This window comes from Mesorhizobium sp. 113-3-9, assembly GCF_016756515.1.
In the GTDB taxonomy this organism is placed as follows: Bacteria; Pseudomonadota; Alphaproteobacteria; order Rhizobiales; family Rhizobiaceae; genus Mesorhizobium.
Genome location: NZ_AP023246.1, coordinates 3532687 through 3757530 on the forward strand (window position 1 = coordinate 3532687; position 224844 = coordinate 3757530).

207 protein-coding genes, 1 tRNA gene, 1 other RNA gene, 2 pseudogenes and 2 riboswitches (2 of these 213 cut by a window edge) are annotated in these 224844 nt (G+C 63.9%); of the genes and pseudogenes, 137 read left to right on the forward strand and 74 right to left on the reverse strand.

Annotated features, from left to right (window positions below):
• Positions 1–969 carry the 3' portion of a sensor histidine kinase gene (locus tag MesoLj_RS17170; RefSeq protein WP_446720317.1) on the forward strand. It extends 135 nt beyond the left edge of the window, so only the last 969 of its 1104 coding nucleotides appear in the window; its start codon lies beyond the left edge, outside the window; its stop codon occupies positions 967–969.
• A gap of 171 nt (positions 970–1140) precedes the next feature.
• On the opposite strand, the gene MesoLj_RS17180 is transcribed toward MesoLj_RS17170, so the two are convergent.
• The 5 genes from MesoLj_RS17180 to MesoLj_RS17200 form a co-directional block, all read right to left on the reverse strand.
• Entirely contained in the window at positions 1141–1374 is a 234-nt protein-coding gene (locus MesoLj_RS17180; protein ID WP_140771303.1) for a DUF378 domain-containing protein, read from the reverse strand.
• A gap of 131 nt (positions 1375–1505) precedes the next feature.
• On the reverse strand, positions 1506–1751 hold the full coding sequence (locus MesoLj_RS17185) for a DUF982 domain-containing protein (protein WP_202326839.1): 246 nt from the start codon (positions 1749–1751) through the stop codon (positions 1506–1508).
• Positions 1752–1889: 138 nt separating this feature from the next.
• Positions 1890–2096, reverse strand: coding sequence for a hypothetical protein (locus MesoLj_RS17190; protein ID WP_056571572.1), 207 nt, complete (start codon positions 2094–2096; stop codon positions 1890–1892).
• Positions 2097–2251: 155 nt separating this feature from the next.
• Positions 2252–2325: transfer RNA gene (locus MesoLj_RS17195), tRNA-Gln, on the reverse strand.
• A gap of 37 nt (positions 2326–2362) precedes the next feature.
• On the reverse strand, positions 2363–2662 hold the full coding sequence (locus MesoLj_RS17200) for a hypothetical protein (RefSeq protein ID WP_244735471.1): 300 nt from the start codon (positions 2660–2662) through the stop codon (positions 2363–2365).
• Positions 2663–3119: 457 nt separating this feature from the next.
• On the opposite strand from MesoLj_RS17200, the gene MesoLj_RS17205 reads away from it, so the two are divergent.
• Positions 3120–3413 carry a hypothetical protein gene (locus MesoLj_RS17205; RefSeq protein ID WP_202326840.1) on the forward strand — a complete coding sequence of 98 codons (294 nt, stop codon included), beginning with the start codon at positions 3120–3122 and terminating at the stop codon, positions 3411–3413.
• A 91-nt stretch (positions 3414–3504) separates the two neighbouring features.
• Positions 3505–3639 (forward strand): hypothetical protein, encoded by a 135-nt coding sequence (locus tag MesoLj_RS36625; protein WP_274609158.1) that lies wholly within the window; start codon positions 3505–3507, stop codon positions 3637–3639.
• A gap of 85 nt (positions 3640–3724) precedes the next feature.
• Here the strand turns inward: MesoLj_RS36625 and MesoLj_RS17210 are convergent, their stop codons facing one another.
• From MesoLj_RS17210 to MesoLj_RS17225, 4 genes are all read right to left on the reverse strand, one after another.
• Positions 3725–3970 carry a DUF982 domain-containing protein gene (locus MesoLj_RS17210; protein WP_202326841.1) on the reverse strand — a complete coding sequence of 82 codons (246 nt, stop codon included), beginning with the start codon at positions 3968–3970 and terminating at the stop codon, positions 3725–3727.
• A gap of 27 nt (positions 3971–3997) precedes the next feature.
• On the reverse strand, positions 3998–4234 hold the full coding sequence (locus tag MesoLj_RS17215; RefSeq protein WP_140771315.1) for a DUF982 domain-containing protein: 237 nt from the start codon (positions 4232–4234) through the stop codon (positions 3998–4000).
• Between the two features lie 116 nt (positions 4235–4350).
• Positions 4351–4794, reverse strand: a complete 444-nt coding sequence (locus MesoLj_RS17220) for a GFA family protein (RefSeq protein WP_202326842.1) — start codon at positions 4792–4794, stop codon at positions 4351–4353.
• 41 nt (positions 4795–4835) lie between these two features.
• On the reverse strand, positions 4836–5015 hold the full coding sequence (locus MesoLj_RS17225; RefSeq protein ID WP_015317039.1) for a DUF3606 domain-containing protein: 180 nt from the start codon (positions 5013–5015) through the stop codon (positions 4836–4838).
• A 643-nt stretch (positions 5016–5658) separates the two neighbouring features.
• Between MesoLj_RS17225 and MesoLj_RS17230 the strand changes: the two genes are divergently transcribed.
• On the forward strand, positions 5659–6087 hold the full coding sequence (locus MesoLj_RS17230) for a DoxX family protein (RefSeq protein ID WP_202326843.1): 429 nt from the start codon (positions 5659–5661) through the stop codon (positions 6085–6087).
• A 12-nt stretch (positions 6088–6099) separates the two neighbouring features.
• On the opposite strand, the gene MesoLj_RS17235 is transcribed toward MesoLj_RS17230, so the two are convergent.
• Positions 6100–6405 carry a hypothetical protein gene (locus MesoLj_RS17235; RefSeq protein WP_056571591.1) on the reverse strand — a complete coding sequence of 102 codons (306 nt, stop codon included), beginning with the start codon at positions 6403–6405 and terminating at the stop codon, positions 6100–6102.
• A gap of 201 nt (positions 6406–6606) precedes the next feature.
• A complete protein-coding gene (locus MesoLj_RS17240; protein ID WP_056571594.1) occupies positions 6607–6876 on the reverse strand; it encodes a hypothetical protein in 270 nt (89 codons plus the stop codon).
• 298 nt (positions 6877–7174) lie between these two features.
• Positions 7175–7237: riboswitch (Fluoride riboswitch) on the forward strand.
• Positions 7238–7307: 70 nt separating this feature from the next.
• Here MesoLj_RS17240 and crcB point away from each other — a divergent pair.
• The 5 genes from crcB to MesoLj_RS17265 all read left to right on the forward strand — a co-directional run bounded on the left by crcB (position 7308) and on the right by MesoLj_RS17265 (position 10676).
• Positions 7308–7739, forward strand: a complete 432-nt coding sequence (gene crcB / locus MesoLj_RS17245) for a fluoride efflux transporter CrcB (RefSeq protein WP_202326844.1) — start codon at positions 7308–7310, stop codon at positions 7737–7739.
• A 363-nt stretch (positions 7740–8102) separates the two neighbouring features.
• Positions 8103–8504, forward strand: coding sequence for a hypothetical protein (locus MesoLj_RS17250; RefSeq protein ID WP_202326845.1), 402 nt, complete (start codon positions 8103–8105; stop codon positions 8502–8504).
• Positions 8497–8889, forward strand: coding sequence for a hypothetical protein (locus MesoLj_RS17255; protein ID WP_202326846.1), 393 nt, complete (start codon positions 8497–8499; stop codon positions 8887–8889). The genes MesoLj_RS17250 and MesoLj_RS17255 overlap by 8 nt, the downstream gene beginning before the upstream one ends.
• Positions 8852–9544, forward strand: coding sequence for a terminase large subunit domain-containing protein (locus MesoLj_RS17260; RefSeq protein WP_244735473.1), 693 nt, complete (start codon positions 8852–8854; stop codon positions 9542–9544). Before MesoLj_RS17255 ends, MesoLj_RS17260 begins: the two co-directional genes overlap by 38 nt.
• 397 nt (positions 9545–9941) lie before the next feature.
• Positions 9942–10676: a phage terminase large subunit family protein gene (locus MesoLj_RS17265; RefSeq protein WP_202326848.1), complete on the forward strand. Its 735-nt coding sequence runs from the start codon at positions 9942–9944 to the stop codon at positions 10674–10676.
• 205 nt (positions 10677–10881) lie between these two features.
• Here MesoLj_RS17265 and MesoLj_RS17270 read toward each other — a convergent pair whose 3' ends face one another.
• The gene (locus tag MesoLj_RS17270) at positions 10882–11589 is read right to left on the reverse strand and encodes a hypothetical protein (protein WP_202326849.1); all 708 of its coding nucleotides are present in this window, start codon (positions 11587–11589) and stop codon (positions 10882–10884) included.
• A 177-nt stretch (positions 11590–11766) separates the two neighbouring features.
• Here MesoLj_RS17270 and MesoLj_RS17275 point away from each other — a divergent pair, with 177 nt between their 5' ends.
• From MesoLj_RS17275 to MesoLj_RS17285, 3 genes are all read left to right on the forward strand, one after another.
• Positions 11767–13335 carry a glycosyltransferase family 39 protein gene (locus MesoLj_RS17275; RefSeq protein ID WP_202326850.1) on the forward strand — a complete coding sequence of 523 codons (1569 nt, stop codon included), beginning with the start codon at positions 11767–11769 and terminating at the stop codon, positions 13333–13335.
• 160 nt (positions 13336–13495) lie between these two features.
• Positions 13496–14014 carry a peptide-methionine (S)-S-oxide reductase MsrA gene (gene msrA, locus MesoLj_RS17280; protein WP_056571625.1) on the forward strand — a complete coding sequence of 173 codons (519 nt, stop codon included), beginning with the start codon at positions 13496–13498 and terminating at the stop codon, positions 14012–14014.
• Positions 14015–14540: 526 nt separating this feature from the next.
• A complete protein-coding gene (locus tag MesoLj_RS17285; protein WP_202326851.1) occupies positions 14541–15329 on the forward strand; it encodes a formyltransferase family protein in 789 nt (262 codons plus the stop codon).
• 124 nt (positions 15330–15453) lie between these two features.
• Here the strand turns inward: MesoLj_RS17285 and MesoLj_RS17290 are convergent, their stop codons facing one another.
• Positions 15454–15762 carry a hypothetical protein gene (locus MesoLj_RS17290; protein ID WP_202326852.1) on the reverse strand — a complete coding sequence of 103 codons (309 nt, stop codon included), beginning with the start codon at positions 15760–15762 and terminating at the stop codon, positions 15454–15456.
• A 195-nt stretch (positions 15763–15957) separates the two neighbouring features.
• Positions 15958–16071, forward strand: a riboswitch (TPP riboswitch).
• Between MesoLj_RS17290 and MesoLj_RS17295 the strand changes: the two genes are divergently transcribed.
• The 16 genes from MesoLj_RS17295 to MesoLj_RS17370 all read left to right on the forward strand — a co-directional run bounded on the left by MesoLj_RS17295 (position 16062) and on the right by MesoLj_RS17370 (position 30634).
• A complete protein-coding gene (locus MesoLj_RS17295) occupies positions 16062–16670 on the forward strand; it encodes a Ykof family thiamine-binding protein (protein ID WP_202326853.1) in 609 nt (202 codons plus the stop codon). It overlaps the preceding riboswitch by 10 nt.
• A gap of 35 nt (positions 16671–16705) precedes the next feature.
• Complete coding sequence (locus tag MesoLj_RS17300; RefSeq protein WP_202326854.1) at positions 16706–17524, forward strand: ABC transporter permease; 819 nt, start codon at positions 16706–16708, stop codon at positions 17522–17524.
• Entirely contained in the window at positions 17521–18288 is a 768-nt protein-coding gene (locus tag MesoLj_RS17305; RefSeq protein ID WP_202326855.1) for an ABC transporter ATP-binding protein, read from the forward strand. Before MesoLj_RS17300 ends, MesoLj_RS17305 begins: the two co-directional genes overlap by 4 nt.
• Entirely contained in the window at positions 18281–19297 is a 1017-nt protein-coding gene (locus tag MesoLj_RS17310) for an ABC transporter substrate-binding protein (RefSeq protein WP_202326856.1), read from the forward strand. The genes MesoLj_RS17305 and MesoLj_RS17310 overlap by 8 nt, the downstream gene beginning before the upstream one ends.
• Positions 19298–19531: 234 nt before the next feature.
• Positions 19532–20158, forward strand: a complete 627-nt coding sequence (locus MesoLj_RS17315) for a methyltransferase family protein (protein ID WP_244735475.1) — start codon at positions 19532–19534, stop codon at positions 20156–20158.
• A 406-nt stretch (positions 20159–20564) separates the two neighbouring features.
• Positions 20565–21149, forward strand: coding sequence for a hypothetical protein (locus tag MesoLj_RS17320; protein ID WP_202326857.1), 585 nt, complete (start codon positions 20565–20567; stop codon positions 21147–21149).
• Positions 21150–21445: 296 nt separating this feature from the next.
• Positions 21446–21610: a DUF3309 family protein gene (locus tag MesoLj_RS17325; protein WP_064988046.1), complete on the forward strand. Its 165-nt coding sequence runs from the start codon at positions 21446–21448 to the stop codon at positions 21608–21610.
• 427 nt (positions 21611–22037) lie between these two features.
• Positions 22038–22763, forward strand: coding sequence for a GntR family transcriptional regulator (locus MesoLj_RS17330; protein ID WP_140775660.1), 726 nt, complete (start codon positions 22038–22040; stop codon positions 22761–22763).
• Between the two features lie 3 nt (positions 22764–22766).
• Positions 22767–23801 (forward strand): ADP-ribosylglycohydrolase family protein, encoded by a 1035-nt coding sequence (locus tag MesoLj_RS17335; RefSeq protein WP_202326858.1) that lies wholly within the window; start codon positions 22767–22769, stop codon positions 23799–23801.
• Positions 23798–24775 carry a PfkB family carbohydrate kinase gene (locus tag MesoLj_RS17340; protein ID WP_202326859.1) on the forward strand — a complete coding sequence of 326 codons (978 nt, stop codon included), beginning with the start codon at positions 23798–23800 and terminating at the stop codon, positions 24773–24775. The genes MesoLj_RS17335 and MesoLj_RS17340 overlap by 4 nt, the downstream gene beginning before the upstream one ends.
• A 39-nt stretch (positions 24776–24814) precedes the next feature.
• On the forward strand, positions 24815–25876 hold the full coding sequence (locus MesoLj_RS17345) for an ABC transporter substrate-binding protein (protein ID WP_140775663.1): 1062 nt from the start codon (positions 24815–24817) through the stop codon (positions 25874–25876).
• A 66-nt stretch (positions 25877–25942) separates the two neighbouring features.
• Positions 25943–26812: an ABC transporter permease gene (locus MesoLj_RS17350; protein ID WP_202326860.1), complete on the forward strand. Its 870-nt coding sequence runs from the start codon at positions 25943–25945 to the stop codon at positions 26810–26812.
• Positions 26812–27600, forward strand: coding sequence for an ABC transporter permease (locus MesoLj_RS17355; protein ID WP_202326861.1), 789 nt, complete (start codon positions 26812–26814; stop codon positions 27598–27600). The genes MesoLj_RS17350 and MesoLj_RS17355 overlap by 1 nt, the downstream gene beginning before the upstream one ends.
• Positions 27600–28667, forward strand: a complete 1068-nt coding sequence (locus MesoLj_RS17360) for an ABC transporter ATP-binding protein (protein WP_202326862.1) — start codon at positions 27600–27602, stop codon at positions 28665–28667. The genes MesoLj_RS17355 and MesoLj_RS17360 overlap by 1 nt, the downstream gene beginning before the upstream one ends.
• A gap of 294 nt (positions 28668–28961) precedes the next feature.
• A complete protein-coding gene (locus tag MesoLj_RS17365; protein WP_202326863.1) occupies positions 28962–30212 on the forward strand; it encodes an aconitase X in 1251 nt (416 codons plus the stop codon).
• The gene (locus MesoLj_RS17370) at positions 30209–30634 is read left to right on the forward strand and encodes an aconitase X swivel domain-containing protein (protein ID WP_202326865.1); all 426 of its coding nucleotides are present in this window, start codon (positions 30209–30211) and stop codon (positions 30632–30634) included. The genes MesoLj_RS17365 and MesoLj_RS17370 overlap by 4 nt, the downstream gene beginning before the upstream one ends.
• A gap of 105 nt (positions 30635–30739) precedes the next feature.
• On the opposite strand, the gene MesoLj_RS17375 is transcribed toward MesoLj_RS17370, so the two are convergent.
• Positions 30740–31825 (reverse strand): siderophore-interacting protein, encoded by a 1086-nt coding sequence (locus tag MesoLj_RS17375; RefSeq protein WP_202326867.1) that lies wholly within the window; start codon positions 31823–31825, stop codon positions 30740–30742.
• A 2-nt stretch (positions 31826–31827) separates the two neighbouring features.
• On the reverse strand, positions 31828–33954 hold the full coding sequence (locus tag MesoLj_RS17380) for a TonB-dependent hemoglobin/transferrin/lactoferrin family receptor (RefSeq protein ID WP_202326869.1): 2127 nt from the start codon (positions 33952–33954) through the stop codon (positions 31828–31830).
• 181 nt (positions 33955–34135) lie between these two features.
• Here MesoLj_RS17380 and MesoLj_RS17385 point away from each other — a divergent pair, with 181 nt between their 5' ends.
• The 6 genes from MesoLj_RS17385 (at position 34136) to MesoLj_RS17410 (ending at position 39810) form a co-directional block, all read left to right on the forward strand.
• Complete coding sequence (locus tag MesoLj_RS17385) at positions 34136–35077, forward strand: heme/hemin ABC transporter substrate-binding protein (RefSeq protein WP_202326871.1); 942 nt, start codon at positions 34136–34138, stop codon at positions 35075–35077.
• Positions 35078–35388: 311 nt separating this feature from the next.
• Positions 35389–36477 (forward strand): Gfo/Idh/MocA family protein, encoded by a 1089-nt coding sequence (locus MesoLj_RS17390; RefSeq protein ID WP_202326874.1) that lies wholly within the window; start codon positions 35389–35391, stop codon positions 36475–36477.
• A gap of 59 nt (positions 36478–36536) precedes the next feature.
• Complete coding sequence (locus MesoLj_RS17395; RefSeq protein WP_202326876.1) at positions 36537–37451, forward strand: sugar phosphate isomerase/epimerase family protein; 915 nt, start codon at positions 36537–36539, stop codon at positions 37449–37451.
• A gap of 73 nt (positions 37452–37524) precedes the next feature.
• Positions 37525–38616 carry a fatty acid desaturase family protein gene (locus MesoLj_RS17400; protein WP_140775680.1) on the forward strand — a complete coding sequence of 364 codons (1092 nt, stop codon included), beginning with the start codon at positions 37525–37527 and terminating at the stop codon, positions 38614–38616.
• 29 nt (positions 38617–38645) lie between these two features.
• Positions 38646–38957 carry a MocE family 2Fe-2S type ferredoxin gene (locus MesoLj_RS17405; RefSeq protein ID WP_140775681.1) on the forward strand — a complete coding sequence of 104 codons (312 nt, stop codon included), beginning with the start codon at positions 38646–38648 and terminating at the stop codon, positions 38955–38957.
• A 49-nt stretch (positions 38958–39006) separates the two neighbouring features.
• Complete coding sequence (locus MesoLj_RS17410) at positions 39007–39810, forward strand: 3-methyl-2-oxobutanoate hydroxymethyltransferase (protein WP_202326879.1); 804 nt, start codon at positions 39007–39009, stop codon at positions 39808–39810.
• Here the strand turns inward: MesoLj_RS17410 and MesoLj_RS17415 are convergent, their stop codons facing one another.
• Together MesoLj_RS17415 and MesoLj_RS17420 are read right to left on the reverse strand one after the other, a co-directional pair.
• Positions 39811–41319, reverse strand: coding sequence for an HAL/PAL/TAL family ammonia-lyase (locus tag MesoLj_RS17415; protein ID WP_202326880.1), 1509 nt, complete (start codon positions 41317–41319; stop codon positions 39811–39813).
• Positions 41316–42317 (reverse strand): ornithine cyclodeaminase family protein, encoded by a 1002-nt coding sequence (locus tag MesoLj_RS17420; RefSeq protein WP_202326881.1) that lies wholly within the window; start codon positions 42315–42317, stop codon positions 41316–41318. The genes MesoLj_RS17415 and MesoLj_RS17420 overlap by 4 nt, the downstream gene beginning before the upstream one ends.
• Before the next feature lie 122 nt (positions 42318–42439).
• Between MesoLj_RS17420 and MesoLj_RS17425 the strand changes: the two genes are divergently transcribed.
• From MesoLj_RS17425 to MesoLj_RS17480, 12 genes are all read left to right on the forward strand, one after another.
• A complete protein-coding gene (locus tag MesoLj_RS17425; protein WP_202326882.1) occupies positions 42440–43873 on the forward strand; it encodes a DHA2 family efflux MFS transporter permease subunit in 1434 nt (477 codons plus the stop codon).
• A gap of 269 nt (positions 43874–44142) precedes the next feature.
• On the forward strand, positions 44143–45129 hold the full coding sequence (locus MesoLj_RS17430; RefSeq protein ID WP_140775686.1) for an ABC transporter permease: 987 nt from the start codon (positions 44143–44145) through the stop codon (positions 45127–45129).
• A 60-nt stretch (positions 45130–45189) separates the two neighbouring features.
• Complete coding sequence (locus MesoLj_RS17435) at positions 45190–46215, forward strand: sugar ABC transporter substrate-binding protein (RefSeq protein WP_140775687.1); 1026 nt, start codon at positions 45190–45192, stop codon at positions 46213–46215.
• Between the two features lie 75 nt (positions 46216–46290).
• Positions 46291–48414, forward strand: a complete 2124-nt coding sequence (locus tag MesoLj_RS17440; RefSeq protein ID WP_202326883.1) for an ABC transporter permease — start codon at positions 46291–46293, stop codon at positions 48412–48414.
• A complete protein-coding gene (locus tag MesoLj_RS17445; RefSeq protein WP_202326884.1) occupies positions 48411–49460 on the forward strand; it encodes a hypothetical protein in 1050 nt (349 codons plus the stop codon). The genes MesoLj_RS17440 and MesoLj_RS17445 overlap by 4 nt, the downstream gene beginning before the upstream one ends.
• A complete protein-coding gene (locus MesoLj_RS17450; protein WP_140775690.1) occupies positions 49460–50956 on the forward strand; it encodes a sugar ABC transporter ATP-binding protein in 1497 nt (498 codons plus the stop codon). Before MesoLj_RS17445 ends, MesoLj_RS17450 begins: the two co-directional genes overlap by 1 nt.
• A 393-nt stretch (positions 50957–51349) precedes the next feature.
• Positions 51350–51757, forward strand: coding sequence for a carboxymuconolactone decarboxylase family protein (locus MesoLj_RS17455; protein WP_140775691.1), 408 nt, complete (start codon positions 51350–51352; stop codon positions 51755–51757).
• Between the two features lie 247 nt (positions 51758–52004).
• Positions 52005–52841 carry a metallophosphoesterase family protein gene (locus MesoLj_RS17460; protein WP_202326885.1) on the forward strand — a complete coding sequence of 279 codons (837 nt, stop codon included), beginning with the start codon at positions 52005–52007 and terminating at the stop codon, positions 52839–52841.
• A complete protein-coding gene (locus tag MesoLj_RS17465) occupies positions 52838–53995 on the forward strand; it encodes an ABC transporter ATP-binding protein (RefSeq protein ID WP_202326887.1) in 1158 nt (385 codons plus the stop codon). Before MesoLj_RS17460 ends, MesoLj_RS17465 begins: the two co-directional genes overlap by 4 nt.
• On the forward strand, positions 53988–54911 hold the full coding sequence (locus MesoLj_RS17470; RefSeq protein WP_202326889.1) for a carbohydrate ABC transporter permease: 924 nt from the start codon (positions 53988–53990) through the stop codon (positions 54909–54911). Before MesoLj_RS17465 ends, MesoLj_RS17470 begins: the two co-directional genes overlap by 8 nt.
• Complete coding sequence (locus MesoLj_RS17475; RefSeq protein WP_140775695.1) at positions 54908–55738, forward strand: carbohydrate ABC transporter permease; 831 nt, start codon at positions 54908–54910, stop codon at positions 55736–55738. Before MesoLj_RS17470 ends, MesoLj_RS17475 begins: the two co-directional genes overlap by 4 nt.
• A gap of 40 nt (positions 55739–55778) precedes the next feature.
• On the forward strand, positions 55779–57023 hold the full coding sequence (locus MesoLj_RS17480) for an ABC transporter substrate-binding protein (RefSeq protein ID WP_202326890.1): 1245 nt from the start codon (positions 55779–55781) through the stop codon (positions 57021–57023).
• Positions 57024–57204: 181 nt separating this feature from the next.
• On the opposite strand, the gene MesoLj_RS17485 is transcribed toward MesoLj_RS17480, so the two are convergent.
• The 11 genes from MesoLj_RS17485 to MesoLj_RS17535 form a co-directional block, all read right to left on the reverse strand.
• Positions 57205–58092 (reverse strand): amidohydrolase family protein, encoded by an 888-nt coding sequence (locus MesoLj_RS17485; protein ID WP_202326891.1) that lies wholly within the window; start codon positions 58090–58092, stop codon positions 57205–57207.
• The gene (locus MesoLj_RS17490) at positions 58092–59210 is read right to left on the reverse strand and encodes a vWA domain-containing protein (RefSeq protein ID WP_244735549.1); all 1119 of its coding nucleotides are present in this window, start codon (positions 59208–59210) and stop codon (positions 58092–58094) included. Before MesoLj_RS17490 ends, MesoLj_RS17485 begins: the two co-directional genes overlap by 1 nt.
• A gap of 5 nt (positions 59211–59215) precedes the next feature.
• Positions 59216–60097 (reverse strand): AAA family ATPase, encoded by an 882-nt coding sequence (locus MesoLj_RS17495; protein ID WP_202326892.1) that lies wholly within the window; start codon positions 60095–60097, stop codon positions 59216–59218.
• A gap of 1 nt (position 60098) precedes the next feature.
• On the reverse strand, positions 60099–61103 hold the full coding sequence (locus tag MesoLj_RS36630) for a xanthine dehydrogenase family protein molybdopterin-binding subunit (RefSeq protein ID WP_140775700.1): 1005 nt from the start codon (positions 61101–61103) through the stop codon (positions 60099–60101).
• Between the two features lies 1 nt (position 61104).
• A complete protein-coding gene (locus tag MesoLj_RS36635; RefSeq protein ID WP_202326893.1) occupies positions 61105–62472 on the reverse strand; it encodes a xanthine dehydrogenase family protein molybdopterin-binding subunit in 1368 nt (455 codons plus the stop codon).
• A gap of 12 nt (positions 62473–62484) precedes the next feature.
• Positions 62485–62967: a (2Fe-2S)-binding protein gene (locus MesoLj_RS17510; RefSeq protein ID WP_065005353.1), complete on the reverse strand. Its 483-nt coding sequence runs from the start codon at positions 62965–62967 to the stop codon at positions 62485–62487.
• Between the two features lie 61 nt (positions 62968–63028).
• On the reverse strand, positions 63029–63823 hold the full coding sequence (locus MesoLj_RS17515) for an FAD binding domain-containing protein (protein ID WP_202326894.1): 795 nt from the start codon (positions 63821–63823) through the stop codon (positions 63029–63031).
• Between the two features lie 26 nt (positions 63824–63849).
• Positions 63850–64293 carry an SRPBCC family protein gene (locus MesoLj_RS17520; protein WP_202326895.1) on the reverse strand — a complete coding sequence of 148 codons (444 nt, stop codon included), beginning with the start codon at positions 64291–64293 and terminating at the stop codon, positions 63850–63852.
• Positions 64294–64408: 115 nt separating this feature from the next.
• Entirely contained in the window at positions 64409–65236 is an 828-nt protein-coding gene (locus MesoLj_RS17525) for an AraC family transcriptional regulator (RefSeq protein ID WP_202326897.1), read from the reverse strand.
• A gap of 308 nt (positions 65237–65544) precedes the next feature.
• Positions 65545–66543, reverse strand: a complete 999-nt coding sequence (locus MesoLj_RS17530; RefSeq protein ID WP_140775705.1) for an ABC transporter permease — start codon at positions 66541–66543, stop codon at positions 65545–65547.
• A gap of 61 nt (positions 66544–66604) precedes the next feature.
• Positions 66605–67348 (reverse strand): ATP-binding cassette domain-containing protein, encoded by a 744-nt coding sequence (locus MesoLj_RS17535; protein WP_056571811.1) that lies wholly within the window; start codon positions 67346–67348, stop codon positions 66605–66607.
• 450 nt (positions 67349–67798) lie between these two features.
• On the opposite strand from MesoLj_RS17535, the gene MesoLj_RS17540 reads away from it, so the two are divergent.
• Positions 67799–68788: a sugar-binding protein gene (locus MesoLj_RS17540; RefSeq protein WP_140775706.1), complete on the forward strand. Its 990-nt coding sequence runs from the start codon at positions 67799–67801 to the stop codon at positions 68786–68788.
• Between the two features lie 184 nt (positions 68789–68972).
• Complete coding sequence (locus MesoLj_RS17545) at positions 68973–69755, forward strand: FadR/GntR family transcriptional regulator (protein WP_140775707.1); 783 nt, start codon at positions 68973–68975, stop codon at positions 69753–69755.
• Positions 69756–69775: 20 nt separating this feature from the next.
• Here the strand turns inward: MesoLj_RS17545 and MesoLj_RS17550 are convergent, their stop codons facing one another.
• Positions 69776–70714, reverse strand: a complete 939-nt coding sequence (locus MesoLj_RS17550) for an NAD(P)-dependent oxidoreductase (RefSeq protein WP_202326900.1) — start codon at positions 70712–70714, stop codon at positions 69776–69778.
• 119 nt (positions 70715–70833) lie between these two features.
• On the opposite strand from MesoLj_RS17550, the gene MesoLj_RS17555 reads away from it, so the two are divergent.
• Positions 70834–71730, forward strand: coding sequence for an NAD-dependent epimerase/dehydratase family protein (locus MesoLj_RS17555; protein WP_202326902.1), 897 nt, complete (start codon positions 70834–70836; stop codon positions 71728–71730).
• A gap of 102 nt (positions 71731–71832) precedes the next feature.
• Entirely contained in the window at positions 71833–72609 is a 777-nt protein-coding gene (locus MesoLj_RS17560) for a FadR/GntR family transcriptional regulator (protein WP_140775710.1), read from the forward strand.
• Positions 72610–72671: 62 nt separating this feature from the next.
• Here the strand turns inward: MesoLj_RS17560 and MesoLj_RS17565 are convergent, their stop codons facing one another.
• Positions 72672–72962, reverse strand: coding sequence for a DUF3175 domain-containing protein (locus MesoLj_RS17565; protein ID WP_202326905.1), 291 nt, complete (start codon positions 72960–72962; stop codon positions 72672–72674).
• 178 nt (positions 72963–73140) lie between these two features.
• Between MesoLj_RS17565 and MesoLj_RS17570 the strand changes: the two genes are divergently transcribed.
• From MesoLj_RS17570 to MesoLj_RS17600, 7 genes are all read left to right on the forward strand, one after another.
• Positions 73141–74370, forward strand: a complete 1230-nt coding sequence (locus tag MesoLj_RS17570; protein WP_202326906.1) for an MFS transporter — start codon at positions 73141–73143, stop codon at positions 74368–74370.
• 137 nt (positions 74371–74507) lie between these two features.
• Entirely contained in the window at positions 74508–75536 is a 1029-nt protein-coding gene (locus MesoLj_RS17575) for a LacI family DNA-binding transcriptional regulator (RefSeq protein ID WP_172349732.1), read from the forward strand.
• Between the two features lie 308 nt (positions 75537–75844).
• Entirely contained in the window at positions 75845–76972 is a 1128-nt protein-coding gene (locus MesoLj_RS17580; RefSeq protein ID WP_140775714.1) for a sugar ABC transporter substrate-binding protein, read from the forward strand.
• Between the two features lie 74 nt (positions 76973–77046).
• A complete protein-coding gene (locus MesoLj_RS17585) occupies positions 77047–78594 on the forward strand; it encodes a sugar ABC transporter ATP-binding protein (RefSeq protein WP_202326907.1) in 1548 nt (515 codons plus the stop codon).
• Positions 78591–79571, forward strand: a complete 981-nt coding sequence (locus MesoLj_RS17590; RefSeq protein ID WP_202326908.1) for an ABC transporter permease — start codon at positions 78591–78593, stop codon at positions 79569–79571. The genes MesoLj_RS17585 and MesoLj_RS17590 overlap by 4 nt, the downstream gene beginning before the upstream one ends.
• A 14-nt stretch (positions 79572–79585) precedes the next feature.
• Positions 79586–80572, forward strand: a complete 987-nt coding sequence (locus MesoLj_RS17595) for an ABC transporter permease (RefSeq protein ID WP_155772460.1) — start codon at positions 79586–79588, stop codon at positions 80570–80572.
• A 116-nt stretch (positions 80573–80688) separates the two neighbouring features.
• Positions 80689–81237, forward strand: coding sequence for a gluconokinase (locus MesoLj_RS17600; protein WP_140775717.1), 549 nt, complete (start codon positions 80689–80691; stop codon positions 81235–81237).
• On the opposite strand, the gene MesoLj_RS17605 is transcribed toward MesoLj_RS17600, so the two are convergent.
• From MesoLj_RS17605 to MesoLj_RS17615, 3 genes are all read right to left on the reverse strand, one after another.
• Entirely contained in the window at positions 81232–82368 is a 1137-nt protein-coding gene (locus MesoLj_RS17605; RefSeq protein WP_202326909.1) for a hypothetical protein, read from the reverse strand. The two genes, MesoLj_RS17600 and MesoLj_RS17605, sit on opposite strands and share 6 nt — an antisense overlap.
• 201 nt (positions 82369–82569) lie before the next feature.
• Positions 82570–83019, reverse strand: a complete 450-nt coding sequence (locus MesoLj_RS17610) for an RrF2 family transcriptional regulator (protein WP_027029809.1) — start codon at positions 83017–83019, stop codon at positions 82570–82572.
• Between the two features lie 238 nt (positions 83020–83257).
• Positions 83258–84244, reverse strand: coding sequence for a sulfate ABC transporter substrate-binding protein (locus tag MesoLj_RS17615; protein WP_202326911.1), 987 nt, complete (start codon positions 84242–84244; stop codon positions 83258–83260).
• Positions 84245–84468: 224 nt separating this feature from the next.
• Between MesoLj_RS17615 and MesoLj_RS17620 the strand changes: the two genes are divergently transcribed.
• Complete coding sequence (locus MesoLj_RS17620; protein ID WP_140775945.1) at positions 84469–84744, forward strand: antitoxin; 276 nt, start codon at positions 84469–84471, stop codon at positions 84742–84744.
• The gene (locus MesoLj_RS17625; RefSeq protein WP_140775720.1) at positions 84744–85142 is read left to right on the forward strand and encodes a type II toxin-antitoxin system VapC family toxin; all 399 of its coding nucleotides are present in this window, start codon (positions 84744–84746) and stop codon (positions 85140–85142) included. Before MesoLj_RS17620 ends, MesoLj_RS17625 begins: the two co-directional genes overlap by 1 nt.
• Before the next feature lie 16 nt (positions 85143–85158).
• Here MesoLj_RS17625 and MesoLj_RS17630 read toward each other — a convergent pair whose 3' ends face one another.
• The 7 genes from MesoLj_RS17630 to MesoLj_RS17660 form a co-directional block, all read right to left on the reverse strand.
• The gene (locus MesoLj_RS17630) at positions 85159–86199 is read right to left on the reverse strand and encodes a sulfate/molybdate ABC transporter ATP-binding protein (protein ID WP_056571856.1); all 1041 of its coding nucleotides are present in this window, start codon (positions 86197–86199) and stop codon (positions 85159–85161) included.
• A 13-nt stretch (positions 86200–86212) separates the two neighbouring features.
• Entirely contained in the window at positions 86213–87097 is an 885-nt protein-coding gene (gene cysW, locus MesoLj_RS17635) for a sulfate ABC transporter permease subunit CysW (RefSeq protein ID WP_056571857.1), read from the reverse strand.
• Complete coding sequence (gene cysT, locus MesoLj_RS17640; RefSeq protein WP_202326913.1) at positions 87090–87941, reverse strand: sulfate ABC transporter permease subunit CysT; 852 nt, start codon at positions 87939–87941, stop codon at positions 87090–87092. Before cysT ends, cysW begins: the two co-directional genes overlap by 8 nt.
• Before the next feature lie 82 nt (positions 87942–88023).
• Complete coding sequence (locus MesoLj_RS17645) at positions 88024–89052, reverse strand: sulfate ABC transporter substrate-binding protein (protein ID WP_202326915.1); 1029 nt, start codon at positions 89050–89052, stop codon at positions 88024–88026.
• A gap of 211 nt (positions 89053–89263) precedes the next feature.
• Positions 89264–89986, reverse strand: coding sequence for a M15 family metallopeptidase (locus MesoLj_RS17650; RefSeq protein ID WP_202326917.1), 723 nt, complete (start codon positions 89984–89986; stop codon positions 89264–89266).
• 18 nt (positions 89987–90004) lie between these two features.
• Entirely contained in the window at positions 90005–92095 is a 2091-nt protein-coding gene (gene pbpC / locus MesoLj_RS17655; protein ID WP_244735480.1) for a penicillin-binding protein 1C, read from the reverse strand.
• Between the two features lie 170 nt (positions 92096–92265).
• Positions 92266–97764, reverse strand: coding sequence for an alpha-2-macroglobulin family protein (locus MesoLj_RS17660; protein WP_202326921.1), 5499 nt, complete (start codon positions 97762–97764; stop codon positions 92266–92268).
• A gap of 280 nt (positions 97765–98044) precedes the next feature.
• On the opposite strand from MesoLj_RS17660, the gene MesoLj_RS17665 reads away from it, so the two are divergent.
• From MesoLj_RS17665 to MesoLj_RS17690, 6 genes are all read left to right on the forward strand, one after another.
• A complete protein-coding gene (locus MesoLj_RS17665; RefSeq protein ID WP_202326922.1) occupies positions 98045–99973 on the forward strand; it encodes an autotransporter assembly complex protein TamA in 1929 nt (642 codons plus the stop codon).
• Position 99974: 1 nt separating this feature from the next.
• The gene (locus MesoLj_RS17670) at positions 99975–106031 is read left to right on the forward strand and encodes a translocation/assembly module TamB domain-containing protein (protein WP_202326923.1); all 6057 of its coding nucleotides are present in this window, start codon (positions 99975–99977) and stop codon (positions 106029–106031) included.
• 252 nt (positions 106032–106283) lie between these two features.
• Positions 106284–107942: an ABC transporter substrate-binding protein gene (locus tag MesoLj_RS17675; protein ID WP_140775728.1), complete on the forward strand. Its 1659-nt coding sequence runs from the start codon at positions 106284–106286 to the stop codon at positions 107940–107942.
• A gap of 149 nt (positions 107943–108091) precedes the next feature.
• Complete coding sequence (locus tag MesoLj_RS17680) at positions 108092–109126, forward strand: ABC transporter permease (RefSeq protein ID WP_056571884.1); 1035 nt, start codon at positions 108092–108094, stop codon at positions 109124–109126.
• 11 nt (positions 109127–109137) lie between these two features.
• Positions 109138–110295: an ABC transporter permease gene (locus tag MesoLj_RS17685; RefSeq protein WP_202326924.1), complete on the forward strand. Its 1158-nt coding sequence runs from the start codon at positions 109138–109140 to the stop codon at positions 110293–110295.
• 48 nt (positions 110296–110343) lie between these two features.
• The gene (locus MesoLj_RS17690; RefSeq protein WP_202326925.1) at positions 110344–112698 is read left to right on the forward strand and encodes a dipeptide ABC transporter ATP-binding protein; all 2355 of its coding nucleotides are present in this window, start codon (positions 110344–110346) and stop codon (positions 112696–112698) included.
• Between the two features lie 12 nt (positions 112699–112710).
• Here the strand turns inward: MesoLj_RS17690 and MesoLj_RS17695 are convergent, their stop codons facing one another.
• Positions 112711–113301 (reverse strand): transglycosylase SLT domain-containing protein, encoded by a 591-nt coding sequence (locus MesoLj_RS17695; RefSeq protein WP_140775731.1) that lies wholly within the window; start codon positions 113299–113301, stop codon positions 112711–112713.
• A 217-nt stretch (positions 113302–113518) separates the two neighbouring features.
• On the opposite strand from MesoLj_RS17695, the gene MesoLj_RS17700 reads away from it, so the two are divergent.
• Positions 113519–115057 carry a trimethylamine methyltransferase family protein gene (locus MesoLj_RS17700; RefSeq protein WP_202326926.1) on the forward strand — a complete coding sequence of 513 codons (1539 nt, stop codon included), beginning with the start codon at positions 113519–113521 and terminating at the stop codon, positions 115055–115057.
• Between the two features lie 57 nt (positions 115058–115114).
• A complete protein-coding gene (locus MesoLj_RS17705; protein WP_202326927.1) occupies positions 115115–117541 on the forward strand; it encodes a GcvT family protein in 2427 nt (808 codons plus the stop codon).
• 22 nt (positions 117542–117563) lie between these two features.
• Here the strand turns inward: MesoLj_RS17705 and MesoLj_RS17710 are convergent, their stop codons facing one another.
• Positions 117564–117956: a DoxX family protein gene (locus tag MesoLj_RS17710; protein ID WP_140775734.1), complete on the reverse strand. Its 393-nt coding sequence runs from the start codon at positions 117954–117956 to the stop codon at positions 117564–117566.
• A gap of 201 nt (positions 117957–118157) precedes the next feature.
• On the opposite strand from MesoLj_RS17710, the gene MesoLj_RS17715 reads away from it, so the two are divergent.
• The gene (locus MesoLj_RS17715) at positions 118158–118646 is read left to right on the forward strand and encodes a hypothetical protein (RefSeq protein ID WP_140775735.1); all 489 of its coding nucleotides are present in this window, start codon (positions 118158–118160) and stop codon (positions 118644–118646) included.
• An 80-nt stretch (positions 118647–118726) separates the two neighbouring features.
• Here MesoLj_RS17715 and MesoLj_RS17720 read toward each other — a convergent pair.
• Positions 118727–119503: pseudogene (locus MesoLj_RS17720) on the reverse strand (VOC family protein).
• Positions 119504–119677: 174 nt separating this feature from the next.
• Here MesoLj_RS17720 and MesoLj_RS17725 point away from each other — a divergent pair.
• The 6 genes from MesoLj_RS17725 to MesoLj_RS17750 all read left to right on the forward strand — a co-directional run bounded on the left by MesoLj_RS17725 (position 119678) and on the right by MesoLj_RS17750 (position 125145).
• A complete protein-coding gene (locus MesoLj_RS17725) occupies positions 119678–120412 on the forward strand; it encodes a gamma-glutamylcyclotransferase (protein WP_202326928.1) in 735 nt (244 codons plus the stop codon).
• 120 nt (positions 120413–120532) lie between these two features.
• A complete protein-coding gene (locus MesoLj_RS17730) occupies positions 120533–121897 on the forward strand; it encodes an NAD(P)-dependent oxidoreductase (protein ID WP_202326929.1) in 1365 nt (454 codons plus the stop codon).
• Positions 121898–121899: 2 nt separating this feature from the next.
• A complete protein-coding gene (gene preA, locus MesoLj_RS17735) occupies positions 121900–123213 on the forward strand; it encodes an NAD-dependent dihydropyrimidine dehydrogenase subunit PreA (RefSeq protein ID WP_140775739.1) in 1314 nt (437 codons plus the stop codon).
• A 488-nt stretch (positions 123214–123701) separates the two neighbouring features.
• Positions 123702–124232 (forward strand): RrF2 family transcriptional regulator, encoded by a 531-nt coding sequence (locus MesoLj_RS17740; protein ID WP_202326933.1) that lies wholly within the window; start codon positions 123702–123704, stop codon positions 124230–124232.
• Between the two features lie 12 nt (positions 124233–124244).
• Positions 124245–124703: a carboxymuconolactone decarboxylase family protein gene (locus MesoLj_RS17745; protein WP_202326937.1), complete on the forward strand. Its 459-nt coding sequence runs from the start codon at positions 124245–124247 to the stop codon at positions 124701–124703.
• A gap of 64 nt (positions 124704–124767) precedes the next feature.
• Positions 124768–125145 carry a DoxX family protein gene (locus MesoLj_RS17750; protein ID WP_202326938.1) on the forward strand — a complete coding sequence of 126 codons (378 nt, stop codon included), beginning with the start codon at positions 124768–124770 and terminating at the stop codon, positions 125143–125145.
• A gap of 8 nt (positions 125146–125153) precedes the next feature.
• On the opposite strand, the gene MesoLj_RS17755 is transcribed toward MesoLj_RS17750, so the two are convergent.
• Positions 125154–125876, reverse strand: coding sequence for an SDR family oxidoreductase (locus MesoLj_RS17755; protein ID WP_202326939.1), 723 nt, complete (start codon positions 125874–125876; stop codon positions 125154–125156).
• On the reverse strand, positions 125873–126706 hold the full coding sequence (locus tag MesoLj_RS17760) for an SDR family oxidoreductase (protein WP_202326940.1): 834 nt from the start codon (positions 126704–126706) through the stop codon (positions 125873–125875). The genes MesoLj_RS17755 and MesoLj_RS17760 overlap by 4 nt, the downstream gene beginning before the upstream one ends.
• Positions 126707–126810: 104 nt before the next feature.
• On the opposite strand from MesoLj_RS17760, the gene MesoLj_RS17765 reads away from it, so the two are divergent.
• Positions 126811–127683 carry a helix-turn-helix transcriptional regulator gene (locus tag MesoLj_RS17765; protein WP_140775745.1) on the forward strand — a complete coding sequence of 291 codons (873 nt, stop codon included), beginning with the start codon at positions 126811–126813 and terminating at the stop codon, positions 127681–127683.
• Positions 127684–127692: 9 nt separating this feature from the next.
• Here MesoLj_RS17765 and MesoLj_RS17770 read toward each other — a convergent pair whose 3' ends face one another.
• Positions 127693–128346, reverse strand: coding sequence for a TetR family transcriptional regulator C-terminal domain-containing protein (locus MesoLj_RS17770; RefSeq protein WP_244735481.1), 654 nt, complete (start codon positions 128344–128346; stop codon positions 127693–127695).
• 224 nt (positions 128347–128570) lie between these two features.
• Here MesoLj_RS17770 and MesoLj_RS17775 point away from each other — a divergent pair, with 224 nt between their 5' ends.
• From MesoLj_RS17775 to MesoLj_RS17795, 5 genes are all read left to right on the forward strand, one after another.
• Positions 128571–129899 (forward strand): aspartate aminotransferase family protein, encoded by a 1329-nt coding sequence (locus MesoLj_RS17775; protein ID WP_140775746.1) that lies wholly within the window; start codon positions 128571–128573, stop codon positions 129897–129899.
• Positions 129900–129970: 71 nt separating this feature from the next.
• Entirely contained in the window at positions 129971–131221 is a 1251-nt protein-coding gene (locus tag MesoLj_RS17780) for a Zn-dependent hydrolase (protein ID WP_202326941.1), read from the forward strand.
• A 66-nt stretch (positions 131222–131287) separates the two neighbouring features.
• Positions 131288–132739, forward strand: coding sequence for a dihydropyrimidinase (hydA, locus tag MesoLj_RS17785; RefSeq protein WP_202326942.1), 1452 nt, complete (start codon positions 131288–131290; stop codon positions 132737–132739).
• Between the two features lie 2 nt (positions 132740–132741).
• The gene (locus MesoLj_RS17790) at positions 132742–133113 is read left to right on the forward strand and encodes a hypothetical protein (protein WP_202326943.1); all 372 of its coding nucleotides are present in this window, start codon (positions 132742–132744) and stop codon (positions 133111–133113) included.
• Positions 133114–133145: 32 nt separating this feature from the next.
• The gene (locus tag MesoLj_RS17795; protein ID WP_202326945.1) at positions 133146–133523 is read left to right on the forward strand and encodes a hypothetical protein; all 378 of its coding nucleotides are present in this window, start codon (positions 133146–133148) and stop codon (positions 133521–133523) included.
• A gap of 17 nt (positions 133524–133540) precedes the next feature.
• Here the strand turns inward: MesoLj_RS17795 and MesoLj_RS17800 are convergent, their stop codons facing one another.
• On the reverse strand, positions 133541–133945 hold the full coding sequence (locus MesoLj_RS17800) for a cupin domain-containing protein (RefSeq protein ID WP_202326947.1): 405 nt from the start codon (positions 133943–133945) through the stop codon (positions 133541–133543).
• Between the two features lie 130 nt (positions 133946–134075).
• Between MesoLj_RS17800 and MesoLj_RS17805 the strand changes: the two genes are divergently transcribed.
• From MesoLj_RS17805 to MesoLj_RS17820, 4 genes are all read left to right on the forward strand, one after another.
• Positions 134076–134867, forward strand: coding sequence for an ABC transporter ATP-binding protein (locus MesoLj_RS17805; protein WP_202326948.1), 792 nt, complete (start codon positions 134076–134078; stop codon positions 134865–134867).
• Positions 134868–135237: 370 nt separating this feature from the next.
• Complete coding sequence (locus MesoLj_RS17810; RefSeq protein ID WP_202326949.1) at positions 135238–136116, forward strand: ABC transporter permease; 879 nt, start codon at positions 135238–135240, stop codon at positions 136114–136116.
• A complete protein-coding gene (locus MesoLj_RS17815; protein WP_202326950.1) occupies positions 136113–137267 on the forward strand; it encodes an ABC transporter permease in 1155 nt (384 codons plus the stop codon). The genes MesoLj_RS17810 and MesoLj_RS17815 overlap by 4 nt, the downstream gene beginning before the upstream one ends.
• Positions 137268–137309: 42 nt before the next feature.
• Positions 137310–138281 carry an ABC transporter substrate-binding protein gene (locus MesoLj_RS17820; protein WP_140775754.1) on the forward strand — a complete coding sequence of 324 codons (972 nt, stop codon included), beginning with the start codon at positions 137310–137312 and terminating at the stop codon, positions 138279–138281.
• A gap of 59 nt (positions 138282–138340) precedes the next feature.
• Here the strand turns inward: MesoLj_RS17820 and MesoLj_RS17825 are convergent, their stop codons facing one another.
• Positions 138341–138799, reverse strand: a complete 459-nt coding sequence (locus MesoLj_RS17825; RefSeq protein WP_202326951.1) for an Lrp/AsnC family transcriptional regulator — start codon at positions 138797–138799, stop codon at positions 138341–138343.
• Between the two features lie 122 nt (positions 138800–138921).
• On the opposite strand from MesoLj_RS17825, the gene MesoLj_RS17830 reads away from it, so the two are divergent.
• Both MesoLj_RS17830 and MesoLj_RS17835 read left to right on the forward strand, forming a co-directional pair.
• Positions 138922–140205: a cystathionine gamma-synthase family protein gene (locus MesoLj_RS17830; protein ID WP_202326952.1), complete on the forward strand. Its 1284-nt coding sequence runs from the start codon at positions 138922–138924 to the stop codon at positions 140203–140205.
• A gap of 156 nt (positions 140206–140361) precedes the next feature.
• Positions 140362–140805 carry a CHRD domain-containing protein gene (locus tag MesoLj_RS17835; protein ID WP_140775757.1) on the forward strand — a complete coding sequence of 148 codons (444 nt, stop codon included), beginning with the start codon at positions 140362–140364 and terminating at the stop codon, positions 140803–140805.
• A 39-nt stretch (positions 140806–140844) separates the two neighbouring features.
• Here MesoLj_RS17835 and MesoLj_RS17840 read toward each other — a convergent pair whose 3' ends face one another.
• From MesoLj_RS17840 to MesoLj_RS17850, 3 genes are all read right to left on the reverse strand, one after another.
• Positions 140845–142494 carry a thiamine pyrophosphate-binding protein gene (locus MesoLj_RS17840; RefSeq protein WP_202326953.1) on the reverse strand — a complete coding sequence of 550 codons (1650 nt, stop codon included), beginning with the start codon at positions 142492–142494 and terminating at the stop codon, positions 140845–140847.
• Positions 142491–143666 carry a CaiB/BaiF CoA transferase family protein gene (locus MesoLj_RS17845; protein WP_202326955.1) on the reverse strand — a complete coding sequence of 392 codons (1176 nt, stop codon included), beginning with the start codon at positions 143664–143666 and terminating at the stop codon, positions 142491–142493. The genes MesoLj_RS17840 and MesoLj_RS17845 overlap by 4 nt, the downstream gene beginning before the upstream one ends.
• 100 nt (positions 143667–143766) lie before the next feature.
• Entirely contained in the window at positions 143767–144699 is a 933-nt protein-coding gene (locus MesoLj_RS17850) for an alpha/beta fold hydrolase (RefSeq protein WP_202326957.1), read from the reverse strand.
• Between the two features lie 183 nt (positions 144700–144882).
• On the opposite strand from MesoLj_RS17850, the gene MesoLj_RS17855 reads away from it, so the two are divergent.
• A complete protein-coding gene (locus tag MesoLj_RS17855; RefSeq protein WP_140775761.1) occupies positions 144883–145890 on the forward strand; it encodes a ribonuclease T2 family protein in 1008 nt (335 codons plus the stop codon).
• A gap of 136 nt (positions 145891–146026) precedes the next feature.
• Here the strand turns inward: MesoLj_RS17855 and MesoLj_RS17860 are convergent, their stop codons facing one another.
• The gene (locus tag MesoLj_RS17860) at positions 146027–147313 is read right to left on the reverse strand and encodes a GGDEF domain-containing protein (RefSeq protein WP_202326959.1); all 1287 of its coding nucleotides are present in this window, start codon (positions 147311–147313) and stop codon (positions 146027–146029) included.
• Between the two features lie 253 nt (positions 147314–147566).
• Here MesoLj_RS17860 and ettA point away from each other — a divergent pair, with 253 nt between their 5' ends.
• The 4 genes from ettA to MesoLj_RS17880 all read left to right on the forward strand — a co-directional run bounded on the left by ettA (position 147567) and on the right by MesoLj_RS17880 (position 151730).
• The gene (gene ettA / locus MesoLj_RS17865; RefSeq protein ID WP_140775762.1) at positions 147567–149216 is read left to right on the forward strand and encodes an energy-dependent translational throttle protein EttA; all 1650 of its coding nucleotides are present in this window, start codon (positions 147567–147569) and stop codon (positions 149214–149216) included.
• Positions 149217–149261: 45 nt separating this feature from the next.
• Positions 149262–150032, forward strand: coding sequence for a trans-aconitate 2-methyltransferase (tam, locus tag MesoLj_RS17870; protein ID WP_202326961.1), 771 nt, complete (start codon positions 149262–149264; stop codon positions 150030–150032).
• 111 nt (positions 150033–150143) lie between these two features.
• A complete protein-coding gene (locus MesoLj_RS17875; protein WP_140775764.1) occupies positions 150144–150479 on the forward strand; it encodes a hypothetical protein in 336 nt (111 codons plus the stop codon).
• Between the two features lie 129 nt (positions 150480–150608).
• A complete protein-coding gene (locus tag MesoLj_RS17880; RefSeq protein ID WP_202326963.1) occupies positions 150609–151730 on the forward strand; it encodes a beta-ketoacyl-ACP synthase III in 1122 nt (373 codons plus the stop codon).
• A gap of 56 nt (positions 151731–151786) precedes the next feature.
• Here the strand turns inward: MesoLj_RS17880 and MesoLj_RS17885 are convergent, their stop codons facing one another.
• The 3 genes from MesoLj_RS17885 to MesoLj_RS17895 form a co-directional block, all read right to left on the reverse strand.
• Positions 151787–152353, reverse strand: coding sequence for a methyltransferase family protein (locus tag MesoLj_RS17885; RefSeq protein ID WP_202326965.1), 567 nt, complete (start codon positions 152351–152353; stop codon positions 151787–151789).
• 152 nt (positions 152354–152505) lie between these two features.
• A complete protein-coding gene (locus tag MesoLj_RS17890) occupies positions 152506–152904 on the reverse strand; it encodes a VOC family protein (protein ID WP_140775767.1) in 399 nt (132 codons plus the stop codon).
• 19 nt (positions 152905–152923) lie between these two features.
• Positions 152924–153346, reverse strand: coding sequence for a hypothetical protein (locus MesoLj_RS17895; protein WP_202326967.1), 423 nt, complete (start codon positions 153344–153346; stop codon positions 152924–152926).
• 197 nt (positions 153347–153543) lie between these two features.
• Between MesoLj_RS17895 and MesoLj_RS17900 the strand changes: the two genes are divergently transcribed.
• From MesoLj_RS17900 to MesoLj_RS17910, 3 genes are all read left to right on the forward strand, one after another.
• The gene (locus MesoLj_RS17900; RefSeq protein WP_244735483.1) at positions 153544–154113 is read left to right on the forward strand and encodes a TetR/AcrR family transcriptional regulator; all 570 of its coding nucleotides are present in this window, start codon (positions 153544–153546) and stop codon (positions 154111–154113) included.
• 4 nt (positions 154114–154117) lie between these two features.
• A complete protein-coding gene (locus tag MesoLj_RS17905) occupies positions 154118–154735 on the forward strand; it encodes an MOSC domain-containing protein (protein WP_202326971.1) in 618 nt (205 codons plus the stop codon).
• A gap of 169 nt (positions 154736–154904) precedes the next feature.
• Entirely contained in the window at positions 154905–155975 is a 1071-nt protein-coding gene (locus tag MesoLj_RS17910) for a serine hydrolase domain-containing protein (protein ID WP_244735485.1), read from the forward strand.
• Between the two features lie 121 nt (positions 155976–156096).
• On the opposite strand, the gene MesoLj_RS17915 is transcribed toward MesoLj_RS17910, so the two are convergent.
• Positions 156097–156936, reverse strand: coding sequence for an SDR family oxidoreductase (locus tag MesoLj_RS17915; protein ID WP_140775771.1), 840 nt, complete (start codon positions 156934–156936; stop codon positions 156097–156099).
• 132 nt (positions 156937–157068) lie between these two features.
• Positions 157069–158031 carry a D-amino acid aminotransferase gene (locus MesoLj_RS17920; RefSeq protein ID WP_202326973.1) on the reverse strand — a complete coding sequence of 321 codons (963 nt, stop codon included), beginning with the start codon at positions 158029–158031 and terminating at the stop codon, positions 157069–157071.
• A 156-nt stretch (positions 158032–158187) separates the two neighbouring features.
• Here MesoLj_RS17920 and MesoLj_RS17925 point away from each other — a divergent pair, with 156 nt between their 5' ends.
• Positions 158188–158697 (forward strand): hypothetical protein, encoded by a 510-nt coding sequence (locus MesoLj_RS17925; RefSeq protein ID WP_202326975.1) that lies wholly within the window; start codon positions 158188–158190, stop codon positions 158695–158697.
• 14 nt (positions 158698–158711) lie between these two features.
• Here the strand turns inward: MesoLj_RS17925 and MesoLj_RS17930 are convergent, their stop codons facing one another.
• Both MesoLj_RS17930 and tsaA read right to left on the reverse strand, forming a co-directional pair.
• Positions 158712–159026, reverse strand: coding sequence for a DUF2293 domain-containing protein (locus MesoLj_RS17930; RefSeq protein ID WP_202326977.1), 315 nt, complete (start codon positions 159024–159026; stop codon positions 158712–158714).
• Positions 159023–159547 (reverse strand): tRNA (N6-threonylcarbamoyladenosine(37)-N6)-methyltransferase TrmO, encoded by a 525-nt coding sequence (gene tsaA / locus MesoLj_RS17935; protein WP_244735487.1) that lies wholly within the window; start codon positions 159545–159547, stop codon positions 159023–159025. The genes MesoLj_RS17930 and tsaA overlap by 4 nt, the downstream gene beginning before the upstream one ends.
• 193 nt (positions 159548–159740) lie before the next feature.
• Here tsaA and MesoLj_RS17940 point away from each other — a divergent pair, with 193 nt between their 5' ends.
• Together MesoLj_RS17940 and metF are read left to right on the forward strand one after the other, a co-directional pair.
• A complete protein-coding gene (locus MesoLj_RS17940; protein WP_140775776.1) occupies positions 159741–160763 on the forward strand; it encodes an ArsR/SmtB family transcription factor in 1023 nt (340 codons plus the stop codon).
• Positions 160763–161680 (forward strand): methylenetetrahydrofolate reductase [NAD(P)H], encoded by a 918-nt coding sequence (gene metF, locus MesoLj_RS17945; RefSeq protein WP_202326980.1) that lies wholly within the window; start codon positions 160763–160765, stop codon positions 161678–161680. The genes MesoLj_RS17940 and metF overlap by 1 nt, the downstream gene beginning before the upstream one ends.
• A gap of 431 nt (positions 161681–162111) precedes the next feature.
• On the opposite strand, the gene MesoLj_RS17950 is transcribed toward metF, so the two are convergent.
• Positions 162112–163029, reverse strand: coding sequence for a DMT family transporter (locus MesoLj_RS17950; RefSeq protein ID WP_202326982.1), 918 nt, complete (start codon positions 163027–163029; stop codon positions 162112–162114).
• Positions 163030–163239: 210 nt separating this feature from the next.
• Between MesoLj_RS17950 and MesoLj_RS17955 the strand changes: the two genes are divergently transcribed.
• On the forward strand, positions 163240–164460 hold the full coding sequence (locus MesoLj_RS17955) for an alanine racemase (protein ID WP_140775779.1): 1221 nt from the start codon (positions 163240–163242) through the stop codon (positions 164458–164460).
• Between the two features lie 115 nt (positions 164461–164575).
• Here the strand turns inward: MesoLj_RS17955 and MesoLj_RS17960 are convergent, their stop codons facing one another.
• Positions 164576–165754 carry a lytic murein transglycosylase gene (locus tag MesoLj_RS17960; protein ID WP_140775780.1) on the reverse strand — a complete coding sequence of 393 codons (1179 nt, stop codon included), beginning with the start codon at positions 165752–165754 and terminating at the stop codon, positions 164576–164578.
• Between the two features lie 121 nt (positions 165755–165875).
• Positions 165876–166676, reverse strand: a complete 801-nt coding sequence (locus tag MesoLj_RS17965) for a glycoside hydrolase family 25 protein (protein ID WP_202326984.1) — start codon at positions 166674–166676, stop codon at positions 165876–165878.
• Positions 166677–166965: 289 nt separating this feature from the next.
• On the opposite strand from MesoLj_RS17965, the gene MesoLj_RS17970 reads away from it, so the two are divergent.
• A complete protein-coding gene (locus MesoLj_RS17970) occupies positions 166966–168345 on the forward strand; it encodes a serine hydrolase domain-containing protein (RefSeq protein WP_202326986.1) in 1380 nt (459 codons plus the stop codon).
• 57 nt (positions 168346–168402) lie between these two features.
• Here the strand turns inward: MesoLj_RS17970 and MesoLj_RS17975 are convergent, their stop codons facing one another.
• From MesoLj_RS17975 to MesoLj_RS17985, 3 genes are all read right to left on the reverse strand, one after another.
• Positions 168403–169125 carry a class I SAM-dependent methyltransferase gene (locus MesoLj_RS17975; RefSeq protein WP_202326987.1) on the reverse strand — a complete coding sequence of 241 codons (723 nt, stop codon included), beginning with the start codon at positions 169123–169125 and terminating at the stop codon, positions 168403–168405.
• Entirely contained in the window at positions 169122–170420 is a 1299-nt protein-coding gene (locus tag MesoLj_RS17980; protein WP_202326988.1) for a DUF3419 family protein, read from the reverse strand. The genes MesoLj_RS17975 and MesoLj_RS17980 overlap by 4 nt, the downstream gene beginning before the upstream one ends.
• A 159-nt stretch (positions 170421–170579) precedes the next feature.
• The gene (locus tag MesoLj_RS17985) at positions 170580–174230 is read right to left on the reverse strand and encodes a hydantoinase B/oxoprolinase family protein (RefSeq protein ID WP_202326989.1); all 3651 of its coding nucleotides are present in this window, start codon (positions 174228–174230) and stop codon (positions 170580–170582) included.
• Between the two features lie 180 nt (positions 174231–174410).
• Between MesoLj_RS17985 and MesoLj_RS17990 the strand changes: the two genes are divergently transcribed.
• The 7 genes from MesoLj_RS17990 (at position 174411) to MesoLj_RS18020 (ending at position 178381) form a co-directional block, all read left to right on the forward strand.
• A complete protein-coding gene (locus tag MesoLj_RS17990) occupies positions 174411–174617 on the forward strand; it encodes a hypothetical protein (protein ID WP_027044745.1) in 207 nt (68 codons plus the stop codon).
• Between the two features lie 162 nt (positions 174618–174779).
• On the forward strand, positions 174780–175499 hold the full coding sequence (locus MesoLj_RS17995) for a J domain-containing protein (RefSeq protein ID WP_140775787.1): 720 nt from the start codon (positions 174780–174782) through the stop codon (positions 175497–175499).
• Positions 175496–176251 (forward strand): N-acetylmuramoyl-L-alanine amidase, encoded by a 756-nt coding sequence (locus MesoLj_RS18000; protein WP_202326990.1) that lies wholly within the window; start codon positions 175496–175498, stop codon positions 176249–176251. Before MesoLj_RS17995 ends, MesoLj_RS18000 begins: the two co-directional genes overlap by 4 nt.
• A gap of 211 nt (positions 176252–176462) precedes the next feature.
• On the forward strand, positions 176463–177170 hold the full coding sequence (locus MesoLj_RS18005; protein ID WP_202326991.1) for a lytic transglycosylase domain-containing protein: 708 nt from the start codon (positions 176463–176465) through the stop codon (positions 177168–177170).
• Positions 177171–177247: 77 nt separating this feature from the next.
• An RNA gene (rnpB, locus tag MesoLj_RS18010) (RNase P RNA component class A) lies at positions 177248–177647 on the forward strand.
• Positions 177648–177808: 161 nt separating this feature from the next.
• Positions 177809–178093, forward strand: coding sequence for a type II toxin-antitoxin system ParD family antitoxin (locus tag MesoLj_RS18015; RefSeq protein WP_202326992.1), 285 nt, complete (start codon positions 177809–177811; stop codon positions 178091–178093).
• A 45-nt stretch (positions 178094–178138) separates the two neighbouring features.
• Positions 178139–178381: a type II toxin-antitoxin system RelE/ParE family toxin gene (locus tag MesoLj_RS18020; protein ID WP_244735489.1), complete on the forward strand. Its 243-nt coding sequence runs from the start codon at positions 178139–178141 to the stop codon at positions 178379–178381.
• Positions 178382–178389: 8 nt separating this feature from the next.
• Here MesoLj_RS18020 and MesoLj_RS18025 read toward each other — a convergent pair whose 3' ends face one another.
• Positions 178390–179505 carry a cystathionine gamma-lyase gene (locus MesoLj_RS18025; RefSeq protein WP_202326994.1) on the reverse strand — a complete coding sequence of 372 codons (1116 nt, stop codon included), beginning with the start codon at positions 179503–179505 and terminating at the stop codon, positions 178390–178392.
• Positions 179506–179912: 407 nt separating this feature from the next.
• Between MesoLj_RS18025 and mraZ the strand changes: the two genes are divergently transcribed.
• Genes mraZ through murB form a run of 12 tightly spaced genes read left to right on the forward strand, consistent with a single transcriptional unit; the run spans position 179913 to position 193626 of the window.
• A complete protein-coding gene (gene mraZ, locus MesoLj_RS18030; protein ID WP_056573299.1) occupies positions 179913–180371 on the forward strand; it encodes a division/cell wall cluster transcriptional repressor MraZ in 459 nt (152 codons plus the stop codon).
• Entirely contained in the window at positions 180368–181402 is a 1035-nt protein-coding gene (gene rsmH, locus MesoLj_RS18035; RefSeq protein WP_202326996.1) for a 16S rRNA (cytosine(1402)-N(4))-methyltransferase RsmH, read from the forward strand. The genes mraZ and rsmH overlap by 4 nt, the downstream gene beginning before the upstream one ends.
• Before the next feature lie 4 nt (positions 181403–181406).
• Positions 181407–181802, forward strand: coding sequence for a cell division protein FtsL (gene ftsL / locus MesoLj_RS18040; protein WP_140775793.1), 396 nt, complete (start codon positions 181407–181409; stop codon positions 181800–181802).
• Positions 181799–183508 carry a peptidoglycan D,D-transpeptidase FtsI family protein gene (locus tag MesoLj_RS18045; RefSeq protein WP_056573290.1) on the forward strand — a complete coding sequence of 570 codons (1710 nt, stop codon included), beginning with the start codon at positions 181799–181801 and terminating at the stop codon, positions 183506–183508. Before ftsL ends, MesoLj_RS18045 begins: the two co-directional genes overlap by 4 nt.
• 54 nt (positions 183509–183562) lie before the next feature.
• Positions 183563–185017 (forward strand): UDP-N-acetylmuramoyl-L-alanyl-D-glutamate--2,6-diaminopimelate ligase, encoded by a 1455-nt coding sequence (locus MesoLj_RS18050; RefSeq protein WP_140775794.1) that lies wholly within the window; start codon positions 183563–183565, stop codon positions 185015–185017.
• Positions 185014–186471: a UDP-N-acetylmuramoylalanyl-D-glutamyl-2,6-diaminopimelate--D-alanyl-D-alanine ligase gene (locus MesoLj_RS18055; protein ID WP_202326998.1), complete on the forward strand. Its 1458-nt coding sequence runs from the start codon at positions 185014–185016 to the stop codon at positions 186469–186471. Before MesoLj_RS18050 ends, MesoLj_RS18055 begins: the two co-directional genes overlap by 4 nt.
• Before the next feature lie 23 nt (positions 186472–186494).
• Positions 186495–187577 carry a phospho-N-acetylmuramoyl-pentapeptide-transferase gene (gene mraY, locus MesoLj_RS18060; RefSeq protein WP_126069560.1) on the forward strand — a complete coding sequence of 361 codons (1083 nt, stop codon included), beginning with the start codon at positions 186495–186497 and terminating at the stop codon, positions 187575–187577.
• A 9-nt stretch (positions 187578–187586) separates the two neighbouring features.
• The gene (gene murD / locus MesoLj_RS18065) at positions 187587–188987 is read left to right on the forward strand and encodes a UDP-N-acetylmuramoyl-L-alanine--D-glutamate ligase (RefSeq protein ID WP_202327000.1); all 1401 of its coding nucleotides are present in this window, start codon (positions 187587–187589) and stop codon (positions 188985–188987) included.
• Positions 188987–190138, forward strand: coding sequence for a putative lipid II flippase FtsW (gene ftsW / locus MesoLj_RS18070; RefSeq protein ID WP_056573273.1), 1152 nt, complete (start codon positions 188987–188989; stop codon positions 190136–190138). Before murD ends, ftsW begins: the two co-directional genes overlap by 1 nt.
• A 1-nt stretch (position 190139) precedes the next feature.
• Positions 190140–191267: an undecaprenyldiphospho-muramoylpentapeptide beta-N-acetylglucosaminyltransferase gene (gene murG, locus MesoLj_RS18075; protein ID WP_140775797.1), complete on the forward strand. Its 1128-nt coding sequence runs from the start codon at positions 190140–190142 to the stop codon at positions 191265–191267.
• On the forward strand, positions 191264–192664 hold the full coding sequence (gene murC, locus MesoLj_RS18080; RefSeq protein ID WP_202327002.1) for a UDP-N-acetylmuramate--L-alanine ligase: 1401 nt from the start codon (positions 191264–191266) through the stop codon (positions 192662–192664). The genes murG and murC overlap by 4 nt, the downstream gene beginning before the upstream one ends.
• Positions 192661–193626, forward strand: a complete 966-nt coding sequence (gene murB / locus MesoLj_RS18085) for a UDP-N-acetylmuramate dehydrogenase (RefSeq protein ID WP_202327004.1) — start codon at positions 192661–192663, stop codon at positions 193624–193626. Before murC ends, murB begins: the two co-directional genes overlap by 4 nt.
• Positions 193627–194006: 380 nt before the next feature.
• Here murB and MesoLj_RS36640 read toward each other — a convergent pair whose 3' ends face one another.
• Positions 194007–194135: a hypothetical protein gene (locus MesoLj_RS36640; RefSeq protein ID WP_274609160.1), complete on the reverse strand. Its 129-nt coding sequence runs from the start codon at positions 194133–194135 to the stop codon at positions 194007–194009.
• A gap of 204 nt (positions 194136–194339) precedes the next feature.
• Here MesoLj_RS36640 and MesoLj_RS18090 point away from each other — a divergent pair, with 204 nt between their 5' ends.
• From MesoLj_RS18090 to MesoLj_RS18140, 11 genes are all read left to right on the forward strand, one after another.
• Complete coding sequence (locus tag MesoLj_RS18090) at positions 194340–195266, forward strand: D-alanine--D-alanine ligase (protein WP_202327006.1); 927 nt, start codon at positions 194340–194342, stop codon at positions 195264–195266.
• Complete coding sequence (locus tag MesoLj_RS18095; RefSeq protein ID WP_202327008.1) at positions 195254–196195, forward strand: cell division protein FtsQ/DivIB; 942 nt, start codon at positions 195254–195256, stop codon at positions 196193–196195. The genes MesoLj_RS18090 and MesoLj_RS18095 overlap by 13 nt, the downstream gene beginning before the upstream one ends.
• Positions 196192–197499, forward strand: coding sequence for a cell division protein FtsA (gene ftsA / locus MesoLj_RS18100; protein ID WP_010910249.1), 1308 nt, complete (start codon positions 196192–196194; stop codon positions 197497–197499). Before MesoLj_RS18095 ends, ftsA begins: the two co-directional genes overlap by 4 nt.
• Before the next feature lie 66 nt (positions 197500–197565).
• Entirely contained in the window at positions 197566–199254 is a 1689-nt protein-coding gene (ftsZ, locus tag MesoLj_RS18105; RefSeq protein ID WP_140775802.1) for a cell division protein FtsZ, read from the forward strand.
• Positions 199255–199534: 280 nt separating this feature from the next.
• Positions 199535–200485, forward strand: coding sequence for a UDP-3-O-acyl-N-acetylglucosamine deacetylase (gene lpxC / locus MesoLj_RS18110; protein ID WP_140775803.1), 951 nt, complete (start codon positions 199535–199537; stop codon positions 200483–200485).
• Positions 200486–200749: 264 nt separating this feature from the next.
• A complete protein-coding gene (locus MesoLj_RS18115) occupies positions 200750–201619 on the forward strand; it encodes an outer membrane protein assembly factor BamD (RefSeq protein WP_202327010.1) in 870 nt (289 codons plus the stop codon).
• A 122-nt stretch (positions 201620–201741) separates the two neighbouring features.
• On the forward strand, positions 201742–203415 hold the full coding sequence (recN, locus tag MesoLj_RS18120; protein WP_140775805.1) for a DNA repair protein RecN: 1674 nt from the start codon (positions 201742–201744) through the stop codon (positions 203413–203415).
• A 112-nt stretch (positions 203416–203527) separates the two neighbouring features.
• A complete protein-coding gene (gene ligA, locus MesoLj_RS18125) occupies positions 203528–205732 on the forward strand; it encodes an NAD-dependent DNA ligase LigA (RefSeq protein ID WP_202327012.1) in 2205 nt (734 codons plus the stop codon).
• Positions 205732–206424, forward strand: a complete 693-nt coding sequence (locus tag MesoLj_RS18130) for a DUF2461 domain-containing protein (RefSeq protein WP_202327015.1) — start codon at positions 205732–205734, stop codon at positions 206422–206424. The genes ligA and MesoLj_RS18130 overlap by 1 nt, the downstream gene beginning before the upstream one ends.
• Before the next feature lie 158 nt (positions 206425–206582).
• Positions 206583–207311, forward strand: a complete 729-nt coding sequence (locus MesoLj_RS18135) for an AzlC family ABC transporter permease (protein WP_202327018.1) — start codon at positions 206583–206585, stop codon at positions 207309–207311.
• On the forward strand, positions 207308–207604 hold the full coding sequence (locus tag MesoLj_RS18140; RefSeq protein ID WP_202327020.1) for an AzlD family protein: 297 nt from the start codon (positions 207308–207310) through the stop codon (positions 207602–207604). Before MesoLj_RS18135 ends, MesoLj_RS18140 begins: the two co-directional genes overlap by 4 nt.
• A 36-nt stretch (positions 207605–207640) precedes the next feature.
• On the opposite strand, the gene MesoLj_RS18145 is transcribed toward MesoLj_RS18140, so the two are convergent.
• Complete coding sequence (locus tag MesoLj_RS18145) at positions 207641–209485, reverse strand: aminopeptidase P family protein (RefSeq protein ID WP_202327021.1); 1845 nt, start codon at positions 209483–209485, stop codon at positions 207641–207643.
• 505 nt (positions 209486–209990) lie between these two features.
• Here MesoLj_RS18145 and MesoLj_RS18150 point away from each other — a divergent pair.
• On the forward strand, positions 209991–213521 hold the full coding sequence (locus MesoLj_RS18150) for an autotransporter domain-containing protein (RefSeq protein WP_202327022.1): 3531 nt from the start codon (positions 209991–209993) through the stop codon (positions 213519–213521).
• Between the two features lie 203 nt (positions 213522–213724).
• Here the strand turns inward: MesoLj_RS18150 and MesoLj_RS18155 are convergent, their stop codons facing one another.
• Both MesoLj_RS18155 and MesoLj_RS18160 read right to left on the reverse strand, forming a co-directional pair.
• Positions 213725–214597 (reverse strand): 50S ribosomal protein L11 methyltransferase, encoded by an 873-nt coding sequence (locus tag MesoLj_RS18155; protein WP_202327023.1) that lies wholly within the window; start codon positions 214595–214597, stop codon positions 213725–213727.
• Between the two features lie 65 nt (positions 214598–214662).
• Positions 214663–215241, reverse strand: a complete 579-nt coding sequence (locus MesoLj_RS18160; RefSeq protein WP_202327024.1) for an SCO family protein — start codon at positions 215239–215241, stop codon at positions 214663–214665.
• Positions 215242–215430: 189 nt separating this feature from the next.
• On the opposite strand from MesoLj_RS18160, the gene MesoLj_RS18165 reads away from it, so the two are divergent.
• From MesoLj_RS18165 to MesoLj_RS18175, 3 genes are all read left to right on the forward strand, one after another.
• Positions 215431–215934 (forward strand): CreA family protein, encoded by a 504-nt coding sequence (locus MesoLj_RS18165; RefSeq protein ID WP_202327025.1) that lies wholly within the window; start codon positions 215431–215433, stop codon positions 215932–215934.
• A gap of 87 nt (positions 215935–216021) precedes the next feature.
• Complete coding sequence (locus tag MesoLj_RS18170) at positions 216022–216663, forward strand: DapH/DapD/GlmU-related protein (RefSeq protein ID WP_140775813.1); 642 nt, start codon at positions 216022–216024, stop codon at positions 216661–216663.
• 313 nt (positions 216664–216976) lie between these two features.
• Positions 216977–217402 carry a low affinity iron permease family protein gene (locus tag MesoLj_RS18175; protein ID WP_140775814.1) on the forward strand — a complete coding sequence of 142 codons (426 nt, stop codon included), beginning with the start codon at positions 216977–216979 and terminating at the stop codon, positions 217400–217402.
• A gap of 11 nt (positions 217403–217413) precedes the next feature.
• Here MesoLj_RS18175 and MesoLj_RS18180 read toward each other — a convergent pair.
• Positions 217414–218281 (reverse strand): annotated as a pseudogene (locus tag MesoLj_RS18180) (SDR family NAD(P)-dependent oxidoreductase).
• Positions 218282–218415: 134 nt separating this feature from the next.
• On the opposite strand from MesoLj_RS18180, the gene MesoLj_RS18185 reads away from it, so the two are divergent.
• The gene (locus MesoLj_RS18185; RefSeq protein WP_140775816.1) at positions 218416–218697 is read left to right on the forward strand and encodes a hypothetical protein; all 282 of its coding nucleotides are present in this window, start codon (positions 218416–218418) and stop codon (positions 218695–218697) included.
• Positions 218698–218712: 15 nt separating this feature from the next.
• Here MesoLj_RS18185 and MesoLj_RS18190 read toward each other — a convergent pair whose 3' ends face one another.
• Positions 218713–219288 (reverse strand): TMEM175 family protein, encoded by a 576-nt coding sequence (locus MesoLj_RS18190; protein ID WP_202327028.1) that lies wholly within the window; start codon positions 219286–219288, stop codon positions 218713–218715.
• Positions 219289–219525: 237 nt separating this feature from the next.
• On the opposite strand from MesoLj_RS18190, the gene MesoLj_RS18195 reads away from it, so the two are divergent.
• Positions 219526–219936, forward strand: a complete 411-nt coding sequence (locus MesoLj_RS18195; RefSeq protein WP_202327029.1) for an SH3 domain-containing protein — start codon at positions 219526–219528, stop codon at positions 219934–219936.
• Between the two features lie 65 nt (positions 219937–220001).
• Here the strand turns inward: MesoLj_RS18195 and MesoLj_RS18200 are convergent, their stop codons facing one another.
• The gene (locus MesoLj_RS18200) at positions 220002–221474 is read right to left on the reverse strand and encodes an MATE family efflux transporter (RefSeq protein WP_202327030.1); all 1473 of its coding nucleotides are present in this window, start codon (positions 221472–221474) and stop codon (positions 220002–220004) included.
• 243 nt (positions 221475–221717) lie between these two features.
• Between MesoLj_RS18200 and MesoLj_RS18205 the strand changes: the two genes are divergently transcribed.
• A complete protein-coding gene (locus MesoLj_RS18205) occupies positions 221718–222512 on the forward strand; it encodes a L,D-transpeptidase (RefSeq protein WP_202327031.1) in 795 nt (264 codons plus the stop codon).
• Between the two features lie 69 nt (positions 222513–222581).
• On the opposite strand, the gene MesoLj_RS18210 is transcribed toward MesoLj_RS18205, so the two are convergent.
• On the reverse strand, positions 222582–224048 hold the full coding sequence (locus MesoLj_RS18210) for an esterase-like activity of phytase family protein (RefSeq protein ID WP_446720330.1): 1467 nt from the start codon (positions 224046–224048) through the stop codon (positions 222582–222584).
• 307 nt (positions 224049–224355) lie between these two features.
• Between MesoLj_RS18210 and MesoLj_RS18215 the strand changes: the two genes are divergently transcribed.
• Positions 224356–224844, forward strand: the start of a protein-coding gene (locus tag MesoLj_RS18215; protein WP_202327035.1) for a GcvT family protein. 1923 nt of this gene lie beyond the right edge of the window; the window shows 489 of its 2412 coding nt (coding positions 1–489); it begins with the start codon at positions 224356–224358; the stop codon falls past the right edge of the window.

Below are 224844 nucleotides of genomic sequence, written 5' to 3' on the forward strand. Positions count from 1 at the left end.
GTCACCAGTTGGAACCTGGCGGCCGAACGCATGTTCGGCTACAGCGCCGAGGAAGCGATTGGCCGGTCGATCGTCATGCTCATTCCCGATCACCTCAAGAGCGAGGAAATCGAGATTATCAGCCGGGTTCGCGCCGGCGAGCGGGTGGCGAGCTACGAGACGACGCGAAAGCGCAAGGATGGAGTGCTTATCTCCGTCTCGCTGACGGTTTCGCCGATCAAGAACGCCAATGGCGAGATTGTCGGCGCCTCGAAGATCGCCCGGGACATTTCCGCCGCCAAGGAGAGCGAGCGCAAGATCAGGCTGCTGATGCGAGAGGTCAACCATCGCGTCAAGAACCAGTTCGCGGTCATCCTGTCGATGGTCCGGGAGACGAGCAAGCGCTCGAATGACCCGCACGAGTTCGAGGAACTGATCCGTGCCCGCATCATGGCGCTGTCGCGCTCGCATGATCTGCTTGTCACCTCGGAATGGGCCGGCGCCAGCCTGTTCGACCTGATCCAGGAGCATTTGAAGCCTTTCGGCCGCGAAGAGCAGATACTGCTCTCCGGCCCGGTGCTGACGCTGCAGTCGAATGCGGTGCAGAATCTCGGCATGGCTTTCCACGAGCTCGGCACGAATTCGTCCAAATATGGCGCGCTGGGCAGCGAGGACGGCCGGGTCGAAGTCACCTGGACCATCGGCTCCGGCACCCACGATGCCGGTGCTTCGGGCGGGCGTGAGTTCCAGCTGCTTTGGAACGAGACATCCACGCCCCGTCCCGACGACAGGCGCGACGAGACCATACGCAAGGGGTTTGGCACCGTCGTCCTGCAGCGGGTGGCGCCGCAATCGCTTGGCGGTTCCGCCGTCCTCGAGCGGTCCGCGGGGCATCTCAGATGGCAGTTGGCCGCGCCACTGGCATCGATCATCGTGCCGCAACCCGGCGCCGAACCCGATGACGACGCCGCGCTCGGCTTCGGCATCTGACGCCCCGTCAAAAGAACTTGGTGTCGCGCTTATCCGGCGGCGGGCAGCTGCCTGACGGTGATCTCCACTTCGATGGCGGAGCATGTGCAGTGCGCGTGGACAGCAACCGCTGCCTGAGCGGCGTTGCGCCGAGGTGGGGCGGCAGGTTTCTCCGCCGCCCCGGCCTGCCGGTCACCGATGATGCGGGAGATGCCTTTCGGCATCGACTTCTCCAACGGTGAAGCTCTGGAAGCCCGGCATGAGCTGCCATACTGCTGCAAGGCCTATGACCAGATAGGCCAGGCGGGCCAGCATGGCGCCCCCAAGGACCGTGCCGATTACGTCATGGCCGGTCACACCCATGGACAGCCAGTTGAGACCGCCAAGGATTATGAGGGCGAGCGTGACGAGATTCATGATGCGCATAAACGCCTCCTGATGTTGCCTGACAAAAAGACGCCTGCAAAAAAACGCCTGCCGTTTCAGGCGGTTCCATCGATCACGAGATTGTGAATAGCGGCTGCGGTCCGTGAACGGCCGGCCTTCTCGACCAGTCCCTACTCGACCAGTATGTGCGCTTCGCGCGCGGCCTCGACGAAGGCCTCCCTGGCGGTATCGGGGGATACGTCGCCGCTCGTCGCCCGGCGGCAGGCGCGCAGCGCGGACTGATGTTTCAGGCTGCCGGTATCGCGCCAATGGGTCGTGAGCAAGTCTATGGCCTGCTGCGTGTTGGACAGGTTGCGGGTGGCTCCGGTGACACCGACGGAAACCACCACGGGTTTGGAAAACCAAGCAGTCTGCATTGGAGCCTCGACGGCGTTGCGGACATCAAACGTCCGCGCCGGCGCAAGGTTGCATCGCCGCCAATCACTGTCGCGTGAGGCTCGGCGGTCCCTGCCGGCGGCGCAACCTTCCCCTGGTCGGCGCCGGGAGCGCAGGGCCTAGAGGATGTTGGTCGTCACCTCGACGATGATCGCGGCGCCATCCAATGTGCCGTCGGGGACATGCACGACGCGCGAGACCCGCAGGTCCTGCGGGCTTCCGTCGACCGACAGCGAAACGCTTTCTCCGATCCTGGGCACCGCCTGGAAAATGGCGTCGGTGGCGTCGGGCCGGTTGTCGATGGATATGCGGCAGTTGACGGTCATGAAATGTCTCCTGTGTCTGGCCATGCCTCGGTCGTCAACGCAGGGTCGATGAAATGGTTTCAGGAGAACCGGTTCCAAAACCGGAGTTCCTTGACGCAATTCCCTGGAATAACCGCCTCACGGTGTCCCGGAATTGCTCCAGCCGGTCGAAGGGCTGGTTCCCGCTCATGGGCTCGAACCACGATTCACGCCTTCAAAGGGCGCTGTCCTACCATTAGACGAAGCGGGAGAAGCTGGAACGGTTATGGCGCCAGTACGGCAAAGCGTCAATTCGGTAAGTTGTTGACCGGCTCTTCGCAGCGGTAAACCGGGCAGTGTCCGTCGCGCGCCGGGATATAGGCCGACATCGGCACTTCGGGCCAGTCGCATTCATTGCCGAACTGCCTGACATAGCGGTCATAGGTGTTCGGGCCGGTGGTCAGCACCACCGCGTGACGGCTCTGGATCATGGCTTGGATCTCGGTGCAGCTCATGGCGCGGCTGTCGGGCCGGGCCTCGGCCAGACCGGTCGCCGCAAGCACGGCGCCCAAGGTCATCAACAGGATTCGAACGCGAGCTGACGTCATTGTTTCTCTTCTAACGCGGTTTTGGACGAAAGCCGCTTCACTTTTGCCGGAGGTACCCCGAGCGGGCATCCTTTGTCCCATAAAACTCATACTTCGTCCCGCCGGTTCCGCGACAGGCTACGCATGGGGCGTGGCGCGGCACGGCCGGCCTCCGGCGCAACCAAATCGCGTGTGGCGCATTGCTGGGAATGGACAGCAGGAAACCTTACGAAACACCGCAGTGGTGGCCCGGAGACGAGGGCCGCGAGGCCATGTGCTGTTCTTTCTGCGGCGGCCGCGACCACCGTTATGAGGAGTGCCCGCAAAGGGCCGACCCGCCCGCTGCCCCGTCCGAGGACGATGCCTGGACATCTCGCTGATCCCGTCGCGGCCTTGAGTGCCACCTTTTGCGCCGACAGGCGTTGTCCCTGCGAATGGAAGGTCGCCACCGGCGGCCGCGCAGGAAAAGGAGGCCAAGATGAAACCTCTCGCCATCGCGTCCCTGATGCTGGTGTTGGCCGTGCTGCCGGCGGCGGCGCAGACGGCTCCACAGCGGAACCCGGCCCAGCAGGCCGACAAATGCCGGGTCCAGCCAGAGCAAGGCAAGCAGCCGTCCGGCGACGGCAATCTGACCGAAAAGCTCAATGATTGCGGCGGGGTGCTGAAGCCGCCGGCCACCGGCGACCAGGGCATGGCCGCGCCGGCGCCCGATGAAGGCAATACGCCGGTGATCAAGCCCGGCCAAGTGCCCGCGCAGCCGCCGTCCAAGTAGAAGCGAGACCGGCGGCTTTATTGCCGGGCAGCGGAACCTCGCCGACCGGGAAACGTTTCTTTAACGAATTGGATTTGAAAGGACGGGAGCCTTGAAGGATATTGCCAACACCGTCACATTTATTGCCACGATCGCAATCGTGATCGTCCTGATGCTGATGGCGCCGAAGAGTTTCGGGTTCGAAACCTCTCATCCTATCGTGGATGGCGACCTGCCTGCCCAATAAAAGACCCGCTCCGCAAAAAAGCAGGCGAGGGCATCGCCTGCTTTTTTGTTGGGCGAAACCGTCTCACACGTTTCCTGGACTGGTTCTAGCGAACCAGAACGCCGGCGTGATCGCACAGTGCGGTGAAGGCTTCCTGCGCCTGTGCCGCGCTGTCCTTGTTTTCCAGCGCCGCCTCCACCTTCTCGCGCGCGGCCTGGTAGAAGGGACCACGGCTGGCATGCGGCCAGTCGATCAGGATCTCACTGGCGTCCTGAAGGCTCGCCACCTCACGGATCGTGTCCGAGCCATGCGGCTTGATGCGCATTGGTGTCGACAGCATCACATCGGCCATTGTTTTTCCCGCCACCATTGTTCTCAGCTATTGGAGGATGTGTGCTTCGCGCGCGGCATCGATCATGGCGCGCATCGCCTTTTCCGGTGGTGTCCAGCCATCCAGCGCATCGCGGCAGCTGCGCAATGCCGCCCGGTATCGCCGGCCCTGGCCGGCCGGCCAGTCGCCGAGGCATTCCAGGCCCTCCCAGGCGCTGCGCACCACGCGCTCGTGCTCGGGGGCAAACTTCAGGCGGATCGGTCGGGGAAACATCTTGTCGTTCAACTGAAGTCTCCGTGACGGGTGCATGTGGCCATGCGGTTTGAAGGACCGCGGCATGCATGAGGGGCGCCGGATAACGTCGCTGGCAGGGGAGGGTTCCAGACCCGAAGGATCAATTTTCAATCGCCGGCAACGGCGTCCGACAAAGGTCTTGGCGCCGGCGGATCGGCGTCTTCGGCCTGCGGCCGGTCATGCTCGAATTGCTCGGCGCCGGGCAAGGCGTGCAGCCAGCTCTCGCGGCGGCTGATCCACAATTCATATTCGGGGGCAAGGTCGGTCGGCGCGACGTCGAGGCTGCCAAGCATGACCTCGGCCTCGGTGTCGCCGACCCAGGCCACGCGGCCGCCGCAGGTCGGGCAAAAGCTGCGCGTTCCATAAGTGGCGACTTCGCCCGATGTCTCGAAGGCATCGCGCGGCCAGATGGCAAAGGCCGAATAGACCGAGCCGCCCGCCTTGCGGCAGTCCTTGCAATGACAGAGGCCGACCCGCGTCGGCTGGCCGGTGACGACGAAATGCACGCCGCCGCACAGGCAGCTGCCGGTCCTGCGTATGGTGTCGGACATGGGCGCGGCCCTCCGTTCTTGCGGCTCGCGGCAGCCGCCCTCTATCCGCGCGCCGCCATATGGTTGTCGAGCTTCTTGCGTGAAGGCCCGTAGCGCTTGATGATGGTCTGGGCTTCGCTCTGCGGGATGCCGTATTTGCGGGCAAACGCGGCAACCTCGTAGGTTTCCTCGCTCGAAACCAGCTTGCGGTCCTGTTTGGTCTTCGATTTGTCGTCGGGCATGGCGGGCCTCGCTTTCTGTCAGCCGCATGGTCGCGCGGACATAATACCACGCGATGCCGCGATCAGACATAACAGCGATCGGCGCTGCTGGTTCCATGACGGCGCATCGCCCCGGCAGGAACGGCCTGCAAGCAGTTGTTCAGGCCGGCGAATGGACCGGGCCGGCGTCGCGGTGACCGGTGTCACCGCATTCGACGCAAGGCGCGCTGGCGCCGGGGCAGCCACGATGATGGGTGCCGGCGGGACAGCAAAGGCCATTGGAGCTTGTCCAGCGCGGGCATTGGAAAACCTGCCCGCTGCCGCCGCAGCCATTGCACTCTGCCACCGATAACCCGACCAGAAAGGATCTCGTCCCTAGCCTGACTCGCGCGCCCAATTCTTAACCCACCCAAAACACCGCATCAGACATAGCTGTGCATTAGCCCAAGCTAACGATACCACGATCACGGTTACGAACAAGTTTCGCGATTTTTATGGCGGGGGCCTCGTCCGGGAGGAGCGTTTGAAGCGGGGGATCGCCTGCCGCCACCGTGGCGGCGGGCGGATGGCTTGTGGGTTTTCGGGTAAAATTCGCGAGGGGTGTCGGAACCGCTCCCGGCCGCACGTCCTTTGGAGCGAAACGGTTTCAACCCTGGAGAAAGTCATGCCGTCGCAAATCGCTCAATCGCCGTGGCAGACCACGGCCCTTCTCATTGCCCGCCTGATCTTTGCCGCCGTCTTCCTCATGGCGGTGACCTTCAAGTTCATGGGCATCGGCGCCACCGCGGGTTTCATCGCCGCCGCCGGCTTTCCCTTCCCGCTCTTCCTCGCCTGGTGCGCGGCGATCCTGGAGGTTGCGCTGGTGCTGTGTTTCCTGAGCGGCGCATTCTTCACGCAGGCGGCCCTGGTCGCCGCGGCCTATGTGCTGTTCCTGGCCTTCGCCTTCCACGGCCCCAGCCACTGGGCCGGCAACCAGGCCGAGTTCGGCTTCTTCGTCGACCATTTTTCCTTCGTCGCCGGACTGCTGTTCGCGGCGGTGCACGGACCGGGGCAGACGCTGGCGCTGAACCTGGGCTGGCCGGGCAGGGCGTGAGGGGAGCGAACCTCACATCTGGTCGTTGTATGGCTCCTTCATCTGGCCGACCATGCGGGCCAGTTTCGAGAATGAGGGCATATCCGCTTCCGGCTGGCATTGATTGGCGAGCTCCAGGAGCCGGATCGGGAAATTGACGGCGTCACGGCTCGACGCCGACATGCCGCCGGACCGCTCCTCGCTGGTCTCGCCGGCCTCGGCCTTGCGCAGGGCGATATCGATCTCCTCCGATGTCAGCACGCCTTTGCGCACCAGCACGTGGTTGATCGAGGCGACGGCCATCAGCAGGCCTTCGAGTTGCAGGTTGGCGACATTCATGGCGATTGCTCCCTCTATTCACCGTAGCTGAAACGCGCCAGCCGCGTTTCCGATCCGGAGGCAGGCGAAGCCGCCCCAGATCCTGTCGGCGAACAGCAGGACCAGCAGCATCGCGCCGCTATCCCGGCCAGCCGATGAAGGCGCCGGGTACGGTCATCTTCAACCCGGACGATGGGCAGATCGTCTGCCGCCGGAAACGATCTATTCCTGCGTCAGGCGCTCGCCATATTCGCGCCACAGCGCCTTGACCTCCAGGCTGCCGAGGCGCGGGATCGACGGATCGCCGCATGTGATGGCAACGGCGCCGATGTCGTAGTTGGGATAAGCACCCGCGACGAAGCGAATCGCTTCGCCAAGCGAGTTCACGCGGATCACCGGATCGGCCTGGCCCTGGCCGGTACTTCGCACCCCGGAAACCGAGGCTGGAGCATGTCGCATCCTGAAAACGGATGCCATGGCTGGTCTGTCCATCGTCCTCTCCCACAAAGGCCGTGACGGGAATCATTCCATGAGCTTCGACTGATGATTCCACAGCTGCGGGCCGAAGAAAAGCCGGCTAGCCAATGCCGGATTTCGGCGACCGGCCGGCCGCCATCCGATTGTCCGGTGAGGGCAGTTGTGCCATGATCTCATCAATGGTGCTGATTTGCGCCGACGACCCGCCGCCGAGGCGGGTTTTGTTTTTCAGCCTTCCGCTCCCGCCGCCGCCGGCTTGTCGAAGCGGCCGCGCTCTGGCATCTTGCCAGTAATGGGAGATGTCTGGCATCTTACCAGTGATGGGAATGGGGTTCTCCCGAAACCGCCAGTGATGGCTGATGACTCCTGCCGCGAAAACCGCGGTGGGAATCTGTCGATTCCGCCGCCATGGCGGGCCGATGTGCTCGTCTCAGAGAGGATCGAGCATGTCTTTTTCGAACTGTCTTCTGGTCATGGCCGGTGGCGCCCTCGGCACGCTGGCGCGCTACCTCGTTTCCACCTGGGCGCTGCCGGTGAGCAGTGAACTGCCCTGGGGAACCATCATCATCAACATCAGCGGCTCGCTGCTGATCGGCTTCTTCGGCACGCTGACGCTGGCCGGCGGGCGCTATCCGGCCTCCGAAAGCCTGCGCCTGTTCGTGATGATTGGCCTCTGCGGCGGCTACACGACCTTTTCGTCCTTCAGCCTGCAGACGCTCGACCTGCTGCGGGCCGGCGGCTTCGGCCGGGCGGCGCTCAACATCGGCCTGTCGGTGCTGCTGTGCGTGGGTGCCGTGGCGCTCGGACACATCATCGCCGCCCGCCTCAATGGCGGCGCCACGCAGGTCGCGCAGAGCGTGATCGAGGAGGAAGCTTGAGGCGGTTTTAATTGGTATGGGAATTTTTTCCTTGACCGGATGAGGGCAGCCAAGCTATCATCCTGTCCATGGTGCTGATTTGCGCCAACGACCCGCCCCCGAGGCGGGTTTTGTGTTTTTGGCGCCTTGTCATGTGACGGCGCTGAGGCTGCCGATTTTGAACGCCGGCGGGACAGCGCCCCCCTCTGTCCTGCCGGACATCTCCCCCACACGTGGGGAGATTGGCTGTTATGCTGGCTTTCGCCAATCGCCTACGCTGCAAGATTGGCGAGGCGCCGAAGCTGCCAATCTCCCCCCAAGTGGGGGAGATGTCCGGCAGGACAGAGGGGGGCGCCGTAGAGCGCGACCTCCGCGAGAAATCCAATGACCCAACGCTACGCCACGATCATTACCGACGATGACGGCCGCGACATCGTCAGCACCATCGGCGAGTTCGAGCACGCGCCGCCGCCGCCGCGTCTGGGCTGGATCGAACCGGCCGCGCCAGGCGTGCTGATCGGCATGGTGCGCGATGCGGCAGGCGGCTTTGGTTTTCCGCAGTCCGGTATTGGCGGGCAGGCCATCGGTCTCGTATTGGCGCGGCTCAAGGCGCAGGCCAGCGTGGCAAAACGCGCCGGTGCCGCAAAACCTGCCGCGACCGCAAAGCCGAAGCGCGCCAAGCGGGCGAGGAAAAAAACCGCCCGTTCGAAGAAGCCGGCCGGATCGGCGCAGAAGGCGGGCAGAGCGGCCGGCGATGCCGTTGCAAAGGCGACAGTCGATGGCTGACGACACCGCTGATCAGCCGGCGCGCCGCAAGACAAGGCCGGCAAGGCGCAAGCCGGTCCGCGAGGCGGCCGCGCCGACGCCTCGTCCGAAGCGGACGAAAAAGACGCTGGGCGACGACTTTCTCGCCGCCGTTCGGGCCGATTTCCGCGCGCATGGCGCCGGCGTCATCGCCGAGGTGCGGGCCGACAAGCCGGACCAGTATCTGAAGATCGTGCTGTCGGTGCTGCCCAAGGAATTCGATGTCGCCATCAACCATCTGGATGCCCTGAGCGATGAAGAGATCCGCAGCCGCATCCGCAGCCTCGAAGCCGTCGTCAAACCGTTCCTCGAAGAACCCGCCGATCGCCGTGAAGACGGAATATCTGGCGCTGCTGGCGGAACTTGACCGCCGCAGACGCAACAACCAGCTGGCGGCGTACAGACCGTATCAGCGCCAGGCCGAATTTCACGCGGCGGGAGCGGTCAACCGCGAAAGGCTGTTCATGGCCGGCAACCAGCTTGGCAAGACGAGGGCCGGCGGCGCGGAATGGGCGATGCACCTGACCGGCCGCTATCCCGCGTGGTGGCAAGGCAAGGTTTTCGACATGCCTGTCCGGCTATGGGCCGCCGGCGTGACCGGCGAGGGCACGCGCGACAACCCGCAGCGCGTGCTGGTCGGGCCGCCGCAACAGCAGGCGGCCTGGGGCACCGGCATGATCCCGGCCGATGCCATTGTCGACACCATCATGGGCCGTGGCGCGCCGGGCGCGCTCGACAGCGTCGTGGTGCGCCATGGCGGCGGCGGCGATGTGCAGGCCGGCGAGAGCGTGCTGTCGTTCAAGAGTTTCGAGAAGGGCCGCGAGAAATGGCAGGGCGAGACGCTGCACGGCGTCTGGTTCGACGAGGAGCCGCCGCTCGACATCTATTCCGAAGGCCTGACCCGCACCAACGCGACCGGCGGGATAACGATCGTGACGTTCACGCCGCTGCTTGGGATGTCGGATGTGGTGCTGTTGTTTTTGTCGGCGGGGGAGGTGGAGAGGATGGGGAAAATCAACTGACGAAGAGGAATCAAGGATATTGGCTGCCCGCAAGCTGCCTGGCGCGGGCCTTGGGATCGGTGGCTTTCCGGGTAAGCGGCATACACCTGACTTCGGATTGACCCAGGGCACGGTTCCAGTATTCCACGCATGCCTTGTTTGGCGTGTCTGGAATACAGACATTTCTGTTGATCGGCACGATTTTCCCGCCGGGGATTTGCAAAGATGAGGCTTGATTTGTGCAAGTTGTCTTCTTGCTGGAATAGGGCACGTTTGACTGGGTCGTGCAGGCGGCTGAGCTAACTGCAATAGCTATAACCAATGCTATGCGGATCATGTTTCCCCCCCAAAGTCGTTCGCCAACGTCGCACCGAACCCCATCGCTATCAACTATGCAGCTTGATCGGACTACACGAGAATGAGTCGTCACGTCACCTTCATGACCATCGACGATGCCGCGCATTATTCGCCGCAGGAGCGCGCGGCTATCGTTGCTGCCTATCCCGAGCATGAGCGCGAGGCCCGCGCGCGCGGCATTCCGGTGCTGGGCTCGGGCCGCATCTTTCCGGTGGCCGAGGCGCTGATCGCCTGCGAGCCGTTCCGGCTACCGCGCTATTGGCCGCGTATCGGCGCGCTCGATTTCGGCTGGGACCATCCGTCCGCCGCCGTCGAACTCGCCTGGGATACGGAGGCCGATGTCGTTTATGTCACCAAGGCAGCACGGGCCTCGCAGCAGACGCCGGCCATGCAGACGCTCACCCTGAGACCCTGGGGCGAATGGCTGCCCTTCGCCTGGCCGCGCGACGGCCGCCGCGAGACGCTGGAAGGGGCGGGGGTGGCGCTGGCCAAACAATATGCGGCACACGGGCTGAACATGCTTTCGCGCCATGCGCAGTTCGCCGACGGCTCGGTCTCGGTCGAGGCCGGGCTGATGGAGATGCTCGACCGCATGCAATCCGGCCGCTTCAAGGTGTTTTCGACGCTGAGCGATTGGTTCGAGGAGTTTCGCCTCTACCAGCGACAGGGATTTCGCATGTTCCGTATCGTGCAGGACGCGTTCGGGCCATCGACCGGTTACCCCGAAGGCTCGGCTGTGAACGGCATTCCGCTGCGCGACCAGGTGGTTTTCGAACGCGACCTCGGCGCGGATTGAGGGGTAGTGGGTGCTCCACCTCGCGCTCCGGCTTCACGACAGTAGCAGACAGTCCAACAGCCCGCTCCGGTTCGCCGGAGCGGGCTTTTTTGCGTTTCGGCCCGAAGCGCGTCGCGGCGAAGTGCATTCATGCCACCCGCTTCAGGGCTTTGTTTTTTTGGCATGGTGTCTTCCCAAAACCGAGGTCGCTTTTGCGCGACATGCATCAGGCCAGGATGTTGACGGCGCGGGCCGCAACCAGTGCGATCGTCAGCAGGGAGATCATCGCCTCGGCCATCATCAAAAGCTTCGCGCGCTGGGAGAGTGGCAAGGTGTCGGTCGGCGAAAACGCCGTCGCGTTGGTGAAGGCGAGGAAGACATAATCGATGAAGCCCGGCAACCAGTCGCGGATCTCGCGGTCGTTCAAGGTCATTTGCGGGAACAGGAAATCGGAATGGGCGCGGTTGACGAGGCCGCAGGTCGGCGGCCCGCCGCGATCGGTGCTCCAGAACCACAGGGCAAAAATGATGACATTGGTGACCCAGATGTTGAGCGCGTCGATCAGCAGCGTCTGGCCGCTGGAGCCGGCATGGCCCGCCAGCAGCGCGCGCACCAGGAACACCAGCGAACCGCAGTTCATGACGCTGACGACGCCGGTCATGACCAGGGCCGCCCTGCGGATCATGACGCGGAACCGGCCGACCAGATACCAGTGCTCCTCCTCGACCGCCTTCTGGGTGGCGACCTGTGTCCAGGCCGTGGCGACCGACAGCGGCACGAGCAGCGCCGCCTCAAGGGCCGGCGCCAGCCAGCGGGGGCCGAACGAAAGATCGTTGATCACCAGAAGCTGCAGGCAGATGATGACAAGGACAGCCGCGCGCGCCAGCCAGAAATCGAACGCGCGGTGGTGGATGACGGCATGCTGGTGACGCATCGAGTATCCGGGAGGTTCAGACAGGATCAGATATGCGGGTTGTTCTGTCGGGGGAGGGCAACGGAGCGCTGAAATTCCCGCTCAATCTTGGTCTTGCAATGGCCTGCAAGTATACTTTTTCGTAAGCTTTGACGTTGGGGCTGTTCGGCAAACCGGTCGGTGTGATTTAAGCGCCGCATGACGGGAATTGACGACTCCATAGATGGTTGGCTGCCGGCCGGGTTGCCTGTCGCGGGCATCGACCGTTCGTCGGTATGGTCCGGCCTGCTTCGTCATCCCTGGCATTTGCTGGCGCTCTTGTGCCTGGTGCAGATCGTGTGCTGGACGGTGGTGCCGGCGCTGATCGACCCCGCGCCGCCTGGCGATGTCGTGGAAGGTTTCATGTGGGGCCGCGAATGGGTGCTGTTGACCTACAAGCATCCGCAGCTTCCCGGCTGGCTGCTTGAAACCAGCCATCTTCTGACCGGATCGTTCCGCTGGCCGCAATATCTGCTCGCCCAGCTGACGATCTCGTCGACCTTCGTCCTGGTCTATCTGCTGGCCCGCGACATGCTTGGGCAAAGCCGCGCGCTGGCCGCCGTGCTTTTGATGCCGTCGGTCTATTTCTTCGGCTGGCCCACCCCGCAATTCAATCATGACTATGCGCAGATGCCGTTCTGGGCGGCCATATGCTGGCTGCTTTGGCGTGCCGGCCGCGGTGGTGGGCCGGGCTGGTGGCTGGCGCTCGGACTGGTGTCGGGCGTCGGACTCTATGCCAAGTTCTCCACCGGCCTGCTGCTCGCCTTCGGCGCTCTCTGGCTGTTGTCCGACGCACGCGCGCGCAGCCGGCTTGCGACGCCTTGGCCATGGCTCGGCCTTGCCGTTTTTCTCGCCGTCGCCGCGCCGCTGGCCGTCGAACTGTACCGCATCGACTTCCTGCCGCTGACCTATTTCGCCGACCGCGACGCCTGGGTGACCGAACACCGTGCGCGCCTGTATTACATCGGTGTCCAGGTGGCCGGGCTCTCCGGCTTTCTGCTGGTGCTGTCGATATCAGGGCTGCTGCGGCGTTCGCCTGACCCCGAAGCGCCCGTCGAACGCGGCATTCTGGTCTATCTCGTATGGATGGGCCTCGGCCCGGCGGTCCTGATCATGCTGGCCTCGTTGTTCACCGGCACCGGTGAATCCTGGGGTGCGCCGATGTACAATCTTGTCGGCGTCGTGGCGCTCGCCTTCCTCGGTCACCGGCTCGGCGCCTTCGAGATGCGAAGGTTGGCGATCTGCGCATTCACCTGCATCGTCACCATGTCGGCCGCCTATGCGGCGATCCGCTGGACGGACTGCAATGTGCGAGGACGCATGGATGCAGTCTGCTGGCCGGCGCAGCCGATCTCGGACGAGGCCGAGGCGGTGTGGCACGCGGCAGCACCCGGCCGGCTCGACATTGTCGGCGGCGATACCAATCTGGCCATGCTGGCTGGCCTCAATGCCTATGACAAGCCATCGATCTTCACCGACCTCAACATGCGGTTCGCGCCATGGATAACAGGGCGGCGCTTGCATGATCACGGCATGCTGATGGTCTGGTCGGGGCGTGGTGTGCCGCCGTCGCTGCGGGCATGGTTGGGCACCATCCCGGTCAAGACCGTTCTTTTCAACTGGTCGCGCGAGGCACCGCCCGTGCCAATCAATTTTGCCGCCATTCCGCCTGGCACGCGCTATCTGCCGCTTGCCGTGGACAGCCGAACCCGGCATCCGCGCAGCTGAAGCCCTGTCGCGCGGTCCGCAGGCGCCGCGTTCACTTCCAGTCGACTGGACGAAGCCGCCGACAATGCCCATTTATGGGAAATCCAATTTTGTTGTTGTGCAATTCAGGTCGGAAACGGCTACCGTTTCCCCCTTGAATTGCTTCTTGAGGAGACGTGACATGGCGACTTCGACCGAACGCGCAGTGCTTGCCGGTGGCTGTTTCTGGGGCATGCAGGATCTGATACGGCGCTATCCCGGCGTCATCTCCACTCGTGTCGGCTATAGCGGCGGCGACGTACCCAACGCCACTTACCGCAACCACGGCACCCATGCCGAAGCCATCGAGATCAATTTCGATCCGGCCGTGATCAGCTATCGCACACTGTTGGAGCGCTTTTTCCAGATCCACGATCCGACGACGCGAAACCGCCAGGGCAACGATGTCGGGATGAGCTACCGCTCCGCGATCTACTATACCAGCGACGAGCAAAAGCGCGTCGCCGAAGACACCATTGAAGACGTCGATGCGTCCGGCCTGTGGCCCGGCAAGGTCGTTACCGAAGTCGCACCTGCTGGTGCCTTCTGGGAGGCCGAGCCCGAGCATCAGGATTATCTGGAGAAATATCCCAACGGCTATACCTGCCATTTCGTGAGGCCAGGCTGGAAGCTGCCGGTTCGTGAGAAGGCCGTCTCATAGGTTTACGGATAGGCTTTCGCGCGGCATGGGGCTATAATTGCTTCGCCGATTGCCGCGCGACCAGCCATCGCGTGGCGATTGACGGGCGGTGGCATTTACCGAAGTTGCGCGGGCTGATCTGACGGGGGTGAGCATGAAGAAGATCTATCGGAAGCCAGTCCTGGTGAAAAAGGGCCGCCTTTCAGACGTCACCGCCTTGATACCGCCTTCGCAAATCAAGGCCACCTGATCGACAGCCTTCATTGGCAAGTGCGGTCGGCCCGCTCGAAAAGGCCTGGCTCGACCGCCGTTTAAATGGGGTGACCGGCTTGACGGGCGCTTTGAGAGGGTGCTGCTTTTGAGCCCGCAGACCGGGCAAGACCGGCTTTCGGCCGTGTTCATACTCGACGTCAACCACTATACCGGGCCGCTGCTGGCAGGGTGGCTTGAAGCAGGCCATCACATCGGTGCGATTGTTGTGCCGGGGTTGCGTCGGCGCCCAAAGCACTTCAGCACAGGCAATTTACGCCGAAGACTGAAACGCAGATTGCTGCTCAGACGCTATATCGGCGACACGCCGGCAAGACTGATCGAATTCGGGCGACCTTATGATTGGGACACGCTCGGCAAGCAATTGTCGCAGGTCGAGGCCGCTGTGTTGATCTGCTATGCTTTCCCCACATTGGTCCCGCCGCAATTGCTGAGCATCTTTCCCAAGGGCGGGCTCAATCTTCACCCGGCGCTGCTGCCCAACTATCGGGGCCCGCATCCTCTCCACCGCCTGGCGGTGGACGGCCAGCATGCCGTTCATGGCGGTGTGACGCTGCATAAGATGTCCGCCGCCTTCGACGACGGCGACATCCTTGGGCAGGTGTCGTTTTCGGAAACAGACTGGGCGTCGCGGCGGGCCTTGATCGACGGCTTGGCAAGCGCGATGTGCACGCTGGTGAGCGAGGTGGCGCCGGCCTACTGCAAGGGCAGCCTTTCGGGGACACGGCAGCCGGCCGGCGATTTCATCTGGGCGCGGCTTGAATCTGCCCACACGATGATCTCGCCGGCCATGTCGATCGAGCATGTCGATCGGTTGTGGCACGTGCTGGGCAATATTCCAGGGATCTATCTCGATGTCGCCGGCCACAAGGTCAGGCTGGGGTTCCAGATCGAACGGCTAGGGTCGCCGACCGGACAAGTGCCGGTGGCACGATGGGGCACCGTGGAGTTCGATCTTGCCGATGGCAGGGTCCGGTATCTGGCCTATGGCCACCTGCTCAAACGGCTCTTGAAATTGCGCGACGCTTTCGCGCGCTCTCAAGTCAGAAGTCGGGTCCTGAAATAGCGGTCAGCGAGAAACGACTCGAGCAAGGGACTTGCCGAAAGCAGACCACCCCGTTCATCAAGACCGGTAAACGCGGAAAAGTCGCGGCGCTTGCGCTCCGCGACTTTCCTGGCTGCGATCGAAATTACTTGCCGCAGTTGTTGTCGTTCACCGTCGGTGCGGTTGCGTTGCCGTTGGCGTCGCTCTGCGCGCCCTGGGGATTGGTCGGGCAGTTCTTATCCGCATTGGAATTCATGTCGCCCGGCGCGGTGGTGGTGCTGTTGGTCGCCGCCGGATCAACCGTATTGGGTGAGGCCGGCGTGCTGGGGTCCACTGTGATTGACTGGCCGCTGCCGCCCGACCCGTCCGTGCCGTTTGCGCTATTGCTTTGCGCCATCGCGGATGTGGCAAGAGCAACGGTGAACGCCGAAGCTGCGAGGATTTTCATGAACATGGTTCTGTCTCCATTTCTGTGAACTCGTCGCGTTGCGACTGGTGGGTCAACCTCGCGGCTTGGCGAAGGTTCCCGATAAAATTCGCGCGGGGAGGACCCTCCGGCGTCCATCCCGTGATCAGATCTGGTGCAATGTTTTTGGCCCATTGCGCCGAAAAAACAGCTTCCCCTTCAGTTCGAATGGTGCTTTAACGCGTCCATCCACAGGGGTGCTCCGTACGGTCGGGGCTGAGACGGGGGCGGCAAGCCCACAGACCCTAGAAGCTGATCTGGGTAATACCAGCGGAGCGAGGCGGGCGATGTTTTCAGGCGCACAGATTTCCCTATATCCCATGGCTGACGATTTCGTCGGTGTCATCCTTGGTGCGCTCGGCGCACTCGATCCCTACCGGGACAGGCTCAGGATCGAGACCGACGACATTTCGACCTTGCTGGTCGGACCACCCGAGGTGTTGTTCCCGGCGCTGCGCGATCTGTTCGTGGCGGCGGCGCGGACCGGCAAGCATTGCGTGCTGTCGGCGGCCATTTCGCGCGGCTGCCCGGGTGAGCCGGACGATCCGATCTGCCGCTCCGACGCGTTTGGCGGACCTGTCGGGCCGCTCGGCCCACGCAAGGAAGCCGCCATCGCCGCGGTGCGCGATGCTGCTGCCACCGGCCAGCCGGCGGCGGCGCAATTCTCGCTCTATGTGATGGGCACCGGCGACCACATGGACGAGATCTATGGCTGCATCGATTTCCTGAAGCAGTCCGGAGTCTACGATCGCTCCAAGAACTTCTGCACCAAATTGCGCGGCGACACGGGCGCGATCTTTTCAGCACTGAACGAGGCCTTCTGCCGCTTCGGGCCGGGTGCCGGCCACGTAACCCTCGACGTCACGGTTTCGGCCAACAGCCCGTCGGCTGTCTAAGCCGGCCGCGCTTTCGCGCGACCCCGTCAAAGGTTATGCCCGTGGTCTCATCATCAGTGCCGCGCCCGCTCGCGGAGTCCCTTGCCAAGGCAGTACCCGCCGTCATCTCGGTCGGGTTGCTGCTCGTGGCGTGGCAACTCTACGCTACCTATTCCGGTATCAAGCCGACGATCCTGCCTGCGCCGTCACGCGTCTTCGAACAGGCGATGCTCAATCGCGGGGCGCTGGTCGACAACGCTATTCCGACCATCCGCGCCACGCTGATCGGCTTTGCCTGTTCGCTCAGTGCCGCCTTTCTGCTGTCCATGCTGGTCGATTTCTTCCAGCCGCTGCGGCGCGCGCTGTTTCCTGTCTTCATCATCAGCCAGACCTTGCCGCTGGTGGCGATCGCGCCGCTGGTGGTGCTGTGGTTCGGCTTCGGGCTGGCCCCGAAGATCATGCTGGTCGCGCTGGTCACCTTCTTTCCCATGCTGGTGGCTCTGGTGCAGGGCTACGAGGCGACCGAGACCGAGATCGGCCAGATGCTGCGCGCCATGGGAGCAGGGCGCTGGCGCGTCTTCTTGCTGGCGCGGCTGCCTTCGGCGCTGCCCTATTTCTTCGCGGGCCTGCGGATCTCCATCACCTATGCGGTGGTCGGCGCCATCTTCGCCGAATATGCGGGTGCGGCGAAAGGGCTGGGCATCTACATGCTCAACGCCAAGAACAATTTCCGCCCCGACCTTGTGCTGGCCGCCGTCGGTGTCAGCGCCGCGCTGACGCTTGTCCTGTTCGGGCTGACGGCGCTCTTGCAGCGCTTTGCCATGCCCTGGGAACGGGCCGGTCGGCAGCCGGCGGGGAAGGGCGCGCGGAGATGAGCCGGCTCGAATTGCGGCATGTGCGCAAGGCATTCGGTGGGCTCGACGTGCTCGCCGATATTTCGCTCAGCGTTGGCGCCGGCGAATTCGTCTCCATCCTTGGGCCTTCGGGTGCCGGCAAGTCGACGCTGTTCCAGCTCCTGACGGGTGCCGAGCATGGCGAGGGCGACATGTTGTTCGACGGCGCGCCGCTCGACGATCATGGCAGGCATTTTGCCTTCATGCCGCAGCGCGACGCGCTGATGCCGTGGCGGCGCATCATCGACAACACGACGCTCGGGCTGGAAGTGCAAGGCACCAGGCGCAAGGTGGCGCGGGCTCGCGTCGCGCCGCTGTTTGCCGAGTTCGGGCTTGCCGGCTTCGAGCGGCATTTTCCGGCACAGCTTTCGGGCGGCATGCGCCAGCGCGCGGCGCTTTTGCGCACGGTGGTGCAGGAGCGCGACATGCTTCTGCTGGACGAGCCGTTCGGCGCGCTCGACGCGCTGACCCGCGCGGCCATGCAGCGCTGGCTCGAGCAGATGTGGCGGCACCATCGCTGGACGGCGTTGCTGATCACGCACGATGTGCGTGAGGCCGTGTTCCTGTCCGACCGCATCTATGTGCTGTCGGCGCGCCCGGCCCGTGTGCTGCGTGAAATCAGGGTGCCGCTGCCGCGCCCGCGCGATCCGGCCGGTGCTGCCGCGCGACAGGCCGGCGCACTCGAGGCCGAGATCCTCGACATCTTGCTCAACCCTCAACCATCCAAAGGACACGACCATGACTGAATTGACGCGCCGGCAGGCTTTGCTGCTCACCCTTGCCAGCGGTCTTCCGCTGGTCGCGGGATCGAGCCGCTCCTTCGCGGCAACGCAAAAAGTCTCTGTCGCGCTGGACTGGACCGTCAACACCAACCACGTCGGGCTGTTCGTCGCCCGCGACAAGGGATTTTACCGCGAGGCCGGCCTCGAGGTCGACATCCTGCCCTACAGCGACACCGGCGCCGGCACGCTGGTCGCCAACCGCGTTGCCGATTTCGGCATCAACGGCACCATCAGCCTCTTCACCCAGAGGACCGCCGGTGCCGACTTGAAGGCGGTCTATGCGGTGGTGCAGGCCGAAACCGGCCGGGTGGTCTTCAATGCGGTGCGCAGCGAGATCAAAAGCCCGAGGGACCTCGACGGCCTGACCTATGGCGGTTTCGGCAGCGCCTGGGAAAATGCGCTGATCTCGACCATCATCCGCCATGACGGCGGCAAGGGCAATTTCGAGACGGTGACGCTCGGCACCTCCGCCTATGAGGCGCTGGCCAATGGCTCGGTCGACTTCACGCTGGAGGTCGCGACCTGGGAAGGCGTCGAGGCCGAACTCAAAGGCGTCAAGCAGCGCAGCTTCGTCTATGCCGACTACGGCGTCCCCGACGAGCACACGACACTGATCTCGTCGAGCGAAGCGTATCTTAAAGCAAACCCGGCATTGGCATCGGCCTTCGTCGAGGCAACGCGGCGCGGTTATCAGTTCACCGTCGATCATCCGGAAGAAGCCGCCGTGCTGCTGATCGCCGCCAACAAGGATGCCCTGACCAATCCGTTCTTGATCAAGGCGTCGCTGAAAGTGCTGATCGACGGACACTATCTGCGCGCGGAAAACGGTGCCATCGGTACGATGGACCCGGCCAAGATGGACGCGATCGGCGGCTATCTCTTCACTGCGGGCATTTTGCACGACGCCGACGGCAAGGTTCTGACGCAACGTCCGGATTTCGCCAGGTATTTCGCAAATTCATATCTGGGTTGAGGCTGGATGCGCGTCACCGGTGGCGCTCGGTGAGCTACGTCGGTTTGGCGTCGGGGCGCATCTTTCTCCAGCCTTCCGGTCGATCCCGTCAATCCTGATCCGGTCTTGCCGGTTAACCGCCCGGCAATGGTTGCATGCAATGGTCCCGCCGAGGGGATCATCGGGGTGTTTGCCTTGTTCACGTCAAAAAGTGGAACGCTTCCAAGCGCTGGCCGGGACAGGATCTTATCCGACGTGCGCAAGCGCGAGATCCTTGCCGACCTGCGTGAAGGCTTCTTTCGCGCCTGTGCCCTGGCCTGCGCGGGGCTGTTCGTCTATCGCGGCCTTTATCAGGTTGTGGAGGATCCGACCCGGCTCAACGCCGCCTTGGTGGCGATTTCCGAGATACTCACCTTCACCTGGCTGCTTCTGTCGCGGCGTCCGGTGACGCGTGACTGGAATCCGCTTACGGTCATCGTCTCCGTGAGCGCCAGTTTCGGGGTTGCATTGATCAGCCTTGAACCTGGCACGGCGCTCGTTCCAGTCTATATCGCGGCGCCGTTGCAGGTCGCGGCGCTGCTATTCGTCATCTGGGGCAAGATATCGCTTGGCCGTTCCTTTGCCATCCTGCCCGGCAACCGTGGCGTGATGACGGGCGGCGCCTACCGTATCGTGCGGCACCCGATCTATGCCGGCTACCTTGCCGGCCACGTGCTCTACCTGCTGTCGGCCTTTTCCTTCCACAACCTCGCGGTCTATGCGGTCATCACCTATTTGCAGCTTTATCGCATCCTGCGCGAGGAGGCCCTGCTGGCGGCCGAGCCGGAATATCGTGCCTACATGGAACGGGTGCACTACAGGCTGTTCTACCGCATATTCTGAGAGCAGGACTGTCGACGAAGAGGCTGGGGGCGATCCTGTCGGGCTTGGGGATGGCTGCAGCGCTTGCCCGAAGCGGTTCCTCGTTTCTGTCCTGATCGCTGAGTGATGTCCGATCTTCCGGGTTGCGCCAAGCGGAGATCAGCAATGGCGGGAGTGACGCTTCCGTGGAAAATCGTTTTTATCTCCAGATAAGCCACTATATCGATAATACGCACTCTTTGATGTAAAATTTTTCTTACGCATCTATTATATTTTTATTAATCTTATAATTTCTGTATTTTTGCAATAAACACCATGGCTTCCGTAAGTATACGTTGATTTGAAACCTGATCTCTCCTGTCACGTAGTTGAATCTGCAATCGGCTGTACGCCGACTGCCTTAGCGCAACGACAACAGGAGAGTGTTATGGCTTTTACCATCAAGACAGTCGCCAGTGTGTTGGCCGGTAGTGCGATAGTCGTCGTTCTTTCCTTGCCAGCGAATGCGGCAGGGCTGGGTGTCGGCGCCTCGGTGGGTGGTGGCGGCGGCGTCAATGCCGGGGCCGGCGCCTCCGTCGGCGGCGGCGGTGGCGTCAACGCCGGTGCCGGAGCATCTGTTGGCGGGGGCGGTGGCGTCAATGCTGGCGCCGGTGCCAATGTCGGCGGATCTAACGGCGTCAACGCCGGATTGGGGGCCTCGGTCGGTGGAAGCAACGGCATCAATGGCGGGGCAAGTGCGAATGTCGGCGGCACGGGTGGCGTTACCGCCGGGCTCGGCGCCAATGTCGGCGCGACGAGCGGCCTCGGCGTCGGGGTCGGCATCGGCGGAACCGATCCGACAACTCCGTCCAACCCAAGCAATGCGTCGAAGGCGAGCCTCCCGGGTGTCGTGGCCCAGATGTCCGGCAGCCAGGTGGCGCGCATGAAGAAGCGGTGCGTCGACGTGCTTAGCAACGCAGGCACCTATGACCGCGATCTGCGTCAACTCTGCCTGCTGATCGCCCGTCGTTGAGGCAAGGGGCGCCAGGGACGGAAGTGCCAAACCAGTCGTGAGGCTTTGACAGCACTCTCCTGGCTACGGCCGGTCGGAAGCCCGCCATTCAGGCGGGCTTCCTGCGTGTCGAGCGCTTTCAATTTCACCGGCACTTTGTTGTCTGAGATTTCATTCGCCAGCGAAAATCATCTCCGTGCGGATGTCGTGCCACAATCGCGCGGAACGGTAGGGCTGCTCGAACGTTCTCGTCTTCGAAACATCGCATGCAGCGATGTTAAAACCGGCGTGGCAGCGCCTACAGGAGCGGGAAAGCCATGAGCTTAGGCACCATACTCATCATCATCCTTGTCATTGCGCTGCTTGGCGGCTTCAGCGGGCTCGGCGGCGGGCCGTTCTATGGAACTGGCTACTATGGTGGCGGCGGGCTTGGGCTTGTGCTGCTGATCATTATCGTCCTTGTCGTGCTAGGGCGGATCTAGAGGCCCACAGGCTTCGGATAATCGCGATCTCGTGACCGTGTCCAGGTCGGAGCGCACCGGATTGTGATGAAAGCGAGCCGGCTTGTGATCCCAAATTTTTCGCGATTCTCGTATTGTGAATTCGGTCCACACCCCCCGTGGAAACAAGAGGAGAGGGTCCCACCCCTTTATCCTCCTCCAAGGCCCGCCCCGGCATCCGGAGCGGGCTTTCTTTTTTTCCCAAGGCAAGTGTTTTGAAGGCAGACCGGCATTGGCCACCAATAACGAGGATTCCGGCCTAACCGCCGGCAACCTTCAGTCGGTGCCCTCAAGGGCTGTCCGCCTTGAGGTGAGGATCGTCCATTCGCTGTCATCTAGCGATCGTTGACAGCACTGCCACGGCCGTATATTGAACAGGACTATACAGGTTCACTGAACAGGTATGCATATGAAGCGGCGCGCGGTTCAATTGTCTCCCGGCACGGGCAAGCCCGAGCAGATCGCGACCGTTCTGGAACATGAAATCCGTTCCGGCCTGCTCGGTTTCGGCGACCGTCTGCAAAGCGAAAATGAACTCGTCCAGCGCTTCTCCGTCAGCCGCAACACGGTCCGCAAGGGTCTCGAGGAACTGTCCAGCCGCGGGCTGATCACCACCAAGGTCGGCATCGGCTCCTTCGTCACCTTCGACGGCAAGCCGGTCGACGACGCCATCGGCTGGTCGCGGGCGCTGGCCAATGCGGGCGCCAATGCCGAGACCAGGACACTGCGGCTGGAAGTGATCGAAGACGCCGATCTGGCAGCCTTGCTTGGCATCGAAAGCCCGTTCTTCATCGCCGTCGACCGGGTGCGTACCAATGCCAGCGACGGCCATGCGATTTCCATCGAGCGCAGCCGCCTGCCGCTGTCGCCGGAGCTGGAGGATGTGCCGCTGCGCGGCCTGCGCGAAGGATCGCTGCACCAGACGCTGCGCGGCGCCGGCCTGATCCCCGACCATGGCGAGGAATGGGTGGGCATCGAGATGCTCAATGCCGAGGATGCGGCCATTCTGGGCTGCCCGCAAGGCACGCCCTTCCTGCGCGGCCGCCGGCTGACGCGTGCGGCCGACGACCGGCCGATCGAATATGTCACCAGCCTGCTCAATCCCGCGCATTTCGCGCTGCATATGAGGTTCTGAGCGATGCCGGACAACATCACGCTTGATCGCGCAATGGGCGCGCTTGTCGGCGGCGCGCTGGGAGACGCGCTCGGCATGCCGACGCAGCTTCTGTCGCCGGCCCGGATTGCCGAACTCTACGGCCATGTCGAGGATTTCATCGCGCCCTTCGCCGATCATCCGGTGTCGAAGGGGCTCGCGGCCGGCACTATCACCGACGATACCGAACAGGCGCTGCTGCTCGGCCGCATTTTGGTCGAGTCCGGCGAGCGCTTCGACCATGCGCGCTGGGTCAACGCGCTGCTCGACTGGGAGCGCGAGGTCAAGGCGCGCGGCAGCTACGATCTGCTGGGACCATCGACCAAGCGCGCCATCGATGCCATCAACAATGGCGTGCCAGCGGAAGAGGCGGGGCGCGGCGGCGACACCAACGGCGCGGCGATGCGCATCGCGCCGGTCGGCATCATGATGCCGCTGGAGCCGCTCGATGCGTTGGTCGCCAAGGTGGCCGAGACCTGCCGGGCGACGCACAACACCTCGATCGCCATAGCGTCGGCCGCCGCCGTCGCGGCCGCCGTCAGCCTCGGCGTGTCCGGCGGCGATTGGCGCGCCGCATCCGGCAGTGGCGTCGCTGCGGCGAGGCGAGGGGCGACGCTTGGCCATTGGGTGACCGGCGGCGACATCGCGGCGCGTATCGTCTGGGCGCAGGATCTGGTGCGCGGCAAGGTGATGAGCGATGCAATCCGGCTGATCACCGATCTGGTCGGCACCGGCGTCGCCAGCCAGGAATCCGTTCCGGCGGCCTTCGCGGTGCTCGAGCTTGCCGGCGGTGACCCCTGGCAAGCGGCTGAAATCAGCGCCAACCTCGGCGGCGACACCGATACGATCGGCGCCATCGCGGCCGGCATGGCCGGCGCCTGCACCGGCTTTTCGCGATTGCCCGGGGATCGCGTCGCCGGCCTCAGGGGGATCGACATGGCGGAGGTTCGTGCGCTCGCCGCCGACCTTGTTGCGGCGCGAACGTCCAAAACCGGTTCCGGCAAGGACGCCGCGGCATGAGCGGGCGTCTCGTCCATATCGGCAGCGCGGTGGTCGACTATGTCTACCGCATCGACGCCTTGCCGGCGCCGGGTACGGAGAAGACGGCATCCAGCTACGCGCAGGTCGCCGGCGGCGGCTTCAACATGATGGTCGCTGCCACCCGCACCGGCATGACGGTGGTGTTTGGTGGCCAGCTCGGCAGCGGGCCGAATGGCGATTTCCTGCGTGCCGCGTTCGCCGCCGAGGAAATCGGGACGCTGACGGCCCCATCGCCTCATATGGACAGCGGCAATTGCGTCGCCATGATCTCGAGCGACGCCGAACGCACTTTCGTGTCATGGCCCGGTGCGGAGAGCGTTCTCAACCTCGACATGATGGCCCCGGTATCAGTGGCGCCGGGTGATTGGGTGTTCACCTCGGGGTATACGCTGAGCTACCCGGGCAGCCGCGACGCGCTCGCCGACTGGATCGAGGCGCTGCCGGAGAACATTCCCTTTGTCTTCGACCCGACGCCCGTCGTTTCAGACATTCCACGCCCGATCCTGTCGCGTGTGCTGGCCCGCTCGGCATGGCTGAGCTGCAACATGGCCGAAGCCGCCGAGATCGCCGGCCAGGGCGATGTCGAGACCCTCGCGGCGCGGCTGCTTGCCGATCATTGTCCAAGGGCGGCCGGCGTCGTGATCCGCTCCGCCGCCAAGGGCTGCCATGTCAGGCTGGCCGACGGTTCGGCGCAAACCGTTGCCGGTTTCAAGGTCGATGCCGTCGACACCAATGGCGCCGGCGACACCCATATCGGCGCTTTCGTCAGCGCGCTGGCGCGGGGTGCACATCCTTTCGAGGCGGCGCGCTACGCCAATGCGGCGGCCGCCATTTCGGTGACCCGTCATGGCGGCTCGTCGGCGCCGACCGACACCGAGATCCAGACTTTCCTGAGCCAGGCCGCCGCGACCGGCACGCCGGGCCAGAACCAGAAGGCCCATCAGACAGCCTGACAAGCCCCGCCAAGCGGGCAAACAAAGAGAGGAACCAACATGCGCATGCCAAGACTGACTGCTCTCTTGACGGCGACCGCCGTCTTCACCACCGCGCTCACGCTGGCCGCCAGTGCCGCCGAAGTGCATGTGCTCAACTGGAAAGGCTACGGCGCCGACGAACCATGGGCCGTCGAGGCCTTCGAGAAGGCGACCGGCAACAAGGTGGTCAACGACTTCTTCAATTCCGAACAGGAAATGCTGACCAAGATCCGGACCAATCCCGGCCTCTACGACGTGGTCATGATCAACGCCGCCTTCAACGACCAGGCGATGGCGGAAAAGCTGATCCAGCCGATCGATACCTCGAAACTGCCGAACTATGCCGACATCAGCAAGGACAAGGCCGGTTCGCCGATGCTCGACCATGACGGCAAGGTCTATGGCGTGCCGTGGGTGTGGGGGCTGACCGCGCTCGCCATCAACGAAAAGTCCTTCGACAAGCCGCCGACGTCGATCGCCGAAATGTGGGATCCCGCGCATAAGGGCCGCGTCGTCATTCGCGACGACGCCGTCGAGGCGGTGCAGTTCGGCGCCATCGCCACCGGCCAGAACATCAACGACATCAAGGATATGGATGCGGTCAAGACGAAGCTCACCTCGCTGATGCCGCAGATCAAGACCTTCTGGAGCTCGGAGAACGACTGGAACCAGATGGTCGCTTCCAACCAGATCGACATCGGCACCTACTGGAGCGGCTCGGCCGACCGGGCCAAGACGCACTTCAAGCTGCCGGTATCGCTGGTCATTCCGCAGGAGGGCGCTGTCGCCTGGCTCGACGCGTTCTCGATCCCGGCAGGTTCGAAGAATGTCGAAGGCGCGCAGGCCTTCATCAACTGGATGATCGACCCGAAATTCTATGTCGAATGGGTCACCAAGGTCGGCGCCCCCGTCTCTGCCAACACCAAGGCGGTGGAAGCGCTGCCCGAGGATGCCTTCAACCGCAAGGTCATGGGTGATCCCGAGGTCGCCAAGCGCATCCAGTTCCAGGCGCCGATCACCGACGCGCAGCGCGAGGCCTATCTGGCGCTCTGGCAGCAGCTCAAGGTCGACGTTAAGTAAAACGCACGTCCTGGCCAGCCGGCGGTTCGCGCCGGCTGGCCCTTCAATCCTGGGGAGGAGGATGGCATGGCAGTACAGGGAGCGGCCGCGTCGCGCAGCGGATTGAGATCGGCTCTGCCGCTGCTGGCGCCAGCCTATCTCTGGCTGACGGTGGCGATCTTCCTGCCGCTCTCGGCCATGGTCTTCTTCTCCTTCATGACCGACCTGCCGCTGACTGGGAAGCCCTGGGCTTTCACGCTTGGCAATTACGCCGCCTTCTTCTCGCAGAGCCTCTATCTGACGCTGCTGCTCGCTTCGCTCAGGCTCGGCCTGGAAGTGACGCTGTGGTGCATCGTCATCGGCTATCCCGCCGCCTATGTGCTGGCCAAGGTGCTGAAGGGCCGCAGCCGCGAGGCGATCTTCCTGCTGGTCATCCTGCCGTTCTGGTCGAACGGGCTGGTGCGGATCTTCTCCTGGGCGATGGTTTTGCGCGAGGGCGGCATCCTCGATACGGCGCTCAATGCGGTGCTGCCGTTCAAGATCAACATCGACCTGATGTATTCCTATCCCGCCGTCATCATCGGCCTGGTGCACTCCTACGTGCCCTACATGGTGCTGACCTGTTATCTCACCTTGCAGGCGATCGACGACTCGCTGATCGAGGCTGGTCGCTCGCTTGGCGCCTCGCGGCTACAAGTGCTCAAGCGTGTGATCATCCCGCTGTCGATGCCCGGTCTGGTGGCAGGTGCCGCGCTCATCTTCGTTCCCGTCGTCGGCTCGTTCATGGAGCCGCGCATCCTTGGCGGGCGCACCGGCACCTTCTACGGCACCGTCATCGAGGACCAGTTCGTCGCCGTGTTCAACTGGCCGCTGGGCGCGGCACTGTCCTTCATCCTGCTGGCCGTCGTGCTGGTCATCCTGGCAATTGCCTCGCCGGTGCTGCGGAGGGCCGCGTGATGGCAACGACGCGTATCCTGGAAGGACTTGGCCGGCTCTACATCTTCCTGCTGCTCGCCTTCCTCTATCTGCCCATCATCATCATGGCGCTGATGTCGTTCAACGTCTCGCCCTTCTACCAACTGCCGTTCGAGTGGACGACGGAGTGGTATCAATCGCTGTGGCAGAACGACCAGCTGATCGCGGCCACCTGGAACAGCCTGGAGATCGCAATCATCACCACGCTCATCAGCGTGGTGCTCGGCTCGGCGGCGTCGCTGGCGCTTTTTCGCTATGACTTCCGCGGCAAGAAGGTGCTGCAGGCGCTGCTCTTTCCGCCGATCGCCATTCCATGGCTGATCACCGGCACGGCGATGCTGATCTTCTTCTTTGGCGTCGGCATCGGGCGCGGCCTTTTCGCCATCCTGCTCGGCCATGTCGCGCTGGCGTTGCCCTATGTCATCGTCGTCGTTTCGGCCCGGCTGCAGACTTTCGCGCCGGAACTGGAAGAGGCGGCACGCTCACTCGGCGCCAACCAGTGGCAGGTGACCAATCGCGTCACGTTGCCCTGGATCATGCCGGGCGTCATCGCCGGTGGGCTGTTTGCATTTGCCGTGTCGTTCGATCAGTTCGTCGTTTCCTACTTCCTATCGACACCCGGCCAGACGACGCTGCCGGTCGAAATCTACGCCGCGATCCGCAAGGGTTTCACGCCCGAGATCAACGCGGTCTCGACCATCATCATTGTCGTGTCGATGGCGCTCATGCTGCTCACGGCGCGCTTCTTCAAATTCGGCGGAGAGAAATAATGGCCGGCGTGCAGGTAGCGAACGTCTCGCGCAGCTTCGGCGCGCACAAGGCGCTGGACGATGTCTCCATCGATTTCGCCGATGGCGGCTTCTACGCGCTGCTCGGGCCGTCGGGCAGCGGCAAGACCACGCTGCTCAGGCAGATCGCCGGTTTCGATTTTCCCGACTCCGGGCGTATTTCCATCGGCGGCGAGAGCGTCGAGCGCGTGCCCGTCGAAAAGCGCCGCATCGGCATGGTATTCCAGAACTACGCGCTGTTTCCCAATATGAGCGTCGCCGACAATGTCGCCTTCGGCCTGTCGGTGCGCGGCGAGGCCAAGGCGGTGATTGCAGCGGAAGTGCAGCGCGCGCTCGACCTCGTGCAACTCGGCAAGCTCGGCGGCCGCCGCCCACACCAGCTTTCCGGCGGCCAGCGCCAGCGCGTGGCGCTGGCGCGCGCCATCGTCACCAAGCCGCGTGTGCTTCTGCTGGACGAGCCGCTCGGCGCGCTCGACAAGGCGCTGCGCGTCGACATGCAGATCGAGTTGAAACGCATCCAGCGCGAGATCGGCATCACCACCATCTTCGTCACCCACGACCAGGAAGAAGCGCTGACCATGAGCGACCGCATCGGCATATTGCGCGACGGCAGGCTGGTGCAGGAAGGGCCGCCGGAGGAAATCTACGACCGGCCGAAAAGCGAATTCGCCGCCACCTTCCTCGGCGACGCCAACATCTTTCGCGGCGACGCGACCGGCAACGGCATTCGGCTGCCGGACGGCACGGCGATCGCCGCCGGCGTGGGGGCAACGCTCGCTGCCGGTGCCAAGGCGAGCTGCGCCGTGCGGCCCGAGCGAATTCGCATTGCCACTGATGGCGGGGCCTCCGATGCCGCCAATGCGAACATGCTGAAGGGCCAGGTCTCCAAGCGCATCTTCGCCGGCAACAACAGCACGTATTTTGTCGAGCGTGCCGGCCAGACGCTGAAGGTCATCGTGCAGAACACCGGCGCCGACAGATTGGCGGAGGGGCAGGATGTGGTGCTGCGCTGGTCGCCGGAAAGCACGGTGCTGATCGCGGCTGGTTAAATAGGACGGCGGTCCATAAGGACCGTTGGCGTTCCTTCACGCCCCCTTCTGTCCTGCCGGACGTTCGTCATTTGGAAAGCCAAGCAATTGGCTTCCCATCCGCTTCGCGGACCATTCCTCGACCCCCATGAGGAGGGAGATCGGCCGTCATCGCGGGTTTCGCAAATCTCCCATGTTGCAAAAAGTGCGATAAGGCTGAAGCTGCCGATCTCCCCCTCGTGGGGGAGATGCCCGGCAGGGCAGAGGGGGGCGCTGTCCCGCCGTCCCTTCCGGACAAGGAGCCTGGAGTTGCCGATGACCCTGGAACTGACCGCACGGGACCGATCCATCCTCGCCGGCGAGCAAGGCCCATCCGCGGCCGCCGCCATGAAAATCCTCGTCGCGTTTTCCAATGCGGTCGGTGCGCGCGGCCTGCTCGACATTTCGGGTGCCCATATCGATGGCTGCCTCTATCACGGCAAGGCCGGGCTCGATTTCGTCGAACGGTTGGTCGAGGGCGGCGGGCGGGTGCAGGTGCCGACGACGCTGAATGTCGGCTCGTTCGACCTCATCCATCCGGGCATGGTGAAGATGCCGGCGGCGCAAGAGGTGCCGGCGCGGCGGCTGATGAAGGCGCATCTGGAACTCGGCTGCCAGGCGACCTTCACTTGCGCGCCCTATCAGACGCGCTTCCGGCCTGAATTCGGCCAGCAGATCGCCTGGGGCGAATCCAACGCCATCGTCTTCGCCAATTCGGTGATCGGCGCGCGCACCAACCGCTATGGCGATTTCATCGATCTGTGCTGCGCCATGACCGGACGCGCGCCGGCCTGGGGCCTGCATCTGAGCGAAAACCGGCGTGGCCGCATCCTGTTCACATTGGACATCGCTGAGCCCGAACCAAGCGACAGCCTGTTCGTCGGCATCGGGCTGATCATCGGGCAAGCCAGTGGCGACCGCGTTCCGGTCATATCAGGCCTGCCGGAGCCACGCGACGAGGATCAGTTGAAGGCGCTGGGCGCGGCCGCCGCGACGACGGGCGCCGTGGCGCTGTTCCATGCGGTCGGCATCACGCCGGAAGCGGGGACGCTCGACGAAGCGTTGCACGGCCACGCGCCGGAAGAGACGATCATCATCACCCGCGCCGATATCGATGATGCGCTGGCCAGGCTGTCGATTGTGCCGGACGGAGCGCCGCTGGCGGCCGTGTCGCTCGGCACGCCGCATTTCTCGCATGAGGAATGGATGCGCCTGTTGCCGGTGCTGCGGGAAGCATCCCCTGGCAAGGGCATTCCGATCTATGTCAACACCGGGCGCGCGACGCTGACGCGACTGCAGGAGGAAGGCGCGCTTGCCGGCATGGAGGCATTCGGCCTGATCCCGGTCGCCGACACCTGCACCTATGTCACCGCGATCCTCGAGCGGCTCGACGGCGTGGTGATGACCAACTCCGGCAAATGGGCGCATTACGCGCCGGGCAATATCGGCGTGACCGTCGCCTTCGCCGACATGAGGGATTGCATCCGCTCCGCCGCGGTCGGCCATGTCGTGAGGAGTGGTTCATGACGCGATCGGTGGAGCGATCCGGCACCTTCCAACTTGCTGGTAAGGCCGAGGGCCAAGCCTTGGTGTTTTCGCAGTCGCTCAGTTTCTGGGGCGGCATCGATGCCGAGACCGGCGAGATCATCGATCACTCGCATCCTGGTCTTGGCCAGAACGTGGCCGGCAAGATCCTGGTCATGCCGAGCGGGCGGGGGTCGTCGTCTTCGTCATCGGTGCTGGCCGAAGCGATCCGTAGGGGCACGGCGCCGGCCGGCATTCTGCTGCAACGGCCGGACCCGATCCTGGCGGTGGGCGCCATCGTCGCTGAGTTTCTGTACGGGATCAGCATGCCGCTGGTGGTGTGTGAGGTTGCGGGGATTGTTCCCGGCGATGATATTGCAATTGACGTTGGTGCGGATGGCGCGGCGGTTATCCGCAAAGTCTAGGGAGGGGTGCTTGGCTCAGGTCAGCGCCCCCCTCATCGCCCTGCAGGCAGATGAGGGGCGGCGCCAACGCTTGTCAGCTCGCTGCAATCAAACTGACCTCAAACCTCAGCCCGCCATCAACCCCGCAGCCCCGCGCCGCCAATAGGCGGCTGCCAACGTCCGGTCCCGGCCCAAGCCCAGCGTGTCGCGCCAATATTCGCGCACGATCCTGGCGGCACCGGCTTCCGCGGCGAACCAGCCGAAGGTCGAGCCGTCCTGCGGCCATGCCACCGAGCGGACGGCCTCGGCGAGCAGCTTGTCCTCGCCCGCCGGCACGCCATCCCTTGTCAGCCAGTGCAGTTCGATGCCGGTGGCGTTGTCGATCTGCTGCTTCTCGCCCTCGTCGGCGATTTCGACAAAGGCGACGCCCCTGGTTTGCGCCGGCAGCGTTTCCAGCAGCCGCGCCAGCGCGGGAAGACCGGTTTCGTCTGATCCCATGACATACCACTCAGCCTGCCGCACCGGACGGCCGACCGGTCCCATGATGCCGACCTTCATCCCGGCTGCCGCCTGCATGGCCCAGGCGGAGCCGACGCTGTCACCGGGATGGACGAGGAAATCGACATCCATGATGCCCCTGGCGACGTCGAGGGCGCGGATGGTGTAGACGCGCGCCACCGGGCGCCGGTCGTCAGCGGGCCAGACCGGCAGGCCATTGTCACCGAGTATCGGCCAAAGCGGATCGGGCACTTCCCCGGTTGGGAACAACATGCGGATATGCATGCCGCCGAATTTGGCGAAACGACCGAGGTCCTGGCCGGCAAGACGGATGCGGCGCATATGCGGGGTGAGGTCGCGAACCTCAATTACCGTCATCTCGCGGAACTGGGCGAGGCTGGTTTCGCCAGAGAGATCGCCGGTCCAGACGATCTCCGGGTTTTCCTCCTTGGCGTAAACCTGGACCGCCGTGGCGAGCAGGTCCTTGATGCGGGCGAGCCCATCACGATCGGGCGCGTTGGCCCGCATCACCAACTGCTCCATGTCGATGGAGGCACCGCCAAAGGTGAAGCGGAAATCGATGCGCCCGCCATGATGCGAGGCATCGGCCTCGAAGCTCCGCAGCCTGTCGCTGATGCTGTCCATGTAGTCCGGCAGGCGCCGCAGGTTGAGCCGCGCCTCGCAGGCAAGTTCATGCACCGATGCTTCGCTCATTGTCATCCTCCGATCCTGCCGGTGAGGGCCAGCTTGAAGGTGCGGCCCTTGCCCTGTTCCGTTGCAGCCGTGGTCGACCATGCGCTTTGCGGGTCGGTGTAGGCGGTGTTGAAGACGTTATCGACGCCGAAATCGAGCTTGAGATTGTCGTTGATGGTCCAGTTGGCGAAGACGTTGACGAGGTCGAAACCGTCGTTGACCACGGGCACGGCGTTGGGATTGGTGCGGCTGGTGCGGGTGATCTTGCCGACGCTGAGATATTGCGCGCCAACGGTGAGCTGGTCCTCCAGCATGCGGAAGCCAATCGTGGCCGAGAAGCGGTCGAGCGGCGTGTTGTTCAAAGCCTGGCCGGAATAGACCCCGCTGACGACCTTGGCGTCGATCAGCGCGCCGGCAAGATTGAGGAAGCCCCAGTTATAGTCGTAGACCATCTCGGCCTCGACACCCCTGAGGCGCGCGTCGCCAATGTTGATTGCCGTGCGCGGCAGGACGGTGAGGTCGACGTCGATGTAGTCCTCGACATCGGTGTGGAAGACGTTGACCTTGGCGCGTAGCCGGTCGCCCGCCGTCAGCACATCGTCATACTTCACGTTGATGCCGGCCTCCCAGTTCTTCGCCGTTTCGGGCTGCAGCAGGAGATTGGGCCGGTAGCTGTCGGCGCCGCCATGCGCGCCGCCGCCACGGAAGACATCCTGCAGGCCGGGTGCCCGATAGCCTTCGGAATAGGTGCCGTAGAGCTGGAAGCCTTCGAAGGGCGTGACACCGACGGTCACGCGCGGCGACCAGCGGTCGCCGGAGATCGACGCCTGTTCCGGCGGCACGGAGCGGGTCTCGCCGTCGAGCTGATAGCCGTCATAGCGCAGGGCCGTGATCACCTGCAGCCAGTTCTCGTAGTCGCCCTGCCATTGCAGGAAGCCGCCATAGCCCTGCTGTTCGCCGGCGCCGAAATGCGCGGCTTCCGAGGAGGCTTCAAGATAGTAGTAGTCAACGCCATAGGTCAGCGTGTGGGCGATGCCCCAGGCGTCGAAGCGCGAGGAGTTCCTCACGTTGAAGCCTGATGTCGCGACATCATAGAAGCGGAAGTTGCCGATCGCCGAAGTGGGCCAGACCTGCGTCTGCTCGGCGCGGGTACGGTTGTGATAGGCGTTGGCGCTGAGGTCGATCAGGTCGTTGTCGTCAGGCTTCCAGGTGTAGGCGGCGGTGTAGGTCTGGTTGGTCGTGTTGGTGTCGTAGCGGCTCAGTGTCGGCGAGGTCGAGCCGCTCGAACCGGTGATCTGGTCGTTGTAGCGCTGCAGGATGGCGCCGAGCTTCAGCTCATGGCCGTCGGCCGGACGCAGCGTCGTCTTCAGATAACCGCTTGTCACGCGCTCGCCGGTCCATGGGACGGTGTCGCCATTGCCGTCGGTGTAGCTGTCGCGGTCGCGATAGATGAGGTTGCCGATGATGTCGGCATCATCGCTGAATCGGTAAGCGCCGGTGGTGCTGGTGGTGAAGCCGTCGCCATTGCTTTCATAGCCGAGCTTCTCGCTCAGCGCCCAGCTCTCATCTTTCTTGAGAAAATCGCCGGCGTCCTTGGTTTCGAAGGAAACAACGCCACCAATGCCGCCCGAGCCATAGGCGTTGGACACCGGGCCGCGAATGACGGTGGCTTCCTTGATCAGGTCCGGCTCGACATAGAACGAGCCGGAGCCATGGCCGACGCGCCAGTAATCCTGGCGGGCACCGTCGAGGGTGACGACAACGCGGCCATACTGTTCCAGGCCGCGAATGTTGATGGCGGTCGCCGGGTCGTCGCCATTCATCGAGGCGGCGACGCCGGGCGTGGTGCGGAAAATGTCGGCGGCGGTGTCGGGCTGGATGCGGTCGAGCTCATCCTGGTCGACGGCGCTGATGGCGGCCATCGATTCGATGACGGCGGTCTTGATCATCGTCGCCGAGATGGTGATCACGTCGAGCATGGTCGCCGGCTGGCTCTGCTTGGCAGTGGCCGGCGCCAGGCGGTCGCTCTTGGTGGCGGCCTTTTTCTCCTGTTCCTGTTCCTGGGCGTTGGCGAAAGGCGCGGCGCAGAGGCCGAGCACGAAGGCGAGCGCGGTGCTGGCCATCAAGGTCGTGTTTGTTGTCGTTGTCATGCAAGCCCCCAAGCAAATGCAAACTGCTGGCGGTGGCTGAACGGCCCTGGCTGGCATGATTGGAATCCCTCGACCCAAACGGTCAGAGCAGGGGTCACATATTAAAACATGATGACATGAGTCAACTTTAAATTTATAGGCCAAGTCAGTCATCGAAAAGGCAAATGGACAGGAGTGAACGATGCAGGGCAGCGTAGGCGAGGGCAGGCGGAGTCCATGGTTCCAGCCGGGCAGGAGCCTGGCGGTGCTGTTTCTGGCGCTGTCGGTGCTGGCACCGTCCTGCGGCTTCAAGGCGCTGGCCGCCGAGAGCGTTGTCGATGCGCTGGGGCGAACTGTCGCGCCGGGGCCGGCAACGAGAATCCTGACGCTTGGCTCCGATGTCACCGAGATCGTCCATGCGCTCGGCGCCGGCGAGCGCGTCGTCGCGGTCGACCGGGGCAGCAAATATCCGCCCGAGGTGATCGAGAAGCCCAATGTCGGTTATCGCCGCCAGCTTTCGGTGGAGGGGCTGGCGGGGCTGCGTCCCGACCTGATCCTGGCGGCCGAGGACAGCGGGCCGCCGGAAGCGGTGGAGGTGTTGAAGTCGCTGGCGATCCCGATCATCTTCGTCCCGCAGGACAACACGCCAGACGGCATCGAACGCAAGATCACGCTGATCGCCGCCTCGCTCGGGCTCGAGGACAAGGGCAAGGCGGTTTCCGCCGACGTGCTCGCCGCCTTCCAGGCCGCCGCCGAGCTGTCCGCGAAAATCCCGCTGGAGCGGCGCAAGAAGGTGGTGTTCTTCCATGGGTTGGTGAAGTTGAGTGCCGCCGGCGCCGGCACCTCGGCCGACGCCATCATCCGCTATGCCGGCGGCCTCAATCCCATGGATGTCGTGCAAGGCTACAAGGCCGCCTCGGAGGAGAAACTGGTGGAGATGGCGCCCGATGTGATCCTGATGATGAGCGACGGCAAGGGCGGGCCGACGCCGGAGCAGGTCTTCGCAAACCGCGCACTGGCGGCCACGCCCGCGGCGGCCAACAAGGCACTGATCGTGCTCGACGGCGCCTACATGATCGGCTTCGGCCCGCGCACATCGGACGCGATCCGCGACCTGGCGAAGGCGCTTTATCCGGAAGGGTGACCGCACCAACCCTTGATCAGCAGATGACGCCTCATTCGCCGGATCTCTGGCTTCTGAAAGGTTCGATCGCCTACGGCAAATGGGTCGACAAGAGTTTTGTCGACGCCGCCGAAGCCCAGCTGGCCGCCGTCCAATAATTGTAACCCGGACATTCATGAGGTCGCGCCAACCAGGCGCGACCGTCGTTTCCGGCAGCAGCTCGTCTGCCCGGTGATCTTGTCGCCGATGGCAATGGTGATGGGAATTGATGGTGCTGGCCTTGGCTGACCGGCAAGCCATGGCGCTATATGCTGTCCTCCAGGGAGGAATGGATGGCAGGCACGGATTTCGAACCAGATGTGAAGGTTCGCACCAGGGAATACCGGATCGGCTGCGTCGGTGCGGGCATGATCATGGCGGAATGCCATCTGGCCGCTTATGCGCAGGCAGGCTTCCCCGTGCTGGCGATCGCCTCGCGGACGAAGGCCAGCGCCGAGAAAGTGGCCAGGCGCTGGGATATTCCGATCGTTCACGACACGCCCGAGCAATTGATCGAGGATTCCAAGGTCGAGATTGTCGACCTTGCCTTTCCGCCGGACCAGCAGCCGGCTCTCATCCGTCACGCGCTGAGGCAGCCCCACATCAAGGCGATCCTGGCGCAGAAGCCTTTGGCGCTGTCGGTTGAGGAAGCCGTCAAGCTGCGCGACGAGGCGGCCAGGTCCGGCAAGATCCTCTCGGTCAACCAGAATATGCGCTACGACCAGTCGATGCGCGTGCTGAAGCAGATCATCGACAGCGGCGCGCTGGGCGACATCGTCTTCGCCCAGATCGACATGCACGCCATCCCGCACTGGCAGGCTTTCCTTGCCGATTACGACCGGCTGACGCTCGCCAATATGAGCGTGCATCATCTCGACGTGTTGCGCTTCCTGTTCGGCGATCCCCAGGAAATCACGACGCTGACGCGCAAGGATCCGCGCACGGCCTTCGACCATTCCGACGGCATCACCGTGTCGACTTTGCGCTTTCCTTCCGGGGTGCTCGCCGTTTCGCTGGAGGATGTCTGGTCCGGTCCGCGTGAGCAGGGCTATCGTGACGACCAGCACATCAACTGGCGTGTCGACGGCACCAGGGGCGTCGCCAAGGGCACGATCGGCTGGCCGACGGGCGTCGCTTCGACGCTGACCTATGCCTCGACGGAGACGACGGGCGGCGAATGGGTGACGCCCAGCTGGGACACGATGTGGTTTCCACACGCCTTCATCGGTGTGATGGAGCAACTGCAATACGCGGTGGAGACCGGCACGCCACCGGCACTCTCCGTTGCCGACAACGTCAAGACCATGGCGCTGGTCGAGGCCGGCTACCGCTCGATGGCGGAAGGCCGCACCGTCCGGCTTTCTGAAATCCCGACCAACTGAAATACGGGACCGCGCAAAAAGCGTGGCGGCTGAATCGCTTACCGGGAGGAGTTCACATCATGATGCAGGCAGGGATATTTACCGGCTACTTTCCCTACGAACTCGACGAGGCTGCCAGGCGCATCCGCGCGCTCGGCTTCAACACCGTGCAGCTCGACCTGCATTTCCGGGATATCGATCTCACCGCCGGGCAGATCACACGGGACAAGGCCAGAAAAGTGCGAGACACGTTCCGCGATCACAATCTGCCGGTGTGCTGCATTTCCGGCTACACCAACATCATCCATCCCGACAAGGCCGAGCGCGAGAAACGCGTCGGCTATCTCAAGGAAATCATCCGCAACGCGCGCGAATTCGGTTCGCCCTACGTGATTTCTGAGACCGGAACCTACAACACCGAGTCCGACTGGGTGCATGATCCCAGGAACAAGACCGAGGAGGGTTTCGAGGAATGCCGCAAGGTGATTTCGGACCTTGCCCAGACTGCCTATGACCATGGCGCGGTCTTCCTGCTCGAAACCTATGTCAACAATGTCGTGGGTTCGGTCGAGGAGACGGTGAGGATGTTCGCGCAGGTCGACCATCCCGGCCTCGGCCTGCTGATGGACCCGACCAATTACTTCGAAGCGCACAACATCGATCGCATGGACCAGGTGCTGAACCAGGTGTTCGACACGCTGAGCGACAAGATCCGGATCGCGCATGCCAAGGATGTGAAGCGCTCGGGCAGCGACAAGACGGAGAAGCATGCCGACATCGGCGATGCAGACGCGCATGAGGGACTGACGTTCCGTGGCGTCGGCGAGATCGAGCTGCCGGCGCCTGGCCTCGGCTCGCTCAACTATGATCTTTATCTGAGGCGGCTCAGCGAAAAGCACCCGAACATCCCTGTCATCATCGAGCATCTGACCGAGGATGACGTGCCGCGCGCGAAAACATTCCTCGACGGAAAATTCCGCGCCAACGGCCTCTAGGTCCAAACAGATCGAGCAGGATGTCGTCCAACAACCGCTTCACACTTTTCGGCATCATGCTCTCGAGGCGACGATGACGGCGATGGCAAAAAAGCGCGATTACAGCCTGGTCGGCGAAAGCACACGCAGGGCGATCGAGACCGGCCTGGCCTCGGCCGAGTGGTACCACACCGACGTGCCGCGCAAGGCGATGAAGGAACTGATGCAGCGCTCGGACGGTCCGGCGATCCGCGACACGGTGATCTGGCTCGCTGTAATCGTGGGTTCGGCCGCCGGCATCGTCTGGTTCTGGGGTTCGTGGTGGGTGGTGCCGTTCCTGTTCGTCTATGGCGTGCTCTACGGCTCGTCGAGCGACTCGCGCTGGCACGAATGCGGCCACGGCACGGCCTTCCGCACGCGCTGGATGAACGATGTCGTCTATCACATCGCCTCCTTCATGCTGATGCGCAATCCCGTGCAATGGCGCTGGAGCCATGCCCGCCACCACACCGACACCATCATCGTCGGCCGCGACGCCGAGATCGCCGTGATGCGTCCGCCGGATCTGTTGAAGGCAGCGCTCGCCTTCACCGGCATTCTCGATTTCCGCTATTCGCTGCCGACGCTGGTGCGCCAGGCCTTCGGCACGCTGTCGGCGGAGGAGAAGAGCTACATCCCCGAAATGGAACAGCACAAGGCCGTCGTCGCCGCCCGATGGCACGTGGCCATCTATGTCGCGACGATCGCTCTTGCGATCGCACTGAGGTCATGGATACCGCTGGTGCTGATCGGCCTGCCGCGCCTTTACGGCACCTGGCACATGGTGACGACCGGCCTGCTGCAGCACATCGGCCTTGCCGACAATGTCGTCGACCACCGGCTCAACACGCGCACCGTCTACATGAACCCGATCAGCCGGTTCATCTACTGGAACATGAATTACCATGTCGAGCACCACATGTTCCCCATGGTGCCGTATCACGCGCTGCCCAGGCTGCACGAACTGATCAAACACGATCTGCCGGAGCCGAACCCGTCGATGTGGCATGCCTATCGCGAGGTCTGGCCGGTCCTGCTCAGGCAGCTGAAATACGAGGATTTTTATCTCAAGCGCGAATTGCCGCCGACGGCCAGGCCCTATCGTGGCGAGTTCCACGAGGTCGATATGTCGGCGGCCGCCGAATAGCGATCGCGAAGTGTTGGCAGGAGACCGAGATGGCCGATTGGGTTGAAGCGTGCGCGGTGGATGACGTCGAGGAGGAGGATGTCATCCGCTTCGACCATGGCGGCCGCACCTTCGCGGTCTACCGCTCACCGGACGATCAGTTCTTCGCCACCGACGGCTATTGCACGCATGAGAAGGCGCATCTGGCCGACGGGCTGGTGATGGACGACATCATCGAATGCCCCAAGCATAATGGCCGTTTCAACTACAAGACCGGCCAGGCCAAGGGCGCGCCGGTCTGCGTCAATCTCGCGACCTATCCGGTGAAGATCGAGGCCGGTAAGGTGATGATCCAGATTTGACGCGCGGCAACCGACCCAGCACCTGGCAAGCAATAGAGGGGATGTTCTAATGAGCCGAAAGAGACCGACCGTCGCCGATCTGCGCGCCATGAAGGGCAAGCGCCAGCTGACCATGCTGCGCGTGCTGACGCTTGATGAGGCGGAGGCCGCCGAACGAGCAAGGGTCGACATCGTGTCGGTATCGCCCGAACTGGTGCTCAACCCGCAATATCGCGATGCCGCACCCAGCCTGTTCACCATGCCGGGCGAAAACTTCTTCGAGATCGGCACGGCGGATGATTTCCTGCGCTGGGCGTTCCGGCTCTACAAGGCCGGTGCCGACGCGGTCTATTGCAGCGCCGGCTATGCCACGATCAAGCGGATGGCTGACGATGCCATTCCCGTCATCGGCCATGTCGGCCTCATTCCGTCCCGCGCCACCTGGACCGGCGGCTTCAAGGCGGTCGGCAAGACAGCCGACACCGCTCTCCAGGTCTTCGAAGCGGTGAAGCAGCTGGAGGCCGCCGGTGCGATCGGCGCGGAGATCGAAGTCGTGCCGGTGGAGGTTGCCAAGGCCATCTCGGAGCGGACCTCGCTGATCATGCTGTCGATGGGGGCGGGCACCGGCTGCGACGCGCAATATCTGTTCGCCGAGGATATCCTTGGCCAGAACCGGGGCCACATGCCGCGCCACTCCAAGGTCTATCGCAATTTCGCCGCCGAATATGACCGGCTGCAGGCCGAGCGGGTGGCGGCATTCTCCGAATATGTCGCCGACGTCAACAGTGGCGCCTATCCCGAGGACAGGCACATCGTGCACATGGACCCGGCCGAGCTCGGCCTGTTCATGAAAAGGGTAGACGCGAAGAGCTGATTATTCGGTTTCCTGGCTGGCCGTCGCAGCGCCTTGCCACGCTCCATCAGCGAGCATGGCGTGGAGCACCTCGGCGTCGGTTCCCAGCGGCCGGTCGTCCTTCAGCATCGACACATGCGCGCGCACCGCCGCATAAATCGAGCCGGTGCGTGGCCCCAGCGTCGACCCTTCACGCAGGTCGACGGCCTGGGCGGCGGCCATCAGTTCGAAGGCTATCAGCCGCCGCCACAGCGCGATCATCCCGGCGCATTTCGCAACGGCGAGGGGTGACTGGGTCGCATGGTCCTCGACACCTTCCGATACCGGCAGGAAGTCGAGCATCACAGGATTGGCCTTGTGGCGAATGGCGGCCAGGATCGATGTCGCCGTCTTCTGCAGCGGCACGAAGCCGGCCGACGCGCCGCCGACCGGCGACAGGTATTTCGCCAGCCCGTTGCGTCCCGAGCCGGTGAGCTGAATGAAGCGGGCGACGCTCGCGGCAGCGCATTGCGCGATCGCCAGGCTGAGCGTCTCGAAAGCGAGCGAAAGAGCGGCCGTGTGGAAATTGCCGGTCGACAGTACCAGTTCGTCATCGCCCAGCACCAGCGGGTTGTCGGCGGCGGCGTTGAGCTCGATCTCGACGGCACGTTTCGCCTGGCCGATCGCCTCGATCAGCGCGCCGTGGATCGACGGCATGCAGCGGATCGACAGCGGGTCCTGCAGGGTGGTCGGCGCCGGCGGCTCGTCGCGGGCAAGCAGATCATGCAGTGCCTTGGCGGCTTCCTGCTGGCCGGCTGCAGGGCGTGCCATGTGCAGGCGCGGATCGAGGATGGTGCGGTTGGCGCCAAGACCTTCCATGGTCAGCGCGCCGGCCTGCTGCTGCTGGGCCAGCGCCGACAGCGCATCAGTTACCGCCAGCGCGCCGCTGCCGGAGGAGACCGCCGAGGCGTTGATCAGCGACAGCCCGTCCTTGGGTGCCAGGCTGATGGGCGCGAGGCGGCCCATCATGAGCGCCTTGGCCGCCGGCATGCGGCGGCCCTGATAGTCGACTTCGCCTTCGCCGATCAGGACACGGGCAAGCGCGGTCATCAGCACGAGGTCGCCGGCACCGATCGAGCCGAGCGACGGCATCACCGGATGGACACCGGCATTGAGCACATCGACCAGAGCGACGAAGACAGCGGGCGAGAGGCCGGAGCCGCCGGCCGACAGCATCGCCAGGCGGGCGACCATCGTTGCCCGCACCGCCTCAACCGGCAGCGCCTCGCCGACCGCGCCGCTGCGCCCTTCCAGCAACTGGCGCTGGAAGGCACTGGCGTCGCCCTCGACCGCCGTGCCGAGATTGGCGCCGAGCCCGGTGTTCAGCCCGTATATGGGCTGGCCGGAGGCGGCGGCCTGGTCGAGCACTTTCCTTGCCTTGTCCAGCCTGCCGAGGACATCGGGGCCGATCTCCACCTTGCGGGCTCTGCGGGCGACGGTGGCGATATCGTCGACACTGACAGCGGCTCCGGTGAGGACGAGCGCGCTCATGCGAAACGCAGCCTATGGCCGATGCCTTTTTCTCCTGCCTTGGCCAGCATCGCCTTGCCGAGCGCAATGTCGGACAACGACAGGCCGCGATGCCAGAACAGGACGGTCTCGTCGTCGCTCTGCCTGCCCGGCTTGAGGCCGGCGGCGATCTGGCCGAGCTCGGCATGCAGCGTCTTTTCGCTGAGCCGCCCGGTCTCGACATGGGCCCGTAGCGAGCCGAACTTGCCGCCCTTGCACTGGCCCCAGTCGTCGACCACCATCTTCTGCATGATGTCGGTCAGCGACAGCTCCACCGCGCTCATCGTGCCATAGGGCACGACCAGCGCGCCGGGCTTGATCCATTCGGTCTTGAGCAGCGGCTGAGGCTCCGGCAGCCGCGAGGCCTCGACAACGATGTCGGCACCTTCGATGCAGCTCTTCCAGTCGGCGACCGCCGTCACTTTCTTGCCGAGGTCGGCGGAGAGCCTGGCGGCAAAGCCGTCACGGCTTTCGGGGCGGCGCGAATGGACGCGGATCTCGTCGAAGTCGAAGAGATGGTCAAGCAGGCGCACGTTCCAGTAGGCGGTGCCGCGCGCGCCGATATGGGCGAGCACCTTGGAGTTCTTGCGTGCCAGATGCTTCGCGCCGATGGCGGTGACGGCGCCGGTGCGCATGTCGGTGATGACCGTGGCATCGAGGATGGCACGCGGCGTGCCGGTGCGCGGATCGAACAGGTTGAGAATGCCGAATTCAGAGGGCAGGCCATGCAGATAGTTGTCGACATAGTCGCCGACGATCTTCACGCCCGCCGCATCGAGTGGCGCCACATAGCCGCGCAGGACGTTGAAATGGCCGTGGAAGGATGGGTCCGGTTCCAGGTGAACACGCGGCTCGATCACGGTCTGGCCCTTGCCCTGAGCGACCAGGCCGGCCTCGACGGCGGCAATGATTTCGCCGTCGGTCATGGCAAGCGCATCGATGTCGAGAGCATTGAGATAGTCGATGTAGATGGGCTTCATTTTATGCGCGCCCTTTTCCTTTGTCGCCCCGCTCATCCCATAGCAGGCCGCGAGGCGACACGAAAGTTTGTTGCGCTGGCTATGGACGCAGTCGGTCAAATGCTGTTCAACCCGGTTTCGACATGACTGCCATTCCCGAAACTGAAGCCTTGCCGGCAACGGCCACCAGTGCGCGGCGCGTGGCGCTGATCGTCGCCATCGCCTTCTTCATGCAATTGCTGGATTCGACGATCATCTCGACCTCGTTGCCGCAGATGGGTGCCTCCTTCGGCGTGCCGGCGGTGGCGATGAGCATCGGCATCACAGTCTACATGCTGACCATGGCTGTTTTCGTGCCGCTGTCCGGCTGGCTTGCCGACAGGTTCGGCGCGCGCAACATTTTTCTCGTGGCGATCGCGTTGTTCACTCTGGCCTCGCTCGCCTGCGGCTTTTCGGAAAACCTGACCCAATTTGTCGCTGCTCGCGCCGTGCAGGGGCTGGGCAGCGCGCTGATGACGCCGGTCGGCCGCATTCTTGTCCTGCGCAATGCGTCGAAGTCCGAGCTGCTTAACGCCACCGCGCTGATCACCTGGCCAGCGCTGTTCGCGCCCGTGGTCGGACCGGTGCTCGGCGGCTTCATCACCACCTACCTGTCCTGGTACTGGAATTTCTTCATCAACGTACCGCTTGGGCTTATCGGGCTGGCGCTGGTCGCCCGCTTCATTCCGGGTGACCGGGAAGCCGATCCCAAGCCGCTGGACTGGCCGGGGTTTTTCCTGACGTCGCTCGGGCTCGCTTGCCTGCTCTACGGCCTCGAGCGCATCGCGCATCCCGAAGACGGCCTGCGGCCGACGGTGCTGCTGATCGCGGCGGGCATCGTTATCGGCTGGCTGGCGGTGCGGCATCTCCGGCGCGCGGCTCATCCGCTGCTCGATCTCTCCTCGTTCAAGGTGCTGACCTTCGCCCTCTCGACACTCGCCGCGGGCACCATATTCCGGATGGCGATCAACGCCACGCCGTTCCTGCTGCCGCTTTTGTTCCAGGTTGGCTTCGGCCTCTCGCCCGTCGATGCCGGCCTGATGATCCTGGCCTATTTCCTCGGCAATCTCGGCATGAAAACGGTAACGACGCCAACGCTGCGGCGTTTCGGTTTCCGCTCGGTGATGGTCGTCAACGGCATCATCGCCTCGGCCTCGATCATGGCTTGCGGAGCGATCTCGCCGCAGACACCGCAGGCGCTGGTTGTCGTGTTGATGCTGATCGCCGGCCTGTCGCGGTCGATGCAGTTCACCGCGCTCAACACGCTGGCCTTCGCCGATATCGATGCGGCGCAACGCAGCTCGGCGGCGACGCTGTCGTCCATGCTGCAGCAGGTGGCGATGCTGTTCGGCGTGGCGGTGGCTGCGGCGATCCTGAACCTGTCGCAGATCGCCAGGGACCGGCCGGCGCTCGACCTTGCCGATTTTCGAATCGCCTTCCTGGCGATCGGTGTCATCGGCCTGGTCGCGGCATTGCGTTTTCTCGTGCTGCCGCCCGCGGCGGGGGCAGAGGTTTCCGGCCATGTACCGGCGAACTGAGATCGAATTTTTCGCCTGATGCGGAGATAAATTCCGCCTCATCCTTTCGCCTTGATGCGACGCTTTCGTAAATGGCTGCGATGGCGCAATCGATTGCCAAAAATGCAGGAGTTTCCGCGCATTGCGCCAGTTTCGGCAATCAATGTGTCCACCCGGTGAATATCGACATCAGCCGGTGTTCTGAACGCGGATTCATTTGACGAACCGGCGCTGAGCCGATTAGCTTTTGCTTTCGGGATGGCAGCGCTGCCATCGGGGCAAATGCAGACATGAACACGACCGGCTGGCTAAATCCGAGGAGCCTGAATCAGGAAGGCATTGTCTTTGCCATTGCCGTGGTGCTGTTCGTTGCCGCGGCAATAGGGCTGCCGGGCTTCATAGATCCCAACAACCTCGTCGCCATTGTCCGCTCGGTGTCGGTGCTGGGCATATTGGCGCTCGGCATGGCTGTCGTCATCATCGGCCGCGGTATCGACCTGTCCGCCGTGGCGATCATGGCGATGTCGGTTGCGTGGTATCTGCAACTGCTCAATACGGGGACCTCGGACGGGCTGGCCTTCGCCTATGTGCTGGCCGGCGTGCTCGCCATCGGGCTGCTCAACGGCTTCCTCGTCGCCTATGCCGACGTGCCGGCGATTTTCGTGACGCTGGCCACCGGCTCCTTCGTCTTCGGCTATGTGCGCTCGCAACTGATCACGCAGGATGCGGTGCCGGTGCCGCAGGGACATTGGGTCGAACTGCTCGGCGGCCTACGCTTCCTCGATATCCCGATCGAGGTGTTCGTCTTCGCGGGCCTCGCCTTCCTGTTCTTCCTCTTCCTGCGTTACACCAAATGGGGGCGCTATATCTATTTTGCCGGCGACAATCCGGTCGCGGCCCGCAATATCGGCATCCCGGTGCGGCCGATGCTGGTGCTGCGCTACGTGCTGTCTGCCTTCGTTGCCCTGATCGCCGGCCTGCTGACGGCGGCCAGCCTGCATTCGATCAACACGCGCGTCGTCAATTCGACGCTGCTCTACGACATCGTGCTGGTGGCGGTGATCGGCGGGATCGGCCTGTCGGGCGGACGGGGCGGGGTGCGCAACGTGCTGGTTGGGGCGGCGCTGATAGGCATCCTGCTCAACGCCATGACCATCATCGACATTCCGCTACTCTACCAGAACCTCATCAAGGCAGCGATCCTGCTCGGCGCCATCATCGTCGATGGCATCATCAATCCACGCGACGAACAGACCGCGCAGCAAGGCGACATTTAGGGGTACCCGGAACGATCGCGACGATCGGCCGGCAATGACAATCGAAACAGAGGATGTGACATGAAACTGATCAGAACACTGATGGCCGCCGCCACGGCGCTGGCCGTGACCGCCTTCGTGGCGCCGACCTTCGCCGCCGATGATCCAGGCCCGGCCGCCTATGCGCAGGCGCTCAAGGGCAAGCGCGTCATGTTGGTGCCGCTGGCGATGGGCTTCGACCTGGCGCAGGGCTGGGCGCATTATCTGAAGACCGAAGTCGAGGCCTGGGGCGGCGTGTTCGAGACGCGTGATCCGAACTGGGTGGTCGATGCGGGCGCCCAGGCGATCACCGACGCGATCTCGTCCGACACCAGGCCCGACGTGCTGATCATCCATGCACCGGACCTCAACTCCTATTCCAAGCTGATGAAGAAGGCGCAGGCCGCCGGCACCTATGTGCTTCTGGTCGACAACCCCGCCAACTTCCCGGCCGATGCCTTCGTCGGCAGCGACTGGGACCGGCTCGGCCAACTAGAGGCCGAAGCGGCGATCAAGGGCTGCGGCGAAAACTCATCGAAGAAGATCGGACTGGTGCAGGGCGACCAGGCAAACTCTTCCAGCCTCTATCAGTATGCCGGCATCATGAAGGTGCTGGAAAAGCATCCTGACTTCAAGGTGGTGGCCAAGCCCGACTCCAACTGGGATGCGACGACCTCGCGCAACGTGACGACGACGATGCTGCAGCAGAACCCGGACATCTGCTCGATCATCGACTTCTGGGATGGCGACGCCACCGGCGCATCCGCCGCGATCCGCGACGCCAAGCTCGACGGCAAGGTGTTTCTCGTCACCACCGGCGGCGGCGAGAAGGCGGCCGATTGCGACAAGCTGCAGGATGGCACCTATGGCGCCGTGGTGATGACCGATCTTGCCCGCCAGTCGGGCGACATGAACGCCATCATCAAGTTCCTGCTGCAGAGCGGCCAGCCAGCCGGCACCTCGCACACCTATATCTATACGCTGGAGAAGGCGACGACCAAGGCCGATCTCAAGCCCGACAGCTGCTGGGACCTGAAGGCGTTGCAAGCCGAAGCGGCGGCGAAATAAACCGCACGTTCCCGACAGATATCAATGAGGTGGCCGGATTGCCCGGCCACCTCTTTCTCGTACCGCAGTGAGCCGATGTCCTTTCGCGAACGCCTTCAGTCCTGGCGCTACAATCTCGTGCCCGACCATCTGGTCGGCGAGATCCTGACCAAACGCTGGACCGACAATGCCATTCCGTTCCTGGCGCTGGTGGCAACGCTCGGCGTGTTCGGCTCGATCATTCCGGGTTTCTTCAAACTGACGTCGCTGCAGGAATCGACCCGCCAACTCGGCGAATTCTCCATGGTGGTCACCGGCATGACGGTGGTGATGCTGGGCGGCGGCATCGATCTCTCGGTCGGCTCGATCTTCGCGCTGTCCTGCTTCTCGGCCGTCTATGTGTTCTTCATCCTCGAACAGTCGATCTGGCTGGCGCTGGCCGCTTCGCTCGCCACCGGCCTCGTCTTCGGCGCCATCAACGGCTACCTCGTCGGATATCTCAGACTGCGCGCCTTCCTCACCACGCTGGTCACCTTCATCTTCGGGCGGGCGTTGTTCGACATCCTTGTCACCACCTATGCCGCCGACGTGCAGCTTTCGACCGCCACGTCTGATGTGCTCGATTTCATCGGCGACAGCACCTTCTGGGGCCTCTCGGTCTCGGTGTGGCTGGCGATCATCCTCGCCGTCGTCACCCATATCGCGCTGACGCGCTCGCGGCCGGGATGGCATGTGCTGGCGGTCGGCGGCTCTAGGCGATCGGCGCACAATGCCGGCATCCGCGTGCGCCGCACCGTGTTCATGACCTATGTCTTCTCGGGTTTCTGCGCCTCGATCGGCGGTTTCCTCATTGCCTGCCGCTTGAGCGGTGCAGGGCCGGGCACCGGCCTCAACCTCGAAATCATGGCGCTGACGGCCGCGGTGGTCGGCGGCGTCAGCCTTGGCGGCGGGCGCGGCTCGGTGATCAAGGGGCTGATGGGCGCCATCATCGTCTTGACCATGACCAACGGGCTGATCCGGCTGGGCTACGGCACCGGCACCAACCAGATGGTGCTCGGCATCATGCTGGCGGTGGCGGTGACAATCGACATCCGCTGGCTGAAGAACCGCCACAAGGTGCTCAACGAAGTCTATGTCGCGCCGGTCTATCTAAAGATGGGCGAGACACAGTCTGCGGTGCCGGGCTCCGGCACATCATACGAACTCGACAACCGGCTGTCGGCGGCCGACCATATCGGGCTCGGCGAGTTGGAGGGGCCGGAGGACGTCATCCTCGACCGCGACGACCATCTCTATTGCGGCACACGCCACGGCGAGATCGTGCGCTTCTTCGCGCCTGATTATGTCAAATCGGAAGTGTTCGCCCATATTGGCGGCTTTCCCCTCGGGCTCGCCTTCGACAAGACAGGCAATCTGATCAGCTGCGTCGGCGCCATGGGGCTCTATTCCGTCTCGCCACAACGGGAGGTGAAACGCCTGTCGGCGGAGACGTCGCGCTCCTGGACGTCCATCGTCGACGATGCGCGGCTGCGCGATCCCAATGATTGCGACATCGCGCCGGACGGCCGCATCTATTTCACGGATTCGACGAAGCGATATGACGCCCACGATTGGGCGCTGGATTCGATCGAGAATCGCGCCACCGGGCGCCTGCTGGTCTACGATCCGAAAGACGGTTCGACGAAGACGCTGCTCGACGGCTATCGCTACACCAATGGGGTGTGCATGGCCCATGACGGCAAGTCGCTGTTCTTCGCCGAAAGCTGGGCCTGCCGCGTGCATCGCTATTGGCTCGAAGGGCCGAAGGCCGGCACCGCAGAATGCGTCATCCGCGACATGCCGGGTTATCCAGACAACATCAACCGCGCTTCGGACGGCAATTACTGGATGGCGTGGCTGGGCATGCGCACGCCAAGCTTCGACCTGTCGCTGCGCCATCCCGATATGCGCAAGCGCATGACGCGCCGGCTGCCGCAGGACGAGTGGCTGTTCCCCAACATCAACACCGGCGGCGTGGTGAAATTCAACGAGAAGGGCGGCATCGTCGAGGCACTTGGCGACCTCACCGGCGATGCGCATCCGATGGTCACCTCGATGCGCGAGCACAAGGGATATCTTTTCGTCGGCGGCATCCTCAACAACCGCATCGGCCGCTACAAGATTTCGGGCGCCGACCCGAACTGGACCAGCCCCGCTTCCTATTGGGGGGCAAAGCCATGATCCTCGATCCGATCCTGGATATGTTTCGCGGCAAGGCGGTCACCATCCCGCCGCTCGACGGCGCCTTCCGGCCCAACACGCGGCTCGATGACGCGCCTGCGTTTGCCGAACTGACCGAGCCGGACAATCTGCTGGCCTCCGGTGAGAGGTTGCTCGCCTCAAGCGGCAACGCCGTCTATTCGCTTGGCGCCGGAGCCGGGCCCGAGCTTGTCGAGACTTTTGCGTCCCCCGTCTCGGCGTTGGCGCTGTCGCCATCGGGTGAACTGACGGTGGCGCTCGAAAGCGGCAAGCTGCTGATATCGGGCAAGGAGGTGTCGCTGCCGACGGATGTGCGTTGCATCACGGCACTTGCCTATGCCGATGACGGCACGCTCTGGCTCGCCAATGGTTCGGCTGAGCACGCGCCATCGCAATGGGCCGCCGACCTGATGAAGAAGGGCGCGTCCGGTTCGCTGTGGCGATGTGGCCCGGGAGCGATCGGCTTCCAGAAAGTTGCCGGCGACATCGCGTTCCCCAACGGGCTTCACCCGGCAGGCGAGGGCGTTCTGGTGAGCGAAAGCTGGCGCCACCAGCTTATCCGTTTCAGCAGCGCGACGGGCAACCGTTCGACGGTGCTGACACATCTGCCCGGCTATCCCGCGCGGCTCGCGCCGGCGCGCGACGGCGGGGCGTGGCTGACCTTGTTCGCGCCGCGCAACCGGCTGATCGAATTCGTCTTGCAGGAGACGCACTACCGGCAGGACATGATCGACCAGGTCCCGCCGGCCTACTGGATCGCGCCGGCGTTGGCCTCCAACCGCAGTTTCCTCGAACCGCTGCAATGCGGCGGCATCCGCACCATGGGCATCCACAAGCCATGGTCGCCGAGCCGCTCCTACGGGCTGGTGGTCAAACTGGATCGGAACATGCAGCCGCAGTTCAGCCTGCACAGCCGCGCCAACGGCACGCGCCATGGCATCTGCAGTGTGGCGGAAAAGGACGGCCGGCTGTTCATCGCCTCCAAGGGTGGCGACTGCGTGCTGGCCGTCGACTCGGGAGGTTTCTGATGGAGCCGATCGTTCGCCTGGAGAACGTCACCAAGACCTATCGCGGCGTGCCTGCGGTGAGGCAAGTCAGCTTCGATTTGCGCAAGGGTGAGATCCACGCGCTGCTCGGCGAGAATGGTGCCGGCAAATCGACGCTGACCAAGATCATCGCCGGCGTCGTCGACGCCACCTCCGGCAAGATGTTCCACAAGGGGCGCGAGATCGCCTACGCCTCGCCGCATGCGGCCCTCGAGGCCGGCATCGCCATGGTGTTCCAGGAGACCAGCCTGGTGCCGTCGATGACGGTGGCGCAAAACCTTTATCTCGGTACTGAAAAATTCCTCAACCGGCTGCGCGGCACGTATATTTCAGCACAGCAGTTCCTGCAGTCGCTGAATTTCCCGGTCGATCCGAACGCGATGGTGGCGACGCTGGGCGCGGCGAAGCGGCAGATGGTGGAGATCGCGCGTGCGGTGCACCACAATGCCGAAATCATCATCTTCGACGAGCCGACGGCGACGCTGACGCCTGAGGAGAAGCGGCATTTCTTCGCGCTGATCCGCCGATTGAAAGCGAATGGGGTCTCGATCGTCTTCATCAGCCATGCGCTGGAAGAGGCGCTTGCCATTGCCGACCGCATCACCATTTTGCGCGACGGCGAACTGGTCGTCACCGACGATACTTCCGCCTTCGACCGCGACAAGATCGTGGCCGCCATGGTCGGGCGCACACTGTCGGGGCAGATCTACCGTCAGCGTGACGAGGCCAGGCTGCGCAAGGCGGGCAAGAAGGTGCTGTCGGTGCAGGACATTTCGATGAGCAATGTCGTGCGCAACAATTCCTTCTCGATCTTCGAAGGCCAGATCACCGGTGTGTTCGGGCTGATCGGCTCCGGCCGGACCGAGACCTTCAAGATCGTGTCCGGCATCTACAAGCGCGATTTCTTGCGCGGCGGGGCGATCGAGCTCGATGACAGGCCGGTGCGCTATCTCGTGCCGAGCGAGGCGGTGGCCGACGGCATCGTCTATGTCACCGAGGACCGCAAGAGCGAAGGCATTTTCGAGACGATGGGCATTGCCGAGAACCTGTTCGGCGGACTGCTGGCGGCCGGCCGCGAAAAGGCCTGGGTGATCAATGCGCAGGAGATGCGGCAGCTCTCGGCCGAATGGACCAAGACGCTCAATATCAAGGCGATCAACGACAATGCGCGCGTGGTCGAGCTTTCCGGCGGCAACCAGCAGAAGGTGGTGATCGGCAAGGGGCTGGTGCAAAAGCCGCGCATCGTCATCTTCGACGAGCCGACGCGCGGCGTCGATGTCGGCGCCATCGCCGAGATCCACCAGATCATCAACCGGCTGGCCGACGAGGGGCTGGCGGTCGTGGTCATCTCCTCCTACCTGCCGGAGATCATGAACCTGTCCGACCGGATTCTCGTTTGCCGCCAGGGCCGCATCGTCGAGGAGTTTTCGCCGGCCGAGGCCACGGAGGAGAAGATCATGTACGCGGCCGTGCATTAGGTTGCGGGGTAAAGCGGATGATCGCGCCGTTGGATCGAACACCGGAGATTAGCCGAGGCATCCCTCATTTCGTCATCCACGGGCGGAGCAAGGAGCGTAGCGACGCAGCGCAGACCCGAGGATCCATGCCGGGACTCGGATGCGCCGCCACGGTGCAGGATTCTGCTCCGCTGCACACTTCGATAGACGTCACGGAATGGATCCCAGGGTCTCCGCGACGGAGCTTCGCTCCTGCTCCGCCCTAGGATGACGAAGGTGAGGAGGGGCTCCGCAAACCTCCACGGTTCTGCTCAAATCTGCATCAAAAACTGAATCAGAGATGCTGGTTAGCCGCCTTTGCTCCAAGCTTGATTCAACGACCTAATTCATCGATCGAAACGGAAGGACCACCCCATGGCCACCACAAAACTCCTCAGTGATGTCGAGGTTGAAAAAATCCCGGCGGTGAAGGCCGTGTTCGACGATATCCGCGCGACGCGCAAATCGGATTTCGTCAACAATTTCTGGCGCGGGCTGGCCAATGATCCGGTGTCGCTGAAGCGGGTGTGGGAGCAGCTCAAGGTGGTGATGGTGGCCGACAGCGCCATCGATCCGCTGACCAAGGAGATGATCTATATCGCCGTCTCGACCGCCAATGGCTGTTCCTACTGCGTCCATTCGCACACGGCGGCGGCGCGCGCCAAGGGGATGACCGATGCGCAGCATGGCGAGCTGGTGTCAATCATCGGGCTGGCGGGGCAGACCAACCATCTGGTCACGGCGATGCAGATTCCGGTCGACCCGCAATTCGAGGTGAAGTGAGCGTGATTTCCCGCCGCGCCGTCGCAAGATTGTGAGCGCGGCTGTTTTGTAGTCAAGCAGTGGCAAGCGACTGAAATCCGGTCGCTTTCCACGCTGCGCCGGTTGCCGCCGGCTACCCTTCGCCGGCCGCTGCCCGCAATTGCGCGGTTTACACCAGCGCCTGTTAAGGAAGTGACATGGAACGGCACTAAGGAAACCCCATGCGATGCCGCTCGCCGGGGGGCTCGGCTCGCATGGTGGAGCCGGCATGAAAATCGTTCAGATCACAGACACCCATTTCAGCCCGACCAAGCCGCATTTCAACGGCAATTGGCAGCCGCTTGCCGCCTGGATCGAGCAGAGCGGTGCTGACCTTGTCATCCACACGGGCGACCTCAGCGTCGACGGTGCCGACCGGGACGACGACATTGCCTTCTGCATGGATCTGATGCGGGAGATCTCGAAGCCGATGCTGCTGGTGCCCGGCAATCACGATGTCGGCCATCTGCCCGGTTCGCTGCAGCCGGTCAATGCCGGGCGCCTCGAGCGCTGGCGCCGGCTGGTTGGCCCGGATTACTGGATGGAGGACGCTGGCACCTGGCGCTTCATCGGGCTGGACAGCCTGCTGATGGGTTTTGACGATGCGGAGGAAGAGGCGCAGTTCGAATGGCTGCGGACCGCACTGGAAAGCCGCGGCGGCCGGCGCGTCGCGCTCTTCGCCCACAAGCCGCTCTTCATCGACGAGCCCGGCGAGGGCGACACGGGTTACTGGAGCGTCAGGCCGGCGCAGCGGCAGCGTCTTTATGAGCTGATCGGCGCCCACGATGTTGCGCTGTTCGCCAGTGGTCACCTGCACCGGGCATGGCAGGGCAAATATGAAAACACGTCGCTTGTATGGGGTCCGTCGGCGGCCTTCGTCGTCGGCGACATGGAGCGCGATATGCGGGGCGAGCGGCTGCTTGGCGCCGTTGTCCATCAATTCGCCGACACGATCGCCAGCGAGATCGTCGCCATCCCCGGCATGACGGCCCATGTCCTGGATGACGTGGTCGAGGAGGTCTATCCGCACGAGGCGCACAAGGTTCGCAAGAAGGTCGCGTCATGAGCGCGCTTTCGCTTCGCGGCGTGAAAAAGTCGTTTGGCGGCAATGCCATTCTGAACGGCATCAGCCTTGATGTGGAGCCCGGCGAGTTCATCGCGTTGGTCGGTCCTTCCGGATGCGGCAAGAGCACCTTGCTGCGCATCCTGGCGGGGCTCGACCATGCAGACAGCGGCGAGATCTTCGTCGGCGACAGGGACATGTCGCCGGTTGCCGCGGCCGACCGCAACATCGCCATGGTGTTCCAGTCCTACGCGCTTTATCCGCATCTGACGGCCGGCCAGAACATCGCCGTTCCGCTTGCCATGAAGCGGCTGAGCCGGTCGCAGCGGCTGCCGCTCGTCGGCCCGCTGCTGCCCGGCCAGAAAGATATCCGCACCGGCATCGCGCGTGATGTCCGCGAGATGGCGGGTCTGCTCAAGATCGACCACCTGCTCGACCGCAAGCCGGGGCAGATGTCGGGCGGCCAGCGGCAGCGCGTGGCGCTGGCCCGCGCCATGGTGCGCCAGCCCTCGATCTTCCTGATGGACGAGCCGCTCTCCAATCTCGACGCCAATCTGCGCGTCCATGCCCGCGGCGAGATCGTCGAACTGCACCGCCGCGCCGGCGTGCCGACGCTCTATGTGACGCACGACCAGGCCGAGGCGCTTTCGATGGCCGACCGCGTGGCGGTGATGATCGGCGGCAATCTGCTGCAACTTGCAGCGCCCGACGTGATCTACAACGATCCCGCCCATATCGAGGTCGCGCGCTTCGTCGGCCAACCGAGGATCAACATCATCCAGGCACAGGCCGAAAGTGGCCGTGTCGGCTTCGAGGGCATCCGGCTGGCCCTGCTGGAGAAGGTTGCGACCGGGCCGGTCAGCCTCGGCATCCGGCCTGAATTCGTAAGGCTTTCCCCCAGCGGCCGGAGCGGCCTTGCCGGACGGATCGAGCGCCTCGAATTCCTCGGCTCGGAAGTCATTGCCCATTGCCGCCTCGACGCCTCCGGCGACATCATCATCGCCAAGCTGGCGCCGCATGAGGCGAGGGACCTGATTGCCGGAATGCCGGTGGGCATCCATCTGTCGCCCGAACAGGCGATGGTCTTCGGGCCGGAGGGACGGCGGCTGCGCACTGCGGATGTGGCGGGCGCGCGGCAGGAGCCGGCTTATGTCTAGCGTCGCGCTGGCGGGCAATGTCCCGAGCGCGGCGGCGTTGCGCGCGCGCAGCGAAGACCGGACCGCCTGGCTGCTGGCGGCGCCGGCCATCGTGCTGTTGCTGCTGTTCGTGCTGTTGCCGGTGGCCGCCGTCATCTTTCTCGGCTTCACCGATTTCGAGCTCGGCTACGGCAAGTTCCGCTTCGTCGGCTTCGAGAATTACGCGCATCTCCTGAACGACCGTACCTTTCGCCGGTCGCTGTGGAACACCTCGGTCTATACAGCCATCGTCGCGCCGGTCTCGATCGTGCTTGGCCTGGGCGTTGCCCTGCTGATCGAAGGCGAGGGCCGGGCGCGCGGTTTTTTCCGCACCGTCTATTTCCTGCCCGTCGCCTCGCTGATCGTCGCGATGGCGACCGTCTGGCAGTACATCTTCCACCCGACGATCGGGCCGCTCAACGCGCTGCTTTCGCTTGCCGGCATCCCCGGCCCGAACTGGCTCGGCGCGTCGAACACCGTGCTCTACAGCCTGTCGATCATCGGCATCTGGCAGTCGGTCGGCTTCAACATGGTGCTGTTCCTGGCGGGCCTGACGGCGATCCCGCGCGAACTCTATGCCGCCGCCCATGTCGACGGCGCGAAATCGGCACTCGACCGGTTTTTCCTGGTCACCTGGCCGATGCTTGGACCGACGACGCTGTTCGTCGTCACCATCAGCATCACCAACGCGGTGAAGGTTTTCGAAACGGTGAAGATGCTGACCGATGGCGGCCCCAACAAGGCGTCGGAAGTGCTGCTTTTCACCATCTACCAGGAGGGTTTCGTCTATCTGCGGGTCGGCTACGCCTCGGCAATGACCGTCGTCTTCCTGGCGATCCTGGTCGTGCTGATGCTGCTGCAGTACCGCGTACTCGACCGGCGGGTGCACTACACATGACGAGCATTCCGGCCGGCCGCATCATCCGCTTCGCGCTGCTTTCGCTCGGCGCGCTGATGATCCTTGCGCCCTACATCTTCATGATCTCGACGGCGGGCAAGACGCAGAGCGATATCTTCACCTCGTCGTTGTCGCTCATCCCTCAGCATTTCTACTTTGCCGAGAATTTCGCCAAGGCGTTGGCCAAGGTGCCGATGGCAACGCTGCTGTGGAACGGCGTCGTCGTGTGCGGCCTGATCTTCTTTTTCCAGGTCGTGGTTGCGATCCCTTGCGCCTACGCGATGGCCAAGCTGAAGTTCCGGGCCGCGCGGCTGATGATGGTGCTGGTCATGCTTGGCCTTCTGGTGCCGATCCACGCGACGGCGCTGCCGCTCTATGTCGCCTTCGACAGGATGTCGCTCTTGAACAGCTACACCTCGCTGGTCGCGCCCTTCACCATATCGGTGTTCGCGATCTTCATGTTCCTGCAGTTCTTCCGCGCCATGCCCGACGACCTGCTGCACGCGGCGCGGCTCGACGGCATGTCCGAACTCGGCATCGTCGCGCGCGTCATCGTGCCCAATGCGTGGCCGGCGGTCACAGCCTTCGCGATCTTTTCCGTCGTCGCGCACTGGAACGACCTCTACTGGCCGCTGATCGTCGTCAGCAAGCAGGCCTACGCCACGCCACCGCTCGGCCTGATGTATTTCCGCGCGGCCGAGGCCGGCGACGACTACGGCGCGCTGATGGCCGCCACGCTGATCATCACCCTTCCTCTCGTCGCCGCCTTCCTGCTTGCGCAGAAGCGTTTCGTCGAGGGCATCACCATGACCGGTCTCAAAGGTTGAATCTGCCAATAATTGACTGGGCCAACAAGGAGCACGAGCAATGAAGCATTTTTCCAGGATTTTCGCCGCGGCGGCGGTGTCGCTGGCGGCGGCCCTTCCGGCCTATGCCGAGACGACGCTGACGGTTCACTACCCGATGCCCGGCTTTTTCAAGAACGTGATGGACACGATCTCGAAGAAGTTCATGGAGGAAAACCCTGATATCAAGATCCAGTTCGCCAGCCCGTCGGCGACCTATGAGGAAGGCATCCAGACCATTCTTCGCCAGGCCGGCACCGACGAGATGCCCGACATCACCTTCATCGGCCTCAACCGCCTGCGTATGCTGAACGAGCGCGACGTCGCCGTCGATCTCGGCCCGCTGGTCAAGAAGGAAGGCAATATGGCGGAGCTCGGCTTCTCCGACACGATCCTGAAGCTGGCGCAGGTCAACGGCAAGCAGGTTGGTCTCGCCTTCGCCACCTCCAACCCGATCATGTATTACAATGCCGACCTGGTGAAGGCGGCCGGCGGCGATCCGGACAATCCGCCCAGGACCTGGGACGAGGTGATCGCGCTCGGCGGCAAGATCAAGGCGCTCGGCAATGGCGTCGACGGTATCGACTTCCGCTGGCAGGGCGATGACTGGATGTTCTCGGCGCTGCTGTTCGGCGCCGGCGGCAAGATGCTGAACGAGGACGAAAGCAAGGTCGCCTTCAACGGCCCGGAAGGCGAGAAGGCGGTGGAGATCCTGGAGCGGATGGTGAAGGAGGGCGGCATGCCGGTCTTCACCAAGCCGGCGGGCGAGCAGGCTTTCGCGGCCGGCAAGGTCGGCTTCGAATTCCAGACCACCGGCGCGCTGGTCAACACGATCAAGAATGTCGGCGACAAGTTCACGCTGCGCACCGCCAAGATCCCGCTGATCGATCCGGTCAACGGCCGTCTGCCGACCGGCGGCAACGCCGTGGTCATCCTGACCAAGGATACGGCCAAGCAGGAGGCCGCCTGGAAGTTCGCGAAATTCGCCGCCGGCCCCTATGGCGCTTCCGTCGTCGTGCCGGGCACGGGCTATGTCCCCAACAACGAACTGGCGGCGAAATCGTCAGACTATCTCGGCGATTTCTACAAGAAGAACCCGCTGTTCCAGGCCGGGCTCAGCCAGATGCCGCTGATGGTTCCGTGGTATGCCTTCCCGGGCACCAACGGTGTGAAGGTGACGCAGACGATCGTCGACCAGTCGGCCTCGCCCAAGGAAGCGCTCACGGATGCGGCCAGCGACGTCGAAGGCATGCTGCCGACGCAGTGAGGGCTTGTGGTGGTAGCTTCTTCCTTCCCCCCTTGTGGGGGAAGGTGGATCGGCGCGCAGCGCCGAGACGGATGAGGGGTGTTCCAGCGGAGTGAGACGTCGGTGTTCCCTGGAGCACCCCTCATCCGACCTCGCTTCGCGAGGCCACCTTCTCCCACAAGGGGAGAAGGGAGAAAGAGCGCTACACCGGCCGATACACTCGCTCCGCCGTGTTCCAGAAGATATCAGCTTCCGCCGCCGCGCCGTGCTTCGCTACAGCTTCGCGGTGCGCCTTGATCAGCTCGGTGTGGGTGGTCCAGAGTTTCTCGATCGGGAAGTTCGAACCGAACATCAGATGGTCGGACCCCAGGATATCGATCGCGTTGTCGACGATATAGGCGATCAGCGCCGGGTCGTTGCGGTGGACGAAGGTGCCGAGGCCGGAGAGCTTGGCATAGAGATTGGGTGCCGCTGAGAGCGTGCGCAGCCCCGCCTTCCAGGCCTCGGTGGTCTCCTGATCCGTGCCCGTCAGCATGCCGGCATGGGTGAGGATGAAGCTGGTCTCGGGATTCTCCCCGACCAGCGTCAGCCCGTCCTTCATCTGGGCCGGGAAAAGCTGCAGGTCGAAGGACAGGCCATAGTCCTTCAACCTCGCGACGTTGGCGCGCACTTTTGGGTCGATCACCTGATCGGCCGAAGCGGCGAAGCGGAAGGCTGGCGTTTCGTGCCAGTGCAGCTGCATGCGCACGCCGCGCAGCAGTTTGCATTTCATCAGCCGGTCGATCTGGGGCCTGACATCATCCACCGTCATGTCGGCATAGCCGACGATGGCGTGCGGCCAGCCGGTTTCATCCGCTGTCTTCTGCAGGAAGGCGACCTCTTTCTCGAAATCCTCCTTCGCCCAGTTGGTCTGGACATAGACGGCCTTCTCGACGCCTGATCCCTTCTGGTCGTCGAGGAATTCGCCGATCGGATAATCGCGGCGGATCGGCTCGTAGGGGCCGAAGATGCGCGGCACCATCGGCCCGACCAGCCATGGCTGGTCCTTCTGACGCCAGATGTGGAAATGCGCGTCGATGGCTTTCTGCATCACGATACCCTTTTCCAGATGGTCTCGGCCGCCGGGGCGGGGTGGGCGAGCGACAGGATGAAATCGGTGAGGCTGGTCAACGACGAGCCGTCGATGAGATCGTCGAGATCAGGCAGGATGGCGCGCAGTGCCGCCGTTGCCGGCCGGAAGCGCGGGTCGCCGGCCAAGGGTGTTGCCAGCGACAGCCGGAAGGCTCGGGCGCTCAGCCTGCGTATGGCCGTCTCCATCTCGGCATGGTCGCCGCGCTCGAGAGCGTCAGACAGGATCACGACCGCCGCACCGCGGGCGAAGGACGAAAAGCGGGGCACAGAGAGAAAGGCGAGCAGTGTCGGTCCCATGCGGGTGCCGCCGTCCCAGTCGTCGACCTGAGCCGCCGCGCGCGCCAGCGCCTGGTCGCGGTCGCGGACGCGCAGTGCGGTAGTGATGCGGGTCAGCCTTGTGCCGAAGGTGAAGGTCTCGGCGCGGTCGGCGCCTTGCACGATGGCGTGCGCGAGCTTGAGATAGTCCGCCGTGTGCAGCTTCATCGAGCCGGAGACGTCGATCAGGAGCAGCAGCTTGCGTGGCACGGTCTGGCGGCGACGCAGCAGCGGTGAGGGCACGTCGCCATCGGCGCTGACGATTTCGCGCAGCGAGCGGCGCAGGTCGAGCTTGCCGCGCGAAGGCGTGCGCACGGTGCGGAAGGAGCGGCGGGCGGGCAGGGCGGACGGGAGCTTGCGTTGAAAGGCGGTCAGCCTGTCGTCGTCGCGCTGGAAGTCGCGGCTGCTCAATTGCTCCAGGGCGGAGGACAGCTCGCCGCCTTCCTGGCTGTGCTCGGCTTCGATCCGCTCGTCATCAGCGCCGCCATCATCCTTGATGCGGGTTTCCTCGTCCGCGTCGCCTTCGACCACGGCCGAAGTGTTGCCGTAGAAATGGCTCTGAAAATGCGCTTCGAATTCGTCGCGGCGATCGGGCGGCGGCGCCAGCGTGGCAAGGGCCGCCTCGCGGATATCGGCCATCGAGCGGGGGCCGAGCAGCGTGACCGCCTGCATGAAGCCGGAGATTTGCTCGGGGGCGATGGCGAAGCCATAGCGGCGCAGCAGCTGGCCGAAGCCGAGCAAGGGCGTGGCGGCGCGGGGCAACGCGCTCACGCAAGCGCCTCCTCGACAATGCGGCCAAGCTCCGGCGCGATATAGGACAGATCCTCCTCGTCCTTGATCAGCACGCCGATGGCGCGGCGGAAGGCTTCGGGCCACGGGCTGCCGCCTTTCTCAAGGATGGTGGCGGCATTGGCCCATTCGACGGCCTCGGCGATGCCGGGCGGCTTGGCCAGCGGGCGGGCACGGATGGTCTGCACGGCTGCCGCCACGGCTCGCGCGGTACCTTCAGCGACATCGCCGGCACGCAGCATGATGATGGCGGCTTCGCGCTCGGCATCGGGATAACCGATCCAGTGGTAGACGCAGCGCCGCCGCAGGGCTTCGGCCAATTCGCGGGTGCGGTTGGAGGTCAGGATGACGATCGGCTGCGCGGCGGCGCGGATGGTGCCGCGCTCGGGGATGCTGATCTGGAAATCGGAGAGGAATTCGAGCAGCAGCGCCTCGAACTCATGATCCGAACGGTCGATCTCATCGACCAGCAGCACGCGCTGCTCCGGCGCCCGCAACACCTGCAGCAGCGGCCGGGCGATCAGGAAGCGGTCGTCGTAAATGTCGATTTCGTGTTCGCCGGCATGCCTGATGGCGAGCAGCTGGCGCTGGTAGTTCCATTCGTAGAGCGCATGCGCGGCGTCGATGCCTTCATAGCATTGCAGCCGCACCAGATCGCGGCCAAGCAGCTCGGCGACAGCCTTCGCCGCCTCGGTCTTGCCGACGCCCGGCGCGCCTTCGAGCAGCAGCGGCTTGCCTAATCGGATCGCCAGGAAGATGGCGGTGGCCAGGCTGTCGTCGGCCAGATAGCGCGAGGCGGCGAGATGAGACGCCACCGCCTCCGGCGAGGTCGCGACAGTCTCGGCTTTCACCTCGGGCATGTCAGTTCGCCGCTTGCGCCTTGAGCGCGCGCAGGATGCGCTCCGGTGTGATCGGCAGCGTGTCGATGCGCACGCCGACGGCGTCGAAGACGGCATTGGCGACCGCCGGTATCTGCGGATTGGCGCACATTTCGCCCGGCCCCTTGGCGCCGTAAGGACCATCCGCCGAGGGCCGCTCCAGAACGATGATCTCGGTCCTGGCAAGGTCGCCTGGCCCCGGCATAAGATATTGGTTGAAGTCGGTACCGCCATGATCGCGGTTGGGGTAGTAGGGCTCTGTCGTCTCGTAGAGCGCGTGGCTGATGCCCATCCAGGAGCCGCCGACCAGCTGCTGCTCGACCATTTTCGGGTTCAGCGCACGGCCGATCTCGAAGACGTTCTTGACCGTCAGCACGGTGACCTCGCCGGTCTCGTCGTCGACTTCGACCTCGGCCACCGTGCAGGCATGCGCGTAGCAGGTCGACGGTTTCATCGCGCCGGTTTCCTTCTCGGGATAGGAACGCGGGATCAGGAACATGCCGCGGCCCGAGATCGAGCGGCCGCGCTTGAAATGCGCCGACAGCGCGACGTCGAAGATCGAGATCGATTTCTGCGGCGCGCCTTTGACCAGTATGTTGCCCTGGCCGTCGGTCTCGAGGTCGGAGGCGTTGACCTCCAGTTCTTCCGCCGCCACTTCCAGCATCACCTGACGAGCCTCTTTCGCCGCCTGGATGACGGCGTTGCCGGCGCGGTGCGTGCCGCGCGAGGCAAACGTGCCCATGCAGTGCGGGCCGGTATCGGTGTCGGCGGTGTCGACGACGACGCGGTCGGTCGGCACGCCGATGGTTTCGGCACAGATCTGGGCCATGATCTGCTTCATGCCCTGGCCGAGATCGACCGACGACAGCGTCACCATGAAATTGCCAGTCGGCGTCGAGTGGACCAGCGCCTGGGTCGGGTCGCCGCCGAGATTCATGCCGGTGGGATAGTTGATCGCGGCGACGCCGCGTCCGCGCCTGATCGCCATCTCAAGCTCCCTTCACGTAGGACGACATCGCCATGTATTTCTCCGCCACCGGCCAGTTGGCGGCGCGCGAGGCTTCCTGCATGCACTCGATGAGTGCCGCCCCTTCCGTCGGCTGGCGATGCGCCTTCATGTCGCCGTCGCGATAGGCGTTGATGAAGCGGAATTCGAGCGGGTCCATGCCGATCAGCCGTGCCAGCTTGTCCATCTGCACCTCCAGCGCGAAGTCGCCGATGGTGACGCCGAAGCCGCGCATGGCCGACGACGGTGTGCGATTGGTGTAGACGCAGTAGGTGTCGATCCACACATTCGGGATGGTGTAGGGGCCGGGATAGTGCCCGGCACCCTTCTGCGCGCCATAGGGCGAGTGGCGCGAATAGGCGCCGGCATCGGTGTAGCCGGTGACCTTTCGGGCGACGATGCGGCCGTCCTTCATCACGCCGTCCTTGATGACCACCTTTTCGGCCGCGCGGGGCGAGGAGATCTGCATCTCCTCCTCGCGGCTGTAGATGAAACAGACCGGTCGTCCGGTTAGCTTGGCGCCCAGGATGGCGATCGGCTCGACGATGACGTCGACCTTGCCGCCAAAGCCGCCGCCGACCGTGCCGCCGACGAAATGCAGCTTCGAGCCCGGCATCTGCAGGATGATCGACGTGTTGTCTAGGGTGAAGAACATCGCCTGCGTGTTGGTGTAGCAAGTGAAGCGGTCATTACCCTCGGGCATTACCACGCAGCCGGTGGTCTCGGTCGGCGCATGCTCGATGGGCGACGACTGATAGCTTTGTTCGAGGATGTGGTCGGCCTCGGCGAAGCCCGCCTCGACATCGCCGAAGCGCACCTTGCGGCACTCGCCGCTGTCATAGAGATAGTAGTTCTGGCCGTGATATTCGTTGACCAAGGGCGCGCCGGGCTTCAGCGCCTCCTCCATGTCGAAGACGGCCGGCAGCACTTCATAGTCGACCTTGACCTTGGCGGCGGCTTCCTGCGCGGCGCGCTCCGTCTCGGCCAGCACCGCCACCACGGCCTCGCCCTTCCAGCGCACCTTGCCGTCGGCCAGCACCGTCTCGTCCTCAGGACCGACCTGGATCAGGATCAGGATGGTGTAGACATTGTGCGGCACGTCCTTGGCGGTCAGGACCTTGACCACACCTGGATGTTTCTCCGCCTCCGACGTGTCGATCGAGCGGATGCGGGCGTGGTGGTGCGGACTGCGCACCATCTTCAGGTGCAGCATGCCGGGAAAGTTGCGGTCGGCGAAAAAGGCTGTCTTGCCGGTGACATGGCCGGGCGAATCCGAACGGGCCCTCGGCTGGCCGATCTCGTGCAGATCGTCCTTGCGGACATCGGCGAAGTAGTTCTTGCGCAGTTCCATTCTCTTGGTCCCTCAGGCGGCATTCTGCGAATTGGAACGCGCAGCCGTAAGCACCGCCTGGATGATCGGCTCGTAGCCGGTGCAGCGGCAGATGTTGCCCGACAGCGCCTCGACCACGTCGTCGCGGGTGGGGTTGGGCGTGTGGTCGAGCAGCACCTTGGCCGCCATGATCATGCCCGGTGTGCAGAAGCCGCATTGCGTGGCGAACGTGTCGAGGAAGGCGCGCTGCAGCGGATGCAGCACGCCGCCTTCGGCGAGGCCCGATGTCGTGGTGATGGCTGTTCCGTTGCAAGTTTCAGCCAAGGTCAGGCAAGACAGCCGGAGCTCGCCATCGATGATGACGGAGCAGGCGCCGCAAGTGCCCTGGTGGCAGCCGCCCTTCGGCGAAGTGTCGCCGATCTTGTCGCGCAAGGCGTTGAGCAGCGTCGTGCCGCTGTCGATGAATTCGGCTTTTTCGGAGCCGTTGAGCGTGAATTGAACCGGGACCTTCGCCATGTTTCCTCCTTGCGCGTCCGCCCGAAGGATCGGACAGACGCGCGCCCCCCAACTCGTTATTTCAACTCAGCAGCAGCCGGCCGAGATGGACCGGCAGGACCTCAGCGCGGTACCAGGCGCTGGCGATCGGATCGGTGATGGGCGTGGTGCCTTCGGCGGCGGCGGCCAGTGCCGGTGCGATGCCGTTCTGGTCAAGCGTCTTTCCCTTGAGTGCCTTTTCCGCCGCCTTGGCACGCACCGGCCGATCGGCCATGCAGCCGAGCGCGATCCGTGCCGAAGAGACGGTGCCGCCCGCGGCCTGCTCCAGAACGATGGCGATGCTCAGCACCGAGACGCCCTTGGGTTTGATCCGCGATACTTTCAGGAAGCGGAAGCCGTCGGCCTTCGGCAGCGTGAAGCCGACCGACGTGATAATGGAGCGGCTGCCGTCCCGCCCGGCCAGGAAGGTCTCGATCGGCAATTCGCCGTCATCGGTGCCGACCGTGGCGTCGAGTGCCAGCAAGGCAACGGCGAAATCGCCGTAGGGCGCGGGCGCGAACAGATTGCCGCCGACGGTCGCCATGTTGCGGACCGCCGGGCCGCCGACGGCGCGCGCGGCCTTGGCGAGCGCACCAAGATCCGGATGACGGGCGATTGCGGCCATTGTCACCGAGGCGCCGATGCGGACCTTGCCGTCGGCGACCGTGATGGCCGACAGGGTCGGGTCGGTCGACCTGACCAGGCCGGAGACCGAGACATCACCTTCATTGGCCGCGCGGACCACGAGTGTGCCGCCGCCGAGATAGCGGGTGCCGGCCGTCTTCAGCGCCGCATTGGCGTCCTTCACGGTCGGGAATGTCTGGAGGGCAAGCGCCATGGAACACTCCTGTTCTGAAGCCCGATTCAGCCCTGGCCGGCAAAGTGGCTCTTCAGGGCGTTGAAGCCGCCCTGGAAGACATTGGCGCCCATGCCCTCGGCCAGCTTGTCCGCATCCTCCGGCGCGGCGTCGAAGCTGGCGGTCCATTCGGCATAGGTGCGCTCGCCATCGGTGACGCGCCGAAGCTGCAGCGTCGCCTTGTGGTTGGTGAGCGGCTGCGGCGTTTCGAGGATGGAATAGCTGACGAGGAAATTGTCGTCGGAGAAGTCGAGCAGTTTCTCACGGATGCGCGCACCGCTGGCGAGCTGGAAGTTGCGCACGCAGCCGATCGCGGCGGCGTCCTTGCCATCCTCGATATGGCTTTCCACCATGCGCGGGTGCCAGCCCGGCAGGCCGTTGAAGTCGCGTATGCGTGCCCAGACTTTTTCGACCGGCGCGTCGATGACGCTGGAGATGGTGACCTTGGCCATAAGATGTTCCCTTGCGAATGATCGTTGCGGCAAGGGTAGGGGGCTGGCGCGGGTGACGCTTATCAATGCGTCTTGAGCGCATATCAAGGAGTCTGAAAAAACAGGCGGCTGGAGCTCAAGGCGTTGCCCGCGCTGCCTCGCGGTAGAGTGTCGGCGGCACGCCGACATGGTCGCGGAAGAAGCGCGAAAAATTGCCCTGCGTGGTGAAGCCGAGATTGCAGGCGACCGAGATCAGCGGCTCCTGCGACCATTGCAGCTGGCGCACCGCCTCTTCCATGCGCAGCGTGTTCCAGTAGACGTTGGGCGTCAGGTTGGTCTGTTCCTTGAACAAGGCAAAGAAATGCGGCCGCGACAGCCCGACGCTGCGCGCCACGTCATCGAACGAGATGCGCTCGCAGACATTGGCCTTCATCAGCTGGATCGCCTTGCGGACGCGGAAATCCTGCATCGTGCTGATGCGGATGCGCGTGTCCTGCGGCGCCGAGGCGTCGGCGGCATCGAGCACGCTATCGATGAAGCGCTCGATCTCGTAGTTGGCGACGTCGTCGACGCTTTCATTGTCGGTCAGATGGTCGAGCAGGCTTGCGGCGGCCTGGTGCAGCCAGGGCTCCAGCGTGATCGCCGCCTGGGCAAACAATGGCGCGGAGGAGGGCAGGTCGCGGCGGCGGCGCGCCCAGTCGGGATCGATGTAAAAGGCCAGGAAAAGGCCCGGCCTGCCATCATGCGACAGGACGTGGCTGTGCGGCTGCAGCGAATTGATGCCGGCGGCGGTGTGTGGTCCCAGCCGGACTGTCTCGCGGCCGATTGTCATTTCGCCGGCGGTGCCTTCCAGCCAGATGATCAGATGTGCCTCGACATGGGCATGGGTGACGAAGTCGCTTGCGACATTCAGGATAGAAACATGTCCGAACCGGCCCCAGTAGAGCCTGATCGCTTCCGTCATGGGTATATCCTCCCGCAGGCGACTGGCCTCCCTTCGCCTGCATCGGGATTGTGCGGCCGGTTTCCGGGTTCCGTCAAGGCATCGGCTTCTGGCCGGTACTGATGGCGGGCCGCACTGGCCGATTTTCAGACTGAGCGATAGGGTTTTCCCTTCTCCCCTTGTGGGAGAAGGTGGCCTCGCGAAGCGAGGTCGGATGAGGGGTGTTCCAGGGAACGCCGACGTCTCACTCCGCTGGAACACCCCTCATCCGTCTCGGCGCTGCGCGCCGATCCACCTTCTCCCACAAGGGGAGAAGGAAAAAACAGGCGCTAATCGCTGCGCCTGAAGTTGCGGATGCGGTCGAACAGCACCGCCAGCAGGATGGCGCCGCCGATGAAGGTGCCTTGCCAGAAGGCATTGATGCCAAGCAGGCCAAGGCTGTTGCGGATCACCTCGATGAGGGCCGCGCCGACGATGGCGCCAAAAGCGGTGCCGACGCCGCCGGCCAGGTTGGCGCCGCCGATGACGGTGGCCGCGATGACCTGCAGCTCCATGCCGGTGCCGAGATTGGTGGTGACGGCGCCGAGCCATCCGGTCTGGATGATGCCGGCAATGCCCGCCGACAGTGCCGAGATCATGTAGACGGCGACCTTGATCTGGCGCACCGGCACGCCGGTCAGGGTTGCAGCGTGCTCGTTGCCGCCGATGGCGAAGATGTGGCGGCCGAACTTGGTCCAGCGCAGGATGAAGCCGGTGATCAACGCCAGCAGGATCATGTAGAGCACGGGATTTGCGATGCCGAACAGCCAGGCGCCGCCGCCCAACGCCAGCAGCTTGTTATGGTCCGGCCCGAACTGGAAGACGACGGTGTTGTTGGAGGCGACCATGGCCAGGCTGCGGGCAATCGACAGCATGCCGAGCGTCACCACGAAAGGCGGGAAACCGAGATAGGCGATCATGACCCCGTTGAAGGCGCCGATCGCAAGCGCGGTGGCGATCGAGGCCAGGATGCCGATTTCGATCGAATAGCCGGCATGCATGGTGACGGCCAGCACCATCGACGACAGGCACAGCACCGAGCCGACCGACAGGTCGATACCGCCGGTGATGATGACGAAGGTCATGCCGAGCGCGACGATGGCGACGAAGGTGACGTTGCGGGTGATGTTGTAGAGGTTCTTCGATGTGGCGAAGGCATCGGTGGCAAACGACAGGAAAATGCAGGCGAGGATGACGGCGATCACCACCCAGAACGTCTGGCTGGAGAACATCCGCGACAGAAAAGTGTGCTGCTTCTGCGCGATCGTCTGGTCAAGGGTGACTGCCATTATCGACCTTTCCTGCCGGCTGCGATGCGCGCCAGCGTGGTGAAATACGGGTTTTGCGCCGTCATGCCGCCTGCTCGATGGCGCCGGTGATCAGCCCGGTGACTTCCTCGGGCGAACTCGACGCGATCGTCTTGTCGGCGACCTTCCTGCCGCGCCGCATGACGATGACGCGATCGGCGACGTCGAAGACGTCGGGCATGCGGTGGCTGATCAGCACCACCGCGATGCCCTGGTTGCGCAGATTGCGGATCAGGTTGAGCACTTCGGCGACCTGCCTGACCGAGATCGCCGCCGTCGGTTCGTCCATCAGCACGATCTTGGCCTGCGACAGCATGGTGCGGGCGATGGCCACCGCCTGGCGCTGGCCACCCGACATCTGCTTGACCAGGTCGCGCGGCCGGGTTTCGGACTTGAGCTCGGCGAAGATCTGGCCGGCGCGCTTGTACATGGCCGCATAGTCGAGAATGCGGAACGGACCGACGCCGCGCCGCAACTCGCGCCCGAGATAGACGTTCGCCGCCGCGGTCAGATTGTTGCAGAGCGCCAGGTCCTGGTGGACGATCTCTATGCCGTGCTGGCGCGCCTCGACCGGCTTGTGCAGGATCAGTTCCTTGTCATCCATCCGCATCGCGCCGTGGCTCGGCCGGAAATTGCCGGCGATCATCTTGACCAGCGTCGACTTGCCGGCGCCGTTGTCGCCCATCAGGCCGACGACCTGGCCGGGCTCGATCGACAGCGACACGTCGTTGACCGCCTGGATGGCGCCGAAATGCTTCGAGATGTTGGTGAGTTCGAGAACCGCCACCAGCCTTTGCCTCCCTGTGCTTGCCGCATGCCCGGGACAGGGGCGGCTTTCGCGTCGCTCTCCCAGCTCCTCCCGGAAACAGCGATATCAGGCATTTACGCAAATGCCCGTGCGGGCGTCAATTGTCCGATGAATAGGAAATAGGGCAATTGTCGGACGAATAATGAATGGCGGTTCCGAAAAATCCGTTTTGTAGGACAAATAGCAATTGACGTTGGCGGCTTGCCGTTATTAGCTGAGGGTCGGAGGAAGATTTGCCGGCCCCGAACCATGATCGACGGTGGGGTCGGCGCGAGATCATCGACCGTGCCGGCACTGCCGGTCCGGTCGCATCTGAAAATGCTTATCGGTCTTGCCAGGCGGCACCGGCATTCGCCCTGCCATCTCGCGTTGGGGCCGATTTGTGTGGCGGGCACGCCGTGTCCGTCTGTTTTTCAAGGGAGGACTGATATGAGGAAAACAGTTTTGCTCGCCGCCGTCGCCGCCATGGCGTTGGGCGCCGGGCCGGCCTTGGCCAAGAAGCAGCTCGTCATCGTGGTGAAAGGTCTCGACAACCCGTTCTTCGAGGCCATCCACCAGGGCTGCGAGAAATGGAACAAGGAAAACGCCAGCTCGGAATATGAATGCTTCTACACTGGTCCGGCGTCGACTTCCGACGAGGCCGGCGAAGCCCAGATCCTTCAGGACATACTGAGCAAGCCTGACACGGCGGCGGTGGCGATCTCGCCGTCCAACGCGCCGCTGATCGCGCAGACGCTGAAGACCGCCAATCCGACGATCCCGATCATGACCGTCGACGCCGACCTCGCCAAGGAGGACGCAGCCCTTCGCAAGACCTATCTCGGTACCGACAACTACCTGATGGGCAAGAAGATCGGCGAATACATCAAGAAGGCCAAGCCGAATGGCGGCACGATCTGCACCATCGAGGGCAACCCGGCAGCCGATAACATCCTGCGCCGCGCGCAAGGCATGCGCGACGCCCTGACGGGCAAGGAAGGGCTTGCGGCACTTGCCGGCGAAGGCGGCTGGACCGAAGTCGCAGGCTGCCCGGTGTTCACCAATGACGACGGTGCCAAGGGCGTGCAGGCAATGACCGATATCCTTGCCGCCAACCCCAAGCTCGATGCTTTCGGCATCATGGGCGGCTGGCCGCTGTTCGGCGCGCCGCAGCCTTATCGCGACCTGGTTGGACCGTTGAAGGACCGGCTGGCCAAGAACGACTTCGTCATCGGCGCCGCCGACACGATCGGCGACGAGGTGGCGATCGCCAGGGATGGCCTTGTCACCGCGCTGGTCGGCCAGCGGCCCTTTGAAATGGGCTACAAGGCGCCGTCGGTGATGATCGACCTGATCACGGGCAAGAAGGTCGACGATCCGGTCTTCACCGGCCTCGACGAATGCACCAAGGATACGGTCGACACCTGTATCCAGAAGTAGCTTTTAGATCCGGGGCGCTCGGCAAACGGGCGCCCCGTCAATTCCTGAGCGAGACGCCGTGGCGAGGGGCAACAGGCTCCGGCCTTGTCGCGTCCATGGTTTGGATTTTCGGCAACGGGATCGGCGCGCGCCACGCAGGTACGGATCCATCCGGACGACAGGCAGCCGACCTATTGGAACGTGGATGCCGCACGAGAAGGCAGAAAGAAAAGCCAGCCGGGCCAAGGCGCAAGCCAGCCGCGATCCGGCGGTCATGCGCAGGGCCGATGCGGCGCACTTTCCCGGATCCAGTGTTCATGCCTCGCTCGCCAGCGAGATCGGTCTGCGCATCGTGCGCGGCGATTATCCGCCCGGCAGCATCCTGCCCAACGAGGCCAAATGGGCCGAAACCTTCAATGTCAGCCGTTCGGCGGTGCGCGAGGCGATCAAGATGCTGATGGCCAAGAGCCTTTTGGCATCACGCCCCAAGATCGGCAGCTGGGTCGAGCCGAAGGAGCGCTGGAACCTGCTCGACCGCGACGTGCTCGCCTGGTACGCGACCGCGCCCGACCGCGAGGCCTTCCTGCGCACCGTGCAGGAGTTTCGCCATATCATCGAACCGGAAGCTTCGGCCTTTGCCGCCATGCGGCGCAGCGACGAGCAGATGGCCGAGATCAGCCTTGCCTGCCGCGAGATGGGCGAGGCGGCCAACCTGCCGGAACGCATCCGCGCCGACACACGCTTTCACCTCGCCATCCTGCGGGCCTCGGGCAATGACCTTCTGGTGCCGCTCGGCGTGCTGATCGAGTCCGCGCTCGACCATCTCTTCGTCTTCACCACGCGGCAGGTCGGCGACCAGCGGCGAGCGCAGAAACTGCATGAGGCGATCGAGAAGAACATCCGCCTGCAACGGCCGGCGGCGGCCCGCAATGCCGTGCACAAGCTGCTCGCCGACACCGATGAGGGCATTGGAAGCAGGCGGCGGTGAGCCGTCCGCCCGTTTGAGCCTCAGATCGTCTGCTTCTTGCCATCCTTCATCGGCATCAGGTCGACGCCGTTGACCTTGGCGATATGGGTCGCCAGCATCGGCACGAACTGCTCGGCCGGACCGGTGGCATGGGCGCCGGCGAAGGAATTCTTGGTGGCGTTGCCGAGCGGGTTGGCGATGCCGGCCGCACCCGCCATGGACTCCAGATAGGTCAGGTCCTTGAAGGCGTTGGCGATGGTGAATTTGTGGGCGTCGCGGTCGCCTTCCAGCGTCCAGCGCATGAAGGTCTGGTAGAAGCCGCAATCCATGCGGCCGTTGCGGATGACGCTGTCGAAACGCGGCGGCGAGATGCCGACCTTTTCAGCCAGGGCCAATGCTTCGGAATAGATGGCGGCATAGCCCAGCGAAATGAAATTGTTGAGCAGCTTCATGCGATGGCCATCGCCGGTGTCGCCGATGTGGACGATGCGGCCGGCCCAGGTTTCGATCACCGGTTTCACCCTGGCAAAGACGGCGTCCGGCGCGCCGACCATGGCATCGAGCGTGCCTTCCCAGGCTTCCTTCGGGGTGCGGCTGAGCGGCGCGTCGACATAGTCGATGCCAAGCGCGTTGAGTTCGGCCGCGAGCGAGACGGTCGAGACCGGGTCCGAGGTCGAGCAGTCGACGACGACTGAACCTTTCTTCAAGCCTTCCTTGAGGCCACCGGGGCCGCGGATAATGGCTTCCACTTCGCGCGACCCGGTGACGCAGATGAAGACAATGTCGGACGCAGCCGCGACCTCGCGCGAGGTCGATGCTTCCCTGGCGCCTCGGCCAAGAAGGTCCTCCGCCGGCTTGCGGTTCTTGCGGCCAAGGAATGTCAGGGGATAGCCCTTGTCGACGATGTTCTTGGCAATGCCGTGCCCCATCAGGCCAAGGCCGATGAAGCCGATCGTCTCGCGCGCGGCGGAGGTGTTCATGTCGTCTGTCCTATCCCGGATTATCGATAATTGCGCCGCCGTTTTAGCCATATGTGGTTGCGGAATGCAATATTGTCTGACAATAGACGGGAATTCCAGAGCCTGTCATGGAGACGAGAATGACGAAGCGGATCATGTTCACCGGCGGCAGCGGCAAGGCTGGGCGCCATGTCGTGCAATATCTTGTCGAGCAGGGCTGCCAGGTGCTCAACATCGACACCAAGCCGCTCGACAATCCCAAGGTGCGCACGCTGATCACCGACGTCACCGACAGCGGGCAGGTGTTCAACGCGCTGTCGAGCTATATGGGCCTGCACGAATTCGACCCGTCGCTGCGCCCGCAGCCGGTGGATGCGGTGGTGCATTTCGCCGCCATCCCGCGCATCATGATCACGCCCGATAACGAGGTGTTCCGCATCAATGCGATGGGCACGTACAATGTCATCGAGGCGGCGGTGAAGCTCGGCATCCGCAAGGTCATCATCGCCTCCAGCGAGACCACCTACGGTCTGGTGTTCGCCAACGAGCCGCGCGATCCCAAATATTTCCCGCTCGACGAGGAGTATGACGTCGATCCGATGGACAGCTACGCGCTGTCGAAGATCGTCAACGAGAAGACCGCGCGGGCCTTCGCGCAACGCAACGGCACCGACATCTATGCCTTGCGCATCGGCAATGTCATCGAGCCGCACGAATATTCGCTGTTTCCGAAATGGTTCGCCGATCCCGGTTTTCGCAAGCGCATTGCCTGGAGCTATGTCGACGCGCGCGATCTCGGACAGATCACGCTACGCGCCATCGAGAAGGACGGTCTCGGCTACCAGGTGTTCAACGCGGCCAATGACGATACCTCGTCCGACCTGCCGACGGCGGAACTTTTGAAGCGCTTCTATCCGGGCGTGCCAGTCAAGGCCGAGCTTGGTGAATACGAAACGCTGCTGTCGAACCGCAAGGCGCGAGACATGCTCGGCTTCCGCCCGGAACACAGCTGGCGCAAATACGTCAAAACCGCCTGAGCGACCGGGCAGAAGCGGCTGGGCTGTGCATAGCGGGGCGCTTTGCGGCCCAACCGTTCCGTGGTGCTTGACAGCTTCCACAAACCAGCCTTTCTGAAGCGTATGCGGGACGCGAAGCCGAACAAGGAAAAATCGCCTGACAAGGCGGCTGCCGCCGAGCGCTCGACCGGTGTTCGACGGCCCGACGCGGCGCGTATTCCCGGCGCCAGCGTGCACACGTCGCTGGCGAGCGAGATCGGGCTGCGGATCGTGCGCGGCGACTATCCGCCCGGCACCATCCTGCCCAACGAAGCCAAATGGTCTGAGACCTTCAGCGTCAGCCGCTCGGCGGTGCGCGAGGCGATCAAGATGCTGATGGCCAAGAGCCTGCTTGCCTCACGCCCCAAGATCGGCAGCTGGGTGGAGCCGAAAGAACGCTGGAACCTGCTCGACCGCGATGTGCTCGCCTGGTACGCGACGTCGCCGGACCGCGAAGTGTTCCTGAAGACGGTGCAGGAGTTCCGCCACATCATCGAGCCGGAAGCGACCGCTTTCGCGGCGATGCGCCGGACCGACGAGCAGATGGCCGAGATCAGCCAGGCCTGCCGCGAGATGGGGGAGGCCGCCAGCCTGCAGGAACGCACCCGCGCCGACACGCGCTTTCACCTTGCCATCCTGCGCGCCTCCGGCAATGATCTTCTGGTGCCGCTCGGCGTGCTGATCGAATCCGCGTTCGATCACCTGTTCACCTTCACCACGCGGGAAGTCGATGATCTCAACCATGTGCAAAAGCTGCATGAGGCGATCGAGAAGAACATCCGGCTGCAACGCCCGGACGCGGCGCGCGCCGCGGTTCGCAAGCTGCTGGCCAACACCGACCACGTGATCAAGTCGCGCTAGGGCGTATTGATGTTCAGGTGATGCCGGCCTGTCCTGAATCTCAACAAACACTAGGCCGGGAGCTAATCTTCCTTTTCGCGGCCGAAGGCCACGCGCAGTTCGTCCTTAGCGTGCTCGAGCACTTGCCTGCGCGCTGCGGGCAGGTTCTTGCCGGCGCGGTTGATGTAGAAATTCAGCATCGACATCGCTGACTGGAAGGGTTCGGCCTTGCGGCGGTGGCTGTGCTCGGCCGACCGCTTGAGCGAGGCTGCGATCTTTTTGGCGTCGTCGGATTCGAAGACGTGATCCTCAAGATCCATCGCGTCGCTGTGCTCGGTCACCTCGGCCGACCATTTCTTCCTGGCTGTGGTCATGGCTGGGACTCCTTTGCGGGTTCGCTGATCGGAAAACTCCAGACATTGGCGTCGGTTCCCGCCTTCGGGCCCGCTCTGGAGCCACGGATTTGCTCGCCGTGGCGCTGCTGTGGGCCGAGAATGTGCCGATAGTGGCCAAAACGGCAGCCGATTTCGAGACCGCCGACAGGAAACGCCTTTGACCCGAACCGACTTGAGCCGGCCCAGTCCCGGCATCGACAGTTCCTACGCGTGGATGCGGCTGGCCATCTCAATGCTGCTGGCGACGATCGGCGCGGTCGGCATGTGGGCGGTGGTCGTGGTGCTGCCCGCCGTGCAGGCCGAGTTCGGCGTCGACCGTGCCGCTGCATCGATGCCCTACACCGCGACCATGGTGGGCTTCGCCGCCGGCAATGTGCTGGTCGGCCGCGCCATCGATCGTATGGGCTATTGGATCCCGGCGCTGTTCTCTTCCGTGGCGCTCTCCGCGGGCCTGCTGCTCGCCGCACTTTCGACCTCGATCCTGCAGTTCACCCTTGCGCAAGGGGTGCTGATCGGTGTCGGCACGTCAGTGATCTTCGGGCCGCTGATCGCCGACATCTCGCACTGGTTCAACCGCCGGCGCGGCGTCGCGGTCACGGCGGCGGCCGCCGGCAACTACCTCGCCGGCGCGCTCTGGCCCACCATCATGCCGACGCTGATCAAGGCGGAAGGCTGGCGCTTCACCTACGCGGCGATCGGTGTTTTCTGCCTGGTCACCATGGTGCCCCTGGTGCTGTTGCTGCGACGCGGTGCTCCTGACGCGGCCGCTGCCGGCTCGCCCGGGAGCCGGCCCGTGCAGCCGATTCCCATGTCGCCGGCGGCGCTGCAGACGCTGCTGGTCATCGCTGGCCTCGGCTGTTGCGTGGCGATGTCGATGCCACAGGTGCACATCGTCGCCTATTGCATGGATCTTGGCTACGGCATGGCGCACGGCGCCGACATGTTGTCGATCATGATGGCGGCGGGCGTCGTCAGCCGGCTTGCCTCCGGCTTCATCGCCGATCGCATCGGCGGCGCGAAAACCCTGCTGATCGGTTCGGTGCTGCAGTGCCTGTCGCTGCTGTTTTACATTCCGTTCGACGGGCTGGCCTCGCTCTACGTCGTGTCGCTGGTGTTCGGCCTGTCGCAAGGCGGCATCGTGCCTTGCTATGCGATCATCGTGCGCGAGTACCTGCCCGCCAAGGAGGCCGGCCAGCGTATCGGCATCGTCATGATGGCGACGATCTTCGGCATGGCGATCGGCGGCTGGATGTCGGGTTGGATCTACGACCTGACCGGCTCCTACGCAGCCGCCTTCCTCAACGGCATTGCCTGGAATCTGCTGAACATAGTGGCGATCGGGCTGTTCATGTGGAAGGCGAGGCAAAGGACTGCCATAGCGGCCTGAGCACCTCGGCTTGACAACAGGCAGGCACTGCGCGACCCCAGAGGCCGAAGGGTGCGGTAACAGGCCGGTGAAATGGCGACAGCTCAGATGATCATGTTGCGGGCGCGTTCCGGTGATCGCGCGCATGGGCCGTGGCCATGATCAAGCCGCGCTCGCGCCGGGGCGGCGGCCGCCCGACCATATCGGACGTCGCGCGCAAGGCCGGCGTCGGCGCCATTACAGTGTCGCGCGCGTTGCGCGAGCCAGAGCGTGTCAGCCTGGATTTGCGCCGTCAGATCCAGGCCGCCGTCGATGAGCTTGGCTATGTGCCGGACCCCAATGCGCGGGCTCTGGCCTCGGCGCGGGCCGAGGTGTTCGGCGTGCTGGTGCCGTCGCTCACCAACAACGTCTTCGCCGAGGTGGTGCGCGGCATCTATGACAGCCTGTCGGACAGTCCGTTCCGCATCCAGCTGGGCAACACGCATTATTCGGGACTGGAGGAAGAGCGGCTCTTGCAGGTGTTCGGCTCGCAGCGGCCGGCGGCGCTGATCGTGGCAGGCATCGACCAGACGCCAACCTCGCGAAAACTGCTGGAAAATGCCGGTTGCCCGGTGGTGCAAGTGATGGAGACCGGGCCGGATCCCGTCGACATGATGGTCGGCTTCTCGCATCTCGACGGCGGCAGGACGGCGACCGAGCACCTGATCGAGGTGGGGTATCGACGCATCGGCTTCATCGGTGCGCGCATGGATCCGCGCTCGCAGCGGCGCCTGGCTGGTTATCGCGCTGCGATGGAGAAGGCCGGCCTGTTCGACCCGCGCCTGATCACCACCACGCCGGTGCTGTCCAGCGTGTCGCTCGGCCGCGAAATGTTCCGCGATGCCCTTGCCAAGATGCCGACGCTCGACGGCGTGTTCTGCAACAATGACGATATCGCGCTCGGCGTGCTGTTCGAATGCCATCGCGCCGCGATCGATGTGCCGAAGACCATCGGCATCGTCGGCTTCAACGATCTCGATATGATGCAGGTGGCCTTTCCCTCGATCACCAGCATCCGCACCCATCGCTACGAAATCGGCAGGCGCGCGGTGGCCATGGCGCTGGCCGCGATCGCCGGCGACCGGCCGGAGCAACGTATCGTTGACCTCGGCTTCGAGCTCAAGCGCCGCGAGAGCACGGCCCGCTGAACACACTTTCGAGAAGGACCGCAAATGGCGCTTTACACAACGTCATGGTAGCGCTACCATTTTCTCTGAACGGGCATCGCCAGCAAAGGTGCCAAGCCTGTTTATTATACATAAGCAACAGCTCAAGCTTGTTTATTATGTATAATATGATAAATTTCCCCCCGATCGATGGGGACGGCAAGGGGAGGGATCGCGGAGGTCTTCGGCACCTGGCAGGCGTGACTGGGCAAGGCGGAGGGGCCAGCCGGAAACGCGAAAATTCCATAAACTGAACCGACAAATCAGAACTGCAATCGGGAGGATTATCGATGATCAAGTCACTTGTCGGTGGCATTGTTGCCGCCAGCGCATTCGTCATGCTCAACTCGGCCGCCATGGCCGCCGGCCCGGAAATCGTATCCGGTCCCGCCGCCCAGGCCGACTGCTTCGCGCCGTGGGGCGCGGACACGAAATTCTTCAAATATCCAAAGAAGGAAGGCCCGTTCCGCATCGCCTTCGCCAATGGCTATATCGCCAATACCTGGCGCATCCAGATGGTGCAGACGGCCAAGGCCTATGCGGCGCAGCCGGACGTAAAGGCCAAGATCAAGGAATTCAAGGTCGTCTCGACCGGTGAGGATGTGCCGGCTCAGATCTCGGCGATCAACAATTTCATCGATTCCGGCTATGACGCCATCGTCACCGACGCCCAGAACCCGACCGCTTTCGGTCCGGTCATCAAGCGCGCCAAGGAAGCCGGCATCGTGCTGGTCGCCTTCGACAACATCCTCGACACCAAGGATGCCATCAACGTCAATGTCGACCAGAAGGGTCTTGGCGAATTGTGGGCCAAGTGGCTGGTCGAGAAGGTGCCGAATGGCGGCAAGATCCTCGAGGTGCGCGGCGTGGCCGGCACCTCCGTCGATACCGATCGCCACAATGGCATCCATGAAGTGTTCGACGCCTCCGGCAAGAAATGGGACGTCACCGAAGTCGCCGGCAAATGGGATGACGGCGTGGCGCAGAAGGTGACCGCCGACGCCATCGCCACCAACGGTCCGTTCGACGGCATCACCGGCCAGGGCGGCGATACCGGCATCGTGCAGGCGATGATCGACGCCAAGCATCCGTTCGTGCCGTTCGGCGGCGAAACCGAAAACGGCTTCCGCAAGTTCTGCGCGGCCCATTCCGCCGATGGCCTGAAATGCACCTCCGCCGGCTCCGGTCCGGCCCAGGTTGCCGTCGCCATCAAGACCGCGATCGCGGCACTCGAAGGCGAGGTGGTGCCACAGGAAGTGAAGCTGCCGCTGGCTGTCGCCACGGATCCGAACATGAAGGAAGGTACGGATTACTTCCCGAAGGAATCCGACAATTTCTTCGTCGGCAATTCCTTCCCGACCTGCGGCATCAATTTCAGTGCCCAGGAAATCATGGGGCAGACCAAGGAAAACCAGTAATCGCTGGCCAATGCCTGGCGCCGCGGCTTACCCGCGGCGCCAGCCTGCAATCCCACAATGGCCCTGGAGGGTTGATGGACGGTGCGGCTCCTCTCTTTCGCATGGAAGGCATATCCAAGCGCTATGGCGGCGTGCGGGCGCTGGAAAAGGCCGAACTTGTGGTCGAAGCCGGCAGCATCCACGCCATTCTCGGTGAAAACGGCGCCGGCAAATCGACGCTGATCAAGGTCATGGCCGGTGTCGTGGCGCCCGACGAGGGCCGCATGATGCTGGACGGCCGCGAAGTGACCTTCGCTTCGCCCGGTGCGGCGAACAAGGCCGGCATCGTCTGCATCTTCCAGGAATTGTCGCTGATCCCCGAGCTCAGCGTTGCCGACAACATCGTCATTTCCGATCCGCCCAAACGCTTCGGCATGATAGATCGCACGGCGCAGCGCCGCATCGCGGAGGAAGCCCTTGCCCGCGCTGGCGCGGCCGACATCCATCCACTGGCGCTGGTCAAGGACCTGCCGCTGTCGCGCCGGCAGATGGTCGAGATCGCCAAGGCGCTGGCCAGAAAGCCGCGCATCCTTATCCTCGACGAGGCAACATCGGCGCTGACGGCGGCGGATGTCTCGAAGATATTCGGCGTCTTGAAGCGGCTGCGCTCGGAAGGGCTAGCGCTGCTCTACATCTCGCACCGCATGAACGAGATCGCCGAACTTGCCGATCAGTGCACGGTGTTCCGCAACGGCCGCAACGTCGCCAGCTACAAGGCCGGCTCGAAGAGCGACAATGAGGTGGTCGAACTGATGATCGGCCGCGAATACAGCCACATCTTTCCGCCCAAGCCGGCGGCGGCACCGGCCAGCGCCGCCCCCAGGCTCGAAGCGCGCAAGCTCTCCTGGGCCGACCGGCTGCACGACATCTCGCTGACCGTCAGGGCGGGCGAGGTGGTCGGCCTCGGCGGTCTTGACGGCCAGGGCCAGCGCGAATTGCTGCTTGCCTTCTTCGGCGTGCTGCGCGGCCTTGCCGGCGAGGTGTTGATCGACGGCAAGCCGGTGGCCATCAGCAGTCCCGCCGTGGCCCGACGGGACGGCGTCGGCATGGCGCTCATCCCGGAGGACCGCAAGACGGAAGGCTTGATGCTGCCGATGACGGTGCGCGAGAACCTGTCCTTCGCCGCGCTCGACCGGCTGTCCAGGAGCGGCATCATCGACCGCGCCGCCGAGCAGCGGCTGATCGACGACATGGTTGGCCTGCTCGCGATCAAGACGGCGGGTCTCGATATTCCGGTCGGCGCGCTGTCGGGCGGCAACCAGCAGAAGGTGGTCATCGCCAAATGGCTGATGCGCCAGCCCCGCATCATCCTGCTCAACGATCCGACGCGCGGCATCGATGTCGGCACCAAGCAGGAGATCTACCAGCTGATGCGCAAGCTGGCGGATGCGGGTGCGGCGATCCTGTTCTATTCGACCGACTATGACGAGCTGATCGGCTGCTGCGACCGTGTGCTGGTGCTTTACGATGGCGCGGTCAAGCGCGAACTGGTCGGCGCCGAGATCACCGAGCGGGCGCTGATCTCGAGCGCGCTCAACATCCATGGCGAGGAGAGCCCGGTGGGCCTGGGAGCAAGCGTGTGAAAGATTGGCGCTACTGGCTGGCCGAGCAGCGCGGAACGCTGCTGGCGCTCGGCATCTTCATCGTCATGTTCGTCATCTACACCTCGAACCACCCGGCCGGTTTCACCGCCAATGTGGTGCAGACGGCGGCCAACAAGGGCGTGCTGCTCGCCTTCGTCGCCATGGCGCAGACGCTGGTGGTGATCACCGCCGGCATCGACCTGTCCGTCGGCATGATCTTCCTGCTCACCAACTGCCTGGCGTCCTGGCTGGTGGTGGGCACGCCGGCGCAGACGGCGCTCGGCGTCATCGCCGTGCTGGTGGTCGGCCTTCTGTGCGGCGCCATCAACGGCGCCATCGTCATCTATGGACGGCTGCAGCCGATCGTCGCCACCATCGCCACTGGCGCCGTCTATTACGGCATCGGTCTGTTGCTGCGGCCATTCCCGGGCGGCTCGGTCAATGAGGATCTTGCCGATGCGCTGACCGGCCGCGTGTTCGGCGTGGTGCCGGCGAGCCTCGTCGTGCTGCTGGCCATCGTGCTGGTGGTCTGGGTGCCGTTCAGCCGCTCGGTGCTTGGCCGGGCCGCCTACGCGGCGGGATCGTCGGAGACGGCGGCCTACATGTCGGGCGTGCCGATCCGGCGCGGCAAGTTCGCCGCCTACACGCTGGCCGGGCTGCTGGCATCGATCGGCGGCCTGTTCCTGACCTTCTTCACCTATACCGGCGAGGCGGCCTATGCCAGCGGCAACTCCTACACGCTGTTCTCGATCGCCGCCGTGGTGCTTGGCGGCGTCTCGCTGTTCGGCGGCAAGGGCAGCGCCATTGGCGCCATCTTCGGCGCGCTCGCTTTCCGCACCATTGGCGACCTGTTGTTCGTGTTCGATTTCGATCCGCTCTGGCAGCCTTTGTTCCAGGGCGTTATCCTGCTGGTCGCCGTCAGCCTTGGCGCCTTCGCCCTGTTTCGGGTCCGCAACCGGCTGGAGTGGTTCCTGTGAGCGAAACGACGCCGATGGTTGGGAAGAGCGATGGCGGCATTGCCGGCCGCATGCCGAAATTCATCCGCCGCGCCGATCCGGCGGTGCTGACGGCTTTTGCCTGTATCGTGGTGCTGCTGTTGCTGGGCAGCCTCTATTCCAGAAGCTTCCTGTCGCCTGAATATCTGCTGCAGCAGCTCAAGGTGGCCTCATTCCTCGGTGTCATCGCCACCGGCATGATGCTGGTCATCCTGCTGGGCCAGATCGACCTGTCGGTGCCCTGGGCGGTGGCGGCGGGCGCCATGATGGCATGCGCTGCGGCTGCCTACGGTCCGGTCGGCGTCGCGCTGGCCATCCCGTTCGGCATCTTCTGCGGCGTGCTGATCGGCGTCGTCAACGGCATCGGCGTTGCCTATCTGCGCATTCCCTCGATGATCATCACACTTGCCACCAACGCCGTCGCGCAAGGGCTGATGGTGGTCTACACCGGCGGCTTCTCGCCGCAGGATTCGGCCACCGGCGCCATGCGTTACCTCGCCACCGGCTTCGCCATTCCGGGCGTCCCCAACGCGGTCATCATCTGGGCGCTGATCGGGGCCGCGATGGTGTTCGTGCTGACCCGCACCGGCTTCGGCCGCACCGTCTACGGCATCGGCAACCGTGAGCGGGCCGCCTATCTCTCGGGCATCGACACAAGGCGTGTGGTGATGATCGCCTTCGCCGTCTCAGGCGGGCTCTCCGCCTTCGGCGGCGTGCTTCTGGCCGGCTACGCGTCGAAGGCGGCGCAGTCGATGGGCGATGCCTATCTCTTGCCGTCGATCGCCGCGGTCGTGCTTGGCGGCACCTCGATCCTCGGCGGGCGCGGGTCCTATCTCGGCACCGTTGCCGGCGTCATCCTGATCACGCTCTTGCAATCCATCCTGTCGGTCATGCAGATGCCGGAGGCGGGGCGGCAGATCATCTATGGCGTTGTCATCGTCGCCATGCTGTTGCTCTACGGCCGCGCGCCGGCAAGCCGCTAGAGCCGGACGATTTCAGGTCGAATCGACCTGAAATCTGAATCCGCCGCTGAATCAAGGAGATAGAGCATGATGTCGTCCGAAGACCGCTTCACACTTTTCGGCGTCATGCTCTAGCCGTGGACGAAGAAGCAGCGCAGGCGCCGACACGCGCCCCTGGCTCAGTGCCTCCGGCCATTGTGGTGATGGGCGTCGCCGGCTGCGGCAAGTCGGCCGTCGGCACCGCGCTTGCGGCCGCGCTGGGCGCCATCTTCATCGAGGGCGACAGGCTGCACCCGCCCGAGAATGTCGCCCGCATGGCAAGCGGCGAGCCGCTCACCGATCAACTGCGCGAAGGCTGGCTCGATGCGATCGGCGAACACATCGCGGCATCGGTCGGCAAAGGGCAGGGCGTGGTCGCGGCCTGCTCGGCGCTGAAGCGTGGCTATCGCGAACGTCTGCGTGGTTTTTGCCCCGATATCACCTTCCTCTACCTGGAGATCGACCCGGCGACGGCAAGTGAGCGGGTCGCCAGCCGGAAGGGGCATTTCATGCCGGCCAGCCTGGTCGACAGCCAGTTCGCCATACTGGAGCCGCCGGGCAGCGATGAGCGGGCCCTGACGATCGACGCGACGAGACCCGTCGCCGATGTGGTTGCCGACGCGATCCGGCTGCTGGCCAAATCATGAGCCGGTATCGCCGGTTGTGATGGCATCGTCCGGGGCTTCCGTCAGCCTTCGGCTGCCGGACCATATCAGCATCTGTTCGGGAAACAGTTTCAGCGCTTCGAGCAGCCGGTCGCGCTTGAGCAGGATATAGCGTGCCTGCAGCACCATGTCCTTGGCTCCGTCCCGTCCCGTTTCCGCTTCAGCCGGCAACAGCTCCGGGCTGATGACGGCCCGGTATTCACGGAAGGGAATGGTCTCGAAGGTCGACATGGCAAACAGCGCCGCCTTGCCCCTCGCGGCGAAGTTCGCCGGTGCGGAAGCAAGATGCGTCCAGCCACCTTCGCCGAGCGCGACCTCGGTGAAGGTCGAGCCCGCATGGATGGTGTTGGTCATCAGCACCACGCCATTGCGCTTCAGGATCTTCTGGATGCGGATGGTGACCTGATAGGCATCTTCGCGCTCGAAGGCGACGCGGCTCTTGAGGTAGCGGTTCTCGACCTTGACCATCGGCGGGTTCAGGAAACGCAGACCGAACATCGATTCCGAGACACCATGTGAATTGACACTCACCTGATGCGCCTCGATATCCGCCTCGTGCAGGGCGCGCTTGCCGAAGATGGTCTGGGAGGTGAACTGATCGCACCAGATGATGGCGCCATGGCCGCGCCGCAAGGCCGCCTGCAGTCCCTCCTGTCCCTCCAGCCGGACAATCGGGGACCACCGGAAACCGGCGAGGTGCGCTGCAAACTGCAGCCGGCGGCGGTGGCGCGCCGCGAGCAATGCCTCGAACAGCTTGCGTGCGTCGATGCCGCCGCCAAGCACCGCGCGCGTCGCGGCGGCATAGCCTGGAAATTGCTTGCGCATATGGCGTTTCAGGCGAAGCCTGGACATCCGATCGCAAATCGACGCCCACCAGCGCACCGGCACCGAAGCCGCGACCATGAGATAGAAGGCGGCCAGGAGGGTTTCGCGCAGGTCCTGGTTCGAGAACCGGCGCATTTTTTCGGGACGGACGATCCTGCGGCTGAAGAAACGCACGTCCTCAGCCCTTTCCGGCACAAGGACATCGGCGATGATTTCAGTCTGGAACCTGGCCGTGGCGGGCGGTCCGCGGGCAGCCTTTCGGGATTTCGCGAACGTCGACAGCCTCATCCAGCGGGCGTCCATCTGTTCCTGTTGCAAGACCGCTTTAATGCGCCTGCGCGCATCGCGCAATCTCACGGGGATGAACGGTGTTCGCCAGCCGTTGATTTAAGCGTGTCGCATTGAAACGGATTCATGCGACGCGCTTTAAATCTTTGTCGTTATGCATGTCGTTCTCCCAAAACCGAGATCACTTTTGGGCGACATGCATTAGATTTGCGAGGACAGCTCGACCGGGAAATCGTCGTTATCGGCATCGCGCATGGCGGCGAGGCTTCTGTTGTCGAGCACCTCGGCGATTGCCTGGCGCACTTCCAGCATCATGTGCCGGACCTGGCAGGTCGCCTCGTCGCAATCCTCGCAGCGCTGGTACTGCGTGCGGCTGGCGCAGGGAATGGGTGCCAGCGGCCCGTCGAGCACGCGCACGACGTGGCCGATCTTGATCTCCGAGGCGGGGCGGGCGAGGCGATAGCCGCCTTCCTTGCCCTTGCGGCTCTGGACGAAGCCGGCATTGCGCAATTCGCCCAGGATGGCATCCAGGAATTTCTTCGGGATGTTGTTGGCGACGGCGATGTCGTTGACGAAGGCCAATTGGCCAATCGGAAGACTGGAAAGATGCACGAGGGCCTTGAGGCCGTATTTGCCTTTTTTTGTCAGCATGCCCGAGTCAACCCGTTGAAACCCCAACCACCCCGCATCTGGCGGCTGTTTGTGTGCAAATAATGACGGTTTTGCCGCGCAATGGTATTTTGCGACAACAAGACGCCAAATGGCACGTTAGGCACAAACGCGTTGATTCTTTGTAGCGTTTCGCAGGGATGGCGCCGGCTGAAGGCAAAACGAAGAAAGCCGGCTCAATGCCGGCTTTGCTTATCTGCTCAATATGTGCAGTGAGCCTTCAGCGGCTGCCATAGGCCTGATCGAGCAGGCCGCCGGCGGCGAAATGCTCTTTCTGGATCTTGTCCCAGCCGCCGAAGACGTCTTCCACGGTCAACAGCCGTACCTCGGGGAAGTCAGCCTTGTATTTGGCCGCGACGGCTGCGTCACGCACGCGGTTGCCGTTCTGTGCGAGGATGTCCTGGCCTTCGGGCGTGTAGAGGAAGTCGAGATAGGTCTTGGCCAGGTCGCGCGTGCCGTGCTCGTCGGCGACCTTGTCGACGATCGCCACCGGGAATTCGGCGAGCAGGCTGACCGAAGGCGTGACCTGCTCGAACTTGTCATCGCCATACTCCTTGCGGATGCCGCGCGTCTCGGATTCGAAGGTGATCAGCACATCGCCGATCTCGCGCTGCACGAAAGTGGTGGTCGCGGCGCGGCCGCCCGTGTCGAAGATCGGCACGTTGTTGAACAGCTTGGTGATGAACTCCTTCACCTTGGTGTCGTCGCCCTTGAAGGCTTCCTTGGCGTAGGCCGTGGCCGCCAGATAGGTGTAGCGCGCATTGCCCGAGGTCTTCGGGTTGGGGAAGATCACCTGCACGTCGTCGCGCACCAGATCGTTCCAGTCCTTGATATGCTTGGGGTTGCCCGCGCGGACAAGGAACGAAGGCAGCGAATAGAACGGGGAGGCGTTGTCGGGAAAGTCCTTCTGCCAGTCGGCCGAGACAAAGCCTTTCTTGACCAGAAAATCGATGTCGGTGACCTGGTTGAAGGTGACGACATCGGCGCCAAGGCCCTCGGCGATGGCGCGCGCCTGCGCAGAGGTGCCCGCATGCGACTGGTCGACGGTCACGCCCGGATGCGCTGATATGAAGGCCTTGTTGACCTGAACGAACAGTTCGCGGCCGACGTCATAGGAGGCGTTGAGCAGCTTGTCGGCCGACCAGGCTTGGGAGGATGCGAGGAACAGGCCGGCGACGGTGGCAACGCCGAGGAAAAATCGCTTCATGAAAAAGGCTCCGGATGCAATGTGTCAACGGCGCAACCATAGCCGTGGCGCATGGGGCACGGCGAGGTATGCATGAGGGGTCCGCGCCCTCGCTGCGAGAAAAGATATTATCGACACAACGAGTCCTTGGAATTCTATTCCAGATGACACTCACTTCGGTCTGTATTCCTTGTGCAGGACGATCATTTGGCATATACATATGGCATATACAAACGGAGGCAACCGTGCCCCAGCATCGGCATACAACCACGTCGCCTCCGAAGGAGGCCAAGCTCTTCCGCAACAATCGCAGCCAGGCGGTGCGTATTCCTGTCGAATTCGAGCTTCCCGGCGACAAGGTTCTGATCAGCCGCGAAGGCGACCGTCTTGTCATCGAGCCGCTCCGCAAACCCGGCCTTGCCGCTCTGCTCGCCCAATGGGCGAAAGAGCCACCGCTTGGTCCTGAGGACGACTTTCCCGAGATCAAGGATGCGCCTGTTGAAGCCGAGGACATTTTTTGATGCGGTTCATGTTGGATACAAACGTCATCAGCGACATGATCCGAAACCCGGCCGGCAAGGCCGCCAGTGCAATGGTGCGCGAAGGTGATGCCGCTGTTTGCACCAGCATCGTCGTTGCCTCTGAATTGCGATATGGCTGCGCCAGGAAGGGATCGGCCAAACTGCTCAAGAAGGTCGAGGATTTGCTGGCTGAGATCCCTGTATTGCCGCTCGACGTACCGGTGGACGCTGAATACGGCGCGCTTCGCGCCGAGTTGGAGGCCGCTGGCCAACCCATTGGCCACAATGACCTTTTTATTGCCGCTCACGCCTGCGTATTGGGCACCACATTGGTGACGGCCAATGTGGGGGAGTTCGCCCGGATACGGAAGCTGAAGGTCGAGAACTGGCTGGAATAGCGCCTGACCCGAAAGATCAAGCCGCCGGAAACAGCTTCCAGCGCCCCGGACGGAACGCCACCCGGCTTTTCTGTGCCGCCGGATGATCGACGGGCAGTTCGATCTCGACCCGCTGGCGATCGCCGCCGATCTCAAGCTCCACCCGACGCGTGCCGGCGACGCGGCGGCTGGCGGCGACCGTACCGGCGATGCAGCCGCTGCAGCCGTCCAGCAGTTCGACGTCGTGCGGGCGGAAATAGAGCGTCGCGTCACCCTCGGGCGCGTGCGGCGCGGCTAGTCCGATGGGGCGATCAGCGAGCCAGATCTCGCCATTCTCGACCTTGACGGGAAGCGAGCTCGATTCGCCGATGAAGCCGTAGACGAAGGGCGAGTTCGGCGTGTCGTAGATATCGTCCGCCGTACCGACCTGCTCGATGCGGCCCTGGCTCATCACCACGACGCGGTCGGCAAGCTCCAGTGCCTCTTCCTGGTCGTGGGTGACGAAGACGGTGGTGTGGCCGGTGCGGTCATGGATCTCGCGCAGCCAGCGGCGCAGTTCCCGGCGGACCTGAGCATCGAGCGCGCCGAACGGCTCGTCGAGCAGCAGCACCTTGGGCTCGATCGCCATGGCGCGGGCGAGCGCGACACGCTGGCGCTGGCCGCCGGACAACTGGGCCGGATAACGCTTTTCGAGGCCGGAAAGCTGAACGAGATCGAGAAGCTCGGAGGCACGGCGGCGGATTTCCTGCGCCGGCGGCCGCGAGGACCCATGCCGGACCTTCAGGCCGAAGCCGATATTGTCGGCCACCGTCATGTGCCGGAACAGCGCATAATGCTGGAAGACGAAGCCGACATTGCGCTCCTGGATCGACTTCTGCGAGGCGTCTTCGTCGCCGAAGAAGATCTTGCCGCGCGTTGGCCGTTCCAGCCCTGCGATCAGCCTGAGCAGCGTCGTCTTGCCCGAGCCGGACGGCCCCAGCAGCGCGATGAGTTCGCCCGACTTGATGTCGAGCGATACGTCGTGGAGCGCTGGAAACCGCTCAAACTCCTTGCGCACGTTGGCAACGCGAACTTCCATACAAATCCCTCTGTCAGTGTCCGCGCGTCGCGGCGAGTTCGGCGCCGTAGCGCATCTCGAGCAGTGTTTTCAAGACCAGCGTGACGAGCGCCAGCCCGGCAAGCAATGAGGCGACGGCGAAGGCGCCGACGGCATTGTACTCGTTGTAGAGGATTTCGACATGCAGCGGCATGGTGTTGGTCAGGCCGCGTATGTGACCCGAAACCACCGAAACCGCGCCGAATTCGCCCATGGCGCGCGCGTTGCACAGGAGCACGCCATAGAGCAGGCCCCATTTGACGTTGGGCAGCGTGACGTACCAGAAGGTCTGCCAGCCATTGGCGCCGAGCGAGAGCGCCGCTTCCTCGTCGCCATTGCCTTGTTCCTGCATCAGCGGGATCAGTTCGCGGGCGACGAAGGGGAAGGTGACGAACACGGTGGCCAGCACGATGCCGGGCACGGCGAACAGGATCTGGATGCCGTGTGCCTTCAGCCATTCTCCGAGCAGCCCCTGCGCACCGAACAGAAGCACGTAGACCAGGCCTGAGATGACCGGCGAGACCGAGAAGGGCAGGTCGATCAGCGTGGTCAGGAAAGCCTTGCCCTTGAACTCGAACTTGGCGATGGCCCAGGCGGCTGAGATGCCGAAGACGACATTGAGCGGCACGGAGATCGCCGCGACGAGCAGTGTCAGGTGGATGGCCGAGCGCGCATCCGGTTCGCCCAGCGCTTGCGTATAGGCACCGATGCCTTTCGCCAGCGCCTCATGGAAGACGATGATCAGCGGCAGGAGCAGAAAGACGCCGAGGAAGGCAAAAACGATCGCCATCAGCACGGCCTGTGCCGGCCGGCTTTCGGTCACCGCCGCCGAGCGGCTCTCATGGTAGGGTTCGTAGGATTTGATTTCGGGATCAGCCATAGCGCTTGCGGCTCCATGTCTGCACCAGATTGACGACCAGAAGCATGACGAACGACAGAGCGAGCATGATCGCCGCGATCGCGGTCGCCGCCGGGTAATTGTACTCCTCCAGCCGGATGACGATCAGAAGTGGAGCGATCTCGGATCTGTAGGGCAAGTTGCCGGCGATGAAGATGACCGAGCCGTATTCGCCGACGCCGCGCGCGAAGGCCAGCGAAAAGCCGGTGATGATGGCCGGCGCCAGGCCCGGGAACAGCACGCGGGTGATGATCTGGAAGCGGTTGGCGCCAAGCGTCGCGGCGGCTTCCTCCACCTCCTTGTCGATTTCTTCCATGATCGGCTGCACGGTGCGCACGACGAAGGGCAGGCCGATGAAGACCAACGCGATGACGATGCCGAGCGGCGTGTAGGCGACCTTGATGCCCAGCGGCATCAGCAATTTGCCGATCCAGCCGTTCGGTGCGTAGAGCGTGGTCAGCGCGATGCCGGCGACCGCGGTCGGCAGCGCGAAGGGCAGGTCGACCATTGCGTCGACGATGCGGCGGCCGGGAAAGCGGTAGCGCACCAGCACCCAGGCGACGAGCGTGCCGAAGACGACATTGACGGCAGCCGCGAGGAAGGCGGTGCCGAAGCTGATTTCCAGCGCATTGATGGTGCGGCGGTCGCTGGCGATCGCCCAGAATTCAGCCCAGCCGAGAGAGGCCGAGCGCCAGATCAGCCCGGATAGCGGAATGAGGATGATGAGGGTGAGGTAGGCAAGCGAGAAGCCGAGCGTCAATCCGAAACCCGGAATGACACTCGGCTGCTTGAACCGCCACCCCGCCTGCGCGGGTGCTGTCGTCATGAAGTTCTGGATTGTCCCTTCTTATTCAACCGGACTTTGCTTGAAGAAGCCCATTGGCGGGCTTCCTCAGAACAACCGAACCTCACTGGGCCGGCTTGTAGATCTGGTCGAATATACCACCGTCGCCGAAATGATAAGGCTGCGCCTTCTTCCAGCCGCCGAAAAGCGGATCGTCGATGGAGATCAGCTTGATATCGGGGGTCTTGGGCAGATCCGCCGGTGCGACGAGTTCGGGCTTGGCCGGACGATAGTGGTTCTTGGCGATGATCGTCTGGCCTTCCTTGGAATAGAGCCAGCCGAGATAGGCTTCGGCCACCTTGCGCGTGCCCCTGGCATCGACATTGGCGTCGACGATCGCCACCGGCGGCTCGGCCAGGATCGAGGTCGGCGGATAGACGATCTCGAAATTGTCGGCGCCGAATTCGTCGAGTGCCAGATAGGCATCGTTTTCCCAGCCGATCAGCACGTCGCCGATGCCCTTTTGCGCGAAGGTGACGGTCGAGCCGCGCGCACCGGTGTCGAGAACCGGGGCATTGGCGTAAAGCTTGCCGACGAATTCCTTGGTCTTGGCCTCGTCGCCGCCGTCATGGGCGTTGGCATAGGCCCAGGCGGCCAGATAGTTCCAGCGTGCGCCACCCGAGGTCTTGGGGTTGGGGGTGATCACCTGGGTGCCGTCCTTGACGAGGTCATCCCAGTCGTGGATCCCCTTGGGATTGCCCTTGCGGACCAGGAAGATGATGGTCGAGGTGTAAGGCGCTGAATTGTTTTCGAATTTCTTGCGCCAGTCGGGATTGATCTTTTTCGACTTCGAGACAATGGCGTTGATGTCGCCCTCGAGCGCCAGCGTGACCACGTCGGCATCGAGGCCGTCGATCACGGCGCGGGCCTGGGCACCCGATCCGCCATGCGACTGCTGGATCGTCACCGTCTCGCCGGTCTCGGCTTTCCAATGGGCGACGAAAGCCTCGTCGTAGGCCTTGTAGAGCTCGCGTGTCGGATCGTAGGACACGTTGAGGATGGTGGTGTCGGCGAACGCGAAACCGAGCGTGCCGAACTGGACAGATGTGGCGACCAGTGCGCCGAGCAGTTTCCTGAAATGAGGTTTGGTCATTTCTGCCTCCGTTGAACCCGCGCCAAATCTAGCGAATTGATAGAAATTAGATGCATCGAATGTTCCCTTTTTTGCCCTCCTGAAGAAAATATTGGATGATCTTGCGCCATGTCGGGAAATATTTTCCTCATCGACACCCCGCGCGGACTCGAGGTCCTATCTAGGGATGCGCGATGCCGAGGCAAGGCCGCATTCGGTTTGATCCCGCCGCTTATTCGGCGCTTACCGGGAAATCGAAACGCTGGTTTGGAAAGGGCTCGTGACCGAGCGTGAAATGCCACCATTCGCGGGCGTAGTTCTTGAAGCCGCCGGTACGCATGGCATCGACGAGCAGCGTGCGGTTTGCCGCCGCTTCGTTGCCGAGCGGGCGGTGCGCCGTCTCGCTCATCGGGTCGAAACAGTCGAAACCGGTGCCGAAGTCGAGCGTATCGGCATCGATGGCGCCACAGGCCGGTTTGGAGACCGCCGGACCGTCGGCCCGCGCAATAGCGACATCGACGGTCGAGCCGCGCGAATGGGTCGACAGTTCACCGACATAGCCTTTGGCGATGAGGTCGCCGCGCCTGACCTTCGGATACCATTGCGGGTCGGGCGGACCGCCCGCTCGCGTCCATTCGCCCATGTCGGCAACGGCGCGGGCAGGGCGGTAGCAGTCGAACACGACCAGCGTCAGGCCTTTCGCGGCGATCTCCTGCTGGATACCGGCAAGAGCTTGCGCCGCCTGCCGGGTGAGAATGCAGACCGGCGCCTCATAGCCACTCACCTTGCGGTGCAGGAAATCGTCCGGTCCGGCGTAGCGGATGTCCTGGCGGATGGAGGGATCGATATCGGCGAGCCGAACGAAGCCGGCGGGGAGGGTATCGGCATGTGCCGGCGGAACAGAAGCCGCAAGCGCCAGCGCGCAAAAGCCAACGCGCTGAATCGCCTGGCGCATTCTATTCAAGGAGCGCGTTCACTCGACGAACACCTTGACGCTCGCCGCACGTCCAGCCGCGTCGATGACAGTCAGCGTCGAATAGCCCGCGCCGTCGGGCAGCCAGGTCGCGGTGCGGCGGCGGTCGATGCCAGTGAGCGGCTTGCCGTTGGCCAGCCAGCGAAATGGCGCACGGCCGCCTTGCAATTTCAGCACCAGCGGCGAGGCATCGGCCGAATTGGTGGCGAGATCGACGCGGGCGCCGTCCGGCGGGAAGATGATGGTTGGGGCGGGTTCGGTCGGCGTCGCCTGCACCAGCCCGTCGGCACCGGCGCCGAAGCGGGCGAGCGTCACCGGCAGATCCTCGCGCTTGGGGGTGAAGGCGCCGGGCGGCTTGCCGGGCAGCGGCACCGTGGCAAGGCCGGACCGGACAAAGCCCTCGAACAGGATTGGGGCGGCCGAGACATAGCCCGAGAGGCCCGGCACGGCGCTGGCATCGGGGCGGCCGACCCAGACGCCCAGCACATAGCGGCCATCGAAGCCGACCGACCATGCGTCGCGGTAGCCGTAGGACGTGCCGGTCTTGTAGGCGATGCCGCGCTGCAGGGCGCCTTCCGGCGGCTTCACGCCCGACAATATGTCGATGATCTGCCAGTTCGCCTGGTCGTTGAGGATGGTGGCGGTGGTGCGTTCGGCATTGGCCGGCTCGGTGCCGTCATGCAGCGTGTGCGTCTTGCCGCCATTGGCGAGGCCCGTATAGAGCTGGACGAGATCCCGCAGCGTGACGCCAACGCCGCCAAGGCCGATGGCCAGGCCGGGCGCCTCGTTGACCGGCAGGATCGGGTTGACGCCGGCCTGGCGGAAGCGTGCTGTCAGCCGGGCCGGGCCGACCGCGTCGAGCACGCGGATCGCCGGCACGTTGAGCGACAGTTGCAGCGCCTGGCGGACGCTGACATCGCCCTGGTAGCCCATGTCGAAGTTCCTGGGCCTGTAGCCGCCGAAATCGACCGGGCTGTCCTCGATCAGCGTTTCCTGCGCCACCAGTCCCTGCTCGAAGGCGAGGCCATAGATGAACGGCTTCAGCGTCGAGCCGGGCGAACGCACGATCTTGGTCATGTCGATCCAGCCGGAGCGGCTGGAATCGAAGAAATTGGCCGAGCCGACTTCGCCGAGGATGTCGCCGGTTCGGGAATCGGCCAGCACCATGGCGACGGAGAGGCGCGGCCCGAGCTTCGTGGCGGCGTCGCGCGCCACCTGCTCCAGCCCTTGCTGGACGCTTTTGCGGATCGTCAGCTTGAGCGGCTGACCGGGAACGGCCCTGGGCAGCATCGCATAGGCGGCGTGCGCGGCAAGTGCCGGCAGAGTGCGGCGCAGGCCTGATACATCGTCGAGCGCGGCCCGCGCGGCCTCGCGTTCGCCGATCAGGCCTGACGAAACCATGCGGGCCAGCACCCGGTCGCGGGCGGCGTGGGCGATTTCCAGATTGCGGTCGGGCCGGCGCTTTTCCGGCAATTGGGGCAGCGCGACGAGCAGGGCGGCTTCGGAGACGGTGAGCCGCTTCGGCTCCTTGCCGAAATAGGCGAGCGAAGCGGCGCGCACGCCTTCCAGGTTGCCGCCATAGGGCGCCAGCGTCAGATAGCGTTCGAGGATCTCGCTCTTCGACAGCCGCCGCTCGATCTGGATGGCGCGCAGCATCTGCTTGACCTTGGAGCCGAGGCTGCGGCTTTCGCGCGGCTCGATCAGGCGCGCAAGCTGCATCGAGAGCGTCGAGCCGCCGGAGACGATGTGGCCGCTGGTGGCGAACTGGCCGGCGGCTCGGCAAAGCGCCAGCACGTCGACACCCTCATGGTCCCAGAAGCGCTTGTCCTCATAGGTGACGAGCATGTCGACGAACTGCTTGTCGACTTGGTCGAGATGGGTTTCGAGCCGCCAGTAGCCGTCCGGCGTGGCAAAGGCGCGCAACAGCTGGCCGTCGCGATCCTGGACTTCCGTGGAGACCGTGAGTTCCGCTGGTAGCGGTGGCGGGAAGGCGCGGTCGAGTTCCCAGAGGGTAGCGACCGACAGGGCCAGGATGCCGGCGCAGGAAGCTAGCGTTATGGCTGACCTACGGAGAAATTTTCTGGAGAGCATAGTGCCGCCCCTCATCCGCCTGCCGGCACCTTCTCCCCGTATAGTGACGGGGAGGGAGCTGTCGCGGCGGTCGGCGCTAGCCCCTTTCTCCCCGTCACTATACGGGGAGAAATGCCCGGCAGGGCAATGAGGGGCAGCGCAAGCCTCACGTTCATATTCGCCAAGGCGCCTTAGGGCGCCTTGATCTCCATCATGCCGGTGGCGGTGCGGGCCGAATATTGCGGCCGGTACATGTCTTCCACCGTCGCCGCCGGATGGGCGTAGGTACCCGGCGTCACGGCGCGCACCACATAGGCAAGCGTCAGATTGTGGTCGTGATCGCCGTCGGCGGGGTTGAACGCCGCGACGAAACGGTCGTCGCGGAATTCGAGGTGCGCGGCGTCGGTCTGTGCCAGCCAGGAGAAGTTCGTCAATTGGGCGCTGGAGACCAGGCCCGGATTGTCGATCTCGAAACCGGCCGGCAACAGGTCGGTGACCAGCAGGCGCGACGGCCAGCTGTTCTGCTCGGTGACCTTGAGCACGACGACATAGCGCTCGTTCTGGGTTGCCTCCGTCACATTGGCTTCGGTGCCATCGAGCCTGTAGTAGGTACGGCTGATGGTGAAGCCGTCGCCGCCGGCCGGCAAGGGCTGGATCGGCGACGCCACGCTGGTGACGACGGCCTGCAGCGGGGTCTTGCCGGTGTTGGCGATTTCGATCGGGCTGTCGACCAGCTCGGAGCCGTTGACCTGGTTGGAATAGCCGCCCGAATGCGGCGCGCCGTTGACGGAAAGCGTGATCGAGTCATTGCCCTCCTTCAGCGCGCGAGCCGCCAGCAGCATCCAGGAATCGTCCTGGGTGCTGGTCCAGCGGGCTTCGGCGCGTTCCCTGGTCACCAGCTTGATCAGCTCCGGCACGATCGTCGACACCGGCTTCGATTCCGCCGCCAGCGACAACATCGCCGCGCCGTCACGCAGCGCCGAGCCGTAGTCGGAGCGGTACCAGTCGTAGTCGCTGCTCGACTTGGCGAGCTGCAGCGCGGTCTTGAACGTCGCCTCCGAGCGCTGCGTGTCGCCATAGAGCGCAAGGCTCGCCGCCAGCTGGGCAACGGCCATCGGGCTCGAGAAGGCTTCGAGCTGGGTGTCGGCATAGTAGCGCAGATCGCCGATCGAGGCCTTCTTGTTGCGGGCCAGAACGTAGAGGGCGTAGGCGATCTCGCTGCCGCGGTCCTGTACGCTCTGGTCGTAGCCGAGCGAGTTCTGCAGATTGCTCAGCGCCTGGTTCATGGCCAGCGCCGGCACGTCGTATTTCTGCTCGCGCGCCCTGGTCAGGAACTCGCTGACATAGGCGTCGAGCCACAGATCGCCGGAGCCCGGGCCCCACAGGCCGAAGCTGCCGCTCGAGGACTGATAGCTCAGCACCTTGTAGATGGCATCCTGGATGCGGCCATGCAGGTCGGGGTCGCTTTCCATGCCGATGCCCGAGGCCAGCTCGTTGACGTAGAGAAGCGGCATGGCGCGGCTGGTGGTCTGCTCGGCGCAACCATAGGGGTAGCGGTCGAGCGTCATCAGGAGCGAGGGCACGTCGAAAGCCGCCGCCTGCGATACGCCGACGCTGACGGAAGCGCCGTCAAGCAGGCTTGCCGCCAGGAGTTCCTTGTCGACGCGCAGCGCGCCGCCATTGCCCTTGAGGTCGACCACAAGGCGCGTGGTGACCGGCAATTGCGCCGGGCGCACCGGTACATAGAGCGTCTGCTCGACCTTGGTGCCGTCGGCATGCGCCAGCTTGATGGTCAGCGAGGCATTGCCCGGCGTCTTGGCGATCAGCGGCACGGTCAGCGTCTGGCGCTTGCCCTGGGCGAGCGTCAGCTTCTGGGGCAGGGGCTTGTCGCCCGTCGAGAGATCGCCTGTCGTGTCGATCGACAGCGCATAGTCGCCGGCCGGGCCGTCGGTGTCGGCCACATCGAGCCGCATGACGGCGTTGTCGCCGGGCGCCAGGAAGCGTGGCAGGCCGGCGGTGATGACCACGGGATCGCGCACGATCACATCCGACTGGGCATGGCCGACCGCTTCCTTGGTCCAGGCGACGGCCATGACGCGCACGGTGCCGTTGAACTGCGGGATGTCGAAGTCGATCCGCGCCTTGCCGTCGGCGTCGAGCTCGACCGGGCCGGAGAAGAAGGCGACCAGCTTTTCGGTCGGCGGGCTGCCTTGCGCCTGCATGTTGGCGCCGTCACCGCCGGTCCTGAGCTTGCCGGTGGTGCCGAGCGAGCCATCGATCAGGCGGCCATAGATGTCGCGGATCTCCATGCCCAGCATGCGCTGGCCAAAGAACCAGTTCTCCGGATCCGGTGCCTTGTAGTTGGTCAGGTTGAGGATGCCGACATCGACGGCGGCAACCATGACATAGGCGTTGGTGCCCGGCTGCACGCCGGCCACGGAAACCGGGATCGACAGCTGCTGGCGCGGCATCGTCTTGTCCGGCGGCGTCAAGGTGACGGCGAGCTTCTTCGAGCCCGGATCGACCGTCAGCCATTTCACGCCGATGGCGCGGGCCGGCATGCGCGTTTCCTGCGCATCGCCCGGCCGGAACAGGGTTGCCGTGACATAGGCGCCGGCGCCCCAATCGTCGCCAACCGGAATATCGACGGTGCTGCCGCCGGCCGGCACGGTCGCCGTGATGGTCTTCAAAAGCTTGTCGGAACCGATATTGACCAGAAGTTCGCCGGCAAAATGCGGCGAGACTTTCAGCTTGGCCACTTCGCCCGCGGCATAATTGTCCTTGTCGAGGGCGATCTCCAGTCCGTCAGGCGTTTCGGTGGTCGTCGAGGCCACATACCAGCCGGCGTCGAATTCATAGCTGGTCGCCGGTCCCTCGGGATCCGAGGTTTCGACCTCGAGCCGGTACTGGCCCCAGTCGACCGGCACGGAGACGGTGGCGTCGCCATCGGCGTTGAGGTCGATCTGGCCATTGGCGATCGACTTGGTGAAGGTAACCGGCTCGTAGTTCCACGAATTGTTGGAGCGGTACCACTGATAATTGCGTTCGACCTTGACCAGCGTCCACTGCGCGCCTTTCAGCGCCTCGCGCTTGCCATCAGGGTCGACGGCGATCAGGCTGAACTTGGCCGTGCCGCCCTGCGGCACTTCACCATCGGCGAAGTCCGGTCTAATGCCGATCATATGGCCTTGCGGGCGGATGCCGATGTTGAGCGAGCGTTCGATGGCTCGGCCACCGGTTTCGCGCATGCGCACCGTCACCTTGCCGTCGACCAGCTTGGTGGTCGAGGGCAACTGGTCAACGGAGATCGGGAAGGTCGCCTTGCCGTCATCGCCAACCACGGGCAGGTTGGTGAGCGGCGTTACCGTCGGCTCCGCCGACTGCTCGTCGGCGAGGCCGAAGGAAAAGTTGGGGAAGCGGTCCCAGTCGCGCGACGTCGACAGCGTTAACTCGCCTTCCAGCGCCAGGCCCGCCGCCGGCGCGCCATAGAGGAAGCGGCCGTCAATGTTGATGTTGGCGGTTTCGCCCCGCGCGATTTCCTGCTTGTCGGCCTTCATGTCGAATTCGATGCGATCCGGTACGAAATCCTCGACCAGGAACATCTGGCTGGCGACCGCCGGCTGCTTCGGGTCGGTGTAGATCGATACCGACCAGGTGCCGCGCATGGCGTTGGGTTCAAGCGGCAGGTCGACGGCATGGCCGCCGGCCGAGGCGCCGTCGCTGACGATGCGGCGGTCCTCGACGCCGTCGGGGCGCGAGAAGATGAAGGTGAGCGGCAGGTTCTCGACCGCCTTGGCGGCGCCATCGCGGGCTAGGGCCGCGACATGGACATCCTCGCCGGCACGGTAGATGCCGCGCTCGGTCCAGGCATAGACGTCCAGCGCACCGGGCGCCGCGCGCCCGGTGACGCCGCGATCGGAGAGGTCGAAGCCGGCCTTGGACATGTCGAGGAAGACGAAATCATTGTCGCCCTGCTTGGCCATCAGCACGGCCGGCACCATGCCGCCGTCGCCGCGTGTCAGGCCGGGATTGAAGACGGCGTGCCCGTCGGCATCCGACGTCGCGGTGCCGAGAACCTCGTTGTTGCGGGCAACCAGCGTCAGTTCGGCGCCGGCGATCGGCTTGGCTGAACCCAGCGAACGGGCAAAGACATTGAGCCCGTCCTGGCCGGTATAGGTCGACAGGCCGATGTCGGAGACGACGAACCACTGCGTGGCCATCGAATTGTAGTCGTCGCTCTTGTCGTTGACGGCCTGGGCGGTCAGCACATAGACGCCGGGCTTGCGCTGCGGCAGCGCTTCGTCGACCGGGAAGGAGGTGGTGACCTCCTTGTTGAGGTCGTTGACGATGTCGAGCTGACCCTGCCAGACCGGCGCGCCCATCTGCTCGGAAATGTTGGAGATGTCATAGCCGTCGAGCTGGTGCAGGAACTGGTAGCCCGACAGAAGCTGCGCCAGCGACCGGTCGCCGATGCGGTAGAGCTTCATTTCGGCGGCGTTCATGTTGACCGTGACGACCGGAATGCCGCGGCGTGCGCCGGCCGGCAGCACGAAGCTGTCGCCGGTGAAGCGGGCGGACGGCGCGCGATCCTGCACATAGATCGACAACACCACGGGAGCGGCGGTCACTTCGCCTATTGCCGCCGGCAGGCCGGCGCGGAAGGTCACGTCGTAATGCTGGCCGTGTTCGAGCCCTTCGACGCAGATCTGCTTGTCCTTGGCCTCGACGCCCTTCGGCGGTGCGTTGTCGACGGTGACGAACTGCGCATAGTCGACACCGGTCTTGACCAGTTCCTCGGAGAATTGCGCGCAGATGCGCGGCGCGCTGGTGTCGGCATCGACGCTGTGGTCGATCACGCGGAAACCCTTGCGGGCCTTCAGATCTGCATAGTCGGCCTGCACGGCCGGCGACGTCACCAGCGCAAGGCTCGCCTCATAGGCCTGCAGCGCCGGCCGGTAGAGATCGCGCTTGTCGAGGCCGGCGCCGAGCAGCGCCAGCACGTCGGCGCGCGTCTTGGTGGTGCGCAAAAGCTTGTAGGCGTTGAAGGCGGCCGAAGTGGCGTTCATCGGCAAGGTAGACGCTTCGGAGGTGTTGGCGGCGGGCTGCACGGCCAGCGTTTCACGCGCCAGATTGAGCCAGAGCTTGCCATCATCGGGCATCACCGAGGCCGCGGCCTCGTATTTCTGCATGGCGGAGCGATGGTCGCCGGTCTGCATGGCCTGCTCGGCCGAACTGATCAGGGCCGCCATGCCTTCGGTCGGCTTGTCATAGGCCGGGCCAAGCAGCCTGTTGCGGTATTGCTGCGCCTGATCGGCCATCCAGTTGGGGAAGAAGGCGAGTTCCGGCGGCGCGCCGATATCCGGATCGCCGTCAATGTTGACGATCTTGCCGGCAACTGCTCCGTTGAAGGGCTTCAGCTGGTTGTAGTCGGATTTGAGGAAGCACCATTTGGCCTTGGTGTTGTAGGTGAAGGCGCGGCAGGCCGGGTCGCCAAGGCATGTTGTCTTGCACTGGTCGAGGGTGACATTCTGGTCGGATCGCAGATCGAAGCCGAAATAATCGGAATTGTCGGTCGTTGCGATTCGCCGGGCCTCGGCTGCTTGGGCGACGCCGTTCCAGGCCAAGGCATTGGCCCAGGCGAAGAAAAGAAGGACCAGAATCGACAGACCACGAGCCTTGCGCATTGCCATAACACCCTCCAGACAAGTGCAAACGTCCGGGCATGTTCAAGCTTCAGTCGAGCTTGTCAACGCGCGGACGCGGCAGGTTCCGCCTGCCAACGGTTTATTTTCCGGCCAAGGACCGGTATGCGGACAGTAACCTCCATAGGACAGGGGATCACGCTTTCTTGCGGAAACGCAGAAGGTGTGAATTCCAAGCCCGTCCTATTTCAGACAATTGGATTGTGGCCCCTTTACGTGCGCTTCAGAACTTCATTCCAATTTTAGTTTTGTAACCTAGGTTGTCGTAATGCCAGCGCATGAAAAGCAGATGTCAGGAGGGACCGCGCCAGGGCGCGTTCTTTCGCGCGCCCTGCTTTTGGCCATGATCTGCTCGACCGCGCTGGTCGCCGAATCAAGGTCCGCGGCTGCGTTCGAACTTTTCGGCATCAAGCTGTGGGGGTCGTCCAACGACGAGGACGCCGACATTGTCGACCCGCTGCGCTATGCCGTGACCCTCACGGCGCCCGATGCGGACAAGGATCTTGTCAAGAAACTCGAGAACGCCTCGGCACTGAAGGGCGACGAGGATCGGCCGGTCTCCGGCTCGCTCGGGCTGATGGCGAAGGCGCGCAGCGACCGCGAACAGCTGGTTGCCGCACTTTTCGCCGATGCCCGCTACGAAGGCGTGGTCACCATCACCATCGACGGCAAGCCGCTCGACGAATTACCGCCGGACGCCGAATTCAAGGGCCCGCAGCCGATTCCAGTGGCGATCAATATCGCGACCGGCCCCAAATTCACCCTCGGCGATATCAGGCTGCAAGGGGACGCGGCGGGGCTGATGAGCGCCGATTACGGCCTGATATCGGGCGGCGACGCCGGATCGGGCGCGGTGCTGAAGGCCGAGGCGCTGATCGTGCGCACGTTGAAAGAACAGGGCAGGCCGCTCGCCAAGGTGACCGGCCGGCAGATCGTCGCCGACCATGCCACCTCGACACTTGACGTGACGCTGACCGTTGCGGCAGGCCCTGTCGCCGGCTATGGCGCGACCACGGTGGAAGGCACCGAGAAGGTCGACCGCGACTTCACCGAATACATGACCGGGCTGAAGCGCGGCCGGCAGTACTCGCCGCAGGAGATCAGCGATGCGCGTGACAGGCTGCTGGCGCTCGAGGTTTTCAACAGCGTGACCTTCAAGGAAGCCGACAAGCTCGATGCCGACGGCAACATTCCGATCGGCGTCCAGGTCAGCGAGCGCAAGCCGCGCTATTTCGGCCTGGGCGGGACCTTCTCGAACACAGAGGGGCTGGGGCTGGAAGGCTATTGGGGACACCGCAACCTGTTTGGTCACGCGGAAAAGCTGCGCATCGATGGCGCCATCAGCGGCATCGGCAGCAACAATCTGTCCGATCTGAACTACAATGCCGGCATCATGTTCGAGAAACCCGGCGTGATCGGGCCGGCGTCGAAATTCTTTGCCAGCGTGAAGACCGTACTCGAGCATCCCGACGCCTACGACCATTTCTCGGTCAAGGGCAGCACCGGCCTGTCCTATGAGCTCGACAAGAAGCAGACTGTCTCGGCGGAGGTTGCGCTCGACTATTCCAGGATCACGGATGCGTTCGGCAAGCACACCTACCTGATCGCCAGCGTTCCGCTGCAATATGTCTACGACAACAGGGATAGCAGGCTGAACCCGACCAGGGGCTTCCGGGTGCTGGCCTATGCCGAGCCGAGCTACGACATCATAAGCGGGGCCGCCTTCCTCAAGCTGAAGGGCGAGGGGTCGGCCTATCAGTCGCTGGATACGGCCTCGAAATTCGTGTTGGCCGAGCGCGTCGCCGTCGGCTCGATCGTCGGCACCGGGCTCGAGAACGTTCCGGCCGACCGGCGCTTCTATTCCGGCGGCGGCGGTTCGGTGCGCGGCTATGCCTATCAGGGCATCGGCCCGAAAGACTTCACCGGCCAGCCGATCGGCGGCCTGTCCTTCTTCGAGACCTCGGTCGAAATGCGCATCGCAGTCACCGACACGATCGGCATCGTGCCGTTTGTCGATGCCGGCACGGTGTCGACCAAGTCGGTGCCCAATTTCTCCGACGTCAAGGTCGGCGCCGGCGTCGGCCTGCGTTATGTGACGCCGTTCGGGCCGTTGCGCATCGATGCCGCCGTGCCGCTCAACCGCGATCCCAGTGATCCGCATTTCGGCATCTATGCCGGCATCGGGCAGGCGTTCTGACATGAAGACGTTCTGGCGCATTCTTCGCATTGTTTTTTACACGCTGCTGATCGTGGTCGCGGGCGCGATCGGCGCGCTCGTCGTCCTGACCAAGACCGAGCGCGGACGCGACAATCTCGCCGGCATCATTTCGCGGCTGGCATCGAGCGACGACCGCAAGGTCACGGTCAGCGGCATCGACGGCATCTGGTCGGGCGCGCTCAGTGTCGACCATGTCGTGCTGGAAGACCGCAACGGGGCCTGGCTGGTGGCGCGCAAGGTCGCCGTCGACTGGTCGCCGCTGGCGCTGCTGTCGAAAAGCTTCAGTGCCGACCGCATTGCGGCCGAGCGCATCGAATTGGCACGGCTGCCGGTGGCCGGCACGCAACAGCCGGCGCCGAGCGGCGGCACGACGACGCTGCCGGTTTCCATCGACATCAAGCAGATCGACCTGCCGGAAATCGCGCTTGGACAGCAGCTGGCCGGCAGCGGCATCGCCGAACTCGCCGCCAAGGGGATGCTAAAGGCCGACGCGGCGCCGCTGGCGGTCGAGACCACGCTCAACGTCACCCGCCATGACGGCAAGCAAGGCAATGTCGATGCGAACATCCACTTTGCGCCAGCCGACAACAGGCTCGACCTCGAGCTCAAGGCTTCGGAGCCGGCAGGCGGTATCATCGCCAACCTGCTCAAGCTGCCCGATACGCCGGCGGTCGATATAACCGTCTCAGGCACGGGGCCGCTCGCCAACTGGAACGGCATTGCCACGTTCACGGTCGACGGCGAGATCGTTACTCAGCTGACGGGCCGCCACCAGTCGACCGACAAGGGCAGCCACGTCGAGGCCAAGGGTGACGGCGATTTTGCCCGGTTCCTGCCGGAGAACTTGAAGCCGCTGTTTGCCGGCAAGACCAGTTTCGATGTCGCGGGCACCGCGACATCGGCCGGCGGCATCAGTGTCGACCGGGCCAGCATCGAAAGCGATGCCGTGCATGGCACAGCGACCGGCATCGCCGATCCGGCCGGCGCCAGTGACCTGTCTGTGGAAATTGCCGCCAAGGGCGCGCCTGTGCAGATTACCGTGGGAAGTGCTGCGCAACCAATCACGCTGGCGATCAGGAACGCGACCGCGCGTGCGTTCGGCGACGGCAAGGCGCCGATCGTCGACATCGGTGCTTCGCTGGCTTCTGTAGTGGCGGGCGGCACGCAACTGAACGACCTTGCGGCGCAGATCCATTCCGACGGCTTCGACATCCAGAATCGCTCCGGGCCGGTCGCCGTCAAGCTGACGGCGGGCGGGCTGAAGACCGACGTGGCGACGCTGGCGCCGCTGGTCACCGGCAAGGTCGACGTCGATCTCGCAGGATCGCTGAGCAAGGATGCCATCATCATCGACCAGGGCACGCTGCGTTCCGATGCGCTCAATGCCTCCCTGACGATGACGGTGGCGCTCGCGGACCTGTCGATGCAGCTCAAGATGAATGCCGATGCGGTTTCGACCGCCTTGCCGCCGCAGATCAGCTCGGTGCTCGGCGAGCGCGTGAAATTCTCGGCCGCCGCGACGCGCGATCCGCAAGGGGCTTTCGCCGCCAATTCGATCTCATTGACCTCCGGGACGCTCAGCGCCAGCGGCACCGCCAGCGCGCAGGGCGCCGACATCCAGGCCGACATCAAGGGCACGCTCGGCGACGTTTCGGTGCTGTCGCCGATGGTCGGCGTGCCGGTTGCCGGCGGCGTCGATTTCGCGCTATCGGCCAGCGGCGTCAGGACGGCCCCGGATTTCACCGTCTCCGCCAATAGCGACAGCCTGACGGCCTCGGGCCGCACAGTGAAGGCGATCAAGCTGACGGCAAGCGGCAAGGCCGACATAGCGAGCCCTTCCGCCGATGTTTCGCTTACCGGCGCCGTCAACGATCAGCCGCTCGCCGTCAAGGCGGCGCTGGTGACGAGCGAGGGCAAGCGGTCGATCAATGGGTTCCTCATCTCGCTGGGCGACAACAAGGTTTCGGGCGACCTGGCACTGGATGACAAGTTCATGCCCCTGGGCACGCTGACGCTCGCGGCACCCGCAATCGACCAGTTGGCGGCGCTCGCCGGGCAGGCCGTGACGGGTGATATCAACGGCACCATCAATTTCGCCAAGGACGGCGAGACGCCGTCGGTCACCATCGATGCCAGGAGCACCTCGATCGCGCGCGGCGAGATGACCGCCAAGGCGATCGCCGTCAACGCGCTGATCGCCAACTATCTCAAGGCGCCGGCGATCTCGGGCACCATCAAGGCTGACTCGGTCACGTCGGGCGCCACCGAGATCAGCGGCATCGGCGTCGACCTGAAGCGCGACGGCGACTGGACCAATTTCACCGGCGGCGCAACGATAGCGGGCATTCCGGCAACGGCGGCCGGCCGGGTCAAGATCGCCCAGGGTACCACCAGCGTCGAGATCGCCTCGGGCGAAGCGACGGTCCGCGGCATCAAGGCGGCAATTGCCCAACCCTCGACACTGACCATCGCCAATGGCACCACCAGCATCGAGAAGCTGGCGCTCGACATTGGCGGCGGTGCGGTGACGTTGTCGGGCAGCGCCGGCCAGACGCTCGATCTCGCCGCACAGTTCTCGGCGCTGCCGGTGGCGCTTGCCAATGATTTTGCGCCCGGCCTCGATGCCGTGGGTACGCTCGGCGGCACGGCGCAAGTGACGGGAACGCCAGCCGCCCCCGAAGTTCGATTCAACGCGCAGCTTGCCGGCGCCGAAACCAGCCAGACCCGCCAGGCCGGGCTTGGGCCGCTCGCGGTCGATGCGGCTGGCAGCTACACCCTGGCCGGCGGCGTCGCGCTCGACCATGCGACGCTGTCCGGCGACAAGATTTCCGGCACGGCCACCGGCACCATCAATCCGAACGGCGCCAGCGATTTTGCGCTGGATCTCACCTCATCCGGCCCCAGCCTGCCGCTGACCGTCGGCAGCGCCGAGAGCCCTGTGAAGATCGAGGTCAAGTCCTTGTCGGCAAAGGTGGCGGGGGAGAGCACGCGGGCTCGCCTGGATGTCTCCGCGATCTTGCCTTCGGTCGTCACCAGCCCGGCGAAGGTGGACGGACTTGTCCTGGCGCTGCATTCCGATGCGTTCGATCTCAAGAACCGCGCCGGAGCGGTTTCCGGCACGGTGTCGGTGGACAAGGTCGGCCTCGACAACGCAGCGATCGCGCCGCTGATCGCCGGCAAGGTCACGGCCGCTCTCAATGCCCGGCTGAGCGCCGATTCCGTCGCGATCGACAGCGGCTCGCTCAAAAGCGATGCGCTCAACAGCCAGGTTGCCGGGCAGGTATCGCTGCGCGACGGCGCCATCGACCTCAAGCTCAATGCGGATGCTCCGTCATCGGCCTTGCCGGCCGCGGCGCGCGGCATGCTTGGTGAACGGGCGCAGATCAGCGCCACGCTGAAGCGCGATCCCAACGGCAGCATCAATGTCGATGGGCTGAAGCTGGTCTCCGGCGCGCTGACCGCCGGCGGGCAAGCGAGCCTTGCCGACAACAAGCTGGCCGCCGACATCAAAGGCGCGCTGAGCGACATCTCGCTGCTGTCCAAGGGCGCCAAGGGCGCCATTGCCTTCGCGCTGAACGCTCAGGGGCCAGCCATCGCGCCCGACCTGTCGCTGACGGTCAACAGCGATCGGCTGCTGGTGGCGGAGCGCGAGATCACCGGGCTGAAGCTCATCGCCACCGGCAAGGCCGATGCCGCCAACCCGGCGGCGAATGTGCAGCTGACCGGCAATGTCGCGGGACAGGCCCTGCAAGGCAGCGCGGTGCTGGCGACGGCGGACGGCAAGAGCGCCATCAACGGCCTGCTCCTGTCGCTGGGCCAGAACAAGATCTCCGGCGATCTGGCGCTGGACGACAAGTTCGTGCCCGAAGGCACGATCTCGCTCGACCTGCCCGATATCGGCCCGCTCGCCGCGCTGGCGCTGGAAAAGGCCGAAGGCGACGTGCGTGGCACGATCGCCTTCACCAGGAATGGCGCCGCACCCCAGGTTGCCATCAAGGCGGCCACCGCCTCGATCACGCGCGGCGACCTGCAGGCGAAGGCCGTCTCCATCGACGCGCTGATCGCCAACTATCTCGCCGCGCCGGTCATCTCGGGCAAGATCCGCGCCGACAGCGTCATATCAGGCGGCACCGTGATCAGCGGCATCGATGTCGATCTGAAGCGCGATGGCGATTGGACGGGCTTTTCCGGCGGCGCCACGGTCAAGGGCATTCCAGCCAGTGCGGCGGGCCGCGTGAAGGTGGCCAATGGCACGACCACCATCGAGCTCGCCTCGGGCCAGGCGACCGTCCAGGGCATCAAGGCGGCGATCGCCCAGGCGTCGACCGTCAGCATCGCCAACGGCACGACGACGCTCGACCGGCTGGTGCTCAATCTCGGCGGCGGCACGGCGACGGTGACCGGCAAGGTTGGGCAGGCGTTCGACGTCAACGCGACGCTGGCGCGGGTGCCGATGTCGCTCGCCAACAGTTTCTCGCCGGGCCTCGACGCGGCTGGTTCGATTTCAGGCACGGTGAAGGTGACCGGCGCGCCGGCCAGTCCGGCCGTGGCCTTCAACATCGATGCCACGGGTGTGCAGACGTCGCAGACCCGCGGCGCCGGCGTCGGCGCGGTAAGCGTTTCCTCGTCCGGCACTTTTGCCGGCAACAAGCTGACCTTCAACGCCAATGTCAGCGACGGAGCCGGCCTTGGCCTCAAGGGCGGCGGTACGGTAACGACGGTGGGCACGCCGGCGCTCGTGCTCGACTTCAATGGCGCCGTGCCGTTCGGCCTCCTCAGCCAGAAGCTCGCCGCGCAGGGCCTGGCGCTTACGGGAACCGCCAATGTCAATGTCCAGGTGCGTGGCCCCGCGACGTCGCCCGTCATCGGCGGCAGCGTCAGCACCTCGGGTGCGCGGCTCGTCGATGCGCGCTCGGGCCTGGCCGTCAACGATCTCACGGCCGACGTCTCGATCGGCGGCGGCGTCGCCAGGATCAACCGGTTGACCGGAACGCTGTCGACGCGCGGCAGCCTGTCGGCCAGCGGCACGGTCGGCATCGACCCGGCGCAAGGCTTCCCGGCCGACCTTTCGATCAAGCTGACCGACGGCCGCTATACGGATGGGCGCGTTGTGACCGCCAATCTCGGCGGCGACCTCACGATCAAAGGGCCGCTGACATCGGCACCGGCGATTGCCGGTACCGTCAATCTCGCCAAGACCGTCATCACGGTTCCGGACAAATTGCCCGGCTCGCTCTCGGCGCTCGACGTCAAGCACAGGAACGCGCCAAGTGCCGTCAAGGCGCAGGACAAGGCGCTGCGCCCGGCGACGACCAGCGGCAAGAGCGGCGGCAGCGGTCTCGCGCTCGATGTCACCGTCAACGCGCCGAACCAGATTTTCATCCAGGGCAGGGGCGTCGATGCCGAGCTCGGCGGCTCGCTCCGCCTGACCGGCCCGGCCTCGTCGCCGCAGGCGGTCGGCACCTTCACCCTGCAGCGCGGCCGGCTGTCGATCCTGGGCAAGCGGCTGACCTTCACCGAGGGCACTGTCGGCTTCTCCGGTTCGCTGGTGCCCTATCTCAACCTGACCGCGACCACGACGACGACCGGCGCCACCGTCACCATCGTGGTGTCGGGCGAGGCGACCAACCCGAAATTCACCTTCTCCTCGGTGCCGGCGCTGCCCGAGGACGAGGTGCTGGCACAACTGATCTTCGGCCGGTCGATGTCGAACCTGTCGCCGCTGCAGATCGCGCAGCTTGCCGAAGCCGCCGCGCAACTGGCCGGCGTCGGCGGCTCGACCTCGCTGCTCGAGAACCTGCGCAGCGCCATCGGCGTCGACGATCTCGATGTGACCACGGACAGCCAGGGCGGGACGGCGGTCTCGGCCGGCAAATACCTGAACGACCGCACTTATGTGACCATCCAGAAGGGCGACAAGCCGGGTTCGGGCAAGGCGACCATCGACCTCAATGTCGGGCGTGGCGTCAAGTTGCGCGGCGAGGCGACGGACGCCGGCGAGGCCAAGGGCGGCATCTTCTACGAGAAGGAATATTGAGAGGCTGGCCCTCACCATGGCCACGACTGGCGCTGTCGTAACCAGCGCCAATGTCTCAATTTAATCGACTGAGGAGATTTAGGCGGAATCTGGGCGCACTAGCAATTTTGCGTCAAGACTGTCGCTATCGCGCGTACCGCTCCCTTTTCAAAGTTGCACATTCGCTAACATGTTCCCAATCCAAGCCATCTTTGACATCATGGCCCGGATGCGGAATGTTAAACGGCGGAAAGCCAACAATGGGAGTTAGTCATGACAATCTATAAAAGTAACGGCGACAGCGTTCCGGACCACATCCTGGCCATGGCCGAAGAAGCCAAGGCAGGAACAGTGGACCGCCGCGAATTCCTGGCGCTTGCCAGCGTCTTCGGCGCTTCGACGGCCATGGCTTACGGTCTGCTCGGCCTTGCCGCCCCAACGCCGGCCAGGGCCGAGGACGTGCAGGGCAAGAAGGGCGGCGTGATCAAGGTCGCCATGTCGGTCAAGGACCCCAAGGATCCGCGCACGGCGGACTGGTCGGAGATTTCCAATGCCGAGCGCCAGGCGCTCGAACCGCTGGTGAAATACACCAAGGAGTACACCTTCGCGCCGTATCTGCTGGCGAGCTGGGACATCAACGACGACGCCACCGAGTACACGCTGCATGTGCGGCCGGGCGTCGAATGGAACAATGGCGACAAGTTCACGGCCGACGACGTGATCTACAATTTCACCCGCTGGGCCGACAAGTCCGCCGAAGGCAACTCGATGCCGGGACGCCTCGGCAGCCTCGTCGATGATACGACCAAGAAGCTGCGCGAAGGCTCGGTGGTCAAGGTTGACGACATGACGGTCAAGCTCAAGCTGACCAAGCCGGATATCGCCATCATCCCGAACCTGTGCGACTATCCCGGCCTCATCGTCCACAAGACCTTCGACGAGAAGGGCGCGAACTTCAAGAACTGCCCGATCGGCACCGGTCCGTTCGAACTCGTCTCCTACGACGTCGGTCAGAAGGTCGTCTACAAGCGCCGCACGACCGGCAAGTGGTGGCAGGGCGAGGCCTTCCTCGACGGCGTCGAGTTCATCGACTACGGCACCGATCCGGCTGCGACGGTTTCGGCCTTCGAATCGGGCGAAGTGCAGACCAACCACGAGACGACCGCCGACTACGTCAAGATCATTGAAGGCGTCGGCGCGCCGGCCTCGGAAGTTGTGACCGCGGCCACCGTGGTGTCGCGTTTCAACGTCAACGCCAAGCCTTATGGCGACCAGAAGGTGCGTCAGGCGATGTGCCTGGCCGTCGACAATTCGGTGGTGCTGCAGCTTGGTTACGGCAACGCCGGAACGCCGGCCGAAAACCACCATGTCGCGCCGATCCATCCGGAATATGTCGAACTGCCGAAGATCAAGCGCGACATCGCCAAGGCCAAGCAGATGCTGACGGAAGCCGGCGTGATCGATTTCGAGCACGAGCTGATCAGCAATGACGAGGACTACCACAAGAACACCACGGACGCGATCGCGGCCCAGCTGCGCGAGGCCGGCATCAAGGTGAAGCGCACCGTGCTGCCGAGCTCGACCTTCTGGAACGACTGGACGAAGTATCCGTTCTCGGAGACCAACTGGAACATGCGTCCGCTGGGCATCCAGGTCATCGCCATCGCCTACCGCACGGGCGAGGCCTGGAACGAGACGGCCTACGCCAATCCGGAGTTCGACAAGAAGGTCAACGAGGCGCTCGGGATCGCCGATGCGGAGAAGCGCAAGGTGGTGATGAAGGACATCGAGCAGATCCTGCAGGATTCCGGCATCATCATCCAGCCCTACTGGCGCAAGCTCTACATCAACATCAAGCCCGAGGTGAAGAACCACTCGATGCACCCCACCTACGAGCACGACTTCGGCAAGGTCTGGCTCGATCAGGCGTGACCCACAGCTTGATGAATGCGAAGGGCGCATGGCCCTTCGCATCCGCGGGATCGCCGCCGTTGCATGAGATGCAGCGGCGGCGTGATGTCACAAGGTTTTCGTCACAGGGTTGACCATATGACCCCAACCCGGCCGGCAGGGGGGCACACATGTTCTCATTCATCATCAGACGCATCGGCACAATCCTGCTCACGATGCTGTGCCTGACGCTGGTCGTCTTCTTCCTCGTCAATCTCGAACCCAATCTGAAGAAGCTGGCGATCAGCCAGACCGAAATGCACACATCGGCCGATCAGCTCGAAAGCTGGCTGGTCAACCATGGCTACCGCCAGAACTTCTTCTCGCGCTATGGCCAGTGGCTCGGCGTCCTGCCCAAGCAACCGATCACCGATCCGGCGACCGGCAAGACGACGCAACGCTTCACCTTCTGCAACGACCCGACCGTGCCGACATTCTCCGGCGTGATCGAGGGCGATTTCGGCTGCTCGACCAAGTTCAAGACCACGGTCGCGGCCAAGCTGTTCCCGGCGCTCGGCGCCACCGGCATCCTGATGTTCTGGGTGCTGGTGGTGATGGTGCCGGTTTCGCTGCTGATCGGCATTCTCGCCGGCATGCGCGAGGGGTCACGGACCGACCGAGTGCTTTCTGTCGCCTCGATCGCCTCGACGGCGACGCCTGAATATGTCTCGGGCGTCATCTTCACCGTCGTCTTCGCCTCCTGGCTCGGCTGGCTGAACGGCTCGGCCGCCTCGGCGAGCCAGGGCATCACCTTCTACAATTTCACGCTGCCGGTGATCACGCTGGCGATCTACGGCATCGGCTACATCGCGCGCATGACGCGCGCCTCGATGGTCGAGGTGATGACGCAGCAATATATCCGCACAGCGCGGTTGAAGGGCCTTTCCTTCCGCGGCGTGGTGGTCAAGCACGCGCTGCGCAACGCGCTGATAGCGCCCTTCACCGTCATCATGCTGCAGTTTCCCTGGCTGCTCACCGGCGTCGTCATCGTCGAGGTCATGTTCCGCTACCAGGGCTTCGGCTACACGCTGGTCGAGGCCGCGGGCAACAACGACATCGATCTCTTGCTCGGCTGTTCGCTGGTCTCGGTGTTCATCGTCCTGATCACGCAGCTCATTTCCGATGTCGGCTACGCGTTCCTCAATCCGCGCATCCGCGTTCAGTAGGGAGAAGGCGCATGCAAGCTCAATATATCGGCGCCTCCACCATCATCCTTGAAGTGCTGTGGCGCTTCTGGCCGGTCTGGGTCGCGCTCGCCATCGTCATGGGGGCGAGCTTTCTCTACAAGAAGAAGCTGGCGCTCTATGGCCAGCTTTTCGACAGCGGCGTCGGCATAGCGGGTGTGTTCATCTGCCTGTTCTGGCTGTTCACGGCGATCTTCGCCTCGACCATCTCGCCGTTCGATCCGCTGGGCCAGATCCCGATCATGAAGGACACGCTGCCTGGCGCCATCGAGCCGCAATCGGGGCTCGTCTATCTCTTCGGCGGCGACAAGCTGGCGCGCGACGTGTTTTCGCGCATGGTCTACGGCAGCCAGATCGTGCTGATCATCGCACCGGCGGCAACCGGTTTCGCGCTGATGGTCGGCATCACGCTCGGCTTGCCGGCCGGCTATTACGGCGGCAAGATCGATTCCATCCTGTCTTTCCTGGCCAACCTCGTGCTGGCCTTCCCGGTGATCCTGCTGTTCTACCTGCTGGTGACGCCCGGGATCATGGACACGCCGATCCCCTATGCGCTGGCCGGCGTCTTCTTCCTGTTTCCGATCATCTTCTTCAGCGTCCTGTTCTGGACGCGCTTCAAGAACCGGCCGGACCGGATCTACATCCTGCTCGGCCTGACGCTGATCATAGGCGGCTGGATCTATCTCGGCCTTGTCTTCGACAGGGACCCGCTGCACATCGTGCATATCGACCCCAACCAGCTCAACATCTTCGTGGCGGTGGTGTTCGCCTCCAGCCCCGGCGTGTTCCGCATCGTGCGCGGCCTGGTGATGGACATCAAGACGCGCGACTATGTGGCGGCGGCGCAGACGCGTGGTGAATCACCCTGGTACATCATGCTGTGGGAGATCCTGCCCAATGCGCGCGGCCCGCTGATCGTCGATGCCTGCCTGCGCATCGGCTACACCACGATCCTGCTCGGGACGCTCGGCTATTTCGGCCTCGGCCTGGCGCCGGAGAGCCCTGACTGGGGCACGGCGATCAAGGATGCCAGCCGGCTCCTGCGCTCCTTCATCCATCCGGCGCTGCCGCCGACGATCGCGCTGATGTCGTTCGTGCTGGGGCTCAACCTGTTGGCCGACTCGCTGCGCGAGCAATCGATGAAAGACTGATTGACGGGCCCTGGCCCGCCTCTGGTATAATTTGGATTGGAGCGACCCATGAACGAGGCAGTTCGAAATCCCGACAAGCCGACCCCTGGGCCGACCCCCGGGCCGACCACTGCGCCGATCATCGAGATCGAGAACCTGTCGATCTCCTTCTTCACCCGCAAGGGCGAGATACCGGCCGTCATGGATTTTTCCTGCACGGTCATGCCCGGCGAAGCGATGGGCATCGTCGGCGAATCCGGCTGCGGCAAGTCGACCGTGTCGCTGGGCATCATGCGCGACCTCTCCAACATCGGAAAGATCGTCGGCGGCAAGATCAAGTTCCAGGGCAAGGATATGGGCGAGCTCTCCGAGGAGGAGCTGCGCGCCATCCGCGGCAACAAGATCGCCATGATCTACCAGGAGCCGATGGCCAGCCTCAATCCGGCGATGAAGATCGGCCAGCAGCTGATGGAAGTGCCGCTGATCCACGACAAGGTGTCGAAGGAAGAGGCCTATAAACGCGCGGTCGAAATGGTGCGCTCGGTCAAGCTGCCGGACCCCGAGCGCATGATGCGTTCCTATCCGCACCAGCTGTCAGGCGGCCAGCAGCAGCGTATCGTCATTGCCATGGCGCTGCTGTCGAAGCCGGCGCTGCTTCTGCTCGACGAGCCGACGACGGCGCTCGACGTGACGGTGGAGGCGGGCATCGTCGAACTGGTCAAGGGGCTGGGCGAAAAGTTCGGCACCTCGATGATCTTCGTCTCGCACAATCTGGGCCTGATCCTCGAGACTTGCGACAGGATCACGGTCATGTATTCGGGCGAGGCGGTCGAGACCGGCAAGATCAAGGACGTCTTCGATCGGATGCGCCATCCCTACACGCAAGGGCTGTTCCGCTCGATCCCGCTGCCCGGCGCCGACAAGAACTCACGGCCGCTGATCGCCATCCCCGGCCAGTTGCCGCTGCCGCATGAGCGGCCCAAGGGCTGCAATTTCGGCCCGCGCTGCCACCATTTCGTCGAGGGCGTCTGCAACGCCGCCGAAATCCCCATGGTCGAGGTCGCCGGCCACGAGGGCCATTTCTCGCGCTGCGTGCGTTTCAACGAGATCGACTGGGAGGCGCTGCCGCCCGGCGCCAAGAAGGTCAATGAGCGCGTCGTGCCCGGCGCGCCGGTGCTCAAGATCGAGGATCTGAGGAAGTACTACAAGGTCGGCGGCAGCGAGGTGTTCGGGTCGAGCGAAGGCCGTGTCGTCAAGGCCAACGAGACCATCTCCTTCATGGCGCGCGAATCCGAGACGGTCGCCATCGTCGGCGAATCCGGCTGCGGAAAGTCGACGCTGGCCAAGGTATTGCTCGGCCTGGAGACGGCAAGTGCCGGCACCGTGACGCTGGGCAACAAGGAGATCCAGTCGACCGGCATCGAGAAGCGCAGCGTCGACACCGTGTCCTCGATCCAGATGGTGTTCCAGAACCCGTTCGATACGCTCAATCCGAGCCATTCGGTCGGTTCGCAGATCATCCGCACGCTGGAGAAGTTCCACGTCGGCAAGACGGTCGCCGACCGGCGCAAGCGCATGCTGGAACTGCTCGACCTGGTGAAGCTGCCGCGCGCCTTCGAGACGCGCAAGCCGCGCCAGCTTTCCGGTGGCCAGAAGCAGCGCATCGGCGTGGCGCGCGCCTTTGCCGGCGACGCCAAGGTGGTGGTGGCCGACGAGCCGGTCTCCGCACTCGACGTGTCGGTGCAGGCGGCGGTGACCGAACTGCTGATGGATATCCAGCGCAAGAACAAGACGACGATGCTGTTCATCAGCCACGATCTGTCCGTCGTGCGCTATATCGCGGACCGCGTCGTCGTCATGTATCTCGGCTACATCGTCGAGCAAGGCACGACCGACCAGATCTTCGCGCCGCCCTATCATCCGTATACCGAGGCTCTGCTGTCGGCGATCCCGATCGCCGACACCAGCGTGGTCAAGAAGCACATCGTGCTTGAGGGCGACATCCCGTCGGCGATGAACCCGCCGTCTGGCTGCCCGTTCCAGACGCGCTGCGGCTACAAGAAGCTGGTGCCGGACAATCTGTGCGAGACCAAGGTGCCGCCGGTCAAGCATCTCGGTGACGGCCATATGAGCCTGTGCTGGCTGGCCGATGACGTGCTGGCGCAGATGGAGCCGGTGATCAAGTTCGACAAGGAACACGCCGCGCATGAGGGCGTGCCGGACGACGCGCAGGGGGCCGGGCCGGGTTTGGCCGGGACGGCGCCCAACCGGCCGCGTGGCAAAACGGGCAGCGCGGAAGCCGACCAGATCGGGGACGCTGTGGAGCAGGGCGAGGCCGGCATGCGAGCCCGTCGCCACGAAGTCCGCGACGAGGTTTCCGAAACCGGTGTTTCGAAGCCGAAAGACACGACGAGGCGGCACTAACCCGGGCAGCTATCAGGAGCCGCATTGCCGTAGCTGCGCTTCATAGTCTCGGGCCATCTTGTCGGTGGCCCGGGCGTAGCCCTGCACCCCGGCGTCGCCGCGGTTGCCGCGGCCATAGGCGGTCCAGCCGAGATAGTAGGCGAGGTAGAGATTGTAGGTGTCGTTGCGGGCGACGCCGTAGGTGTCTGATGTCTTGGAGTGATACCAGCCGACGAAGTCGACGGCATCGGCGAATTTGGTGCGCCGCGCCGCCCAGTTGCCGGTCTCGCGCTGATATTGCGACCATGTGCCGTCCAGCGCCTGCGAGAAGCCGGTGGCCGACGAGACGTGCTTCCATGGAATGAAGCCGAGCAGCTTGGTGCGCGGCGGCCGGGCATTGCTCTTGAAGCCGGATTCCTTGCGCACCGTCGCCATCAGCACGGGGACGGGGATGCCGTATTTCTGCTCTGTCCGTTCGGCCGCCGACTGCCAGTTGTCGAACCAGCCGTCATTCTGGTCGAAGACGGCACAGACATTGTTGATGTGGCTGGGCGCGGTCGCGCAGGCCGACAATGCCAGCAACACGCCAACCGCTACAATTTTACTAAAACTCGACCTACGCATTGGATGAGCAATAGGCCGAAATCATAAAGGGAATCTTGCTGGCTCCGTTAATGCTCCGCCGCCATCAGCGCTTGAGAAAATGCCATATCGGTATTCCGACGCGCTCTGTCGCTTTTTATAAAAGGCTGCTGCGCAGATGCCGCCTTGACTAAAATCGCGCCTGTAAGCGGCGCATTTCTGACAGCTTGCCCGGTCTGCCGAAGCTTTGATGCCAGGCATGAACGAACCAAGACGCAAGCGCGGCGCCGAGCGCACCAGCAACCGAGGCCCAGCGCCCATCCCGCAACTGCCGCAAAGGCGCGTGAGGAACCCCTATCCGCCGATGGCGCTGCTGTCGCCCGACCAGATCGAGGCGATCCATCAGGCGTCGATGCATATATTGGAGAATTTCGGTATCGAGGTGATGAGCCCGCGGGCGCTGTCGCTGTTCGAGAAAGCCGGTGCCGTGGTCGATCATGCGACGGCCAATGTCCGCATCGATCGCGGCATGGTTGACGAGGCGCTGAAGACCACACGGCCCACCTATACGCTGACACCCCGCAACCCGGCCAACACAATCCATCTCGGCGGCAACACCATCAATTTCACCCTCGTAGCCGGGCCGCCCAATGTGCACGACATGGAGCGAGGCCGCCGCGCCGGAAACTTGCGCGACTATGCCGACCTGACCCGGCTGGCGCAGCATTTCAACTGCGTCCACATGCTCGGCAACCAGGTCTGCGCGCCGGTCGAGCTGCCGGCCAATTCGCGCCACCTCGACACCTACTTCACCAATCTGACGCTGACCGACAAGAGTTTCCATGTCTCGGCTATCGGCCGGGGCAGGGCGCTGGACGGCATCGAGATGATGGCGATCGCGCGCGGCCTGACGCTCGACCAGCTGCGCGAGTATCCCGGCATCGCCACCATCATCTCGGTCAACTCGCCGCGCCGCTTCGACGAGATGATGGCCGAAGGGCTGATGACGATGGCCGAGTTCGGCCAGTCGGTGGCGGTGACGCCGTTCACCCTGATGGGAGCGATGAGCCCGGTGACGCTGGCGGGCGCCTTGGCGCAGCAGAATGCCGAGGCGCTGTTCGGCGTCGTGCTGACGCAGCTGGTGCGACCCGGTGCGCCGGTGATGTATGGTGCCTTTACCTCCAATGTCGACATGAAGTCCGGGGCGCCGGCCTTCGGCACGCCTGAAAACACCAAGGCCAACATCGCCTCAGGGCAATTGGCCCGGCGCTACGGGCTGCCGTACCGGACAACGCCGGGCTCGGCCTCCAACGCCGCCGATGCGCAAGGCGCCTATGAGACGCTGATGGCGCTGTGGGGCGCCGTGCTCGGCCATGGCAACCTCGTCTATCACGCCGCCGGCTGGCAGGAGGGTGGGCTGACAGCGTCCTTCGAGAAGTTCATCATCGATGTCGAGATGATCCAGCACATGATGGAGTTCCTGCGGCCGATCGAAGTCAACGAGGCCGAGCTTGCCGTCGAGGCGCTGGGCGCGGTGCCGACTGGCGGCCATTTCTTCGGCGAGCCGCACACGCTGGAGCGCTATGCCACTGCCTTCTACCAGCCTATGCTGTCCAACTGGCAGAATTTCGAGGCCTGGCAGGAGGCAGGTGGGCTCGACGCAACGGCGCGCGCGACGCGGCTGTGGAAGAAGGCGCTGGATGACTATGTCGAGCCGGCGATGGATATCGCCGTGCGCGAGGCGCTGGAGGCCTACGTGGTCAAGCGCAAGGAAGCGATCGGGCAGGGCGAGCCGTGATGCCTTCCGTCCTGAATCCACTCTCCCATCCAATCCATTGATATCAGAGAAAAATCCATGAAGTCGCATGCAAAGGTCGTGGTCATTGGCGGCGGTGTCGTCGGGTGCTCCGTGCTGTTCCATCTCGCCCGCCACGGCTGGACCGACGTGGTGCTGCTGGAACGCGACGAGCTGACCTCGGGTTCGACCTGGCACGCGGCCGGCGGCATGCACACGATCAATGGCGATCCCAACGTCGCCAAGCTGCAGAAATACACGATCAGCCTCTACAAGGAGATCGAGGAACTGTCGGGACAGGCGACCGGCGTGCACCTGACCGGCGGCGTGCTGCTGGCGGCGACTGAGGCACGGCTGGACTGGCTGCGCGGTGTCGTCGCCAAGGGGCGTTACCTCGGCATCGACCTGGAGGTGATCTCGCCTGCTGAGGCGGCCGAACTGATGCCGCTGATCGATCCCAAGCAATTCGTCGGCGCCGTCAGAAACAAGGAGGACGGCCATCTCGATCCCTCGGGTGTCACGCATGCCTATGCCAAGGCCGCGCGCAAACTCGGCGCCGAGGTCGAGCGCTTCACCAAGGTCGAGGACATCGTGCGGCGGCCCGACGGGATGTGGCGCGTCATCACCAACAAGGGAGAGGTGGTGGCCGAGCATGTCGTCAACGCCGGCGGCTTGTGGGCGCGCGAAGTCGGCCGCATGGTTGGCCTCGAACTGCCGGTGCTGGCCATGGAGCACATGTACCTGATCACCGAGGACATGCCGGAGGTCGCCGCCTGGAACGCCAAGACCGGCACCGAGATCATCCATGCGGTCGATTTCGACGGCGAGCTTTACCTGCGCCAGGAGCGCGGCGGCATGTTGATGGGCACCTACGAGAAGGCCAACAAGCCATGGTCCGAATACCAGACGCCATGGAATTTCGGCCATGAACTGCTCGAGCCCGACATCGACCGCATCGCGCCGTCTCTCGAGGTCGGATTCCGCCACTTCCCGGCTTTCCAGCACACCGGTATCAAGCAGATCATCAACGGGCCTTTCACCTTCGCGCCCGACGGCAACCCGCTTGTCGGGCCGGTGCGCGGCCTTCCAGGCTTCTGGGTCGCCTGCGGCGTCATGGCCGGCTTCAGCCAGGGCGGCGGCGTCGGCCTGGCGCTGTCCAACTGGATGATCGAGGGTGATCCCGGCGCCGATATCTGGGCGATGGATGTCGCACGCTACGGCGACTGGGCGACGATGGCCTACACCAATGCCAAGGTGCGCGAAAACTATTCCAGGCGTTTTTCGATCCGCTTCCCCAATGAGGAACTGCCGGCCGGGCGGCCGCTGAAGACGACTCCCGTCTATGACCTCTTGTCGGCCAGTGGTGCGCAGTGGGGTGTCGCCTACGGGCTGGAAGTGCCGCTCTGGTACGCGCCGGAGGGCATCAAGGACGAGTTCTCGTGGCGGCGTTCAAGCGATTTCACCCATGTTGCGAGGGAGGTCGCAACGGTGCGCGGCGGCGTCGGCCTGTCGGAGATTTCGAGCTTCGCCAAATACAAGGTGACGGGCGAGGGGGCTGCTGCCTGGCTCGACCGGATGCTCGCCTGCAAATTGCCGAAACCCGGTCGCATGACGCTGGCCCCGATGCTGAAGGAGGACGGCAGGCTGATCGGCGATTTCACACTGGCCAATCTGGGCGCGGATGGCTGGTTCCTCGCCGGCTCCGGCATTGCAGAGCAATATCATATGCGCTGGTTCGAGGCGCATCTGCCGGGGGATGATTCAGTCAATATCGAGGCAATGGGCACGAAACTTACCGGCCTTGCGATTGCCGGCCCGAAGGCGCGGGACGTGCTGGCCAAGGTCAGCCGCGCCGATGTCTCCAACGCGGCGTTTCCGTTCATGGCGGCAGCGGCGATGGATATCGGCATGGCGCCGTGCCTGGTCGGCCGCGTCAGCTACACCGGCGATCTCGGCTACGAGATCTGGGTGGCGCCCGAATACCAGCGCGCGGCTTATCATGCGCTGATAGCGGCGGGCGAGGAGTTCGGCATCGGCCTGTTCGGCTCGCGCGCGCTCAATGCGCTGCGGCTGGAGAAGAATTACGGCTCATGGGGACGCGAATACCGGCCGATCTATGGGCCGCTGGAAGCCGGGCTCGACCGTTTCGTCGCCTATGGCAAGGACGCCGATTTCATCGGCAAGGCGGCGGCGCTGGCCGAGCGCAAGCAAGGCGGCAAGCTGCGGCTGCGCAGCTTCATCGTGGATGCGGATGATGCCGATGTCATCGGCGACGAGCCGATCTGGTTCGGCGGGGCGGTGCGCGGCTGGGTGACATCAGGCGGCTACGCGCATCATTCGAGAAAATCGGTCGCCGTCGGCTACGTGCCGAAGGAGATCGCCGATGAGAGCGACGGGTTCGAGATCGAATTGCTGGGCAAGCGTCACGCGGCGCGCATCCAGGCGGCGCCGCTGTTCGACGCGAACTTCGAACGGATGCGGGGGTGAGGCTCACCCCCGGCATGGGGCATCAGGCGTTGCGGCGATTGTCCAGCGCGAAGGCACCGGCGCCGGCGAAGACCAGATAGAGGAAGATGAAGCAGAAGGAGATTGCCGCGTCGCCGCCATTGTTGGCCGGGAAGAAGTCGCGCGGATAGTGCGCCATGAAATAGGCGATCGCCATCTCGCCGGCCAGAAGAAACGCGACGGGCCGCGTGAACAGGCCCAGTGCCAGCAGGATGCCGCCGGCGAATTCGAGGATACCCGCGGTGAGCGACAGGCTGTTCAGGGCATGAGGTTGGGCGCTTAGCGGGAAGTTGAACAGTTTCTGGCTGCCATGCTCGATGAACTGCAGCGCGGTCATGATGCGCAGCACGCCGAGTGCCTGCGGCTGGTATCTGGCAAGGCCTTCAAAAAGTTTCATCCGAACTCCATTTCCACCCTCCCGGCCCGGCGATAGATTATCGCTCAGGGATGGACCATTCACTTCCCTTGGCATGTCATCAACAATCGGTGATTGGAAATGTTCCCCGGTGTGCCCTTTCATATTATTCTCGCTTGGGTTGCATTCATATCGCTATGGTTGTATTAGCATGAGCACTCTGAACAGGTGGATTTCCTTGCCATGAAAAAAGTCATCATCAGCCTATTCGCACTCGTCGCAGGCACCGGTTTCGCAATGGCGGAGGACGCCGGCTGCGAGGCCTTCAAATGGCCGGTGACGCGGGAACAGACGTTGTTTGCCGCGGCGCCGGCAACGCCGTCCGGAGCGACGCTGGCGGTCGGCGCGGCCGCTGATCTGGCGCTGGTGCCGGTCGACAAGGCCGGCTTCGCGGTGCCCCCTGAGCATGCTCCGGGAGAGGGCACGTTTGGCGCCGTCGCCAGCGTGGCCGTGCCGCCCGAAGGCGCCATTCAGATCAGCCTGTCCGGCGAGGCCTGGATCGATGTCATCCAGGACGGAAAGGCCGTGAAATCGGCTGGCTATAGCGGTGTGAAAACCTGCCCGGGTATCCGCAAAAGCGTGCGTTTCAAGCTTGCGGCCGGCCCGGCCACCATCCAGTTCAGTGGCGCGAAAAAGGCTGAGCTGAAGGTCGCGGTGCTGACGCCGGAATAAGTCGGCCGGTAGAGGCCTGCGGCCCTCCATCGATGGTGCGATGAAGGGCCGTCGCTTCGCGCCTGCGGCGTCTATTGTCGTCAGCGCACCGGCGCCATCAAGGCGAAATGCGCGCCTTGTGGGTCCTGGCATTGCACGATCCAGCTGCCGCCGGGCACCTCCATCGGCCCCATCAGGATCTTGCCGCCATTGTCGGTGACCCGTTTTGCGGCCGCGTCGATGCCGGTGACGTTGAAATAGAACTGCCAGACCGGGACGGGGATTTGCGCTGGCTTGTTCATGATGCCGCCGCCGGATTCGGGGCCGGCCGCGAAAGTCTGGTAGATGCCCATCGGGCCCATGTCGAAATCGCCGGCATCGGTCCAACCGAACTGGCTGGAATAGAACTCGAACGCGGCCTTCCAATCGCTGGTGTAGAGCTCGTGCCAGCCGATATGGCCGGGTGTGCTGGCCGGCACCGGCGGCTGCGCGGCAAGGTTCGGCTGCAGGAACATGAACATCGCGCCCTGCGGGTCGGCAACGACAGCGAAACGGCCGACGCCCGGAATATCATCCGGCGCGCGGTGGACGGCGCCGCCAGCCTTTTTGAGTGCCTGCGTCGAAGCGTCGACATCGCCGGTGTAGATGTAACCCACCCAGGCTGGCGGCATGCCCATCTTGGCGGCATCATCGGGCATCGTCATCAACCCGCCGACGCCGCGCTCGCCGACATTCATGACGATATAGCGCGGCATGCCGGGAGCCGTGTCGAAGGGCTGGGCCGTCTAGCCGACAACCTTGGTATAGAAGGCCTCGGCGGCGTCGAGGTCTGATGTCATCAGTTCGTACCAGAAGAAGGGCATCGGGGATTTGGGCATGGTCGGTCTCCTCACCGTTCAGCATCGATCGTTGTCCGATCCATCGCAGGACGATCCTGGCGACGGAAATCCGACATCCGCCCGGACGAATAATGCCGACGCATGACATGCGTTCCCGGGTTGCGCGCCCGACTTTTTTCAATTTCTCTGCGGCAAAAGAGGGGTTGTCGTTTCATGCGCCTGATGTCGCTCACGCCTGAGCTTGTCGCACTGTGCCATCGGCAAGAGGCCGATCCCGGCCCGGACCCAAGCTGGACGGAGCTTAATGACGAGGATTTCCGGACCCTTGCCATGCGGCTTGCCGCTGAAGCGGACGAGGGGCCGCTCTGGGTGTTCGCCTACGGGTCGCTGATCTGGAAGCCGGAATTCGAATCAGTGGAGCAAAGGCTCGCCACGGCCTTCGGCTGGCACCGCTCCTTCTGCCTCGACATGGTGCGCTGGCGCGGCAGTGCCGAGCAGCCGGGGCTGATGATGGCGCTGGAACGGGGCGGACGGTGCAACGGCGTGATCTACCGCTTGCAGGAGGGCGAAAAACCGGCCCAGATCGAAAGGCTGCTGCGGCGCGAGATCAGCGACCACGAGAGCATCAGCTCGGTCCGGTGGCTGCCCGTGCATACGGCGCAAGGGCCGTTGCGGGCGCTTGGCTTCTGGGTTGGCGTGAAGGGGCGGGGAACGTCATTGGGTCAGCCACTGGACAAGGTGGCAAGCATATTGGCCAGGGCCTGCGGCCATATCGGCTCCGGCGCTGAATATCTCTACAACACGGTCAGTCATCTCGAAGCGTTCGGCATCCACGACCGCAATCTGTGGCGGCTGCAGGAGCTGGTCGCGGACGAGGTCCGGGCACTCCATGGCCGGCCGGTCGACGAGGGCCATCCGGTCCGGCAAGAGCAGCCGTCCACAGTATAACATGAGTAAAAAAATCATGTTTTTATCAAGCCTTTTCAGCGACTTGCGCCGAAAATTGACCAATTGATAAAAAAATAAAACGTGCTAGCCTTCCCCAAAACAAAACATGGGGAACTGACAATGCCAGAAGGCCAGTTCAAGGAAGGTATTGCCGGCGGCCGGCTCGCGGCCGAGCAGTATGCGGATAATTTTTCCGACCTGCATCCGCCGCTCGATCACCACGAGGCGCTGGTCGAATCCGACCGCTGCTATTTCTGCTACGACGCGCCATGCATGAACGCGTGCCCGACCTCGATCGACATTCCGCTGTTCATCCGCCAGATCTCGACCGGCAATCCGATCGGCTCGGCCAAGACCATCTTCGACCAGAATATCCTGGGCGGCATGTGCGCCCGCGTCTGCCCGACCGAGACGCTGTGCGAAGAGGTCTGCGTGCGCGAGGTGGCGGAAGGCAAGCCGGTGCAGATCGGCCGCCTGCAGCGCTACGCCACCGATGTCGCGATGGCCGAGAACAAGCAGTTTTATCCGCGCGCCGAGGCGACGGGGAAGACCGTCGCCGTGGTCGGCGCCGGCCCGGCCGGCCTTGCCGCCGCGCACCGGCTTGCCCGCCATGGTCATGACGTCACCATCCTGGAGGCGCGCCCCAAGGCTGGCGGCCTCAATGAATACGGCATCGCCGCCTACAAGAGCGTCGACAATTTCGCCCAGGCCGAGGTCGACTATGTCACGGCGATCGGCGGCATCGACATCCAGAACGGCAAGGCGCTAGGCCGCGACTACCAGCTCTCCGACCTGATCCGCAATTACGACGCGGTGTTCCTCGGCATGGGGCTCGGCGGCGTCAACGCGTTGCGCGCCGATGGCGAGGATGCCGCCGGCGTCATCAATGCGGTGGAGTTCATCGCAGAGCTGCGCCAGGCCAGCGATCTCTCCGGCCTGCCGGTTGGCCGCCGCGTCGTCGTCATCGGCGGCGGCATGACGGCGATCGACGCGGCCGTGCAGTCGAAGCTGCTCGGCGCCGAGGAGGTGACGATCTGCTACCGGCGCGGCCAGGAGCACATGAACGCTTCCGAGTTCGAGCAGGATCTGGCCGCCGCCAACGGCGTCACCATCCGCCACTGGCTGCAGCCGAAGCGCGTCATCGCTGACGGCGGCAAGGTGTCGGGCATCGAACTCGAATACACGGCATTGAAGGGCGACAAGCTTGCCGGCACCGGCGAGACGCTGACGCTCGTCGCCGACCAGGTTTTCAAGGCGATCGGCCAGAGCTTTGTTCCGGCTGCCCTCAACGGCAGCGGAGCCTCGATCGACCTCGAAGCCGGCCGCATCAAGGTCGACGCGGAAGGGCGTACCTCGCTGGCGAAAGTCTGGGCTGGCGGCGACTGCATCTTTGGTGGCGACGATTTGACCGTCTCGGCCGTGGCGCAAGGGCGCGATGCGGCAGAATCAATCAACCGGGCGCTGACCTCGAACGGGAGGGCATGAGCATGGCAGACATCAGAAACAATTTCGTCGGCATCAAATCGCCAAATCCGTTCTGGCTGGCTTCGGCGCCGCCGACCGACAAGGCCTACAACGTCATCCGCGCCTTCAAGGCGGGGTGGGGCGGCGTGGTGTGGAAGACGCTGGGCGAGGAAGGCCCGCCGGTCGTCAACGTCAACGGCCCGCGCTATGGCGCGATCTGGGGCGCCGACCGTCGCCTGCTCGGCCTCAACAACATCGAGCTGATCACCGACCGCGACCTGCAGACCAATCTGCGCGAGATGAAGCAGGTCAAGATGGATTGGCCTGATCGTGCGCTGATCGCCTCGATCATGGTTCCCTGCGAGGAGGCGAGCTGGAAAGCCATCCTGCCGCTGGTCGAGGAGACCGGCGCCGACGGCATCGAGCTCAATTTCGGCTGCCCGCACGGCATGTCGGAGCGCGGCATGGGCGCCGCCGTCGGCCAGGTGCCGGAATATATCGAAATGGTGGTGCGCTGGTGCAAGCAATACACGCGCATGCCCGTCATCACCAAGCTGACGCCCAATATCACGGATATCCGCAAGCCCGCGCGGGCAGCACATGCCGGCGGCACCGACGCGGTGTCGCTGATCAACACCATCAATTCGATCACCGGTGTCGATCTCGACAGCTTCGCGCCTATGCCAACCATCGACGGCAAGGGCTCGCATGGCGGCTATTGCGGCCCGGCGGTGAAGCCCATCGCCATGAACATGGTGGCCGAAATCGCGCGCGATCCCGAGACCCGCGGCCTGCCGATCTCCGGCATTGGCGGCATCACCACTTGGCGCGACGCCGCCGAATTCCTGGCGCTCGGCGCCGGCAATGTGCAGGTGTGCACGGCGGCCATGACCTATGGCTTCAAGATCGTGCAGGAGATGATCGCCGGCCTCGAGAACTGGATGGACGAGAAGGGCCACCGCTCACTCGACGACGTCATCGGCCGCGCCACGCCCAACGTCACCGACTGGCAGTATCTCAACCTCAACTATGTCGCCAAGGCACATATCGACCAGGATGCCTGCATCAAATGCGGCCGCTGCCACATCGCCTGCGAGGACACCTCGCACCAGGCGATCACCAACATGGTCAACGGTGTCAGGCATTTCGAGGTGATCGAGGCCGAGTGCGTCGGCTGCAATCTGTGCGTCAATGTCTGCCCCGTCGACAATTGCATCACCATGGAGCCGCTGGCCGCCGGCGCCATGGATGAACGTACCGGCAAGCCGGTGTCGCCAATCTACGCCAACTGGACGACGCACCCGAACAACCCGATGGCCAAGGTGGCGGCGGAGTAGGGCTGTCTTTCGCAGGACTTGTGTTCCTCGCCCCGTGAAATGACTGGGCTATGCACACATCTTCTGTGACTTGCGCGACTGGTCAGCCCGAGGCTTGATTGCCACGTGGTTCCCCCAATCCGTCGCTGCTTCGCAGCGCCACCTTTCCCCCCTCCGGAGGGAAAGGAAGGGAGCTTGGCTGGACGAGCGTTGACGGAAAGAAGCCTGGCGCGCCTTTCCTCTCCCCCGTCGATCGGGGGAGAGGTGGCTCGGCGAAGCCGAGACGGAGTGGGGGTCGACCAGCGCAACACAAGACAATGCATGCGCCAAGCTGCCATGCACGCGCCAAAGACCAACCGCTCGGAAGTGTGTGCATGCCGTTGCATGAAACGGGGTGCGAGGAACCCAAGTTCTGTGAAGCCATCGCGAACGTGTGAATTTCAGCATTTCTCTATTGCGGATAAAAATTATCCACGATAAAAGATATCCATGAATCGGAGATCGGCATCATGAAGCTTGGCGAGGGCGTTGAGGCGGCTATCCACTGTGCGGCCACGCTGGCTAGCGTAGACGGAAACAGCACAATGCCGGGTGCTGCGCTTGCCGAGTCCTTTGGGCTGTCGCCGAGCTATCTGCTGAAACATCTCAACATGCTGTGCGCGGCGCGCATCCTGGAATCGGTATCGGGTCCGGCGGGCGGCTACCGGCTGGCGCGGCCGGCGGAGAGCATCACGCTGCTCGACATCGTGCTGGCCATCGAGGGGCGTGAACCGGCCTTTCGCTGCGGCGAGATCCGCCGCAACGGTCCAGTCAAGCTCGACGCCTCGGCCTATGTCAAACCCTGCGGCATCAATGCCGCGATGCTGAAAGCCGAGCGCGCCTATCGGGCAGCGCTCGCCGAGACGAAGCTGTCCGACATCGTGGCGGACTACGCGGCGGAAGGGGATCCCAGATCATTCGCCGCGAGCTGCGCCTTCGTCGCGCGTCATCAACGGCCGCAGAAATCCAGTTCCACCCCGCAAGATCCAAAGCAGATATGAAAGGACATCAAGATGAAACAGAGGATGCAATTCTTCGCCAAGGCGCCCGAGATCATGAAGGCGGTGTCGGCGCTCAACAAGGCGGTCGACGAATGCGGGCTGGAGGTGAGCCTGCTGCACCTGATCAAGCTCAGGGCCTCGCAGATCAATGGCTGCTCCTACTGTGTCGAGATGCACAGCCGCGAGGCGAGGCGCGACGGAGAAACCGAGCAACGGCTCTACCTCGTCGCGGCCTGGAAGGAATCGCCGCTGTTTTCCGAACGTGAGCGCGCCGCCTTCGCCTGGACCGAAGCGGTGACCCTGATCGCCGACAATGGCGTGTCGGACGAACTCTATGCCCGCACGCTTGAGCATTTCTCGGACGAGGAGCTGGTCAAGCTGTCGGTTGCGCTCGGCATGATCAACACCTGGAACCGGCTTTGCATCCCGTTCCACGCCATTCATCCGATGCCGGCTGCCAAGGCAGCCTGATTTTCTTGCGCCATGGGAGCGCCGCCGAGGCGGCGGCGCTCCAACAGTTTCAAAGGGGCGTCTGATGCCTGTCGATTTGCCTTCGACCCTGTTGTTTCTCGGCCGCCTGTTGCTCGGCGGCGCCTTCGTCTTCGCCGGCCTGCGCAACATCCAGAACGCGGATTTCCTCACAGGGCTGATGACCGCGCGCGGCGTGCCGCGGGCGCGGCTGGCCCTGTGGGCCGGCATTGTGCTCCAGATCATTGCCGGCGCCTTGGTGATGGCTGGTCTCTGGACCGCGATTGCCTGCGCGGTGCTGGTGGTGTTCCTGGTCGTCGCGACACCGATGTTCCACAATTTCTGGGACCATCAGGGCCCGGACCGCGCGGCACGCATCAACGGCGTCGTCGGCAATGTCGCGCTGGGCGGCGGCTTCCTGACGCTAATCGCACAGTCATTCTAAAGCCGAAGTCACGCGGCAAATCGCAAGCCGCCGTCGCAGGTCAGCACCTGGCCGGTCATGAAACCGTTGGAGACGAGGAAGGCTATCGCAGAGGCGACATCCTCGGCACGGCCAACCCGGCCCACGGGCGTCTTGTTGGCATATTCGGCAAAGACCGCCTGTCGCTGCTCGTCGGGCAAGAAGTCCCACCACGGCGTGTCGATCACACCGGGCGCCACGACGTTGACGCGCAGCGGCTTCAACTCGACCGCCAGGATCGGCGCCACGGTCAACAGCATGCCGTTGATGGCGCCGATGCCGGCGATGCCTGGCATGGCGACCTGAGCCGATACCGCCGATATGAAGGTGACAGATCCGCTCTTGCTGAGCGTCGGCAGGGCTGCCTGCAGGCACGACAGTTGCGGCCGCACCTTCTCCTCGACGCCACTGCCGATGTCGGCAAGGTCGAGGGTCTCGAAGGGGCCAAGGCCCTTGCCGCCGCTCGCGGCCAGAACAAGGTGGTCGAACGGGCCGAGGCGTTCGAAGAACTGACGCACTTCATCCGGCTTCGAAGCGTCGAACGCGGCCTTTTCCGCGGCGCCGCCAAGGCTCTTCCAGGCGCCGTTGAGCTTGTCCGGGTTGCGCCCGGTGATCGTTACCTTCATGCCCGGCCCAATCAGCATGCGGGCGGTCGCCAGGCCGATACCGGATGAGCCGCCGATGATGACTGTGTGTTCTGTCCTGTCGGTCATGAATGCTCCTCCTTCGCTGTTGCCAGCCCGGCAAGGTCGAGGCTCAGGCTGCGCAATTGTTGTCTTGCCCTGGCGTCGTAGGCCTGGGCGTCGGCGCGGGATTCGCGCTGGCCGTCGAAATAGAGACCGCTGCGTCCTTCGAGCGCGGACGACGTCGCGAGGTTGACGATCGCGTCGGCGCCGGTTTCGACCGAACTCCATGGCGTCACGCCCGCCTGCCGGACCATGGTGGTGTTCATGTAACTCGCCGGATGCAGCGCGTTGACGGTGACGCCGGTGCCTTTCAGCTCTTCCGCCAGATCGATGGTGAACAGGATCTGGGCCAGCTTGCTCTGGCAGTAGGCGCGCACGCCGCTATAGCCGTCGGCCAACATTACATCGCCGAAGTCGATTGCCTGCTGGCCGGCCGAAGCGACATTGACGATGCGCGCCGGCGCACTCGCCTTCAGCAGCGGCAGAAGGTCAAAGGTCAGCAGGAAGCCGGCGAGATAGTTGACCGCGAAACGCAATTCATAACCGTCGGCGCTGACTTGTCTCCTGGCGCCGGCAGTGCCGATGCCGGCATTGTTGATGAGGATGTGGAGCCGATCCGTTCGGGCGCGCACGGCCTCGGCGAGGCGGCGAATTTCGGCCAGCGATGCGAGGTCGGCGGCCAGGAAGTCGGCTCTGCCGCCGGCGGTCTCGATTTCGGCGACCACGGCCTTGCCGCGCGTGGCATCGCGGCCGTGCACCAGCACGCGTGCGCCGACGGCGCCCAGCCTTTGCGCAACGACGCGACCGACGCCATCGGTCGAGCCGGTGATGAGGATTGTCTTGTCTTTCAGGTCCATGTCCGGAGCCTCCATTTCGTCGCTCCGAGCCGAAGATGGGACATCCGGCAGGCCTCAAACAGTTCAAACTTTATCCTGGTATCAGTACTGCTATAATAAGCGTCATGGATGCTCCCTCTCATTCCGCTGAAGACAGCCGCCGGCGCGAACTCGGCGCTTTCCTGCGCTCGCGACGCGAGAGGCTGACGCCCTCGGCAACCGGTATCGCGACTGGCCTCAGGCGGCGCACGCCGGGCCTGCGCCGCGAAGAAGTGGCGATGATCGCCGGTGTCGGCACCACATGGTACACCTGGCTGGAGCAGGGCAGGGACGTACGCCCTTCGGTGGAGGTGCTGACGGCGCTCAGCGAGGCGCTGCGGCTGGACCCGGCTGAGAAGCGTCATCTGTTCACGCTTGCCGGCCGCCAGCAGCCAGAGCGGCGGCGCATCGTGCCGGCGAAGGTCGACGGGCCCTTGCTGCACATGCTGCAGAGCCTTGTCCTGCAGCCCGCCTATGTCGTCGGCCCGCGCTGGGACGTGCTGGCCTGGAATGACGCGGCTGTTGCCATCTTTGGCGATTACGGCCTGTTGGAGGGGGATGCCCGCAACATCATCCATGGCGTTTTCACCGATCCGCACCGGCGGCATCTGCTGGTCGACTGGGAGCAGGTGGCCCGCGCCACTCTCGCCGCGTTCCGTGCCGAAAGCGCGAAGTATGTCGGCGATCCGGATTTCGAGCGGCTGATCGCGCTGATGATGCGCTCAAGTCCGGAGTTCCGGGAATGGTGGCCGCAGCGCGACGTCGTGCACCGCCTGTCCGGCATGAAGCACCTGCGCCACCCCACGGCCGGTCCGATGGTGTTCGAGCATATGAGCCTGTCGATCGATGACGGCTCGGACATGAAGCTGATCGTCTACACGCCGCTCGCCGAGCAGAACTCGATCGCCAAGCTGCGCAATCTGCTCGACGACCTTCCGGCCGAGCGTCGCAGCGCCTGAACCATCGGGTCAGCCCTTCGGCTTCAGCCCCTCGAGAAACAACTGCTCCAGAAACCGCGCCGCGTCCTCGAAGCGGCCGTCGCCGCCGCGGTTCGGTCCCAGCACCGCGCGGACCTGGACGTCGAAATCGGCATAGTGCTGCGTCGTCGCCCAGATCGAGAAGATCAGGTGCCAGGGGTCGGTCTTGGCGATCTTGCCGGCACGCATCCAGCCCTTGATGACGGATGCCTTCTCGTCGACCAGCGTCTTCAACTCGCCGGCCAGCAGCGGCATGATGCGCGGCGCGCCTTGCAGGATCTCGTTGGCGAACAGCCGGCTCTCGCGCGGGAAATCGCGCGCCATTTCGAGCTTGCGCCTGATATAGCTCCTGAGCTCGGTCATGGGATCGCCGATGTCGTCGAGCTCACGCAACGGCGCCAGCCAGGTGTCGAGCAGGCGCTGCATCAAAGTCTCGTGAATGTCTTCCTTGCGGCGGAAGTAATAGAGCAGGTTCGGCTTCGACATGCCGGCGGCTTCGGCGATCTGGTCTATGGTCGAGCCGCGGAAGCCGTTGGTGGAGAACACCTCGAGCGCGGCCTCCAGGATGACTTCGCGCTTTTCCTGCTGGATGCGGGTGCGGCGGGGGGCTTCCGTGCCGGTGTTCACCGTTGCGGACCCTTGCATTGCCAAATCTCGCGTTCAAGGTCATCTGGACCAATTCTCTGGACCAGTTTTTCCCCAGGCTGTGGAACGCACTTCAGGAGCCGCATTTCCGCTAGTAATCCCTTGACCGCCGACAGGGCGGTGCTAACGTTTGTCCAATCGGTCAAAAATTTGCGTAGCATGAAAATGGCGCAAAGACCAAGCGTTGGACGCACCGAAACAGGTTACAAGGGGAAGTCTTGGTCATGTCCAACCGGCTGAAAGTCACGCCGAACGATCTCAGTGCATTCTGGATGCCGTTCACGGCAAACCGGCAGTTCAAGCAGGCGCCACGCATGTTCGTGTCCGCCAAGGACATGCATTACACGACCAGCGACGGCCGCAAGGTACTGGACGGCACCGCCGGCCTGTGGTGCGTCAATGCCGGCCACTGCCGGCCGAAGATTACCGAGGCGATCCAGCACCAGGCCGCCGAACTCGACTACGCGCCTGCCTTCCAGATGGGCCATCCGATCGTGTTCGAACTGGCCAACCGCCTGGTCGACATCGCGCCCAAGGGCATGGACCACGTTTTCTTCACCAATTCCGGTTCGGAATCGGTCGAGACCGCGCTGAAGATGGCGATCGCCTATCACCGGGTGAAGGGCGAGGGCTCGCGCACCCGCCTGATCGGCCGCGAGCGCGGCTATCACGGTGTCAATTTCGGCGGCATCTCGGTCGGCGGCATCGTCACCAACCGCAAGATGTTCGGCACGCTGCTCGGCGGCGTCGACCATATGCCGCACACGCATCTGCCGGAAAAGAACGCCTTCTCCAAGGGCGTGCCGGAACATGGCGCGGAGCTCGCCAACGAGCTGGAACGCATCGTCGCGCTGCATGACGCCTCGACCATCGCCGCTGTCATCGTCGAGCCGGTCGCCGGCTCCACCGGCGTCATCCTGCCGCCCAAAGGCTATCTGCAGAAGCTGCGCGAAATCTGCACCAAACATGGCATCCTGTTGATCTTCGACGAGGTCATTACCGGTTTCGGCCGTCTTGGGGCGCCGTTCGCGGCCGACTATTTCGGCGTGGTTCCCGATATCATGACCACCGCCAAGGGCGTCTCCAACGGCGTCATCCCGATGGGTGCGGTGTTCGTGAAGAAGGAAATCCATGACGCCTTCATGACCGGCCCCGAGCACATGATCGAGTTCTTCCACGGCTACACCTATTCGGGCAATCCGATCGCGTGTGCGGCCGCACTCGGCACGCTCGACACCTACAAGGAAGAAGGCCTGCTTACCCGCGGCGAGGAACTGGCGCCTTATTGGGAAGACGCGCTGCACTCGCTGAAGGGCGAGCCGCATGTCATCGACATCAGGAACATCGGCCTGATCGGCGCGATCGAACTGGCGCCCATTGCCGGCAGCCCGACCAAGCGCGCCTTCTCGGCCTTCGTCAAGGCGTTCGAGCGCGGCGCGCTGATCCGCACCACTGGCGACATCATCGCGCTGTCGCCGCCGCTGATCATCACCAAGGGCCAGATCAACGAACTGATCGACCATGTGCGTGAAGTGCTGCGGTCGATAGACTAGACTTGCTTTTATCTGGGCGGGTGGCGATGGGAACCGCCACCCGCCCAGAGCATGAAATGGAAGGATTTTGAATGGCCGCACCCGGCGAGAATCTGCGAATCAATTCAGACCGTTTGTGGGATTCGCTGATGGAGATGGCGAAGATCGGCCCCGGCATTGCCGGCGGCAACAATCGCCAGACCGTGACCGACGAAGACGGCGAAGGCCGGCATCTGTTCAAGCGCTGGTGCGAGGCCGCCGGGCTCGAAATGGGCCTCGACGAGATGGGCACCATGTTTGCCCGCCGCGAGGGCACCGATCCCAGCCTGCCGCCGGTCTATGTCGGCAGCCATCTCGACACGCAGCCGACAGGCGGCAAATATGACGGCGTGCTCGGCGTCCTCGGCGGCCTAGAGATCGTGCGCTCGCTCAACGATCTCGGCATCAAGACAAAACATCCGATCGTCGTCACCAACTGGACCAACGAGGAAGGCTCGCGTTTCGCACCGGCGATGATGGCGTCGGGCGTGTTCGCCGGTGTGCTCGATCAGGCCGATGTCTACGAGCACACGGACAAGAACGGCAAGAAGTTCGGCGAGGAGCTCGAGCGCATCGGCTGGAAGGGCACCGAGAAGGTCGGTGATCGCAAGATCCACGCCTTCTTCGAACTGCATATCGAGCAGGGCCCGATCCTCGAGGACGAAGACATCGACATCGGTGTCGTCACCCACGGCCAGGGACTGAAATGGCTGCAGGTGACGCTGACCGGTAAGGAGGCGCATACCGGCTCGACGCCGATGCCCAAGCGCCGCAATGCCGGTCTCGGCATGGCCCGCGTCATCGAACTGGTGCACGAAATCGCCATGGACTACCAGCCCGACGCTGTCGGCGCGGTCGGCCACATGGAGGTCTATCCCAATTCGCGCAACATCATCGCCGGCCGCACCGTCTTCACCATCGACATACGCTCGCCCGAGAAGGAAGTGCTGGATGCGATGGACGGCCGCATCCGCGAAGGCATCGACACGATCTGCGAGGCGCTGGATATCCAGTACAAGGTCGAGCAGGTCGGCCACTTCGATCCGGTCACTTTCGATGCCGGCTGCGTGAAGGCCATCCGCGATGCCGCCGAACGGCTTGGCTACACCCACCGCAACATCGTCTCGGGTGCCGGCCACGATGCCTGCTGGATCAACCGCGTCGCGCCGACCGCCATGGTGATGTGCCCCTGCGTCGATGGGCTTAGCCACAACGAGGCCGAGGAGATCACCAAGGAATGGGCTTCTGCCGGCGCCGACGTGCTGTTCCACGCGGTGGTGGAGACGGCTGTCATCGTGGAGTGAGCTTTAGACATCCAGATTCCAAACGCCGCTCATAAAGAAGCGCGAAAAGAACAAGGGAACAAGAAAATGACCAAAGTCATCAAGAACGGCACCGTCGTCACCGCTGACCGCAGCTGGAAGGCCGACGTGCTGTTTAGCCACGGCAAGATCGTCGCCATCGGTTCCGACCTGCATGGCGACCATGAGTACGACGCCACCGGCTGCTATGTGATGCCGGGTGGCATCGACCCGCATACCCATCTCGAAATGCCGTTCATGGGCACCTATTCGGCCGACGATTTTGAGTCCGGCACGCGTGCGGCCCTTGCCGGCGGCACCACGATGGTCGTCGATTTCTGTCTGCCGGCGCCGCAGCAATCGCTGCTCGAAGCCCTGCAGATGTGGGACAACAAGACCTCCAAGGCGTCGTGCGACTACTCCTTCCACATGGCGATCACCTGGTGGGGCAAGCAGGTGTTCGACGAGATGGCGACCGTCGTCGACAAGGGCATCACCTCGTTCAAGCACTTCATGGCCTACAAGGGCGCGCTGATGGTGGATGACGACGAGATGTATGCGTCGTTCCAGCGCTGCGCCGACCTTGGCGCGCTGCCGCTGGTGCATGCCGAAAATGGCGACGTGGTTGCAGCCCTGTCGCAGAAGCTGCTGGCCGCCGGCAACAATGGACCCGAGGGCCATGCCTATTCGCGCCCGCCGGAAGTGGAAGGCGAGGCGACCAACCGCGCCATCATGATCGCCGACATGGCCGGTGTGCCGCTCTATGTCGTGCATGTCTCCTGCGAGCAGAGCCATGAGGCCATCCGCCGGGCGCGCCAGAAGGGTATGCGCGTGTTCGGCGAGCCGCTGATCCAGCACCTGACGCTGGACGAGAGCGAGTATTTCGACAAGGACTGGGACCATGCGGCGCGGCGCGTGATGAGCCCGCCCTTCCGCAACAGATTGCACCAGGACTCGCTGTGGGCCGGCCTGCAGGCCGGGTCGCTGCAGGTGGTGGCGACCGACCATTGCGCCTTCACCACCAAGCAGAAGCGCTTCGGCGTCGGCGATTTCACCAAGATACCGAACGGCACTGGTGGCCTCGAGGACCGTTTGCCGGTGCTGTGGACCAGGGGCGTCAACACCGGGCGGCTGACGATGAACGAGTTCGTCGCGGTGACCTCGACCAACATCGCCAAGATCCTCAACATGTATCCGAAAAAGGGCGCCATCGTCGAAGGTGCCGACGCCGACATCATTGTCTGGGATCCGAAGCGCAAGAAGACCATCGCAGCCAAGAAGCAGCAGTCTGTCATCGACTATAACGTCTTCGAAGGCGTCGAGGTGACCGGCCTGCCACGCTTCGTCTTCTCGCGCGGCGAACTGTCGATCGAGGAGGCAGAGGTGAAGGCCAAGCCCGGCCATGGCCAGTTCGTCGGGCGTGAGCCGAACGCCGCGGTCAACCGCGCGCTGTCGACGTGGAAGGAAATCACCGCGCCGCGCAAGGTGGAACGGTCAGGCATCCCGGCGACGGGGGTCTAGGCTTGGCGCGTTCGGCCGCGCTCATATTGTTGGTCTTAGCAGCAGTTGCCGCTGGCCCGGCAAGTGCAGCCGGCGTGCTGGCCGGCTCCTGGGGCAATGATGTCGGCTGCGCCGGCGTGAAGGCCGGTTATCAGGACAGCGATGCCTATATCCTGCTGACCGCCGAGGGCATCGAGACCTATGGCAGCGGTTGCCGGTTCGAGCAGCAATTGACGACGGCGCCGGGCAAGCAATCGCTTGGTGCGACCTGTTCCGCCGAGGGCGAGGCGGGGACGACGATCGAAACAATCCTGGTCACCAACAAGGGACAGGACGGCTTCTTCGTCACCATTCCCGGCCTTGAGGAAATGGGACCGCTGCAATCATGTTCGTGATGTTTTGAGCATTGGAATCTGGGGGGATGGGCATGCGCGGTTTTGGTCTGTGTGTTGCGATGGTGATCGTTTTGGCTGCCGGTCAGGCTTTCGCGGCAGGCATCGATCTGTCGAAACCCTATGGCGACAAATATGGCTGCATCAACCGCAACGGCCAGGAAGTCGCCGCCGATCAGATGCTGCTTCTGACCGACAAGGAATTGATCACCGCCGCCAGCGCCTGCACGTTCACGAAGACGGAGGCGCAGGCTGATGGATCGCTGGTGGTGACAGCGACATGCGAGGCGGAAGGCGAAGACGGACAGGCACCGACGACGTTCACCATCAAGCGCAGTGCCAAGAACGCCAAGAAGCTGACGATCGCTGACGAAGATGGCAATGTGATGGGGGAAGTCGCGCGGTGCAAATGAAGGCGATCCCGTCGACCTCAGGCGACCAGCGCATCCAGTTCCGGCAGCAGGACGACGCTTTCCTGCTCGTTGGGATCGGTGCGGGCAATGACGGCCGAAGACGGGGCGTTGCTCAGATTGGCCGGCAAATGCGGCACGCCGGCAGGAATGTAGAAGAGGTCACCGGCCTTGACGACGATGTGATGCTCGAGCCGGTCGCCATACCAGGTGTGGACCTCGCCGGAGAGCACATAGATCGCCGTCTCATGGTTCTCGTGCAGATGCGCCTTGGCGCGGGCGCCGGGCGGCATGGTGAGCACGTGCATGCAGATGCCGGAGGAGCCGACCGATTGCGTGGCAATGCCGGCGAAATAGGTCAAACCCTGCTTGCCTTCATAAGTGCTTTCAGGGCGGATAAGATGACAAGTGGGTTTGGGCGACATCGGGGAACTCCGGGCGTCGATTTGAGTGGGACAAGACCAATGGGACTGGGCGAGTGGAAAACAACATCGCTATAAAAGCAATCGGAATCCGGACGGCGCCGCAGGGGCGGGAACAGGCAGGCGGCAGCCGATGACCGGAATTTCGCCAGCCGTCGTCGCGGCAAGCAAACTTGGCCTCACCTTCCAGACCAATGACGGACCGGTCCAGGCGCTGTCCAATGTCGACCTGACCATCGGCAAGGGAGAATTTGTCTCCTTCATCGGGCCGTCGGGTTGCGGCAAGACCACGCTGCTGCGCGTCATCGCCGACCTGGAGAAACCGACATCGGGGACGATTTCGGTCAACGGCATGACCGCGGAGCAGGCCCGCGGGAAGCGCGCCTATGGCTATGTCTTCCAGGCCGCCGCGCTGTTTCCGTGGCGCACGATCGAACGCAATGTCGCGCTGCCGCTGGAGATCATGGGCCTCTCCAGGGCGGAGCAGGCGGAGCGCATCAAGCGCACGCTCGACCTCGTCAACCTCTCGGGCTTCGAGAAGAAATACCCCTGGCAGCTTTCCGGCGGCATGCAGCAGCGCGCCTCGATCGCCCGTGCGCTCGCCTTCGACGCCGACCTCTTGTTGATGGACGAGCCATTCGGCGCGCTGGACGAGATCGTGCGCGACCACCTCAATGAGCAATTGCTGCAACTGTGGGCGCGCACCAACAAGACCATCTGCTTCGTCACCCACTCCATTCCGGAAGCCGTCTACCTCTCGACGCGCATCGTGGTCATGTCACCGCGCCCGGGGCGTGTCAGCGACATCATCGAATCGACACTGCCGAAGGAGCGGCCGCTCGACATCCGCGAAACGCCGGAGTTTCTGGCGATCGCCGCGCGCGTGCGCGATGGTCTGCGGGCAGGGCACAGCTATGATGATTGAGCGGGCTCAGGACGAGGTTCCTCCTCTCCCCACCGGGGAGAGGGTGGCCGGAGCGAAGCGGAGGTCGGGTGAGGGGGCGGCTATCCGTGTCTTCGTCATCCTAGGGCGGAGCAAGGAGCGAAGCGACGCGGCGCAGACCCTAGGATCCATGCCGTTACCTCTATGCTCCGCAACGGTCCTGAGCGTGGCTCCCTGCACCTCGCACCGTTTGGCGGGCATTCTCAGCCGCTTGCGCCCTTCGACCAACGTCACGGAATGGATCCTAGGGTCTGCGCAGGCCGCTTCGCGCCTGCTCCGCCCTAGGATGACGAAGGCGTGGTGGGCCGCTCGCGTTGCGCGGAGCGGTCGCCTCACCAGCGAGGCTCGCTAGATGGACTCCTTCCGCGACAAGCTCGTCCCTGTCACCTCGATCCTGGCCGGCGTGGTCGTGCTCTGGTACGTCATGGCCGTCGTCCTCAACGCGCCATTCCAGCGCGATCTCGACACTCGTGCCAACGAAACCCCCGGCGCGGTCGAATTCATCGGCAAGACGCTGTCGCAGCCGAAGCCGACCCTACCGGCGCCGCATCAGGTGGCGGTCAACTTCTTCGAAAACACGTTCCTGCGGCCCATCAATTCGAACCGCAGCCTCGTCTACAACGCCTGGGTGACATTGTCCTCGACGCTGCTCGGCTTTGCCTTCGGCACCGCGCTCGGCATCATCATCGCGGTCGGCATCGTGCATGTGGCGACGCTCGACCGCAGCCTGATGCCGTGGATCATCGCTTCGCAGACCATTCCGATCCTGGCGGTGGCGCCGATGATCATCGTCGTGCTGGCGGCGATCGGCATCACCGGCCTGATCCCGAAAGCGATGATCTCGACTTATCTGTCGTTCTTCCCGGTGACCGTCGGCATGGTGAAGGGGCTGCGCTCGCCCGAGATCATGCATCTCGACCTGATGCACACCTACAATGCCAGCCGTGCGCAGACCTTCTGGAAATTGCGTGTCCCAGCCTCGGTGCCGTTCCTGTTCACCTCGATGAAGGTGGCGGTGGCGGCGAGCCTGGTCGGCGCCATCGTCGGCGAACTGCCTACCGGTGCGGTCGCCGGCATTGGCGCCAAGCTGCTCGCCGGCGCCTATTACAGCCAGTCCATCGACATCTGGTCGGCGCTGGTCGCGGGTTCCATCGTGGCGGCACTTCTGGTCATGGTGGTCGGCATTGCCGGCCGCCTCGTCGACCGCGCCATGGGCGGGAGGCCGGCATGAACTGGCTGAAACCCTCCTGGCAAGCGGTGTTGGCGATCGTGCTCTGCCTGACAGCGATCGCCCTCGGCGCGATGTCGAAGCCGGAAGCGGCAGCGCTTGCGGACCCGACCACAAGCATCAACTACCCCTATCTCGGAACCAAGGGTTTGATGCTCGGCCTGGCGATCGTGGCGGCACTGATCTCGATGATCAGGATCCCTCCGCTTGCAGAGGCGGTCGTGCTGTTCATCGGCGCCCATCTCGTCGCCTGGCTGCTGATCTCGGGCATCGCGGGCTTCGAAGGCACGGCGCTGGCACCGTATTTCCTGCTGCTCACGGCCGCCTGGCTGCTTGGCTGGCGCTGCGTGGCGGTGCTGTCCAGCCTTCGTCCGATGAGGGGCTTGGCCCGCAACGCGCTGCGCCTGATCATCCCGGCTATATTCGGCGCCTGGATCCTGATCATCTGGGAAGCGGTGACGCGCGGCGCCGGCATTCCCTTCATCCTGTTGCCGCCGCCCAGCGCCATTGGCGTGCGTATCGCCAACTCCCTGCCGGTGCTCGGCGCCGATGTCCGGCAGACCATCTTCAAGGCGGTGCTCTTCGGCTATGTCGTCGGCAGCGGCGCCGGTTTCATCACCGCGATCCTCGCCGACCGCGTGCCGTTCCTGCGGCGTGGGCTCTTGCCGATCGGCAACATGGTCTCGGCGCTGCCGATCATCGGCGTGGCGCCGATCATGGTCATGTGGTTCGGCTTCGACTGGCAGTCCAAGGCGGCTGTCGTCATCATCATGACCTTCTTCCCGATGCTGGTGAACACGGTCGCCGGTCTGGCCGCCTCAGGCCATATGGAGCGCGACCTGATGCGTACCTATGCGTCGGGTTACTGGCCGACGCTGGTCAAGCTCAGGCTGCCGGCGGCGGCCCCCTTCATCTTCAACGCGCTGAAGATCAACTCGACGCTGGCGCTGATCGGCGCCATCGTCGCCGAGTTCTTCGGCACGCCCGTGGTCGGCATGGGCTTCCGCATCTCGACCGAGGTCGGGCGGATGAACATCGACATGGTCTGGGCCGAAATCGCAGTTGCAGCACTTGCGGGTTCGGTCTTTTATGGCGTGGTCGCTCTTGTCGAAAGAGCCGTCACGTTTTGGCATCCCTCTGTCCGTGGTGGATAGGGGCGGTGGGTTATAAGAGCACTAACTTCAGAGGGTAAAAGAATGAAAAAACTGATTATTCCCGTTCTGGCCGGCGCGATGTCGCTGGCCGCGTTCCAGGCAATGGCCGCCGACAAGGTGACGTTGCAGTTGAAATGGGTCACGCAGGCCCAGTTTGCCGGCTACTATGTCGCCAAGGCCAAAGGTTTCTATGAGGCCGAGGGTCTCGACGTCGACATCAAGCCGGGCGGCCCGGACATTGCGCCCGAGCAGGTGATCGCCGGCGGCGGCGCCGACGTCATCGTCGACTGGATGGGTGGTGCGCTGGCCGCGCGCGAAAAGGGCGTGCCGCTGGTCAACATAGCCCAGCCGTTCAAGAAGGCCGGCATGGAGCTGGTCTGCCCGAAGGACGGCCCGATCAAGACCGAAGCGGACTTCAAGGGCCACACGCTCGGTGTCTGGTTCTTCGGCAACGAGTATCCGTTCTACGCCTGGATGAACAAGCTCGGCCTCAAGACCGAAGGCGGCCCGGACGGCGTCACCGTCTTGAAGCAGAGCTTCGACGTGCAGCCGCTGATCCAGAAGCAGGCGGATTGCATCTCGGTCATGACCTATAACGAATACTGGCAGCTGATCGACGCCGGCTATAAGCCGGAACAGCTCACCGTGTTCAACTACTCGGCCATGGGCAACGACCTGCTCGAGGACGGGCTCTATGCCTCGGAAGACAAGCTCAAGGACCCGGCCTTCGAGGACAAGATGGTGCGTTTCGTGCGCGCCTCGATGAAGGGCTGGAAATACGCCGTCGACAACAATGACGAAGCCGCCGGCATCGTCATGGACGGCGGCGGCCAGGACGAGAACCACCAGAAGCGGATGATGAGCGAAGTCGCCAAGCTGATCGACAATGCCGACGGCAAGCTCGATCCGGCTACCTACGAGCGCACCGCCAAGGCGCTGCTCGACCAGAAGATCATCACCAAGGAGCCGACCGGCGCCTACACCACCGCCATCACCGACAAGGCGATCAAGTAAACCTTGCAGAGCGTGATCCCGCAAAGGTCATGCTCACAGCGTAAAATGGAACGGCGCCCTCAGAGGCGCCGTTCCTTTATGGTGTTCATGACGAAGCTGGTCTCGATCGAGGCGACGCATTTCAGCCGCGCGATCTTCTCCTTGATGAAGCGTTCATACTGTTCGAGGCTTCCCGTCACCACCTTCAGCACATAGTCGCGCGAACCGGTGACGAGATGGCATTCCAGCACCTCTTCCCAGCCGCGGATCGCGTCCTCGAACATGACGATCTCGTCCTCGTTCTGCCGGCTGAGCCGGATGGTGGCGATGGCGACCATGCTCCAGCCGAAGGCGGCGGGGTCGACCAGCGTGGTATAGCCCCTGATGACGCCGTTCTCCTCCAGCCGCCGCACGCGCCTGAGGCAAGGCGACGGCGACAGGCCGATGCGCTCGGCAAGCTCGTTGTTGGTGATGCGGGCATCCGCCCGCAATTCCCTGAGAATCCTGAGGTCGAAGTCGTCGGCTATCTTCTGCTGCACTTTCGCTCTCTCGCGGCAATTTATTGCCGACATGCAGCCATGCGAGCCCAAGAATAGCAAGGACTGGCTGATCGGGATCGCATAAGTTGCGGCGGAATACCCCTCGAAAAGCAGGAAAAGCCATGACCGCGCCGCGTCCGTCGAAAACCCATATCGGCAACCACAAGCTCCATCCGGAGACGCTGATGCTGAGCTACGGCTTCGATCCGCAGCTTTCGGAGGGCGCGGTCAAGCCGCCGGTGTTCCTGACCTCGACCTTCGTGTTCAAATCGGCGGAAGAGGGACGCGACTTCTTCGACTACACGTCCGGCCGCAAGGAGCCGCCGAGCGGCACGGCGTCGGGTCTGGTCTATTCGCGCTTCAACCATCCCAACAGCGAGATCGTCGAGGACCGGCTGGCGGTCTATGAGGGGACGGATGCCTGCATCCTGTTTTCATCCGGCATGTCGGCGATCGCCACCACGCTGCTCGCCTATGCCCGCCCGGGCGATGTCATCCTGCATTCGCAGCCGCTCTATGGCGGCACCGAGACGCTGTTGACGCGCACGCTTGCCGGATTCGGCATCGGCGCCGTCGGCTTTGCCGACGGTGTTGACGAGAAAGCGGTGCGCACAGCCGCCGATGCCGCGGTGGCGAAGGGGCGCGTGTCGGTCATCCTGATCGAGACGCCGTCGAACCCTACCAACAGCCTTGTCGACATTGCGCTGATCACGACGATCGCCGACGAGATCGGCGCCAGGCAGGGCTCAAGGCCGATCATCGTCTGCGACAACACGCTGCTCGGCCCGGTGTTCCAGCGGCCGATCGAGCACGGCGCCGACGTCTCGGTCTATTCGCTGACCAAATATGTCGGCGGCCATTCCGACCTGATCGCGGGCGCGGCCATGGGCAGCAAGGCGGTCACCAAGCCGATCAAGGCGCTGCGCGGCGCGATCGGCACGCAGCTCGACCCGCATTCCTGCTGGATGCTCGGCCGTTCGCTGGAGACGCTGTCGATCCGCATGGAGCGGGCCAACGACAATGCGCGCCTGGTCGCCGAATTCCTGCGTGACCACGCCAAGGTCGAGAAGGTGCATTATCTGCCGTTCCTGGGCGAGGACACGCCAGCTGGCCGCACTTACAGGGCGCAATGCAGCGGCGCCGGCTCGACCTTCTCCTTCGACATCAAGGGCGGTGAGAAGGCGGCTTTCGCCTTCCTCAACGCCCTGCAGATATTCAAGCTGGCGGTAAGCCTCGGCGGCACGGAGTCGCTCGCCAGCCACCCGGCGGCGATGACCCACTCCGGCATTCCCCTCGACGTGCGCCAGCGCATCGGCGTGCTCGAGACCACGGTCAGGCTGTCGATTGGCGTCGAACATCCCGACGATCTGATCGCCGATCTGACGCAGGCGTTGGCGGCGGTCTGACGACTCTCTGGCGACTGAAGGGGCGGGCGATCGCCCCTTTTGCTGCTTTCCGGTCACAAAACCGTGTGCAGGGAAACATTGCGCCGCCCAGCCGTTGCGGTTGAGCATGCGCGCGACGGGGAGCCGCGACGCATGCGACAGCCACGGAGGTCCTTAATGCGCACATATTCCATCTTGCCGGTACTTTCGGCGTTGGCCATTTCGACCGCTTTCGTCTTCGCATCCCCGGCCATGGCCGAGGTGGTGAAGTACAAGGCGACGCTCGACGGCAGCCAACAGAGCCCGCCCGTAACCACCAAGGGCAAGGGCACCGCCACCCTCACATTCGACACCACCAAGAAGAAGCTCAGCTGGGACGTGAAATATTCCGGCCTCAGCGGACCGGCGACGGCAGCGCATATTCACGGCCCAGCGGCGATGGGTGCGAATGCCGCTCCCGTCATCCCGTTCAAAGGCAAGCTCAAGAGCCCGATCAAGGGGTCCGCAACGCTGACGGACGCTCAGGCTGCCGACCTGGCGGCTGGCAACTATTATGTCAACGTCCACACCGCCGCCAACAAGGACGGCGAGATCCGCGGCCAGATCGAGGCAGCGAAATAGCGCAGCGCTTCGGCAAAAGGGGCTGCCGCCCCTTTTGAATCACGCCTTGTCGCGGATCTGAGTGAGCGTGCGGGTCGGCGTGATTGCTTCCGGATCGAGCCTGATTTCAACGATCGCCGGCTTGCCGCTGGCGCGCGCTCGCTCGAAGGCGGGCGCGAAATCGGCTGTCTTCTCGACTGTCTCGCCATGGCCGCCATAGGCACGGGCCAGCGATGCGAAATCGGGGTTCTTGAGGCCGGTGCCGACGACACGGCCGGGATATTCGCGCTCCTGGTGCATGCGGATCGTGCCGTAGATGCCGTTGTTGACGACGATGACGATGATCGGCAGGTCATACTGCACGGCGGTGGCGAATTCCTGGCCGTTCATCAGGAAGCAGCCGTCGCCGGCAAAGGCGATCACGGTGCGCTCCGGGAATAGCGCCTTGGCGGCGACCGCGGCCGGGGTGCCATAGCCCATCGAACCCGATGTCGGCGCGGCTTGTGTGCCGAAGCGGCGGGAGCGGTGGAAGCGATGCACCCAGGTGGCGTAGTTGCCGGCGCCGTTGGTAAGGATGGCGTCGTCGGGAAGTACCTTCTCCAGATAATTCATGATCGGTCCCATCTGGACCGGGCCGGGGCCGGTTTCCGGTGGTGTCGACCAGTCGAGATAGGCGGCGTGCAGTTTCGCCGGCTCTTCGTTCCAGCCTGGGGTCGCAGCCGGTTTGCGCCTGGCGAAAGCCTCGACGAAAGCCGAGGGCGAGGCGTTGATCGCCAGCGTCGGCCGGTAGACGCGGCCGAGCTCGCCGGCATCGGCGTGAACATGAACCAGCGCCTGGTCGGGGTAGGGGCTTTTCAGCAGCGTATAGTCGGAAGACGGCATTTCGCCCATGCGGCCGCCGATCAGCAGCACGAGGTCGGCCTGTTTGATGGCGTTGGCCAGTTTCGGATTGATGCCGATGCCGACATCGCCGGCATAGTTCGGGTGCAGATGGTCGAACAGCATCTGGCGTCGGAAGGAACAGCCGACCGGCAGCGACCATGTCTCTGATATGGCGCGCATGTGCGCCACCGCTTCCTCGTTCCAGCGCGTGCCGCCGAGGATGACGAACGGGCGCTTGGCGCCGGCAAGCAGCATCTCCAGCGCGTCCAGCTCGGCCGCGCCGGGGTATGTCTCGACCGGCGTATTGGGAAGTGCGTCCGGCGCCTCGACCACGCTGGTCAGCATGTCCTCGGGCAACGAGATGACCACCGGGCCGGGACGCCCCGATGTCGCCACGGCGAAAGCACGGGTGACGAATTCCGGGATGCGCGAGGCATCATCGATCTCGACCACCCATTTGGCGATGTCGCCGAAGAACCTGACATAATCCACCTCCTGGAAAGCCTCGCGCTCCTTGGCGTGGCTGGCGACCTGGCCGATGAACAGGATGAGCGGCACCGAATCCTGCATGGCGATGTGGATACCGGCCGAGGCGTTGGTGGCGCCGGGGCCACGGGTGACGAAGCAGATGCCCGGCTTGCCGGTCAGCCTGCCCTGGCAGTCCGCCATCATCGCGGCGCCACCTTCCTGGCGGCAGACGATGGTGCGGATCGCCGAGTCGTGCAGCGCGTCGAGCACCGCGAGATAGGATTCGCCCGGCACGCAGAAGATACGGTCGGTGCCGTTCGCTTCCAGCGCGTCGACGATCAGTTGTCCACCGGTCTTCATTTGCCTGATCTCTCCAGCTCAGCGAGGATTTCGTCGGTATGTTCGCCTAGGCGCGGCGAAGGGCGTTCATAGACCAGCGGCGTGCCCGACATCACCATCGGCGCGCGCACGGAAGGCAAGCGGTTGCCATGGCCGTCGTCGAGGTCGAGCCGCATGCCGCGCGCGATCGTCTGCGGGTCGGCGAACATCTGGCCGATCGTGTTGATCGGGCTCGCCGGCACGCCGGCGGCTTCGAGCTTTGCCAGCAGCGGATCGCGATCAAGGATGCTCAGCGCCTCGACGACGCGTTCGCGCAGCTTGACCCGGTTGGCGACTCGGGCGGGGTTGGTAGCGAAATCGGGACTGGCGGGCAGATCGTCCAGCCCGACGGCGGCGCAGAATTTCTGGAACTGACCGTCATTGCCGACCGCCAGGATGATGTGGCCGTCACGGACCGGCACCACCTCGTAAGGCGCGATGTTCATATGCGCATTGCCCATCTGCACCGGCGATTTGCCGGAGACGAGATAGTTGAGGTTCTGATTTCCGAGCGCCGAGATCTGCGTGTCGAACAGCGCCATGTCGATGTGCTGGCCTTGGCCGGTCTGGTCGGCGTGCCGCAGCGCGGCCTGGATGGCGATGACCGAATAAAGCCCGGTGAAGATGTCCGAGATGGCGACGCCGGCCTTTTGCGGCTCACGGCCGGGCTCGCCGGTGATCGACATCATGCCGGCCATGGCCTGGATGATGAAGTCGTAGCCGGCGCGTGGCGCATACGGACCGTCCTGGCCAAACCCGGTGATCGAGCAATAGACGAGGCGGGGGTTGATCTGGCGCAGGCTGTCATGGTCGAGCCCGTATTTCCTGAGCCCGCCGAGCTTGAAATTCTCGATCAGCACATCCGATGTGGCGACCAGCCGGCGAACGGTTTCCGCACCCTCAGGCGTCGAAAAGTCGATGGCGATGGAGCGCTTGCCGCGATTGCAGGAATGGTAATAGGCGGCCGACAGGTTCTCGCCGTCATGGCTCATGACGAAGGGCGGGCCCCATTTGCGGGTGTCGTCGCCGCCGTCGGGGCTTTCGACCTTGATGACATCGGCGCCGAGATCGGCAAGCAACTGTCCAGCCCAGGGGCCGGCCAGGATGCGGGCGAGTTCGATGACGCGGACGCCTTTCAGCGGGGGTTCAGCCATAAATCACCATGGATTGCCGCAATCACCGTGATTGCTGCGAAAGCAGAGGCTCTACCAAGCCCGGCAAGGGCTGTCACGGCCCTTGCAATAGGCCAATCCGTCACGCCTTCAGGGCACCGTCGGCCCAAGCGGCGAAATCGTCCATGATGATGTCGCGATTCACCTCGTTCAGGCTTTCGTGGCGGGTGTCGGCGTAAACCTCTGAAACGAGATTCGAAAAGCCCATCCTGAGCATGCGGTTGGCAAGGTGGGTGATGCCCTTGCCGTAGTCCGAAGCGGGGTCTTTCTCGCCGCCAACGATGGCGACCGGAAGGTCGCGCCGCACGCTCGTGAACCCGGCATCCTTGCCGCCGTTCATCGCCATCGAGACCACGTCGTGCCACATCGACACCGAGGCGTCCCAGCCGCACAGCGGATCGGCGATGTATTTCGCTACCTCCGCCTCGTCGCGCGACAACCAGTCGAACAGCGTGCGGTGGTTGGGCACTGCCTTGCCCCAGGCCTGGAAGGTGAGTTTCGGCAGCAGGCGTGATGGAACGTCGGAGCCCAGCCGCATCCGTTCCCAGGCAAGGATGCCGAGCGCTACCTGCCCAAGCCGCCCTTGCGAGAAATTGCCGTTCCAGATCGCGGCGGCATGGACACGCGGCGAGTGGCTCAAAAGGTAGTTCAGCGCTATCGACGCGCCCATCGAATGACCGAAAAGGATGACCGGCAGATCAGGGCATTCGCTGGCGATCAGGTCATGGATGGCATCGACGTCGGCGATCACCTTGGCCTGGCCATCCTTGTCGGCGAATTTGCCGAGCGGCGCGTCGGGCGCCTTGGTCACGCCATGGCCGCGATGGTCGTGGACATAGACGTGGAAGCCGCGCGCGGCCAGGAAATCGGTGAAACCGGCATAACGCGCGGCGTGTTCGGCCAGTCCATGATTGATCTGGACGACGGCACGTGGCCGGCCGTCGGCATGCCTGACGAGGAGATTGAGATCGGCGCCGGTCGGTGAGCGGACCATGCGTTGTTGACTGAAAGGCATGGCCGCCTGCTCTCGCCCCCATTTATCGTTGTTGGTTTTGTTTGCGCCGGCGCCGGTTTCGCGTCAATCCACAGCAACTGCTTTTGCGCGACGATGTTTCTTGCGTTTGGCCAGCAAAACATCGCAATTCTGACATGGAGACAGCTTCAGTCTGTCGCCCACTTTCTTCAGCCGGGGATTCTCATGCGCATTGGTGTTGTTTTCGGATTGGCCATGCTGGCGGTGTCGCTGGCCGGCGCGGCGCATGCCGACGTCAAGATGAGCGGCACTTTTGTCGCCGACGCTGCCTGTCCGGCAACGCAAGCCATCAAGAACAGCAAGAATCCCGGCAATGTCTCGACCGATGCCGGACAGAGCTACCAGCTGCTGGCCGGCAACAAGGACGCACCGACACATTATCTGATCCTGGTGCCGGGCGCCGATCCGGAGCGCCGCTGGGTGAAGGTCAGTTGCGGCCATCTGTCGGGCAGCAGTGCGGCGACGGTGCCGGCGGCACCTGGCGGACAAGGCAAGCTCGCCGCCTCTGGCAAACCCGAATATGTCTTCGCGCTGAGCTGGCAGCCGGCTTTTTGCGAGACCAAGTCGAACAAGACCGAATGCAAGGCGCAAAACCCGAACGAGTTCGATGCCACCAATTTCACCCTGCACGGCCTGTGGCCGCAGCCGAACGGCAATTTCTATTGCCAGGTGGCGGCCAACGACAAGGCCAACGACAATCCGGCTCACTGGAAGGACCTGCCGCCGGTCAATCTGGACGCCGGCACCCGCAAGGAGCTCGATCAGGTGATGCCGGGCACGGCCTCCCAACTGGAGCGGCATGAGTGGATCAAGCACGGCACCTGCTACGGCAAGAGCCAGCAGGAGTATTTTGCGGATGCGCTCAGCCTGATGCGGGAGGTCAACAGCTCGCCGGTGCGCGATCTCTTCGTCAAGAACATTGGCGGCAAACTGACGGCGGACCAGATCCGTGGCGCCTTCGACACCGCGTTCGGCGCCGGGGCAGGCGACCGCGTGCGGGTGTCCTGCGTCATCGATCCCACCAGCGGCCGGCGGCTGATCGGCGAACTGACGCTTGGCCTTGCCGGCCCGATCGGCCCGAACGCTTCGCTCAAGGACCTGCTGCTGGCCTCGGTGCCGACCAACAAGGCCGGTTGCCCGACCGGCACCGTCGACGCGATCGGGTTCCAGTAAGCACGCCGCGGCTTCGGGTACGCGCTCGAACGGCTGTCGCCTGCCCGTGAAGCACGGCGCTGATGGCCGGCGATCGCGTTGATGACGGCCCTGATGCTGACGAGCATTCGGCGCCAGAGAAAATCCCGGACCGGCGCTACAATTGCCCCGACTTGGTCCAGGCGACCGCCATATCGGCCTCAGGGCCGCCTGGCTCGCCGACGACGCGATCGCGCCCGGTCGACTTCGCCTTGTAGAGGCGCTGGTCGGCGAGCGCGAACAGATCGGCAAGGCAGCGGGTCGTTTCGCTGACGGTTGAAACGCCGGCGCTGACGGTCAGCTCGAAGCGGCTGGTGACGGCCGACGCCTTGACCGCGTAGCGGATGCTTTCGCCAAACAGCCTGGCGACCGAATGCGGACGCGAACTCAGGACGGCGAATTCCTCGCCGCCGATCCGGAACACCTGGTCTTCGGCGCTGGCCACCTCGCGAAGCAGGGTCGCAACCGCCTTCAGCACCTTGTCGCCCTCGGCATGGCCGAAACGGTCGTTGATCGACTTGAAATGGTCGACATCGATGATCAGCAGGCTGAGGGGCCTCGCCGTGCGCAGGCTGACCTCGACCGCGGCTTCCCCGTCAGCGTCGAAGCGGCCGCGATGCAGCAGGCCGGTCAGGCCGTCGCGGCCGACATGCTCGACCAGTGCTTCGTAGCGCTCGCGGTATGTCAGGGTTTGGAAAATGTCGGTCAGTCCGCGCGGCAGCGGAATGTCGCGCTCCTCGAACCATCTCAGGTAAGCCACGAGCATGCCGCTGAACGCAAGGGCCGCGGCCATCTTGGCGAACCAGCCGCCGAAGAAGACATCGATCGGCGCGCCGGCAACGAAATGCAGCGCGGTGAAGAAACCCGCCTGGTCGAAGGTCAGCACGCAGGCGACGCAAATCAGGATGCGCGCGAACTGCGCCTGGCGCAGGTGCCGGCCAAGCTTTTCATAGATCAGGATGAGCAGGATGGCGTCTATGAACAGCAGCGTCGTGCCCCACACCATCAGCCAGCCCATCTCGTCGATGAAGCCGATGTCGGGCAGCCGGCCGTCAGGCAGCGGCGCGATGGCGTGCAGGCGCAAGAGCAGCACCAGCCCGATCATCAGCCCATTGCCGAGCAGCAGGCCGTAGATCGGCTGGCGTACGGTGGCCGCGTCCTCCTTCATGTAGAGCAGGAGGAGCATCACCAGCTTGCCCGAAAACAGCACCGCCGAGCCCGGCGAAACCATGCCGAACGGCAAGGCGACATAAAAGACGCTGGCAAGATAGGTTTCCAGGAAGTGCATGACGCCGAGCGCGCAGACGAAGACGCCCAGACCAATGCGCTTCCTGAAGCGGAAAAGCGTCACCATGACGCTGAAGTAGACGATCGCTTCGGCAAGGAGCAGGAAACTGTTCAACAATGCCGTCGATCCGCTCTCTTTCCAGGAAACGCCGTGAGCCAGCGATTCCACCCCGATCCTGTTTTGACGCTGAAGGGTTAACCGGAGCTTTCAGCGGCTTCGTTGCCGATGGAAATCTTCAGGAGGCGGCGCGCACTTGTCCGTGTGGTCGGCTTGATCTGGCAAAAGCGATTGCCGTTCGCCGCCGCATCGCCTACATAGCGGCCAACCTCCATTCAAATCGACAATTCAGTCAGGTTCAGGGAAAGCGCGCGTGGCACGCCAGTTCATCTATCACATGTCCGGCCTGTCGAAGGCCTATGGCACCAAGAAGGTGCTCGATAACGTTCATCTGTCCTTCTACCCGGACGCCAAGATCGGCATTCTCGGGCCGAACGGCTCGGGTAAGTCGACGATCCTGCGCATCATGGCCGGGCTGGACAAGGAGTTTCAGGGCGAGGCGTGGTTGGCCGAGGGCGCGACAGTCGGCTACCTCCCGCAGGAGCCGCATCTCGACCCCAAGAAGACCGTGATGGAAAACGTCATGGAAGGCGTCGCACGGAAGACGGCCATCATCGAACGCTACAACGAGCTGATGATGAACTATTCCGACGAGACGGCCGACGAGTCCGGCAAGCTCCAGGACGAGATGGACAGGCTGAACCTGTGGGATCTCGAGCAGCAGGTCGAGATGGCGATGGACGCGCTGCAGTGTCCGCCAGGCGATTCCGAAGTGACCAACCTGTCGGGCGGCGAGCGCCGTCGTGTGGCGCTTTGCCAGCTTCTGTTGCGCCAGCCGGACCTGTTGCTGCTCGACGAACCGACCAACCATCTCGACGCCGAGACCACGGCGTGGCTGGAAAAGCACCTGCGCGACTATCCGGGCTCGGTGCTGATCATCACCCACGACCGCTACTTCCTCGACAATGTCACCGGCTGGATCCTCGAACTCGATCGCGGCCGCGGCATTCCCTACGAAGGCAACTACACCAAATATCTCGACGCCAAGGCCAAGCGCCTGATCCAGGAAGGCCGCGAGGACGACGCTCGCCAGAAGTCGATCTGGCGCGAGCGCGAATGGATCCAGTCCTCGCCGAAGGCTCGTCAGACCAAGTCGAAGGCGCGTATCAAGGCCTATGAGGAACTGGTCGAGCAGTCGCAGAACCGCAAGCCGACCGACACGCAGATCGTCATTCCCTCGAGCGAGCGTCTCGGCAATGTGGTCATCGAGGTCGAAGGCCTCAACAAGGGCTTTGGCGACGAGCTCCTGATCGAGAACCTGTCGTTCCGGCTGCCGCCGGGCGGCATCGTCGGCGTCATCGGCCCGAACGGCGCCGGCAAGACGACGCTGTTCAAGACCTTCACCGGCCAGGAAAAGCCGGATGCGGGCACCGTGCGCATCGGCGAGACGGTCAAGCTGGGCTATGTCGACCAGAGCCGCGATGCACTGGATGGGAACAAGACCGTCTGGGAAGAAATCTCCGGCGGCGCCGAAATCATCAAGCTCGGCAAGCACGAGATCAACAGCCGCGCCTATTGCTCGTCCTTCAACTTCCGTGGCGGCGACCAGCAGCAGAAGGTCGGCAACCTCTCCGGCGGCCAGCGCAACCGCGTGCATCTGGCCAAGATGCTGAAGAATGGCGGCAATGTCCTGCTGCTCGACGAACCGACCAACGACCTCGACACCGAAACGCTGGGAGCGCTGGAAGACGCGCTCGAAGCCTATGCCGGCTGCGCCGTCATCATCAGCCACGATCGCATGTTCCTCGACCGCATGGCGACCCACATGCTGGCCTTCGAAGGCGACGCGCATGTCGAGTGGTTCGAAGGCAATTTCGAGGAATATGAGAAGGACAAGCTGCGGCGCCTGGGCGCCGAAGCGGCGGCCCCGCACCGCATGACGCACAAGCGGCTGACGCGGTAGGGGATCATAGGGGCGGCGAATTCTCAAACCATATGAGGAGTTCAAATGGCTGACTGGTCCGCCGCCCAATATCTGAAATTCGAGGATGAGCGTACGCGGCCCGCGCGCGACCTGGCAGCCCAGGTGCCGGTCGATTTCCCGCGCCGGGTCGTCGACATCGGTTGCGGGCCGGGCAATTCGACCGAGCTCCTGGTCGAGCGCTGGCCGGATGCTCAGGTGAGCGGTTTCGACACCTCTCCCGACATGATCGAAAAGGCGAGGGCGCGCCTGCCCAATGTCAGCTTCGACCTCGCCGATGCTTCGACATGGCAGCCGGCCGAGCCGGTCAATGTCATCTTTGCCAATGCGGTGTTCCAGTGGCTGCCCGAGCACCCTACGGTGTTTCAGAGGCTGATGGGCTTCCTCGCGCCCGGCGGTGCGCTGGCGGTCCAGATGCCCGACAATATGGCCGAGGATTCGCACCGGCTGATGCGCGAGACCGCCGCCGAAATGCCGTTTGCGGCAAGGATAAAAGGCGCGGCGCGCGCGCCGCTGCCACCAGTGTCGTTCTACTACGACCTGTTGTCGCCGCTCAGCGACCGGCTCGATATCTGGCACACCATCTACAATCATCCGCTGGCCGATGCCGAGGCGATCGTCGAATGGGTCAAGGCGACCGGGCTGAAGCCGTTCCTCGATCCGCTGGATGCGGACGAGCGCAAGCTGTTCCTCGACAGCTACAAGGCCAAGATCGCCAAGGCCTACCCCAGAACGGCAAACGGCAAGGTTCTGCTGCGCTTTCCGCGAATTTTCATTGTCGCAAAAAGGGCCGGCTAGGAAAGAATTACCCACTTTGCTTGAGCCCTGACGCGGCCGCTTGACCCGGTTTGACCGCCGTGCCCAACTCATCGCGCGGGCGACGATGGCCCGTATGGCAGGGGGTGAGTGATGACTTTGAAAAGATTGCTTTACGGCGGTGGCGTATGCGCGGCGGCACTTCTGGCGTTTTCGGTTTCGGCCGAAGCCAAGCGGGCGCGCTGCTTCACCACGGATGACGGGTATTTTCCGTGCAGCTACCGCGCGATCGATGGTGCGGGCAGCTTCCGCATCTCGGCGCCGGGCTATCCGACCTATGTGCTGGAGATCGACGGGCCGGGTTTTGCCTATGGCTACGTCAATCTCGGCCGCCGCAACGTGCCGTTGCCGGGACAGTATGTGCGCAGCCGCGACGATGGCGCCTGCTGGAACAACCCTCAGACAAGCACCAAGCTGTGCGCCTGGTGAAAGCGGGTCAGGCCGGTCTGAACCCTTGATTTAAGCCGGCGTAAACCGGCCGGATGAGAAAAGTGTTGCGCCGAAGCGTTTCGGCGCCCACATGAAGCCGCAACGCCTGCGGATGGGACGGACTGAAACATGCATCGCGTCATCATCAGCGGCATCGGCGCTGAAATTCCTGAAGCTGTCATCACCAATGAAGAGCTGGTCGAGAGCTTCAACAGCTGGGTCGACACGGAGAATGCGCGCCGCCAGGGTACCGACGAGCCCTTGCTGCAGAAATCCGACAGCGACTTCATCGTTCATGCCTCGGGTGTAAAATCCCGTCATGTGATCGAGCGCGAAGGCATACTCGATCCAACCCGCATGACGCCGCGCATTCCGGCGCGGCCCGACGATGCGCTGTCGCTGGAAGCGGAATTCGGCATCGCCTCGGCCAGGAAGGCGCTCGACCATGCCGGGCTTCAACCGTCTCAGATCGACCTGATCATCTGCTCGGCTTCGCACCACCAGCGGCCCTATCCGGCGATCGCCATCGAAATGCAGGAAGCGCTGGGGACAAGGGGCGCGGGCTTCGACATGGGGCTTGGCTGTTCGTCAGCCGCCGCGGCCCTTCACATGGCCGTCAATCTGGTGCGCTCGGGCGCGCACAAGCGCATCCTGGTGACCACGCCGGAAATCATCACCGGCCATCTCAATTTCCGCGACCGGCAGACGCATTTCATCTTCGGCGACGCCTCGGTGTCGCTGGTGGTGGAGGGACTTGCCAAGGGCGACAAACGGCCGGGACGCTTCGAGGTGTTGGACACACGCATCTGGACGCAGATGTCGAACAACATCCGCACCAATCTCGGCTATCACACCCGCACCGCCCAGGACGATCCCTACATGATCAACCTGGAAGGCAACTTGATCAAGCAGGTCGGCAACAAGGTGTTCAAGGAAGTCACCGTCGCCGGCCAGAAGTTCATCGTCGAATTCCTGGCCGAGCACGGACTGACCCCCCAGGCAGTCCGGCGCTTCTGGCTGCACCAGGCCAATGCGCGCATGAATGCCATGATCCTGAAGCTCTCCTTTGGCCACGATGTCGATCATGACCGTGCGCCGATGGTGCTGGAGCGGCTGGGCAACACCGCGGGCGCCGGCGCCATCGTGGCACTGTCGGAGAACCATGCCGACATGAAGCCCGGCGATTTCGGCTTGATCTGCGCCTTTGGCGCGGGGTATTCGATCGGCGGCGCGCTCATCCGAATGCTTTGACGCGCGCCGATATTCAGGTGATGCCGGCCTGCAAACGAAGGCTTTCTGAGCTTCCGTCAGGCCGGTGTGAAGGGCACCAGCATCGGCACCCGCCGTGCGTAATCGTCATAGGCGGGGCCTAGTTCGCCGCGCAGGAAGCGTTCCTCCAGCTTTGCCTTCATGACGACGCCGATGATGAGCAGGGCCGCGCCGGCAATACCCCAGACCGTGCCCTTTGCCGCCATGGTGGCGAGCACCGCCAACAGCAGCCCTGTATAGATCGGATGCCGGACCAGGCCGTAGGGGCCGGTGTCGATGATGCGGTGGTCTGCCTTGGAAGTGACCGAGGCCGACCACAGCCTGCCCAGATGAATGCGCGCCCACCACGAGAAGATCAGCCCGATGGCGATCAGGGCAGTGCAAGCCCAGGCCTCGGCGAGGGTTGGGGTCCACAATCTCAACCTGCCTTCATAGCCGTGCGCCGGAACGAACAGCAGGACGGTGCCGGCCAGCCAGAAGACACGATAGCGGACCTCAGCCCCGATGGTGGCGCGTTTTTGAGCTGGATCAGCCCATGCCGCGGCCGCAATCCACGTGAGCACCCAAATCAGCCAGAGCAGCGTGATTGCCGTCACCGGTCGCATGCCGAACCTCCGGTCCTTGTTTCATGCAGGCCGCGCTCCCAAAACCGGGACTCCTTTTGGGCGACATGCAGTCGAGCACCATGAGAGCGAGCCGACGCGGCGGCAATGCGGCGCCAGTTCCATTTCCGGTAAGAAGATCGTGATCCTTATCCTCACTCGCTGGAACAACTGAACATCCATTGCACGCCATGGGCGTCGACCAGCATGCCGAAACTGCTTCCCCAATATTGCCGCGCCAGGGGCACGGCGATGCGACCGCCGGCGGCCATGCGTTGGAAAAGCTCCCGCATGGCGGCCGGATCGTCGAATTCCAGCATCATGGCGGAGCCTTTCATCGGCTCGGCATCGTCATTGTCGGAGGCATGAAACAGCACGCCGGGACCTTCGAAGCGCGCATGCAGGATCTTTCCGCGCATGGCTTCGGTCCGTACCGGCATGCCGTTGTCGCCCCAGCGCAACAGGATGGTTGCCCGGCCGAGCCCGCACTCTTCGTAGAAGGCCAGTGCCGGCTCGCAGTTGGTGGTGAAGAACAGCGAAGGGGAAAGCCGCATCCTGTCGTTCCCCATCGCTTCAGTGCGCCGCGGCGGTGACGGCGGCGACAAGGGCGTCGCCTGTATATTGCCTGTCGCCAATGCCCCAGCCGCCGTCGGGCGCGTTGACGATGTTGATCCAGGTGTTTTCGGGCTTGTGCTCCGGGACGCAGAGATCGGCGACAATCCCGGCGGCGGTGGTGATGAAGACCTTGCGGGCTTCAACCGAGCCAAGGCCGATATTGGGCAATTTCAACTCCACCATGACGACGGGCCGGTTGGCACCGCCGGCATAGATGTGGCGGGACGGCAGGACATGGACCGTGCCGCCGACGATCGCGGTGAAGAAGGAATTGCCCGTAGCGCTGGAGGCTTCGATCAGGGCGGCGCTGAGGCGCGGCAGGATTTCGCGCTCTCCGGCCGGGGTCAGTACACCTTCCGGCGCGGTCACGGTGATTGGCATCTGGGCTCTCCTTGTCCTCGGGTTGCACGGCCTTGCCTGACGGATCGTCTTCCGGCTTGCCATGTTTCGTATCAATTGTTACGTTATGCGGAACAGGCGAGTCAACAGGTTTCGTATCGATCACTATGGATAATTTGGAAAAGGCCAGGGGCGGTCGTCCCCGTGCGTTCGACCCCGACCGGGCACTGGATGCGGCGATGCATCTGTTCTGGGAGCATGGCTATGAAGCGACGTCGCTTGCCATGCTGCGTGAGGCGATGGGGCTGACGCCGCCGCAGATCTACAATGCTTTCACCGACAAGGAGACCTTGTTCCGCAAGGCGCTGACACGCTACCACGAGACCGAGATAGGGTTTGCGCTGGAGGCGCTGAGTGCGCCGGTACCGACGCGCGAGGCGATCCGGCGGTTGCTCATGGGGGCGGCGGAGGCCTATTCCAGGCCTGGCAAGCCGGGCGGATGCCTTTTCGTCAGCGGCGCGCTGGCGGCCTCGCCGCAGGCGCAAGCCATTGCGGATGAACTCAAGACCTATCGCAAGGCGAGCGAGGCGGCGATCGCGCAGCGGCTGGCGAAGGGCAGGGCGATGGGCGATCTGCCGGAAGGCGTCTGTGCCGAAGGCTTCGCCAAATTTATCGCAGGGGTCATGAATGGCATGTCGATCCAGGCGCGTGACGGCGCATCGGTCGAAGAGTTGCGCGTTTTGGCCCAAACCGCTCTTGCGGCATTGCCGGACGAAGGGCAAAACCAGGGCGCATCATCCAAGGAATGAAGCCATGCTGGATCTCTTCCCCGAGGCCGAAAAGCCGGTCGAAATCATCCCGGCAAAGAAGCTTTCCGCCCGTGCGGCCGCGCTTTATGCCGCGCCGGCGGACCATTTCCAGACACGCCCGGTGGCGGAATTGCGGCTGGGCTTCGACGGCATATCGGGCGATTTCCATGCTGGCGCGACGCGCCGCTCGGGCGGCCGCGAACCCTGGTATCCGCGCGGCACCGAGATGCGCAACGAGCGGCAACTGTCGATCGTGGCAGCGGACGAACTGGCTGTCGTCGCCGAGCGGATGGGGCTAGCAGAGATCAAGCCGGAATGGATCGGCGCCAATCTGGTGATCGAAGGCGTGCCGCGTCTGTCGATGCTGCCGGCCGGCACGCTGCTGTTCTTCAAGGACGGCGTCACCCTCAAGGTCGATGCCCAGAACGGACCGTGCCGCATCGCCGGGCGGTCGATTGCCGAGAATTCTGGAATGGCCGATATCGAAGCCGGCGCATTGTTGTTCCCGAAAGCGGCGAAGCGGCTGCGGGGCGTGGTCGCCTGGGTCGAGAAGCCGGGAACGATCAAGGCCGGCGAAGAGATTTCCGCGCGGGTGCCGGAGCAGTGGATTTACAAGACATAGCTTCTTCCGGCTTGAGCGGCGGGAGAAGGGCAGGGCCACGCTTGACCCAGGGGGCGCAGGCGGCCTGCCGGGGTAGCAGTTTGACAGGTTGCAAATGATTGTCCGAACAAGCCGCAGGCAGATCCTCAAATATGTGGGAGCGACGATAGTGGTTAGCACGACACCGGCCATGGCGGACGGCGACTGGCAGATTGCCGCGCCAAGCACGGCGGGATTCAAATCCGATCCCGCGGCGAGCTTCGACGAACTGGCGAAGATGGGCAAACTGGCGGGGGTCCATGGAGTCGTTGCCCTTCGGGGCGGTCGTATTGTGTTCGAGCGCTACATGGACGGGAACGACATGAGATGGGGGCAGTCGCTCGGGAACGTGGCATTTGGGCCCGACACGCTGCACGATGTCAGGTCGGTCACCAAAAGCATCGTCGGTCTGCTCTACGGCATCGCGCTCGCCGGCGGCCAGGTGCCGGGACTTGATGAACCTGTCGTCGCGCAGTTTCCCGAATACCCCGATCTTGCCAGCGATCCACAGCGCAAGCGCCTGACCATTCGCCATGCCTTAACCATGACGCTTGGCACGGAGTGGAACGAGAACGTGCCGTACACCGATCCCGCCAACAGCGAAATCGCCATGGAGCAGGCGCCGGATCGATACCGCTTCATCCTCGATCGCCCGATACTTGCCGAACCGGGAAAGAGATGGACCTACAGCGGCGGAGCCGTTGCGCTGCTCGGAAAGATCATCGAGAGGGGCACCGGCCAAAGCTTGCCTGAATTCGCTCGTGGCGCGCTGTTTGATCCCCTCGGAATCAACGCCATGGACTGGATTCGCGGACAGGACGGCGAAGCGTCGGCCGCGTCGGGCCTGCGGCTGGCGCCGCGTTCACTGGCTCGTATCGGGCAGATGATCCTGCAGGACGGGCAATGGGAAGGCCGCGCGGTCGTACCGAAATCCTGGCTCGATCAGAGTTTCCAGCCCGCCGCATTGGTCGACATGGGCTGGCCGGGAATGCGCTACGGCTATCTCTGGTATCTGGGCCAGGAGGCCGTAACGGATAGAGCTGGGACGTATGGGGAGCGGTTTGTCGCCGCGTTTGGAAATGGCGGACAAAGGTTGTTTGTCTTCCCCGGCCTCGATTTCGTACTCGCCATAACGACCGGAAACTACAATTCCCCCGATCAGTGGCGAGCGCCCGCGGCCATATTGTACAATGTATTTCTTCCTGGCCTGACCGGCACCTGACCGATCGCTTCCTGCCCAATCCGGCCGGAACCGGCCCGATCCCGACAGACGCGAGCAAACGTTTGTCGGGATCAACCGGAGCAGTTGCACCGCCTGGAGGGCGATGCAGCATGGATGCGCCTCAGCCCTTGCGGTTCTTGTTGGGGCCTTGCGCCATGATGGACACCTGGTCCCACTTGTCCCAGGTGGCGAGGCGGTTGGCGTATTCCTGGCGGATCATCGGCAGGCCGCCATCGCCGAAGAACACGCGCAGCGGCGGTTCGGCGGCGTCGACGATGGCCAGCATCGCCGGGCCGGTCGCCTCGGGATCGCCGGCGACCGAGTTGGCGCGGCGCTCGGCCATCTTGGCGCGGGCAGGCGCATAGGCCTCGATCGGCTTGGAGACCTTGGCTGAGGCGCCGGACCAGTCGGTGGAGAAGCCGCCCGGCTCGACCAGCGTGACATGGATGCCGAACTCCGCGACCTCGATGCTGAGGGACTGGCTGAAGGCTTCCAGCGCCCATTTCGAGGCATGGTAGAGGCCGAGCGAGGCAAAGGCGTTGACGCCACCGATCGACGAGATCTGGATGATGTGGCCGGACTTCTGCGACCGCATGATCGGCAGGGCTGCCTGCGTGACCCAGAGCGCGCCGAACACATTGGTTTCGATCTGGTCGCGGGCTTCCTGCTCGCTGACTTCCTCGATGGCGCCGAAATGGCCATAGCCGGCATTGTTGATGACCACGTCGAGCCGCCCGAAGCGCTTGTGCGCCTCGGCGATGGCGGCATCGACGGCCTTCTTGTCGGTGACGTCGAGTTTTATCGCGGCAATGTTGTCGCCATACTTCTCGACCAGATCGGCGAGCGTGCCGGCGTCACGGGCGGTCGCGGCAACGCGGTCGCCACGCGCCAATGCGGCCTCGGCCCAGACGCGGCCAAAACCCTTCGACGATCCGGTGATGAACCAAACCTTTGATGTCATGATGTGGGATCCTTGCCCCTGCGGGCATGATTTTGGGTGAAAACGGAGGCTTCTCCGCTTTCGGGCATATACAGTCCGTCCCCTGATTTTCCAGAGGCGAGGGGAAATCTTTTTGAACAGGGCGGCCGGGTATCAGGGATATTTCACGGGGCTCGACCACGCCGGGTGATCGTGCTTTCGCCAATAGAGCGCCATCAGCCGGCTGGTAACGGGCCCGACCTTGCCATCGGCGATCGCCGCGCCGTCGATCCGCGTCACCGGCATGATGCCGCCGGCGGTCGAGGTGATGAAGACCTCGTCGGCCGCCTTGAGCGCGGCGACGCTGACATCGATGGCCTCCACGGTGAGCCCTTCCTCGCCGCAGAGATCGAAGACGGTGCGGCGGGTGATGCCGGGCAGCACACCGATGGCCGGCGTCGACAGTCTGCCATCCTTGACGCGGAAGACGTTGAAGCCCGGGCCCTCGGCGACATTGCCGTTGAAGTCGAGAATGAGCGCGGTCTCGGCGTCGCGGTCATAGGCATCGTAGAGGCCGCGCACCAGGTCGAGCCAGTGGTAGTTCTTGATCGCAGGATCGATCGAAGCCGGCGGGATGCGCACCTTGTCGCTGATGGCGACGTGCAGGCCGCGCCGCAACTGTTCGGCATTGGCGACCGAGCCGAATTGCACCGCGAACGCCATGAAGCGGTTGATCGCCTGGCGCGGATCGCGGCTGAAGGTCGGCGAGGCGCCGCGGGTGCACAGCATCTCCACATAGGCGGCGCGATGATCCGACAGCGCGACGCAATTGTGCAGGATCTCGGCCACGCCATCCCTATCGAAGGGGATCGCCATGCGCAGCTTTTCGAGCCCGCCGAAGAAGCGGTCGAGATGCAGGTCAAGCCGGAAGAAGCGGCCGTCCCAGACATGCACCGTATCGTAGGTGGCGTCCGAGTGCAGGAATCCCCAATCCAGTACCGACACCTTGGCCTGCGACATCGGCAGGTACTGACCATCGAGGAAGGCGATGCCGTCGGGATAGGAATGCGGGTCGACGTGGCGATCGCCAACCAGGGGCAGTTGCGCCTCGTCCTCTGTTGCCTTCGTCCGGTTCATCGCGGCCTCCTCTCGCACAAGGCGGACCAGCAGGCTATCGGCGCCGGACAGAAGCGATAGAGCCAGCCATCAGGCGCTGTTCGTCCTCCATGATCTGGCCGATACATCGGATTGGAGTTGCCGTATGATCCGGCAGCTTGGAAATGGGAGGGGGATATGGTCAGGCTTGGGACCGTCATCGCAATCATGATGATTTTCGCCGCCGCGGGCGAAGCCAGCGCGCAATGCGTGAAACAAGGCGACGAACTCTGCCAGAACGGCCAGACCTATCGCTGCGAGAAGACCGGCAGCGAACTGACGCCGATCTTCCAGAACCTGCCTTGCGCGGTGAATGTGCCGGCACAGACGCTGGCCGGCACCTGGGTCGGCAGTGGTCACCAGAGCCCGGCGGGTGATGGCGGCGCCGACTGGTCGATCGCCATGACGATCAGGGATGATGGCGCATCGATCGATTATCCGTCACTCGGCTGCGGCGGATCGCTGTCGCAGACGTCGCGGGACGGGACATCCGCTGAATTCCATGAAAGCATCACTTACGGCCAGGACAAATGCATCGACGGCGGCGACATCACCGTCCGGTTTTTCAAGGGGAACCTGTCCTGGACCTGGGTCGGCCAGGCCGACGGCCAGCCCTACAATGCGGTTGCCGTGCTGAAGCGAAAATAAACGGACCTGCCGTCTCATTCATCCTCGTCGTCGGCGTCGAGCAGGCGTGTCGCCCGCCAGCGGGTGAGCACCATGTTGGTCTGCTCGATGACGAAGAAACGTGCGGAGTCGCGGTCATATCCCTCGGCCAGCAGCTTTTCGTAATCGGTGTGCATGTGGCGGATGTGGGCGATCGTCGCCAGCCACACCGCGATCGTCGGCGGCAAGGTCTTCATATGCACCGAGCCGGCATCGGCACGAATTTTCTCCATGTCGGCATAAGGCCCCAGCGGCAGGAGCGCTGTCAGCGCCTTGGCGATGGCGCGGCGGCGGCCGGTCGGCGCCGTCATCGCTCCTCGCGCCCTTCGATGGTCGCCTCCGGCACGGCGTCGGTCGAGGCGAAGTAAGGCTTGATGTCGATGACCGGGGTGCCGTCAAGCGCATCGATGGCCTCGATATCGATGCGCCCGGCGGCGATATCGAGCCCGACAAGTTTTGCCACATGCAGGCCGATCGGGTTCGGCCGGGCAGGGGAGCGCAGGCCGAATACGCCTTTTGCTTCAGCCGCATGGCGCGGTTTCTGAACAATCAGATTCCGCGGCGCGTGATGCAGCCAGGACAGGATGACGACGTGGCTGGCGCGCTCCAGGCCCTGCAAGCCGCTGCGATAGGGCGCGTCGATGGTCAGCACCGCCGGCTGGCCGGTCTCGCGGGCGGCGCGCATGTTCTTCGGGCAGTTGTCGCGTGTCGTCCATGGCGAGGCGATGCGGCCGATGAAGACGACGCCGCCATCGGCGGGCACCGCGGCCGGATCCTGTTCCAGCTTCTGCTCACCTTCGCGCGCCTCGAACATCTCACGCGGTGCGGTCATTCTGCCATCTCTGTGTCGGTGCCTGTCATTGTCCCGAAACCGCTACACGTTTTTGGGCGATATGCACCGGGAAATCACGCATGCGGCATTTTCTTGTCCGGAAGCGACATAGCGCTTGCAAGGTTTTCAAAATCGACATAAACATATGTTTATATCTTTTTCAAATCTGATGCGCTGAAAAGAGAATACGCGGATGCATGTCTCGCTCGACACCATGGTGGATACGCTGAAGGCGGCGGCCGAATCCAGCCGCCTGCGCATATTGGCACTGTTGTCGCGCGGCGACCTCACCGTTTCCGATCTTACCGAAATTCTCGGCCAGTCGCAGCCGCGCGTCTCGCGGCACCTGAAGCTCTTGCTGGAGGCCGGGCTGATCGGCCGTTACCAGGAGGGGTCGTGGGCTTTCTTCCGCCTGTCCGATGCCGATTCCGCGCGGGACTTTGTCATGGGGTTGGTTTCCAGCATTCGCGGCGCCGATCCGCAGGTCGAGCGCGATCTCGAGCGGCTGGCCTCGGTTAAGCGCAAGCGGCAGGACCGGGCGGCGGAGTATTTTTCCGTGAATGCCGCAAGCTGGGACCATATCCGCTCGCTGCATGTGCCGGACCGCGCCGTCGAGGCCGCGATGCTGAAGCTGGTCGGCAAGCGGCCGTTCCAGTCGATGCTGGATCTCGGCACCGGCACCGGCCGGCTGCTCGAAATCTTCTCGCCGCTCTACCGGCGCGGCGTCGGCATCGACATGTCGCGTGAAATGCTGACCGTGGCGCGCGCCAATCTCGACAAGGCTGGCGTTTCCAACGCGCAGGTGCGGCAGGGCGATATCTTCTCGCCGCCGGTGGAGCGCGACGCCTTCGATCTCGTCACCATCCACCAGGTGCTGCACTATCTCGACGATCCGGCTCGCGCCATCCACGAGGCGGCGCGGCTGTTGCGCCCGTCGGGCCGGCTGGTGATCGTCGACTTCGCGCCGCACACGCTGGAATTCCTGCGTGACGAGCATGCGCATGTCAGGCTCGGTTTTTCCGACCGGCAGATCGGCGAGTGGTTTGCCGAGGCGGGCCTCGACCTCGAGGATGCCCAGGAGTTCGAGCCGCGCGGCGGCAACGAAGCCAGGCTCACCGTCAAGCTGTGGCTTGGCCGCGACCGGCGTCTGCTGATTGCCGATCCTGCCAATGACAGCCAGCAGAGCAAAGTGAATTCGATAGGGGAAATCGCCTGATGAACCAGTTCCGCTTTTCCCGCCGCCCCGACATTGGCGACAAGGTCAGGGTTTCCTTCGAATTCTTCCCGCCCAAGAACGACGAGATGGAGGCGCGCCTCTGGGACACGGTCACGCGGCTGGAGCCGCTGAAGCCGAAATTCGTCTCGGTGACCTATGGCGCCGGCGGCTCGACGCGCGAGCGCACGGCGCGCACGATCAGCCGTATCCTGAACGAGACGAGCCTCACGCCGGCCGCGCACATGACCTGCGTCGACGCAGCCCGCAATCAGGTCGACGCCGTGATCCAGGAATTCGCCGATATGGGCGTGAAGCGATTCGTCGCCTTGCGCGGCGACCCGGCCGCCGGCGTGGGTACCGCCTACCGCCCGCATCCGGATGGCTACGCCAACGGTGCAGAACTGGTCGGAGCGCTGAAGGACGCCGGCGATTTCGACATCTCGGTCTCGGCCTATCCGGAGAAGCATCCGGAAAGTCCTGACTTCGCCACCGATATCGACATGCTGAAGCGCAAGGTCGACAATGGCGCGACGCGGGCGATCACCCAGTTCTTCTTCGACAATGATCTCTACGAGCGCTATGTCGAGCGCGCGCGCCGCGCCGGGATCTACATCCCGATCGTGCCCGGCATCCTGCCGGTGCATAATTTCACCCAGGTCGCCAATTTCTCGGCGCGCTGCGGCGCGCTGGTGCCGGCATGGCTGGCGGAGCGCTTCGACGGCCTGCAGAACGATCCGCAGACGCATGCGCTGGTGGCATCGGCGGTCGCCGCCGAGCAGGTGCTGGACCTGGTCGAGCGCGGCGTGGGCGACTTCCACTTCTACACGATGAACCGCGCCGACCTTGTCTTCGCCATTTGCCACATGATCGGCATCCGCTCGCACGAGGCGGAGGTGGCGGGCTCGGCTGCTGCGTGAGGCAGGGCTGAACAGCAAAAGGCCGGGTAAAAACCCGGCCTTTCGAATTGCTTAGACTATCTGGTGCTGGTCTTCCCCGTTTTGGCGGGTTCAGGGAAGGACGCCCATAATGAGGGCGCCGATGAAAGCAAACGCAGCACAAATCATCAATGCGTTGATTGGCCTCGTAAGTCCCATGACATAGCCTCCTCTTAAAGAGCTATGCCTAGGAGTCTAGGTCCATTTGTGCCACAGGCAAGCGGAAAATGTGCTGCATTGCGACGTAATTGCTGGAATTGCGACCTCGGTTTTGCCGTTAGCCGTTGAAACTTCTCGGCAAAAACCCGCTTCAGACCTGTGAATAAATTGTGGCGGGATGGTGTCGCGAGCGTGTCATGGTAGCGCTACATCAGCAAAAGCCGACTTCGATTTTCGCGCCAATGCGGTTCAGCCTACCGCCTTCCAAGGATGCGTCCGTCGATTGTGAGAAGACCAAGTCCGATCAGCACAACGCCGCCGATCTCGAACAACTCCAGACGTTCGCCGAGGAATAGAAAACCGAGCAGCATGGCACTGGCCGGAACGATCAGCGTGACCAGCGAGGCGTTGGTGGCGCCGGCCGAGGCGACGAGGTTGAAATAGAGGATATAGGCAAAGGCGGTGGACAGGAGAGCCAGTGCCAGCACCGCAGCCCAGACCGGCGGCGAGGCCGATAACAGTCCGGCCGGGCCGTAGGTGAGGAGCACAATGGGGATCATGATGATGGTCGAGGCGGTCAGCTGCCCGGTGGCGATGACCGGCGAGGGCACGCCCTTGAAGCGGCGGGCGACCATCAGCGCAATGCCATAGGACAGCGAAGCGCCGATCAGCGCGAATTTCGCCCAGACCGGGCCGCCAAGCCCGGCGAGCAGGCCGGGACCGATCATCACGGCCGTGCCGGCAACGCCGAGCGCGATGCCGGCCAGCTTGTTCCAGGAGAGCTTTTCATCCGACGTCATCGCGTTGGCGAGGACCAGTGTCCAGAACGGCGTGGTTGCGTTGAGCACCGAAGCGACGCCGGCGCCAAGCTCGGTCTGGCCGGCGAAGATCAGCGAGAAGGGGACGACGTTGTTGGTGAAGGCGAGCAGGAAGAACAGGCCGGCATGTGGAAGGGCAAGGCGGAACGAGGGGCCGCGCAGGCCGAGATAGAGCTGCAGCGCGATCGCCGCGATGGCGACGCGAAACAGCACCAGCACCAGCGGATGAAGTTCGGCCACGGCGATGCGGGCGAAGAAGAACGAGCCACCCCAGATCGCGCCGAGCAGCAGCAATTGCCCCCAGTCGGCAAGCGTCATCGGTCCGCGCGGTGCTGATGTCGCGGCTATTGCCATGTCTATCGTCCTCCCCAGACGGCCCGGATGCAGCCGGTCAGACACAAGGCATATCCGTTCCGGCGACAAGGGCCACCCGAAACCTGATCGCTGGCAAACGACGCCGCCAAAAAGCTAGCGCCGCTGCGTCAGGTGCACGAGACACAGAATTGTTTTCATTAGCCGCTAGCTTGGATTAATTGTGCGCAGGCTGAAGTCGAGGATTCGTCAATGCAGCGATTCGAGAATGCCCGCGAAGCGGCTCTGGCGCTTCGCCCGGACGATCCCGTCTATTGCTTCCGCCCGCAGGTGCTGAAGGCCGATGCCAGGCAGTTCATGGGCATGTTCCCCGGCAAGACCGCCTATGCGGTCAAGACCAATGGCGAGCAGATCGTGCTGAAGACGCTGGTCGAGGCCGGCGTCACCGCCTTCGACGTCGCTTCGCCCGGTGAATTCGCGGCCGTGCGTGCCGTCTCGCCCGATGCCGAGATGCTCTACATGCACCCGGTCAAGGCGCAGTCGGATATCAAGCTGGCGCTGGAGAAATACGCCATCCGCGTTATCTCGCTCGACCACGAGGACGAGATCACCAAGCTGACCCGGGTGGTGCGGGCACTAGATATCGACCCGGGCTCGGTCAGCGTGTTCGTGCGGGTGCAGACCAAGGGGCATGCCGCCTATGAGCTGTCGAAGAAGTTCGGCGCCGGTCCGGCCTATGCCGTGGAACTGGCGGAGCGGCTGAACCGTACGGGCTACAAGGTGGGCTTGTGTTTCCATGTCGGCAGCCAGATCGAGGACCCAGATACCTATGAGCGGGCGCTGGCCTCGGCCGACTGGGTGCGCAACCGGCTGACCTTCGATCTTGCGGGGCTCGACGTCGGCGGCGGCTTTCCCGCCGAATACGGCCATGATCCCAACCGCAAGCAGATCGAGATGCCGTCGCTCGGCCAGATCATGTCGCGGCTTTCCGGCGACCTGAAAGAGTACCAGTTCGACCAGATGCCGCTGGTGGCCGAGCCGGGCAGGGTGATCGTGGCGCGCTGCCTGTCGCTGATCGTGCGGGTGCTGTTGCGCAAGGGCAAGCGGCTCTACATCAATGACGGCATCTGGGCATCGCTGTCGGATTCCTGGACCGGCAAGATCACGCTGCCGGCGCGCTTCATTCCCGATCCGGCGATCAGGACCCGTAATGGCGATGAGAGCAAGATCGTGCCGTTCAAGGTCTGCGGCGCGACCTGCGATTCAGTCGACATCCTGTCCAGGCCATTCTGGCTGCCGGAAACCGTCGATACCGGCGACTGGATCGAGATCGGCCATATCGGCGCCTATTCGCTGTCGCTGCGCACACGCTTCAACGGCTTTTATCCCGACACGTTCGTCGAGGTGACGACGCCGTTCGACGAGGGCGACGCGCCGCAAGGGTTCGCGAGCTTGGAGACGATGGCGGATTAGGGAAATAAGGCAGTAAGGCAGTAAGGCAGTAAGGGAATAGGGGTGGCGGCAGTCACTGCTTTAGGGCACGTTTTCCTACTGCCCTACTGCCCTACTGCCCTACTGCCCTACTGCCCTACAATTTCCCCAACAGCTCCGGCGTCGGCCAGCCGTCCACCGGCAGGCCAAGCCGCATCTGTTCCTTGCGGATGGCTTCGCGCGTGTTGGTGCCCAGAATGCCGTCGACCGTGCCGACGTCGTAGCCCCGGGCTTCGAGCTTGGTCTGCAGTGCCTTCATCTGCTCGTTGTTGAGGCCTTGCTCGGGGTTGCGCGGATCAAGCGGCGGCGCGCCGGCGAACCGCGCGGCGAGATTGGCCGCGGTCAGCGCGTAGGTGAAGGACTGGTTCCATTCGAGATAGACATCGAAATTGTCATAGGTCAGGAAGGCTGGCCCCTTGCGGCCCATGGGCAGGGCCAGGCCGGCCTTCAGGCCCTTGTCGACGAGCGGCGAGCCGTCGGGATTGGTGACGCCCCACTGCGCCCACTGTGTCAGCGGCAATTTGTTGGTGCGTCCGGTCTGGTCCCAGGGCATCTCGTCGGGCACCCGCACTTCCTGGATCCAGGGTTCGTCACGCTTCCAGCCGCGCGACAGCACCTTGTTGGCGGTGGTCATGATCACGTCGGGCACGCTGTTGCGCAGGTCGATCTTGCCGTCGCCGTCACCGTCGACGCCCCGGGCCAGGTAGTCCGAAGGCAGGATCTGCGTCTGGCCGATCTCGCCGGCCCAGGCGCCCTTGACGTCGGCCGGCAGTACGCCGCGATCGATCAGTTCCAGAAGTGGCACCAACTGTTGCCGGAACAGTTGCGGGCGGCGGCAGTCATGCGAAAGCGTCACCAGCGCGCTCAGCGTGTGGAAATCGCCCTGCACGGCGCCGAAATCGGTTTCGAGCGCCCAGAAGGCGGTGATGACCGGCGCCTGGACGCCGAACTGCTGGTCGGCACGGGCGAAGATGTCGGCGTATTTCTTCATGTTCGCCGCACCTTGCTTCAGCCGGTAGGCGGAGATCATGCGGTTGGAAAACTCGATGAAGGTCTGGGTGAAGACGCCCTGGGCACGGTCGCGCGCCAGCGCCCTCTCGTCAAAATTTGCATCTTCCAGCGCGTCGAGGCCGACGGCGCCGACACCGGCCGCCTTGGCTTCCGCCGCCACGCCCTGTTTCCAGGTTTCGAAGTCGCCGCCGCATTCCTGTGCCATCGCCGGCAGGGCCGTAGCGCACAGGAATAGCGCCGCGAGGGCTTGGGAACGCAGTCGCATCAGCATCCTTCCGAAACGAAGAGGGCATTGTCGTGCTTGGCTGGAAACCCAACGCCCTGAATTACCGGCGGTTGCACTGTTCACCGCTGGCTGTGTCGAAAAGCAGGCGGCAGGCCCGGTGTCAACGGGTGTTCTGCCGCAGCCACTTATTCCACGAGGCTTCCGAGCCGTTGAAGACGTTGATGTCGGACTTGCCGGTCATGCCCGGAACGATGCCGGTCCCGGTGTACTGCCAGAAGGTGAAGGGATGGCTGCCATACTTCTCGCGCGGGTGGCCAGCGACGGAGCGTAGCCAGTAGGGGTAACCGCGGAAGCCCGAGAGCTCGTTGTCGTCGAAGAAATCGACCGAGGTGTAGATGATCGGCTTCTTGCCGTAATGCCGCTCGACGATTTCGAGGAAGGTGGTCATTTCCGCGCGCACCGTGGCCGGGTCGGGGCGCAACCTGCAGGTCGGCGATTTCGGGTTCCATTCCATGTCGAGGACCGGCGGCATGGCGGATCGGTCGACGGGGACATTCTGGATGAACCAGCGTGCCTGCTGGGCGGCCGGAGTGCAGAAATAGAAGAAATGATAGGCCGCGCGCGGAACGCCTGCGGCCTTCGTGCGCGACCAGTGCTCGTTGAAATACTCATCGAAGCGGTCGCCGCCCTCCGTTGCCTTGATGAAGGCGAAGGAAATGCCGGCGGCCTTGGCCGTCGGCCAGTCGACCGAGGTCTGGTATTTCGACACGTCGGTGCCGTGAACGGCATAGTTCCAGGGCGCGCCACTGTCCCATTCATGCGGCTTGGAATCGGCGAAGCGCGGCGCGCGCACGGCCACTGTCGGACTGCTGGAGGCGGACGGCGACACCGGCGAGAGATCGTCCACGGTCGAGCAGGCGCCAAGCAGTGTCAGCATGAAAAGGGCCGCAAGACGGCGCATCGCAACTTCCAAGCCGGAATCAGCCGGTCGCTGATGGGTCTGTGAACCGATGGCCGACGACTGGTCGCGCCCCCTCCAGGCGATCGCCCCACAGCATCGCCCAGCATATCCATTTCTGTGCATGTCGTTGTCTCAAAACCGCTATGCGGTCTTGAGCGGCATGCATCCCCCGTGATCGCCGATCATGGTTGATAATCCGTTGACGGCGCTCGACAAGTACCCCGATTTGCGGAAGCAATGGCGGCAAATCGATGACATAAGGGTCGGGCGAGAGCCCGGGAGGATGCGGATGCGGATCGTCGTCAAGATCGTCAGATGGCTGCTTGGCCTGATCGTGCTGGCGGTCGCCGCGCTGTTTGCCTGGCTTTACATCGCGCCACCCGAACTGATCCGCGTCGGCTCTGGCTATTCGGCCAAGATCGTCTGCTCCAACGTCTTCATAGCCGGGCGCGATCCCAACGAGGTGCTTGCCGTCGACGTGCAGGCGCCCGGACACCCGCTGCTGCGGCTGATGCGGGTCTCGGTCGACAAGAACCGGGGCACGGTCTCCGCCGGTCTGCTTGGCTTCCTGGGCAAGAGCGAGGCGGTTTCCCGTGATGGACTGGGTTGCGCCTCGATTCCCGACGGCGATGTCGGCAAGGCGCGGCGCACGGCGGTCCATGTCGAACCGTCGGCGACCAGCCAGGACACGCTGTGGCCCGAGGGCGAGCGGGTCGAGGCATCGCAGGATCCGGTGATCGGCAAGCTGCTGGACGACGCGGCGCTGACCGGTACCGGCATGCGCGCGGTGGTCGTGGTCAAGAACGGCCGTGTCGTCGCCGAACGCTATGGCGACGGTTTTTCCGCCAAGACGCCACTGCTTGGCTGGTCGATGACCAAGACGGTGAATGCCGCCATCATCGGCACGCTGGTCAAGGACGGCAAGATGGCGGTCGACAACAAGGGCCTGTTCGCGCCGTGGAAGGCGGATGGCCGCGCCGCCATCAGCCTTGCCGACATGATGGCGATGTCGAGCGGACTTGAATTCAACGAGGACTATGGCGACGTCGCCGATGTCACGCGCATGCTCTATCTCGAGCCGGACATGGCGGGCTTTGCCGTATCCAAACCCTTGGTGGGCGAGGTCGGCAAGGTGTTTTCCTATTCGAGCGGCACCGCGGTGATGCTGTCGCGGCTGTGGCAGGATGCGATCGGCGACAAGGCGAAGGCGCTGACATGGCCGCGCACGGCGCTGTTCGAGCCGCTCGGCATGCACAGCGCCGTGCTCGAAACCGACGAGCAGGGCACGTTCGTCGGCTCATCCTATCTCTACGCCACGGGGCATGACTGGGCCCGCTTCGGCCAGTTCCTGCTGCAAGGCGGGGTCTGGAACGGCAACCAGATCCTGCCGGCCGGCTTCGTCGACTGGATGCGCGAGCCGGCGCCGGCCTCGAAAGTCTACGGCAAGGGCCAGTTGTGGATCGAGGCGCCGGGCGATGAGGAGAATCCCGGTGCCGGTGTCGCGGCCGGCCTGCCCAAGGACACCTACTGGATGGAGGGGCATGACGGCCAGACTGTCACCATCATTCCCTCCGAGCAATTGGTGATCGTGCGGCTGGGCCTGACGCCGGCCAAGCTCGGCTACCGCCCGCAGGCGATGGTGGGTGCGCTGGTGAAGGCGCTGCACTAGCTCTCTTTACCCTCCCCTTGATGGGGAGGGTCGGCGCGTAGCGCCGGGGTGGGGTGCCTAGCGCTTCATCCCCACACGCGCCTTCGGCGCGACCTCCTCCATCGAGGGGGAGGCAAGGTTGCGCGGCCCGATCACCGCCAGCCAGGCGTAACCGCGATAAAGCGTGCGGAAACGGAAGGTTGCGCCGTTTCGCCGAGATTCCGATTCCAGGACTTCGCGCAGGGTTGAGCGCGGCGTGACGTGGAATTTTCTGAGCCAGCCGCGCAGCATCGCCCGGAACCAACCCGGCAGGCCTTCCTGCTGGCCGAAATCGACGACATGCAGCGAGCCATTGGGGGCGAGCGTCGCAAGGGCCGCCGACACCGTCTTTTCCCAGCCAGGGATCATCGACAGCGAATAGGACACGAAGACGCGGTCGAAGCGCTCGATGCCGTAAAGCGCGGCGGCATTGAAATCGGTCGCGTCGCCCCTTGCCAGCGTGACGCGGCCGGACAGGCCTTCGCGGTCGATCGCCTTGCCGGCGGTCTCCAGCATCTCGGCCGAGATGTCGAGGCCGAAGAAGCGGGCATCGGGATAGCGACGGGCGGCAAGGATGATGTTGCGCCCGGTGCCGCAGCCGAGTTCCAGCACGTTGCCGCCTGCCGGTACCTCCAGCCCATGGATCAGCCGGTCGCGGCCGAGCAGATAGTATTTGCGGGTCAGGTCGTAGATGTGGCGCTGCCAGCGGTAGACGCCGTCCATCAGTTCGGCATGGTTGGCCGGCAGCTCCGTCGTGCTCATGCCGCGCGCTTCACATAGAGGTGGAAGCCGCCATAGATGGCCGAGCGGTCGCGGGCCGAGAATTCGCGCGACGCCTCGTTCTGATAGTCCCACTGGTCGAGCAGCGAGGTCGAGACGCGGCCCGGCAGCAGGCTGGGCTCGGCGGCGGTGCGGAAGATGACGCGGGCGCCAGTGGAGGCGGTGCGGCTGATTTCCGACCACAGCGCATTGAGCTGGTCATCGGTCATCCAGTCCTGCGCGTCGAGCAGGATGAAGCGGTCGACCGTGCCCGCATCCTTGCCGGCGAGGAATTCGATCAGATTGGCATGGTGGATGGCGACGCGGTCGACATTGCCGCGGATGGTGTCGTAGTTCTGCTTTTCCAGATAGGCGGGCAGGGCGGCCTCGCCGGGATTTGGATAGCGGCGGGCGAACGCCTGCCAGGCGAAGTAGTTGTTTTCCAGGGGAAAATCGCAGGCTAGCTTTTCCAGCCGGGCCTTGAGCACGCTGGCCATTGTGCCGTCGCCGGAGGTGATCAGGGAATCATACTGCGCCGGCGGAATGCCGAGGCCGAACAGCGAAGCCTTGCGCGATGTTGCCCATTTCAGGAGCTTCTTGTCGAAAACCGGCGCCAGTTCCTCGTTGAAGAAGCGGCGCTGTTCGCCGATGTTCCTGGCTTCCATCATGCGGGCCGGATTGACGCCGAAGAATTTCGCCGTGCGGTGGCCCATGGCGATGAACAGGCCAAGCAGGCCGGTCTGGTAGAAATTGCGGTCGAAGACACCGATGCGCCTGATGCCGCGCCAGTTGCGGCGCTCCCAGTAGTGGCGGCTCACCGGGTCGAGATGCGGCGCGATGAAACGGTCATAGGCTTGCGAATTGTGGCTGGTGTCGGCGGCGCCGAAGAAGCGGAACAGGTCGCCTTGTGACGGTAGGCGGCGCACCGCCTCCAGCTTCATGCGGTTCAGCGCGATGTGGGCGGCGTTGAGGTCGACGGCGTCGATCCGTGCCGGCGAGCGGGTGAGGTAGGCCAGGATGTTGCAGCCGCCTGAAGCGATCGTGACGATGCGGTGACCCTGGCCAAGCTGCATGGCCTCCATGTCGACATCGGGGTCTTCCCAGATCTGCGGATAGACGAGGCCGGAGAACAGAAGGGCAAACAGCCGCTCCGAGATGCCGGCTTTGGAAAGCGCGCGGTTCTGGTAGACGGCCTTTCCAACTTCCTTGCCGCGGCGAAAAACCAGATCCGAGGAGACGTCCGTCATGGCAAAGTGATTCCCCATTTGCTTTGGCGCAAGCGGGTAACCCAGGGTCATGACAGGCCGGTGACAGTCGGAAGCATCGATAATTCTACTGCGGCGGTCATCTGACGCGGCTTTCTGCGCTTCCGGTGCTCACGGACTTCTATGTCCGCTCCGCTCCGGTTCTCGAAAGCCACGTCACCTGACTCGCCGCAGCGAATTCTCGAAGCTTCCTCAGGCGCGGCCAAATCCACCCGGTGTCGGCGTCGTCAGGATAACAGCCTCACCGGCATCGAGCACAGTCTGGTCGCAGGCTTTCAGCATGTCGATCGTGCCGTCCTTGCGGCGGACCTTGGTCGAGCCGACCTCACCGTCGCCGCCACCGTCCAGTCCTTGCGGCGGGCGGTTGCGGTGCGAGGACAGGATCGCGCATTCCATCTTCTCGAGGAAGCGTATGGTGCGTTTGGTGCCGTCGCCGGCATCCCATTTGCCCTTGCCGCCGGAGCCCTCGCGGATGTGAAAATCCTCCAGCACCACGGGAAAGCGCAGTTCCAGCACTTCCGGGTCGGTGAGGCGCGAATTGGTCATGTGGGTGTGGACGCCCGAGGTGCCGGCAAAGCCGCGGCCGGAGTTCATGTGGCCGGCCGGCGAGCCGGAGCAGATCGTCTCGTAATACTGGTACTTCTTGTTGCCGAAGGTCAGGTTGTTCATCGTGCCCTGGGCATTGGCCATGGCGCCCATGGCGCCGAACAGCGCGTTGGTGACATGCTGCGAGGTCTCGACATTGCCGGCAACGACGGCGGCAGGGTAGGTGGGCTTCAGCATGCAGCCGTCGGGAATGACGATGTTGATTGTTCGCAGACACCCGGCATTCATCGGGATCATGTCCTCGACCATGACGCGGAAGGCGTAGAGGACCGCCGCGCGGGCGACGGGCTCCGGCGCGTTGAAATTGTTCTTCATGACAGGTGACGTGCCGGTGAAGTCGACCGTCGCTTCGCGCTTTTGCCGGTCGACCGATATCTTCACCTTGATCACCTGGCCGGTATCGGTGGGATATTCATAGGCAGATGTGTCCGGCAGCCGCTCGATCACCCGCCGCACGCTTTCTGCGGCGTTGTCCTGGACGTGCCCCATATAGGCCTCGACGACATCGAGGCCGAAATGCGCGACCATCTTGCGCAACTCGGCGACGCCTTTCTCGTTGGCGGCGATCTGCGCCTTGAGGTCGGCGATGTTCTGGTGCGGATTGCGGGCCGGGTAGGGGTGATCGGTCAGCAGCGTCTGCAGCTCCGTCTCGCGGAAGCGGCCGCGGTCGACGATGCGGAAATTGTCGAACAGCACGCCTTCCTCGTCGACCGTGGTGGCCAGCGGCGTCATCGAGCCGGGCGCGGTGCCGCCTATGTCGGCATGGTGGCCGCGCGAGGCCGTCCAGAACAGGATATTCCTTTGGGCATCGTCGAAAACAGGCGTCACCACCGTGATGTCGGGCAGATGCGTGCCGCCGTTGTAGGGTGCGTTCAAGGCAAAGACGTCGCCGGGGTGGATGTCGCCGGAGTTCAGCCGGATGATGGTTTCGACCGAACGGTCCATCGAGCCGAGGTGCACCGGCATGTGCGGCGCGTTGGCCACCAGCGCCCCGGTGTGGTCGAAGACGGCGCAGGAAAAATCCAGCCTTTCCTTGATGTTGACGGAGTAGGCGGTGTTCTGCAGCGTGACACCCATCTGCTCGGCGATCGACATGAACAGGTTGTTGAAGACTTCCAGCATGACCGGGTCGGCTGATGTGCCGAGGGCGGCTGCCCGCGCCTTCCTTTCGGTGCGGCGGATGACGACGTGGTTGAGGTTGGTGATTTCGGCCCGCCAGCCCGGTTCGACAACGATGGTCTGGTTCGGCTCGATGATGAGAGCGGGACCTGTGACAAGATTGGATGGGCGCAGGTTTTCGCGACGATGAATGCCGGCTTCATGCCAGCGGCCTTCGGTGTGGATGCGCCGCGTTCCAGAAGCGCCGGCTTCAATCCTTGCAGGTCCGGCGGGCGCATAGGCTTCCGCGCTGCTCTCGCCGATTTCGCTGCCCTCTACGCCGACAGTCTCGACGATCATCGGCTTGTCATCATAGACGAAGCCGAATTGCGCCTTGTGGGCTATTTCGAAATCGCGCTTGGCCTGGAAAATCGAGTCACTTTCGAAATTCACCGGCAGTGTCGTGTCGGTGCCGTCATAGCGGATGTGCAGCACGGGCCTCGTCGCAACCGTGTCCTCGGTGATCCCTTGCGCCACAAGTTCGGCAATGACGGCCTTTTTCAAGACGGCGATGAGGCTGCCGATCTCCGTTCTGGATTCTTCGGCAAGCGGCTTGAGCAGTGCCTGCTGGCGCGAGGCAAAGACCGACGCCAGGCCGATCCCGTAGGCCGAAAGCAGGCCGGAGAAGGGATGGATAAGCACCGCCTCCATGCCGAGCGCATCGGCGACCAGGCATGCGTGCTGGCCGCCGGCACCGCCGAAGCAGTTGAGCAGGTATTCGGTGACGTCGTAGCCGCGCTGCACGGAGATCTTCTTGATGGCGTTGGCCATGTTCTCGACGGCGATGGTGACGAAGCCCTCGGCAACCGCCTCCGGTGAACGGCCGTCGCCGATTTCGGCGGCCAGAGCCGCGAATTTCGCGCGCACGGTTCCGACGTCGAGCGGCTGGTCCTGGCCGGGACCGAAGATCGCCGGGAAGAAATCGGGCTGCAGCTTGCCGAGCATCACGTTGGCGTCGGTTACGGCCAGCGGGCCGCCGCGCCGGTAGGCGGCGGGGCCGGGGTTGGCGCCAGCGGAGTCCGGTCCGGCGCGAAAACGGCCGGCCTCGTAATGCAGGATCGAACCACCGCCGGCGGCGACGGTGTGGATGCGCATCATCGGGGCGCGGACGCGCACGCCGGCGACTTCCGTGTCGAAAGCGCGCTCATACTCGCCATCATAGTGGGCGACATCGGTGGACGTGCCGCCCATGTCGAAGCCGATGACCTTGTCGAAGCCGGCGAGCTTCGCCGTCTCGACCATGCCGACAACGCCGCCGGCCGGACCCGACAGCAGCGCATCCTTGCCCTGGAACATGTCGGCGGCGGTGAGGCCGCCAGAGGACATCATGAACATGAGGCGAGGGGTTTGTTCGCTCGCTTCTTCAGGTGGGGAGACTGGCGCCGCCCCCAGCTCTCCCGCCACCCTCTGCACATAACGTGACAGGATGGGCGAGAGATAGCTGTCGACCACGGTGGTGTCGCCGCGGCCGACCAGCTTGATCAGCGGCGAGACCTCGTGGCTGACCGAGACCTGGCTGAAACCCAGCTTGCGGCAGACCATTGCCACCGCCTTCTCGTGGTCGGGGTATTTCCAGGCATGCATGAAGACGATTGCGACGGCATCGATGCCGTCGGCCTTCGCCTGCTCGATCGCCGGCCGGCAAGCGGCGATGTCGAGCAGCCGTTCGACGCAGCCATCGGCCAGCACGCGTTCGTTGATCTCGATGACGCGCTCATAGAGCTGCTCGGGAAGGATGATTTCCTTGGCGAAGATATCGGGCCGCGCCTGGTAGGCGATCCTGAGCGCGTCGCGAAACCCCTTGGTGATGAGCAGGAGCACGCGGTCGCCCTTGCGTTCCAGAAGCGCGTTGGTGGCGACCGTGGTGCCCATCTTGATATCGCCGATCAGGCCGGATGGGATCGTGGCGCCCGATTCAAGGCCGAGCAGGTCGCGGATGCCCTGGATGGCGGCATCGGCGTAGGCTTCGGGGTTTTCCGAAAGCAGCTTGCGCGGATGCAGTCCACCTTGCGGGTCACGACCGATGACGTCGGTGAAGGTGCCGCCGCGATCGATCCAGAAATCCCATTTCGCGGCCATGGCGGCTGTCTCCGGCGTTTTCGTTTCCAGCTTTCGTTGTTAATGCGCCAACGCGCCGGCAGCAACGTATCCCGTTGATGTTACATGCGGAAACGCAACGTTATGAAACTGATGGCCGGGTGGTGCATTTCCCCTTCGACCGCTCACTGCAACGTGAGCGTGTGTTGAAGGAGAGATGTGATGAAAAAGCTCATTCTGGCTTCCGTGTCCGCCCTTGCCCTGCTGGGCGTCGCGGCCTGCAGCGACAGCGGCACTGACAAAACCACGACGCAGAGCACCAATCCGCCGGCCGCGGAACAGCCGATGAAGCCCGCGGCGCCGGCTGACAATTCGACCAAGCCCGCCGAGCCGGCTCCGGCAACGCCTGCTCCTGCGCCCGCGCAGTAGTCTGTAAGTTGTAAAGCGTGTCTTGGGAGGAAGGCCGGCATCATGCCGGCCTTTTCTCGTGAAGGCGGCTATCGGACCGACAACGCGCGTCTCGTTCCCAGACCCGGACAGCAGCCGTTATTGGCTTGATAGGGGGGACCGGTTGGCTCTATGAAGCGGGCCATGTCGATTTGGGACCGCCTCGGCGAGTTTATCACACGGGTATCGTCTTCAGCGACGTCGGGCGTTGCCGACGTCGTCGAGGCTGTGCGCACAGTGTTTTCCGGCGATGCGGATCTGCGCCGCCGCGTCGCCTTCTCGGTGGCGATGATCGCGCTATCGGCCAAGATGGCCAAGGCAGACGGCATCGTCACCCAGGACGAGGTGCGCGCCTTCCAGGAAATATTCGAAGTGCCGCCGAAGGAGACGCGCAACGTTGCGCGGCTGTTCGATCTCGCCCAGCAGGACGTGGCCGGTTTCGAAACCTATGCCGAGCGAATGGCACAGCTGTGCGGTTCCGGGCATTCCAATTGCGTCATGCTGGAAGACATACTCGACGGCCTGTTCCATATCGCCAAGGCCGATGGGCTGGTGCATGAGCGCGAAGGCATCTTCCTGCACCGTATCGCCGAGATATTCCGCATCGACGAAGCGCATTACGAATCGATCCTGGCCCGCCACGTCAATCTTGGCGCGGGCGATCCCTATGTCGTTCTCGGCATCGAGCGCGGCAAGCCGTTCGAGGAGGTCAAGAAGCGGTATCGCAAGCTGGTTTCCGACAATCATCCGGACCGGCTGATCGCGCGCGGCCTGCCGCAGGAATTCATCAAGATCGCGACGACCAGGGTCGCCGCGATCAACGCCGCCTATGAAATGATCGAGCGGGGCCTGCGGCACGTATGAGCGGCTTCCTGCCCGACGAGCCGAGCGCCGAGGTCAGGGTATCGCCGAATTTCGGGCTAAGGCGCGATATGCTGAAGCCCGACATGATCGTGCTGCATTATACCGGCATGGCGACAGGGGCCGGGGCGGAGGCATGGCTGTGCGATCCGGCGAGCGAAGTCTCATCGCATTATCTCGTCCATGAGAACGGCCACATCGTGCAGATGGTCAGGGAAAGCGATCGCGCGTGGCACGCCGGCAAGAGCTCCTGGTTCGGGCGCACCGACATCAATTCCTGTTCGGTCGGCATCGAAATCGTCAATCCTGGACATTCGCTAGGCTATCCCGGCTTCCGCCGGCGCCAGATCAACGCGGTGATCGGCCTGTGCAAGGGGATTGCCGGGCGGCATGCCATCCCCGCCACGCGCGTGCTGGCGCATTCCGATGTGGCACCGGGTCGCAAGATCGATCCGGGCGAGAAGTTCCCGTGGGCCGCTCTGTTCGAGGCCGGTGTCGGCCATCTCGTACCGGCCGCACCCGTCAGGCGCGGAGCCGCGCTGAAGCCCGGCGACAACGGTGCCGATGTCGAAGCACTGCAGTCGATGCTGGCGCTCTATGGCTATGGTGTTGAGATATCGGGCGTTTTCGACCATCAGACACGGATTGTCGTCGAGGCCTTCCAACGGCATTTCAGACCCCGCCTGGTCGACGGGCTGGCCGACGGCTCGACGATGCGCACGCTGCAAAAACTGCTTGCTTCCGTAAGCCGTTGACCTCAGGTCAAGGCGCTGCCCAAGTAATCTTATCCTGAATCAGGTTACAAACTGTCACTCAAAGTGACTTGCCCCGCCTTCATTGGCGCCAATTCGGGCTTCAAAGGGCAATTCGTACAGTTTGTCGGACGTCTTTCCCCCCGGATGTTCCGATAGTAATCAAGCCGCGCCGTGCGAAGATCTTCGAACGGTCCAGACAGAACAGGATCACATGCAGAAATTGACCGTTGTAACGGCAGCTCTTGCTGCCGGCGTAATGACTTTTGCCTTCAGTGCGGCTGACGCCGCGCCGTTGAGCCCGCGGGCCGATCAGGGGTTCGTCACGGCGACCGCCAAGGGCAAGGCCATTTCGGCCAAAAGCAGCAAGAGTGCGAAGGCAACGACGAAGCAGGCTTCCGCCAAGGTGGAAAAGGCCAGCTGGGCCAAAGTGCAGAAATCCGCCTCCAAAAGGCAGACAAAGCGTGGCCGAAAGACCATCGACATGACGACAACGGCCTCGATCGGCCTCAGGAATGTCGCCGCGTCGACGGCGGCGGTGGCCAGCGGCGGCCAGTATTCCGCGATCGTCGCCCGCTATGCGGCAAGCTACGGCGTTCCGGTGTCGCTGGCGCACGCCGTCATCAAGATCGAGAGCAACTACCGGCCGAACATGGTCGGCGGCGCCGGCGAGATCGGCCTGATGCAGATCAAGCCGGCGACGGCGCGGATGATGGGCTACAACGGTTCGGCCAAAGGCCTGTTCGATCCCGACACCAACATCAGATACGGCATGAAGTACCTCGCCTTGGCGCAGAACCTTGGCGGCGGCACGACCTGCGGCACGATCCTGAAATACAATGCCGGCCATGCCGCGACGCGGATGAACCCGATCTCGGCCGCCTATTGCAGCAAGGTCAAGGTTCAGATGGCGGCGCTTTGACTGCAAGTTGCGAGAGCCGGCGCATAAGCCGGCTTTTTCATTTGCGTTTTCCCGGCTGAACCCCTTTATACGCCTTGCCAGCTGGCTGGGCGGCCGCACTCGCAAACGCCGAAAGGCCGCGAGTGAGGAAAGTCCGGGCTCCATGGAAACACGGTGCCGGTTAATGGCCGGCGGGGGCGACCCCAGGGAAAGTGCCACAGAAAGCAAACCGCCGCGACTTTGTCGGGGTAAGGGTGAAAGGGTGGGGTAAGAGCCCACCGCGCGACTGGCAACAGGAGCGGCACGGTAAACCCCACCGGGAGCAAAACCGAATAGGGGCGGTGCGAGGGGAAACCCTCGAGGGCTGTTTCCGGCTCACCGTCCGGGTAGGTTGCGTGAGGCGCATGGCAACATGCGCCCAAGATGAATGGCCGCCACGTTCTCGTCCCGCAAGGGCCGAGGGCCATACAGAACCCGGCTTACAGGCCAGCTGGCAGTTTCGCCTCGAGAAGAAATCCTTTGAGATCAGCAGGTTGCGCCCTTGGGCGCGCCTGTCGATTCAAGCCTTTCAGCTGTTTGCCATGGACCCAGCCTAGGCCAGTCGCTTGCTGGTGCGATTAAATCGTACCATGGTTCGAGAACGATATCAGGAGCCCATCATGGGACAGGTCAACAAGCGCAGCATCACGCTTTCACCGGAACTGGCGCAAGCGGTGGACGATGTGGTCGCGGCAGGGGAGTACGCCTCGGCGAGCGAGGTCATCCGCGACGCGCTGCGGCAGTGGAAGGATCGTCGCGACCTGCTCGGCTACACGGTCGAGGAATTGCGCAAACTGGTGCAGGAAGGGATCGACAGCGGACCCGCGCAGGACGGTCAGCCAATCATGGAACGACTGCGCGCCAAATACCTGAAGATGGCCCAGATCAAAGGCTTTCAGGAGTGAAATACCGCCTGCTTCCTCAGGCACTGGTCGATCTCGAAAGCATCGGTGACTACATCGCCAGCCACGCCACGAGCTGCGGCACGGTTGGTTGACGCGCTGGAGCGACGATGGGACCTGCTCACCTTGCATCCCTTCTCAGGTGCTCCACGCGACGACATAGCACCTGGCATCCGTCATCTGGTCGTCGGCGATTATCTCACTCTCTACTGTGTCCGCGACGAGGCGATCGAAATCGTCCGCGTGCTACACGGGCATCGCAACATCGAGGCCGACGACCTCGGTGAGTGACCGGTCCGTCAGCCGCTGATCCTGTCCAGCGAGGTCTCGATAGCCTTCCACAGTTCTTCCACCGGCTCACAGCCGACCGAAAGGCGGACAAAACCTGGCGGCACCGCATCGCCTCGCTTCAAACGCCGCTCGGCCGAGGTGTGGACGCCGCCGAAGGAGGTGGCGGCCTCTATCAGTGGGCAATTGTTGATGAAATCCTCGGCCTTCTCCTCCGAGGCGAGTTCGAAGGAGATGAGGAAGCCGAAGCGCTCCATCTGGGCGCGGGCTAGGTTGTGCGAGGGGTCGCCGTTCAAACCGGGAAAACGCAGGCCACTCACCGCGCGGTGTTCCTTCAGCCGTTGCGCGATCGTTTCGGCTGAAGAACACATGCGGTCGAAGCGCACCTCGAGTGTTTCGAGGCCGCGATGCACCAGCCACGCCTCGAACGGTCCGGGAATGCCGCCGGCCATTGCGCGCCAGTCCGTCACCCTGGTGACGATGTCGGCGTTACGGCTGGCGACGTGGCCGAACAGCACGTCCGAGTGCCCGTTGACCGCCTTGGTGTCGGCGGAGACGACGATATCGGCACCGAAGTCGAGCGGACGCTGGCCGAACGGCGTCATCGTCGTATTGTCGACGACAAGGACCCCGCTTTGTTCATGGACAGCCTTGGCGATGGCCGAGATGTCGCAAATGTCCAGCCGCGGGTTGGACGGGGTTTCCACGAAGACAAGCGAATAGCCCGCGAAGCCGCCGTCGAGGAAGGTCGGCGTCGGCTTGGTGTCGCAAACTATGCCGAGCGGCTTCAGGAAGCGTTCGGCCATCGCACGCGTGGCGTGGTAGCCATCCGCGGGCAGGAGCACGCGATCGCCCGATTTCAGCAGCGCGAAAAACACCGACGAAATCGCAGCCATTCCTGAGGGAAAACTCACGCATTGCGCATCTTCCAGATGGCCGAGCACATGTTCCACGGCGCGCCAGGTCGGGTTGTCGTAGCGGCCATATTGATCGATGCCGGTCTCGACGCCCGGCGTGTGAAAGATCGAAGCCATGGTGAGCGGCAAGGGGATCGGGTCGCCGTTGGCGAAATCGCGGCTGCGCAAATGGGACAGTTCGGCGGCGCGTGACTTTGCCGTCTCGGACATGAGCTCGATCCTTGTTTTTGGGCGGAATGCGTTGCTCGACGCTATGCGGGCGGGTGATGCGCGGCAAGCCCAAGTCTTTTGGGCCAGAGGGCTCTAAACGCTTCGTTAGGCTTAATGATCCATAAAGACGAGACGTGCCGTCAAGGCTGCTCGGATTGGTCGCGATGCGCGTGTTTGTGAAGCCTATTCCCGTTGACGCCCATAGTGCCCCATGATATCCCATTCAGACATCAAAGCCTTCGTTCCGCGTCAGTGTAAAGCGTACGCCAATCGGGCAGCCGCGGCGGCTGCGCTTTTGCCGATTTTTGCCTGTGTGGACGCGGCTGATGCGGGGCAGGGAACGCGCTGCGGCGGCGCGTGCAAGACGATGAAGAGGGGTGCGGCGGCGCAAGCGGCTGTAACGTTTAATGGACCGGTTTCTGTCGAACACGGTGAGCAGGATCGATGCGAAGGGACGGGTGTCCGTTCCGGCGCATTTCCGCGCCGTCGTACAGAAACGCGGCTATTCGGAACTCTACGCGCTGCGCTGCCTCGACCTGCCGGCGATGGATGTCGGCGGGCTCGACCTGCTCGACCGCTACGAGCAGCGCATCGCGCAGGAAGATCCGTTCCTGCAGACAGCGGACGACATGTCTTTCTTCTGCCATGGCGACGGGACCTTCCTGAAACTCGATCAGGACGGCCGCATCACGATGACCGATTTCATCCGCGAGCACACCGGCATCTCGGCGGAGGTGGCCTTTGTCGGGCGTGGCAATTTCTTTCAGATCTGGGAGCCGGGGCGGCTTGCGGCCTATGGGGCGCAGGCGCGGGCCCGGCTTTTGCAGCTTCGGCAGGGGACGAAGCCTGGGGAGCGACCGGAATGACGGTGGGCCACGGCGATGACCTTCCTAACGCTGTAGGTGGGCACGCCGTTGGCGGACCGGTCCGCCACATTCCGGTCCTCCTTGGCGAAGTGCTCGAGGCACTGGCGCCGGCGGCGGGCGACATCATCATCGACGGCACGTTCGGCGCTGGTGGCTACACCCGGGCCATTCTGGCGACCGGGGCTTCGGTCGTGGCGATCGACCGCGATCCCGACGCCATCACGGCCGGACGCGATCTCGAGGCGCAATCGGGCGGCAGGCTGAGACTGGTGCAGGCACCGTTCTCGACGCTGGACGAACATGTCGAAAGTGTCGACGGCGTCGTGCTCGACATTGGCGTGTCCTCCATGCAGCTCGACCAGGCCGGGCGCGGCTTTTCCTTCCGCACCGACGGGCCGCTCGACATGCGCATGGCGCAGGCGGGTCTCAGCGCCGCCGACGTCGTCAACAGCTTCAAGCCGGGCGACCTTGCCCGCATCTTCGGCTTCCTCGGCGAAGAGCGCCACGCAGGCCGCATCGCCCGCATGATCGAGGCGCGCCGTGAAAAACGGCCGTTCGAGCGCACGTTGGAACTGGCGGACGCCATCGAGACGCATATCGGCCGCGCGCCGAAGGACAAGATCCATCCTGCCACCCGCGTGTTCCAGGCGCTGCGCATCTACGTCAATGACGAACTTGGCGAACTGGCCAAGGCCCTGTTCGCGGCCGAACGCGCCTTGAAGCCGGGCGGGCGCCTGGTGGTGGTGACGTTCCATTCGCTGGAAGACCGCATCGTCAAGCGTTTCATCGCCGACCGGGCTGATGTCGCCACCGGTTCACGTCATTTGCCCGAGGCGCAGGCGCGTACCGCGACCTTCCGCAAGGCTGGCGGCGGCGTGACGCCAGGTGATGCCGAGACCGCGGCCAATCCGCGTGCCCGTTCGGCCAGGCTGCGCGCGGCGATCCGCACCGAGGCACCGGCGCGTGCCGGCGATTTTTCGATTTTCGGCCTTCCAAAACTTCCCGGCATCAACCTGCCGGGGGAGAGGTAAGCACGTGTTCCGTACCAGCGACATTGTCCTGATCGCCGTCATGGTTTCGGCGGCGGCCCTGACCTACAAGACCAAGCGCGAGGCCGAGGATCAGTTGGCGGCGGTGCAGAAAATCCATACCCAGATCCGCTATGAGGAGGAGACGATCGACCTGCTCAAGGCCGACTGGAGCCTGCTCACCCAGCCGTCGCGGCTGCAGAAGCTCACCGAACTCTACAAGTCGCAGCTCGCGCTCGAGCCGGTCAGCGCACGCCAGATCGTGGGCCTGGGCGATCTGCCGGCCAAGGCCCTGGATATCCAGGACATCCTGAACGGACGCCAGGGCGCCATGGCCGACAATTCGGACAAGGCGCCCGCGGGCGACAAGGACCCCGTCGTGACCGGAGGCATCGCCCAATGATCGGCAAACTGCTGAGGCGTCGCGCCAGGACGGGTGAGGACGGATCGATCGTCGTCGAGGGCGCCCGCAAGGCGACAGGCGGCAAGGGCAAGGCGCGCATCGTGATGACGATGGCGGTGTTCTTCGGCATCTTCTCGACCATTTCAGGCCGGCTGGTCTATCTCGGCTTCCAGACGCCTGATCTGTCGGGCGGCCCGCAGAGCCGGGTCACCGCCTCGCGGCCCGACATTGTCGATCGTAACGGCGAAGTGCTGGCGACCGACATCAAGACAGCGTCGCTGTTCGCGGAGCCGCGCCGCATCGTCGATGCCGACGAGGCGATCGAGAAACTGTCGACCGTGCTGCCCGAGATCGATTACGAGCAGACCTATCACAAGCTCAAGAGCGGCGCCGGATTCGTCTGGCTGCAGCGGCAGCTGACGCCCAAGCAGCAGGCCGATATCATGCAGCTCGGCATTCCCGGTTTCGGCTTTCGCACGGAGAAGCGCCGTTTCTATCCGAGCGGCGAGACCTCGTCCTACATTGTCGGCCTGACCAACATCGACAACCAGGGCATCTCCGGGATGGAGAAATATATCGACGAGCAGGGCCTGAGCGACCTGCAGGCGTCGGGCTTGGCGGTGGCCAAGGATCTCAAGCCGGTGAAGCTTTCGATCGATCTGCGCGTCCAGCATGTGGTGCGCGACGAGATCGCCGCCGGCCTGGAGCGCTATCGCGCCCTGGGCGCCGGCGCCGTCGTGCTCAACGTCAAGACCGGCGAAGTGGTGGCCATGGCCTCGGTGCCGGATTTCGATCCGAACAATCCTTACAATGCACAGGAGAAGGACCGGCTGAACCGGATGTCGGCGGGCCTCTACGAGATGGGTTCGACCTTCAAGAGCTTCACCTCGGCGATGGCGCTCGATTCCGGCAAGGCGACGATGAATAGCCGTTTCGATGCCTCGCATCCGATCCGGGTCGGCCATCAGGCCATTCACGATTTCCACGGCAAGAACCGCGTGCTGTCGTTGCCGGAAGTGTTCCTCTATTCGTCCAACATCGGGTCGGCCAGGGAGGCCGAACTGGTCGGCATCGAGGGGCACCGGGAATTCCTGCATCGCCTGGGCATTCTGGAGAGGATGCAGACCGAACTGCCGGAAGTCGCCCGCCCGACTGAACCGAAGGTCTGGAAACAGGTCAATTCGTTCACGATCGCCTTCGGCCACGGCGTATCGACGACGCCCCTGCAGGCAGCTGTCGGCTGCGCGGCGCTGATGAATGGCGGCTTCCTGATGAACCCGACCTTCCTGGTTCGTACGCAGGCGGAAGCGATGGCCACCGCCAAGAAGGTGGTGAGCGAAAAAACGGTCGAGGGCATGCGCTACCTCTATTCGCTCAACGCCGAGAAGGGCTCGGCCAGAAACGCCAGAGTCCCCGGCTACCGCGTTGGCGGCAAGACCGGAACGGCCGAGAAGGTCATCAACGGCCGCTACTCGAAGGACTTGAATTTCAACACGTTCGTCGCCGCCTTCCCGATGGACGACCCGCAATACCTCGTCTTCACGATTGCCGACGCCCCGCACCCTGAAAAGCCTGGCATGACGGACGTCGCGGCCGCGAATGCGGGGGTTATGGCCGGCAATATCATCAGGCGTTCCGCGGCCATGCTTGGCGTGAAACCAGATTTCAGCCATGAAAATGGTGCAACGTTGGTTTCCTATGAGTGATTCTTGGGGCGCGCCGGCGACTGCGCGCTATTTTATTGCGGTGAACGGAACTCGATGAAGCTCAGAGATCTAGCCGGTGTCCTGCCAGTCGAAGGAACAGCTTCCGCCGATCTGGAGGTTACCGGGATTTCGTCCGATTCCCGGCAGGTGAAGCCCGGCGTCGTCTTTTTTGCGCTCGCCGGTACCAAGGCGGACGGCGCGGCCTACGCTGCCGACGCGGCCAGGCGTGGCGCGCTTGCGATCGTGACAGGCAAAGGCGGTTCCGTTGCCGGATTGCCGGTTCCGGTGCTGGCGGTCGACGATCCGCGCCTGGCGCTGGCGCTGAGCGCTTCCCGCTATTTCGGCAGACAGCCGCAAACCATGGTGGCGGTGACCGGCACCAGCGGCAAGACATCGGTCGCCGCCTTCACCAGGCAGATCTGGGAGCAGGCGGGCTATGCCGCGGCTTCGATCGGCACCACCGGCGTGGTGGCGCCAGGGCGCAACGAATATGGCTCGCTGACCACGCCCGATCCGGTCGCCCTGCACCAGTTGCTCAAGGAATTGGCCGATGCCGGCGTCACCCACGCTTCGATGGAGGCTTCCAGCCACGGTCTCGACCAGCGCCGGCTTGACGGCGTGAAGCTGGCGGCTGGCGGCTTCACCAATCTTGGCCGCGACCATATGGATTACCACCCGACGATCGAGGATTATCACCGCGCCAAGCTGCGCCTGTTCGACACGCTGCTGCCGAAAGGCGCGCCGGCGGTGATCTTCGCCGACGACCCGTGGTCGGCGCCGACCATCCAGGCGGCGCGGGCCGCCGGGCTCGACGTGCTGACGGTTGGCCGCCATGGCGATTTCCTCACGCTGAAGCGCGTCGAGCACGAACGCCATCGCCAGCGTGCCGAAGTGGAGGCCGAGGGCGTGCTTTACGAGATCGACCTGCCGCTGGCCGGCGATTTCCAGATTTCGAACGCGCTGGTTTCGGCGGGGCTTGCCATTTCCACGGGAACGCCGGTCGCCAAGGCCTTGATGTCCCTGGAGAAATTGAAGGGCGCGCCGGGCCGGCTCGATCTCGTCGGAACCACCGCCAGTGGCGCGCCGGTCTATGTCGACTATGCCCACAAGCCCGATGCGCTGGAAAATGTGCTGGCTTCGGTGCGCCCGTTCACGACGGGCCGCGTCATGGTCGTGTTCGGCTGCGGCGGCGACCGCGACCGGGGAAAAAGGCCGATCATGGGCGAGATCGCGACCCGGCTCGCCGATGTCGTCATTGTCACCGACGACAATCCGCGCTCCGAAGTGCCCGAAACGATCCGCGCCGCCATCATGGCCGCTGCTCCAGGCGCCATCGAAATCGGCGACCGGCGCAAGGCGATCCACGAGGCCGTGGGCATGCTTCATGCCGGCGACACGCTGATCGTGGCCGGCAAGGGCCACGAGGAAGGCCAGACGATCGGCTCCGAAACCCTGCATTTTTCAGATCATGAGGAAGTCCGCGCCGCTTTGCGGGAGCGTGCCGCATGAGTTTGCTGTGGACCTCCGAGGCGCTGGTTGCCGCCATGGACGGGAGGCCTCTTGGGCCCATGCCCGAAGGCATATCGGGCATTTCGATCGACAGCCGCAGCCTGCAGCCGGGTGACGCCTTCTTCGCTATCAAGGGCGAGGCGATGGACGGCCACGACTTCGCAACCGCTGCCATCAAGGCCGGCGCGGGCGTGCTGGTGGTGGCGGAAGGCAAGCTGCCTTCGCTCGGCCGGCTGACGGCGCCGATCATCGTCGTTGAGGACGTGCTGGTCGCACTGGAAAAGCTCGGCGTCGCATCGCGGACCCGCTCGGCGGCCAAAATCATCGCTGTCACCGGTTCGGCCGGCAAGACCACCACCAAGGAAGCGCTGCGCCATGTGCTGTCGGCGGTTGGCAAGGTGCACGCCTCGGCGCAGTCGTTCAACAACCATTGGGGCGTGCCGCTGACCCTGGCACGCATGCCCGCCGATTGCGATTATGCCGTGTTCGAGATCGGCATGAACCATCCCGACGAGATCCGGCCGCTGGTGAAGATGGTACGGCCGCATGTCGCCATCGTCACCATGATCGCGGCCGCTCATCTCGGCTTCTTCCGCAATCTGGACGAGATCGCCAAGGCCAAGGCCGAGATTTTCGAAGGGCTGGAGCCCGAAGGTGCCGCTGTCCTCAACCGCGACGATGCGCGCTTCAAGCTCCTCGACAAGATGGCGCATGCCGCCGGCGTCGAGCATGTCTACGGCTTCGGCGAGAATGCGCGCTCGACCTTCAAGCTCACCAGATGCGAATTGCATGCCGACCATTCCGACATCGCCGCCAGGATTGGCGGCCATGACATGATCGCCCGTATCGGTGCGCCCGGCCGGCACATGGTTCAGAACGTGCTGGCGGTGCTGGGCGCGGCGCAGTTGGTCGGCGCCGACCTCGACAAGGTAGCACTGGCCCTTGTCGATCTCTCGGCTGAGCGCGGCCGCGGAAAACGCCATGTGCTGCGGCATCCCGGTGGCTCGGCTTCGGGCCACCCCGGTGGCTCTATCACGCTTATCGACGAGAGTTATAACGCCAATCCGGCCTCGATGGCGGCTGCCATGGCGCTGCTCAACGCAACGCCGGTGACGGGCGAGGGCCGCCGCATCGCCGTACTCGGCGACATGCTCGAACTCGGCGAACATTCGGCCAAGCTGCATGCCGCACTGGCCGATCTCATCGTCGGCACCGGCACCCAGACCGTCTTTCTCGGCGGGCCGGAAATGCGGGCGCTGGCGGAAGCGCTGCCGGGCGACATCAAGACGGAATACCGCGCCGGCGTCGAGGAACTGAAGCCGGTGCTGCTTGCCGCGCTGAGGCCGGGCGACGTGGTGATGATCAAATCGTCGAAGGGCATCGGTTTTGCAAAACTGGTCGATGCGCTGCTGGGCAAGTTCCCGGCTGAAACGACAACCAGCAAACTGACCTAGGTCAAGTCGGGGGACTAAAGCGCATGTTTACACTGCTGGTTGATTTCGCGGACAAGGTCTCCGTCTTCAACGTCTTCCGCTACATCACCTTCCGCACCGGCGGGGCGCTGATCACGTCGGCGCTGATCGTCTTCATCTTTGGGCCGACCATCATCAATTCGCTCAGGCTGCGCCAGGGCAAGGGGCAGCCGATCCGCGCCGACGGACCGCAAACGCATTTCAAGAAAGCCGGCACGCCGACCATGGGCGGCCTGATGATCCTGTCGGGCATCATCGGCTCATCGCTTCTATGGGCGAACCTGTCGAGCATCTATGTCTGGGTGGTGCTGTTGGTGACGCTGGGTTTCGGCTCGATCGGCTTCTATGACGACTATCTGAAGGTCACCAAGCAGTCGCATCTCGGCTTCTCCGGCAAGGCACGGCTGGCGCTCGAATTCGTCATTGCCGGCATCGCCGCCTGGGCGATCATGCACAATGGCCAGGCGCCGTTCTCGTCGTCGCTGACATTCCCCTTCGCCAAGGAGTTCATCATCAACCTCGGCTGGTTCTTCATTCCGTTCTCCTGCTTCGTCATCGTCGGCGCGGGCAATGCGGTGAACCTGACCGACGGCCTCGACGGCCTGGCGATCGTGCCGATCATGATCGCGGCGGCATCCTTCGGCGTCATCGCCTATCTCTCGGGCAATGCGGTGTTCGCCGAATATCTGCAGATCCATTTTGTTCCCGGCACCGGTGAACTGGCGGTCGTGCTGGGCTCTGTCATCGGCGCCGGCCTCGGCTTCCTCTGGTTCAACGCGCCGCCGGCGGCGATCTTCATGGGCGACACCGGTTCGCTGGCCATGGGCGGCCTGATCGGCACGGTGGCGGTCGCCACCAAGCACGAGATCGTGCTGGTCATCGTCGGTGGATTGTTCGTCGTGGAAATCCTGTCGGTCATCATCCAGGTCGGCTACTTCAAGATGACCGGCAAGCGGGTGTTCCTGATGGCGCCGATCCACCATCATTTCGAAAAGCTCGGCTGGACCGAAAGCCAGGTGGTGATCCGATTCTGGATCATCGCCGTGATCCTGGCGTTGGTCGGCCTGTCGACCCTGAAGCTCAGATAGGAAATCCCCTTGATCCCCGCCGCATCCTTCGCAGGCAAGCAGGTTTCGCTCTTCGGGCTCGGCGGTTCGGGGATCGCGACGGCGCGCGCGCTGATCGAGGGCGGCGCGCAGGTGCTGGCCTGGGACGATAATCCCGACAGCGTCGCCAAGGCGGCGGCTACCGGTATCGCAACCGCCGACCTGCGCGGCGCCGACTGGGCGAAATTCTCGGCCTTCGTGCTTTCGCCGGGCGTGCCGCTGACCCATCCCAAGCCGCACTGGACGATGGAACTCGCGCGTGGCGCCGGCGTCGAGGTGATCGGCGACATCGAACTGTTCTGCCGGGAGCGGACGCTCAGCGCGCCAACGGCGCCTTTCATTGCCATCACCGGCACCAACGGTAAGTCGACGACGACCGCGCTGACGGCGCATATCCTGAAGGCTTCCGGCCGCGACACCCAGATGGGCGGCAATATCGGCCGCGCGGTGATGACGCTCGATCCGCCGAAACCCGACCGGCACTATGTCGTCGAGTGCTCGTCCTACCAGATCGACCTCGCGCCCTCGATCAATCCGACGGCCGGCATCCTGCTCAACCTGACGCCGGACCATCTCGATCGCCACGGCACCATGCAGCACTACGCCTCGATCAAGGAGCGGCTGGTGGCCGGCAGCGAGACGGCGATCATCGGCATCGACGATTCCTGGTGCGCGCAGATCGCCGAGCGGCTGGAGCGGGCAGGGCGGCAGGTCATCCGCATTTCCAAGCGGTTGCCGCTGACCGACGGCTATTTCGCCGACGGCACCAATCTGATGGAAGCCGTGCACGGCCGCTATAGCCGCGTCGCCTTCCTCGAAGGCATCGGCTCACTGCGCGGCCAGCACAATGCGCAGAACGCGCTGGCCGCCGTCGCCGCTTGCCTGAAAGTCGGGCTGGACCTCGGCGAGATCCAGTCGGGGCTCGAAAGCTTCCCGGGGCTCGCCCACCGCATGGAGCAGGTCGGCCGCAAGGACCATGTGCTGTTCGTCAACGACTCCAAGGCGACCAACGCCGATGCGGCGGCACCCGCGCTGTCGAGCTTTCCTCGTATCTACTGGATCGCGGGCGGCCTGCCCAAGGAAGGCGGCATCGAGCCGCTGCGCGGCTTCTTCCCGCGCATCGCCAAGGCCTATCTGATCGGCGAGGCGGCGCCCGCCTTTTCGGCGACGCTGGGCGAGGCTGTGCCCTACGAGATATCGGGCACGCTGGCCGCCGCGGTCGCGCATGCCGCGCATGATGCGGCCAGGGACGACAGCGGCGAGGTGGTGGTGCTGCTTTCGCCGGCCTGCGCCAGTTTCGACCAGTTCAAGAATTTCGAAGTTCGCGGCGAAGCCTTCAGGCAAGCTGCGAGCGCTATAGATGGCGTCAAACCCATCGGAGGGGCACGATAATGCAGAGCCGTCTCGATAAAAGTCCCGTCGCAACCTGGTGGTGGACGATCGATCGCTGGTTCCTGGCGGCGTTCCTGTCGCTGATGGGGCTCGGCATCGTCTTGTCCTTCGCCGCCAGCCCGGCGGTGGCCGAACGCATCGGCCTCGACAGTTTTCACTTCGCCACCAGGCAGATCATCTTCACCGTGCCGGCGCTCGGCGTGATGCTGGCCGTCTCCTTCCTCGATTCCAGGGAGATCCGGCGCATGTCGCTGATCATGCTGTGCCTGATGCTGGTGCTGATGGTGGCGGTGCTCTATGTCGGCGTCGAGGTGAAGGGGGCGCGGCGTTGGGTCTCGCTCGCCGGCCTGTCGATCCAGCCGTCGGAATTCCTGAAGCCGGCCTTCGTCATCATGTGCGCCTGGCTGTTCGCCGAGCACAAGCGCCAGCCCGACATTCCGGGCAATCTGTTCGCCATGCTGCTCCTCGTGCTTGTCGTGTCGCTGCTGGTGGCGCAGCCCGACCTCGGCCAGACCATGCTGACGACCGGCACCTGGGGCATCATGTTCTTCATGGCGGGGCTGCCCTGGCTGTGGATCATCGTGCTGGGTGCCGCCGGCGTCGGCGGTGTCTTCGCCGCCTACACGGTGTTTCCGCACGTTGCCTTGCGCATCGACAAGTTCCTCACCGGCGAGGGCGACACGTTCCAGGTCGACATGGGACGCGACGCGCTGATCAATGGCGGCTGGTTCGGCGTCGGGCCGGGCGAGGGTACGGTCAAGCGGGTCATCCCCGACAGCCATGCCGACTTCGTCTTCTCGGTCGCGGGTGAGGAATTCGGGCTGATCATGTGCTTCTTCATCATGTCGATCTTTGCCTTCATCGTGTTGCGCGGCCTCAACACGGCGCTCAAGGAACATGACGATTTCACCCGCTATGCGGTCGGCGGCCTGGTCACCGTGTTCGGCCTGCAGGCCGTCATCAACATGTGCGTCAACCTGCAGCTGGTTCCGGCCAAGGGCATGACGCTGCCCTTCATCTCCTATGGCGGCTCCTCGCAGATCGCCATCGCCATCTCGATGGGCATGGTGCTGGCGCTGACGCGCAAGCGGCCGGAAAAGCGCAAGCAGATGGGCTTTACGCTGCCGCAACGCGCCCTGCCGGCGGAGTGACATGGCGAGGGGTGTCATCCTTCTCGCGGCGGGCGGAACCGGCGGACATCTGTTTCCGGCCGAGGCGCTGGCGCATGAGCTGATCGAGCGCGGCTGGACGGTGCAATTGGCGACCGACGAACGCGCCGAGCGGTTTGCCGGCCATTTTCCGGCCACCGCCATCCACCCGATCCAGTCGGCTACGATGGGGTCGAAGAATCCCATTGCCGTGCTCGGTGCCTTTTGGAAAATCTGGCGCGGCGTGCGGCAGGCCTCCGCCATTATCGGCAGGATCAAGCCGGACGCGGTGATCGGCTTCGGCGGCTACCCGACCCTGCCGCCGCTCTATGCGGCGACGCGGCGCAAGGTGCCGACGCTGATCCACGAGCAGAACGCGGTGATGGGGCGCGCCAACAGGGCGCTGGCCGGCCGTGTCGATGCCATCGCCGGCGGCTTCCTGCCGCAGGATACGAGCGCCGCTGGCGCCAAGACGGTAACGACAGGCAATCCCGTCAGGCCGGCTGTGCTGGAAGCGGCCAAGACGCCCTATGTGGCGTCGACCGGAGAGCAGCCCTTCCGCCTGCTGGTGTTCGGCGGCAGCCAGGGCGCCCAGTTCTTTTCCGATGCCATGCCGGGGGCGATCGCACTGCTTTCGGATGCGCAGCGCAAGCGGCTGGTGATCACCCAGCAGGCGCGCGCCGACGATGTGGCGCGGGTCAAGGCGGCCTATGCCGCCCTTGGTATCGCCGTCGAGGTCTCGCCCTTCTTCACCGACATGGCGGCGCGCCTGGCGGCGGCGCATCTGGTGATCTCGCGCTCCGGCGCCTCGACCGTCTCGGAGATCGCCGTCATCGGCCGGCCGGCGCTGCTGGTGCCCTATCCGTATGCGCTCGACCACGATCAGGCGGCGAACGCGGCGGCCCTTGCCGCCGCCGGTGGCGGCGAGGTGCATCCGCAGTCGACGCTGTCGCCCGAGCGTATCGCGGCCCTCATTGGCGGGCTGATGGACAATCCCGAGCGGCTGGCGACGATGGCCGCTGGCGCGAAATCGGCCGGCAGGCCTAACGCGGCGCGGTTGCTCGCCGATCTCACAGAGGCTATTGCGTCCCGCAAAAGCGTATCGGATTTCAAGAAGGGGACGCACGCATGAAGATGCCGCAGACCATCGGCCTTGTGCATTTCATCGGCATTGGCGGCATCGGCATGAGCGGCATTGCCGAGGTGCTGCACAATCTCGGCTACAAGGTGCAAGGATCCGACCAGGCCGACAGCGCCAATGTGCAGCGGCTGCGTGACAAGGGCATCGAATGCTTCGTCGGCCACAAGGCTGAGAACCTCGGCGACGCCGAGGTGATCGTCGTCTCGACGGCGATCAAGAAATCCAATCCGGAGCTTAAGGCCGCGCGGGAAAAATTGCTTCCCATCGTGCGCCGCGCCGAGATGCTGGCCGAGCTGATGCGTTTCCGCCAGGCGGTGGCGATCGGCGGCACGCATGGCAAGACGACGACGACCTCGATGGTGGCGACCTTGCTCGAAGCCGGCGGGCTTGATCCGACCGTCATCAATGGCGGCATCATCAATGCCTATGGCACCAACGCCCGCATGGGCGATGGCGAGTGGATGGTGGTCGAGGCCGACGAGAGCGACGGCACCTTCCTCAAGCTGCCTGCCGATATCGCCGTGGTCACCAACATCGATCCCGAGCATCTCGACCACTATGGCAGTTTCGACAATGTGCGCGAGGCGTTCCGCCAGTTCGTCGAGAACGTACCTTTCTACGGTTTCGGCGTGATGTGTACCGACCACCCGGAAGTCCAGGCGCTTGTCGGCCGCATCGAGGACCGCCGCGTCATCACCTATGGCGAAAACGCGCAGGCCGATGTGCGCTTCACCAACCACCGCATGGCCGGCGCGACCTCCGAGTTCGACGTGGTGATCCGCGACCGCAAGACCGGCAGCCAGAAGACGATAGAAGGCCTGCGCCTGCCGATGCCCGGCCGGCACAATGTCTCGAACGCCACCGCGGCGATCGCCGTCGCGCATGAGCTCGGCCTATCCGCCGAGGCGATCAAGAAGGGCCTGTCGTCCTTCGCCGGCGTCAAGCGCCGCTTCACCCATACGGGGTCCTGGAACGGCGTCGATGTGTTCGACGATTACGGCCACCATCCGGTCGAGATCTCGGCGGTGCTGAAGGCGGCGCGCAGCGCCACCAAGGGCCGCGTCATCGCCATTGCCCAGCCGCACCGTTTCACCCGGCTGCACGACCTGTTCAACGAGTTTTCGGCCTGCTTCAACGACGCCGATACAGTGATGGTCGCGCCTGTCTACGCTGCCGGCGAAGATCCGATCGACGGCGTCACGTCGGACGAACTGGTGTCGCGCATCCGCGCTGGCGGCCACCGCGACGCGCGCTACATAGAGGGGCCGGCCGATATCGCGCCGATCATCCGCGATTTGGCCAAGCCCGGTGATTTCGTCGTCTTTCTCGGCGCCGGCAACATCACCCAATGGGCCTATGCCTTGCCCAAGGAGCTTGCCGCCTCATGATGCACGGCCAGGTCCTGATCGACAGTCTCGGCGACCGGCTTGCCGGCCTGCGCGGCCGTCTCACGCCGAATGCCGAGATGGACAAGATCACCTGGTTCCGGGCCGGCGGCCTGGCCGAGGTGCTGTTCCAGCCCGCGGACGAGGAAGATCTTGCCGCGTTCCTGCGCGCGGTTCCTGAAGAGATACCTCTCACCGTCGTCGGCATCGGCTCGAACCTGCTGGTCCGGGATGGCGGCATTCCCGGCTTCGTCATCAGGCTTTCGGCCAAGGGCTTTGGCGAGGCCGAGGTCGTTTCACCGATCAGGATCAAGGCCGGGGCGGCGACGCCCGACAAGCGCGTGGCCGCCCTGGCACTGGAAGCGGGCATTGGCGGCTTCCATTTCTATCACGGCATTCCAGGCGCCATTGGCGGCGCGCTCAGGATGAATGCCGGCGCCAATGGCGTCGAGACGCGCGAGCGCGTCGTCGAGGTGCGCGCGCTCGACCGCAAGGGCAATGTCCAGACGCTGAGCAATGCCGAGATGGGCTATGCCTATCGCCACTCGGCGGCGCCTTCCGGGCTGATCTTCACGTCGGCCGTGTTCGAGGGCTTCGCCGAGGACAAGGCCACGATCAAGGCGGCGATGGATGCGGTGCAGAACCATCGCGAGACCGTGCAGCCGATCCGCGAGAAGACCGGGGGCTCGACCTTCAAGAATCCGGAAGGCACGTCGGCCTGGAAGGAGATCGACAAGGCGGGCTGCCGCGGCCTGATGATCGGTGGCGCGCAGATGTCGCCGATGCACTGCAATTTCATGATCAACACCGGAACGGCGACCGGTTACGACCTCGAATATCTCGGCGAGACGGTGCGTGCTCGGGTGCTCGAACATTCCGGCATCCGGTTGCAGTGGGAGATCAAGCGCATCGGCAATTTCCGTGCCGGACATGCGGTGCAGGAGTTTTTGGGCCAGCTGCTTTAAGGCACAGCGGATTTGGCGAGTTGCTGGTCTGCCGGCCGGAGCCACTCATCGTTCGAGCTATTGCAGACCTTGGAGATTGGCAGATGCCTCTCCGACTTCGTCATCCACGGGCGGAGCAGGAGCGAAGCTCCGTCGCGGAGACCCGAGGATCCATTCCGTTACCTTGGCCGTGGAGTGCAGCGGAGCAGAATTTTGAACCGTGGCGGCGCTCAGGAGTCCCGGCATGGATCCTATGGTCTGCGCCGCGTCGCTTCGCTCCTTGCTTCGCCATAGGATGACGAAGTGAGGGGTGCTTCCAACTCTTTGTTTGACGCAATTCCGAACGGAAAACCGTTCACACTTTTCCTGGAATTGCTCTGATCGCCAAGGCATGCGATCTATCAGTGCAGGCTCCGTCGATCCGTCAGCGCGCCGCCCGCGAAGTTCATGTGATGGATGAACTTCAACGCGCTCTCAAAATGCGCGAAACCGTTGCTGCAAAGACTCAGCGACACGGTTTTCGCATCCATTTTCTCAGAAAGTGAATCTCTCGGAATCATAAGTACTTGCCAGTGAATCAACTCTCTGATTCTCTGCTCGAAAGCGTTTCCTGATTTGAGTCGTTCGACGCGTTACCCGCGTTTTCCGTCTGGGGGGGCATCCTGCCGGGAGACTCGGACTCAATGTTGCGGAAATCTTGGTTTTTGGTCCGCCGTGAGAGGGGATGACGGGGAATGAAAAGCAAGCATGTGGCCGTCCTGCTGGGAGGTTTTTCGTCCGAGCGGCCCGTGTCCTTGTCTTCCGGAAAGGCCTGTGCCGATGCTCTGGAGAAGGAAGGCTATCAGGTCACCCGCGTCGATGTGGGGCGCGATGTCGGCTCCGTGCTTGCCGAGCTCAAGCCTGACGTTGCCTTCAATGCGCTGCATGGCCCCTTCGGCGAGGATGGCACCATCCAAGGCATCCTCGAATATCTCGGCATTCCCTATACCCATTCCGGCGTACTCGCCTCGGCGCTCGCCATGAACAAGGAGCAGGCGAAGAGGGTCGTCAAGTCGCTCGGCGTTCCCGTCGCCGAATCGAAGGTCGCCAATCGCTTCGCCATCCAGAACAAGCACCCGATGAAGCCGCCCTATGTGATCAAGCCGGTCAGTGAGGGGTCGAGCTTTGGTGTCGTCATCGTGTCGGAGGGGCAGTCTCATCCGCCGCAGGTCGTCGGGTCGTCCGAGTGGAAATATGGCGATATCGTCATGGTCGAGCGCTACATCCATGGGCGGGAGCTGACCTGCGCCGTCATGGGTGACGTGGCGCTCGGCGTCTGCGAGATCATTCCGACGGGGCATTCCTTCTACGATTACGATTCAAAATATGTCGCGGGCGGATCAAAACACGAATGCCCCGCAAAAGTTTCACCGAATATTTACCAAAAAATACAGACACTGGCGCTCAAGGCTCACCAAGCTGTCGGCTGTCGGGGCGTTTCCCGGTCGGACTTCCGTTATGACGATCGTCACTCCGAAAATGGCGAGGTTGTATGGCTCGAGGTCAACACTCAGCCGGGCATGACGCCGACGTCTTTGGTGCCTGAAATCGCAGCCCATGCCGGGCATTCGTTTGGTGAATTGTTGAGTTGGATGGTGGAGGACGCTTCGTGTCTGCGTTGAAATGGGGACAAGGCAAGGAGAGGGGCGCGGCTGGGCCGTCGCTTTTCGGCTTGTCGCTGTCATCAGGCCATTTCGTGCTGCCGCGCGTGCTTCGCCGCCCGGTGCGCATCCTGGCGCGCCTGGGCGATGGTGAATTCGAAGCGCCGCGTTTCTCCGCGGCGATGATGTCGGCGGTGCTGCTCGCTTCGAGCGGCGCCTATGGTGCCTATCTCGGCGGCCATGCCGACGGGATCATCCAGAGCATCACTGCCCGCACCGGCTTTGCCGTCGATCAGGTCAAGGTGGTCGGCAATCGCCAGACCTCCGAGATCGACATTCTCGACAGGCTCGAACTTGACGGCTGGACGTCGCTGATCGGCTTCGACGCGGAGGCCGCGCGCGAGCGCATTTCCGGCTTGCCCTGGATCGAGGTGGCGGCGGTGCGCAAGGTCTACCCGCATACGCTGGAAGTGCGCGTCGAGGAGCGCGAGGCCTTCGCGCTCTGGCAGCAGGGCAATGATCTCTCGGTCATCGAGAAGGATGGCGCTATCATTGCGCCGTTCTCCGGCGGCAAGCAGGTGCTGTTGCCGTTGCTGATCGGCGACGGCGCTCCGGCCAAGGCGCCCGACTTCCTCGCCAAGATCGAAAAGTATCCCGACCTCGCGACTCGCGTGAAAGGCTACATCCGTGTCGGTGACCGGCGCTGGGATCTGAAGCTGGACAATGGCATCACGGTCAAGCTGCCCGAGAATGACGAGGACCAGGCGCTCGCCGAGCTGGTCAAGATGGACCATGACAAGGGGCTGTTGTCGCGCGATATCGCCGCCGTCGACATGCGGCTCACGGACCGGCTGGTCGTGGAACTGACGCCCGAGGCGGTGACGCAGCGCGAGGCCGCCCTCAACGAGAAGCCGAAAACCCTCAAGCGCAAGCCGGAGACGAAGATATGAGCTGGCTTGGCGGTTCTGGCGATGCCTCGTCGCGCCGGTCCGGCACCCTGACGGTGCTGGATGTCGGCTCGAACAAGGTCTGCTGCATGGTGGCCAAGCTCAAGCCGAACGATGACGGCAAGCTTTTGCGCGGCCGCTCGCACCGCATCCAGGTGATCGGCATCGGCCACCAGAAGTCTCAAGGCGTGAAGTCGGGCGTGGTTGTCGATCTCGACCGGGCCGAGCACGCCATCCGGCTGTCCGTCGATGCCGCCGAGCGCATGGCGGGACTGACGGTCGATTCGCTCATCGTCAACATGACCGCCGGCCGGCTGAAGAGCGAAGCTTTCTCCGCGACCATCAATCTCGGCGGCCACGAGGCGGATGAAGCCGACATCAAGCGGGTGCTCGGCGCCGGCGCCAAGCAGGCGCTCAAGGCCGAGCGCGAGGTGATCCATTCGTTGCCCGTCGGCTTCTCGCTGGATGCCGAACGCGGCGTGCGCGATCCGCGCGGCATGGTCGGCGACGCGCTCGGCGTCGACATGCATGTGCTGACGGGAGACGCGGCACCAATGCGCAACCTCGAACTCTCCATCAACCGCTCGCATCTGTCGGTCGAGCGCATGGTGGCGACGCCCTATGCCAGCGGGCTGGCGGCGCTCGTTGATGATGAACTGGAACTGGGTGCTGCCTGCATCGACATGGGTGGCGGCACGACCACGATCTCGGTGTTTTCGGAAGGCAAGTTCGTCCATGGCGACGCCATCGCGATCGGCGGCAACCACGTCACGCTCGACATGGCCAAGGGGCTCTCGACCTCGCTTGATGCCGCCGAGCGGCTCAAGGTGATGCATGGCTCGGCGCTGCCGGGCAGCGCCGACGACCGCGATCTGGTCTCGATCCAGCCGATCGGCGATGACGGCGACGTGCCGCTGCAGATACCGCGTTCGGTGATGACGCGCATCGTGCGCGCCCGCATCGACGAGACGCTTGAACTGCTGCGCGACAGGCTGAACAAATCCGGCTACGGCAATGCGGTCGGCAAGCGCGTCGTGCTCACCGGCGGCGCCAGCCAGCTGGCCGGCCTGCCGGAAGCGGCGCGCCGCATCCTGGGGCGCAATGTGCGTATCGGCCGTCCGCTCGGCGTGGCGGGCCTGCCCGAAGCGGCGAAGGGGCCGGCGTTCTCTGCCGCCGTCGGGCTTCTGATCTATCCGCAGATGGCGAGTTTCGAGAGCCATCCGGCGAAAGGCATTTCCGGTCTCAGGATGACCGGAACGGGTGGAAAACTGCATCGCATGAGTCAGTGGTTGAGAGACAGTTTCTAATTGACGGGGACAGCCCCATAGGCGGCCGCGGCGGCGAAGCGGCGTGAAAGGCAAAGGACGGAGACAATGACCATCAATCTGCAGAAGCCGGACATCACCGAGCTTAAGCCGCGCATCACCGTGTTTGGTGTTGGCGGCGGCGGCGGCAATGCCGTGAACAACATGATCACCGCGGGCTTGCGCGGTGTCGAGTTCGTCGTGGCCAACACCGACGCGCAGGCGCTGACCATGTCGAAGGCCGACCGGCTTATCCAGCTTGGCGCGCATGTCACCGAAGGCCTCGGCGCCGGCTCGCAGCCGGAAGTCGGTCGCGCGGCGGCGGAAGAATGCATCGACGAGATCATCGATCATCTGTCCAACACCCATATGTGCTTCGTCACCGCCGGTATGGGCGGCGGCACCGGCACCGGTGCTGCTCCGGTGGTTGCCCGCGCAGCGCGCGAGAGAGGCATCCTCACTGTCGGTGTCGTCACCAAGCCGTTCCACTTCGAGGGCCAGCGCCGCATGAAGACGGCCGACATGGGCATCGAGGAACTGCAGAAATGCGTCGACACGCTGATCGTCATCCCCAACCAGAACCTGTTCCGGCTGGCCAATGACAAGACCACCTTCGCCGATGCCTTCGCCATGGCCGACCAGGTGCTCTATTCCGGTGTTGCCTGCATCACCGACCTGATGGTCAAGGAAGGTCTGATCAACCTCGACTTCGCCGACGTGCGCTCGGTGATGCGCGAGATGGGCAAGGCGATGATGGGCACCGGCGAGGCTTCGGGCGAGGGCCGCGCGATGGCCGCCGCCGAAGCCGCTATCGCCAACCCGCTGCTCGACGAGACCTCGATGAGGGGCGCCAAGGGCCTGCTGATCTCGATCACCGGCGGTCGCGACCTGACCCTGTTTGAAGTCGACGAAGCGGCGACCCGTATCCGCGAGGAAGTCGACCAGGACGCCAACATCATCCTGGGCGCCACCTTCGACGAGGAACTCGAAGGCGTCATCCGCGTCTCGGTGGTCGCCACCGGCATCGACAAGTCGGCAGCTGAAATCGCCGCCGCGCCGATCTCGATCCGTACGGCGCCGCAGAAGCCGGCCGCCCGTCCGGCCGTGGCCGCGATGGAAAGCCGCCCGGCACCGGTCCAGCAGCCTGTCTATGAGCCGCGTGCCGCCGACCCGGTCGCCGAGGCCATCCAGCTCGCCGAGGCAAATGCCGCGGCCATGGCGCAGGCTCGCCCGGCTCCGGTTGCCCATGCGGACGATTTCCGCCCGCAGAGCAAGATCTTCCAGGCGCCCCCGGCACAGCCGCAGCCCATGCCGCAGCCGGTCGTCCAGCAGATGATGCAGCCGGCCCCGCAGCCGCGCGAGATCCTGCGTGAGGTCCAGCAGCCGGTGGCGATGGCGCCGCAGCGCATGCCGCGCGTCGAGGACTTCCCGCCGGTGGTCAAGGCCGAGGTGGACGCCAAGAGCCGTCCGGCGGACCATGAGAACAACAGCGGACCGATGGGTCTGTTGAAGCGCCTGACGAACGGCCTGACCCGCCGCGAGGAGGAGCCTGCACGGCTGCAACCGGCGCAACCGCGCGAGCCCAAGCTGCGCCAGGCCGCCCCTGAAGTGCGCCGTCTCGCCAGCCAGGACGCCCAGCTCTACGCGCCGCGCCGCGGCCAGCTGGATGACCAGGGCCGCCTGACGCCGCAGACCAGGGCGACTCAGGAAGACGATCAGCTGGAGATTCCGGCGTTCCTGCGCCGCCAGGCCAACTGAGCGGTTAACGGACTGTAATAATTGTTAACAGGCAAGCAAGGAATTGCTTGCCTGTTAACGTTTTAAACGCTGCAAAATCAAAAGGTTACAATATCGAGCGTGCTCCGGCTTGCGGTTACAAAGGGTAAGAAACCGTGATTTGGAGTCTCCTTGCCGGAACACTATCTTCGCTGCCTACCATAGTCGGTGTGCCGGGATTTCGGGGGAAGTGACCCTGCCTGCCGATTTAACAAGAGCCGCGCCCTCGGGCTGGAGAAGCGGACCTAGGCATTTCGGGCTTATGGGGATTGTCTTGCACGACTACCAGACGACAGTGAAGACGCGCGCGTCGCTTACAGGCACCGGCGTTCACAGCGGCAAAGAAGTTTCCATCAGTTTCCTGCCCGCGGATGCCGATACCGGCATCGTGTTCCAGCTGATCGGTGGAGAAGGGCAAGGTCGCGAGTTCCGCGCTCTGTTTTCCGAGATCGGCGCCACCGACCTTTGCACCATGCTTGGCGATCCCTCGGGCGAGCACATCGCCACCGTCGAGCACATCATGGCCGCGCTGCTCGGGCTCGGCATCGACAATGTCCTCATCGAAATCGATGGCCACGAGGTTCCGATCCTCGATGGCAGCGCCATGGCCTTCGTGGAAGCCATCGACCAGGCTGGCATCGAGACGTTGCTGGTCAAGCGGCGCTACATCAGGGTCGTCAAGCCGGTCCGCATCGAGAACGGTGCGTCCTGGGCGGAGTTCAGGCCCTATGACGGCACCCGCTTCGAGATCGAGATCGATTTCGAAAGCCCGGCCATCGGCCGCCAGCTCTTCGCATCGGATATCAATGCGGACATTTTCCGCCGTGATATCGCGCGCGCCCGCACCTTCGGCTTCATGAAGGACGTCGAACGGCTGTGGGCCGCCGGCTATGCGCTTGGCTCGTCGCTCGAGAACTCGCTGGTGATCGGCGACGACAACCGGGTCATCAACATGGGCGGCCTGCGTTATCCCAACGAATTCGTGCGCCACAAGACGCTCGACGCCATGGGCGACCTGGCGCTGGCCGGAGCCCGCTTCATCGGCTGTTTCCGCTCCTATCGCGGCGGCCACAGGCTGAACGCGGCCGCGCTGCGCCGCCTGCTGTCGGACCGCACGGCCTTCGAGATCGTCGAGACCACACGCCGCGAGCGTGGCCGCGCGGCGGAGATGAGCGCTGTCAATGCGCCGCTCTACGCGCCTTGGATGATCTGAGTCCCGCGACGTTTTCGCCCCGGTGACGGGGGCGCCGAGTGTTGCAGGAATGCACCACCCGCAGGCGAAATTGCAGGGATGCTTCGGCGCCGATCGGCCGCCACAAAAATGTGCGATTGGCTAGACATAGCGTTGCCGGGCAAGGCGGTTATGGTTTATGGCTGCTGCCGTCGATTAGTGCATGTCGCTCAAAAGTGGGGACCAATTTTGAGACAACAGCATGCAAGAGGCACTAAAATAACGCCGAAAGGGCGCAATCCAATCATGTTCTTCAAGCGAGTCGATCAATCGAAAGCGCCCCAGCGGTCTGTTCTCCTGGCGCTTTCGCTGGTTGTTCCGTCGCTCTTCCTGTCGGCCTGCATGTCGTCGGAGAAAGACATCGACCTGTCGACCTATGTCGACCAGACCGAGCCGGCCGACGTCCTCTACAATCAGGGCCTCGCCAACATGAACGCGGGACGCCTGGATGAGGCGAGCAAGAAGTTCGACGCCGTCGATCGCCAGCATCCCTATTCGGAATGGGCCCGTAAATCGATGGTCATGGGCGCTTTCGCCGACTATCGAAAGGGCAGCTACGACGATGCGATTTCGTCGGCCAAGCGCTATCTGGCGCTTTATCCGTCGACCGATGACGCGCCCTATGCGCAGTACATCATCGGCCTGAGCTACTATCGCCAGATCAAGGACGTGACGCAGGATCAGAAGGAAGCACGCCAGACCCTGCAGACGATGCAGGATCTCGTGACGCGCTGGCCGAATTCGGAATATGTCGACGACGCCAAGGAGAAGATGCGCTTCGCCAACGACCAGCTCGCCGGCAAGGAAATGCAGATCGGCCGCTATTATCTGGAGCGCCGTGAATACATCGCTGCCGTCAAGCGCTTCCGCACCGTGGTGGAGAGCTATTCCAACACGCGCCATGTCGAGGAAGCACTCGCCCGCCTGACCGAAAGCTATTACGCGATGGGGCTGACCTCGGAGGCGCAGACGGCGGCCGCCGTGCTCGGCACCAACTATCCCGACAGCCCATGGTACAAGGATTCCTACAAGCTGCTGCAGAGCAACGGACTGGCGCCGCGCGAGAATGCCGGATCGTGGATATCCAAGGCCGGAAAGCTGATCACCGGCGCCTGACCCCAGAGCCATCGGACCGGAGCGTGCGTAGCGCTTTTTCGGATTGATCCGATGGTCAAACAAAAAGATAGTGCGGCACTGCGATTCCAACTGGTCGCCTGCCGTTCTAGGTCCGGGTTCTGATGCTTTCCAGACTGTCGATCCGCGATATCGTCCTGATCGAGAAGCTGGATATCGACTTCCAGCCGGGCCTTTCCGTGCTGACCGGCGAAACCGGCGCCGGCAAATCCATCCTGCTCGATGCCCTGTCGCTGGCGCTTGGCGCGCGCGGCGACGCCTCGCTGGTGCGCCATGGCGCGGCACAAGGCCAGGTCATTGCCGTGTTCGATGTGCCGCGAAACCATCCGGTGCGCGCGCTGCTTGTCGAGAACGCCATCGAGGATGACGGCGACATCATCCTGCGCCGCGTGCAGACGGCGGACGGCCGCACCCGCGTCTTCGTCAACGACCAGCCATCCAGCGTGACCCTGATGCGCGATGTCGGCCGTGCGCTGGTCGAGATCCACGGCCAGCACGATGAGCGCGCCTTGGTCGATCCGGGAGCGCACCGGGATGTGCTCGACGCCTTCGGCGGCCATCTTGGCGCCGTTCGGTCGACCGGCGAGGCCTGGCGGCACTGGCGCGCCTGCGAGCAGGAGCTGACGCGCCACCGCGCCAAGGTGGCGGCGGCGGCACGCGAGGCCGACTATCTGCGCGCCGCGGTCGCGGAACTGACCAAGCTCGATCCGCAACCCGGCGAGGAAACGGAACTTGCCGAACTGCGCGCCCACATGATGCGCGCCGAAAAGATCGCTTCCGAAATCCATGATGCTCAGGATGTGCTGTCCGGTCCGTCGTCGCCCTTGCCGCAACTCGCCAGCCTGCTGAGGCGGCTGCAGCGCAAGGCGACGGAGGCGCCCGGCCTGCTCGAGGACGTGGTCAAGTCGCTCGACGAAGCCATGTTGTCGCTCGACGCGGCGCAGTCTGGCGTCGAGGCGGCACTTCGAGCCACCGAATATGACCCGCAGCGGCTGGAGAAAGCGGAGGAGCGGCTGTTTTCGCTGCGCGCGGCTTCACGCAAGCACAGCGTTGCCGTCGACGATCTTGCGCAATTGCGCGACACGATGGTGGCGGACCTCGCCGATCTCGACGCCGGCGAGGAGCGGCTGCATGGGCTGGAAAAGCAGGCCGCCGCGGCCCGTGAAGCCTATGACATCGCCGCCGCGCAGCTTTCCTCGCTTCGTCACGCGGCGGCCGTTGGCCTGACCAAGGCCGTGATGGCCGAATTGCCGGCGCTGAAGCTCGAACGCGCAGCCTTCATCGTCGAGATGAAGAGCGAGGCCGAGACCCGCATGGAAGAAGGCATAGACCAGATCGAGTTCTGGGTGCGCACCAACCCCGGCACGCGGCCCGGGCCGATGATGAAGGTTGCATCCGGCGGCGAGCTGTCGCGCTTCCTGCTGGCGTTGAAGGTGGCGCTGGCTGATCGTGGCTCGGCGCCGACACTGGTTTTCGACGAGATCGACACCGGCGTCGGTGGCGCTGTGGCGGACGCCATCGGGCAAAGGCTGGCGCGGCTGTCGAAGCGCGTGCAGGTGCTGTCGGTGACCCACGCGCCGCAGGTGGCGGCGCGCGCGGCGACGCATTTCCTGATCTCCAAATCGGGGGGCACCGATCGTGTGGCGACCGGCATTGCCGAGATGGACAGGACGGCACGGCAGGAAGAGATCGCCCGCATGCTGGCAGGCGCCACGATCACCGACGAGGCACGCGCGGCCGCCGAGCGGCTGCTGCGCGAAAATACAAACGCGGCGTAACAATATCCGGCGTCACGGATCGAGTCAGGATATGGCTCCATGCTGCTGGTCAGGAATGATTTTCCCAAAATCCTGATCTATTGTGACGCGCCACCGTTCGGGGACGAAAAGCATGTCGGAAAAACCTGTCGATTCGCTCAGCGAAAGCGAGGCTGAAGCCGAACTCCAGCGGCTGGCCGAGGAGATCGCCGGTCATGACCGGCGCTACCATGCCGAAGACGCGCCGACGATTACGGACGCGGAATATGATGCGCTGCGGCGCCGCAACCTTGCCATCGAGGAGCGCTTCCCCGGGCTGGTGCGCGAGGATTCGCCGTCGCTCAGGGTGGGCGCTGCGCCGGCGGAAGGTTTTGCCAAGGTGCGCCATGCCGTGCCGATGCTAAGCCTTGCCAAGGCCTATACCGACGAGGACGTCACTGATTTCATCGAGCGCGGCAGACGATTCTTCGATCGCGACAAGGATCTCGACATCGCTTTCACCGCCGAGCCGAAGATCGACGGGCTATCGGCGTCGCTGCGCTACGAAAAGGGCGTGTTCGTGCAAGGCGCGACGCGCGGCGATGGTGCCGTGGGCGAGGATATCACCGCCAATCTCAGGACCATCGCCGACATCCCCGCCAGGCTGAAAGGCTCAGGCTGGCCCGAAATCATCGAGATACGCGGCGAGGTCTACATGACCTATGCGGAATTCGAGGCGCTGAAGCAGCGCTCGGCGGCGGCCGGCGGCCAGGATTACGTCAATCCGCGCAACACGGCGGCCGGCTCGCTGCGCCAGAAGGATCCCTCCGTCACCGCCACCCGAAACCTCAAGTTCTTCGCCTATGCCTGGGGCTTCACGACGGCGGATCCGGCGCCGACCCAGTACGAATCGGTGCAGAAATTCGCCGATTGGGGCTTCAAGATCAGCCCCTTGATGGTGCGGGCGAAGTCGGTCGAGGAACTGGTCGCGCATTACCATCTGATCGAGGAGCAGCGCTCGTCGCTCGGCTATGACATTGACGGCGTCGTCTACAAGGTCGACCAGTTGGAGCTGCAGCGCCGCTGGGGGTTCGTCACCGGCGAGCCGCGCTGGGCCGTCGCCCATAAATTCCCCGCCGAACAGGCAATGACGACGGTCGAGAAGATCGACATCCAGGTCGGCCGCACCGGCACGCTGGCGCCGGTCGCGCGGCTGGCGCCGGTCACCGTCGGCGGCGTCGTGGTCGAGAACGTCACGCTGCACAATGAGGATTACATCAAGGGTTTCGACAGCAACGGCCTGCCGATCCGCGACGGCATCGATGTGCGCATCGGCGACACGGTGGTGATCCAGCGGGCAGGGGACGTTATCCCGCAGATCGTCAGCGTCGTCGTCGACAAGCGTCCGGCCAATGCCGTGCCTTACGAGTTCCCCCACACCTGTCCGGTTTGCGGTTCACCGGCCACGCGCGAGATCAACGAGAAGACCGGCAAGGAGGATTCCCGGCGGCGCTGCACCGGCGAGCTGATCTGCGCCGCACAAGCCGTGGAACGATTGCGCCATTTCGTGTCACGTGGCGCCCTGGATATAGAGGGTCTGGGTGCGGAGAACATCGACACCTTCTTCAATGCCGGACTGATCAAGACAGCCGCCGATATCTTCACGCTCCGGGACCGTCGACCCGCCGTCACCAAGGCGCTTGCGGAGCGGCGAGAGGAGCAGGCCAGGCAGCGCGAGGCGGCGTCCGGCAAGACGCGCAAGAATGTGCGCAGCGTCGAGGATCGCAACTATGAGGGCCTCGACAAGCTGTTCGCGGCGATCGATTCGCGCCGCGAACCGGAGCTCGACCGCTTCATCTTCGCGCTCGGCATCCGCCATATCGGCGAGACGACGGCGGCAGTGCTTGCAAAGACCTTCTCAACCATCGAGGAACTGATCCGCGTCGGCAAGGAGACGGCGGCAGCGGAGGATCCGCATGCCGTTTTCCCGTCGATCAACGGCATTGGCGACACGGTGATCGACGCGCTGCGCGATTTCTTCGGCAATGAACGCAATGACGACGTGCTCGATAAGCTGCTCGAACAGGTCAAGCCGAAACCGTATATCGTCACCGTCTCGGCCGACAGCGAGGTCGCCGGCAAGACCATCGTCTTTACCGGCTCGCTGGAAAAGATGACTCGCTCCGAAGCCAAGGCTATGGCCGAGCGTCTCGGCGCCAAGGTCGCCGGTTCGGTTTCGGCCAAGACCGATCTCGTGGTGGCAGGACCGGGTGCCGGCTCCAAGCTCAAGCTTGCCAGTGAACTCGGCGTCGAAGTGATCGACGAGGACACCTGGCTGCAGCGGGTCGGCAAGGCGTGATGGACGGAGCGTTCAAAGGGTTCGGCCCGAAGGCCATTCCGTTCCTGAAGGCGCTGGACTTCCACCAGAGCCGCGAATGGTTCGTGGAGAATCGCGACCTGTTCGAGAGCGAATTGCGCGATCCTCTGGGCGATCTCGTCGATACGCTGACGCAGCGTTTCGCCGATGCCGGGCTTGGCTTGCGCGGCGACCGCAAGAAGTCGCTGTTCCGCATCAATCGCGACGTGCGCTTCGCTAAGGACAAACGACCCTACAACCGGCATGTCTCGGCGATCCTGTCACCGGACGGTACCAAGATGTCGCAAGGCGTCTTCTATGTTCATATCGGACTGGAGCGTTGTTTTGCCGATGTCGCCTGGTGGGCCCCGGAGCCGGCCTTGCTGCTCGCCATGCGCAAGGCCATCGCAACGCGGCCGGACACATTTCGCGGCCTGGCGGCGGCCTTGAAGAAGAACCGGCTTGGGCTGGAGGCGGAGGGTCGCATGAAGCGGACGCCGCGCGGCTTCGAGCATACCGGCGATCCCGATCTGGCCGAGGCCATCCGCAATCGGCATTTCGTCGTCCAGCACGTCATCGATCCGGCGGGAATCCATACGCCAGCGCTGGTCGAGGAACTCGTCGATTTCACCATGCGTGCCAAGCCGCTGCTCGACTGGGGCAGGGCGATCGAGGGCGGCGCGGCGAAAGACTGATCCTGCGGCGACGATCATTTCCGCTGATCGTTTGGCTCAAGCGAATTCGTGTGACAAGGCACGGTGTGCCACCTACATACCGCCACTCCTTGTTGTTGTGCATGTCGTACTCCCAAACCGCTACGCACTTTCGGGCGAACATGCATCAGGAGTGGTCGATGGCGACGGACGTGATCTCGCAGGGCGGCGGCAAAAGCGACTTCTGGCAAGGCGTGCGGCTCTCCATGCCTGTCGTGGTGGCGTCGGCGCCGTTCGCGGTGCTGTTCGGAGCGCTTGCCGTTGACCAAGGTTTCTCGGTCTTCGAAGCCTTCCTGATGAGCGCGCTGGTCTACGGCGGCGCCAGCCAGATGGTCGGCATCCAACTGTTCGGCCAGCATGTCGCGCCGTGGCTGATCGTGCTGTCGATCTTCGCCGTCAATTTCCGCCATGTGCTCTACTCGGCCGGCATCGGCCGCCGCATCGCGCACTGGCCTGTCATCAGCCAAGCTCTCGGCTATTTCATCCTCACCGATCCGCAATACGCGGTGACCGAAGCGCGGGCGCAATCGGGCCAGACCATCAGCGTTGCCTGGTATCTGGGACTCGGCCTGCCGGTCTATCTGTTCTGGATCATCGAAAGCGCGCTCGGCGCGGTGTTCGGCAAGCTGATCCCCGATACGCATGCGCTGGGTATCGATTTCCTGCTGCCGATCTATTTTCTCGGCCTCGTCATGGGCTTTCGCAAGCGGCCGCTGTGGCTGCCGGTGGTCATCGCCAGCGCCGCGGCGTCCATCATCGCCTACAAGACGGTTGGCTCGCCCTGGCACGTCTCGATCGGCGCTGTTGCCGGCGTGCTGCTCGCCGTCATCCTGCCGCCGCACCATAGCGGCGTTGGAGAGCGGCCATGAGCACGACGTTCTGGATCATCATCGCGGGCGCGATCGCCACTTATCTCACGCGCGTCGGCGGACATCTGGTCATCTCGCGCTTCGAGAACATTCATCCGCGCGTGGAAGCAGGCCTCAATGCGGTGCCGGCGGCGGTTCTGACGACGCTGGTGGCGCCGGAACTGTTGAATGCGGGACCGGCGGAATGGGCGGCGCTGGTTGTTACCGCCGCGGTTTCGCTGCGCGGCGGGTTGATGGCGATGTTTTTGGCCGGCGCGGCCGTGCTGATCCTTGCGCGCCAATTTGTGGGGTAGGAGGGGCGTCAGCCTTCCAAGCTGAATATTGCCGTCTCAAATCTTCGCGTCATGCGGCAGCGGTGCTGTCGCCTTTTCCAGCCAGGCCAGGGTTTCGCCATCGAGCATCGGTCCGATCTCGGCCAGCACACGGGCATGGTAGGCGTCGAGCCAATGCAGTTCCTCCCGCGTCAGCAGGTCTGACCGTACCAGCCGCTTGTCGATCGGCGCCAGCGTCAGCGTCTCGAAGCCGTGCATGGCGATGTCGCCGCCCTCGATCTGTTCAGGAGGCGTCACCAGGATGAGGTTTTCGATGCGGATGCCGTAGGCGCCTTCCTTGTAGTAGCCGGGCTCGTTGGACAGCATCATGCCTTCCAGCAGCTTTTCGGTGCCGGTGCGGGCGATGCGCTGGGGGCCTTCATGCACGGCCAGATACGAGCCGACGCCGTGGCCGGTGCCGTGGGCGAAGTCGCAGCCATGCTTCCACAGCGCCACGCGGGCGACGGCGTCGATTTCGGAACCGCGCGTGCCGGCGGGGAAGCGCAGCGTGGAAATGCCGATCATGCCCTTCAGCACCAGCGTGAAGCGCTCGCGCATCTCCTCGGTAGGCTGGCCAATCGGCACGGTGCGGGTGATGTCGGTGGTGCCGTCCTGATACTGCGCGCCGGAATCGAGCAGGAACAACTCGCCGGCCTGGAGCTTGCGGCTGGTGGCGCGCGACACGCGGTAATGCATGATGGCGCCGTTGGGACCGGCGCCGGAAATGGTGTCGAAGGAGACATCGCGCAGCGGCATCTGCGTTTCCTCGCCGGTCTGCCGGCGTGTCTCCTCCAGCCTGGTGACCACCGCGATTTCATCGAGCGAGCCGGGCTTCTGGCGCTCCAGCCAGCACAAAAGCTTCGCCACCGCCGCGCCGTCACGGCGATGCGCGGCGCGTGAGCCGTTGATCTCTGCCTGGTTCTTGGTGGCGCGCGGGATGCGGGCCGGGTCGGGTGCGGCAATCACCGTACCGCCATTGTCCTCGACCAGCATGCGCAGCCTGTCGGCCGCCAGCACCGGGTCGAGCGCGATCTTGGCGCCGCCCTTGGCAAGTGCCGCGATCGCCGCCTCGAATTCGCCGGGCTCATGCAAATCGGCGAGCTGGGTGAGATAGGCCGCGACCTGGCGCGAGAATTTGCGCTTGTCCATGAACAGCTGGTGCGACCCGTCGGCGGCGAGGATGGCGAAGCCGAGCGCCAGCGGCGTGTGCGGCACGTCGCCGCCACGGATGTTGAAGACCCAGGCGATGGAGGAGGGGTCGGTCAGCACGGCGTGGGTGGCGCCGTCCTTGCCGATCGCTGTTGCCAGCCGCGCCAGCTTGTCCTTGGCGAGCTCGCCGGCAAAGCCGATCGGGTGCAGCTCGACCGGGGTCACGGGTGCGGCGGGCTGGTCCTTCCAGATGATGTCGATCGGGTTTTTGTCGAGCGGCACCAGCACGGCGCCGGTCTTGTCGGCCGAGGCCTGCAGCGCCTTGACCTCGCCGACCGTGTGCAGCCATGGATCGAAGCCGAGCCGCGCGCCTTTGCCGATATTATCCTTGAGCCAGACGGCGGGCGGGTTGTCGACCAGGCTTTCGATCGAAAAAATGTCGAGATCGACCTCATTGCGCACCTGCAGCGTGTAGCGCCCGTCAACGAAGACGAAGGCGCGGTCGCGCAGAACGATGGCGACACCGGCCGAGCCACTGAAGCCGGTCAGCCATTTCAGCCGTGCCGAACGATCGGCGACATATTCGCCCTGATGCTCGTCCGCGCGCGGCACGATAAAACCATCGAGGCCATTGGCGGCCAGCCATTGGCGCAGCAGTGCCACGCGCGGCTTTCCGACTGCCGGGTCGCCGGCGGAATCGAAGGTCTGGAACATGATGGGCCTCCTTGGTAGTCGCGCGACCGTAACCTATGGGCTGGGAAAGCGGAATCGATTTCCCGGCCGGCGCAAACTGCTACAGCGCCGCCTGGCTGACAACCAGATGGGGCTGGTCCAGCCATTTGCACAAAGGGCTGCTTCGGCTTCGTCCGACGACACCATGTTGCAGGCGCGCAATCGTGACCAGAAAAAGTCAGCAAGCACTGTCTTTTGAGCGTGCGCCAGGTTGCAGGGCAAGCTATCTGTATCGCCGTTTCTTGGGTTTGACCGGACGGGTGGGGGCCTTCCGATCGGAGTCGTTGTCGGAGGGCGTTGATGTACATGGGAAATCCTTGGCCATTTTTGGCCAGTCAACGTCAGGCTGAGCCCGGCACGCACCCCCGATAGAATGATCTGAACGTTGAGCGCGGGTGCCACCCGCGCTCCATTCGCGACAGTCTTCAATCAACATCACGGCAATACCAGCATGCCCGTTGGGCGGGCGCGGAATATGGGGCGAGGCATGAATTCTTCAACGATGTCCGGCGGGATCGACTTCCTGTCGCGAGCGCTCGGCAGGCCGGGCGCGAGCCTCGGCGCCCGGCGGCGGAGCCTGCTGGTGGGCACGGCCCTGGCCGGGCTGGCGTTGCTGGCGACGCCGGCGGCCGCGCAGGAGTGGACGGGCGCGACGAGCTCGGACTACGCCGTTGGAACCAACTGGAACGGCGGCTCTGTGCCGAATTCCAACACCGCGGACATTGTCTTCGGGGCGGGTGCCGGCACGACGAATGTCGATCTGACGACGCCGAATTCGTCCACTCTTTTCTTCGCCCGAACCGTTACCTTCGACGATGCCAACAGTGCCTACACCGTATCGCTCTCGAACAAGGGATATCTCAATATCTACGGCGGCGTGAACAACACGTCCGGGGTGACCCAGAATTTCGCGGTGACCGGCGTTTCAGCAACCGGCGAAGCTTCCTATCTCATCTTCAGCAACAGCAATGCCGGCAGCGATGTCACCTATACGGTGAACCCCTATGGCGTCCTGCAGTTCAATTCCAGCAATGCATCGCCGGCTTCAGGCGCCGACGCGAAGTTCGTCCTCAATGGGGGCGCGGTCTCGCTATCGGGGTCGGGTACACTCGCGCTCGGCTCGGTCGAAGGATCCGGCATCCTTTCCTATTATGGAAACCCGTCAGGCTCGACAGGAACGATCCAGATCGGCGGCCTGAACACCAGCACCACGCTCAACGCGCAAATCCAGGAACAGAACGGCGCCCTTTCGATAGAGAAGGTCGGATCGGGCACGCTGACGCTCACGGGGGTAAGCAATTACAGCGGCGGCACGATCCTGACTGGCGGAACCCTGTTGATCGGAGACGATGCCGCGCTCGGCACTGGCGGCCTGACCATGGCCAACGGCACGACATTCGGCGCCAGCGGAACGCACACATTCGCGCAAGCCGTGACGTTGGAGAGCGGGTCGGAGACGATCGACACCAGCAACGGAGACCTGACACTTTCATCGGGCATCAGCGAGAGCGGGGGCCCGGCTTCGTTGACCAAGACCGGAAGCGGCACCCTGACGCTGAACGGGGCAAGCACCTACAGCGGCGGCACCTACCTTAATGTTGGCACGCTCAGCCTGGGCAATGACCTGGCCCTTTCAACGGGGGAGGTTTTTGCATCGGGCGGTACTCTCGACATCCACGACGGGATCACGATTGACAATGACCTGCACCTGTACGCCAACGCGACGCTGAACGTCAGCTCGGGCACAGGCACCTACACCGGACATATCTCGGACGAAGAGGTCGCTGGAATCTTCAAGACTGGTGCGGGCACACTGGTCTTGAGCGACGGCAACAGCTTCAGCGGCGGCGCGACGATCAGCGACGGCATACTGCGAATCATGGGCAGCAATTCCTTGGGGGCCACCGGATCGGGAATGGTCACGCTGGATGGCGGTACCTTGCAGGTCGGAGCCGACAACATCGTCATTTCCAACGCCATGATCCTGTTTGGCGCGGCCGGCGGCACCATCGACACAAACGGCTTCGACGTCAGCACAACCGCCAGCATGGGCGACAACGATACGCCAAGCGGGACGTTCACCAAGACGGGAGCGGGAACGCTGACAGTGGACGGTTTCGCCGGCAACAACACCTACGCCACGGCCACCGACGTCGCCCAAGGCACGCTGAAGGCGGCCACGGCCGACATCTTCAGCGCGAACAGCGCCTATACGGTGGAAAGTGGAGCCACGCTTGATCTCAACAATTTCGACCAGGCGATCGGCTCGCTTGCCGGCGCTGGCTCGGTCAAAACCGGTTCCGGCACGCTCACGACCGGAGGCGACAACAGTTCGACGGTGTTTTCCGGCGCTCTCAGCGGAACGGGCGGGCTGAAGAAGGCGGGAAGCGGAACCTTCGAACTCTCCGGCGACAACAGCGGTTTCTCCGGCGCGACAAGGGTGCAAGCCGGCACATTGCTGGTGACGGGAAATCTTGGCGGTTCGGTCGTCACGGTCGATAGTGGCGCCACGCTCGAAGGCGATGGCAGCATCGGCGGACTGGTGGCCGAGGGCACGGTCGCGCCGGGCGAGCACGCAATCGATACGTTGAACGTCAAGGGCAATCTCAGTTTTGCGGCCGGGTCTACCTATGCCGTGGATTTGAACGCCGCCGGCGATTCCGATCTCATAGATGCCACGGGCACGGCGACGATCGGCGCTGGCGCCAATCTGACGCTCGCGAATTCCGGCGCCTATGTGTCGGGTCAGTACACGGTGCTGCATGCCGGAGGCAATCTGCTTGGCGACAAGACCTTCACCATCATCGACCCCCAGGTTTCCTACTTCCTGGCTGCGTCGATCGGCCAGGACCTGAACAACATCTATGTCGATATCGCGCAGAACAAATCCCTCGCCTCGGCCGGCCTGACATCAAACCAGATCGCAACGGGTACCGGATTTGAGAGTGTCGGCAGCGGCCCCTTGTTCGGGGCGATCCTGGCGCTGCCGACCGCCGAAGCCGCGCAGGACGCCTTCGACCGGCTTTCGGGCGAAGTCCATGCCTCGGCCAAGGGCATGCTCCTCCAGGACAGCCACTTCCTGCAGGACGCGGTGACGGCGCGCCTGCGTGCCGCCTTCGGCGACAGCGGCAAGACCGCTTCGCTGCCGGTCATGGCCTATGGCGAGGACGGCGTTCAGTCCGTCGCCGCCGACACCGACCGCTTCGCCATCTGGTCGCAGGGTTTCGGATCCTGGGGCCGTACCGACAGCGACGGCAATGCGGCCGCCTTCGACCGGTCGACGGGCGGTCTGCTGGTCGGCGCCGACGGCCTGGCCGGCGACTGGCGCATCGGCGTGGTCGGCGGCTACAGCCGCACCAGCTTCAATGCCGACGACAGGGCCTCGTCGGGCGATAGCGACAACTATCATCTGGGCCTGTATGGCGGGACCAATTGGGGCGCCATCGCCTTCCGCACCGGCGCCGCCTACACCTGGCACCGGATCTCGACATCGCGCTCCGTCGCGTTCCAGGGTTTCACCGACAGCCTGTCGGCCGACTACGACGCCGCGACCGCGCAGGCCTTTGGCGAGCTGGCCTACAAGACCGATGCCGGACCATTTGCCTTCGAGCCCTTCGCCAACCTCGCTTACGTGAACCTGCATACAGACGGCTTCGCGGAGAGCGGCGGCACCGCGGCGCTGACCAGCGGCAGTTCGTCGTCGGATGCGACCTTCACCACGCTTGGCGTCAGAGCGTCCACCGACGTCACCATTGGCGGCGTGGCGGCGACAGCGCGTGGCATGTTCGGCTGGCGTCATGCCTATGGCGAGGTCACGCCGCTGTCGACCTTCGCCTTTGCCGGCGGCGACGACTTCACCATCGCCGGTGTGCCGATCGCCAGGGATGCGATGCTGGTCGAAGCCGGCTTCGACGTGCAACTGGCGCGCAACGCGACGCTCGGCCTGTCCTATGCCGGACAGTTCGGGCCCGATGCCTTCGACAACGGCTTCAAGGCCAATCTGGGCATCAAGTTCTAAGCGGCGATCGGGCTTTTTGCTGTTGGGCCGGAACATCCATGCGGTGGCGAAGTTCTGAAAGGCCTGTTTCCCTCACAGGCATCTGAAGCTGGTGGAAAACAGCATTCAAGGCTCCGCTGGCTCCGGTCGGCGGAGTTTTGGGTTTTGGCAACAATTTCGGAAATGGATCTCGCGATTGCCGGCGCTGCGGTGCTCGCCCTGTCTCAATGCTTGAGATGGATCGTCACCCAGCCCTCGCGGTGCAAGGTGCGCACATGCCGGAAATTCTGGCCGACATAGGCCGAGATGACGGCATCGCGCTGGCGATCGAGAATGCCTGACAGCACGATCGAGCCGCCGAGCGCGATATGCCTGGCCATTTGCGGCGCCAGCCGCATCAGCGGCCGCGCCAATATGTTGGCGACGATGAGATCGAAGGGGGCACGCTTGCCGAAGATCGGGTGGTGAAAGCCCGGCGCGGTCACCGTTTCGACAAGCGCCTTGACATGGTTGAGCCGCGCGTTGGCGGCGGCGACCTTCACCGCCACGGGATCGATGTCGGTGGCGAGCACTGGAATATGCGCCAGCTTGGCGACGGCGATTGCCAGCACGGCGCTGCCGGTGCCGAGGTCGAGCGCATTGCGCGGGTGCTCGCGCCGCACCACGTTCTCAAGCACTTCCAGGCAGCCGGCGGTGGTGCCATGATGGCCGGTGCCGAAGGCGAGGCCTGCCTCGATCTCGATGGCGAGTTCGCCGCTGTGGCGCTTTGTGCGATCATGTCCACCGTGGACGAAGAAACGGCCGGCGCGCACCGGCTTCAGGCCTTCCAGCGAACGCGCCACCCAGTCGATGTCGGGCAGTGCCTCGCGCTCGACCGGCTTCGACAGAGCGAGGCCGGCAAGAATGTCCTTCACCCGGGCCTCGACGGCGTCGACGTCGCCATCGGCATAGAGCGAGACCTCGTGGATGTCCTTGTCCTCGTCGACTTCGAGCACCGCAATCGGCAAGCCTTCATCCTCGAAGGCCAACTCAAGCGCCGCGAAGACGCGCTCAGCCTCGATCTTTCCGGTGGTGAAATGGAGCCGCGTCTGGGTCATCGGGAGTTTCTTCTTCGGGTTTGATCTTTGTCCGAAAACCGGTTTCCACTTTTCGGGATCAAACTCTAGCCCTTCGCGGCAAGACGCTTCAGCTTTTCGACCGCGGTGCTGGCGCTTTCGCCATAGGCGATCGTGCCGGCGAAGTCGCCCTTGCCGTTGAGCAGCAGCACCGAGGCGGTGTGGTCCATCGTGTAGTCGCCGTCGCCGGTATCGACCTTCTTCCAGTAGATGCCGAAGGACTTTGCCATGGCATGGACCTTGTCCGGGTCACCGGTGATGCCGGTGATGCGGTCGGAGAAGTTGCTGACATAGGCATTCATCACCGCCGGCGTATCACGCTCCGGGTCGACCGACACGAAATAGGCGTGCAAGGTCTTGCCGTCGTCGCCGAGGGTCTTCAGCCAGCCAGAGAGTTCGAACAGCGTGGTCGGGCAAACCTCGGGGCAGTGGGTGAAGCCGAAGAAGACGACGCTGGGTTGCCCCCTGAAGGCCGCTTCGGTGATCGGCGCGCCTTTCTGGTCGACCAGGGTGAAGGGCGCGCCGAACGGTTCGCCGCCATAGTGGCCGCGATAGAAGTCGAAGGTCAGCCAGCCGATGCCAGCCGCCATCAGGACGAGAATACCGACCAGGATAGAACGCATCATCAGAAAAGTCCGTCCGCAGAAATCATCGCGCCGGCTCAATGCCGCGCCGGTGCGACAGTCTTAGCGGTTCGGCCCTGCGCAGGCAAAGTGCCGCGTTGCCGCAACCGTGGTGGTGTTGACGCATCCGCTTGCAAAGCGGCACAACTCGCCCCACCTGAAACCGGCAACTCGAACCGCAGGAGACCTCCTTTGCGCAAACTGATTGGGCGAAAAGTGATCGGCGGCGCCTTGGCCGCATGCGTTGCGCTCGGCGCCGGCACCGCCGTCGCCGAGGAAGTCGGCAAGGTAGGCGTCGACTGGGTCGGCAACGACATCAAGATCGACGCGATCAAGGACCCCAAGGTGGATGGCGTGACCTGCCATGTCGCCTATTTCGACCGCAGCGTCATCGATCGCCTGCACAAGGGCAACTGGTTTGAGGATCCCAGCGATTCCTCGATCTCCTGCCGCCAGACCGGCCCGATCACCATCGGCGACATCGACATGAGCGAGGGCGGCGAGGAGGTGTTCAAGCAAGGCCTCAGCCTGATCTGGAAGAAGCAGGTGGTGAACCGCATCTACGACAAGGCCAACGAGACGTTGATCTACCTCTCGCATTCCCGCCAGGTGCAGAACGGCTCCGCGAAAATGTCGGTCACGACAGTGCCGCTCTACGGCCAGAGCGTGGTGTGGAGCAAGGGCAAGCCGAACTAGGCGGGACGGACGTCTTTCGTGCTGATCGGCCCCACGGACAATTGCTCCTGCCTTGCAGGAGCAATTGCTCTGACGTAAAGCCGCCGCATGGACCGTTCCGAAGACCTCGTCCTCAAGGACCCCGAGCCGCGCATCCATCCGACCGCGGAACTCAAGGCGTGCAAGCTCGGCCGCTACGCCTCGATCGGCGAGCGGGTGGTGCTGCGCGAGGTGATCGTCGGCGACTTCTCCTATTTCGAGCGTCATGCCGAGGCGATCTATACGAGCATCGGCAAATTCTGCTCGATCGCCGCCAACAGCCGCATCAATGCGCTGGAACATCCGATCGAACGGCTGACGCAGCACAAGGTCAGCTATCGGCCGAACGAGTATTTTCGCTGGCTGGGCGTCGATGCCGCGTTCCGCGAGCGGCGGCAAGCGAATGCCGTGACCATCGGCCATGACGTATGGGTGGGCCACGGCGCGGTGATCATGCCTGGCATCACTGTCGGCAACGGTGCTGTCATCGGCGCCAATGCGGTGGTGACGCAGGACGTACCGTCCTACATGATCGTCGCCGGCGTGCCGGCGAAGCCGCTGCGGCCGCGCTTTCCCCCGGCTGTCGCGGCACGGATCGAAGCGCTCGCCTGGTGGGACTGGCCGGTCGAGAAACTCGCCAGGGCGGTTCCCGACATCCAGGCAATGCCGATCGAGGTCTTCCTCGACCGTTGGGAAAACGACGCCGCTTAGAGCAGGTCACCGTCTCAAGGAACGGCGAACAGCTCACTGGCGCACAGGCTGCGAAGCAAGTTGCGGGAAAGTGGACCCCTTCCGCCATGCGGGGGTGGCGCGGCGGAAGGGGCTGGAGTTAAACCGCCGTGAAGCGGAAGGAACAGGCTCTTTGCCTGCATGGTTACCATGCCATTAAACCGATAAGGTGTGTTTTCCGTCAAACGCCCTCATTGCGTGTATTCAATTGCGCCTGACGTATTTGTTGCCGGTGGGAACCTGGAACGGCCGTCGATTGTTTCTCATCGCGGCAGCCATTGAGGGTTCTCGACAGATGGAAAAGCTTTTCACCAAGGTCGCCAACCGGGTCGCCCATATAACCGGCCTCCCGCTGACCTTTGCCGCCTGCTGCGTGATCGTCGTCGTCTGGGCGGTAAGCGGGCCGTTCTTCGGTTTCTCGGACACCTGGCAATTGGTGATCAACACCGGGACGACCATCATCACCTTCCTGATGGTGTTTCTCATCCAGAACACCCAGAACCGCGATGGCGCGGCGATCCAGGCCAAGCTCGATGAACTGATCCGGGTCAGCGAGGGCCACAACCATTTCATCGGCATCGAGCATCTGACGGAATCCGAGGTCGAGGAGATCCGCGACAGATGCGAGAAAGCAGCACTACGCCATGACAAGGAGATCGCCGCGATGGCCGCAAAGAAGGCCGTGGCGCAAAAACGAGCTCCGAAAAAGCGTGCGGCTTGAAGACGTGAAGATCAATTTTTCATGAAGGCCGCGAAAGCATCCTTGTGGTCCGGGTGCCAGCGCGACAAGGCCGGGCGGTTTTCGATGATGTCGCCGATGGCCCAGGCCATGCGCTTTTCATCCATGGGGCGCGCCACGTCATTGTCCGGGCACAAGATGTAGAAATCGCCGCTGACCAGGGATTCCAGCATGAAATCAACAACCTGCTCGCCGGTCCAGGCACCGGCTGGCTTTTCCGTGGCACCCTCGGTGAGGCCGGTATAGGTGAAGCCGGGGATGAGCAGATGCGCCGACAGGCGGGCGCCCCGGCTCGTTGCGCAGCGCATGCGCGAGGCCCTCGGTGAATGTCTTCACGCCGGCCTTGGAGACATTGTAGGCAAGGTTGCCGGGCGGCGTGGTGATGCCTTGCTTGGAGCCGGTGTTGACGATCAGGCCCGGTTTGGCAGACGCCAGCATGCGCGGTGCGAAGGCTTCGACACCATGCACGACACCCCAGAAATTGATGTCGAGCAGCCGCTTCCACGCATCGCGGTTTTCCCAGGGCTTGCCCGGGTTGTCGCCGACGCCGGCATTGTTCATCAGCAGCGAGACCTCGCCGAAGGCGCCGAATGCCCGGTCGGCAAGACGATCGACCTCATCGGCCTTCGAAACGTCCGATGCAACGGCAAGCACGGCGTCGTCGCCGGCAATGGCCGAGACGGCCCGGGAGGCATCGTCAAGGCGGGTACCGGCGATGTCCGCGAGCACGATCTTCATGCCCATCAACGCAAGCCGTTTGGCGGCCGCCAGACCAATGCCGCTCGCGGCGCCGGTGATGACGGCGGTGTTGCCGCCGCTAAGCGCGGGCAGGGCGGTCTGGATTTCGGCGTCGGTGATCATGGGCGATGGGTCCTTTTCTCGATGGCGCCGAACTTAGCGCTGGAACAGGCTTGCGCAAGCCTGCGTCGGCACGTGTGCGGGTTGACCGGGCCGGTCGAGGCTGCGCATGCTGTCTCGGTAATGGAGATTTTCTATTGACGGATTGGGTTGCAATTCTGAAGGAACAGACCGCCACCGGCGACCAGATGGGGCGCGAGGTGCCGCAGATGCTGGCCAACCCCGATATCAACGAAGCCCAGGTGAAGACACTGTTTTCGGCGCTGGAAAAACAGGCCGAGTTCGTCGAGAAACTGCGCATGGCGCTGGAGAAGTTCGGCCATGATTTCTCGATCATCAAGGCGGCCGAACGGCTGGAGGAGCGCTATGCCGACCTTGCCGCTTCGGTGGCGGAAAAGCTGAAGGCGATGCGTAAATAGGGCTGGTTTACCGCGCTACTTCTCGAGAACGCGCGAAAAGCGCGTGTCCGGCACAAGCCACACCAGGGCGACGACAACATAGAGGCCCACGCTGATCCACCGGTTGAGGAAGGCAAGCGCGATGGCCGCGAGGTAGACGGCAAGCGAAAGCCTTCCCTTGCGGTCGCTGCCGATCGCCTTGGCGAAGGCGGTATCCGGCCCATGCAGACGGTGCAGGGCGATGACCAGAATGCCGTAGGCGGTCGCGCACATTGCAAGGTCGAAACCGTAGACCGCGACCGGAACCGTGGCGAAATGGTTCTCGCCCATGAAAGCCGTCGTTACCGGCATCAGGGACAACCAGAACAACAGATGCAGGTTGGCCCACAACACGCCACCATCGACGCGCTGCACGGTGTGGAACATGTTGTGCAGATTGTTCCAGTAGATGCCGACATTGATGAATGAGAGCACGTAGCACAGGAAGATCGGCAATTGCGGCACCAGGGCGGAGAAGTCCTCGCCCTCGGGCACCTTCAGGTCCAGCACCATGATGGTGATGATGATGGCCACCACGCCGTCGGTGAATGCCTCGACCCTGCCTTTGCCCATGCTCACCGCCTCCGCCTGCAACGAATTGTCGAAAGACAGTAAACTGTTAGCGGAAGTTCCCGGGCCGATAAACGGCACTCGGGAAATTCCTCAACTATGTCCGGGAAAACTCCGTTGCCGAAGTTGCCGATGTGATGATCGGCCTTGGCCAGTTGTTGACTTCCCGCTGTTTTCTCTCCCTCTTGATGCAACCCTTGGTCGAGCAGTCGAACGGCCGGGGTTCGAATGGAGGGACTGATGAGATTTCGATTTCTGCTTGCGATGGCGACCATTCTGGCCGCCGTCTTCGGAACATCCGCCGCGGCCTTCGCCTACAGCGCCCATACCACGACAAATCTCAACGTGCGTAGCGGGCCCGGCGCCGAATTCGCCAGGGTCGGGACGTTGCCGGCCGGCTTCAGGGTTGACGTGGCCGGCTGCCAGCCGGGTTGGTGCCGGATACATGGTGGTGGTGTCAGCGGCTGGGCCAGTTCCGGTTATCTTTCACGCGCCCATGTCGTTCGTCCGCCGATCGTCATCGTTCGTCCGCCGCATCATCGGCCGCCGCACTGGCACAAGCCGCCCCATCACCGTCCTCCGCACCATCGCCCGCCGCATAAGCCGCGGCCCGGCAAGTGCAAGATCGCTCCCGGCTTTCCCTGCAAATAGGCAGATCGCGAATGCCGTAACGAAAAGGGGCCGCCTCATCGCGGCCCTTTTGGCTTTGCCGGTGATCAGCCGTTCGGCGTCTCAGGCGCCATGTTCGCGCGCCCACGCGGCACGCCAAGCCCGGTATCCGGCGGCTCGCCGGCGGCCGGCCTGTCCTCGATCATGTGCATGGTGCGCCAGCCGCCGAAGCGGTAGTAGGCCGCGGCCAGAACCAGGGAGGTGATCGAGCCGGCCGGAAAACTCCACCACAACGCTTCCTCGCCGATCACGCCACGCATGAAATAGGCAAAGCCGGTGCGTATGACGAGCACCGAGATCACCAGGATGATCAGCGGCGGCATCACCGCACCGGTGGCGCGCACGGTGGCGAACAGCACGATGGTGACGCCGAACAGAATGAACGACCAGGACGCCACGGTGTTGATATGGGCGGCGATATCAATTGCCGCGCTGTCGTTGCTCAGGAACAGGCTGAGGATCGAGCGGTCGAAGAGCCACAGCAGCGCAACGAGAGCGCCGGTCAGGACAAGGTTGAAGCCGACGCCGGAGGCGGCGACGCGGCCGATCCGGTCCCAGCGGCCGGCGCCGACATTCTGCGCCGCCATCGAGGAGACCGCGGCACCGATGGCGAGCGCCGGCATCTGGATGTAGGTCCACAGCTGCGCGGCGATGCCGTAGGCGGCGGCGACTTGCGAGCCGTAGGAATTGACGATGCCCATCACCGTGAGTGCCGCCGCCGAAATCACGATCATCTGCAACCCCATGGGCACGCCCTTGAAGACGACAATGCGCAGCAAGGCAGGGTCGGGCCGCAGCAGAGCGAGATTGGCGCCGGCCAGCCGCAGCGGATGCTTGCGCGCATAGAGCACGACAAGGATGGCGATGACGCTCACGGTCTGACCGATCAGCGTCGAGGTCGCGGATCCGGCGATGCCGAGTTCGGGGAAGGGGCCGATGCCGCGGATCAGCAGCGGGTTGAGCACGATGTCGAGCACGACCGCCAGCGCCATGAAGAAGAAGGGTGTGCGCGAATCGCCGGCACCGCGCAGCACGGTCATGACGAAGGACAGAAGGTTCATCATCGGCACGGCGATGAAGATGATGCGCAGATAGGAACGCGCCAGCGGCAAGGCGTCCGCCGGTGTGCCAAGCGTGTTGAGGATGGCGTCGACCCAGATCCAGCCGCATACCGCGAAGACTATGGAAACGAGGAAGAAGAAGGTGGCGCTGGTGCCGACGATGCGGCGCGCCTCGGGCAGGTCGCGGGCACCGACCGACTGCGCCACCAGGATCGTCGCCGCCATGCCGATGCCGAACACCGTGCCCAGGATCAGGAACAGGACGAGGTTGGCGTTGGAGGTGGCCGTCAGGGCCGATTCGCCAAGGAAACGGCCGACCCAGACTGCATTGATCGACCCGTTGAGCGACTGCAGCACGTTGGACCCCAACACCGGCAAGGCAAACAGCAGCAGCGTGCGCGGGATCGGGCCGCTGGTCAGGTCGCCGGTGCGCCGGCGCGTGGGCATTTTTTCGGTCATGGCTGGAGGCTTATCCCAACTCGGTCCGCGATGATTGCCGATTCAACGGCACAGGTCGATGCGGCGTCGGAAAATTCCGCTTGGCGCGTGTCATGCGGTTCGCCGTTTCACGAAAGCGGCGAACCCCTGATTCTCCTCGTTTACGCAACCCAATCATGTTCTCAAAGCTCCCGGAATGGGGTATTGATCCTTGGGGCGTGGGGCCCGCATATCCTTATCGGATATGGACAAGCCGGGGGGATCATGTCCGATATTCCGCTGTTTTCCGAGCGCCTGAGCCGGCGCGCGTTTCTGGGTGCGTCCGCCTTGGGCGCGGCCTCCGTGGCTCTTTCGGCGTGCACCACGACGGAGGTGGTGACGCCGCCACCGCCCGTGGCAGCGCCGCCGCCCGATACGGCGTTCGGTGATACCGTCAGCATGTACGCGGCGCGCACCGACGAGGGCTACCAGCTGCCGGCAATCCCGGTGGCCAAGCTCGATCCGAAGTTCGTGCGCCAGGTCGTGGCCGACCCGACCGGAGAAAAACCCGGCACCATCGTCGTCGATGTCTCCGAGCACTTCCTCTATCTGGTGCGCGACGGCGGAAAGGCGATCCGCTACGGCGTCAGCCTCGGCAAGGCTGGTTTTGGATGGACCGGCAGCGCCGTGGTCCAGGCGAGGAAGAAGTGGCCGGTGTGGACGCCGCCGCCGGAAATGATCCAGCGCCGGCCGGAACTGGCGAAATACAAGGACGGCATGCCGCCCGGCCCGCAGAGCCCGCTGGGCGCCCGCGCCCTCTATCTCTTCCGCGACGGCAAGGACACGATGTACCGGCTGCACGGCACGCCGGAGTGGGATTCCATCGGGAAGAATGCTTCGTCGGGCTGCGTGCGCTTCATGAACCAGGACATCATCGACCTCTACAGCCGCGTCAACGGCCCCGCACAGGTCTTCGTCCGCCCAAACCTGTCGGCCGCCGGCAAGATCATGCCCGTGTCGAGCAGGACGGCCGAGCCGATCGATGCAGGCGTGCCGAAGGACGCGGAGTTCTTGAAGTAGGCGTCCTCACGGTCAGCCGTTTGAGGTCGTTCAGGCGGACGCGCCGGGCGCGCCCGCCTTTTTTATGCGTTACTTCTTGGCGAGGCCGGGAAGCGTGACCTGATAAACCAGGAACATGGTGTCGACATTGGCACCGTCGTCGGCCTTGTAGGGCGCGCCGACCTGGAAACCGTCCTGGGCGAGGAAGTCGTTGTCATTGGCGACGAACAGGAAGTAATCGTCGGGCAGCTTCGGATCGAGCACGCTGGCCAGCGACATCGCTTCCCACTTCTCGGACAGGTTGTTGTGGTCGTTCGGGGCGCCATTGTGCAGGCCGAAGCGGCCAAGCTCGGCATTGTTGTTGATGTCGATGAACGGAGTCAGCTTGGCCGGCGTCACCGACGGGTCAAGTACGCCCTTGGGGGCGAGCGGCTTGTCAGCGGCGTCGAACGGACCGCCGGCGATGTCGGTCGCGGCCGAGACATCGACGATGCTGATTTCGCGGTAGAGCGATGTATCTCCCTTCAGGCCCTGGCCGTTGCCGCTGTCTCGCGCCAGCATCAGGAACGCCGTGTCGGACAACGCCACGATCTCGCTCTGGGCGGCGACCTTGGTCTTGCCCTTGGCATCCTTGAACACCGGCAGCGGCACGACATATTCGTGCGCCAGCTTGAGATGGGCGAGGTCGGAGGCGTCATAGACCAGCGCCCGTGTGTTCTGCCGGGTCGAAGCTGAATCGCCACCGTCCTGCCTGGTCGCCGACTGCAGCACGGCGATCAGGAACTTGCCGTCCGGCGTCATCGCCATGCCTTCCAGGCCCTGGTTGTTCTGGCGGCCGGTATCGGGATCCTTGGGATCGGGTTCGGCGGCACCTGGACCGGGATTGTCAGAGGAGAAGTTCGGCGCGCCCTTGCGCATCGGCACCAGCGCCGCCGGCGGCTGGGTCGCCGACATCAGGCGGCCTTGCGCCGAGAACCGATAGATATTCGGGCCATATTCATCGGAGATGAACATCGAGCCGTCGGGCAGCCGCACGATCGCCTCGTTGTCGAGGGCGAGCTTGCCGTTGGTGGCGGCGGGCAGCATCGGCATGTCGCCAGCCGCCGCGCGCACATCCGACAGCGGATCGAGGCCGGTGGCATCAGTGCCCTTGTCGTCGGTGAGCAGCAAGGTGTCGGCAAGCGTTGCCTTCACGCCTGTCTGCTCCTGGCCAGCAGCACCTGGTGCTGCCGGCGTGAACTCGATGCCGATGGTGTTGAGGCGCGGCCGGTAGTCGGTGGTGCCGGCGACATTGTAACCGCGATCCGGCAGCAACCAGAGCGACCCCTTGTAGGTGCCCGCGTCATGCGTCCAGCCGGCGGTGTCCATCGACATGCCGGAGCCTGAGCCGAACGTCTCGCCGAACTTGTCGCGCTGGGCGGCAGGAATGCGGCCGACGCCGACCAGGCCCTTGTTGACAAAGCTGGTGGCTCCGACGGTCGCGGTGCTGTCGGCGAGCGCCGGCGTCAAGGCGGTGAACAAGGCCAGCGCGACGCCGAGCGAGACGGTTCGGTGCATGTGTTTCATGGATGGTCCTCTTGGTGACGGATGTGCCGGAGCGGCCGAAGAACGAAAAAGCTCAAAGGGGGCGGCACATCGATGATGCCGCGCGCCGCCCCCCGAAAGCGGTCTACGGCGCGAACATGATGCTTGCGTGACAGGGGCGGCACGTATGCCGACCGGCGTGTTCATTGCCCTGCGAGGACATGCGCCCGGGGCGAGAATTCGATCAATCCCGCATCCATTTGGGGCAGGCAAGCGCAGCACTGGACACTTATGTACAGCGCGTATATGGTGCCGCTTCTGACAGACCGGGAGGGAAGCCTTGAAGCCGCACTACCGCGCAGTCGTCATCGGAGGTGGAGTGGTCGGCGCCTCGGTGCTCTACCATCTGACGCGGTTCGGCTGGTCCGATGTGGCGCTGATCGAGCGGGCTGAATTGACGGCCGGTTCGACCTGGCATGCGGCGGCCGGATTTCATGCGCTCAATGCCGATCCCAACGTCGCGGCGCTGCAGGATTACACCATCAACCTCTATCGCGAGATCGAGTCCGAGTCCGGCCAGGACATCGGCCTGCACATGACCGGCGGCGTCAATATCGCCAGCGACCCCCAGCGCTGGGAGTGGCTGAAATCGGCCTGGGCGGTGTTCCAGTCGGTCGGTATCGAAAGCGCGCGGCTGGTGACCCCCGAAGAGATCAAGGCGATCTGCCCGATCGTCGATGTCACCGGGGTGCTCGGCGGCCTGCATGATTCCAACGAGGGTCATCTCGACCCCTACGGCACCACGCATGCCTATGCGGGTGCCGCGAAG

What these genes read in the sequence shown, in the direction of transcription:
- MesoLj_RS17480 (WP_202326890.1), top strand. Translation starts at nt 55,779, where the DNA reads ATGAAGCATTTTTCCAGGATTTTCGCCGCGGCGGCGGTGTCGCTGGCG.
- MesoLj_RS18175 (WP_140775814.1), top strand. Translation starts at nt 216,977, where the DNA reads ATGGAAAAGCTTTTCACCAAGGTCGCCAACCGGGTCGCCCATATAACC.
- MesoLj_RS17775 (WP_140775746.1), top strand. Translation starts at nt 128,571, where the DNA reads ATGTCCAACCGGCTGAAAGTCACGCCGAACGATCTCAGTGCATTCTGG.
- pbpC (WP_244735480.1), bottom strand. Translation starts at nt 92,095, where the DNA reads ATGCTCTCCAGAAAATTTCTCCGTAGGTCAGCCATAACGCTAGCTTCC.
- MesoLj_RS17900 (WP_244735483.1), top strand. Translation starts at nt 153,544, where the DNA reads ATGCATCTGTTCTGGGAGCATGGCTATGAAGCGACGTCGCTTGCCATG.
- metF (WP_202326980.1), top strand. Translation starts at nt 160,763, where the DNA reads ATGAACCAGTTCCGCTTTTCCCGCCGCCCCGACATTGGCGACAAGGTC.
- MesoLj_RS17810 (WP_202326949.1), top strand. Translation starts at nt 135,238, where the DNA reads ATGGACTCCTTCCGCGACAAGCTCGTCCCTGTCACCTCGATCCTGGCC.
- ligA (WP_202327012.1), top strand. Translation starts at nt 203,528, where the DNA reads ATGTCGGAAAAACCTGTCGATTCGCTCAGCGAAAGCGAGGCTGAAGCC.
- MesoLj_RS17660 (WP_202326921.1), bottom strand. Translation starts at nt 97,764, where the DNA reads ATGGCAATGCGCAAGGCTCGTGGTCTGTCGATTCTGGTCCTTCTTTTC.
- MesoLj_RS17530 (WP_140775705.1), bottom strand. Translation starts at nt 66,543, where the DNA reads ATGGCAGTCACCCTTGACCAGACGATCGCGCAGAAGCAGCACACTTTT.
- MesoLj_RS18160 (WP_202327024.1), bottom strand. Translation starts at nt 215,241, where the DNA reads ATGATGCGTTCTATCCTGGTCGGTATTCTCGTCCTGATGGCGGCTGGC.
- MesoLj_RS17960 (WP_140775780.1), bottom strand. Translation starts at nt 165,754, where the DNA reads ATGCGACTGCGTTCCCAAGCCCTCGCGGCGCTATTCCTGTGCGCTACG.
- MesoLj_RS17400 (WP_140775680.1), top strand. Translation starts at nt 37,525, where the DNA reads ATGACGGCGATGGCAAAAAAGCGCGATTACAGCCTGGTCGGCGAAAGC.
- MesoLj_RS17405 (WP_140775681.1), top strand. Translation starts at nt 38,646, where the DNA reads ATGGCCGATTGGGTTGAAGCGTGCGCGGTGGATGACGTCGAGGAGGAG.
- MesoLj_RS17920 (WP_202326973.1), bottom strand. Translation starts at nt 158,031, where the DNA reads ATGAACCGGACGAAGGCAACAGAGGACGAGGCGCAACTGCCCCTGGTT.
- MesoLj_RS17815 (WP_202326950.1), top strand. Translation starts at nt 136,113, where the DNA reads ATGAACTGGCTGAAACCCTCCTGGCAAGCGGTGTTGGCGATCGTGCTC.
- MesoLj_RS17650 (WP_202326917.1), bottom strand. Translation starts at nt 89,986, where the DNA reads ATGCGCCAGGCGATTCAGCGCGTTGGCTTTTGCGCGCTGGCGCTTGCG.
- MesoLj_RS17345 (WP_140775663.1), top strand. Translation starts at nt 24,815, where the DNA reads ATGCGCATGCCAAGACTGACTGCTCTCTTGACGGCGACCGCCGTCTTC.
- MesoLj_RS17430 (WP_140775686.1), top strand. Translation starts at nt 44,143, where the DNA reads ATGAACACGACCGGCTGGCTAAATCCGAGGAGCCTGAATCAGGAAGGC.
- MesoLj_RS18050 (WP_140775794.1), top strand. Translation starts at nt 183,563, where the DNA reads ATGAAGCTCAGAGATCTAGCCGGTGTCCTGCCAGTCGAAGGAACAGCT.
- MesoLj_RS17800 (WP_202326947.1), bottom strand. Translation starts at nt 133,945, where the DNA reads ATGTCGCCCAAACCCACTTGTCATCTTATCCGCCCTGAAAGCACTTAT.
- MesoLj_RS18090 (WP_202327006.1), top strand. Translation starts at nt 194,340, where the DNA reads ATGAAAAGCAAGCATGTGGCCGTCCTGCTGGGAGGTTTTTCGTCCGAG.
- MesoLj_RS17355 (WP_202326861.1), top strand. Translation starts at nt 26,812, where the DNA reads ATGGCAACGACGCGTATCCTGGAAGGACTTGGCCGGCTCTACATCTTC.
- tam (WP_202326961.1), top strand. Translation starts at nt 149,262, where the DNA reads ATGGCTGACTGGTCCGCCGCCCAATATCTGAAATTCGAGGATGAGCGT.
- lpxC (WP_140775803.1), top strand. Translation starts at nt 199,535, where the DNA reads ATGGGGATTGTCTTGCACGACTACCAGACGACAGTGAAGACGCGCGCG.
- MesoLj_RS17705 (WP_202326927.1), top strand. Translation starts at nt 115,115, where the DNA reads ATGAAGTCGCATGCAAAGGTCGTGGTCATTGGCGGCGGTGTCGTCGGG.
- hydA (WP_202326942.1), top strand. Translation starts at nt 131,288, where the DNA reads ATGACCAAAGTCATCAAGAACGGCACCGTCGTCACCGCTGACCGCAGC.
- MesoLj_RS17630 (WP_056571856.1), bottom strand. Translation starts at nt 86,199, where the DNA reads ATGGAAGTTCGCGTTGCCAACGTGCGCAAGGAGTTTGAGCGGTTTCCA.
- MesoLj_RS17440 (WP_202326883.1), top strand. Translation starts at nt 46,291, where the DNA reads ATGTCCTTTCGCGAACGCCTTCAGTCCTGGCGCTACAATCTCGTGCCC.
- MesoLj_RS17380 (WP_202326869.1), bottom strand. Translation starts at nt 33,954, where the DNA reads ATGACAACGACAACAAACACGACCTTGATGGCCAGCACCGCGCTCGCC.
- MesoLj_RS17625 (WP_140775720.1), top strand. Translation starts at nt 84,744, where the DNA reads ATGCGGTTCATGTTGGATACAAACGTCATCAGCGACATGATCCGAAAC.
- MesoLj_RS17470 (WP_202326889.1), top strand. Translation starts at nt 53,988, where the DNA reads ATGTCTAGCGTCGCGCTGGCGGGCAATGTCCCGAGCGCGGCGGCGTTG.
- MesoLj_RS17255 (WP_202326846.1), top strand. Translation starts at nt 8,497, where the DNA reads ATGGCTGACGACACCGCTGATCAGCCGGCGCGCCGCAAGACAAGGCCG.
- MesoLj_RS17955 (WP_140775779.1), top strand. Translation starts at nt 163,240, where the DNA reads ATGCAGCGATTCGAGAATGCCCGCGAAGCGGCTCTGGCGCTTCGCCCG.
- MesoLj_RS17965 (WP_202326984.1), bottom strand. Translation starts at nt 166,676, where the DNA reads ATGCGCCGTCTTGCGGCCCTTTTCATGCTGACACTGCTTGGCGCCTGC.
- MesoLj_RS17675 (WP_140775728.1), top strand. Translation starts at nt 106,284, where the DNA reads ATGACAATCTATAAAAGTAACGGCGACAGCGTTCCGGACCACATCCTG.
- MesoLj_RS17760 (WP_202326940.1), bottom strand. Translation starts at nt 126,706, where the DNA reads ATGGACCTGAAAGACAAGACAATCCTCATCACCGGCTCGACCGATGGC.
- MesoLj_RS17520 (WP_202326895.1), bottom strand. Translation starts at nt 64,293, where the DNA reads ATGGCCAAGGTCACCATCTCCAGCGTCATCGACGCGCCGGTCGAAAAA.
- MesoLj_RS18170 (WP_140775813.1), top strand. Translation starts at nt 216,022, where the DNA reads ATGGACCGTTCCGAAGACCTCGTCCTCAAGGACCCCGAGCCGCGCATC.
- MesoLj_RS17295 (WP_202326853.1), top strand. Translation starts at nt 16,062, where the DNA reads ATGTTTTCAGGCGCACAGATTTCCCTATATCCCATGGCTGACGATTTC.
- MesoLj_RS17950 (WP_202326982.1), bottom strand. Translation starts at nt 163,029, where the DNA reads ATGGCAATAGCCGCGACATCAGCACCGCGCGGACCGATGACGCTTGCC.
- MesoLj_RS17555 (WP_202326902.1), top strand. Translation starts at nt 70,834, where the DNA reads ATGACGAAGCGGATCATGTTCACCGGCGGCAGCGGCAAGGCTGGGCGC.
- MesoLj_RS18015 (WP_202326992.1), top strand. Translation starts at nt 177,809, where the DNA reads ATGGGACAGGTCAACAAGCGCAGCATCACGCTTTCACCGGAACTGGCG.
- MesoLj_RS17460 (WP_202326885.1), top strand. Translation starts at nt 52,005, where the DNA reads ATGAAAATCGTTCAGATCACAGACACCCATTTCAGCCCGACCAAGCCG.
- MesoLj_RS17325 (WP_064988046.1), top strand. Translation starts at nt 21,446, where the DNA reads ATGAGCTTAGGCACCATACTCATCATCATCCTTGTCATTGCGCTGCTT.
- MesoLj_RS17220 (WP_202326842.1), bottom strand. Translation starts at nt 4,794, where the DNA reads ATGTCCGACACCATACGCAGGACCGGCAGCTGCCTGTGCGGCGGCGTG.
- MesoLj_RS17710 (WP_140775734.1), bottom strand. Translation starts at nt 117,956, where the DNA reads ATGAAACTTTTTGAAGGCCTTGCCAGATACCAGCCGCAGGCACTCGGC.
- recN (WP_140775805.1), top strand. Translation starts at nt 201,742, where the DNA reads ATGCTTTCCAGACTGTCGATCCGCGATATCGTCCTGATCGAGAAGCTG.
- MesoLj_RS17385 (WP_202326871.1), top strand. Translation starts at nt 34,136, where the DNA reads ATGCAGGGCAGCGTAGGCGAGGGCAGGCGGAGTCCATGGTTCCAGCCG.
- MesoLj_RS17765 (WP_140775745.1), top strand. Translation starts at nt 126,811, where the DNA reads ATGGATGCTCCCTCTCATTCCGCTGAAGACAGCCGCCGGCGCGAACTC.
- MesoLj_RS17445 (WP_202326884.1), top strand. Translation starts at nt 48,411, where the DNA reads ATGATCCTCGATCCGATCCTGGATATGTTTCGCGGCAAGGCGGTCACC.
- MesoLj_RS17645 (WP_202326915.1), bottom strand. Translation starts at nt 89,052, where the DNA reads ATGACCAAACCTCATTTCAGGAAACTGCTCGGCGCACTGGTCGCCACA.
- MesoLj_RS17525 (WP_202326897.1), bottom strand. Translation starts at nt 65,236, where the DNA reads ATGACGGAAGCGATCAGGCTCTACTGGGGCCGGTTCGGACATGTTTCT.
- MesoLj_RS18150 (WP_202327022.1), top strand. Translation starts at nt 209,991, where the DNA reads ATGAATTCTTCAACGATGTCCGGCGGGATCGACTTCCTGTCGCGAGCG.
- MesoLj_RS17580 (WP_140775714.1), top strand. Translation starts at nt 75,845, where the DNA reads ATGATCAAGTCACTTGTCGGTGGCATTGTTGCCGCCAGCGCATTCGTC.
- MesoLj_RS17610 (WP_027029809.1), bottom strand. Translation starts at nt 83,019, where the DNA reads ATGCTGACAAAAAAAGGCAAATACGGCCTCAAGGCCCTCGTGCATCTT.
- MesoLj_RS17740 (WP_202326933.1), top strand. Translation starts at nt 123,702, where the DNA reads ATGAAGCTTGGCGAGGGCGTTGAGGCGGCTATCCACTGTGCGGCCACG.
- MesoLj_RS18055 (WP_202326998.1), top strand. Translation starts at nt 185,014, where the DNA reads ATGAGTTTGCTGTGGACCTCCGAGGCGCTGGTTGCCGCCATGGACGGG.
- MesoLj_RS17435 (WP_140775687.1), top strand. Translation starts at nt 45,190, where the DNA reads ATGAAACTGATCAGAACACTGATGGCCGCCGCCACGGCGCTGGCCGTG.
- tsaA (WP_244735487.1), bottom strand. Translation starts at nt 159,547, where the DNA reads ATGACCGCACCGCGTGAGATGTTCGAGGCGCGCGAAGGTGAGCAGAAG.
- MesoLj_RS17475 (WP_140775695.1), top strand. Translation starts at nt 54,908, where the DNA reads ATGACGAGCATTCCGGCCGGCCGCATCATCCGCTTCGCGCTGCTTTCG.
- MesoLj_RS17990 (WP_027044745.1), top strand. Translation starts at nt 174,411, where the DNA reads ATGAAAAAGCTCATTCTGGCTTCCGTGTCCGCCCTTGCCCTGCTGGGC.
- MesoLj_RS17455 (WP_140775691.1), top strand. Translation starts at nt 51,350, where the DNA reads ATGGCCACCACAAAACTCCTCAGTGATGTCGAGGTTGAAAAAATCCCG.
- MesoLj_RS17200 (WP_244735471.1), bottom strand. Translation starts at nt 2,662, where the DNA reads ATGACGTCAGCTCGCGTTCGAATCCTGTTGATGACCTTGGGCGCCGTG.
- MesoLj_RS18200 (WP_202327030.1), bottom strand. Translation starts at nt 221,474, where the DNA reads ATGACCGAAAAAATGCCCACGCGCCGGCGCACCGGCGACCTGACCAGC.
- MesoLj_RS17880 (WP_202326963.1), top strand. Translation starts at nt 150,609, where the DNA reads ATGCATCGCGTCATCATCAGCGGCATCGGCGCTGAAATTCCTGAAGCT.
- MesoLj_RS36640 (WP_274609160.1), bottom strand. Translation starts at nt 194,135, where the DNA reads ATGGATGCGAAAACCGTGTCGCTGAGTCTTTGCAGCAACGGTTTCGCG.
- MesoLj_RS17770 (WP_244735481.1), bottom strand. Translation starts at nt 128,346, where the DNA reads ATGCAAGGGTCCGCAACGGTGAACACCGGCACGGAAGCCCCCCGCCGC.
- crcB (WP_202326844.1), top strand. Translation starts at nt 7,308, where the DNA reads ATGTCTTTTTCGAACTGTCTTCTGGTCATGGCCGGTGGCGCCCTCGGC.
- MesoLj_RS36635 (WP_202326893.1), bottom strand. Translation starts at nt 62,472, where the DNA reads ATGGAACTGCGCAAGAACTACTTCGCCGATGTCCGCAAGGACGATCTG.
- MesoLj_RS17585 (WP_202326907.1), top strand. Translation starts at nt 77,047, where the DNA reads ATGGACGGTGCGGCTCCTCTCTTTCGCATGGAAGGCATATCCAAGCGC.
- MesoLj_RS17835 (WP_140775757.1), top strand. Translation starts at nt 140,362, where the DNA reads ATGCGCACATATTCCATCTTGCCGGTACTTTCGGCGTTGGCCATTTCG.
- MesoLj_RS17340 (WP_202326859.1), top strand. Translation starts at nt 23,798, where the DNA reads ATGAGCGGGCGTCTCGTCCATATCGGCAGCGCGGTGGTCGACTATGTC.
- MesoLj_RS17320 (WP_202326857.1), top strand. Translation starts at nt 20,565, where the DNA reads ATGGCTTTTACCATCAAGACAGTCGCCAGTGTGTTGGCCGGTAGTGCG.
- rsmH (WP_202326996.1), top strand. Translation starts at nt 180,368, where the DNA reads ATGACGGTGGGCCACGGCGATGACCTTCCTAACGCTGTAGGTGGGCAC.
- MesoLj_RS17830 (WP_202326952.1), top strand. Translation starts at nt 138,922, where the DNA reads ATGACCGCGCCGCGTCCGTCGAAAACCCATATCGGCAACCACAAGCTC.
- MesoLj_RS18130 (WP_202327015.1), top strand. Translation starts at nt 205,732, where the DNA reads ATGGACGGAGCGTTCAAAGGGTTCGGCCCGAAGGCCATTCCGTTCCTG.
- MesoLj_RS17350 (WP_202326860.1), top strand. Translation starts at nt 25,943, where the DNA reads ATGGCAGTACAGGGAGCGGCCGCGTCGCGCAGCGGATTGAGATCGGCT.
- MesoLj_RS17820 (WP_140775754.1), top strand. Translation starts at nt 137,310, where the DNA reads ATGAAAAAACTGATTATTCCCGTTCTGGCCGGCGCGATGTCGCTGGCC.
- MesoLj_RS17975 (WP_202326987.1), bottom strand. Translation starts at nt 169,125, where the DNA reads ATGAGCACGACGGAGCTGCCGGCCAACCATGCCGAACTGATGGACGGC.
- MesoLj_RS17995 (WP_140775787.1), top strand. Translation starts at nt 174,780, where the DNA reads ATGTCGATTTGGGACCGCCTCGGCGAGTTTATCACACGGGTATCGTCT.
- MesoLj_RS17980 (WP_202326988.1), bottom strand. Translation starts at nt 170,420, where the DNA reads ATGACCCTGGGTTACCCGCTTGCGCCAAAGCAAATGGGGAATCACTTT.
- MesoLj_RS17560 (WP_140775710.1), top strand. Translation starts at nt 71,833, where the DNA reads ATGCGGGACGCGAAGCCGAACAAGGAAAAATCGCCTGACAAGGCGGCT.
- MesoLj_RS17335 (WP_202326858.1), top strand. Translation starts at nt 22,767, where the DNA reads ATGCCGGACAACATCACGCTTGATCGCGCAATGGGCGCGCTTGTCGGC.
- MesoLj_RS17845 (WP_202326955.1), bottom strand. Translation starts at nt 143,666, where the DNA reads ATGGCTGAACCCCCGCTGAAAGGCGTCCGCGTCATCGAACTCGCCCGC.
- murB (WP_202327004.1), top strand. Translation starts at nt 192,661, where the DNA reads ATGATGCACGGCCAGGTCCTGATCGACAGTCTCGGCGACCGGCTTGCC.
- MesoLj_RS17905 (WP_202326971.1), top strand. Translation starts at nt 154,118, where the DNA reads ATGCTGGATCTCTTCCCCGAGGCCGAAAAGCCGGTCGAAATCATCCCG.
- MesoLj_RS36630 (WP_140775700.1), bottom strand. Translation starts at nt 61,103, where the DNA reads ATGGCGATCAGGCGCGGACGCGGCGTCGCCGCGATCAACTATCCCACC.
- MesoLj_RS17750 (WP_202326938.1), top strand. Translation starts at nt 124,768, where the DNA reads ATGCCTGTCGATTTGCCTTCGACCCTGTTGTTTCTCGGCCGCCTGTTG.
- MesoLj_RS17190 (WP_056571572.1), bottom strand. Translation starts at nt 2,096, where the DNA reads ATGACCGTCAACTGCCGCATATCCATCGACAACCGGCCCGACGCCACC.
- MesoLj_RS17290 (WP_202326852.1), bottom strand. Translation starts at nt 15,762, where the DNA reads ATGTTCATGAAAATCCTCGCAGCTTCGGCGTTCACCGTTGCTCTTGCC.
- cysW (WP_056571857.1), bottom strand. Translation starts at nt 87,097, where the DNA reads ATGGCTGATCCCGAAATCAAATCCTACGAACCCTACCATGAGAGCCGC.
- MesoLj_RS17330 (WP_140775660.1), top strand. Translation starts at nt 22,038, where the DNA reads ATGAAGCGGCGCGCGGTTCAATTGTCTCCCGGCACGGGCAAGCCCGAG.
- MesoLj_RS17360 (WP_202326862.1), top strand. Translation starts at nt 27,600, where the DNA reads ATGGCCGGCGTGCAGGTAGCGAACGTCTCGCGCAGCTTCGGCGCGCAC.
- MesoLj_RS17415 (WP_202326880.1), bottom strand. Translation starts at nt 41,319, where the DNA reads ATGAGCGCGCTCGTCCTCACCGGAGCCGCTGTCAGTGTCGACGATATC.
- MesoLj_RS17180 (WP_140771303.1), bottom strand. Translation starts at nt 1,374, where the DNA reads ATGCGCATCATGAATCTCGTCACGCTCGCCCTCATAATCCTTGGCGGT.
- MesoLj_RS18205 (WP_202327031.1), top strand. Translation starts at nt 221,718, where the DNA reads ATGTCCGATATTCCGCTGTTTTCCGAGCGCCTGAGCCGGCGCGCGTTT.
- MesoLj_RS17850 (WP_202326957.1), bottom strand. Translation starts at nt 144,699, where the DNA reads ATGCCTTTCAGTCAACAACGCATGGTCCGCTCACCGACCGGCGCCGAT.
- MesoLj_RS17885 (WP_202326965.1), bottom strand. Translation starts at nt 152,353, where the DNA reads ATGCGACCGGTGACGGCAATCACGCTGCTCTGGCTGATTTGGGTGCTC.
- MesoLj_RS17375 (WP_202326867.1), bottom strand. Translation starts at nt 31,825, where the DNA reads ATGAGCGAAGCATCGGTGCATGAACTTGCCTGCGAGGCGCGGCTCAAC.
- mraY (WP_126069560.1), top strand. Translation starts at nt 186,495, where the DNA reads ATGTTTACACTGCTGGTTGATTTCGCGGACAAGGTCTCCGTCTTCAAC.
- MesoLj_RS17595 (WP_155772460.1), top strand. Translation starts at nt 79,586, where the DNA reads ATGGTTGGGAAGAGCGATGGCGGCATTGCCGGCCGCATGCCGAAATTC.
- MesoLj_RS17240 (WP_056571594.1), bottom strand. Translation starts at nt 6,876, where the DNA reads ATGGACAGACCAGCCATGGCATCCGTTTTCAGGATGCGACATGCTCCA.
- ftsA (WP_010910249.1), top strand. Translation starts at nt 196,192, where the DNA reads ATGAGCTGGCTTGGCGGTTCTGGCGATGCCTCGTCGCGCCGGTCCGGC.
- MesoLj_RS17730 (WP_202326929.1), top strand. Translation starts at nt 120,533, where the DNA reads ATGCCAGAAGGCCAGTTCAAGGAAGGTATTGCCGGCGGCCGGCTCGCG.
- MesoLj_RS17985 (WP_202326989.1), bottom strand. Translation starts at nt 174,230, where the DNA reads ATGGCCGCGAAATGGGATTTCTGGATCGATCGCGGCGGCACCTTCACC.
- MesoLj_RS17510 (WP_065005353.1), bottom strand. Translation starts at nt 62,967, where the DNA reads ATGGCGAAGGTCCCGGTTCAATTCACGCTCAACGGCTCCGAAAAAGCC.
- MesoLj_RS17410 (WP_202326879.1), top strand. Translation starts at nt 39,007, where the DNA reads ATGAGCCGAAAGAGACCGACCGTCGCCGATCTGCGCGCCATGAAGGGC.
- MesoLj_RS17680 (WP_056571884.1), top strand. Translation starts at nt 108,092, where the DNA reads ATGTTCTCATTCATCATCAGACGCATCGGCACAATCCTGCTCACGATG.
- MesoLj_RS18005 (WP_202326991.1), top strand. Translation starts at nt 176,463, where the DNA reads ATGCAGAAATTGACCGTTGTAACGGCAGCTCTTGCTGCCGGCGTAATG.
- MesoLj_RS18115 (WP_202327010.1), top strand. Translation starts at nt 200,750, where the DNA reads ATGTTCTTCAAGCGAGTCGATCAATCGAAAGCGCCCCAGCGGTCTGTT.
- MesoLj_RS17940 (WP_140775776.1), top strand. Translation starts at nt 159,741, where the DNA reads ATGCATGTCTCGCTCGACACCATGGTGGATACGCTGAAGGCGGCGGCC.
- MesoLj_RS17250 (WP_202326845.1), top strand. Translation starts at nt 8,103, where the DNA reads ATGACCCAACGCTACGCCACGATCATTACCGACGATGACGGCCGCGAC.
- MesoLj_RS17855 (WP_140775761.1), top strand. Translation starts at nt 144,883, where the DNA reads ATGCGCATTGGTGTTGTTTTCGGATTGGCCATGCTGGCGGTGTCGCTG.
- MesoLj_RS17725 (WP_202326928.1), top strand. Translation starts at nt 119,678, where the DNA reads ATGCGCCTGATGTCGCTCACGCCTGAGCTTGTCGCACTGTGCCATCGG.
- ftsW (WP_056573273.1), top strand. Translation starts at nt 188,987, where the DNA reads ATGCAGAGCCGTCTCGATAAAAGTCCCGTCGCAACCTGGTGGTGGACG.
- MesoLj_RS17210 (WP_202326841.1), bottom strand. Translation starts at nt 3,970, where the DNA reads ATGGCCGATGTGATGCTGTCGACACCAATGCGCATCAAGCCGCATGGC.
- MesoLj_RS17515 (WP_202326894.1), bottom strand. Translation starts at nt 63,823, where the DNA reads ATGGCGCTTGCCCTCCAGACATTCCCGACCGTGAAGGACGCCAATGCG.
- MesoLj_RS17305 (WP_202326855.1), top strand. Translation starts at nt 17,521, where the DNA reads ATGAGCCGGCTCGAATTGCGGCATGTGCGCAAGGCATTCGGTGGGCTC.
- MesoLj_RS17615 (WP_202326911.1), bottom strand. Translation starts at nt 84,244, where the DNA reads ATGAAGCGATTTTTCCTCGGCGTTGCCACCGTCGCCGGCCTGTTCCTC.
- MesoLj_RS17895 (WP_202326967.1), bottom strand. Translation starts at nt 153,346, where the DNA reads ATGCCAATCACCGTGACCGCGCCGGAAGGTGTACTGACCCCGGCCGGA.
- MesoLj_RS17910 (WP_244735485.1), top strand. Translation starts at nt 154,905, where the DNA reads ATGGCGGACGGCGACTGGCAGATTGCCGCGCCAAGCACGGCGGGATTC.
- MesoLj_RS17550 (WP_202326900.1), bottom strand. Translation starts at nt 70,714, where the DNA reads ATGAACACCTCCGCCGCGCGCGAGACGATCGGCTTCATCGGCCTTGGC.
- MesoLj_RS17205 (WP_202326840.1), top strand. Translation starts at nt 3,120, where the DNA reads ATGAAACCTCTCGCCATCGCGTCCCTGATGCTGGTGTTGGCCGTGCTG.
- MesoLj_RS17395 (WP_202326876.1), top strand. Translation starts at nt 36,537, where the DNA reads ATGATGCAGGCAGGGATATTTACCGGCTACTTTCCCTACGAACTCGAC.
- MesoLj_RS18045 (WP_056573290.1), top strand. Translation starts at nt 181,799, where the DNA reads ATGATCGGCAAACTGCTGAGGCGTCGCGCCAGGACGGGTGAGGACGGA.
- MesoLj_RS17495 (WP_202326892.1), bottom strand. Translation starts at nt 60,097, where the DNA reads ATGCCCGAGGTGAAAGCCGAGACTGTCGCGACCTCGCCGGAGGCGGTG.
- MesoLj_RS17465 (WP_202326887.1), top strand. Translation starts at nt 52,838, where the DNA reads ATGAGCGCGCTTTCGCTTCGCGGCGTGAAAAAGTCGTTTGGCGGCAAT.
- MesoLj_RS17925 (WP_202326975.1), top strand. Translation starts at nt 158,188, where the DNA reads ATGGTCAGGCTTGGGACCGTCATCGCAATCATGATGATTTTCGCCGCC.
- preA (WP_140775739.1), top strand. Translation starts at nt 121,900, where the DNA reads ATGGCAGACATCAGAAACAATTTCGTCGGCATCAAATCGCCAAATCCG.
- MesoLj_RS18190 (WP_202327028.1), bottom strand. Translation starts at nt 219,288, where the DNA reads ATGGGCAAAGGCAGGGTCGAGGCATTCACCGACGGCGTGGTGGCCATC.
- MesoLj_RS17265 (WP_202326848.1), top strand. Translation starts at nt 9,942, where the DNA reads ATGAGTCGTCACGTCACCTTCATGACCATCGACGATGCCGCGCATTAT.
- MesoLj_RS17670 (WP_202326923.1), top strand. Translation starts at nt 99,975, where the DNA reads ATGAAGACGTTCTGGCGCATTCTTCGCATTGTTTTTTACACGCTGCTG.
- MesoLj_RS17840 (WP_202326953.1), bottom strand. Translation starts at nt 142,494, where the DNA reads ATGAAGACCGGTGGACAACTGATCGTCGACGCGCTGGAAGCGAACGGC.
- MesoLj_RS17545 (WP_140775707.1), top strand. Translation starts at nt 68,973, where the DNA reads ATGCCGCACGAGAAGGCAGAAAGAAAAGCCAGCCGGGCCAAGGCGCAA.
- MesoLj_RS17700 (WP_202326926.1), top strand. Translation starts at nt 113,519, where the DNA reads ATGAACGAACCAAGACGCAAGCGCGGCGCCGAGCGCACCAGCAACCGA.
- MesoLj_RS17605 (WP_202326909.1), bottom strand. Translation starts at nt 82,368, where the DNA reads ATGAGGCTGTCGACGTTCGCGAAATCCCGAAAGGCTGCCCGCGGACCG.
- MesoLj_RS17300 (WP_202326854.1), top strand. Translation starts at nt 16,706, where the DNA reads ATGCCCGTGGTCTCATCATCAGTGCCGCGCCCGCTCGCGGAGTCCCTT.
- MesoLj_RS18155 (WP_202327023.1), bottom strand. Translation starts at nt 214,597, where the DNA reads ATGACCCAGACGCGGCTCCATTTCACCACCGGAAAGATCGAGGCTGAG.
- murC (WP_202327002.1), top strand. Translation starts at nt 191,264, where the DNA reads ATGAAGATGCCGCAGACCATCGGCCTTGTGCATTTCATCGGCATTGGC.
- MesoLj_RS18145 (WP_202327021.1), bottom strand. Translation starts at nt 209,485, where the DNA reads ATGTTCCAGACCTTCGATTCCGCCGGCGACCCGGCAGTCGGAAAGCCG.
- msrA (WP_056571625.1), top strand. Translation starts at nt 13,496, where the DNA reads ATGGCGACTTCGACCGAACGCGCAGTGCTTGCCGGTGGCTGTTTCTGG.
- MesoLj_RS17310 (WP_202326856.1), top strand. Translation starts at nt 18,281, where the DNA reads ATGACTGAATTGACGCGCCGGCAGGCTTTGCTGCTCACCCTTGCCAGC.
- MesoLj_RS17695 (WP_140775731.1), bottom strand. Translation starts at nt 113,301, where the DNA reads ATGCGTAGGTCGAGTTTTAGTAAAATTGTAGCGGTTGGCGTGTTGCTG.
- MesoLj_RS17665 (WP_202326922.1), top strand. Translation starts at nt 98,045, where the DNA reads ATGCCAGCGCATGAAAAGCAGATGTCAGGAGGGACCGCGCCAGGGCGC.
- MesoLj_RS17365 (WP_202326863.1), top strand. Translation starts at nt 28,962, where the DNA reads ATGACCCTGGAACTGACCGCACGGGACCGATCCATCCTCGCCGGCGAG.
- MesoLj_RS17875 (WP_140775764.1), top strand. Translation starts at nt 150,144, where the DNA reads ATGACTTTGAAAAGATTGCTTTACGGCGGTGGCGTATGCGCGGCGGCA.
- MesoLj_RS18140 (WP_202327020.1), top strand. Translation starts at nt 207,308, where the DNA reads ATGAGCACGACGTTCTGGATCATCATCGCGGGCGCGATCGCCACTTAT.
- MesoLj_RS17795 (WP_202326945.1), top strand. Translation starts at nt 133,146, where the DNA reads ATGCGCGGTTTTGGTCTGTGTGTTGCGATGGTGATCGTTTTGGCTGCC.
- MesoLj_RS17690 (WP_202326925.1), top strand. Translation starts at nt 110,344, where the DNA reads ATGAACGAGGCAGTTCGAAATCCCGACAAGCCGACCCCTGGGCCGACC.
- MesoLj_RS18000 (WP_202326990.1), top strand. Translation starts at nt 175,496, where the DNA reads ATGAGCGGCTTCCTGCCCGACGAGCCGAGCGCCGAGGTCAGGGTATCG.
- MesoLj_RS18195 (WP_202327029.1), top strand. Translation starts at nt 219,526, where the DNA reads ATGAGATTTCGATTTCTGCTTGCGATGGCGACCATTCTGGCCGCCGTC.
- MesoLj_RS17565 (WP_202326905.1), bottom strand. Translation starts at nt 72,962, where the DNA reads ATGACCACAGCCAGGAAGAAATGGTCGGCCGAGGTGACCGAGCACAGC.
- MesoLj_RS17970 (WP_202326986.1), top strand. Translation starts at nt 166,966, where the DNA reads ATGCGGATCGTCGTCAAGATCGTCAGATGGCTGCTTGGCCTGATCGTG.
- MesoLj_RS17780 (WP_202326941.1), top strand. Translation starts at nt 129,971, where the DNA reads ATGGCCGCACCCGGCGAGAATCTGCGAATCAATTCAGACCGTTTGTGG.
- ftsZ (WP_140775802.1), top strand. Translation starts at nt 197,566, where the DNA reads ATGACCATCAATCTGCAGAAGCCGGACATCACCGAGCTTAAGCCGCGC.
- MesoLj_RS17915 (WP_140775771.1), bottom strand. Translation starts at nt 156,936, where the DNA reads ATGACATCAAAGGTTTGGTTCATCACCGGATCGTCGAAGGGTTTTGGC.
- MesoLj_RS17755 (WP_202326939.1), bottom strand. Translation starts at nt 125,876, where the DNA reads ATGACCGACAGGACAGAACACACAGTCATCATCGGCGGCTCATCCGGT.
- MesoLj_RS17230 (WP_202326843.1), top strand. Translation starts at nt 5,659, where the DNA reads ATGCCGTCGCAAATCGCTCAATCGCCGTGGCAGACCACGGCCCTTCTC.
- MesoLj_RS18135 (WP_202327018.1), top strand. Translation starts at nt 206,583, where the DNA reads ATGGCGACGGACGTGATCTCGCAGGGCGGCGGCAAAAGCGACTTCTGG.
- MesoLj_RS17235 (WP_056571591.1), bottom strand. Translation starts at nt 6,405, where the DNA reads ATGAATGTCGCCAACCTGCAACTCGAAGGCCTGCTGATGGCCGTCGCC.
- MesoLj_RS17450 (WP_140775690.1), top strand. Translation starts at nt 49,460, where the DNA reads ATGGAGCCGATCGTTCGCCTGGAGAACGTCACCAAGACCTATCGCGGC.
- MesoLj_RS17575 (WP_172349732.1), top strand. Translation starts at nt 74,508, where the DNA reads ATGATCAAGCCGCGCTCGCGCCGGGGCGGCGGCCGCCCGACCATATCG.
- MesoLj_RS18210 (WP_446720330.1), bottom strand. Translation starts at nt 224,048, where the DNA reads ATGCACCGAACCGTCTCGCTCGGCGTCGCGCTGGCCTTGTTCACCGCC.
- MesoLj_RS17225 (WP_015317039.1), bottom strand. Translation starts at nt 5,015, where the DNA reads ATGCCCGACGACAAATCGAAGACCAAACAGGACCGCAAGCTGGTTTCG.
- MesoLj_RS17425 (WP_202326882.1), top strand. Translation starts at nt 42,440, where the DNA reads ATGACTGCCATTCCCGAAACTGAAGCCTTGCCGGCAACGGCCACCAGT.
- MesoLj_RS17540 (WP_140775706.1), top strand. Translation starts at nt 67,799, where the DNA reads ATGAGGAAAACAGTTTTGCTCGCCGCCGTCGCCGCCATGGCGTTGGGC.
- cysT (WP_202326913.1), bottom strand. Translation starts at nt 87,941, where the DNA reads ATGACGACAGCACCCGCGCAGGCGGGGTGGCGGTTCAAGCAGCCGAGT.
- MesoLj_RS17745 (WP_202326937.1), top strand. Translation starts at nt 124,245, where the DNA reads ATGAAACAGAGGATGCAATTCTTCGCCAAGGCGCCCGAGATCATGAAG.
- MesoLj_RS18025 (WP_202326994.1), bottom strand. Translation starts at nt 179,505, where the DNA reads ATGTCCGAGACGGCAAAGTCACGCGCCGCCGAACTGTCCCATTTGCGC.
- MesoLj_RS17270 (WP_202326849.1), bottom strand. Translation starts at nt 11,589, where the DNA reads ATGCGTCACCAGCATGCCGTCATCCACCACCGCGCGTTCGATTTCTGG.
- mraZ (WP_056573299.1), top strand. Translation starts at nt 179,913, where the DNA reads ATGGACCGGTTTCTGTCGAACACGGTGAGCAGGATCGATGCGAAGGGA.
- MesoLj_RS17805 (WP_202326948.1), top strand. Translation starts at nt 134,076, where the DNA reads ATGACCGGAATTTCGCCAGCCGTCGTCGCGGCAAGCAAACTTGGCCTC.
- MesoLj_RS17370 (WP_202326865.1), top strand. Translation starts at nt 30,209, where the DNA reads ATGACGCGATCGGTGGAGCGATCCGGCACCTTCCAACTTGCTGGTAAG.
- MesoLj_RS17485 (WP_202326891.1), bottom strand. Translation starts at nt 58,092, where the DNA reads ATGCAGAAAGCCATCGACGCGCATTTCCACATCTGGCGTCAGAAGGAC.
- MesoLj_RS17420 (WP_202326881.1), bottom strand. Translation starts at nt 42,317, where the DNA reads ATGAAGCCCATCTACATCGACTATCTCAATGCTCTCGACATCGATGCG.
- MesoLj_RS17275 (WP_202326850.1), top strand. Translation starts at nt 11,767, where the DNA reads ATGACGGGAATTGACGACTCCATAGATGGTTGGCTGCCGGCCGGGTTG.
- murG (WP_140775797.1), top strand. Translation starts at nt 190,140, where the DNA reads ATGGCGAGGGGTGTCATCCTTCTCGCGGCGGGCGGAACCGGCGGACAT.
- MesoLj_RS17930 (WP_202326977.1), bottom strand. Translation starts at nt 159,026, where the DNA reads ATGACGGCGCCGACCGGCCGCCGCCGCGCCATCGCCAAGGCGCTGACA.
- MesoLj_RS17185 (WP_202326839.1), bottom strand. Translation starts at nt 1,751, where the DNA reads ATGCAGACTGCTTGGTTTTCCAAACCCGTGGTGGTTTCCGTCGGTGTC.
- MesoLj_RS17685 (WP_202326924.1), top strand. Translation starts at nt 109,138, where the DNA reads ATGCAAGCTCAATATATCGGCGCCTCCACCATCATCCTTGAAGTGCTG.
- MesoLj_RS17390 (WP_202326874.1), top strand. Translation starts at nt 35,389, where the DNA reads ATGGCAGGCACGGATTTCGAACCAGATGTGAAGGTTCGCACCAGGGAA.
- MesoLj_RS17715 (WP_140775735.1), top strand. Translation starts at nt 118,158, where the DNA reads ATGAAAAAAGTCATCATCAGCCTATTCGCACTCGTCGCAGGCACCGGT.
- MesoLj_RS17890 (WP_140775767.1), bottom strand. Translation starts at nt 152,904, where the DNA reads ATGCGGCTTTCCCCTTCGCTGTTCTTCACCACCAACTGCGAGCCGGCA.